Source organism: Burkholderia sp. AU44665, from assembly GCF_030504405.1.
Taxonomy (GTDB): Bacteria; Pseudomonadota; Gammaproteobacteria; order Burkholderiales; family Burkholderiaceae; genus Burkholderia; species Burkholderia semiarida.
Window position 1 is genome coordinate 170345 of record NZ_JAUJRI010000001.1, and the last position, 228063, is coordinate 398407.

205 protein-coding genes and 3 pseudogenes (1 of these 208 running past the window's edge) are annotated in these 228063 nt (G+C 68.4%); 109 read left to right on the top strand and 99 right to left on the bottom strand.

The features are described 5' to 3' along the window. Window positions 1-146 precede the first annotated feature (146 nt). The 9 genes from QZM15_RS00755 (at window position 147) to pilV (ending at window position 10775) form a co-directional block, all read left to right on the top strand. A complete protein-coding gene (locus tag QZM15_RS00755; RefSeq protein ID WP_302105571.1) occupies window positions 147-1379 on the top strand; it encodes a toxin co-regulated pilus biosynthesis Q family protein in 1233 nt (410 codons plus the stop codon). Next, window positions 1379-3112 (top strand): PilN family type IVB pilus formation outer membrane protein, encoded by a 1734-nt coding sequence (locus tag QZM15_RS00760; protein ID WP_302105572.1) that lies wholly within the window; start codon window positions 1379-1381, stop codon window positions 3110-3112. The genes QZM15_RS00755 and QZM15_RS00760 overlap by 1 nt, the downstream gene beginning before the upstream one ends. A gap of 25 nt (window positions 3113-3137) precedes the next feature. After that, window positions 3138-4454: a type 4b pilus protein PilO2 gene (gene pilO2 / locus QZM15_RS00765; protein ID WP_302105573.1), complete on the top strand. Its 1317-nt coding sequence runs from the start codon at window positions 3138-3140 to the stop codon at window positions 4452-4454. After that, complete coding sequence (gene pilP / locus QZM15_RS00770) at window positions 4444-5040, top strand: type IV pilus biogenesis protein PilP (protein WP_302105574.1); 597 nt, start codon at window positions 4444-4446, stop codon at window positions 5038-5040. Before pilO2 ends, pilP begins: the two co-directional genes overlap by 11 nt. A gap of 4 nt (window positions 5041-5044) precedes the next feature. Continuing rightward, window positions 5045-6829, top strand: a complete 1785-nt coding sequence (locus QZM15_RS00775) for a GspE/PulE family protein (protein ID WP_089465494.1) — start codon at window positions 5045-5047, stop codon at window positions 6827-6829. After that, window positions 6819-7895 carry a type II secretion system F family protein gene (locus tag QZM15_RS00780; RefSeq protein ID WP_059582659.1) on the top strand — a complete coding sequence of 359 codons (1077 nt, stop codon included), beginning with the start codon at window positions 6819-6821 and terminating at the stop codon, window positions 7893-7895. The genes QZM15_RS00775 and QZM15_RS00780 overlap by 11 nt, the downstream gene beginning before the upstream one ends. A 103-nt stretch (window positions 7896-7998) precedes the next feature. Beyond that, window positions 7999-8553, top strand: a complete 555-nt coding sequence (locus QZM15_RS00785) for a type 4 pilus major pilin (protein WP_302105575.1) — start codon at window positions 7999-8001, stop codon at window positions 8551-8553. A gap of 52 nt (window positions 8554-8605) precedes the next feature. Beyond that, window positions 8606-9085, top strand: coding sequence for a type IV pilus biogenesis protein PilM (gene pilM / locus QZM15_RS00790; protein ID WP_059582652.1), 480 nt, complete (start codon window positions 8606-8608; stop codon window positions 9083-9085). Beyond that, window positions 9078-10775, top strand: a complete 1698-nt coding sequence (gene pilV, locus QZM15_RS00795) for a shufflon system plasmid conjugative transfer pilus tip adhesin PilV (protein WP_367033464.1) — start codon at window positions 9078-9080, stop codon at window positions 10773-10775. The genes pilM and pilV overlap by 8 nt, the downstream gene beginning before the upstream one ends. A gap of 97 nt (window positions 10776-10872) precedes the next feature. Here pilV and QZM15_RS00800 read toward each other — a convergent pair whose 3' ends face one another. Beyond that, entirely contained in the window at window positions 10873-11973 is a 1101-nt protein-coding gene (locus QZM15_RS00800; RefSeq protein ID WP_059639206.1) for a type IV pilus twitching motility protein PilT, read from the bottom strand. A gap of 109 nt (window positions 11974-12082) precedes the next feature. Between QZM15_RS00800 and sctC the strand changes: the two genes are divergently transcribed. The 4 genes from sctC to QZM15_RS00820 all read left to right on the top strand — a co-directional run bounded on the left by sctC (window position 12083) and on the right by QZM15_RS00820 (window position 17399). Continuing rightward, window positions 12083-13852, top strand: coding sequence for a type III secretion system outer membrane ring subunit SctC (sctC, locus tag QZM15_RS00805; protein WP_302105577.1), 1770 nt, complete (start codon window positions 12083-12085; stop codon window positions 13850-13852). 40 nt (window positions 13853-13892) lie between these two features. Then, entirely contained in the window at window positions 13893-15101 is a 1209-nt protein-coding gene (locus tag QZM15_RS00810) for a PAS domain-containing sensor histidine kinase (protein ID WP_302105578.1), read from the top strand. Window positions 15102-15189: 88 nt separating this feature from the next. Beyond that, entirely contained in the window at window positions 15190-15975 is a 786-nt protein-coding gene (locus tag QZM15_RS00815) for a response regulator transcription factor (RefSeq protein WP_302105579.1), read from the top strand. Further along, entirely contained in the window at window positions 15972-17399 is a 1428-nt protein-coding gene (locus QZM15_RS00820) for a secretin N-terminal domain-containing protein (protein WP_302105580.1), read from the top strand. The genes QZM15_RS00815 and QZM15_RS00820 overlap by 4 nt, the downstream gene beginning before the upstream one ends. A gap of 140 nt (window positions 17400-17539) precedes the next feature. On the opposite strand, the gene QZM15_RS00825 is transcribed toward QZM15_RS00820, so the two are convergent. The 5 genes from QZM15_RS00825 to QZM15_RS00845 all read right to left on the bottom strand — a co-directional run bounded on the left by QZM15_RS00825 (window position 17540) and on the right by QZM15_RS00845 (window position 21026). After that, window positions 17540-17995, bottom strand: coding sequence for a molecular chaperone Tir (locus tag QZM15_RS00825; RefSeq protein ID WP_059639210.1), 456 nt, complete (start codon window positions 17993-17995; stop codon window positions 17540-17542). 123 nt (window positions 17996-18118) lie between these two features. After that, window positions 18119-18328, bottom strand: coding sequence for a hypothetical protein (locus QZM15_RS00830; RefSeq protein ID WP_006765597.1), 210 nt, complete (start codon window positions 18326-18328; stop codon window positions 18119-18121). A 173-nt stretch (window positions 18329-18501) separates the two neighbouring features. Then, on the bottom strand, window positions 18502-18762 hold the full coding sequence (locus tag QZM15_RS00835; RefSeq protein WP_059639211.1) for a hypothetical protein: 261 nt from the start codon (window positions 18760-18762) through the stop codon (window positions 18502-18504). Window positions 18763-18785: 23 nt separating this feature from the next. Next, entirely contained in the window at window positions 18786-19826 is a 1041-nt protein-coding gene (hrpD5, locus tag QZM15_RS00840) for an HrpD5 family protein (protein WP_302105581.1), read from the bottom strand. A 120-nt stretch (window positions 19827-19946) separates the two neighbouring features. Then, complete coding sequence (locus tag QZM15_RS00845) at window positions 19947-21026, bottom strand: helicase (RefSeq protein ID WP_302105582.1); 1080 nt, start codon at window positions 21024-21026, stop codon at window positions 19947-19949. A gap of 6 nt (window positions 21027-21032) precedes the next feature. Here QZM15_RS00845 and QZM15_RS00850 point away from each other — a divergent pair, with 6 nt between their 5' ends. Next, a complete protein-coding gene (locus QZM15_RS00850; RefSeq protein WP_257220550.1) occupies window positions 21033-21188 on the top strand; it encodes a hypothetical protein in 156 nt (51 codons plus the stop codon). On the opposite strand, the gene sctS is transcribed toward QZM15_RS00850, so the two are convergent. Genes sctS through sctU form a run of 6 tightly spaced genes read right to left on the bottom strand, consistent with a single transcriptional unit; the run spans window position 21158 to window position 27217 of the window. Continuing rightward, the gene (gene sctS, locus QZM15_RS00855) at window positions 21158-21421 is read right to left on the bottom strand and encodes a type III secretion system export apparatus subunit SctS (RefSeq protein WP_059582636.1); all 264 of its coding nucleotides are present in this window, start codon (window positions 21419-21421) and stop codon (window positions 21158-21160) included. The genes QZM15_RS00850 and sctS overlap by 31 nt on opposite strands. A 10-nt stretch (window positions 21422-21431) precedes the next feature. Further along, the gene (gene sctR, locus QZM15_RS00860) at window positions 21432-22088 is read right to left on the bottom strand and encodes a type III secretion system export apparatus subunit SctR (protein WP_059582633.1); all 657 of its coding nucleotides are present in this window, start codon (window positions 22086-22088) and stop codon (window positions 21432-21434) included. After that, on the bottom strand, window positions 22075-23199 hold the full coding sequence (gene sctQ, locus QZM15_RS00865; RefSeq protein ID WP_124658381.1) for a type III secretion system cytoplasmic ring protein SctQ: 1125 nt from the start codon (window positions 23197-23199) through the stop codon (window positions 22075-22077). Before sctQ ends, sctR begins: the two co-directional genes overlap by 14 nt. A gap of 7 nt (window positions 23200-23206) precedes the next feature. After that, window positions 23207-24160: a type III secretion system protein SctP gene (gene sctP / locus QZM15_RS00870; RefSeq protein WP_302105583.1), complete on the bottom strand. Its 954-nt coding sequence runs from the start codon at window positions 24158-24160 to the stop codon at window positions 23207-23209. Between the two features lie 16 nt (window positions 24161-24176). Next, window positions 24177-26153: an FHIPEP family type III secretion protein gene (locus QZM15_RS00875; RefSeq protein WP_059583109.1), complete on the bottom strand. Its 1977-nt coding sequence runs from the start codon at window positions 26151-26153 to the stop codon at window positions 24177-24179. A 5-nt stretch (window positions 26154-26158) separates the two neighbouring features. After that, window positions 26159-27217, bottom strand: coding sequence for a type III secretion system export apparatus subunit SctU (gene sctU / locus QZM15_RS00880; protein WP_302105973.1), 1059 nt, complete (start codon window positions 27215-27217; stop codon window positions 26159-26161). Window positions 27218-27593: 376 nt separating this feature from the next. Here sctU and QZM15_RS00885 point away from each other — a divergent pair, with 376 nt between their 5' ends. From QZM15_RS00885 to QZM15_RS00925, 9 genes are all read left to right on the top strand, one after another. Then, entirely contained in the window at window positions 27594-28163 is a 570-nt protein-coding gene (locus tag QZM15_RS00885; RefSeq protein WP_059582619.1) for an HrpB1 family type III secretion system apparatus protein, read from the top strand. Between the two features lie 28 nt (window positions 28164-28191). Beyond that, window positions 28192-28590, top strand: a complete 399-nt coding sequence (locus QZM15_RS00890) for a serine kinase (protein WP_302105584.1) — start codon at window positions 28192-28194, stop codon at window positions 28588-28590. A 1-nt stretch (window position 28591) separates the two neighbouring features. Next, window positions 28592-29386: a type III secretion system inner membrane ring lipoprotein SctJ gene (gene sctJ, locus QZM15_RS00895; RefSeq protein WP_099317280.1), complete on the top strand. Its 795-nt coding sequence runs from the start codon at window positions 28592-28594 to the stop codon at window positions 29384-29386. A gap of 52 nt (window positions 29387-29438) precedes the next feature. Then, window positions 29439-30194 (top strand): type III secretion protein HrpB4, encoded by a 756-nt coding sequence (locus QZM15_RS00900; RefSeq protein ID WP_302105585.1) that lies wholly within the window; start codon window positions 29439-29441, stop codon window positions 30192-30194. Beyond that, window positions 30188-31228, top strand: coding sequence for a type III secretion system stator protein SctL (gene sctL, locus QZM15_RS00905; RefSeq protein ID WP_302105586.1), 1041 nt, complete (start codon window positions 30188-30190; stop codon window positions 31226-31228). Before QZM15_RS00900 ends, sctL begins: the two co-directional genes overlap by 7 nt. A 51-nt stretch (window positions 31229-31279) precedes the next feature. After that, window positions 31280-32671: a type III secretion system ATPase SctN gene (sctN, locus tag QZM15_RS00910; RefSeq protein ID WP_302105587.1), complete on the top strand. Its 1392-nt coding sequence runs from the start codon at window positions 31280-31282 to the stop codon at window positions 32669-32671. A 15-nt stretch (window positions 32672-32686) separates the two neighbouring features. Next, window positions 32687-33172 carry a type III secretion system protein gene (locus QZM15_RS00915; RefSeq protein ID WP_059582604.1) on the top strand — a complete coding sequence of 162 codons (486 nt, stop codon included), beginning with the start codon at window positions 32687-32689 and terminating at the stop codon, window positions 33170-33172. Between the two features lie 51 nt (window positions 33173-33223). Next, window positions 33224-34030, top strand: coding sequence for a type III secretion system export apparatus subunit SctT (sctT, locus tag QZM15_RS00920; RefSeq protein ID WP_059582601.1), 807 nt, complete (start codon window positions 33224-33226; stop codon window positions 34028-34030). Window positions 34031-34105: 75 nt separating this feature from the next. Next, the gene (locus tag QZM15_RS00925) at window positions 34106-34495 is read left to right on the top strand and encodes an HrpB1 family type III secretion system apparatus protein (RefSeq protein ID WP_059583107.1); all 390 of its coding nucleotides are present in this window, start codon (window positions 34106-34108) and stop codon (window positions 34493-34495) included. A gap of 52 nt (window positions 34496-34547) precedes the next feature. On the opposite strand, the gene QZM15_RS00930 is transcribed toward QZM15_RS00925, so the two are convergent. Further along, complete coding sequence (locus QZM15_RS00930; RefSeq protein ID WP_059582599.1) at window positions 34548-35507, bottom strand: aromatic alcohol reductase; 960 nt, start codon at window positions 35505-35507, stop codon at window positions 34548-34550. Between the two features lie 92 nt (window positions 35508-35599). Here QZM15_RS00930 and QZM15_RS00935 point away from each other — a divergent pair, with 92 nt between their 5' ends. After that, a complete protein-coding gene (locus QZM15_RS00935; protein WP_059583104.1) occupies window positions 35600-36013 on the top strand; it encodes a helix-turn-helix domain-containing protein in 414 nt (137 codons plus the stop codon). Between the two features lie 71 nt (window positions 36014-36084). On the opposite strand, the gene QZM15_RS00940 is transcribed toward QZM15_RS00935, so the two are convergent. Further along, a complete protein-coding gene (locus QZM15_RS00940) occupies window positions 36085-36483 on the bottom strand; it encodes a nuclear transport factor 2 family protein (RefSeq protein ID WP_059639222.1) in 399 nt (132 codons plus the stop codon). Between the two features lie 82 nt (window positions 36484-36565). Here QZM15_RS00940 and QZM15_RS00945 point away from each other — a divergent pair, with 82 nt between their 5' ends. Together QZM15_RS00945 and QZM15_RS00950 are read left to right on the top strand one after the other, a co-directional pair. After that, window positions 36566-37507, top strand: a complete 942-nt coding sequence (locus QZM15_RS00945; RefSeq protein WP_059582593.1) for a LysR substrate-binding domain-containing protein — start codon at window positions 36566-36568, stop codon at window positions 37505-37507. Between the two features lie 362 nt (window positions 37508-37869). Then, window positions 37870-38082, top strand: a complete 213-nt coding sequence (locus tag QZM15_RS00950) for a hypothetical protein (RefSeq protein ID WP_059583102.1) — start codon at window positions 37870-37872, stop codon at window positions 38080-38082. A 75-nt stretch (window positions 38083-38157) separates the two neighbouring features. Here QZM15_RS00950 and QZM15_RS00955 read toward each other — a convergent pair whose 3' ends face one another. The 3 genes from QZM15_RS00955 to QZM15_RS00965 form a co-directional block, all read right to left on the bottom strand. Then, the gene (locus tag QZM15_RS00955) at window positions 38158-38583 is read right to left on the bottom strand and encodes an NUDIX hydrolase (protein ID WP_059582592.1); all 426 of its coding nucleotides are present in this window, start codon (window positions 38581-38583) and stop codon (window positions 38158-38160) included. Between the two features lie 167 nt (window positions 38584-38750). Then, window positions 38751-40139 carry a nucleobase:cation symporter-2 family protein gene (locus tag QZM15_RS00960; RefSeq protein WP_059639225.1) on the bottom strand — a complete coding sequence of 463 codons (1389 nt, stop codon included), beginning with the start codon at window positions 40137-40139 and terminating at the stop codon, window positions 38751-38753. Between the two features lie 153 nt (window positions 40140-40292). Next, window positions 40293-41270 (bottom strand): LysR family transcriptional regulator, encoded by a 978-nt coding sequence (locus QZM15_RS00965; RefSeq protein WP_302105588.1) that lies wholly within the window; start codon window positions 41268-41270, stop codon window positions 40293-40295. Window positions 41271-41402: 132 nt separating this feature from the next. Here QZM15_RS00965 and QZM15_RS00970 point away from each other — a divergent pair, with 132 nt between their 5' ends. The 3 genes from QZM15_RS00970 (at window position 41403) to QZM15_RS00980 (ending at window position 43851) form a co-directional block, all read left to right on the top strand. Further along, window positions 41403-42122: an SDR family oxidoreductase gene (locus QZM15_RS00970; RefSeq protein ID WP_302105589.1), complete on the top strand. Its 720-nt coding sequence runs from the start codon at window positions 41403-41405 to the stop codon at window positions 42120-42122. 239 nt (window positions 42123-42361) lie between these two features. Continuing rightward, the gene (locus QZM15_RS00975; protein WP_059582584.1) at window positions 42362-42697 is read left to right on the top strand and encodes a putative quinol monooxygenase; all 336 of its coding nucleotides are present in this window, start codon (window positions 42362-42364) and stop codon (window positions 42695-42697) included. Then, entirely contained in the window at window positions 42694-43851 is a 1158-nt protein-coding gene (locus QZM15_RS00980) for an iron-containing alcohol dehydrogenase (RefSeq protein ID WP_302105590.1), read from the top strand. Before QZM15_RS00975 ends, QZM15_RS00980 begins: the two co-directional genes overlap by 4 nt. A gap of 130 nt (window positions 43852-43981) precedes the next feature. Here the strand turns inward: QZM15_RS00980 and QZM15_RS00985 are convergent, their stop codons facing one another. Next, window positions 43982-46162, bottom strand: a complete 2181-nt coding sequence (locus QZM15_RS00985) for an ornithine decarboxylase (protein ID WP_302105591.1) — start codon at window positions 46160-46162, stop codon at window positions 43982-43984. Between the two features lie 506 nt (window positions 46163-46668). Here QZM15_RS00985 and QZM15_RS00990 point away from each other — a divergent pair. After that, on the top strand, window positions 46669-48969 hold the full coding sequence (locus tag QZM15_RS00990) for an Orn/Lys/Arg decarboxylase N-terminal domain-containing protein (RefSeq protein WP_059582574.1): 2301 nt from the start codon (window positions 46669-46671) through the stop codon (window positions 48967-48969). Window positions 48970-49027: 58 nt separating this feature from the next. Beyond that, on the top strand, window positions 49028-50413 hold the full coding sequence (gene potE / locus QZM15_RS00995; protein WP_059582571.1) for a putrescine-ornithine antiporter: 1386 nt from the start codon (window positions 49028-49030) through the stop codon (window positions 50411-50413). 7 nt (window positions 50414-50420) lie between these two features. Here potE and QZM15_RS01000 read toward each other — a convergent pair whose 3' ends face one another. After that, a complete protein-coding gene (locus tag QZM15_RS01000; protein ID WP_124658391.1) occupies window positions 50421-51329 on the bottom strand; it encodes a LysR family transcriptional regulator in 909 nt (302 codons plus the stop codon). A gap of 198 nt (window positions 51330-51527) precedes the next feature. Here QZM15_RS01000 and QZM15_RS01005 point away from each other — a divergent pair, with 198 nt between their 5' ends. Further along, complete coding sequence (locus tag QZM15_RS01005) at window positions 51528-52112, top strand: putative glycolipid-binding domain-containing protein (RefSeq protein ID WP_302105592.1); 585 nt, start codon at window positions 51528-51530, stop codon at window positions 52110-52112. Window positions 52113-52116: 4 nt separating this feature from the next. On the opposite strand, the gene QZM15_RS01010 is transcribed toward QZM15_RS01005, so the two are convergent. Both QZM15_RS01010 and QZM15_RS01015 read right to left on the bottom strand, forming a co-directional pair. Further along, window positions 52117-53109 (bottom strand): sulfonate ABC transporter substrate-binding protein, encoded by a 993-nt coding sequence (locus tag QZM15_RS01010; RefSeq protein WP_059639232.1) that lies wholly within the window; start codon window positions 53107-53109, stop codon window positions 52117-52119. Between the two features lie 214 nt (window positions 53110-53323). Then, window positions 53324-53731 carry a DUF427 domain-containing protein gene (locus QZM15_RS01015; protein ID WP_226231598.1) on the bottom strand — a complete coding sequence of 136 codons (408 nt, stop codon included), beginning with the start codon at window positions 53729-53731 and terminating at the stop codon, window positions 53324-53326. A gap of 348 nt (window positions 53732-54079) precedes the next feature. Here QZM15_RS01015 and QZM15_RS01020 point away from each other — a divergent pair, with 348 nt between their 5' ends. Next, window positions 54080-55741, top strand: coding sequence for an ABC transporter substrate-binding protein (locus QZM15_RS01020; RefSeq protein WP_226094062.1), 1662 nt, complete (start codon window positions 54080-54082; stop codon window positions 55739-55741). Window positions 55742-55785: 44 nt separating this feature from the next. Here QZM15_RS01020 and QZM15_RS01025 read toward each other — a convergent pair whose 3' ends face one another. The 7 genes and pseudogenes from QZM15_RS01025 to QZM15_RS01055 form a co-directional block, all read right to left on the bottom strand. Further along, window positions 55786-56733 carry a TauD/TfdA family dioxygenase gene (locus QZM15_RS01025; RefSeq protein WP_060311168.1) on the bottom strand — a complete coding sequence of 316 codons (948 nt, stop codon included), beginning with the start codon at window positions 56731-56733 and terminating at the stop codon, window positions 55786-55788. A 171-nt stretch (window positions 56734-56904) separates the two neighbouring features. Next, the gene (locus QZM15_RS01030; protein WP_099317290.1) at window positions 56905-57858 is read right to left on the bottom strand and encodes a TauD/TfdA family dioxygenase; all 954 of its coding nucleotides are present in this window, start codon (window positions 57856-57858) and stop codon (window positions 56905-56907) included. Window positions 57859-58006: 148 nt separating this feature from the next. Then, window positions 58007-58852 carry an ABC transporter ATP-binding protein gene (locus QZM15_RS01035; RefSeq protein ID WP_089465514.1) on the bottom strand — a complete coding sequence of 282 codons (846 nt, stop codon included), beginning with the start codon at window positions 58850-58852 and terminating at the stop codon, window positions 58007-58009. A gap of 40 nt (window positions 58853-58892) precedes the next feature. After that, window positions 58893-59726 carry an ABC transporter permease gene (locus QZM15_RS01040; RefSeq protein ID WP_302105593.1) on the bottom strand — a complete coding sequence of 278 codons (834 nt, stop codon included), beginning with the start codon at window positions 59724-59726 and terminating at the stop codon, window positions 58893-58895. A 35-nt stretch (window positions 59727-59761) separates the two neighbouring features. Then, window positions 59762-60604 (bottom strand): ABC transporter permease, encoded by an 843-nt coding sequence (locus QZM15_RS01045; RefSeq protein ID WP_060009457.1) that lies wholly within the window; start codon window positions 60602-60604, stop codon window positions 59762-59764. Between the two features lie 14 nt (window positions 60605-60618). Next, window positions 60619-61686 (bottom strand): ABC transporter substrate-binding protein, encoded by a 1068-nt coding sequence (locus QZM15_RS01050; protein ID WP_059582549.1) that lies wholly within the window; start codon window positions 61684-61686, stop codon window positions 60619-60621. 103 nt (window positions 61687-61789) lie between these two features. Further along, window positions 61790-62350: pseudogene (locus QZM15_RS01055) on the bottom strand (hypothetical protein); the annotation flags it as partial. 127 nt (window positions 62351-62477) lie between these two features. On the opposite strand from QZM15_RS01055, the gene QZM15_RS01060 reads away from it, so the two are divergent. Next, window positions 62478-62852, top strand: a complete 375-nt coding sequence (locus QZM15_RS01060; protein ID WP_302105594.1) for a phage protein NinX family protein — start codon at window positions 62478-62480, stop codon at window positions 62850-62852. Window positions 62853-62880: 28 nt separating this feature from the next. On the opposite strand, the gene QZM15_RS01065 is transcribed toward QZM15_RS01060, so the two are convergent. Further along, a complete protein-coding gene (locus QZM15_RS01065) occupies window positions 62881-63867 on the bottom strand; it encodes an ABC transporter substrate-binding protein (RefSeq protein ID WP_302105595.1) in 987 nt (328 codons plus the stop codon). A 167-nt stretch (window positions 63868-64034) separates the two neighbouring features. Then, on the bottom strand, window positions 64035-64913 hold the full coding sequence (locus QZM15_RS01070; RefSeq protein WP_302105596.1) for a LysR family transcriptional regulator: 879 nt from the start codon (window positions 64911-64913) through the stop codon (window positions 64035-64037). 100 nt (window positions 64914-65013) lie between these two features. On the opposite strand from QZM15_RS01070, the gene QZM15_RS01075 reads away from it, so the two are divergent. Continuing rightward, window positions 65014-66585, top strand: a complete 1572-nt coding sequence (locus QZM15_RS01075; protein WP_302105597.1) for an MFS transporter — start codon at window positions 65014-65016, stop codon at window positions 66583-66585. 122 nt (window positions 66586-66707) lie between these two features. On the opposite strand, the gene QZM15_RS01080 is transcribed toward QZM15_RS01075, so the two are convergent. From QZM15_RS01080 to QZM15_RS01095, 4 genes are all read right to left on the bottom strand, one after another. Then, complete coding sequence (locus QZM15_RS01080) at window positions 66708-67139, bottom strand: DUF1090 family protein (protein WP_124859301.1); 432 nt, start codon at window positions 67137-67139, stop codon at window positions 66708-66710. A gap of 229 nt (window positions 67140-67368) precedes the next feature. Further along, complete coding sequence (locus QZM15_RS01085; RefSeq protein ID WP_302105598.1) at window positions 67369-68544, bottom strand: LysR family transcriptional regulator; 1176 nt, start codon at window positions 68542-68544, stop codon at window positions 67369-67371. 61 nt (window positions 68545-68605) lie between these two features. After that, window positions 68606-69334, bottom strand: a complete 729-nt coding sequence (locus QZM15_RS01090) for an aspartate/glutamate racemase family protein (protein WP_059582532.1) — start codon at window positions 69332-69334, stop codon at window positions 68606-68608. A 23-nt stretch (window positions 69335-69357) separates the two neighbouring features. After that, window positions 69358-70908 carry an NCS1 family nucleobase:cation symporter-1 gene (locus tag QZM15_RS01095; protein WP_302105599.1) on the bottom strand — a complete coding sequence of 517 codons (1551 nt, stop codon included), beginning with the start codon at window positions 70906-70908 and terminating at the stop codon, window positions 69358-69360. Window positions 70909-71141: 233 nt separating this feature from the next. Between QZM15_RS01095 and QZM15_RS01100 the strand changes: the two genes are divergently transcribed. Beyond that, entirely contained in the window at window positions 71142-71405 is a 264-nt protein-coding gene (locus QZM15_RS01100) for a hypothetical protein (protein WP_302105600.1), read from the top strand. A gap of 200 nt (window positions 71406-71605) precedes the next feature. After that, on the top strand, window positions 71606-72157 hold the full coding sequence (locus tag QZM15_RS01105) for a DUF3005 domain-containing protein (RefSeq protein WP_059582527.1): 552 nt from the start codon (window positions 71606-71608) through the stop codon (window positions 72155-72157). 113 nt (window positions 72158-72270) lie between these two features. Here QZM15_RS01105 and QZM15_RS01110 read toward each other — a convergent pair whose 3' ends face one another. Then, window positions 72271-73032 carry a DUF4397 domain-containing protein gene (locus tag QZM15_RS01110; protein ID WP_059582525.1) on the bottom strand — a complete coding sequence of 254 codons (762 nt, stop codon included), beginning with the start codon at window positions 73030-73032 and terminating at the stop codon, window positions 72271-72273. A 527-nt stretch (window positions 73033-73559) separates the two neighbouring features. Between QZM15_RS01110 and QZM15_RS01115 the strand changes: the two genes are divergently transcribed. Then, complete coding sequence (locus tag QZM15_RS01115; protein WP_060311159.1) at window positions 73560-73892, top strand: hypothetical protein; 333 nt, start codon at window positions 73560-73562, stop codon at window positions 73890-73892. Between the two features lie 116 nt (window positions 73893-74008). Here the strand turns inward: QZM15_RS01115 and mmsB are convergent, their stop codons facing one another. The 3 genes from mmsB to QZM15_RS01130 form a co-directional block, all read right to left on the bottom strand. After that, window positions 74009-74899, bottom strand: a complete 891-nt coding sequence (gene mmsB / locus QZM15_RS01120; RefSeq protein ID WP_302105601.1) for a 3-hydroxyisobutyrate dehydrogenase — start codon at window positions 74897-74899, stop codon at window positions 74009-74011. Window positions 74900-74916: 17 nt separating this feature from the next. Next, window positions 74917-76443, bottom strand: coding sequence for a CoA-acylating methylmalonate-semialdehyde dehydrogenase (locus QZM15_RS01125; RefSeq protein ID WP_059639251.1), 1527 nt, complete (start codon window positions 76441-76443; stop codon window positions 74917-74919). Window positions 76444-76564: 121 nt separating this feature from the next. Continuing rightward, window positions 76565-77884 carry an MFS transporter gene (locus QZM15_RS01130; RefSeq protein WP_059582515.1) on the bottom strand — a complete coding sequence of 440 codons (1320 nt, stop codon included), beginning with the start codon at window positions 77882-77884 and terminating at the stop codon, window positions 76565-76567. Window positions 77885-78042: 158 nt separating this feature from the next. Here QZM15_RS01130 and QZM15_RS01135 point away from each other — a divergent pair, with 158 nt between their 5' ends. Together QZM15_RS01135 and QZM15_RS01140 are read left to right on the top strand one after the other, a co-directional pair. Further along, a complete protein-coding gene (locus tag QZM15_RS01135) occupies window positions 78043-79002 on the top strand; it encodes a LysR family transcriptional regulator (RefSeq protein WP_302105602.1) in 960 nt (319 codons plus the stop codon). A gap of 99 nt (window positions 79003-79101) precedes the next feature. Continuing rightward, the gene (locus QZM15_RS01140; protein WP_089465525.1) at window positions 79102-79893 is read left to right on the top strand and encodes a uracil permease; all 792 of its coding nucleotides are present in this window, start codon (window positions 79102-79104) and stop codon (window positions 79891-79893) included. Between the two features lie 58 nt (window positions 79894-79951). Here QZM15_RS01140 and QZM15_RS01145 read toward each other — a convergent pair whose 3' ends face one another. Together QZM15_RS01145 and QZM15_RS01150 are read right to left on the bottom strand one after the other, a co-directional pair. Beyond that, on the bottom strand, window positions 79952-80674 hold the full coding sequence (locus QZM15_RS01145; protein WP_302105603.1) for a haloacid dehalogenase type II: 723 nt from the start codon (window positions 80672-80674) through the stop codon (window positions 79952-79954). Window positions 80675-80914: 240 nt separating this feature from the next. Then, window positions 80915-82768, bottom strand: coding sequence for a sulfatase-like hydrolase/transferase (locus QZM15_RS01150; RefSeq protein WP_302105604.1), 1854 nt, complete (start codon window positions 82766-82768; stop codon window positions 80915-80917). 120 nt (window positions 82769-82888) lie between these two features. On the opposite strand from QZM15_RS01150, the gene QZM15_RS01155 reads away from it, so the two are divergent. Both QZM15_RS01155 and QZM15_RS01160 read left to right on the top strand, forming a co-directional pair. Beyond that, the gene (locus QZM15_RS01155) at window positions 82889-83953 is read left to right on the top strand and encodes a LysR substrate-binding domain-containing protein (RefSeq protein ID WP_302105605.1); all 1065 of its coding nucleotides are present in this window, start codon (window positions 82889-82891) and stop codon (window positions 83951-83953) included. Window positions 83954-84238: 285 nt separating this feature from the next. Next, window positions 84239-86488, top strand: coding sequence for a bifunctional diguanylate cyclase/phosphodiesterase (locus QZM15_RS01160; protein ID WP_302105606.1), 2250 nt, complete (start codon window positions 84239-84241; stop codon window positions 86486-86488). Window positions 86489-86515: 27 nt separating this feature from the next. Here the strand turns inward: QZM15_RS01160 and QZM15_RS01165 are convergent, their stop codons facing one another. Beyond that, window positions 86516-87577 carry a diguanylate cyclase gene (locus QZM15_RS01165; RefSeq protein WP_059639257.1) on the bottom strand — a complete coding sequence of 354 codons (1062 nt, stop codon included), beginning with the start codon at window positions 87575-87577 and terminating at the stop codon, window positions 86516-86518. A gap of 67 nt (window positions 87578-87644) precedes the next feature. Beyond that, on the bottom strand, window positions 87645-88649 hold the full coding sequence (locus QZM15_RS01170) for a chemotaxis response regulator protein-glutamate methylesterase (RefSeq protein ID WP_060311152.1): 1005 nt from the start codon (window positions 88647-88649) through the stop codon (window positions 87645-87647). A gap of 311 nt (window positions 88650-88960) precedes the next feature. On the opposite strand from QZM15_RS01170, the gene QZM15_RS01175 reads away from it, so the two are divergent. Continuing rightward, window positions 88961-89389 carry a hypothetical protein gene (locus QZM15_RS01175; RefSeq protein WP_059582492.1) on the top strand — a complete coding sequence of 143 codons (429 nt, stop codon included), beginning with the start codon at window positions 88961-88963 and terminating at the stop codon, window positions 89387-89389. Window positions 89390-89432: 43 nt separating this feature from the next. On the opposite strand, the gene QZM15_RS01180 is transcribed toward QZM15_RS01175, so the two are convergent. Beyond that, a complete protein-coding gene (locus QZM15_RS01180; protein WP_050013757.1) occupies window positions 89433-89657 on the bottom strand; it encodes a hypothetical protein in 225 nt (74 codons plus the stop codon). A 274-nt stretch (window positions 89658-89931) separates the two neighbouring features. Here QZM15_RS01180 and QZM15_RS01185 point away from each other — a divergent pair, with 274 nt between their 5' ends. The 4 genes from QZM15_RS01185 to QZM15_RS01200 all read left to right on the top strand — a co-directional run bounded on the left by QZM15_RS01185 (window position 89932) and on the right by QZM15_RS01200 (window position 93831). Next, window positions 89932-90621, top strand: a complete 690-nt coding sequence (locus QZM15_RS01185) for a DUF969 domain-containing protein (protein WP_059582489.1) — start codon at window positions 89932-89934, stop codon at window positions 90619-90621. Then, on the top strand, window positions 90618-91568 hold the full coding sequence (locus tag QZM15_RS01190) for a DUF979 domain-containing protein (protein WP_302105607.1): 951 nt from the start codon (window positions 90618-90620) through the stop codon (window positions 91566-91568). The genes QZM15_RS01185 and QZM15_RS01190 overlap by 4 nt, the downstream gene beginning before the upstream one ends. Before the next feature lie 19 nt (window positions 91569-91587). Then, window positions 91588-92610: a DUF2891 domain-containing protein gene (locus QZM15_RS01195; RefSeq protein ID WP_124859281.1), complete on the top strand. Its 1023-nt coding sequence runs from the start codon at window positions 91588-91590 to the stop codon at window positions 92608-92610. A 156-nt stretch (window positions 92611-92766) separates the two neighbouring features. After that, window positions 92767-93831 carry an asparaginase gene (locus QZM15_RS01200; protein WP_302105608.1) on the top strand — a complete coding sequence of 355 codons (1065 nt, stop codon included), beginning with the start codon at window positions 92767-92769 and terminating at the stop codon, window positions 93829-93831. 58 nt (window positions 93832-93889) lie between these two features. Here the strand turns inward: QZM15_RS01200 and QZM15_RS01205 are convergent, their stop codons facing one another. Continuing rightward, on the bottom strand, window positions 93890-94864 hold the full coding sequence (locus QZM15_RS01205) for a LysR family transcriptional regulator (RefSeq protein WP_302105609.1): 975 nt from the start codon (window positions 94862-94864) through the stop codon (window positions 93890-93892). 142 nt (window positions 94865-95006) lie between these two features. On the opposite strand from QZM15_RS01205, the gene QZM15_RS01210 reads away from it, so the two are divergent. Both QZM15_RS01210 and QZM15_RS01215 read left to right on the top strand, forming a co-directional pair. Then, on the top strand, window positions 95007-96413 hold the full coding sequence (locus QZM15_RS01210; RefSeq protein ID WP_124658407.1) for an aspartate ammonia-lyase: 1407 nt from the start codon (window positions 95007-95009) through the stop codon (window positions 96411-96413). A gap of 77 nt (window positions 96414-96490) precedes the next feature. Further along, on the top strand, window positions 96491-97996 hold the full coding sequence (locus QZM15_RS01215) for an amino acid permease (RefSeq protein WP_302105610.1): 1506 nt from the start codon (window positions 96491-96493) through the stop codon (window positions 97994-97996). A 73-nt stretch (window positions 97997-98069) separates the two neighbouring features. On the opposite strand, the gene QZM15_RS01220 is transcribed toward QZM15_RS01215, so the two are convergent. Further along, window positions 98070-98753, bottom strand: a complete 684-nt coding sequence (locus tag QZM15_RS01220; protein WP_302105611.1) for an alpha/beta hydrolase — start codon at window positions 98751-98753, stop codon at window positions 98070-98072. Between the two features lie 259 nt (window positions 98754-99012). On the opposite strand from QZM15_RS01220, the gene QZM15_RS01225 reads away from it, so the two are divergent. The 9 genes from QZM15_RS01225 to QZM15_RS01265 all read left to right on the top strand — a co-directional run bounded on the left by QZM15_RS01225 (window position 99013) and on the right by QZM15_RS01265 (window position 106744). Next, complete coding sequence (locus QZM15_RS01225; RefSeq protein WP_059639270.1) at window positions 99013-99255, top strand: antitoxin; 243 nt, start codon at window positions 99013-99015, stop codon at window positions 99253-99255. Continuing rightward, window positions 99252-99659, top strand: a complete 408-nt coding sequence (locus tag QZM15_RS01230; protein ID WP_059582467.1) for a type II toxin-antitoxin system VapC family toxin — start codon at window positions 99252-99254, stop codon at window positions 99657-99659. Before QZM15_RS01225 ends, QZM15_RS01230 begins: the two co-directional genes overlap by 4 nt. Before the next feature lie 399 nt (window positions 99660-100058). Beyond that, the gene (locus tag QZM15_RS01235) at window positions 100059-102446 is read left to right on the top strand and encodes an MCP four helix bundle domain-containing protein (RefSeq protein WP_302105612.1); all 2388 of its coding nucleotides are present in this window, start codon (window positions 100059-100061) and stop codon (window positions 102444-102446) included. A gap of 22 nt (window positions 102447-102468) precedes the next feature. After that, window positions 102469-103197, top strand: coding sequence for a methyl-accepting chemotaxis protein (locus QZM15_RS01240; protein ID WP_302105974.1), 729 nt, complete (start codon window positions 102469-102471; stop codon window positions 103195-103197). After that, a complete protein-coding gene (locus tag QZM15_RS01245) occupies window positions 103194-103775 on the top strand; it encodes a hypothetical protein (protein WP_302105613.1) in 582 nt (193 codons plus the stop codon). The genes QZM15_RS01240 and QZM15_RS01245 overlap by 4 nt, the downstream gene beginning before the upstream one ends. Window positions 103776-103797: 22 nt before the next feature. Beyond that, window positions 103798-104757, top strand: a complete 960-nt coding sequence (locus QZM15_RS01250; RefSeq protein WP_302105614.1) for a chemotaxis protein CheX — start codon at window positions 103798-103800, stop codon at window positions 104755-104757. Window positions 104758-104793: 36 nt separating this feature from the next. After that, on the top strand, window positions 104794-105159 hold the full coding sequence (locus QZM15_RS01255) for a response regulator (RefSeq protein ID WP_059639893.1): 366 nt from the start codon (window positions 104794-104796) through the stop codon (window positions 105157-105159). Between the two features lie 137 nt (window positions 105160-105296). Continuing rightward, on the top strand, window positions 105297-105767 hold the full coding sequence (locus tag QZM15_RS01260; protein ID WP_302105615.1) for a DUF3592 domain-containing protein: 471 nt from the start codon (window positions 105297-105299) through the stop codon (window positions 105765-105767). A 23-nt stretch (window positions 105768-105790) separates the two neighbouring features. Beyond that, window positions 105791-106744: a hypothetical protein gene (locus tag QZM15_RS01265; protein ID WP_302105616.1), complete on the top strand. Its 954-nt coding sequence runs from the start codon at window positions 105791-105793 to the stop codon at window positions 106742-106744. A 21-nt stretch (window positions 106745-106765) separates the two neighbouring features. Here QZM15_RS01265 and QZM15_RS33955 read toward each other — a convergent pair. Beyond that, window positions 106766-106948 (bottom strand): annotated as a pseudogene (locus tag QZM15_RS33955) (LysR family transcriptional regulator); the annotation flags it as partial. Window positions 106949-107153: 205 nt separating this feature from the next. On the opposite strand from QZM15_RS33955, the gene QZM15_RS01275 reads away from it, so the two are divergent. Further along, window positions 107154-107948, top strand: a complete 795-nt coding sequence (locus QZM15_RS01275) for an enoyl-CoA hydratase (RefSeq protein WP_302105618.1) — start codon at window positions 107154-107156, stop codon at window positions 107946-107948. A gap of 188 nt (window positions 107949-108136) precedes the next feature. Here the strand turns inward: QZM15_RS01275 and alr are convergent, their stop codons facing one another. Beyond that, window positions 108137-109258, bottom strand: coding sequence for an alanine racemase (gene alr, locus QZM15_RS01280; RefSeq protein ID WP_302105619.1), 1122 nt, complete (start codon window positions 109256-109258; stop codon window positions 108137-108139). Between the two features lie 306 nt (window positions 109259-109564). Here alr and QZM15_RS01285 point away from each other — a divergent pair, with 306 nt between their 5' ends. Further along, window positions 109565-109936: an MAPEG family protein gene (locus QZM15_RS01285; RefSeq protein ID WP_059582445.1), complete on the top strand. Its 372-nt coding sequence runs from the start codon at window positions 109565-109567 to the stop codon at window positions 109934-109936. A 46-nt stretch (window positions 109937-109982) separates the two neighbouring features. Here the strand turns inward: QZM15_RS01285 and QZM15_RS01290 are convergent, their stop codons facing one another. Continuing rightward, window positions 109983-110930, bottom strand: a complete 948-nt coding sequence (locus tag QZM15_RS01290) for a LysR family transcriptional regulator (RefSeq protein ID WP_060311136.1) — start codon at window positions 110928-110930, stop codon at window positions 109983-109985. Window positions 110931-111049: 119 nt separating this feature from the next. Between QZM15_RS01290 and QZM15_RS01295 the strand changes: the two genes are divergently transcribed. The 6 genes from QZM15_RS01295 (at window position 111050) to QZM15_RS01320 (ending at window position 119141) form a co-directional block, all read left to right on the top strand. Then, window positions 111050-114589 (top strand): ABC transporter ATP-binding protein, encoded by a 3540-nt coding sequence (locus QZM15_RS01295; RefSeq protein ID WP_302105620.1) that lies wholly within the window; start codon window positions 111050-111052, stop codon window positions 114587-114589. Between the two features lie 186 nt (window positions 114590-114775). Then, the gene (locus QZM15_RS01300; protein ID WP_226222437.1) at window positions 114776-115153 is read left to right on the top strand and encodes a hypothetical protein; all 378 of its coding nucleotides are present in this window, start codon (window positions 114776-114778) and stop codon (window positions 115151-115153) included. Window positions 115154-115168: 15 nt separating this feature from the next. After that, window positions 115169-116503 carry an aspartate aminotransferase family protein gene (locus tag QZM15_RS01305; RefSeq protein WP_302105621.1) on the top strand — a complete coding sequence of 445 codons (1335 nt, stop codon included), beginning with the start codon at window positions 115169-115171 and terminating at the stop codon, window positions 116501-116503. Window positions 116504-116528: 25 nt separating this feature from the next. Further along, a complete protein-coding gene (locus tag QZM15_RS01310; protein ID WP_302105622.1) occupies window positions 116529-117083 on the top strand; it encodes a carboxymuconolactone decarboxylase family protein in 555 nt (184 codons plus the stop codon). A gap of 207 nt (window positions 117084-117290) precedes the next feature. Then, on the top strand, window positions 117291-118190 hold the full coding sequence (gene lpxO, locus QZM15_RS01315) for a lipid A hydroxylase LpxO (protein WP_302105623.1): 900 nt from the start codon (window positions 117291-117293) through the stop codon (window positions 118188-118190). A 159-nt stretch (window positions 118191-118349) separates the two neighbouring features. Further along, the gene (locus QZM15_RS01320) at window positions 118350-119141 is read left to right on the top strand and encodes an extensin (RefSeq protein ID WP_302105624.1); all 792 of its coding nucleotides are present in this window, start codon (window positions 118350-118352) and stop codon (window positions 119139-119141) included. Window positions 119142-119236: 95 nt separating this feature from the next. Here QZM15_RS01320 and ahpF read toward each other — a convergent pair whose 3' ends face one another. The 5 genes from ahpF to QZM15_RS01345 all read right to left on the bottom strand — a co-directional run bounded on the left by ahpF (window position 119237) and on the right by QZM15_RS01345 (window position 123309). Continuing rightward, window positions 119237-120838, bottom strand: a complete 1602-nt coding sequence (ahpF, locus tag QZM15_RS01325) for an alkyl hydroperoxide reductase subunit F (RefSeq protein WP_060311130.1) — start codon at window positions 120836-120838, stop codon at window positions 119237-119239. 118 nt (window positions 120839-120956) lie between these two features. After that, window positions 120957-121520 carry an alkyl hydroperoxide reductase subunit C gene (ahpC, locus tag QZM15_RS01330; protein ID WP_011547973.1) on the bottom strand — a complete coding sequence of 188 codons (564 nt, stop codon included), beginning with the start codon at window positions 121518-121520 and terminating at the stop codon, window positions 120957-120959. 224 nt (window positions 121521-121744) lie between these two features. Beyond that, on the bottom strand, window positions 121745-122110 hold the full coding sequence (locus QZM15_RS01335) for a type II toxin-antitoxin system VapC family toxin (protein ID WP_302105625.1): 366 nt from the start codon (window positions 122108-122110) through the stop codon (window positions 121745-121747). Beyond that, window positions 122104-122322 (bottom strand): ribbon-helix-helix protein, CopG family, encoded by a 219-nt coding sequence (locus QZM15_RS01340; RefSeq protein ID WP_302105626.1) that lies wholly within the window; start codon window positions 122320-122322, stop codon window positions 122104-122106. Before QZM15_RS01340 ends, QZM15_RS01335 begins: the two co-directional genes overlap by 7 nt. A gap of 90 nt (window positions 122323-122412) precedes the next feature. Continuing rightward, on the bottom strand, window positions 122413-123309 hold the full coding sequence (locus tag QZM15_RS01345) for a LysR substrate-binding domain-containing protein (RefSeq protein WP_059582420.1): 897 nt from the start codon (window positions 123307-123309) through the stop codon (window positions 122413-122415). Window positions 123310-123488: 179 nt separating this feature from the next. Between QZM15_RS01345 and QZM15_RS01350 the strand changes: the two genes are divergently transcribed. The 3 genes from QZM15_RS01350 to QZM15_RS01360 are packed head-to-tail and all read left to right on the top strand — an operon-like array spanning window position 123489 to window position 126448. Further along, window positions 123489-124655: a branched-chain amino acid ABC transporter substrate-binding protein gene (locus QZM15_RS01350; protein WP_059582418.1), complete on the top strand. Its 1167-nt coding sequence runs from the start codon at window positions 123489-123491 to the stop codon at window positions 124653-124655. A gap of 25 nt (window positions 124656-124680) precedes the next feature. Further along, complete coding sequence (locus tag QZM15_RS01355) at window positions 124681-125205, top strand: L-2-amino-thiazoline-4-carboxylic acid hydrolase (protein ID WP_059582415.1); 525 nt, start codon at window positions 124681-124683, stop codon at window positions 125203-125205. Beyond that, a complete protein-coding gene (locus QZM15_RS01360; RefSeq protein ID WP_302105627.1) occupies window positions 125198-126448 on the top strand; it encodes a Zn-dependent hydrolase in 1251 nt (416 codons plus the stop codon). Before QZM15_RS01355 ends, QZM15_RS01360 begins: the two co-directional genes overlap by 8 nt. A 36-nt stretch (window positions 126449-126484) precedes the next feature. Here the strand turns inward: QZM15_RS01360 and QZM15_RS01365 are convergent, their stop codons facing one another. The 10 genes from QZM15_RS01365 to QZM15_RS01410 all read right to left on the bottom strand — a co-directional run bounded on the left by QZM15_RS01365 (window position 126485) and on the right by QZM15_RS01410 (window position 140193). Further along, window positions 126485-127321 carry a cytochrome c gene (locus QZM15_RS01365; RefSeq protein WP_302105628.1) on the bottom strand — a complete coding sequence of 279 codons (837 nt, stop codon included), beginning with the start codon at window positions 127319-127321 and terminating at the stop codon, window positions 126485-126487. A 279-nt stretch (window positions 127322-127600) separates the two neighbouring features. Further along, entirely contained in the window at window positions 127601-128869 is a 1269-nt protein-coding gene (locus QZM15_RS01370) for a hypothetical protein (RefSeq protein WP_302105629.1), read from the bottom strand. After that, the gene (gene glmS, locus QZM15_RS01375) at window positions 128866-130689 is read right to left on the bottom strand and encodes a glutamine--fructose-6-phosphate transaminase (isomerizing) (RefSeq protein WP_124859239.1); all 1824 of its coding nucleotides are present in this window, start codon (window positions 130687-130689) and stop codon (window positions 128866-128868) included. The genes QZM15_RS01370 and glmS overlap by 4 nt, the downstream gene beginning before the upstream one ends. 119 nt (window positions 130690-130808) lie before the next feature. After that, entirely contained in the window at window positions 130809-131297 is a 489-nt protein-coding gene (locus QZM15_RS01380; protein ID WP_060311122.1) for a hypothetical protein, read from the bottom strand. After that, on the bottom strand, window positions 131275-132546 hold the full coding sequence (pgaC, locus tag QZM15_RS01385) for a poly-beta-1,6-N-acetyl-D-glucosamine synthase (protein ID WP_302105630.1): 1272 nt from the start codon (window positions 132544-132546) through the stop codon (window positions 131275-131277). The genes QZM15_RS01380 and pgaC overlap by 23 nt, the downstream gene beginning before the upstream one ends. Beyond that, window positions 132543-134636 carry a poly-beta-1,6-N-acetyl-D-glucosamine N-deacetylase PgaB gene (gene pgaB / locus QZM15_RS01390; RefSeq protein WP_302105631.1) on the bottom strand — a complete coding sequence of 698 codons (2094 nt, stop codon included), beginning with the start codon at window positions 134634-134636 and terminating at the stop codon, window positions 132543-132545. Before pgaB ends, pgaC begins: the two co-directional genes overlap by 4 nt. Window positions 134637-134649: 13 nt before the next feature. Further along, complete coding sequence (pgaA, locus tag QZM15_RS01395) at window positions 134650-137262, bottom strand: poly-beta-1,6 N-acetyl-D-glucosamine export porin PgaA (RefSeq protein ID WP_302105632.1); 2613 nt, start codon at window positions 137260-137262, stop codon at window positions 134650-134652. A 52-nt stretch (window positions 137263-137314) separates the two neighbouring features. Further along, window positions 137315-138073: a hypothetical protein gene (locus QZM15_RS01400; RefSeq protein WP_302105633.1), complete on the bottom strand. Its 759-nt coding sequence runs from the start codon at window positions 138071-138073 to the stop codon at window positions 137315-137317. A gap of 63 nt (window positions 138074-138136) precedes the next feature. Further along, entirely contained in the window at window positions 138137-138562 is a 426-nt protein-coding gene (locus QZM15_RS01405) for a hypothetical protein (RefSeq protein ID WP_060311732.1), read from the bottom strand. 635 nt (window positions 138563-139197) lie between these two features. Next, a complete protein-coding gene (locus QZM15_RS01410; protein ID WP_059582392.1) occupies window positions 139198-140193 on the bottom strand; it encodes a LysR substrate-binding domain-containing protein in 996 nt (331 codons plus the stop codon). Between the two features lie 577 nt (window positions 140194-140770). On the opposite strand from QZM15_RS01410, the gene QZM15_RS01415 reads away from it, so the two are divergent. The 7 genes from QZM15_RS01415 (at window position 140771) to QZM15_RS01445 (ending at window position 152023) form a co-directional block, all read left to right on the top strand. Further along, window positions 140771-142186: a circularly permuted type 2 ATP-grasp protein gene (locus QZM15_RS01415; RefSeq protein WP_059582390.1), complete on the top strand. Its 1416-nt coding sequence runs from the start codon at window positions 140771-140773 to the stop codon at window positions 142184-142186. A 64-nt stretch (window positions 142187-142250) separates the two neighbouring features. Next, the gene (locus tag QZM15_RS01420; protein ID WP_059582387.1) at window positions 142251-143192 is read left to right on the top strand and encodes an alpha-E domain-containing protein; all 942 of its coding nucleotides are present in this window, start codon (window positions 142251-142253) and stop codon (window positions 143190-143192) included. 8 nt (window positions 143193-143200) lie between these two features. Beyond that, complete coding sequence (locus QZM15_RS01425) at window positions 143201-144202, top strand: transglutaminase family protein (protein WP_060311117.1); 1002 nt, start codon at window positions 143201-143203, stop codon at window positions 144200-144202. 93 nt (window positions 144203-144295) lie between these two features. Further along, the gene (locus tag QZM15_RS01430) at window positions 144296-147709 is read left to right on the top strand and encodes a DUF2126 domain-containing protein (RefSeq protein WP_302105634.1); all 3414 of its coding nucleotides are present in this window, start codon (window positions 144296-144298) and stop codon (window positions 147707-147709) included. A gap of 214 nt (window positions 147710-147923) precedes the next feature. Beyond that, window positions 147924-150530, top strand: coding sequence for a circularly permuted type 2 ATP-grasp protein (locus QZM15_RS01435; RefSeq protein ID WP_124859429.1), 2607 nt, complete (start codon window positions 147924-147926; stop codon window positions 150528-150530). Beyond that, window positions 150524-151573 (top strand): transglutaminase family protein, encoded by a 1050-nt coding sequence (locus QZM15_RS01440; protein ID WP_226222408.1) that lies wholly within the window; start codon window positions 150524-150526, stop codon window positions 151571-151573. Before QZM15_RS01435 ends, QZM15_RS01440 begins: the two co-directional genes overlap by 7 nt. Window positions 151574-151750: 177 nt before the next feature. Further along, complete coding sequence (locus QZM15_RS01445) at window positions 151751-152023, top strand: hypothetical protein (RefSeq protein WP_059582375.1); 273 nt, start codon at window positions 151751-151753, stop codon at window positions 152021-152023. Between the two features lie 60 nt (window positions 152024-152083). Here QZM15_RS01445 and pip read toward each other — a convergent pair whose 3' ends face one another. Next, window positions 152084-153016, bottom strand: coding sequence for a prolyl aminopeptidase (gene pip, locus QZM15_RS01450; protein ID WP_059639302.1), 933 nt, complete (start codon window positions 153014-153016; stop codon window positions 152084-152086). Between the two features lie 330 nt (window positions 153017-153346). Between pip and QZM15_RS01455 the strand changes: the two genes are divergently transcribed. Further along, window positions 153347-154498, top strand: coding sequence for an acyltransferase (locus tag QZM15_RS01455; RefSeq protein WP_302105635.1), 1152 nt, complete (start codon window positions 153347-153349; stop codon window positions 154496-154498). A gap of 29 nt (window positions 154499-154527) precedes the next feature. On the opposite strand, the gene QZM15_RS01460 is transcribed toward QZM15_RS01455, so the two are convergent. Continuing rightward, window positions 154528-155346, bottom strand: coding sequence for a multidrug ABC transporter ATPase (locus QZM15_RS01460; RefSeq protein WP_302105976.1), 819 nt, complete (start codon window positions 155344-155346; stop codon window positions 154528-154530). 315 nt (window positions 155347-155661) lie between these two features. After that, window positions 155662-155949 (bottom strand): hypothetical protein, encoded by a 288-nt coding sequence (locus QZM15_RS01465; protein WP_081059131.1) that lies wholly within the window; start codon window positions 155947-155949, stop codon window positions 155662-155664. A gap of 352 nt (window positions 155950-156301) precedes the next feature. Here QZM15_RS01465 and QZM15_RS01470 point away from each other — a divergent pair, with 352 nt between their 5' ends. Both QZM15_RS01470 and QZM15_RS01475 read left to right on the top strand, forming a co-directional pair. Next, window positions 156302-156538, top strand: coding sequence for a hypothetical protein (locus tag QZM15_RS01470; RefSeq protein WP_059582368.1), 237 nt, complete (start codon window positions 156302-156304; stop codon window positions 156536-156538). Between the two features lie 90 nt (window positions 156539-156628). Continuing rightward, on the top strand, window positions 156629-156946 hold the full coding sequence (locus QZM15_RS01475; RefSeq protein ID WP_059639304.1) for a hypothetical protein: 318 nt from the start codon (window positions 156629-156631) through the stop codon (window positions 156944-156946). Window positions 156947-157040: 94 nt separating this feature from the next. On the opposite strand, the gene QZM15_RS01480 is transcribed toward QZM15_RS01475, so the two are convergent. The 7 genes from QZM15_RS01480 to QZM15_RS01510 are packed head-to-tail and all read right to left on the bottom strand — an operon-like array spanning window position 157041 to window position 164264. Further along, complete coding sequence (locus QZM15_RS01480) at window positions 157041-158105, bottom strand: 2-aminoethylphosphonate aminotransferase (protein WP_302105636.1); 1065 nt, start codon at window positions 158103-158105, stop codon at window positions 157041-157043. Beyond that, the gene (gene aepY, locus QZM15_RS01485) at window positions 158105-159286 is read right to left on the bottom strand and encodes a phosphonopyruvate decarboxylase (protein WP_302105637.1); all 1182 of its coding nucleotides are present in this window, start codon (window positions 159284-159286) and stop codon (window positions 158105-158107) included. Before aepY ends, QZM15_RS01480 begins: the two co-directional genes overlap by 1 nt. Then, the gene (aepX, locus tag QZM15_RS01490; RefSeq protein ID WP_060311110.1) at window positions 159283-160971 is read right to left on the bottom strand and encodes a phosphoenolpyruvate mutase; all 1689 of its coding nucleotides are present in this window, start codon (window positions 160969-160971) and stop codon (window positions 159283-159285) included. Before aepX ends, aepY begins: the two co-directional genes overlap by 4 nt. Beyond that, on the bottom strand, window positions 160968-161735 hold the full coding sequence (locus tag QZM15_RS01495) for an NTP transferase domain-containing protein (RefSeq protein ID WP_059582354.1): 768 nt from the start codon (window positions 161733-161735) through the stop codon (window positions 160968-160970). The genes aepX and QZM15_RS01495 overlap by 4 nt, the downstream gene beginning before the upstream one ends. A gap of 35 nt (window positions 161736-161770) precedes the next feature. Next, window positions 161771-162772 carry a TIGR00374 family protein gene (locus QZM15_RS01500; RefSeq protein ID WP_059582352.1) on the bottom strand — a complete coding sequence of 334 codons (1002 nt, stop codon included), beginning with the start codon at window positions 162770-162772 and terminating at the stop codon, window positions 161771-161773. Then, the gene (locus QZM15_RS01505) at window positions 162769-163578 is read right to left on the bottom strand and encodes a 2OG-Fe(II) oxygenase (RefSeq protein WP_099317334.1); all 810 of its coding nucleotides are present in this window, start codon (window positions 163576-163578) and stop codon (window positions 162769-162771) included. Before QZM15_RS01505 ends, QZM15_RS01500 begins: the two co-directional genes overlap by 4 nt. Then, window positions 163575-164264, bottom strand: a complete 690-nt coding sequence (locus tag QZM15_RS01510) for a CDP-alcohol phosphatidyltransferase family protein (RefSeq protein ID WP_059582348.1) — start codon at window positions 164262-164264, stop codon at window positions 163575-163577. Before QZM15_RS01510 ends, QZM15_RS01505 begins: the two co-directional genes overlap by 4 nt. A 654-nt stretch (window positions 164265-164918) precedes the next feature. Between QZM15_RS01510 and QZM15_RS01515 the strand changes: the two genes are divergently transcribed. Together QZM15_RS01515 and QZM15_RS01520 are read left to right on the top strand one after the other, a co-directional pair. After that, window positions 164919-166433 (top strand): acetyl-CoA hydrolase/transferase family protein, encoded by a 1515-nt coding sequence (locus tag QZM15_RS01515; RefSeq protein ID WP_059639308.1) that lies wholly within the window; start codon window positions 164919-164921, stop codon window positions 166431-166433. A 286-nt stretch (window positions 166434-166719) separates the two neighbouring features. After that, window positions 166720-167145: a helix-turn-helix domain-containing protein gene (locus QZM15_RS01520; RefSeq protein WP_226222396.1), complete on the top strand. Its 426-nt coding sequence runs from the start codon at window positions 166720-166722 to the stop codon at window positions 167143-167145. Window positions 167146-167293: 148 nt separating this feature from the next. Here QZM15_RS01520 and QZM15_RS01525 read toward each other — a convergent pair whose 3' ends face one another. Then, window positions 167294-168175, bottom strand: a complete 882-nt coding sequence (locus QZM15_RS01525; protein ID WP_302105638.1) for a helix-hairpin-helix domain-containing protein — start codon at window positions 168173-168175, stop codon at window positions 167294-167296. A 182-nt stretch (window positions 168176-168357) separates the two neighbouring features. Then, on the bottom strand, window positions 168358-169881 hold the full coding sequence (locus QZM15_RS01530) for a sigma-70 family RNA polymerase sigma factor (protein WP_226222392.1): 1524 nt from the start codon (window positions 169879-169881) through the stop codon (window positions 168358-168360). A 298-nt stretch (window positions 169882-170179) separates the two neighbouring features. Between QZM15_RS01530 and QZM15_RS01535 the strand changes: the two genes are divergently transcribed. Then, window positions 170180-170620, top strand: coding sequence for a hypothetical protein (locus tag QZM15_RS01535; protein ID WP_302105639.1), 441 nt, complete (start codon window positions 170180-170182; stop codon window positions 170618-170620). Window positions 170621-170653: 33 nt separating this feature from the next. Next, complete coding sequence (locus QZM15_RS01540) at window positions 170654-171505, top strand: SH3 domain-containing protein (protein ID WP_302105640.1); 852 nt, start codon at window positions 170654-170656, stop codon at window positions 171503-171505. A gap of 121 nt (window positions 171506-171626) precedes the next feature. Here the strand turns inward: QZM15_RS01540 and ilvD are convergent, their stop codons facing one another. The 5 genes from ilvD to QZM15_RS01565 all read right to left on the bottom strand — a co-directional run bounded on the left by ilvD (window position 171627) and on the right by QZM15_RS01565 (window position 179261). Further along, complete coding sequence (gene ilvD, locus QZM15_RS01545; RefSeq protein ID WP_059582328.1) at window positions 171627-173486, bottom strand: dihydroxy-acid dehydratase; 1860 nt, start codon at window positions 173484-173486, stop codon at window positions 171627-171629. Window positions 173487-173789: 303 nt separating this feature from the next. Next, the gene (locus QZM15_RS01550) at window positions 173790-174812 is read right to left on the bottom strand and encodes an Ldh family oxidoreductase (RefSeq protein ID WP_302105641.1); all 1023 of its coding nucleotides are present in this window, start codon (window positions 174810-174812) and stop codon (window positions 173790-173792) included. Then, window positions 174805-176397, bottom strand: a complete 1593-nt coding sequence (locus QZM15_RS01555; RefSeq protein WP_302105642.1) for an aldehyde dehydrogenase (NADP(+)) — start codon at window positions 176395-176397, stop codon at window positions 174805-174807. Before QZM15_RS01555 ends, QZM15_RS01550 begins: the two co-directional genes overlap by 8 nt. Before the next feature lie 83 nt (window positions 176398-176480). Beyond that, complete coding sequence (locus QZM15_RS01560) at window positions 176481-178106, bottom strand: APC family permease (RefSeq protein ID WP_060967625.1); 1626 nt, start codon at window positions 178104-178106, stop codon at window positions 176481-176483. Window positions 178107-178340: 234 nt separating this feature from the next. Continuing rightward, complete coding sequence (locus QZM15_RS01565) at window positions 178341-179261, bottom strand: dihydrodipicolinate synthase family protein (RefSeq protein WP_302105643.1); 921 nt, start codon at window positions 179259-179261, stop codon at window positions 178341-178343. A gap of 251 nt (window positions 179262-179512) precedes the next feature. On the opposite strand from QZM15_RS01565, the gene QZM15_RS01570 reads away from it, so the two are divergent. The 8 genes and pseudogenes from QZM15_RS01570 to QZM15_RS01605 form a co-directional block, all read left to right on the top strand. Beyond that, window positions 179513-180445, top strand: coding sequence for a 4-hydroxyproline epimerase (locus QZM15_RS01570; RefSeq protein WP_059582314.1), 933 nt, complete (start codon window positions 179513-179515; stop codon window positions 180443-180445). Beyond that, window positions 180442-181569, top strand: a complete 1128-nt coding sequence (locus QZM15_RS01575; protein WP_059583062.1) for an FAD-binding oxidoreductase — start codon at window positions 180442-180444, stop codon at window positions 181567-181569. Before QZM15_RS01570 ends, QZM15_RS01575 begins: the two co-directional genes overlap by 4 nt. Window positions 181570-181696: 127 nt before the next feature. Then, window positions 181697-181930: a 2Fe-2S iron-sulfur cluster-binding protein gene (locus tag QZM15_RS01580; protein ID WP_059582312.1), complete on the top strand. Its 234-nt coding sequence runs from the start codon at window positions 181697-181699 to the stop codon at window positions 181928-181930. Then, window positions 181927-183195, top strand: coding sequence for an FAD/NAD(P)-binding oxidoreductase (locus QZM15_RS01585; RefSeq protein WP_302105644.1), 1269 nt, complete (start codon window positions 181927-181929; stop codon window positions 183193-183195). Before QZM15_RS01580 ends, QZM15_RS01585 begins: the two co-directional genes overlap by 4 nt. A gap of 393 nt (window positions 183196-183588) precedes the next feature. Further along, window positions 183589-183939, top strand: coding sequence for a metalloregulator ArsR/SmtB family transcription factor (locus tag QZM15_RS01590; protein WP_059582307.1), 351 nt, complete (start codon window positions 183589-183591; stop codon window positions 183937-183939). Continuing rightward, on the top strand, window positions 183929-184363 hold the full coding sequence (locus QZM15_RS01595; protein WP_124658059.1) for a YeeE/YedE family protein: 435 nt from the start codon (window positions 183929-183931) through the stop codon (window positions 184361-184363). The genes QZM15_RS01590 and QZM15_RS01595 overlap by 11 nt, the downstream gene beginning before the upstream one ends. Before the next feature lies 1 nt (window position 184364). Continuing rightward, entirely contained in the window at window positions 184365-184787 is a 423-nt protein-coding gene (locus QZM15_RS01600; RefSeq protein WP_124658060.1) for a DUF6691 family protein, read from the top strand. Between the two features lie 51 nt (window positions 184788-184838). After that, a pseudogene (locus QZM15_RS01605) lies at window positions 184839-185078 on the top strand (PLP-dependent aminotransferase family protein); the annotation flags it as partial. Between the two features lie 84 nt (window positions 185079-185162). Here QZM15_RS01605 and QZM15_RS01610 read toward each other — a convergent pair. The 3 genes from QZM15_RS01610 to QZM15_RS01620 all read right to left on the bottom strand — a co-directional run bounded on the left by QZM15_RS01610 (window position 185163) and on the right by QZM15_RS01620 (window position 188374). Further along, window positions 185163-185441, bottom strand: a complete 279-nt coding sequence (locus QZM15_RS01610) for a hypothetical protein (protein ID WP_302105645.1) — start codon at window positions 185439-185441, stop codon at window positions 185163-185165. 96 nt (window positions 185442-185537) lie between these two features. Next, window positions 185538-186914: a cytochrome-c peroxidase gene (locus QZM15_RS01615; RefSeq protein ID WP_059582296.1), complete on the bottom strand. Its 1377-nt coding sequence runs from the start codon at window positions 186912-186914 to the stop codon at window positions 185538-185540. Beyond that, window positions 186911-188374 (bottom strand): metallophosphoesterase, encoded by a 1464-nt coding sequence (locus tag QZM15_RS01620; protein ID WP_226222374.1) that lies wholly within the window; start codon window positions 188372-188374, stop codon window positions 186911-186913. Before QZM15_RS01620 ends, QZM15_RS01615 begins: the two co-directional genes overlap by 4 nt. A gap of 170 nt (window positions 188375-188544) precedes the next feature. Here QZM15_RS01620 and QZM15_RS01625 point away from each other — a divergent pair, with 170 nt between their 5' ends. Continuing rightward, window positions 188545-189393, top strand: a complete 849-nt coding sequence (locus tag QZM15_RS01625; RefSeq protein WP_104012828.1) for a class I SAM-dependent methyltransferase — start codon at window positions 188545-188547, stop codon at window positions 189391-189393. Between the two features lie 108 nt (window positions 189394-189501). Here QZM15_RS01625 and QZM15_RS01630 read toward each other — a convergent pair whose 3' ends face one another. From QZM15_RS01630 to QZM15_RS01650, 5 genes are all read right to left on the bottom strand, one after another. Continuing rightward, the gene (locus tag QZM15_RS01630; protein WP_104012827.1) at window positions 189502-189813 is read right to left on the bottom strand and encodes a hypothetical protein; all 312 of its coding nucleotides are present in this window, start codon (window positions 189811-189813) and stop codon (window positions 189502-189504) included. After that, on the bottom strand, window positions 189810-191831 hold the full coding sequence (locus QZM15_RS01635) for a BCCT family transporter (RefSeq protein WP_124658064.1): 2022 nt from the start codon (window positions 191829-191831) through the stop codon (window positions 189810-189812). The genes QZM15_RS01630 and QZM15_RS01635 overlap by 4 nt, the downstream gene beginning before the upstream one ends. 310 nt (window positions 191832-192141) lie before the next feature. Further along, complete coding sequence (locus QZM15_RS01640) at window positions 192142-193329, bottom strand: porin (RefSeq protein WP_059639328.1); 1188 nt, start codon at window positions 193327-193329, stop codon at window positions 192142-192144. A gap of 127 nt (window positions 193330-193456) precedes the next feature. After that, complete coding sequence (locus QZM15_RS01645; protein ID WP_302105646.1) at window positions 193457-195877, bottom strand: glycoside hydrolase family 31 protein; 2421 nt, start codon at window positions 195875-195877, stop codon at window positions 193457-193459. A 26-nt stretch (window positions 195878-195903) separates the two neighbouring features. After that, complete coding sequence (locus QZM15_RS01650; protein WP_059582281.1) at window positions 195904-197175, bottom strand: MFS transporter; 1272 nt, start codon at window positions 197173-197175, stop codon at window positions 195904-195906. 473 nt (window positions 197176-197648) lie between these two features. Here QZM15_RS01650 and QZM15_RS01655 point away from each other — a divergent pair, with 473 nt between their 5' ends. From QZM15_RS01655 to QZM15_RS01690, 8 genes are all read left to right on the top strand, one after another. After that, window positions 197649-198593, top strand: coding sequence for a MurR/RpiR family transcriptional regulator (locus tag QZM15_RS01655; protein WP_060311087.1), 945 nt, complete (start codon window positions 197649-197651; stop codon window positions 198591-198593). Then, complete coding sequence (locus tag QZM15_RS01660) at window positions 198590-199582, top strand: isoaspartyl peptidase/L-asparaginase family protein (RefSeq protein ID WP_302105647.1); 993 nt, start codon at window positions 198590-198592, stop codon at window positions 199580-199582. Before QZM15_RS01655 ends, QZM15_RS01660 begins: the two co-directional genes overlap by 4 nt. A gap of 26 nt (window positions 199583-199608) precedes the next feature. Next, a complete protein-coding gene (locus QZM15_RS01665) occupies window positions 199609-201513 on the top strand; it encodes a dipeptide ABC transporter ATP-binding protein (RefSeq protein ID WP_302105648.1) in 1905 nt (634 codons plus the stop codon). Window positions 201514-201615: 102 nt separating this feature from the next. Next, window positions 201616-203178 (top strand): glutathione ABC transporter substrate-binding protein GsiB, encoded by a 1563-nt coding sequence (gene gsiB / locus QZM15_RS01670; RefSeq protein WP_060311085.1) that lies wholly within the window; start codon window positions 201616-201618, stop codon window positions 203176-203178. A 67-nt stretch (window positions 203179-203245) separates the two neighbouring features. Continuing rightward, window positions 203246-204166, top strand: a complete 921-nt coding sequence (gene gsiC / locus QZM15_RS01675; RefSeq protein WP_059582267.1) for a glutathione ABC transporter permease GsiC — start codon at window positions 203246-203248, stop codon at window positions 204164-204166. 7 nt (window positions 204167-204173) lie between these two features. Further along, window positions 204174-205067 carry a glutathione ABC transporter permease GsiD gene (gene gsiD / locus QZM15_RS01680; RefSeq protein ID WP_099317354.1) on the top strand — a complete coding sequence of 298 codons (894 nt, stop codon included), beginning with the start codon at window positions 204174-204176 and terminating at the stop codon, window positions 205065-205067. Then, window positions 205067-206149, top strand: a complete 1083-nt coding sequence (locus QZM15_RS01685) for a P1 family peptidase (RefSeq protein ID WP_302105649.1) — start codon at window positions 205067-205069, stop codon at window positions 206147-206149. The genes gsiD and QZM15_RS01685 overlap by 1 nt, the downstream gene beginning before the upstream one ends. After that, window positions 206146-206973 carry a M55 family metallopeptidase gene (locus QZM15_RS01690; RefSeq protein WP_060311083.1) on the top strand — a complete coding sequence of 276 codons (828 nt, stop codon included), beginning with the start codon at window positions 206146-206148 and terminating at the stop codon, window positions 206971-206973. The genes QZM15_RS01685 and QZM15_RS01690 overlap by 4 nt, the downstream gene beginning before the upstream one ends. 35 nt (window positions 206974-207008) lie before the next feature. Here the strand turns inward: QZM15_RS01690 and QZM15_RS01695 are convergent, their stop codons facing one another. Beyond that, window positions 207009-207788 (bottom strand): alpha/beta fold hydrolase, encoded by a 780-nt coding sequence (locus QZM15_RS01695; RefSeq protein WP_099317357.1) that lies wholly within the window; start codon window positions 207786-207788, stop codon window positions 207009-207011. 142 nt (window positions 207789-207930) lie between these two features. Between QZM15_RS01695 and QZM15_RS01700 the strand changes: the two genes are divergently transcribed. Beyond that, window positions 207931-208710: a helix-turn-helix domain-containing protein gene (locus QZM15_RS01700; protein ID WP_302105650.1), complete on the top strand. Its 780-nt coding sequence runs from the start codon at window positions 207931-207933 to the stop codon at window positions 208708-208710. Between the two features lie 435 nt (window positions 208711-209145). Here QZM15_RS01700 and pcaG read toward each other — a convergent pair whose 3' ends face one another. The 3 genes from pcaG to QZM15_RS01715 form a co-directional block, all read right to left on the bottom strand. Continuing rightward, a complete protein-coding gene (pcaG, locus tag QZM15_RS01705) occupies window positions 209146-209739 on the bottom strand; it encodes a protocatechuate 3,4-dioxygenase subunit alpha (RefSeq protein ID WP_302105651.1) in 594 nt (197 codons plus the stop codon). 3 nt (window positions 209740-209742) lie between these two features. Beyond that, window positions 209743-210450: a protocatechuate 3,4-dioxygenase subunit beta gene (pcaH, locus tag QZM15_RS01710; protein WP_060311079.1), complete on the bottom strand. Its 708-nt coding sequence runs from the start codon at window positions 210448-210450 to the stop codon at window positions 209743-209745. Between the two features lie 278 nt (window positions 210451-210728). Beyond that, entirely contained in the window at window positions 210729-211313 is a 585-nt protein-coding gene (locus QZM15_RS01715; protein ID WP_302105652.1) for a YiiX/YebB-like N1pC/P60 family cysteine hydrolase, read from the bottom strand. 120 nt (window positions 211314-211433) lie between these two features. On the opposite strand from QZM15_RS01715, the gene QZM15_RS01720 reads away from it, so the two are divergent. The 4 genes from QZM15_RS01720 (at window position 211434) to QZM15_RS01735 (ending at window position 214091) form a co-directional block, all read left to right on the top strand. Beyond that, complete coding sequence (locus QZM15_RS01720) at window positions 211434-212171, top strand: helix-turn-helix domain-containing protein (protein WP_059582244.1); 738 nt, start codon at window positions 211434-211436, stop codon at window positions 212169-212171. A 76-nt stretch (window positions 212172-212247) separates the two neighbouring features. Further along, complete coding sequence (gene pcaQ, locus QZM15_RS01725; protein ID WP_302105653.1) at window positions 212248-213234, top strand: pca operon transcription factor PcaQ; 987 nt, start codon at window positions 212248-212250, stop codon at window positions 213232-213234. Window positions 213235-213361: 127 nt separating this feature from the next. Beyond that, the gene (locus QZM15_RS01730) at window positions 213362-213721 is read left to right on the top strand and encodes a type II toxin-antitoxin system RelE/ParE family toxin (RefSeq protein WP_059639909.1); all 360 of its coding nucleotides are present in this window, start codon (window positions 213362-213364) and stop codon (window positions 213719-213721) included. A gap of 73 nt (window positions 213722-213794) precedes the next feature. Continuing rightward, window positions 213795-214091: an XRE family transcriptional regulator gene (locus tag QZM15_RS01735; RefSeq protein WP_006479223.1), complete on the top strand. Its 297-nt coding sequence runs from the start codon at window positions 213795-213797 to the stop codon at window positions 214089-214091. 87 nt (window positions 214092-214178) lie between these two features. On the opposite strand, the gene QZM15_RS01740 is transcribed toward QZM15_RS01735, so the two are convergent. The 3 genes from QZM15_RS01740 to QZM15_RS01750 form a co-directional block, all read right to left on the bottom strand. Next, window positions 214179-215453, bottom strand: coding sequence for an APC family permease (locus QZM15_RS01740; RefSeq protein ID WP_302105654.1), 1275 nt, complete (start codon window positions 215451-215453; stop codon window positions 214179-214181). 137 nt (window positions 215454-215590) lie between these two features. After that, window positions 215591-220054, bottom strand: a complete 4464-nt coding sequence (locus QZM15_RS01745; RefSeq protein WP_302105655.1) for a DEAD/DEAH box helicase — start codon at window positions 220052-220054, stop codon at window positions 215591-215593. A 268-nt stretch (window positions 220055-220322) separates the two neighbouring features. Continuing rightward, a complete protein-coding gene (locus QZM15_RS01750; protein WP_302105656.1) occupies window positions 220323-220847 on the bottom strand; it encodes a metal-dependent hydrolase in 525 nt (174 codons plus the stop codon). A gap of 399 nt (window positions 220848-221246) precedes the next feature. On the opposite strand from QZM15_RS01750, the gene ggt reads away from it, so the two are divergent. Together ggt and ppk2 are read left to right on the top strand one after the other, a co-directional pair. Beyond that, complete coding sequence (gene ggt, locus QZM15_RS01755; protein WP_302105657.1) at window positions 221247-222968, top strand: gamma-glutamyltransferase; 1722 nt, start codon at window positions 221247-221249, stop codon at window positions 222966-222968. A gap of 210 nt (window positions 222969-223178) precedes the next feature. Then, complete coding sequence (gene ppk2, locus QZM15_RS01760; protein ID WP_302105658.1) at window positions 223179-224129, top strand: polyphosphate kinase 2; 951 nt, start codon at window positions 223179-223181, stop codon at window positions 224127-224129. A gap of 55 nt (window positions 224130-224184) precedes the next feature. On the opposite strand, the gene QZM15_RS01765 is transcribed toward ppk2, so the two are convergent. The 3 genes from QZM15_RS01765 to QZM15_RS01775 form a co-directional block, all read right to left on the bottom strand. Then, window positions 224185-224472 (bottom strand): H-NS family nucleoid-associated regulatory protein, encoded by a 288-nt coding sequence (locus QZM15_RS01765; RefSeq protein WP_059582226.1) that lies wholly within the window; start codon window positions 224470-224472, stop codon window positions 224185-224187. 175 nt (window positions 224473-224647) lie between these two features. Next, on the bottom strand, window positions 224648-225235 hold the full coding sequence (locus QZM15_RS01770) for a YigZ family protein (RefSeq protein WP_302105659.1): 588 nt from the start codon (window positions 225233-225235) through the stop codon (window positions 224648-224650). A gap of 154 nt (window positions 225236-225389) precedes the next feature. Further along, window positions 225390-226247: a LysR family transcriptional regulator gene (locus tag QZM15_RS01775; protein ID WP_059583057.1), complete on the bottom strand. Its 858-nt coding sequence runs from the start codon at window positions 226245-226247 to the stop codon at window positions 225390-225392. Between the two features lie 130 nt (window positions 226248-226377). Between QZM15_RS01775 and QZM15_RS01780 the strand changes: the two genes are divergently transcribed. Together QZM15_RS01780 and QZM15_RS01785 are read left to right on the top strand one after the other, a co-directional pair. Beyond that, entirely contained in the window at window positions 226378-226956 is a 579-nt protein-coding gene (locus tag QZM15_RS01780; protein WP_179231772.1) for a DUF4865 family protein, read from the top strand. Next, on the top strand, window positions 226956-227078 hold the full coding sequence (locus QZM15_RS01785; RefSeq protein ID WP_256940225.1) for a hypothetical protein: 123 nt from the start codon (window positions 226956-226958) through the stop codon (window positions 227076-227078). Before QZM15_RS01780 ends, QZM15_RS01785 begins: the two co-directional genes overlap by 1 nt. An 82-nt stretch (window positions 227079-227160) precedes the next feature. Here the strand turns inward: QZM15_RS01785 and QZM15_RS01790 are convergent, their stop codons facing one another. Further along, window positions 227161-228063, bottom strand: partial view of a glycoside hydrolase family 3 C-terminal domain-containing protein gene (locus QZM15_RS01790; RefSeq protein WP_302105660.1) — the final stretch only. 1299 nt of this gene lie beyond the right edge of the window; only the last 903 of its 2202 coding nucleotides appear in the window; its start codon lies beyond the right edge, outside the window; it ends in the stop codon at window positions 227161-227163.

A 228063-nucleotide genomic window follows, 5' to 3' on the forward strand; every position in this document is an offset into this window, starting at 1 on the left:
CGCGGCGTTACGGTTTTCTTACATAATTTCTTTCGAATTCCTGACGCCTTTCGGTGCTGCTTTTCGGGCGGCCATTGGCGTGGTTCAAGTAGATTGAAAAGAACGTGGCAACAAGAAAAATAGAGCTTCCGGTGCATCCGAGGTGCATGAGCGACAAGAGGTGGAACCGGGCGAGGGCGAATGTCTGGATAGCGGCGATGCCGTCGGCAATTCGGGTGCTGCTGTGCGGCGTCTGGTTCGCCTGCACGGTCGCGCACGCTTCCGATCAGCAAGTCATCGTCGACGGCGGGCAGCGCCTGGGCGGCGTCGTGCGCACGGGCGGCCACGACGTTCCGTTGCTGCGCGCGCTCGAGCAGATCATGCCGACGAGTTACAGCATCAATGTGCCGAATGCGGGCGCATGGGCCGACGCGCCCGTGAGCTGGCGCGCCGGCTCGTCGGTCGCGCACGCGCTCGGCGAGGTGCTGTCGGTCGATCCCGCGCTGCAGGCGCGCATCGATACGGATATGCGCTTGCTCACGGTGACTGCGCATGCACGGCGCGCAAACGTTGACGCGCCGCGGCCTGCCTTGCCGGCGGCCGGCGCGGCGTCGCGCACGAACGGTGCCGCCACGAATGCGTCTTCCACGTTGCCCACGGGCGCGGCGGCGATGGCGCCCGCGGCGGGGCCTGCCATTGCACAGGCCCAGACCGTGGCGCAGGCGCGCGTTTCGACGTCGACGCCGGCAGCACCGGCATCGGCTCGCATACCGGCGGCAGCACCGGCGGTCCCACCGGCACCAGCACCGGCACCAGCACCGGCACCGGCACCAGCACCGGCACCAGCACCAGCACCAGCACCAGCACCAGCACCAGCACCAGCACCAGCACCAGCACCAGCACCAGCACCGGCATCCGGTCTGGTGACGTCGCACGCACCGGCAACCGGGCCGGCGATGCCGGCATCGGTACCGACACTTGTTTCAGCACCGCCGCGAGCGCAGGTGCCCGCGCCCGCAAAGCGTGACGCCATCGAGCCTCCGCTGCTCGCCGCCATGCAGCCGGCGTCCGGCCCGGACACGCCGGCCCCATCGTGGGCGCCCGTCGCGACGCCGGCGTTCGCACCCGCGGCGGCGCCCGAGCGCACGGAGTGGCAGATGCGCCTGTCGGACGGCTCCGTGCGCAATGCGCTCGCGCGCTGGGCGAGCGAAGCCGGCTGGCAATTCATTTGGGACGTGCCGACCGATTTTCAGGTCGACGCGACGGCCACGATACACGGCACGCTCGCCGAAGCGCTGCGTCAGGTGACCAATGCGCTCGCCGGCGCGCAGGTGCCGATTCAGGTGGTCTTGTACCAGCGCAACCGCGTCATGCGCGTCGTTCCCAAAGGAGCAAGTTGATGAGCGTCCTCCGTCGTCCTTTCGTCATCCTTGCCGCCTGCCTCTCGCTGCTCGCGGGGTGCACCGGCCTCCTGGACAAGATCGAGCGCAGCTCGCAGGCCGATACCGCGCGTGCGGGGCAATTGCTCGGCAAGCTGTCGAACGGCGACAACCGCGCGGTGCCGGGCAGTGACGACGTCATCGTCAAGGACGAACTCTGGCTGTCGGGCAAGACGATCAAGATCGCGGCGAAATCGACGCTGCCGAAGCTCTTCGACGAGCCGGCGAGCTTCGACGGCACGGTCGATTCGCTGCGCATGTTCGCCGATCGCATTTCGCGCCTCGCGCACCTGCCGGCCAAGGTTGCGCCGGGCACGAGCGAAGCGGCCGCGCGCGCGACGCAGACCGCGGTCGATACGGGCGGCGCCGGAGCCTATCCGGGCGTGCCGCCGCTGCCACCGGGCCTGCTGCAGGGGCCCGCGCCGAGCACGAGCGCCGCGACGGTGGCCGCGCGCGTGCCGAACGTATCGTCGCCCGTGCGCATCGCGTATTCGCGCGGCACGCTGCGCGGGCTGCTCGACACGGCGTCGGCCCGCTTCGGCGTCTACTGGAAGTACGAGGACGGCGCGATCGTCTTCTTCTACACGGCCACGCGCGTCTACCAGGTGGTCGCCATTCCGGGTGACTCGAGGCTGGATACGAACGTCGTGAGCGGTGCGAGCAACAGCGGCGGCGCGTCGGGCAACGGCGCGGGGGCCGCGGGCGGATCGGGCGCCGGTGGCGCGGGCATCGGCGGCGGAGGCGGCGGGGCGTCCGGTTCGCCGTCGGTGTCGTCGGACAACACCGCGAACATCACGATGAACGCGCAGCTCTCGGTGTACAACGGCTTGCAGACGGCGATCAAGGCGATGCTCTCTCCGGCGGGCTCGGTCATCACCTCGCCCGCCACGGGCTCGATCTCGGTCACCGATACGCCCGACGTGCTCGAACGCGTGGGCGAGTTCATGGAGCAGCAGAACCGCGTGCTCGCGCGGCAGGTGCTCGTCAACGTGACGGTGCTGTCGGTCACGCTTTCCGCGCAGGACAGCTACGGCATCAACTGGCACGCGGTCTATCAGGCGCTCGGCACGCAGTTCGGCATCACCACCGCGTTCACGAGCATGATCCAGAACCCGAGCGAGCTCTCGGCCACGGTGATCACACCGTCGAGCCGCGCCTCGAGCACGACGGCCATCATCGATGCGCTTTCGACGCAGGGCACGGTGCACCGCAAGACCTCGGCCTCGATCACGACGCTCAACGATCAGCCCGTTCCCGTGCAGGTGGCCGAGCAGCAAGGCTATCTCGCGCAGATCTCGACGACCAACACCGTCAACATCGGCAGCCAGACGTCGCTCACGCCGGGCACGATCACGACCGGTTTCAACCTCACGGTGCTGCCGCACATCCTCGACGACGGCACGATCATGATGCAGTTCTACAGCAACATTTCGTCGCTCGTGAACCTTGCGCCGTTCGGCCCGGCGAACCAGCAGATCCAGCTGCCGACCGTCGACACGCGCAACTTCCTGCAGCGCATCGCCGTGAAGTCGGGGCAAACGCTCATCATCAGCGGCTACGAGGGCATCACCGATCAGGATAACCGGCAAGGCGTCGGCCATCCGTCGAACTACGCGATGGGCGGGTTCAACGCGTCCGGCACGCGCGAGGTGATCGTCATCCTGCTGTCGCCGATCGCGATCAACGGCGCTTGACGCGCGCTCGGGCACAGGATCCGTCATGGCGACGCAAGTCATCCAGATCGGCCGTCAGCGTTTCATATGCGGCCTTTTCTGGCAATCGCTCTCGCGCCGGCACGCGCTGCGCGCGGAGGCCGTGGAACTCGCCGCGCGCCTGAATTTCGATGCGATGGTGCTGCGTATCGACCGCACCTTCGCGGGCGTGGGTTTCGCGAGCACGCGCGAGGGCGCGCAATTGGGCTTGCCGTCGCTCGGCGCGCTCGTGTCGAAGACGATCGCGGCCGAAGGCGCGTTCTACGACGGACGCCAGCAGCCGGCGCCCAACTGGCTCGGTGCGTTTCATCTGCCCGACGGGCGCTGGGCCTACTTCGCCGTGCGCGACGGCGCGTTCCTGCCGAACGGCGACTGGATCGGTTCGAGCGAAGACGTGTTCGAGCGGCTGCACGGCGATTACAGCCTCGGCGGCTGGAACGTCGTCATCGGCGATCCGCAGCTGGAAGTGCAGGGGTTCCACAACTTCTACGCGCGACGCATCGAGGACATGATCCCGCGCCGGGGCGGCAAGCCGCATTTGCCGCGCTGGCTCAATCTGTCGCGGGTCTCGCGGCGCGCACCGCGGCGCGAGGTGCTGCTGGTCGCCGCCGCGATCGTGGTGGCGGCCGCGGTGGCGGCCGGCATCGTCGCGTACCGGCGCCACCGGATGGAACTCGAGCGGCAGCAGGCGTTCGAGCGGATGCGCGCGGAACTCGCGCTGCATCCGCCCAAGCCCGCGGCGCCGCCCGAAGCCGCGCACCCATGGGCCGGCGCGCCGCGGCCCGATGCGTTCGTTCGCGCGTGCCTCGATCACTTCACGCACATCGCGCCGGGCGGCTGGGAACTCGACGACTACGTTTGCCGCGCGTCGAACGTCAGCTACAGCTGGTCGCGGGGCGGATCGAACGTGGCGATGCTGATGGCGGCGGAGCCGCGCGCGACGATCGACGGCAACGGCGAGCATGCGAGCTACGTGGAGCCGCTGGCCTTGCCCGCAGGGGGAGACGAAGTGCTCGATGGCGTGCACGGCGTGCGCTTGCGCATGCTTTCCGCCTTCCAGTTGCTGGGCATCGGCCTGACGTTCACGCTGCAACCGGCAAGCGCGCCGCAGCGCGGCCTCGCTTCGCAAACGCTGGACCGGCTGCATCCGGGCGGCGGCCCGCCCCCGGCGCCGAGCTGGCAGACCTGGCGCATGTCGGCGCAACTGGGCGACGTGCGGCCCGACAGCCTCATCACGTACCTCGACGAGCCGGGCGTGCGCGTCGAGACGCTTTCATACAAATCCGGGCAGTGGACGCTCGACGGAGTGCTCTATGAGAAATGACGATGCATTGACTGTGCTGGTGCTCGCCTGCTGCTGGGCGTGGCCGTTGGTCGCGTTCGGCGAGGCCAGCGCCACGGCCGCCGCAGCCACCACGGCCGCCGCGCCCGCTGAAGCGGCGCCGCGCATGAACGTCGTTCCGACGCCGGCCGCCGTGCAGGCAGCCAACGAACTGATGCGGCTACAGGAGGAAACGATGATCCTCAAGGCGCAGCTGAAAAAGCTCGATGCGCAGGCGCAGGTGGCGGAGCGGCAAGAAGCGCTGCACCGGATGGGCAGTACCGTCTCGTCGTATTCGGACGTGTCGCTCGTGGCGACACAAGGGCTCGGCAAGAAGCTCGGCGCAACCGTGGCGACGAGCGACGGCGCGGAGTTCGACGTCGGGCCCGGCGATACGCTGCCCAACGGCATGCGCGTGGCGGCCATTCGCCCGGGCGCGATCGTCCTCGCATCGCAGGACGGACGGCGCACGACGCTGACCGTCTCCGCGAGCGCGCGGCAGCAGCCCGCGCGCAACGTGGCGTCGACAGGCTCGCCCGGCGTGCCGCCGATACCGACGCTGCCTGCGTTGCCGATGCCTGCGAGGTGACGCGATGAGTTCGTCTCCGACACCGCCGGGCAAGACGCCCACGAGCGTGACGCCGCTGATTCTCTCGCGCGCCGTGAAGCCGATCGAAACCGATCCGCCTGTTGCGCAGGTTCAGCCCGCGGCCCCCGCCGCGCCGGCTCTCGCGCCGGTTGCGCGGCCACGCGAGCCGGTGCTGAGCGCCGTGGCCGCGGCCGCCGCCGCTTCGGTGCGGCCCGCGCAAACGGCGTCGCAAAGCCAGCCGCCGGGGCAGGCGCTGCCGCTCGCCGCGGTGGCGCGCCCGCTTTCGGACAGCGGCGAGTTCGCCGCGAGCGACGAGGAGCGCAAGTTTCTCTGTCTGCTCGACGACGGCACGCTGCTCGTTGCCGAAGGGCACGAAATGAATCCGTTCGTGCTGTCGTACTGCGCGAGGCTCGAACGGCTCAATTGCCGCTATACGACGCGGCTCGTGACGCTCGATGCGATCAGGCGCAGCTATCAGGGCCCGCGCCGCGACGGCAGTGCCGAGCGCATCGATCACACGCAGATGCAGGCCGTCGCGAAGAACCTGATCGCGCGGGCGTGCGACGAGCGTGCGTCGGATATCCATATCCGTGTGAACCGCTTCAGCACGGAGATTCTTTTTCGTATCCACAACGAACTCGTGCGCATGTCGGAGCAGACGCGCGAGTACGGCGAGCGGCTGCTCGCCACGCTTTACGCGGCGATGTCGAGCGTATCGGACAACACCTACAAGCCGAACGAACGCCAGGACGCGGCCATCGGCGATCGCGACAAGCTGCCGGACCGGCTTTTCGGCGTGCGGATCGCGACGGCGCCCACGAGCGTCGGCAGCGTCATGGTGCTGCGGCTGCTCTACAACGATGCGGGCGAGGCGACGGCCCTGACCGAGCTCGGCTTCACGGTGGCGCAGGCGAGCGCGTTCGAGCTGCTCGCGCAGCAGCCGCACGGCATGAACATCATCAGCGGCCCGACCGGCTCGGGCAAATCCACGACGTTGCAGCGCGTGCTGACGAGGCAACTGCGCGAGATGGCCGGCTCGATCCACGTCATCACCGTGGAAGACCCGGTGGAGTACCCGATCGAGGGCGCCGTGCAGACGCCCGTCGTCAACGCGCCGACGGAAGAGGCGCGCTCGCTCGCGTTCGCCGCCGCGATCGCGAACGCGATGCGGCTCGATCCCGATACGATCATGATCGGCGAAGTGCGCGACCGTGCATCGGCGCAAAGCGCGTTGCGCGCCGCGATGACGGGCCATCAGGTCTGGACGACGGTGCACGCGAACGGCGCGCTCGCGATCGTGGACCGTCTCGTCGATCTCGGCTTGCCGATCGCGATGGTGACGGACGAATCGCTCGTCACGGGGCTCATCAGCCAGCGGCTCGTCAAGCTGCTGTGTCCGCACTGCTCGCGCCCGCTGGCCGAGTCGATGGCGCAGCTCGACATGGGGCTCGTCGCGCGCTTGAAGCGCGCCGTCGGCGCGCGGTTCGACGCGGTGCGCGTGGCCGGGCCGGGCTGCCCGCATTGCAAGAACGGCACGGTCGGCCGGACCGTGGTGGCCGAGGTCGTGCGCACCGACGCGACGTTTTGCGAATTGCTGCGCGCCGGGCGCAAGCCCGATGCGCACGCGTACTGGCTCGGCGAGCTCGCGGGGCAGACGGTCGCACAGCACGCGCTCGAAAAAGTGGCGGCGGGCCTCGTCGATCCGCGCATGGCGGAGCGCGTGGTCGGGCCGTTCATGCAGGGCAGCGGGGGGCGGCCGCAGCCGCTCGGAAGCGGCTATGGCACTTGAACTCAACCGGCGCTGGGCGCGCCTGCAACTCACGACGCAGGCGCGCCTGCGGCTCTATCGCAAGATCGCGAAAATGCTCGCGAACGGTTTGCCGTTGCTCAAGATTCTCGAGGAGCTCGAGTTGCGTGCGTCGCACGAGGGCCGCAAGCCGAACGAGCCGCTGGCATTGACGCTCGCGGACTGGCGCGGCGTCGTGCAAAACGGCGGCATGCTGGCCGAGGCAATGGCGTGGTGGGTGCCGCATACCGAGCAGATGATCGTCATGGCGGGCGAGCAGTCCGGGCGCCTCGAGGCCGCGCTGCTGAACGTGTGCAACGTCGTGCAGTACGGCCGCCGGATCCGGACGGCCATCGTCGGCGGGTTGACCTACCCGTGCGTGATCGTGGCGATGACGATCGGGTACGTGTACCTCTTCGGCAAGCTCGTGATTCCGCGCTTCGCGTCGATCGTGAGCCCTGAGCGCTGGCACGGCGTCGCGAAGTCGCTCTACGAGCTGTCCCGGTTCGTGCAGGGCGGCATGATCTACTGCCTCGTGGTGCTCGCGATCCTCGTCGCGGCGCTCTTGTACTCGATGCCGCGCTGGTCCGGCAACGTGCGGGCCTGGCTCGACCGCTACCCGCCTTACTCGATCTATCGGCTCATTACGGGCTGCGGTTTTCTCGTCGCGCTTTCGTCGCTGCAGGCTGCGGGCTTCACGGTCGAACGCTCGCTCGCGCGGCTGGCCGCCGATGCGACGCCGTGGCTCAGGCAGCGAATCGACGACATGCTGTTCGGCGTGAAGTCGGGGCTCAACGTCGGCGAGGCGATGAAGAACGCCGGCTACCGGTTTCCTTCGGAAGAGATCGTCGACGATCTGTGTGTGTATGCCGAATACAAGGGCTTCGCCGAGGCGCTGCACGCGATCGCCAACGAATGGATGACCGACGGCGTGGAGACGATCGAGGCGCAGATGCGCGTGGTCAACGGCGCGGCGATCGTGGTGCTCGCGCTCGTGCTGTCGTGGCTCATCAGCGGCTTCTTCGGAATTCAGCAGGAAATTGCGGCTTTGGCCCGGAGTGTGCATTGAGTCTGCCGTGTAATGACGTGCAAGCGCAGTGCAAACGAACGGGTGTTGAAGGTAGGGGGCACGTCTTTCTCGCGTGCCGATTGAGGAAACCAAGGAGAGCAACATGAATGTCAAGACCGTCGCATCGATTCGCGCCCGGGTGGGCAGCCGTGGGGCGCGGCACATGCAGCGTGGCGCCACCCTGCTCGAAGCGATCGCCTATCTCGGGATCGCCGCAATCGTCGTCATCGGCGCGATTGCGCTGCTGCGCGGCGCATTCGGCAGTGCTTCGTCGAATCAGACGGCCGAGCAGGTGACGGCCATCCAGACCGGCGTCAAGAAGCTGTATATGGGGCAGACCAACGGCTACAACGGGCTGACGACGACCGTCGCCATTGCCGCCGGCATCATCCCGACGACGCTCGTCATCGACACCGCGGCAAATACCGTCACCGACGCCTGGGGTGGCGCAGTCACCGTTAACGGCACTGGCACCGGTACATTCACGATCACATTCGATTCCGTGCCGACGGACGTATGCATCAACGCGGCATCCGCCGGCGGAACGTGGACGGCCGTCTCTATCGGCAATACGGCGCAAGCCGTGCCGGTCACGCCCGCCGCCGCTCAGGCCGCTTGTGCCGGTGGTGCGAAGACCATCGTCTGGACCTCCGCCTGATCGAGGCCAGAGTATCGGCCTTCACTCCGATTGACGCCACGAGCCGCCTGCCATGTTCCTGATCTGGATCGTCGCCGCCTTCGCGATGCTGACCGGTGCCTACGCGCTGCTCGGCGCCGAGGCGGCGCCGGCACCGCTCGCGCCGTCGGCGATGGCGCTCGCGGCGAACATGAGCGCCTACCGGCAGGCCGTGGTGGCCTTCGCGCGCGCCAACCCGTCGTTCGCCGGCAGCGTGCCGGCGGCGAGCGTCGCGCCTTACCTCGGGGCGACCGTTCCCGATCCGATGTGGCGGAACTACGTCCAGCCCAATACCGGCTATGCGGGCAGCCTGGTCGTGGTCTATGCGGCGTCGGCGGCGGCCGCGACCGCGGTCGACGGCATCGAGCAGATTGCGCAGGGCTCGGCGCTGGCCGGCGTGGCGCTCGGCGCCAACCTCGTGTCCCCCGGCAACCCGGCCGTGCCGCTGCCGGCCGCGCTGGCGAACGCGATCCCGAACGGCATGCCGGTATGGATGGCGCAAGCGTATGACTGAGCGCACCCGTACCCTCGCTCGCATCGGCATGCGGCGCGCCGGCCCCCGCGCGCGGCCGGCGCGTCGCATGTCCGGCTTCACGATGGTGGAGATGCTGGCGGTACTTGCGCTCGCGGCATTGATGATGGCGGGCCTCGTCACGCTCACGAACTCGTCGCTCGACGATACGCGCGCGCAGCAGGCCGCGCTTTATCAGTCGCAGCTGACGGCGGCCGCCACGCGGCTCATTCGGCAGAACTACACGGCGCTCGCGGCCCAGGCCACGACCACCTCGCCGGTGATCGTGAAAATGACCGGCTCGCCGTATCAGCTGTCGACCTACCTGTCGAATGCGTTGAGCGGCACGAACCCGTATGGTCAGACGCCGTGCCTGCTCGTCTACGCGGCCCCGGGCGGCGCCAGCCCGGTGGCGTTGCAGGCGCTGCTCGTCACGGAGGGCGGCCGGACCATTCCCGATCCCGAACTCGGCTACATCGCGGCGAACGCCGGCCCGGGCGGTGGCTCGATCCAGGCGACGAACAATGCGAGCGGCGCGGCCACCGGCGCCTTCGGCACCTGGAAGGTCGATACGCCCAACCCGGCGAATAGATCCTGCACAAGCACGAAAACGGGCACGGGACATCTGGCGAGCCTCATCTTCTACGACGGCACGCAGGCGCAGAACGTCGATTATCTGTACCGCGTGGCCGTGCCGGGCAACCCACAGGCGAACACGATGCAAGTGCCGATCGTGCTCGCGCAGCAGATCGACTACGCCGCCTGCACGCAGCCCGGTGCCATCGCGGCCGACTCTTCGGGCAACGTCCTGAATTGCGATGGAACGCAGCACATGTGGGTGCCGCAGGCGGCCTATCACTGGCGCGAACCGGTGGCCTACGAAGCGGCGCTCGCGGGCGTTGCCGCGCATCAGGGCGACGTGCGGCTCACCGCCGCGACGAATCGGGCCTATGCGTACGACGGCGCCGCATGGCAGGCGCTGGCGGTGGACGAAGCGGGCAATCTCGCGCTCGGCAACGCGAACAACGTCGGCGACCCATGCCCGCCCGCGCCGCAGAATTCGGCCATCGCCCCCGCGTCGGCGAGCACGACGCTCGTCTCCACCGATGCGAACGGGCGCGTGCTGTCGTGCCGCGGCGGCAGGTGGCAAACGCAAAGCGAAATCGAGCCGGCGTCATCGCTCACGGGCTGTCAGCTCGTGATGGCCAACCCGAACGGCGCGGGCGATTACTCGGCCTGCACGAGCCAACCGGCGACGAACTTCCAGTCGGGCGCCTATTCGTACAACGGCAGCAACGGCACGTACTCGTATACGTTCAGGACGACCGTCAACCTCACCAAGCCGGGGATCATCGTCGCGTCGACGTGGGCGCACCTGAACGACGGCATGTGCAACGGGCCCTCCGGCAACCGCGGGCAGCTCTCGCAGAGCATCGACATCACCGACGGCGGCAACCACAACCTCGGGCATACGGAAAGCCAGACGCCGACGCTTCAGGACGATTCGGGCGGGATCAACAACGCGCTGTCCCAGGCGGGCACGCCTGGCACCTACACGATCGTCGTGACGACGAACTGGGCGACGTACGCCGGTATCACGACGCCGTGGGTCAGCAGCTTTTGCGGGGAGTCTGGCCAGACGGTCTGGAACACGCCCGTCGCGGCGGGCTGGACGATCAACTCCTACTACTGAGCGCCCAACCGTGAGCCCGTCGACACCGCACACCTTCGCAGCACCGCCACGCACGGCGCGACCGGCGCCATTGCGCCGGCGCGGCCTTCGCGCGGGCTCAGTGCGGCGCGAGCGTCTGCAGCATTTCGTGCAGCTCGAGCCGGTTGTAGGTCGCGCGCAGCACGTCGCGCGGCAGGCATTGCCGCTTCGATACGAGGCTGAAGAGGTGATCGTTGAGCATGCGCGACATGTTGTCTTCCTTGCGCTTCATGAATTCGGCAAGGTAGGGCAGCTTGCCCGGATCGGTCAGCAGGCCGCTGATCTGCTGATTGTTGTTGAACAGCAGTTCGCTCGCGAGCACGAGGTTCTCGCCATCCTCCGTCGGCACGAGGCACTGGCAGATCACGCCGATCAGGCAGTTCGCGAGCGCGGCCGCATAGCGCTCGCGCTGCTCGGCCGGAAAGAACGACAGCAGCCGCGTGAGCGTGCCGATCGCGCTGCCCGTGTGCATCGTCGCGAGCACGAGGTGGCCCGATTCGCCGGCCTGCAGCGCCGTCTCCGCCGTCTCGGGGTCGCGCACCTCGCCCACCATGATGACGTCGGGCTTTTGCCGCAGCGCTTCGCGCAGGCCGGCCGAGAAGCTCGGCGTGTCGGTGGGCACTTGCCGCTGCGACACGATCGACGTGCGGCCCTCGAGTTCGTATTCGATCGGCTCCTCGATCGTGACGATGTGGCTGTTGCGCGTGCGATTGATGTGCTCGAGCAGCGACGCGATCGTCGTCGTCTTTCCCGAGCCGGTCGGGCCCGTCACGAGGATCAGCCCCTTGGCGCTGTCGATCATCGAGCGCACGTAGGCGGGCAGGCCGAGCTTGTCGAGCGCGAGCGGCTGCAGCGGCAGGCGCCGGATCGAGATGACGAGCTTGCGGCCGCCATTGGTGCGGTAGATGTTGCAGCGAAGGCGGCAGCGCGTGAGCACGAACGGGCGATCGATCGCGCCGTGCTGAAGCTGCGCCTCCCAGTCCGGTTCGATCGAGGCCAGCGTGGGCAGCATTTCGTCGTGGAGCACGGGCTCCTCGCCGACAGCGAGCCAGCCGCGCGGCGCCTTGATCATGATCGGCCGGTCCTGCTCGATGTGAATATCGGTGAAAGTCTGCCGCAGGTCGATCAATTCGAGAATCTCGCGCGTCAGGTCGCGACGTTCGTGACTCGGAGCGTTCATCGTCAGTGCCCTTCCTATGAAAGATAGTCGGAACTTACATGAAAACTTTGTCTATGTGTCGGCGAAGCATCGGGCGGCGCCGCGTACGTTTCATCGCGGGCGGCGCGTCATGAACTGGGCTTGCCGACTGGGCACCGTGGCCCTCGCCGCCGCGCTCGCATTCGGGGCGACGGCCCCCGTTGCCGAGGCGGCGGCCGTGCGCTGGAAGTCGTCGATCGTCGATTACGAAGCGCAGGGCAAGGACATCAAGGATGTGCTGCGCGACTTCGGCGCGAGCCAGGGCGTCCCCACGCGCATCGCCGCCGATGTGGGCGGCACCGTGAGCGGCAAGTTCCATCTGCCGCCGCGGCGCTTTCTCGATACGCTCGCGGCGTCGTTCGGCTTCGTGTGGTACTACGACGGCGAAGTGCTCGACATCACGACGGCCGCCGAACTGCAGAGCACGCTCGTGAAGCTCGATTCGGCCGATACGGGCGCGCTGCGCGAGGCGCTCGACCGGCTGCGCATCTCCGACGAGCGCTTTCCGATCGTCTACGACAGCGCGCAGGGCACGGCGCTCGTGAGCGGGCCGCCTCGCTACGTGCAGATGGTGACGAACGTGGCGTCGCGGCTCGACAACAACGCCGCGCATCGAAGCGGCACGCAGGTACGCGTCTTTCCGCTCTATCACGCATGGGCGCACGACCGCACGGTGCCCATCGACGGCCAGCAGGTCACGCTGCAGGGCGTGGTGGCCGTGCTCAACGGCATCTACCACCCGCGCACGGGCAAGGCCGCCGACAAGCGCGGCGACGGCGAGGGCGGCCGCCCGGCGAGCGGCGTGAAGCGCACCACGCCGATCAACGACGTGAACGGCAATGCCTACAACGGCCCGTACATTCCGCCGCCGGTGCCGTCGGGCGCGGCCGGCAAGGGCATGTTCGCCGGGCTCACCGGGCAGCCTTCGCCGGCCGTGGCCGCGGCGGTGGGCGAGCCGCCGCCGCCGCAGAACACGAGCACGGCGCCGGCGAGCGACGATCAACTGCCCGTCATCGTCGCGGACCAGCGCACGAACTCCGTCGTGATTCGCGATACGGCCGACCGGATGGATCAGTACGGCAAGCTGATCGATCGCCTCGACGTCAAACCGCAACTGATCGAGATCGAGGCGCACATCATCGAGATCGACGACGACGCGCTGCATCAGCTCGGCGTCGACTGGACCGCGCACAACAGCCACGTCGACGTGCAGACCGGCACCGGCACGCTCGCACAGAGCACCTACAACGGCACGCTCTCGCAGAACTTCGGCCAGACGGCGCTGCCGGGAAACTTGCTCGCGGCGGCGACGCCCGTGGGCGCATCGGTGGCCGCCGTGCTCGGCGACGCCGGCCGCTATCTGATGGCGCGCATCTCGGCGCTGCAGCAGACGAACGCCGCCAAGATCGACGCGAGCCCGAAGGTCGTCACGCTCAACAACATCGAGGCCGTGATGGACAACCAGACGCAGTTTTTCGTGCCGGTGTCGGGATACACGTCGGGCGATCTCTACAGTGTGTCGACGGGCATCTCGCTGCGTGTGCTGCCGATGGTCGTGGAGGAGGACGGGCGCACACGCATCAAGCTCGACGTGGCGATTCAGGACGGCCAGCTCACCGACCGGACGGTCAGCAACCTGCCGGTGATCCAGAACAGCACGATCAACACGCAGGCGTTCATCGAGGAGGGGCAGGCGCTGCTCATCGCCGGCTATCGCGCGGACAGCGCGACGATGGGCGTGACCGGGGTGCCCGGACTCTCGAAGATTCCGTTGATCGGCGCGCTCTTCCGAACCGACAGCCGCCAGAAGAGCCACATGGAGCGGCTCTTCCTGCTGTCGCCGCGCGTCATCTCGCCGTGATTCACCGCAACCGCCCGCACCGGGGAATGCAGGAGGCCATGTGAACGAATCCGATACTCAGCCGCATTCGCTGCCCGGCGGGCAGCCCCGCAAGCCGTCCGAGCCGCGGCCCGCCCCCTCGGGCTTGCCCGCCGAGGGATGCGCCGACGGCGCCGCCGATCGCCGCCTGTCCGACGACGAGGCGCGCCGCGTGCGCGGCACGCTGCGCGGGCTGCCGTGCGGGGTGATCGTGCTCGATCGCGCGGGCGCGGTCGTTCACGCGAACGCGCGCGCGCTCGAGATGCTGGCGATGACGCTGCCCGCGGGCGTCGATTTCAGCGTGGCGCTGAGCGAGCGCTTCGAGATGACGGACGTGCCGCGGCTGCGCGATCTCGAAGCGGGCCGCGAGGTGCGCGTGGACGATTCGACCTTCTGGATTCAGGCGGGCCCCGCTGGTGCGTGCGGCGGTGCGGGGGCGGGCGAATCCGTCATCGCCGTGACCGACGTGACGCCGTTCGCGCGCTCGCTCGACGAGCGGGCCATGTCGCTGCGCTTCTTGCTGCACGATCTGCGCTCGCCGCTCAATTCGATCAGCGCGCTCACGCAGCTCGACGCGAGCGACCCCGAGGCGTTCGAGCGCTGCGGCGGCATGCAGCAGATCACCTCGCTCGCGCAGTACGTGCTCTCGCTCGGCGAGCAGTTCATCTTCTCGTCGGTGACCGAGCATTTGCAGGCGCGCGACTTCAAACGGTTCGATCTGCGCGCGACGCTGCGCCAGATCATCTCGCAGCTGGAGGTCACCGCCGTCTATTGCGGCGTCGCGCTACACTTGTGGCTTCCCGACAGCGCACCGCTCTGGGTGAGCGGCATGCGCAACTTCGTGGCCCGCGCCGTCCAGAACGTCATCGACAATGCCGTTCGCGCGTCGCCGCGCGGCGAGGCGGTGACCGTGTCGATCCGGCAGGCCGACGGTTTCGCCGAGGTGGTCGTCGACGATCGCGCCGGCGGGCTGCCGGGTCTCGTCGAGGGCGATCGGCTGGCCGACTTCGAGAAGCTCGGCAAGCGGACGGCAACGGGCTTCGGCCTCGGGCTCAAGCTCGCCGTGCAGATCGTCGGCATGCACGGCGGCGCACTTTACGCGGAGCTCAACGGGCAAGGCGGTACCATGTTTGTGCTGCGTCTGCCGTGCCTGAATCCTGTCGCCGCGAAGCCGCACGCGACATCGCTCGTCGATGCCGACCGCGCGTTGCGCGCGGCGCGCGGCGAGTGAGGCGCCGGAGCGCGGCCCGTATTCGTTTGGCACGCGTCGCGCGGACCGGGCGCCGGCTCCCGCGCGGCCGTCGCAACCAAAGGTCCATATGAAATCGCTTGCAGGCAAACCCGTACGCATTCTGTTCGTCGAGGACGACGTCGCGCATCACGCGCTCGTCCATTCCTGGCTCAAGAGCGAGGGCTACCACATCGACGCTTTTCACAGCGGGCTCGACGCGCAGCAGTTTCTCTCGGAGCAGTGGGCCGATCTCGCGATTCTCGACTGGGACCTGCCGGGCGTTTCCGGCGACAAGCTGCTGCAAAAGATCCGCAGCCGTTCGCAATCGATCATGCCCGTGATTTTTCAGACCGTGCACTCGGCGGAGTCCGACATCGTGCGCATACTGGATGCAGGTGCCGACGACTATCTCGTGAAACCCTACGACAGGCAGGTGCTGCTCGCGCGCATGCGCGCGCTGCTGCGGCGCTTCGCGCCGATGAACGTGCAGGGCCGCAAGATGTTCGTCGACGGCGAATGCGCGCTCGATCAGCAGGCGCGCTCGCTCGTGGTGGCGGGCGTGGCGCACAAGCTCGGCACCAAGGAGTTCGACATTCTCTGGCATCTCGCCCGGCACACGGGCGCCGTCGTGCTGAGGCAGGATCTGATGAGCGTGGTCTGGGGCTGGGATGCGGCCGTGCAAAGCCGCTCCGTCGACATGTACGTGAGCCGCCTGCGTGCGAGCCTGAAGGCGGCCGGCGTCGGCTGGACCGTGCAATCGGTCTATGCGACGGGTTACCGCCTGACCCTCAAGCCGGATGTGGATCAGTCGGGCGCCGGTGCGTCGGGCGCCGATGCGTCGGGCGCCGGTGCGTCCCCGGAAGGCGCCGCATGAGCGCGGCCCGCATGCGGACGCTCGCACGCGGCGCCGTCGCGGCCTTCGTCTGCGCGGCCGCCGTGCACGCGCAGGCGGCGAGCATGGCGTGGGCCGGCGGCCCCGGCGCGCGCTTCGTCTACGTGACGAACGGCGCGGGCCTCGCGGAGGTCCTGAATGCGTTCGCGGCGGGGCAGCACGTTGCCCTGCGCATCGACGGTCAAGTGGACGGCGTCGTGAGCGGCCGTTTCGCGATGCCGCCGCAGCGTTTTCTCGACGTCATGAGCCGTTCGTACGGATTCGTCTGGTACTACGACGGCGCGGTCCTGCACGTGTCGCCCGCGAACGAGCAGGCGCATGTCGCCATCCGGCCTCACTTCCTTTCCGCGAATGCGCTGCGTGCGTCGCTCGAGCAGGCGGGTCTTGCCGATACGCACTTCCCGTTGGCGGTGGATGCCGGCGCGCAAACGGTGAACGTGCGCGGGCCGGCGACCTACGTGGAGCGTATTCGTGCCGCGGCCGAACGCTTCGAGCGCGACGCGCGAAAGCGCGTGCGTTTGTCCGTGCGGGTGTTTCGCCTGAGTGCCGCGAATGCCGCCGACGAAACGCGCGTGGTCGATGGCCGCACGCTCGTCGTGCCGGGTGTGGCCACGCTGTTGCGGCGCCGTTTCGAGCGCCCGGCCGTTGCGAGCGGGCCCGCCGTTTCCGATGCACCGCGGATCGTCGAGTTCGATGCGGCGCTGCCAGCGATCGAAGCGGATGCGACCACGAATTCCATCCTGATACGCGATCGGGCCGAGCGCATCGACGCCGACGGCGCGCTCGTCGCCAGCCTGGACGTGCGTGCGCAGCTCGTATCGGTCCAGACGTGGGTGGTGGACGTCGATGGCGACGCGCTCGACGCGTTGCGGCCCGCACTGCCGCCGGCCATGGCCGGCGGGGCAGGTGCGCAGGAGGCGACGGCGGCCACGCGCGAGCACCGCGATGCCGGTATCGCGCCCGACGGCGGCCGCGCGCTGCTCGCGCAGCTCAAGGCATTGGCCGGGAGCGGCCGCGCCGAAATCGAGGTGTCGCAAACGGCGCTCACGCACGACCGCTCGCCGGCCGTCATCGATCGTCACGAGGCACGTCTCGCGCGCCGCGACGAGGATGACCTGCCCGATGACGGCGCCCGCGATCTCTGGCTGTCGATTGCACCGACGGTCGAAGGCGCCGCGTCGATGCCGCGTATCGGCTTGCGTGTGGAACTGGGGCGCCGCGGCGATGCGCGCCGCTATCGGGCCGTCGACGAAAGCCTGGCGCCGGGCGAGTGCCTCGTCATCGAGGGACCGGCGCCGTACACGGGCGATGTCGCGCGTCGCGCGGACGATACCGATTCCGGCAGTGCGGGAGAGGGCGGTATGCGCCGCCGCCTCGTCTTGCTGATACCGCGCGTGGCAGCATAGCCGCCGATCGGATGAGCGCTCGCGATGGCGTGAGGGTGAGGCGACGTGCCGTGTCCGAACGGATGGGACGGCTGGTCAGTCAGGCATCGACGCGCGCGCGGATGCGCCCGTTGCCTGAGGCGCGCCGGCGCTCGCCGGGGTTACGCCCGCAGCCACATGAAATTGCCCGACGCGATGCCCTCGAACATTTCGTCGGGCGATTCGAGGATGTTGTTCTGCCAGTAGCGGCCGTGTTCGGCGTAGTGCGAGAAGAGATCGGCGAGATAATCGCCGGTGATGGTCGGGCCCATCGGCAGATGGACGAGCAGCACGACGTTGCCCGTATCGGATTCGAGGCACAGTTGCGCCTGGTCCTGCGCGTAGATGAGCAGGTTGGCCTCGAGCATGAGCCGGAAAACGACGAGCGACCGGCCGGGCGTGACGGCGCCGTAATGAAAGCTGACATAGACCGAATCGGGGTCGGTCTCGTGGTGATTGAGATGGACGTCGAACCCTTCGATCTCGAGCGTTTGCGTCTCGACGACATACTCGGCGTCGGGCAGCCCGACCACCGCGCAAACCTCGTGAACCAACTCGACGAAACGTTCCCTGCTCATGGGCGGCAATCTCCGGCGAAAATAGGGCGGCCCGGCTGCAAAAACGCGGGGGCACGTAGCCGGAAAGCAGGGCTTTCCGCTTTCGTGCCCCTCGCGCGAACGGACTGCGGCAAGGCGAGTGGCTTACTGGCCCTTCGCGGCGTCGGCGATGTTCTTCGCGCCGTTGTTGCCCACGGAGGCGAGCGCCGACGTTTCCTGCTGCTGCATGTTGATCTGCATCGCGGCCATCGTCATCGCGTTGTTCTGGTTGGCCATGGCCTGCATCTGGCCGACCATGTCGGCGTTTTGCGAACCGGCTTGCGAGACGCCCGAGCTTCCGATCGATGAAGACATGATGTATTCCCCTTATCAAGAAAGTGATGGAAAAAGCACTGCTGTGGGTTGACGCGTGATGCTTCGGTAAAAGACCCTTGGCCGTGATGGCCGCCGGTCCGGACCGGCTGACGCGCAGCCGGATGCTGCAACTGCAAACTGTTCAACCGTCTTGCGTATCGCCGCGGATGCGGTCAAAGCGCCGCGCCGCGGGCGCCGTGGCGCTCCTGCAGCGTGAGCACGATGCGGCGCGCCGCGATCATCCCGCGATAAAGCTTTTGCAGATCGAGCCGCTCGCGCTCGTCGGCCGCGGACTGCGTGGCCGTACTGATCCGGCGCGCGGTTTCGTCGAAGGCCGCCGCGATGCGCGCGACCCGTTGCGCGCCGTCGGGCGCCGAGAGCGTGGCGTCCAGCGCGTTCAGATCCTGCGCGATGGGAAGCAATGCGTCGTACATGTCGGTTCCTTTGGTGGTCGAGGTCAATTGTTTGCTTCGTCCTTGCTGCTCGCGAACAGATGCTTCGTGCCGTCGGGCGTCTCGATGTAACGCAGCCCGCCCGTGGCGATCACGGCTGTGTACTCGACATCGGGCGCGAGCGCCTGCGCTTCCTTGACATCCACGTCGACGCGCTTGACGTTGTCGCCGAGGTCGGCCCTGATACCTGCGATCAGCGTGCGGAAGGTCGTCATCGACTGCACGCTGCCGCTCACGCGGAAGATGCCGTGGCCCTGGTAATTCACTGCCGCGCCCGTGCCGGCGAGCGACTGCTGGATGTTGTCCACATCCTGCTGCGCGACGTCGTATTCGCGCCGCACCTTGCCGCGCGCGAGGCTGTCCATGATCCGCTGCGCCTTCGCGCTTTCGTCGCTGCTCGTCACGATGCCGCGCACCGCCACACTGTCCTTGCGTGCCATGGCCTGCAGATCGCCGAGGCCTTCGCGATGCAGGGCCTCCTGCAACTGCCGTGCGAGCGCATCGGCGTCGAACCTCACGCTCGCCGCCTCGCTCGACTGCGTGCCCGCGAACATCACACCGGCCACGGCGATGCCGCCGATCGCGGCGGTGCAGGCGAGCGCCAGCACGGCCGTGCGCCAGGGCACCTTCGGCGAAGCGGCCGGCGCATGGCCGGCGCCGGGTTCGTCCGAATGGGCCGGGTCGATATCCTGCGCGCCGCTATCCGCGTCGGCCTGCGCCGCGGTGTCGGCGGCAGGCGGCTCGGCCGTCTTCCAGAGGCCCGCCAGCAAATCGAGATCGCGCGGCCAGGCTTCGCCATCGGGGCCCACGCAAAGCACGACGTCGCCGAACGGCACGGCCACGAAGTCCGCCACGAGCACCTCATCGCCGTTCGCCGAGCGGATCCGCGCCACACCGTCCTCGCCCACGCAAAGCTCGATGTCCTCGACCGTCCAGTCGCTGATGCAGACATCGGCGTGCTCGGTGGCGCCGATCCGGTAGGCGCCGCTCGTGAGCCGGACCTGGGCTCCGGCGTGGGTGCCGGTCAGTACTCGAAGCGCTTTCATGATCGTGGTATCCGTGTATCCGACGTGGGTCATGCGGTTGCTGTTGCTCTTGCGGGTCGCCGCTCCGGCGTTGCGCTGCTTCGCGCATCGGGCTGCCGGGCCTCGACCGTCAAAATCAGTTTAGGGTTTTGCCGCTGTCGCAGCCGGCGCCATGCGAACTTCGAACGTCTTATCCGAAGCGCCGGCCGCGGCCTTGGCCGCTCCTTGCCGCGCGGCGCCGGTTTGATCGCCGATCGCGCCGCTCGTCGCGCCGCCCGTGACGGCGGCACCGGCTGGCGCCCCGCGGGCCGGCAGCGCGGCTTGCGTGTCGAGAATGCGTTGCTTCACTGCCGCGATCGATTGATCGTCGTACGTGTATTCGATGCCCGCGCGCTGGCGCGCGAGCGTGTTGTCGAGCGAGACGCCGAGAAGCCCCGCCACCGCGGCGGCCTTGCCCGGGGTCGCCGCGCCTTGCATCAGTGCCGCGTCGCGGTGTGCGTGAAGCCGGGCGGCATTGCGCCGGAGCGCCATCGGCGAACGCATCGCGAGCAGCATCGGCACGGCGAGCAAGGGCCCCAGCTCGATCTGCGCGGCAAGCCGCAGCACCTCCTTCGCGCACGCCGCCGCGAGTTCGGCCGGCAAGTCCGGCGCACCGAGCTTTTGCGCCGCGAGCAGTTGCATCGTGGCCGCGAGCGGCTGGCTGCGCGCGGCGGCCTTGGCCCGGCCCGCCTTGCCGATCGCGAACTTGCGCGGTTTGTCGCGGCCTTCGCCGGACTGACGGCCGTCGCGCCGAGGCTGCCCGTCGCGCGGCCCACTCTGCTGCGGCTGCCCATGCTCCTCGCCCTGCTGATTCGAGCCGCGATCGTGCCCATGGCCGTTGCGATGCTGTTGCTGCCCGTCGCCGTGTTGCTGATCGCGCTCGCGTTTTTGCTGCTGTCCGTGCTTTTGCTGCTGCCCCTGCTCGTGCTTGCGTTCGCGCTCGTGCGGGTGTTCGTGCTCGTGCCGGGGCTCGAGCGCGTGCTGATCGTCCGGCCGTTCGTGAGCCGATGCTTCTTTGCCCTGCGCCTTCGCCGAGCCCGCCGGCCGCGGCCGTTGGCCGAGCTGGCGCATCAGCTTTTGCGCGGAAGGAGGCGGCGGCTTGTGCAAGCCTTCGGCAAAACGCTTGCCGCGGTAGAAAGCGGCGGCGAGCATCTTGTTGTGCTGCATGCGCGCGCGCTGCATCTTCGTGTGCTGCACCTTCACGCCCGTGAAGCCGCGCGCCTGGGTCATCTGCCCCATGTGCTCGGCGCCGGCCTGCGCCTGCTGCGCGAGATCGGCGGCGTGGTGGCCGTGGTTGTTGCGGATCGGCGAATTCACGACGGCACCGCGAGCGTGATGATCTGATTGGCGAAGCGCAGGATCGCGGCGGCGCCCCAGGCGCCGAACATGAGCACGGTGGCCACGACGGCCACGAGCTTCACCGCATACGAGATGCTTTGATCCTGCATCGACGTGATGGCCTGCACGAACGAAATCGCGAGGCCGGAGAGGGCGGCGACGGCCACCACCGGCATCGAGACGGACAGGCAGAGCAGCAGGCCCTGCGAGGTAATGCGAACGAGCGTATCGGTTTCCATGGCGCGTGCCTCAGCGATAGGTCATGACGAGACCGTGAATCAATGTGGACCAGCCGCTCATGACGACGAACAAGAGCAGCTTGAACGGAATCGCGACGTTCGTCGGCTGAACCTGGTTCAGGCCCATCGCCATCAGCACGTTGGCGATGACGAGATCGACGACGATGAATGCGATGTACAGCAGGAAGCCGATCTTGAAGGCGTCGGCCATCTCGGTCAGCGTGAAGGCCGGGGCAAGCACGATGAGGTCGTCCTCACGGATCTTCGCCGCCATGTCCTTCGGCCAGACCACGGCTGCCGAGCGCACGAAGAACCGCTTTTCGCGCTCGTGCGCGTGCTTCTTCAGAAAGGCGCGAAACGGCTCCTTTGCCGCATCGAATGCATCGAGCACGACGAGCGACGTGTCGCTGCCGGGGGTACGGTGCATCGTCTGCATGGTTTGCATGGCCTGCATGCCGATCGGCGCCATCACGTAGGCGGAGACGAGGACCGCGATGCCGTTGAGCACCATGTTCGGCGGCACCTGCTGCACGCCGAGCGCGTTGCGCAACAGCCCGAGCACGACCACGATCTTCGCGTACGAGGTCGCGACCATGGCGACGAACGGGATCAGGCTGATCGCGACGACGGTGATCAGCAGCCCGGTGAGATCGCTAAACTGAACCATGGCCGCGCGACAGCTGAACGAGACGCACGCCGAGATGATCGCCGACGCTCACGAGTTCGCCGAAGCCGATCGTCTGCCCGTAGGTGACGAGCCGCACGCGCGCATCGGGCAGCGCGGTGGGAAGCTCGAGCACGTAGCCCGCGCGCAGCGCCGAGAGCTGCGCGACCGGCATCGAAACCGTGTCGATCTCGAGCTTCAGCGGCAGGTCCAGCTGGCTGATGTCGACGGGCGTGTCGATCGAATCGGTAAGCGGCGCGTTGAACTGCGTCTCATGGCTCATGGTGGGGTCCTCGTTCAAGGTCATCAGATGGTGGGTGACGTCTGCCACGGCGCGCAGTTGCCGCGTCCCGTAGCGGCCCCAGACGACTTGCATCGGGGCGGATGAACGCTCGCTCGCGAAGAGCGCGCGGGTGGCTTCGGGTACGGCGCGCAAGATGACGTCCCCCGCGCGCAGCGAATCGAGCGTCGTCACGCTCATCGTTTTCTCGCCGATCCGCAGCCGGCCCGGTACGGCGATCTCGCTTACGTGGGTGGCGAACGGCGTGCATTGCCGGGCCACGAGCGTTTCGAGCGCGTCGAGCCAGCCGCCGTCGATGTGCTCGATCACCGCATCGAAGCGGCTATCGCCCACGCGCAGCGACAGCGCGCAGCAAGGCGCGTTCAACGGCGCACGCGCGGCCCGCTCGAGCGAGACGATTTCCACGCCGTCGAAGCCGAGCGCTTGCAGCGCGCGCCGCAGCGGATCGAGCAGGATGGCGCACACGGCATGGCGCAAGCGCTCGTTGACGGGCTCGTCCGACGCGACGACGCTCGCGAGCCCCGCGTGCTGTCCGACGTCGATGCGCACCGCGGCCGTCTCCATGCCCCAGCGCACGCGCACGACGGCGGCGCGCTCCGGCTCCACGAAATCGTGCGTACCGACGCCGAAGGCCGACACGCCGAGCGTGTGAGCGAGCAGTGCGCTCAGGCGCTCGTCGACGGCGAGCCGATGCAGGCGCGCGGTGGCGGCCGCAAGCGCGGGCAGCCGCGCGGGATCGAGCAAGACGGCCGCCGCCGGCGCTTGGGCGCCTGCCTCGGCGTGGTCTGTCAGGAGCGTTCGTGTGGTGTCCATATTGGTTTTACGTGACGATGATCTCGACGCTGCGCGCGCCGTCGAAGCGGTTTTGCATCACTTCCTCGAGGCTCGTGCGCAACGTCGCCGCATGCTGTGAGATTAGTTCGCGCGAGCGTGCGTCCGTGGTGTCGAAGCGAAGCGTCAATTGGAAATGCGAAAGCGCGAGGCTCAACGTGCAGCCAGGCAGCAGCGCCGGATCGATGGGAATCGTGATCTGCCAGTCGCCGCTTTCGAATACGATCGGATTCGCGCAGAAGTCCGACACCTCGGCGACGATCGAATCGACGAACCGGTTCATGTCCTGGCCCGTGCGCGCCGGTGCCCGCACGGCGGCCACGGCGTGCGGGCCGCCCGCTGTCGGGCGCTGCGGCTCGCCCGCGGCGTGTACGCGCGGCATGTGCGGCATGTCCGGCGCGGCCGTCGCTGGCCGGGCGTTGGGCGGCCGCTGCGATGAAAGCGGCGCCGCGCCGCGCGCCGGCATCGGCATCGGTGCGGGCATCGTCGAATATGCCGGCACGTGCATGAACCCATGCATGGCCGAATGCACCGGCAGGCGCATCGTCGAATGCATGGGCGGATGAATCGTCGCCGGTACCGGAGCCGGCACCGGCGACGCCGATCGAGCGTGCGCGGCAGCGTCATCGCGTTCGTCGCCGGAGCCGGCCGGTGCGTCGTCGTCGCGCCCGCCGCTGCCGGCATCGTCGCGATGTTCGTCCGTGGCGAACCCGGCGACCGGATAGCGCGGATCGGCTTGCTCGGCGAATGAAGGCTCGGCCGGTGCGGCGCATGGCTGCTCGCCGCCGGGCGTTTCCGATGCGCCGGCGCGCACGCCTTCGCGCAGGCGCTGAAAAAGGGCGGCCTGGCGGCTCAACTGCGCGGCCGGCATCTCGGGTGCGGGGTCGGTGTGCGTGGCCGGCGCCGCGATGACGCGGGCGCGATGAGGGGCGGAGGAATGCATGGCGGGGCTCGCTCGATCACATCGCCAGGCGGCCGACGGGCTGGAGATCGACGTGCGAGCCGAGCTCCTGGTACGAATACACGGGCAGCCAGGGCAGCCGCGCCTCGATCATGCGCTTGATGTAGCGCCGGATATCCATCGAGGCGACGAGCGCCAGCGGCTGCCGCGGCGTATCGCCGACGATGTCGGCGATCTTGCCGACGAGCTGGGCGATTTCGTCGGGCGGCAGCGCGAGGAAGTTGCCCGTGGGGGTCTGTTTGATCGACTGCCGGATGTGCTGCTCGACCTGAACGTCGACGAGTACGACGGGCAGATCCCGCACGCCACCCGTCGCGCGATAGGCGATGAGCCGGCCGAGCTCCATGCGGATGTATTCGGTCAACATCAGCATGTCCTTCTCCTTCGGTCCCCAGACGATCAGGCTTTCGGTGATGCTGCGGATATTGCGCACGGGCACCTCTTCCTCCAGCAGCCGGCGCAGCACGTCCGCCATCTTCTGCAGCGGCAGTGCCTTTTGTACCTCCGCGACGAGGCCCGGGTAGTCCTCGTTGAGCTGATCGAGCATCCATTGCGCTTCCTGAATGCCGAGAAAGAGATGGGCGTTGCGCCGCAGCAGGTCGATCGTGTGGCGCGCAATCAATGCTTCCGGTGTCGCCGCGGCGGCAGGCGCGTCCGCGGCGCCGCCGTCGGCCGCCGCGTGTACCGCGCGCGTTTCGGCGAGCGTCGTGCGCCCTTGCGGCACGTCGAAGAGGAGTACCTCGTAACTGTCTTCGGGCAGCGTGCCGTCGGTCCACATCATGATGCCGGGGAACGGCAGGCCGACTGCCGATTGCAGCGCGTGGCGCTGGGCGTCGAACGCGCGGTCGAGGGCATCGGCCGCGAGACGCGCGCTGACATCGGCTGCGAGGCGCACGCCGAGCGGGCACGTGAACTGCGGCGGGCGTGGCAGGATCGAGGGCGCGTCGCCCTTGGCGCCGGCGCGCTGCAGTGCCCCGACGGGCTTGCCGGCGCCTTTGGCCGGACCATCCTGCTTTTTCTGCAGACGGTAGCCGACGAAGCCGAGCAGCCCGGCGAGCAGCGCGAAGAGCGCCGCCGGAAAACCGGGCACGGCGGCGAAGCCGAGCAGCAGCAGCGCGGCGAAGAACAGCGCGCGCGCGCTGCTCGTGAACTGGCGCCTGATGTCTTCGCCGAGGGAGGAATTTCCATGGTCGCCGCCTTCGTCCACGCGCGTGATCATGACGCCCGCGGCCACCGAGATCAGCAGCGAGGGAATCTGCGAGACCATGGCGTCACCGATCGACAGGACCGAGAAGCGGTTGGCCGCCTCGCCGGCCGACATGCCGTGATAGGCGACGCCCACGGCGATGCCCGCGACGATGTTGATCATCGTGATCATGAGGCCGGCGATCGCATCGCCTTTCACGAACTTCATCGCGCCGTCCATGCCGCCATGCAATTGGCTTTCGATGGCGAGCCTTGCGCGTTTCCTGCGCGCCTCGTCCGGCGTCAGGATGTTCGCGCGCAGGTCGGCGTCGATGCTCATCTGTTTGCCGGGCAGCGCGTCGAGCGTGAAGCGGGCCCCCACTTCGGCGACGCGCTCCGAGCCCTTGGCGATCACGATGAACTGCACGACGGAGATGATGACGAACACGACGAGGCCGACGACGAGATTGCCGCCCACGACGAGCTGGCCGAAGCTTTCGATGATTTCGCCGGCATCGGCATGCAGCAGGATCGACTTCGTCGACGCGATGTTCAGCGAGAGCCGGAAAAGCGTCGTGAAGAGCAGCACGGACGGGAACGCCGAGAGCGTGGCGATATGGCCCACATACATCGTCACCATGAGCAGCGTGATGCTGATCGTGATGTTGATCGCGAGCAGCCCGTCGATGATCGCGGGAGGCAGCGGCAGGATCATCAGCGAGACGATCGCGATCAGCAGGACGGCGATGCCGGCCTCCCCGATGCCGGGCAGTTTCATGGTCTTGAACATGTCCACTACTCCGTGGTGGCGGTTTGAGGCGCGAGGCCGTCCACCCAGCGAAGAATCGCGGCGACGACTTCGAACAGTTCTTCGGGAATCGGCTGATTGAGCGGCACCTTGTGCAGCATGCGCGCGACGGGCGGGTTCGCGACGATGGGCACGCGCGCGTGCATCGCCTGCTGGCGCAGCCGCAGCGCCTGCTCGTCGACGCCCTTGGCGAGGACGACGGGCAGCGGAAACTCCGCGGGGTCGTAGCGCAGCGCGACCGCGTAGTGAACCGGGTTGACCACGACGACGTTCGCGCGCGCGACGCCGCCTTTCGGGCCTTCCTGCGACATCTCCCTGGCCATGCGCTTGCGCTCGCCCTTGAGTTCGGGGTTGCCTTCGCTCTCCTTGTGCTCGCGCTTCACCTCGTCCTTCGACATCCGGTTCTTGCGGATGAAGAGCCACTTCTGCAGCTTGTAGTCGAACGCGCCGATGACGACGAACACGCCGAGCGCGACCACGACCACGTGCATGAGCACGGACCACAGCACTCCGATCAACTGCGGTACCGACTGATCGAGCGCACTCGCCACCACGGGCATCGCGCTTTTGATCGTCTGCCACATGACGGCGACGAGAATCGCGGCCTTGCCGACCATCTTCGCGAGGTCGATGGCGGAGTTCATCGAGAAGATGCGCTGAAAGCCGGACCCGGGGCTGACCGACGCAAGCTTCGGCATGACGGCTTTCAGCGAAAACTTGAGCCCCGTCTGCGGGGCGAGCGCGATGATGGCGGCGACGAGCGCGACGGCCGCGATCCCGCACAGCAGGCCAAGCGCCTGCAGGCCGACATGAACGAGGACGGTCCAGAGGTCCTGCAACTCGCGCTCGCCGTGAGTGAAATCGATCGCCTCCTTGACGATCGCGCGTAGCGTATCGGCCAGATAGTGCTGGCCCGCCGTCAGCACGAGCACGATCGAGCCGAGCGACGCGACTTCGACGAGGTCGGAGCTCTTCGCGACCTGGCCTTCCTCGCGGACTTTGTCCAGCTTCTTGTCTGTGGGCTCTTCGGTTTTTTCGTCGCTCATGACCGCTGTCCTTCGCTTGTCGCAGGCGCGCACCCGGGATGGGGCGCCCCGATGCAACGTTAGCGGCGCCGCTGTATCCGGCGCGATGGCGATGCGAAGCAAGGGCGAGGGCTGCGAAGCAAGGCGGCGCGACGGCGCGTCGCTCGGGCGCGGGCCACGTGAGCCAGGCGACCCGCGCGGCGGCCGGCAGGCGCGAAGACGTCCGCGAACGCGGCACGCGCCGCCGTCCCTCGCATGCGGCGCTTCGCAATTCGTTGTGCGACTTCGTGCCGGGCACGTGGCGTATCCATCGTGTTACGTAACTTAGCGTCAACGGAAGGCCACGCCCCATCGGGTGCGGCCCATCGGATCGAATCTGATTTCCTTGGGGGAAAGGATGGACGTTCTGAAGGATCGGCCGCAGTGCCCATCGGGAGTCGTCGGCGCGGTCGTCGACCTGGTCAGGGTGGCATTGGCCCGCGCAGGCACACCGGAGCAAGTCGATATCGACGATCTCGAGCACCTCGTCGAAGTGCTGCATCTGCTGCGCCCGGATTCCGCCGAATTCGCGTTTTTCGACGGCTGGCTGCATATGGTGCGCGAGGAATGGAGCGAGGCCGAACGGCTCTTTCGCAATCTGGTCGAGCGCTCGGTCTGCGTGCCGGCCAGCAAGGGAATGTTGCTGCAGTGCCTGAAAGCCCGCCAGGAGTTCGGTTGGCAGGAGGAGGCCCGGCGCCTCCTGGAGGAAGGCGGCAACGAAGAGGTTGAACGGCTCGCGAAGGTTCTGCTTGCGAGCGAGGAGCTGAAGCAGGCGGTCGCGACCGCGAAGCGCACGGGCCGCTTCGTTGCGCCGGATTCCGCGCTCGCGTTCGAGAACGGAGCGCATGCAGAAGACGGCGAAGCGGTCGCGACGCCGTCGTCCTCATCCAGCGACATGCTGCTGACGATGCAGTACATGCGTGTCTGAGCCTGTTGCCCCTACCAGGAGAAACGAAATGAGCATCACGACTGCATCGCAACTCCAGTACGAACTGGCCCGCGTCACCGGCACGACGCCCGCGGCGCCGACCGCGGACGCGGTATCGCAGCCGCTCGTCGACAAATTCCAGGCGATGATGGCTTCGGGGCGCCAGCATGCGGCGGCCTTGCACCCGACCGAGCACGCGGACCTCGTGACGAAAGCGGTCGAGGAGCAGGCGGACTATTACCGGCAAGTGCCGAACGACGTGCTCTACATGACTCAGCACATGAGCGCGCTGTCGATGGAGCGCCTTGCCGCCGCCGACATGACCATCCAGCTCGAGATCGCCAGCCTGAACGCCGATCTGCAGGTGAAGATGGCAACCGTGCAGTCGTCGAAGGACGCCATGCAGACGCTCATGAAGAACCAGTGAAATGAAACCGAACCTCGTGCCTTCGAGGCCGCCCTCCGCATGGCGGCTCGTCGCGGTGGCGGCGCTCGTGCTGTCGCTCGCGGCATGCAAGCAGGAGCTCTACGGGCAATTGACCGAAAGCGACTGCAACGAAATGGTGGCGGCGCTGCTGATGTCCGGCGTCGACGCGCAAAAGAGCACGCCCGATGGCGGCAAGACCTGGTCGGTCGGCGTCGACGAAAAGCAGATCGTGCATGCCGTGGAAGTGCTGCGCGCACGCGGCCTGCCACGCAAGAAATTCGACGACCTCGGCGCGCTGTTCAAGAAGGACGGGCTCGTTTCCACACCGACCGAGGAGCGCGTGCGCTTCATTTACGGTTTGTCGCAGGAGCTCGACGACACGTTGTCGAAGATCGACGGCGTGGTCGTGGCGCGCGTGCAGATCGTGTTGCCGAACAACGATCCGCTCGCGCAGTCGGTCAAGCCGTCGTCCGCATCGGTCTTCATCAAGTACCGGCCCGACGCGAATCTCGAGCGAATGACGCCGGCGATCAAGAACCTGGTCGTGCACAGCATAGAGGGGCTGACCTACGATCAGGTCAGCGTGACGAGCGTGCCGGCCGATGCGCTCGATCCACCTGCCCACCCGCATCGCCAGGACGGCTGGATCGTCTATGCGGGCGGCGCACTCGGCGTGCTGCTGTTGATGATCGCCGGCGGCTTCGCGCTCTTGCGCGGCAACCTGCTCAAGGGCGGCGGCGGACTGGCGGGCCTGCTCGCGCGCCGGGCGGGGCGCGCGGCGAAAGCGCCGGCATGAGCTTCGATCCGAACGATCGCATGGCCGGCAGGGCAAGCAGGGGGAGCACACGATGAGCGCATACGACGCAGCCGATGCAGACGACGCAACCGCCGACAGCGTTGCCGCCCCGAACGGCGAGACGCCGGCGGCCGTCGCGGCGAGGCTGGCCGCCTACCATCAGCGCCGGCGTACGCTGTTCGACTGGATGCATCCGGCGCGCCTTGCACGCGTGCCCTGTGCAGACCGGCTCGGCGCATGCGGCCCCGCGCAGGCGGAGGCGCTTGCCGATGCGCTGCTCGACGAATGGGGCATGCCCGTGCCGCCGCTTGCCGCGTTCGACGCGCCGGAAACGGCGCTTGCCTTGCTGCCGGCGCACGATTGTCTGACCGTGTTCCGCCTGCGCGCGCTCGTGGAGCAGGTGGAGCCATTGCGCACCTGGATCGACCGGCCGCGTCGCGAGAAGTTGACGGGCTGGATCGGGGCGCGCGGCGTCAATCTGCTCTTCGCGCGCGGGCGCGAGCTTGCGGGCGAGGCGCGCTCGCTGGCCGCGCGCGCGCACACCGCGGCATCGGTCATGCCAGTGCCGCTCGACGCGGCCGATGGCGACGTCCTCGCGTGGCTCGGCTTTCGGCTTTTCGAGCGCGACTGCCGATGGGCGCCGGGCGGCCCGCTCGCGATCATGCGGTGGGCCATGCCGGCGCGCGACGAGGAGGGGGCGTGGCCGTCCCCGTCGTTGCCGCCGTCACTCCCGTCTTCGGAAGGCTCGAGCCCGAGCCTTTCGATCGTCTCGCAACTGCCCGACTTGTTTCCGGAGTGGTCATGGTGATCTGGTTACGCAATCCGCAGGCCGAAGGCACGGACCTCGGCGTGGGCGTCGAAGGGGACGTCCTGCGTCATGAACGCCTCGCGGCGATCGTCGAGATCGATGCGGCGTACGCCGAGATGCGCCGGCAATGCGACGAGGCGCTGGACGCGGCGCGCGCCCAGGCCCGCGTGCTGCTCGACGAAGCCCGCGCCCGCGCGGAAGAGCTCGCCGAGCGCGCGATGCGTGAGTTCGCGCAAGCGGCCGAGCGGGGCTACGACGATGGTTTGCGGCGGGGGCTGACCGATTGGCACGAACGCGCGGCGGCCGCGCACGCCGAAGCCTGCCGGCTCGCGCCCGGGCAGCAGGACCGGCTGGCCGAACTGGTCGCGCTGGCGGTCGAGCAGATCGTTGCGTCGGCCGATCCCAAGGCGCTTTTCGCGCGCGCGGCCGCGACGGTGGAGCGGATCGTCGCCGACGGCAGCCCCGTTCATCTGCGTGTTCATCCGTCGGATCTGGCCGCGGCGAGCGCGGCCTTCGACGAAGCGGCCGCGGCGTGGCGCGAGGCCGGGCGCGCCGTGCGGCTGCGCGTGGCGGCCGACGCGACGCTTGCGCCCGGCGCATGCGTCGCCGAAACCGACCTGGGCGCGATCGACGCGAGCTTGTCGTTGCACTTGGCGGCGATGCGCGACGCCCTGGCGCGCGCCGTGCGAAGCGTGGCGGAGGAGCCCTCGCGCGAGGCGCCGAATGCGCGGCCCGGGGATGACGCACAAGCGGTCGACGCGCAGGCCGGTTTCGCGGGCGACGCCGAGGTGCCGATCGGCGAGTACGCCGTCGGCGCCGGCGAGGATCTGGCGGACCCGGATGCGCGCGCGAACGACGGCGGCGAGGGCGGCGAGGGCGGCGACGGCGGCGATGGCGGCAACCTCGGCGACGGCAACCTCGGCGACGAAGGAGGTTGGCAGGACGATGCCGCGGCCCTGCAAACGGCGGGGGACCTGCACGACGAGGGTTGGACCGATGCCGCGCATGCCGACGCCGACGCGATGTCCATCTGAACGGACCTTCGCGCGGCACGTGGAAGAACACATGACAAGGAAGGGAGCGCCATGATCGACAGCGCGGACAGTTTCGGAACCGATGAAGCGAGCGGGGCGCACATCGCGCAGCCGCGGGCCATACGCGGCTTCTCGGCGCTGATGGAGGCGATGGAGCGCGAACTGCGTGCCGGCGCGCAACCCGCGGCGTGCGGCAAGGTGCAGGAAGTGATCGGCACGCTCGTACGCGTATCGGGTCTCGACGCGACGCTCGGCGAGCTATGCGAGCTGCGTTCGCCCGAAGGCGCGTTGCTGCAGCGTGCCGAGGTGGTCGGCTTCTCGCGCGACGTCGCGCTGCTCTCGCCGTTCGGCCGGCTCGGCAGCGTGTCCCGGGCGACACGCGTGGTGGGACTCCGGCGTCCGCTTTCGCTGCGCATCGGCCCCCGCCTGCTCGGCCGCGTGATCGACAGCCTGGGCGAGCCGATCGACGGCAAGGGGCCGCTCGAATGCGACGAGTGGCAGCCCGTCATCGCCGATCCGCCCGATCCGATGTCGCGGCCCGTCGTCGATACCCCGATGCCGACGGGCGTGCGCGTCGTCGACGGCATGATGACGCTGGCCGAGGGCCAGCGCATGGGCATCTTCGCGCCGGCCGGCGTCGGCAAGAGCACGTTGATGGGCATGTTCGCGCGCGGGGCGCGCTGCGACGTCAACGTCATCGCGTTGATCGGGGAGCGCGGCCGCGAAGTGCGCGAATTCTGCGAGCACATTCTCGGGTCGGAGGGAATGGCGCGCTCGGTCGTCGTCTGCGCGACATCGGACCGCTCGTCGATCGAGCGCGCGAAGGCCGCTTATGCGGCAACGGCGGTGGCCGAATACTTCCGCGACCGCGGCATGCGGGTGCTGCTGATGATGGATTCGCTGACGCGCTTCGCGCGCGCGCAGCGCGAAATCGGCCTGGCGATGGGCGAGCCGCCGACGCGGCGCGGCTTTCCGCCGTCGATCTTCGCCGAGCTGCCGCGGCTGCTGGAGCGCGCGGGCCGTTCGGAGCTCGGCTCGATCACCGCCCTTTATACCGTGCTGGCCGAGGACGAATCGGGCGGCGACCCGATCGCCGAGGAAGTGCGGGGCATTCTCGACGGCCACATGATTCTTTCGCGCGAGATTGCGGCACAGAACCGCTATCCGGCGATCGACGTGCTCGGCAGTCTTTCGCGCGTGATGACGCAGGTGGTGCCGCGCGAGCACGTGGCGGCGGCGGGGCACGTGCGGCGGCTGATGGCCAAGCACAAGGAGGTCGAACTGCTGCTGCAGGTGGGCGAGTATCAGAGCGGCACCGATGCGCTTGCCGACGAAGCCATTGCGAAGATCGACGCGATTCGGGCTTTCCTCGGCCAACCGACCGATCTGCTCGTCGACCCGAGCGACACGCTCGCGGCCCTCGGCGAGATCGTGCAGTCCTGATGCCGGAGGCGAGTGATGAAGGACCGCCGCGTTGCCGCGTTCGAGCGCGTGCTCTCGCGTCGCCGCCAGCTCGATCGCAAGCTCAATGCGGCGCTCGGCGGTTTGCGCGGCGAGCTGCAGGCGCTCATGGACGCCTTGGACGAAAGCCGCGCGGCGGTGCGCGCGCATGCGGCCGAGCTCGCCGCGCACGACGGCAAGATCGACGCGATGCTGGGCGGCGTTTCCTTCCGGGCGAATGAGTATCTGAAGCTGCGCGAATTCCGCTCGCACGCGGCCGAGCAGCACGCGATGCTCGAGGCCCGGGCGGCGCAGGCCGCACAGGCGCTCGCGGCGAAGGAGGCGCAGATCGGTGCGCTGCGCACGGAGATCCTGCGCAACCGTGCCCGCATCGACATCTACGGCAAGCGGCGCGACACGCTCGTCAAGGGTATCGAGCTCGCGATCGAGGACGCGCAGGACGAGGAAACATCGGAGAGTCGCCGGCCCAGTCCGGCGTTTTGAAGCGGCGAGCGCGCTCGCCAGCCGGCATCCATTGAGCGACAGGTGACTGAAATGAGCGAGATTACATTCGCATCGATCGAATCGAGCCATCAGCTGGTCAGGTTTTTGATCGTGCTCGGCCTTTGCAGTGAACGATTGATGGTCCTGATGATGATTTTTCCGCCGACGTCCGACAACGTCGTGCAAGGCCGCGTGCGCACCGCGCTGGCGCTGCTGTGGGGCAGCTTCATCGCGTACGGGCAACGCGGCCTGCTCGAGCAGGGCGATGCGACGATGCTCGTGGGCATCGGGTTGAAGGAGGCGCTGATCGGCGTCGGCCTCGGCTTCGCGGCGTCGACGGTGTTCTGGGCCGCCGAAAGCGTCGGCACGTACGTCGACGATCTGACCGGTTTCAATCAACTGCAGATGCAGAACCCGAGCCAGGGGCAGCAGACGTCGCTGACTTCCACGCTCCTGAGCCAGTTCGCGATCGCGGCGTTCTGGTGTCTGGGCGGCATGACGTTTCTGCTCGGCGCGATCTACGAATCGTATACCTGGTGGCCGCTTGCGAACCTCACGCCGGCCGGGGGGGCGGTACTCGAATCGTTCGTGCTGGGGAAGACCGACTCGCTGATGGAAACGGTGGCGAAGCTGGCCACGCCGATGATGCTGATGCTGCTGCTGATCGACATCGGCTTCGGCTTTACCGGGAAGGTGTCGCAAAAGCTCGATCTGCCGTCGCTGGCGCAGCCCGTGAAAGGCGCGCTCACGATTCTGATGCTCGCCCTGATGGCGGCGATCTTCATCGATCAGGTACGCGATCAACTGTCGCTCGTGGGCATCGCGGCCGAGGCGAGGGCGCTCGCGGGCGGCAAGTGAAACGCGGTGAATGCGCGAGCGCGCGCAAGTATGCGTTCGCCGATGGCGATTGGCCGAAAAAGCTTGGAGAAAAACATGATCGAGGCGTTGAGCGACAACGCGATCGTCACGGGGATGATGCACGTGCTGTGGGCCGGTGCGGTGCTCGATACGTTTTCGGACGTTCAGGACCTGCTCGATGCGATGGCGGTGCTGCGTCCCGGGAGCGGCGAAATGCGCGAGGTGCTGGCCTGGTGGCATGTGCGTGCACGCGCCTGGGGCGAGGCGCTGACCGAATTGCGCCGGGTGGAGCGCGACGGCACGCTGTCGTCGCGCGGCATGGCGCTCGCGGCTGTCTGTCTTTACGCACTTGGCGATGCATCGTGGCGTACCTATGCGTACGCGGCGGCGTACAAGTCTGATGACCCGATGGCGACGCGCACCGCCCAGGCGCTGCTCGCAGCGCCCGCGATCGGGCGTGGATAGCCGCCCGCGGCTGCGTCAAGCGGGGACCGGCCGTCTGCCCGGCCGGCCGGTTTCACGATGACTCGCCGCGGCCCGAAGCAAGGTTTGCCTCGATCCACGATGCCACGTCGGTGACCGGAATGGCGTGGCGTTGATTGAACGTCCCGCGCTTGTCCCACGCGACACCCCGCCCTTGAGCGAAAGCGGCACGATACTTCCGCATCATGTTGTGTGGGTCCCGCGCCAGTTCATCCAGCAAGTACGCCTCACTCCACACCGCACGGCTGAAAGGGCGGCCGAGGCCCGCTTGCAGCTTGTCGGCGACCTCACCGTAAGTCACGGTGTCGCCGGCCAGATACACGATCTCGTTCCGGATACGAGGTTGGGCGAACACGATCTCGGCAGTCAGTGCGCCGATATCGTCGGGCGTCGTCAGCGTCACGGCGGTGTCGAGGCTGCCCAACGCGTGGACCGTGTCGTTTTTCAGGTCAACGACACCGAAGTCCGGCTCGAACAGATAGCTCATGAACATGCCGGTCGAGATGATGACCCACTCGGTGTCGTGCTGACTGCGCAGCAATTCGCGCACGTCCAGCTGTGCGTCGAAGATGTCCTGCGGACTGCCGCGACCGATCACGTCGAAATCGACCCCGAACTGCCACGGGAAGTACCTCGGGATTCGCGCCTGCAATGCAGCGCGTGCCAATTTCATCGGCGTGTCGATTCCGGCCGTAATGCCCGCGCAACCGATTACCGTGTCATATCGCGCGAACAAGACAGCGAGTTCATCGATGGAACGCTTCACGAAATCGCCTATGACGATCTCGATCCCAAGATCCCGAATCTCCGCGATATCATGCCGCTTGGCGGGTGCGCTGGATTCGACGGCACTGGCGCGCAGCAGCACGCTGATCTTCGCGCCAGTCACGTCCTTCGCCCGGCGTGCAAGACTGCGTAGCACCGGGAGGCCGAGTTCGCCGGCACCGAGCACGAGAATGTTTCGAGACGTAGCGTCAGGATCTGTTCGGTTCATCGTTTAGCCCATCAAGGAATGCGTGGCGGCAGTCTAGCAATGCGTGGGCGTGGATGAAAGAAGGCACACGCGTGATACTGGGAGCCAGAGAGTTGGATCGAGATGAACTTCTTCAATATTCGCAGACCGTGTGTGACGGCCTGCGGGACGATGATGACGGGTTGCGGCGGGAGGTGCTTGCCCATGCCGGAAGCCGTTGGTCGCTCGGTGTCGTGCACACGCTCGGCGTGTACGGCAGGCTGCGCCATGCGGAAATCGGCAGGCGCATGCACGGGGTGACTCAGCGCATGTTGACGCGCACGTTACGGCAGCTCGAGCGTGACGGCCTCGTGCGCCGTCACGATTTCGAAGAAGTCCCCCCCAGAGTCGAATACGAGTTGTCCGACACGGGCATGGACCTGCTCGTTCGCATGGTCCCGCTGTGGACCTGGATCGTCGAGAATGCGGACCGCTTCCGTGAAGCGAGGCGGAATTTCGACAGGCAGCACCGCGACGCAAACGCGTAGTCGACGCCGCCGCGGCGGTGGAGCGGCGCTGCACAAATGCCGGCGCTCGGTATCGCGCGACATCGATTCGGTCACGCGTACTTGTCGCCGACCGTACTGCGAATCGGATGGGTGTCGTAGACGATGATCATCCGTTCGATCAGCCCCGCGATGTCGAACTCGAACACGTCGACGCACTCGAAGCGCGCCACCGAACCGTCTTTCAGGGCCCAGTCGTAGATGAAGTAACCGGTCGCACGTCGAGCGCCTGTCGTGCTGACGCAGATATCGATCGGTGTAATCTTGCTTTCTCCCGATGCGGCAGCGACCTTCGAAAAGAAGGGTTCGGCGTGCATCCAGCCGAGAAACGGCGAAAAAATCCGCGCGTCCGGCGTGAATAGCGCGCAGATGGCGCCCACATCGCCTCGCTCCAGCTCTCGAAGGTAAGTGCGAACCTGTTCCGTATAGAGTGATGCCGACGTTGAGCCCAAAATTATCCTCCGATCATTCGTTGACGCTCCCGTTCATGCGTAGGAGCGGGGTATCCGGTAGACGCACGATAACGACGCACCGATGACCGAACAATCGAAAAATTTGCAACCCGGGTATGCGGCGCATGCATATCCGCTGGCCGACCTGACGCGGCCGCTCCCGCCGTTGGCGGCGATTCAGTCGTTCGTCGCCGCGGCGCAGCTCGGCAGCGTCAGCAAGGCGGCGGATCATCTGTGCCGTACGCAAGGCGCGGTGAGCCGCCAGATACAGCAGTTGGAAACGCATTATCGATGCGCACTGTTCGTGCGCCATGTATCGGGGCTGACGTTGACCGCGGAAGGAAATGCACTGCTGACGGTCGCGGTCGACGTGCTCACGCAATTGGTCCAGCACGCGGATTCCCGAGCACGGGCGACCGCGGTGCTCACGTTGAAGTTGCCGTCCACGTTCGCCGTTCGCTGGTTGCTCCCGCGGCTGCCGGACATTCATCGTGCGATGAGCGGGACGGAGCTGCGTATTTCGACATCCGCGGACGATAAGCCGGATTTCACGACGTCCGACGTCGACGCCGTCATCGTGCGCGGCACGGGGCAATGGACCGGCATGGAGGCGGTAGCGCTATTTCCCGAGAGGCTCACGCCGATGTGCGCGCCCGCCTTGGCAACATCGCTGCGATCCGTTGCCGATCTCGCGCATGTCGATTTGCTCCATCCGGGGCCCAGCCATGCGGAGTGGCGATGCTGGCTCGATCAGGTTGGCGCGCGCCAGCTCGATGCGGGACGCGGGCTGGTATTCGATACCCTCGAATTGACGCTCGCGGCATCGACGGAAGGGCACGGCATTGCAATCGGCGACCCACGAATGGCAAGAGACCGGCTCCGCGCCGGATCGCTGGTGACACCGTTCGAGGAGGTGGTTGAAGACGGCCTGTCGTACTTCCTCGTCTATCCGCCGCAACGTGCGGAACAACCGAAAATTCGGGCCCTTGCCGACGTCTTGCTGCGACTTGCGCGAGAAGACTGATCGACAGGTGAGCGGCCGATTCGGCATTCCTCCCGATCTTCCTGCCCACCGACGCTAGATACGGAACGCCGCCGGCGGGTCTGCGTCCGTCGAAAATGCCGCGCTTGCCACCGCGGCGACGCTTCGACTCCGCGGATGCCGCGCCGAATCCGATGCGGTCCATCGATACTTGTGCTCCCGGACAGGATCATGCCGCGCCCGCGTCGCGCACCGACGCCGTACAACGGCCGCGTCCATGCAAACTTGATCGGGAAAAGCACTAGACGTACGGGAATTATTTCCCGGCTATAGTGGAATGACTGAAGGTAGATGCGGCGCTTTTTGCCGATACCGACCAGGTCTTGACCGTAGACGGGTGCTGTATGAAAAATAAAATCGAAAAGACCGCCGGACCGATGTGGGGTATGGCGGCAGGATTGCTTCTCGCGGTGGCGGGGTTGAGTCTCGGCATCCTCCCGAAGTCCTTGCATGGCTCGGGAAGCGCAAACGACTTCATGGCGTTCGGCGTCGCGATGCTGGGCATCTTCCTCGTCGTCTATTCCACGCACGAACTGCGCAGAAAGCGCTTGCACTGAGCGTTCGCGCGTCGATCCGCGAAAAAATCGATTCCGGCGGGCCGGCGGCTCGCGCGTGCCCGCGCCTTCGACGTGCTATGCGTTGCGGATTTCGTGCTTGTAGACGAGTTCGACGATGCGTTTCGTCGGGATGCTCGCGCGCAGTGCCTCGACGCCTTTGATCGGAAACCACCTGCATTTCTCGATCTCGTTGTTCGCTTGCGGCGTATGGTCCGGGCCGACTTCCGCGAAGAACACGTGATGGATTTTCGCGAGCCCGGTGAACTGCATCGCGTACACGAGATCGTGGCCCGTCATGCCGGTTTCTTCGCGCAACTCGCGATGCGCGGCGTCGAGCGGCGTCTCCCCGCGCTTGATCGTGCCGCCGGGTAGCGCCCAGCGCGACGACGCACGCGCGACGAGCAAGACGTGCTCGCCGCGGTAGCAGACGACCGTCGCGCGCTCCTTGATCGGGACGGCGCTCGCTTCGGCGGCAGTGTTGGGCGCTGGCGTTCGGGGCATGGCGCCATTCTAACCAGCGTCGATCGTTCGGCCAAGCGGCGCCGATCGGGCTGGACGACCGGTCGTCGTCGCGTGGCCGACGGCTGCGCGACGGGGCGGGGCGCGCGGGACGCCGTTCGCACGGGGCGGCCCGCCACGTGCACCGCGCCGCCGCACGGTTCGTTCGGTTACTTCTTTTCCGGCAGGAACCAGTTCATCACGAGCGCGCAGATACCGCCCGTCGCCACGCCCGATTCCAGCACGTTCTTCAGCGCATGCGGCAGGCTGTTCAGGATGTCCGGCACCTGCGATACGCCGAGGCCGAGCGCCAGCGACACCGCGATGATCAGCAGCGCGCGACGGTCGAGGTGGATGCCCGCGAGGATGTTGATGCCCGATGCGGCCACGGCGCCGAACATCACCATCGCCGCACCGCCGAGCACGGGCTCGGGCACGGCCTGCAGCACGCCGGCGACGACCGGGAACAGGCCGAGCACCACCAGCATCCCCGCGATCCAGATGCCGACGTGACGGCTCGCGACGCCGGTGATCTGGATCACGCCGTTGTTCTGCGCGAATACCGAGCTCGGGAACGTATTGAACACGCCGGCCAGCAGCGAGTTCGCGCCGTTCACGAGCACGCCGCCCTTGATCCGCTGCATCCACACCGGCCCTTCGACCGGCTCGTTCGAGATCTTGCTGGTGGCCGTCACGTCGCCGATCGCCTCGAGCGACGTCACGAGGTAGATGATCAGCATCGGCACGAACAGCGCCCACGAGAAGCCGATGCCGAAGTGCAGCGGCGTCGGCACCTGGAACAGCGCGGCCTGATGCATGCCGGTGAAGTCGAGGCGGCCGAGGAACGCGGCGGCGAGATAGCCGATCGCGAGCGCGATGACGAGCGCGGTGCTGCGCACCCACACGACCGGCACGCGGTTCAGCAGGATGATCGTGCCGAGCACGAGGCCCGACAGCGTCAGGTTCTCGGCGCTCGCGAACGTGCCCTTGGCCATCGCGCCGTAGCCGCCGCCCATGCTGATCAGGCCGACCTTGATCAGCGTGAGGCCGATCAGCAGCACGACGATGCCGGTGACGAGCGGCGTGATCAGGCGCTTCACGAACGGCAGGATGCGCGACACGCCCATCTCGACGAACGACCCGGCGATCACGACGCCGAAGATCGCGGCCATCACGGTCTCGACCGGCGTGCCCTGCTTGACCATCAGGCTGCCGCCGGCGATCAGCGGGCCGACGAAGTTGAAGCTGGTGCCCTGGACGATCAGCAGGCCGGCGCCCAGCGGGCCGAAGCGCTTGCACTGGACGAAGGTGGCGATGCCGGAAATCACCAGCGACATCGACACGATCAGGGTCGTATCGCGGCTGGACACGCCGAGCGCCTGGCAGATCAGCAGGCCGGGCGTGACGATCGGCACGATGATCGCCAGCAGGTGCTGGAGCGCGGCGACGAAGGCGACCATCGGCGCCGGCCGGTCGTTCGGGCCGTAGACGAGGTCGCGGGCCGATTCTGCGGCGTCGGCGCCGCGGGAGGCGGATTGGGCGGAGGAGGCGGGTTGCATGGCGAGCGGGCCGGACGAGGTGGAAAGTGCGGCATTTTAGCCGAAGGGCCTGCCGGCGCCGCCGGGCCGGGCCGCAATGGTGACGAGCCGGTGGATCGCAAAAGGCGCCCGATCGGCGGCCGGCTGGTTCGAACTGCGGGATGTGACCAACGGTCAGCCCGCGACGCGTGCTCCGTTGCCGCGCGCCGTGGTGCGCGGCGGGCGGGAATCCGGATACGCGCGCTGGCAGACGGCGATGACCGTATCGCGCAAGCGGCGGTGCACGGGGTCGCCGTGCATGCGCGGATGCCACAGCGCGGACACGAGGATCGCCGGCAGACGGACCGGAATCTCGAAACTGCGCAGCCCGAGGACTTCGGTGAGCCCCGGCGAGCACGCATTGCCGAGGCTCGAACGCGGCACCAGCGCGATCAGGTCGGTGCTGGCGGCGACACGCATCGCGTCGGGGTAGCCCGGCACGACGACGTGCACGGCGGGGCCGGGGCCGGCGTTGCCGGTCGTGTCGTCGGCCGGCCCGGCGAAATCGCCGAGCTGGGCCGCCATGACGTGGCGGCACGCGGCATAGCGCGCGGGCGTGATCCGGGCCGACGCGAACACCGGATGCCCGGCGCGCGCCACCGCGACGTGCCAGTCGTGAAAGAGCATGCGCGTGTGCAGCTCGGGCGCGTCGTCGCCGCGCTTGCCGATTTCCAGGTCGACCGTGCCGTCGCGCAGCGCTTGCGGATCGCGGTCGAGCTTCGGGACGAAGCGGATACGCACGTGCGGCGCGACGTCGGCCAGCGCGGCGACGACCGGGCCGGACAGCATTTCCATGAACGACGCGGCGGCCCGGATCGTGAACGTGGCCGTGAGCGTCGCGAGATCGACGTCGGCCGTCGCCGGCCGGAGCACGGCGCGCGCGTCGCTCGCGACCGCATGCACGCGGTCGCGCAGCGCGGCTGCGTGCGGCGTCGGCACGAGCCTGCGCCCGGCGCGCACGAGCAGCGGATCGCCGGTGGCGATACGCAGCCGCGTGAGCGTGCGGCTCATCGCGGACGTGCTCAGGCCCAGCCGGCGCGCGGCGGCGGTCACGCTGGCTTCCGACAGCAGCACGTCGAGCGCGGTAACGAGGTTCAGGTCGATGTCGTCCATGCAGACAGGATACGCCTTTGTGCCGATAACATGGCGTTGAATGCAACTATCGATTGCATTGGGTGCGTCTGGCGCCTGTCGTGGCGCGCGCCTATAGTGGGCGCATGACGAAACACGGCAAAGGCGAAAACCATGCAATCGACTGAATCGAATCGACGAAACGCGCCCGCGATCCTCCTCGTCGCGGCGTCGCGCGGCCTCGGGCTGGCGATGGCGGAGGCATTCCTGAAGAAGGGCTGGAACGTGACGGGCACCGTGCGCGCAGGATCGGGGCGCACCAAGCTGCATGACCTGGCCGACCGGTTCGACGGCCGGCTCGAGATCGGCACGCTCGACATCTGCGAGCCCGCGCAACTGGCCGTGCTGCGCGAGCGCCTGTCGGGCCGGCGCTTCGACATGCTGTTCGTGAACGCGGGCACGACCAACGATCCGAACGAAACGATCGGCGAAGTGACGACCGACGAATTCGTGCGCGTGATGATCACGAATGCGCTGGCGCCGATGCGTGCGATCGAGACGCTGCAGGATCTCGTGACCGACGACGGCCTGATCGGCGCGATGTCGTCGGGGCAGGGCAGCGTCGCGAACAACGTCAGCGGGATGCGCGAGGTGTATCGCGGCAGCAAGGCCGCGCTGAACCAGTTCATGCGCAGCTTCGCGGCGCGTCAGGCCGATACGCGCCGCGCGCTGGCGCTGATGGCGCCCGGCTGGGTCCGTACCGAACTCGGCGGGCCCGATGCGCGCCTGACCATCGACGAGAGCGTGCCGAGCCTCGTCGACGTGCTGCTGGCGAAGCGGGCGCGGCCCGGGCTCGAATATCTGGACTATCTGGGGCGGACGGTGCCGTGGTGAACGACGGAGGCGGCGCAAGCGCGCGGCGGCCGGCCAGGTTCCGGCTCGTCGTGAGCGTGCCGCGGGATTCGGCCTGTGGTTCGCGGCCTGTCGCGGCACTGCGAAGGCCGCGCCGATTCAATACAATGCGACGACGCGTCAGTGATACGGTGCCGCCTCATCGCGTTTGAATCCATCCGGCTCATCGCGGATGGGGGCGCTCCCGTCGCGACGGGCTTGTGTCGAACATGGAGCGCAGTATGAACGAACCCTATCTGCAGGTCATCGCGCATTTCTTCGCGAAACCCGGCAACGGCGACCGCGTGGTCGAATTGCTGGCCGAACTCGCGCCGGCCACGCGTACCGAGCCGAAAAACCTCGACTACGCGTACTTCCGGTCGCCGGAGAACCCCGACCACATCGTGATCCTCGAGCGTTACAGCGAGGCCGACGGCCTCGACGTGCATCGGGAAACGCCGCATTTCCAGCGGATCGGTGTCGGCGCGATCATGCCGTTGCTCGATCGTCGCGAGGTGATCCGCTACATGGTGCAGCCGGACACCGGCACGGCGACGGCCCCGGGAGGCGCCCGATGAACCCGTTTCAATTCCGTACCGTTCCGACGCAGATCGTCGAATTCGGCGCCGCGCGCCGGCTCGGCGCGCTGTTGCGCGAACGCTTTCCGGCGCTCGCGCGGCTGTGCGTCGTCACCGATGCGTTCCTGCATCGCAGCGGCGTGCTCGCGCCCGCGCTGGCGAGCCTCGCCGCGCACGGCTGGCAGGTCACCGTGATCGACGACGTGATCGCCGATCCGCCCGAGCACGTGGTGCTCGACGCGACCGCGCGGGCCGTCGCGGCCGATGCCGAGATCGTGCTCGGCCTCGGCGGCGGCTCGTCGATGGACGTCGCGAAGCTGATCGCGGTGCTCGTGCCGGGGCAGCAGGCGCTGGCCGACATGTACGGCGTCGACAAGGTCACGAGCGCGCGGCTGCCTCTCGTGCAGATGCCGACCACGGCCGGCACGGGCTCCGAGGTCACGGCCGTGTCGATCGTCACGGTCGGCGAGGCGCGCAAGATGGGCGTCGTGTCGCCGCACCTGTTCGCGGACGTCGCGATCCTCGACGCGGAGCTCACGCTCGGCCTGCCGCGCGCGGCGACGGCCGCCACCGGCATCGACGCGATGGTGCATGCGATCGAGGCGTACACGTCCGCGCGGCTGAAGAATCCGGTGTCCGACATGCTGGCGACGCACGCGCTGACGCTGCTGTCGCGCAACCTACTGGCCGCATGCGACGACGGGCAGAACCGGCACGCGCGCGAAGCGATGCTGGTCGGCGCGATGTTCGCGGGGCAGGCGTTCGCGAACGCGCCGGTCGCGGCCGTGCACGCGCTGGCCTATCCGGTCGGCGGGATCTTCCACGTGCCGCACGGTTTGTCGAACGCGCTCGTGCTGCCGCACGTGCTGCGCTTCAACGCGCCGGCCGCCGCGCCGCTGTATGCGGAACTGGCGGCGATCGTCGCGCCGTCGGCCACGGGCAGCGACGAAGCGAAAACGCGCGCGCTGATCGCCGAGATCGACCGGCTGATCGTCGCGACGGGCATTCCGCGCACGTTGCGCGAGGTCGGCATCGGCGAGGCCGACCTGCCGAGGATGGCGTCGGACGCGATGCTGCAGACGCGCCTGCTCGTGAACAATCCGCGCGAGGTGACCGAGGCCGACGCGCTGGAGATCTATCGGCAGGCGTGGTGACGCGGCGGGCGCGCGTGGCGCATCGCCCGGCACGATTCACGACGCGCGCACGACCGGCCGCGCGAGCCGTGCCGCAACCCACGTGCATGCCGGCGCGACGGCCACGAGCGTGCCGAGCCGCCCGCCGTGCCTACATGCGCGACGCGTCGGCGCCGGCTGCCACCACGTACGCCGACGCCTGCTTCGTGCCGTCCGGCTTCGTCTGCAGGTACACACCCTGGATTTCCGGTTCGAAGCCGGGCAGCGCGTTGATCCCGGCCTCCAGCGCGCGGAAGTAGTCGAGCGCCGGGCCGCCCCATACTTCGCCGGGCACCACGCAGAAGATGCCGGGCGGATAGGGCAGCGCGCCTTCGGTCGCGATCCGGCCTTCGATGCGATCGAGCGTGACGAGTTCGACGTCGTTGCGGATCAGCTCGGCATTCGCGGCCTGCGGCAGCATCGCCTGCTTCGGGAACTGCGCACGCCGGAACATCTGTTTCTGCAGATGCTTCATGTCGTGGCTGCGATAGAAATCATGCATGCGCTGGCACAGCTGCCGCAGGCGCATCGTGCCGTACAGCTCGGGATAGGCTTCGCACAGCGACGGAATCGCTTCGCGCAGCGGTGTGTCCTGATCGAGATGGCGTTCGAATTGCGCGAGGTGAGCGACCAGATGCTGCAGCTTGCCGAAGCTCTCCGACGGCGTGAGCAGGAACAGGATCGTGTACAGGTCGGCCTTCTCCGGCACGACGCCGTGCTCGCGCAGGTAGCGCGCGAGGATCGGCGCCGGCGCGCCGAACGGCGCGTATTCGTGCGTGTCGCGATCGATGCCGGGCGTGGTCAGCAGCAGCTTGCACGGATCGACGAAATACTGGTCGTCCGCATAGCCTTCGAAGCCGTGCCACGTGTCGGCCGGGTGGAAGCGGAAGAAACGCAGGTCGTCGACGATCTGCTCGGTCGGGTAGTCGGCCCACGGGCGGCCGTCGATCTGCTGCGGAACGAACGGGCGGATCTGGCGGCACGTTTTCAGCAGCAGCTTGCGCGCATCGACGCCGTGTGCGACGCAGTCGCGCCACAGGCGCTTGCCGGCCGGGCCCGCATGCATCTGCGCGTTGACGTCGAGCGCCGCGAACATCGGATAGAACGGGCTCGTCGACGCGTGGATCATGTACGCGTTGTTGAAGCGCCGGTGATCGCAGAAGCGCTTCTGGCCTTCGATGTGGCTGTCCTTCTTGTGGATCTGCGACGTCTGCGAGAAGCCGGCCTGCTGCTTGTGCACCGACTGCGTGACGAAGATGCCGGGATCGTCGGGCCCGAGCGTCAGCATCAGCGGCGAGCAGTCCTGCATCATCGGGATGAACTGCTCGTAGCCGACCCACGCCGAATCGAACAGGATGTAGTCGCATAGATGCCCGATCCGGTCGACGATTTCGCGCGCGTTGTAGATCGTGCCGTCGTAGGTGCCGAGCTGGATCACCGCGAGCCGGAACGGGCGCGGCAGATCGGCGCGCTCGGGCGCGACGTCGCGGATCGCGTCGCGAATGCGCGCTTCGCCGAGCGCCGCGCTGTCGACGCCGCCGATGAGGCCCCACGCGTTGCGCGCGGTCTCGAGGTAGACCGGCCGCGCGCCGGACAGCACGAGCGCGCCGAGGTGCACCGACTTGTGGTTGTTGCGGTCGAACAGCACGAGATCGCCGGGCGCGAGCAGCGCGCTCGTGACGACCTTGTTCGACGTCGACGTGCCGTTCAGCACGAAATACGTCTTGTCGGCGTTATAGATCCTTGCGGCGTTGCGCTGTGCTTCCAGCGCCGGCCCTTCGTGGATCAGCAGGTCGCCGAGCCGCACGTCCGCGTTGCAGAGATCCGCGCGAAACAGCGTCTCGCCGAAGAAATCGAAGAACATCCGGCCGAGCGGGTGATTGGAGAAGAACTGGCCGCCCTGATGGCCGGGGCAGTCGAACTCGACGTAGCCGCGCTGCACGTAGTCGCGCATCACCTTGAAGAACGGCGGCAGCAGACTCTCGCTGTAGATGTCGGCGGCGGCGGAAATCTGCCGGCCGTAGTAATGGCGGCCGCCGTGGCGGAGCTGGATCACGCCGCTCGCGCTCGGCAGGACCGACGGCGGCACTTCCTGGTCGGGCTCGACCGCGACGAAGAACGGAATCGCGAAGCCGGTTCTTTCGACGGTTTTCAGCACCTTTTCCGCGGAATCGATACCGACGACGATGGCCGCGATATTCGTGAAATCGGTCTGAAATACGTCGACCTGTTCGTGCGTGGTGAGGAAGGCGCCGATCAGCGCCGGCTCGACTGCGATTTTCAACAGGCTCACGCGAACTCTCCGGTAAATGACCTGAAACGGGAGCCGCATTCACGCCGATGCGTCATGTCGATACGACGCGCGCCGCAGCCGATTGAAATGCTCCCGCGAATGCGGAATGCCGAATGCGCACCGCGCCGGGAAGCGTCGAGCAGCGCGGCACAGCCGTGATCGGACGGTGCTCGGCGCCGCCGATCGTAGCAATAAAGGCACGCGAATTCAATCGACCAGAATCGTCAATGTCATTGACGGATGAGCCTAATCAATTGATCGGCAATTGACGTGCTGCAGCGCATATAAAAATGATCCAATGATGAAATCCTATTGGAAAGGCGCCGATGGTTTCACCGAATCGTCGGCTTTTCATCGAATGGCGTTCATGGCATAGTCGGCTCCGAACTGGGTGGCGAATCAAGCCGGAATGGCGAGCGTCTCGTGCCACTGCCCGTGACCTGCCGTCCGCGTGCGCGCGAGACGAACGATACCAATCGAAGCAACCCAACCGCGAGGGCAACAACATGAACACTTCCGTCGGCGGCATTCGCCGTCTCGGCATGCGTGCGCTACTGGTCGACGACGAAATCGCGCAGGAAACCGCCACCGGCCGCGCGGTCCGCACGCTGAGCGCGGAACTCGCGCAACGCGGCATCGACGTGTTGACGGCCACGTCCGCCGACGATGCCGTCGTGCTGATCCGCTCCGATCCGTCGATCCAGTGCGTGCTGCTCGACTGGGATCTCGGCGTGGACGGTCACGGGCCGTCCGAGGCGGTGGTCGACGCGATCCGGCATCGCAACGGCAGCGTGCCGATCTTCCTGCTGGCCGACCGCAGCGTCGCGTCGACGGTGCCGGCCGCGGTGATGGGCAAGGTCGACGATTTCGTGTGGCTGCTCGAGGATACGGCCGACTTCATCGGCGGGCGCATCCACGCGGCGATCGAACGCTATCGCTCGACCGTCCTGCCGCCGATGTTCGGTGCGCTCGCGAAGTTCTCGCGCGTCTACGAATACTCGTGGCATACGCCGGGCCACACGGGCGGCACCGGCTTCCTGAAATCGCCGGTCGGCCGCGCGTTCTTCGAATACTTCGGCGAATCGCTGTTCCGCTCGGACCTGTCGATCTCGGTGGGCGAACTCGGCTCGCTGCTCGATCATTCGGGCCCGATCGGCGAAAGCGAGCGCTATGCGGCGCGCGTGTTCGGCGCGCATCGCACGTATCACGTGACGAACGGCTCGTCGACGTCGAACCGCATCATCCTGATGGCGAGCGTGAGCCGCGACCAGATCGCGCTGTGCGACCGCAATTGCCACAAGTCGGCCGAGCATGCGATGACGATGTCGGGCGCGATTCCGACCTACCTCGTGCCGACGCGCAACCGCTACGGGATCATCGGGCCGATCGCATCGGAGCGCCTTACGCAGGCGGCGATCCGCGAAGCGATCGCATCGAACCCGCTCGCGGCCGGGCTGGCCGATCGCCAGCCGAAGCACGCGATCGTCACGAATTCCACGTACGACGGCCTCTGCTACAACGTCACGCGCGTCGAGGAATTGCTCGGCGCGAGCGTCGACCGGCTGCACTTCGACGAAGCGTGGTACGGCTACGCGCGCTTCAATCCGATCTACCGCGACCGCCATGCGATGCACGGCGACCCGCGCGACCACCACAAGGACCGGCCCACGGTATTCGCGACGCAGTCGACGCACAAGCTGCTGACCGCGCTGTCGCAGGCGTCGTACATCCACGTGCGCGACGGCCGCAGCCCGATTCCGCATGGCCAGTTCAACGAAACGTTCATGATGCACGCGTCGACGTCGCCGAACTACGCGATCATCGCGTCGAACGACGTCGCGGCCGCGATGATGGACGGCCCCGGCGGCGCCGCGCTGACGCGCGAATCGATCGAGGAGGCCGTCGCGTTCCGGCAGATGATCGCGCGAATGAACAATGAATTCGGCGCGAAGGGCGACTGGTTCTTCGAATGCTGGCAGCCCGATACCGTGCTCGAGGCGCGCACGGGCCGCACGCTGCCGTTCCACGAAGCGCCGCCCGAGCTGCTCGCGAGCGACCCGGCGTGCTGGGTGCTGCGCCCCGGCGCGCAATGGCACGGCTTCGGCAATATCGAGGACGGCTACTGCATGCTCGACCCGATCAAGGTGTCGATCGTCACGCCGGGCGTCGCGCCGGCCGGCGGCCTGATGCCGGTCGGCATCCCGGCGAGCGTCGTCACCGCGTATCTCGATGCGCGCGGGATCGTCGTCGAGAAGACCACCGATTTCACGATCCTGTTCCTGTTCTCGATCGGCATCACGAAGGGCAAGTGGGGCTCGCTCGTCAGCGCGCTGTGCGATTTCAAGCGCGACTACGACGCGAACCTGCCGCTCGACATGGCGATTCCGTCGCTCGCGAACGAGCATGGTTCGCGCTATGCGGGCATGGGGCTCAAGGATCTGGCCGACACGATGTTCGCGGCGATGGAGCAGCTCGGCACGACGCGGCTGATGTCGGAGGCGTTCTCGATCTTGCCGACGCCGGAGATGAGCCCGGTGCGCGCATACGAGCATCTCGTGCAGGGCCGCGTCGAACAGGTCACGCTCGACGAGCTGGCCGGGCGCACGGTGGCCACGGGCGTCGTGCCGTATCCGCCGGGCATTCCGCTCCTGATGCCGGGCGAGAACGCGGGGCCTGCCGGCGGCCCGGTGCTCGGCTACCTGAAGGCGCTCGAAGCGTACGACCGGCGTTTCCCGGGCTTCGCGCACGACACGCACGGCGTGGAAGTCGAGGACGGCACGTACCGCGTGTACTGCCTGACGGCCTGACGAGCGAACGAACGAGCCACCGGCCGCCCGGCGGCCTCACATCGAAGGATCGAACACCATGGACAACGCAGCGCACCTGTCCGGCGCGGCCACGACGGCCGCGCCGAAGAACCGGATGAACGTCTGGCAGCTCACCGTCCTCACGGCGGTCAACATGATGGGCTCCGGCATCATCCTGCTGCCGGCAAAGCTCGCGCAGGTCGGCACGATCTCGCTGCTGTCGTGGATCGTCACGGCCGGCGGCTCGCTCGCGCTCGCCTATGCGTTCGCGCGCTGCGGGATGCTGAGCCGCAAGCCGGGCGGGATGGGCGGCTACGCGGAGTACGCGTTCGGCAAGGCCGGCAACTACATGGCGAACTACACGTACGGGCTGTCGCTCGTGATCGCCAACGTCGCGATCGGCGTCACGGCGGTCGGCTACGGCACCGTGCTGTTCGACGCGACGCTGTCGCCGCTGCAAACGGGCCTCTGGACGATCTTCCTGCTCGTGCTGACGACGGTCGCGAACTTCGGCGGCTCGCGCATCACCGGCCGGATCGGCGCGGTGACGGTGTGGGGCGTGATCATTCCGGTCGTCGTCGTGTCGCTGATCGGCTGGTTCTGGTTCAGCGGCGCGACCTGGGGCGCGGCGTGGAATCCGCACGACCTGCCGTTCGGGCCGGCCGTGGGCGGCTCGATCGCGGTGACGCTGTGGGCGTTCCTCGGGCTCGAATCGGCGTGCGCGAACTCCGACGCGGTGGAGAATCCGGAGCGCAACGTGCCGATCGCCGTGCTCGGCGGCACGATCGCGTCGGCGATCTTCTACATCGTGTCGACCAACGTGATCGCCGGGATCGTGCCCAACGCGATCCTCGCGAAGTCGAATGCGCCGTTCGGGATCGCGTTCGCGACGATGTTCACGCCGGCCGTCGGCACGATCGTCACCGCGCTGATGGTGATCGCATGCATCGGCTCGCTGCTCGGCTGGCAGTTCACGGTGGCGCAGGTGTTCAAGAGCTCGGCCGACGTCGGCTACTTCCTGCCGGTGTTCGCGCGCGCCACGCGCACGGGCACGCCGATCGTCGGCATGGTGATCCTGCTGGTCGCGCAGGTCGCGCTGGCGCTGATGACGATCAGCCCGGAGCTGAGCAGCCAGTTCCAGAAGATCGTCGATCTCGCGGTCGTCACGAACCTCGTGCCCTACGTGATGTCGATGGCCGCGCTGATCACGATCCAGAAGGTCGCGAAGGTGCCGCCCGGCAAGGCGCTGTTGACGAACGTGGTCGCGATGGTCGCGACCGCGTACAGCTTCTACGCGCTCTACAGCTCGGGCGAGCAGGCGCTGATGCTGGGCGGCCTGTGCGTGTTCCTCGGCTGGACGCTGTTCGGCTTCGTCAGCGCGCGCTTCTACCAGATGGAAGTCGATGCGCACGTGAAGGAACCGGGAAAGTCGCTGCAGGCGTGAACAGGCCCTAACGCTGCCGCTGCGTCAGCAGCGGCGGGAGTGCTCGTTTCAGCAGATCGACGACGGCGCGCACGCGCGGCGGCAGCGGCCGCTGCGCGTGCACCAGCACGTTGAGTGCGAAGTCGGGAACGTCGTAGTGCGGCAGCAGGCGGACGAGCCGGCCGTGCGCGAGCGCATCGGCGCAAGCCGGGTGCTGGACCACGCCGATGCCGCCGCCCGCCGCGATCGTGTCGAACATCGGGCGCCAGTGGCTCGCGGTCATGACCGTGCGGATCCGCGCGTATTCTACTGCGCCGCCGTCGCGCTGCAGCGGCACCTGTTCGTTCGCGAACACGCCTTTCACACGGATGAACGGATGGTTCGCGAGATCGGCCTTCGTGTCGATCGGGTCGTGCCGGTCGAGATACGACGGTGCGGCGACGAGCACGCGGCCGACCGCGCCGAGCGCATAGGCGACGAAGCCGCCGTCGCCGAGCTGGCCGACCCGGATCGAAATGTCGACGCCCTCGGTGACCGGATCGACGATGTCGTCGTTCAGCACGAGGTCGATGTGCAGCTTCGGATACGCGGTGCGGATCTGCATCAGCACGCCCGGCAGTACGACCTCGCCGAAGCATTGCGGCGCCGCGAGCCGGATCGTGCCGTCGAGCGCGTTTTCCGTCTTCGACACCGATGCAACGGCCAACTCTGCCGCCTCGAGCAGCGCCTTGCTGCGTTCGTAGAAGAGCCGGCCTTCCTCCGTGCACGCGAGCGTACGCGCACTGCGCATCAGCAGCCGCGTGCCGAGATGTTTCTCGAGTTTCTCGATGCGCTCGCTGACGGCCGGTTGGCCCATGTCGAGATCCCGCGCCGCGCCGGACATCGTGCCGCGCTCCACGACCCTGACGTAGATGCGCATCGTCGCCAACAAATCCATGAAGTCGCGCCTTTTGTCTTCCGGTACGATTTTGTGCCGATCGACGGATGGTATCAAAGCGGCGGAGGGCCGACGGTGTGCGTCGGGCCGATACTCATTATCGGCCGGGGCGCTCATGGTGCCGACGAAGCCGCGTGCGTTCGTCCGCGCCGTGAGCGAAAATCGGCTTCGTTCCGCGCGACCGACAGGAGACCCGGCATGACGCAACGCAACGAAGCCCCACGGACGCATTGCGTCGCATGGCAGATCGTGCAGACGTGGCAGGCGGCCGAATGGTGCCGGCTCGACGAGTCGCAAACGGGCATCGCGCTGGCGGGGACGGTGGCGGGCGCGATCGACGGCACGCCGTTTCGCATCGATTACGCGATCGCATGCGGGACCGACTGGCTCACGCGTTCGGCGCGCGTGACGCGGTGGACCGGCACGGCGCCGCCACGGCAATGGGACATCGCGTGCGATGCGGGGCGGTGGGCGATCGACGGCGTCGATGCGCCGGCGCTCGCGGGCGCGACCGACATCGATCTCGGCTTCAGTCCGTCGACCAATACGCTGCCGATCCGGCGGCTCGCGCTCGCCGTCGGCGAGTCGGCGGAGATTCGCACCGCGTGGCTGCGTTTTCCGGATGTCGACATCGTGCGCGGCGAGCAGCGCTATACGCGCACGGCGCCGCACGTGTATCGCTACGAGAGCGGCACGTATGCGGCCGATATCGCGATCGACGGCGCGGGCCTCGTCACCGACTACGACGAATGGCGGCGCATCGGCGCGGCGCCCGCGTCGTGACGCATCAGCGCGCGCTGGCGACCGACAGCTTGGCCGGAATCAGCTTCAGCGTGCTGAACGCGTCGGCGATGCTCTGCTGGTACGCGAGAGTCGCGTCGGTGATCGGCTGCACGCCGTAGCCGGCGCGCTTGAGCGCGACTTCGAGCGTCGGCGCGTCGAGGCCGACGAGCGGGGACAGTTGCGCGGCCACCTCGGGCACGTGATCGCGCGCCCAGCGGTCGACCGCGTCGACTTCGTCGAGCAGCGCACGCAGCACCTGCGGGTGCGCGGCCGCGTACTTGCGCGCGGCGAGGTAGTACTGCGTATTGCGCACGAGCGCGTCGCCGTTCGCGACCACGCGCGCGCCGAGCTGCCGTTCGGCGGCGGCCAGATACGGATCCCAGATCACCCACGCATCGACGCTGCGCTGCACGAACGCCGCGCGCGCGTCGGCCGGCGTCAGGTAGATCGGCTGGATGTCGGCATAGGTCAGGCCCGCGCGCTCGAGCGCCTTCACCAGCAGGTAGTGGACGTTCGAACCCTTGTTGAACGCGACCTTCTTGCCGCGCAGTTGCGCGACGGTTCGGATCGGCGAATCGGGCAGCACGACGATCGCCTCGCCCTGCGGCGCCGGCGGCTCGTTGCCGATGTAGACGAAATCGACGCCGGCCGCCTGCGCGAAGATCGGCGGTGTTTCGCCGACCGTGCCGACGTCGATCGCGCCGGCGTTCAACCCCTCGAGCAGTTGCGGGCCGGCCGGGAATTCGAGCCATTGCACGGCGACGCCCTGGCTCGCGAGACGCTTCTCGAGCGTGCCGCGCGCCTTGAGCACGACGAAGTTGCCGTATTTCTGGAAGCCGATGCGCAGCCGCGTGCCGCCGGCGTCGGCGCGTGCGGGCGCGGCCGCGAGCGGCCCGAGCGCGAGCCCGGCCAGCCCGGCGGCCGCGCCGTGCAGCCACTGGCGGCGGCGCGGGTTTGCCGGAGTCGATTCAAGGTCTGCGTGCGGTGTGTCGTTCATCGAGGCGTCCTGCTGGGGGGTTCACGGGCCGCGCGCGAAGGCGGCGCGGCCGGCGCAGGACCGGGCCGGATGCGGGCGACGCACGCAACGGGCCGGCCCGCGCCGGAGTCAGGACGATACGGCGCGGCGGGCCGGCGGCCAACCAACGAATCCGAATATGCAAATCAGCGGCCGGACGATACGTAACCGGTGACGCGGCAGCACGCCGCCGCGCTCACTCGGTGACGAGCAGGCGCTCCTCGATCGAATCGACGCGATCCGGATAGAACGCGAGGTGCCCGCGAATCGATTCGACGGCCGGATTCGGATGCTCGTACGTCCACACGGCGTTGATCGAGCGTTCGCCGCCGGCGGGGATCGAGTAGTACGCGCAATCGCCCTTGTACGGGCAGTAGGTCGCGTGGTCGGTGCGTTCGAGCAGCGACATGTCGGCATCCTCGCGCGGAATGTACAGCACCGCCGGATAGCTGGCCTCGCGCAGCACCAGCGCATGGCGCGTATCGGCGACGACCTTGTCGGCCACCTTCACGATCACGCGGGACGAATGCGGTTCGATCAGGATCGGGTGATCGGGGCCCGGCGACTTCACGGGACGAGAGGGCGTATCGGGGTTGATCGGCATCGGGTTCCTCCGGAAAGGGCGGCGCGCACGGACGCGCCGTGCCGGCATGTGCACGCCGGGCGGATACCCGCGCGCCGGCGCCGGCGTCGGCCAATCGATACGATGCACCCATTCCGGAGAACTTGCAGGGGGCCGGAAGGCCGTGCGGCGGTTTTCGATCGGGTGTCCGGGCGGCTCGCCGCAGCGGCGTTCGGCATGCATGCGGCGCTCGCATGGACTTTTCGATGCAGCGGCAGCGGGATGCATCCACGACGATAAGCAACGCGGAATTAATTGGTAAGCGATCGGCGGCAGGCGCGCGAAGATCGGCGGTCATCAATCGCATGACAGCCTTTTTTATCCGCCACCATGAAGAATCCTTTCGTTTCGTCAGCCGCGCGCCGCACGCGCGGCGTATCGCATGCCGGCGCCGCGCTCCGCTGCATCGCCGCGTCGTTGCTATTGGCGGGCGCCGCGACGCACGCGCTCGCGGCGCCCGCGGGCAAGACGCTCGTGTACTGCACCGAAGGCAGCCCGGCCGGCTTCGATCCCGGCCAGCACACGACGAGCACCGATTTCGATGCGAGCACGTACCCGGTCTACAACGGGCTCGTGCAGTTCAAGCGCGGCACGCTCGATCTCGTACCCGCGCTCGCGACGAGCTGGGACGTATCGCCCGACCAGCGCACGATCACGTTCCACCTGCGGCGCGGCGTGAAATTCCAGACCACCGCGTGGTTCAAGCCGACGCGGCCGTTTCAGGCCGACGACGTCGTGTTCACGTTCCGCCGGATGCTCGACCCGGACGATCCGTTCCGCAAGGCCTATCCGGTCAGCTTCCCGTATTTCAGCGATCTCGGCTTCGACCGCAACATCGAGCGCATCGAGAAGGTCGACGACTACACGGTGCGCTTCGTGCTGAAGTCGCCCGACGTCGTGTTCGTGCGCAATCTCGCGATGGCGTTCGCGTCGGTGCTGTCGGCCGAATATGCGGGGCAGCTCGCCGCGCGCCATCGCGAGTCGGACATCAACCAGTTCCCGGTCGGCACGGGGCCGTTCGTGCTGCGTACGTACCAGAAGGACGCGCTGATCCGCTACGACGCGAATCCCGACTACTGGAACCCGGACGACGTGAAGCTCGCGCGCCTCGTGTTCGCGATCACGCCCGACCCGGCCGCGCGCTTGCAGAAGCTCGTGGCCGGCGAGTGCCAGGTGTCGGCGTTTCCGCGGCCGGCCGATCTCGAGACGGTGCGGCGCGACCCGAAGCTGACGCTGTTTTCGGGGACGGGCTTCAACGTCGGCTTCGTTGCGTACAACACGCAGCATCCGCCGCTCGATCGCGTCGACGTGCGGCGCGCGCTCGACATCGCGATCGACAAGGCGGCGATCATCAAGACCGTGTTCAACGGCGACGCGACGATCGCGACGAACCCGATGCCGCCCGCGCAATGGTCGTACAACCCGCGCCTGAAGGACGCGCCGCGCGATCCGGCCGCCGCGAAGGCGCTGCTCGCGCAGGCCGGCTTTCCCAACGGCTTCGACCTGACGCTGTGGGCGATGCCCGTGCAGCGCCCGTACAACCCGAACGCGCAGTTGATGGCGCAACTGATCCAGCAGGATTGGGCGAGGATCGGCGTGCGCGCGAGGATCGTCAGCTACGAATGGGGCGAATACAACCGCCGCGCGAAGCACGACGGTCAGCACGACGCGATCCTGTACGGCTGGTCGGGCGACAACGGCGACCCCGACAACTGGCTCGGCACGCTGCTCGGCTGCGACGCCGTGCACGGCAGCAATCTCGCGAAGTGGTGCAACAAGGACTTCGAGCAACTCGTGACGGCGGCGCGCTCGAATGCCGATGTCGCGAAGCGCACGGCGCTGTACGAGCAGGCGCAGGTGGTGTTCAAGGACCAGGTGCCGTTCACGCCGATCGCGACGTCGATCGTGTCGCTGCCGATCTCCAGGCGCGTCCACGGGCTGACGTTCTCGCCGCTCGGCGGGCACCGGTTCGACGGTGTGTGGCTCGATTGACGGAAGGGGGGCCGGCGCGCCCGTGCGCACCGGCGTTCGCCGCGTCAGTCGAGCGCGACGGCCGCGGCCGTTTCGACCGGCGTGCCTTCGAGCGCGACCGACGGCCGGCCGTCGGGGCCGACCGGCACGTCGCCGACGAGCGTCGTGCGATATAGCTGGCGGTCGAAGTCGAGATCGAAGATGTCGACGGGCGCGAGATGCGCGGTCGCCCGGTTGTCCCAGAACGCGATGCTGCGCGGCTCCCACTTGAAGCGGATCGTGAATTCCGGCCGCGTCACGTGCTCCCACAGCAGTTCGAGCAGCGCCTGGCTCTCGCGCGGCGTCAGCCCGACGATCGATTTCAGGAAGCTCGGGCTCACGTACAGCGCGCGTTCGCCGGTTTCCGGATGCACGCGCACGAGCGGATGCTCGGTCACGAGTGGGCGGCGCTCGACCGCGTCGTCGAATGCGCCGGTCGCGCGCGCGCCTGGCGGCGGCGTGAAGCGATGGATGCCGCGCAGCGTGTCGACGAAGCCGCGCAGCGGCGCGGACAGCGTTTCGTAGGCGCGCACGAGGTTGGTCCAGTGCGTGTCGCCGCCGTACGGCGGGATCGTCACGCCGCGCAGGATCGATGCCCACGGCGGATTCACGGCGGCCGTCACGTCGGTGTGCCAGCCGGTCCAGGGCCGGCGCACCGGTTCGCCTTCGAAGCGCGTCGCCTTGCGATGCTTCGCGATCGAATAGACGGCCGGATGGCCGTCGACATGCCCGAACACCGGGTGCCCGACCGTCGGCTCGCCGAACTGCGCGGAGAACGCGACATGCTGCTCGTGCGTGAGAAATTGTTCGCGGAAGAAGACGACGCGCCATTTCAGCAGCGCGGCGCGGATCGCCGCGATCTGTGGCGTCGTCAACGGTTGCGTGAGGTCGACGCCGCGGATTTCCGCACCGATGTGGGCGGACAGCGGGATCACGTCGACCGGCTGGGCGGCGGGTTCGAGTAGGGCGCTCATGCGACGCTCCTGGCGGAAGTGAACGGGGAAGACGGACGACACCGTTGCGCGTGCAAGCGCCGGTCCGGTGGCGCGAGGTTCATGGCGGGTGTCCGGCAGGGAGTGGCGCGGCGGCGCGCGGGAAAAAGGGAAAGGAAACAGGCAAAAGGGCGCCGCCGCGGGACATGGACGTTATTGCAGCGTGGCGCCCGGCCCCTTCAGCAGGACGCTCCGGCGGCCGTCGATGCCGACCGGCACGTCGCCGTGAACGGTCGCACGGCGCACGACCCGGCGCGCATCGCCGTAGTCGTTGATCGCATAGTGCTGCGTCGCGCGATTGTCCCAGATCGCGACGTCGCCCTCCTGCCAGTTCCAGCGCACGGTGTTCTCGAGACGCGTCACGTGCTCGTGGAACACCTGCAGCAGGTGCGCGGAATCCTGCGCCGACAGCCCCTTGAGCCGCTGCACGAAGTGTCCGAGCACGAGCGTGCGCTCGCCGGTTTCCGGATGCACGCGCACGACCGGGTGCTCGGTTTCGTAGACGGTCGACGTAAACACTTCGCGGTAGCGCTTCAGTTGCGCATCGTCGGCGTGCACGTGCGTCGATGCATAGTCGTAGGCGTTCGTGTGCAGCGCCCACAGCGTGTCCGCGAGCGCGCGCAGCGAATCGGGCAGATGCGCGTACGCGGCGGCCGTGTTGGCCCATACGGTGTCGCCGCCGAACGGCGGGATCACGACCGCGCGCAGGATCGAGACCTTCGGGTACGCATCGACGAAGGTCACGTCGGTGTGCCACGAATTCGCGCGTGCGCCGTGCGCGGAATCGAGTTCGAGCAGCGCCGCGCTGCCGTCGACGGACGGCACGGTCGGGTGCGCGACCGTGTCGCCGAAGCGGCGGGCGAACGCTTCCTGCGCGGTGTCGTCGAGATGGTGCTGGCCGCGGAAGAACAGCACCTTGTGGCGCAGCAGCGCGGCGTGGATCGCGTCGAACGTCGCGTCGTCGAGCGTGGCCGACAGCCGCACGCCGGAAATTTCGGCGCCGATCCGGCCGGCGACCTGGCGAAGCTGAAGCGGGACGGCGGCCGTGCGCGGCGCGGCGTGCGAAGCAGGCGAAGGCGAGTGAGCGGCGTGCTGGACATCGGACATCGTGAGTCTCCTGGAGTCGGGTCGGTCGAGCCTCCATTCAAGCAGGCGCCGCGCGGATTCGGAACCGATGAATCGTCACAACCTTAGCGTGCGGGCTGCGATGAACGATATGTGTCGTCCTGCTGAGCAATGCAAACGCGTTGCATCGCTACCACGCGAGCCGCCATTCGCCGATCGGGTGCGCTCGCGCCGCGTCGATGCGCCTGCCGCCCGACGCGTCGTCGCCCGACGGGTCGCTGTCGTCGAAATCGGCGAGCACCGTGGCGCGCAAGCGCGCGAATGCCGGCGAATCGCGCCGGCGCGGGCGCGGCAGCGCGACGTCGACGATGCGCGCGATGCGGCCCGGACGCGGCGCCATCGTGACGACACGGTCGCCGAGATAGACGGCTTCGTCGACGTCATGCGTGACCAGCAGCATCGTGATGCGTTCCTGTTCCCAGATGCGCAGCAGTTCGTTCTGCATCTTCGCGCGCGTCTGCGCGTCGAGCGCGCCGAACGGCTCGTCGAGCAGCAGCACGCGCGGCCGGTTCACGAGACCGCGCGCGATCGCGACGCGCTGCGCCATCCCGCCCGACAACTGGTTCGGAAACGCGTGCTCGAAGCCGTTCAGCCCGACGAGGGCGATGTGTTCGGCGACCGCACGCCGTTTCGCGGCGGCGTCCAGCGGCGCGTTGCGCAGCGCGGCGCCGATGTTCTGTTCGACGGTCAGCCACGGAAACAACCGGTGATCCTGGAACACGATGCCGCGCTGTAGCGACGTGTCGCGCACGCGTTCACCGCCCGCGCGGATTTCGCCCGTGTAGTCGGTGTCGAGCCCGGCGACGAGCCGCAGCAGCGTGGACTTGCCGCAGCCGCTGGCGCCGACGATCGTGACGAATTCGCCGGCACGCACGTGCAGCGATACGTCGTCGAGCACGGCGAGCGCCGCGTCGCGTCGCGCGTAGTGCTTGCTTACATGGAGGATGTCGAGCGAATCGGAGGCGAGGGTCGTCATGGCGGTACGAAGAAGGGGGCGGAAAGGAGGCAAGAGGCGCTCAGCGCGCGAGGTCGCCGCGCCGGGCCAGCACCTTGCGCTCGATCGCTCGCGCGGTCGCGTTCAGCGCCCAGCCGGTCACGCCGACGACGATGATCCCGAACAGCACGAGATCCATCCGGAACTGCTCGCTGCCGTCGATCAGCGTGTTGCCGATCCCGCTGCCGGCGACGAGCAGATATTCGGCGCCGAGCGTCGCGAGCCACGAATAGATCAGGCCGAGATACAGGCCGGTGAAGATCGACGGCAGCGCGGCCGGCAGGATCACGTGGCGGATCAGCTGGAGCCGCGAGTAGCGCAGCGCGCGGGCGACGTCGACATACGCGCGCGGCACCGCGTGAATGCCGTCGCAGGTATGGGCGGCGACCGGCAGCAGCGCGGCGAGCGACAGGAACACGACCTTCGCGACGTCGCCGAGGCCGAACCACACGGAAATCAGCGGAATCCACGCGAACAGCGAGATCTGCTTGAACGTGTCGAAGCTCGGGCCGACCATCCGCGCGGCGATGCGCGACAGCCCGAGCACCGCGCCGAGCAGGAGGCCGCCCGTCGCGCCGATCGCGAACCCGCACGCTTCGCGCGCGAGCGACGCCGACAGCGCACGGCCGAGCGCGCCGCTTGCCGCCTGCGCCCACGCGGTGTGCAGCACGTCGGCCGGGCCGACGAGCAGCCCGCTTGTCACGAGATGCGCGGAAGCGATCGCCCACCAGAGCGCGAACGCCGCGAGCGGCAGCACGAAGCCGCGCCAGTCGGGCACACGCGGACGGCGGGCGGCCGCGGCGGATGTAGCGGTGGTAGCGGGCGGTGTGGCTGACGGCGCGGCGGCAGGCGGCACGGGCGATTCTCCTTCGGTTGGGCGGGCGGGCCCGTTCAGCCGCGAAACGCGGATGGCACGCCGCGGCGCAGGCGCGCTTCGAGTGCGTCGAGCGCCCGGTTGATCAGCAGGCCGACCGCGCCGACCACGACCACGGCCGCCATCACGAGATCGAGCTGGAACAATTGCCGCCCGTACACGATCAGGTAGCCGAGCCCTTCGGACGACGCGACGAGTTCGACCACGACGAGCGCGAGCCACGACTTCGTGAACGCGAGCCGCACGCCCGTCGCGAGCGTCGGGATCGCGGCCGGCAGCACGACGTGGACGATGCGTTGCCGGCGCGTGTAGCCGAACCCGCGCGCGACTTCGTCGAGGGCGGGCGGCGTCTGGCGAAACCCTTGCAGCGTGCTCAGCGTGACTGGGACGAGCGCCGCATGCGCGATCAGCAGGTACTTCAGCGGCTCGCCGACGCCGACGAGCAGCAGCAGGAACGGCAGCCAGCCGAGCACCGGGATCTGCACGAGCGCGTTGAAGCTCGGCAGCACGTAGGCTTCCAGCGTGCGCGACAGCCCGAGCGCGACGCCGATCGACACGCCGAGCAGCGTGCCGGCCGCGAAGCCGACGAGCACGCGTTGCAGGCTGATCAGCGTGTGGCGCACGAGATCGCCGTTCGACGCGAGCTCGGCCAGCGTGTCGACCACGCGTTCGGGCGGCGGCAGGATTTGCGGCGCGATCCAGCCGCGCGCGCTGCCCACGCTCCACAGCGCGAACAGCAGCGCGGGCAGCACCCACGGCGCGAGCCGCCACGCGAGCCGTTCCAGCGCGGCCGCGCGGCGCGGCGGCACGGCGAGCGTGCGCGACTCGGACGACGGGACGGGAAACGCGGTGTCGCTCATCGGGGTCGATCCGGTCAGGAGAGAGGCTTGCCGGCCGCGTCATAGCGCGGCCAGTAGTTTTCGAGCTTCAGCGTGCGCAAGGCATGGTCGAGATACTTCGGCTCGAACCAGCCGTCGACGTCGACCGGCTGGCGGATCAGCTTCAGGTTCAGCGCATCCTGCGCGACGGCCTTGTAGCGCGCGACGACGAACGGGTCGATCAGCGGGGACAGGCGGTCCTTCAGGCGCTGGTTCGCATAGTCGGCCTGCCACGACGTGTACGGCACGCCGCTCTTCGCCCACAGCTTGAACAGCGCATCGCGGTTCGCCTCGTCGGACGACCATTGCGCGCCCTTCACGAACGCGGTGACGACGCGCTGCACGATGTCCGGGTGCGCGCGTTCGAAATCGTCGAGTACGAGCAGGTGGGTCTGGCGCGTCAACTGCGGGCCGTCGTTCTGCGATTCGTAGATGATTTTCGCGAGGCCCGCGTCGCGCAGCTTGTAGAGCCCGTAATCGCCGACCGACGCGTCGATGCCCTTCGACGCGAGCGCGGCCAGCGAACTGGCGGCGTCGAGGTTGATCACGCGCAGGTCGCGTTCGCCGAGGCCGTTCTTCGCGAGCGCGTTGTCGGCGACGAGCTGCAGGTTGGTGCCGCGGAAGATCGACACGCGGCGGTCCTTCAGGTCCTTGATCGAGCGGATCGTGGAGTCGGGCGGCACCGCGATCTTGATGCCCGAGCGCACGCTCGCGGCGAGCAGCAGGCGCGTCTTGATCCCGTTCGAGCGCGCGAGCACGGCGGGCAGGTCGCCCTGGTATGCGAAGTCGAGCGCCTTGTTGGCGATCGCCTCGTTGACGGCCGGCCCCGCGCCCTTGAAGAACAGCCATTCGACCTTGATGCCGTCGGCGGCGAATTCCTTTTCGACGAGCTGCTGCAACTGCACCGTCGCGGCGCTCGATCCGCCGAACGTCGGTGGGTCGCCGGCGCCCTGCTGGGCGACGCCGATGCGGAGAATGGCGGGCTTGTCCGCGTGCGCGGCGGCGGCCGGCAACGCAACGAGAGACGCGATCAGCAGTGATCGCAGCAGGCGCAGTGGAAGCATGAATCGATGGATCCGGAACGTTGGGGAACGAGGCCGGGCCGCAGCCCGTCGGGTCATTCTCGATGACGCCCGGAGGCCGGACAAGCAACGATTTGAACTATGCTTATCGCCGCGCGGGGGATCGCGGGAGGGACCGAGCGCGCTGCAGCAGCACGAGCAGCGCGATCGACGTGATGGCGGGCCCGATCTGCGGCAGCATCATCGACGGATTCAGAAACTCGTACAGCGGCAGCGCCCACATCGCGGCGACGGCGCATTGCTCGCCGCGCCGCCAGCCATGCTGCGAGCCGATGGCGATCATGCAGGCGATCGGGATGCACAGCCACGACAGTTCGTAGTGCCAGACATACGGATTGGCGGCGAGCGTCGCGACGACCAGTACCGCGCCGCGCAACCGCGTGTCCCGGCTGCGGCGCCAGACCTGGCACGCCGCCGCGAGCGCGATCGCCGCGACGGCGGCCTGGCCGGCGAACGCGGCGGCGGGCGACAGGCCGGCGAGCCGAAACGCCGCGAATGGTGTGGGCGACGCAAACCAGAACGGCACGCCATGCTCGATGATCAGCGCGCGCAGCGCGCCGGCATTCCGCAGAAACAAGCGGAGCGGTTCCATGCCGCCCGCCGCGATGCCCAGTGCGGTGATCGCGATCGCCCATGCCGCGGCCCATATGTGCGGGTTTGCTCGGGGGGATTTCCGCGATGCTGCTCGTGCCGAGGGGCGTTGGCGTTCCGACCGGTCTGCATACGCGCGCAACCGTTAGCATGTTGCTGTCACGACGGTAACGGAGAGGGGCATGCAAGTCCAGGATCTGACAGGCGCGGCGCTGGATTACTGGGTCGCGATCGCGGAAGGCCATGATACGCCACGTGCCGACGCGTACGGATGCACGTCGGTTCGCACGGCGGGCGGCGTGCCGGCGCCGTTCGCGCCGTCGTCGTCCTGGGCGGACGGCGGCCCGATCGTCGAGCGGCGGCCGTTCGCCGCGTTCGAGCGCGATGGCGGGCGGGGCGCGTGGCGCGCCGTGTTGCATCGGGCCGTGCCGGCCGCGGGCGAGCGCTGCACGTTCAACCAGTCGGGGCCGACGTTGCTGATCGCCGCGATGCGCACGGTCGTCGCGTCGACGTTCGGCGACGACGTGCCCGACCTCGATATGGCGCGCCCGCGCTGACTGCGCGTCGCGCCCCGCGCGGCGCCACTCAGGCCGACACGTTCCGGATGGCGATCGACGCGACGTCGACGCGGCGCGGCAGGATCGCGTCCGCCGCCGCGCGATCGGCGACGCGCTGCAGCACGTCGATGTCGGCGCCGCTGAGGCTGCGCTGCGCGAGCGCGGCCCGGCGCGCGATATCGGTGGCGGCGTCGGGCGGCAGGCGCGTGAGCGACGCATAGACGCTCGCGTAGTCGGCCGGGTGCGCGAGCGCCCATTGCCCCGCCCGGGCGAGCCGCGCGAGCACGTCCGCGAGCGCCGCGCGCTTGCCGCGATCGTCGAGCGTTTCGACTGGCGACGTGAGGAACGCGAGCCCCGAGTTGATGCCGCTGCCGTCGCGGACGATGCGCGCGCCGCGTCGCACCGCATGCCCGTAGTACGGATCGAACGTGGCCCAGATGCCGATTCGCTTCGCCTCGAACGCGGCGAACGCGTCGACCGGCAGGACGAAACGCACCTCGACGTCGCGCGGCGCGAGCCCATGTTCGCGCAGCGCGCCGTACAACTGGTATTGCGAGATGCTGCCGCGCGCCGACGATACGACGACGGTTTGCCCTTTCAGGTCGGCCACGGTGCGAACCGGCGAGTCCGGCTGCACGACGATGCCGAGCGACGTCGGCGAGCCGACGCGCGTCGCGACGATCCGCAGCGACGGATCGCCGAGCGCGGCCGTCAGGACGGGCAGGTCACCGGCCGGCGCGAGATCGATCGCGCCCGCGCGCTGCGCTTCGAACAGCGGCGCGGCGCCCTGGAAGTTGGCCCAGCGGAACCGGTACGGCGTGCCGTCGAGCACGCGCGCCGCTTCGGCCAGCGCGCGCAGGCCGCCGGCCTGGTCGCCGAGGACGAGCGTGACGCCCGACAGGTCGGCGCCGGCCGCGCGGGCCGGCAGTGCGAGGCCGCCCGCGAGCGGCGCGGTGGCGAGGGCGGCAAGGCGCTGCAGCGCGCGGCGGCGCGCTGTGGCGAAAGAGTGGGTCATCGGCGGCGTGTCCTCGGTGATCCGCGCGCGGACGGCGCGGCTGCCGGGCAGGTTACGGAATCGGTTTCCGGCCGACAAACATCGAATCGTGAAATGCATATTCGTGCGGAGGGCGGCCGGTTTGGCCGGTGCGGCGGCGCTCGACCCGGCGCCCGAGCCCGCACGTCTTACGCGGCCGGCCGAATCGTCCGCAGGAATGCCCGCACGGCCGGCGCTTTTTCGAACCGCCGGTGCGCGAGCGCGAGCGCCGACATGATCGGCTTGCCGGCGATCGGCCGGTACACGACGCCCGGCAGCGACACGCAACCGGCAAGTGCATCGGGGATCACCGCGACCCAGCCGTTCACCGACACGCACGCGAGTACCGCGAGCAGGCCGCCCGGCCGCGCGGCGACGACCGGCTCGAAGCGGCCGCGGCGCGCGACTTCGAGCGTGCCGAGCGCCTGTTCGGGCACCGCGAAGCGCGCGTCGGCGAGGTCCGCCGCGCGCACGGTCGCCATCGCCGCATAACGCGAATCGGCCGGCACGGCCGCGACGAACACGTCGCGCTGCAGCGTGACGATCCGCAGGCCGCCGGGCAGCGCCAGCGGCGGGCGCACGTACGCGAGGTCGAGCCGGCCCGTGTCGAGCTGGTTCGCGACGTCGTCCATCGGCACCTCGCGCAGGTTGAGTTCGATGCGCGGGTGCGCGGCGCGGAACGCGCCGACGGTGCGCTGCAGCGTGCCCGAATAGACGGCCGACGACACGTAGCCGATCTCGATCCGGCCGAGTTCGCCGCGTTCGGCCAGCGCGGCGAGTTCGCGGCCTCGCTGCAGGTGCTCGGCCGCGGCCCTCGCTTCCGCGAGATACGCCTCGCCGGCCGCGCTCAGCGTGACCGCGCGGCGCGACCGGTGAAAGAGCCGCACGCCGAGCGCGCGCTCGGCTTCCTGGATCTGCCGCGTGAGCGCGGGCGGCGCCATGTCGAGCGCCTCGGCCGCGCGTGCGAAATGCAGGTGTTGCGCGACGCTCAGGAACGCGCGCAGATGACGGAATTCGAGCTGGCTCATGGTTGCAGTTTTCGTCAATGAAACAGCGTGGAAGTATCAATGACAGGCAATACCGGGCGAGCCTAGCATACGGCTCGTTCATCCTGTTCCGGAGTGGCCGATGTCTCAGTCTTCACCGGCGTCGCGCGCAAGCGCGGCCGCCGCCCCGCCCGCCGGCGCCCGTCTGCCTGCCGCCGCGACGCTCGCCGTCGCGTCCGCGACCTGTTCGCTGATCGTGCTCGATACGAACGTGGTGGCCGTCTCGCTGCCGAGCATCGCGCGCGGCTTTCACGCGAGCTTCGCCGATATCGAGTGGGTCGTCAGCGCGTACATGACCGCGTTCGCCGCCTGCCTGCTGCCGGCCGGCGGGCTCGCCGACCGCTTCGGGCGCAAGCGGATGCTCTTCGCGGGGCTCGCGCTCTTCTTCATCGCGTCGCTGGGCTGCGGCGTCGCGCCCTCGGCAGGTTGGCTGATCGCCGCGCGTGCGGTGAAGGGCGGCGGCGCCGCGCTGCTGCTGACCGCGGCGCTCGCGGTGATCGCGAACCGTTTCCCGGACGGGCGCGAGCGCGCACGCGCGTGGGCGATCTGGGGCATGTGCATGGGGATCGCGACGGCCATCGCGCCGCTCGTCGGCGGCGCGATCACGCAATGGATCGGATGGCGCTGGGTGTTCCTGCTGAACTTGCCCGTCTGCCTGCTGCTGGCGGCCGGCGCGCGCGTCGCGATCGACGAATCGAACGATCCCCATGCGAAGCGCGTGGACGTGGCCGGCAGCCTGCTGTTCGGCGCGGCGCTCGCCTGCGCGATCGCGGCGCTGATCGGCGCGCCGTCGCACGGCTGGCTGTCCATCGCGACGCTGGGCCGGCTCGCGCTCGCGGCGGCGCTGCTGGCGGCGTTCGTCGGCGCGGAGCGCTGGCAGGCGCGGCCGATGATCGATCTCGCGCTGTTTCGCCAGCCGGGCTTCGTCGGCGCCGTGCTCGCGATGTTCGGTTACGCGGCGTGCGCGCAGGTGATGATGACGTTTCTGCCGCTGTACCTGCAAAACGCATTCGGGATGTCGGCGATCGATGCGGGGCTCGGGATGCTGCCGTTCGCGTTCGCGATGATCGCCGGCCCGTCGCTCGGCGCGGCGCTCGCCGCGCGCGTGTCGTCCGGCGGCGTGCTGGCTGGCGGGCTCGCGCTGATCGGCGCGGGCAACCTCGCGACCGCGGCGCTGACGACCGGCGGCGACTACCGGCTCGTCGCGCTCGGCATGTTCGCGACGGGGTGCGGCGCCGGCATCATGAACGGCGACACGCAGAAGGCGATCATGGCGTGCGTGCCGCCGAATCGCACGGGCATGGCGTCGGGCATCAGCACGACGACCCGCTTCTCGGCGATCGTCACGGCCGTGGGCGTGCTCGGCGCGGTGCTGGCGGCGAGTACGCATGCGCGGCTCGACGGGCTGCTGTCCGCGACGCCCGGCCTGCGCGCATTCGTCGACGCGCCGTTCATGTCGAGCCTGCTGGCCGGCGACCTCGCGCAGGCGCTGGGCCGCGTGCCGCCGTCGGCTGCCGGTGCGCTCGCACAGGCGGCGCCGGCCGCGTTCGCGAGCGGATTCGCCGATGCGCTGAAGGTAAGCGGCGTACTGGCGCTGGTTGCGGCCGTCGTTGCGTACAAGTTGCTTACGCAACCGATGCGCGAACCCGCGTGACGCGGACGCTTGCATGCGCAGCGCATCGTTCTGCTGTCGACGCTCGGGTCGATCGTCTCGCTGCCGGTGCGGCTCGCACTCACGCGGCGCCCGTGAGCCGGTGCGTCGTTTGACGCATCCCGTCAGCCTTTCAGTGCGTCGCGATCGACTTGCGCGTCGTGCAGCTTGCGCATGGCATCGCGCAGCTTGGCCTGCTTGTCGGCGAGCTTGCGTTGCGCGTTGTTCGACTTCTTCGCATCGCCGAGCGCTTCGGCTGCATGGGCTCGTGCCTGTGCGTCGCGCACCTCGTCCTGCGCGTGCTGCAGATCGCGCTGCTTGTCGGCGACCTTGCGCTCGGCGCGCGCGAGCTGGCCGGCGTCCGTGCAATTGGCCTTGATCTGTTCGAGCGCGGCCTGCTGGCGCATCGCCTGGTGCGTGTTGCCGAATCGCGTCGCGTTGTCGATCTGCGTCTGCAATGCACGAATGCGTGTCGCGCAATCTTGCGTATCGGCGAAGGCGCCGGTGCTCGCGAGCAGTGCGGCGGGAATGGCCAGGATAACGAGCGTTTTCTTCATGGTGGGGTTCTCGACAGGATAGCGGCCGGGTGAATCAGCAATGCGGTACGGTCGCGGCGATGTTTCGAGAACGCATTCTGACGATTCGGTACCGGGCGCGTAAATAGGACTAGTCTGACTTGAGTCCGAATAGGGAATCGCACGGACCATCCGCGCGTGCACGCGTTGAGCAGCGAATCGTTGCAGGCGCGGGCGGCGGAAGGGGAACGCCGCGTGACGCCTGCGCCGGTCAGTGCGGTTTCGTCGCGAGGCGATGGATGCGTGCCGCTTGCGCGACGCGCGCCGGGTGGGACGCGTGACCATGCGCGGCCGGTGTGCGGCGCGGGCGACGGGTGGGCTCCGAGGAATCGGCGACGTTCGGTGCGGTTTTCACGGTATCCGCATCGATACCCAAAGCGGCGATCGCGGCGACGGCCGGCAGCATCGCGTCGGCGTCGAGCCATGCGCGCGTCGCTTCCGCGATCAGCCCGCGCAGCCACCGCACGCCTTCCACACACGATCCCGATTCGTTCCACGTCATCCGGTACACGATGTCCGGCGGTTCCGCCGGCAGCGCGACCGCGGCGAGCGGCAGCAGCTTCGCGTAGTGCCGCGCGAGCCGGTACGTGGTGGTGAGGATCAGGTCGGCGCGCACGAGCGCATGCGCGGCGAGCTCGAAGTGCGGGAGCGTGACGACGATGCGCCGTTGCAGGCCCACGCGTTCGAGCTGCCGGTCGATCGCGCCGGACGCTTCGAGCCACGACGGCGTCGGGCACAGCTGCGGCGCCGCCGCGAACCCGGCAGCCGTCATCGCGCCGCGCCGCGCGAGCGGATGCGTCGCGCGCATCAGGCACACGACGCGGTCGTCGAACAGGTCGTCCTGACGGAAGCGCGACCGGCGCGCGGGCCGGTTGTCGATCACGACGTCGAGCTCGCCGTCGGCCAGCGCGCGCTCGTCGTCGAACCCGTCGCCGAGCGGATGAAACACCAGTTGCGCGTTCGGCGCACGCTCGCGAAACAGCGCGACGAGTTTCGGCACGAACAGCACGTTCAGGTAGTCGGGGCAGCCGATCCGGTAGGTGCGCACCGACGTGCGCGCGTCGAACGTCGGCTGCTGGATGCGGATGAAATCGATCACGCGCAGCGCGTTGCGCAACGGCTCGATCAGTCGCGCGCCGAACTCCGTCGGCACCATCCCGTAGCGGCTGCGCACGAGCAGCGGATCGCCGAGCAGCGTGCGTAGGCGCTTGAGCGCGGCGCTCGTCGCCGGCTGCGACATGTTCAGGCGCACGGCCGCACGCGATACGGTACGCTCGGTCAGCAGCACGAGCAGGATGCGCATCAGCCGCGCATCGAGCACGTCGAGCGCGCCCGAGTCGTCGGACGCGTCGCGGGGCGGTGCGGCCGGATCTAGCGGATCGCGCATGTCGATACGCGTCCCGGCGAGGCGAGGCGGCCGCGCGACGCGGCGGCCGGCCGGCGGCCCGTCATTTCGCGAAGGTGCCCGGCCAGCCGACGATCCGCTTCGGGCGCGGCGGCGCGTAGGTGCGGACCTTCGACGTCTTCAGCTTCAGGCGCACCAGCGACTCGGCGAGCGCGACCGCGGCCGATACGCCGTCGACGACCGGCACGCCCGTGCATTCCTCGATCTGCCGGTCGAGGCCGGCCATCCCGCCGCAGCCGAGGCAGATCACTTCCGCATGATCGTCCCGCACCGCGCGCTGCGCCTCGTCGACGATCGACTCGATCGCGCGCGCCGGGTTCTCCTCGAGTTCCAGCACCGCGAGACCGCTTGCACGCACCGACGCGCAACGCGCATCGAGCCCGGCGAGCTTCAAGCGATCCTCGATCAGCGGCACCGTGCGGTCGAGCGTCGTGACGACCGAGTAGCGATGGCCGAGCAGCATCGCGACGCTCGCGGCCGCTTCGGTGATGTCGACGACGGGCGCCGTCAGCAATTCCTGCAGCCCTTCGCGGCCGTGTTCGCCGTAGCCGGCCTGGATCACCGCATCGTACGGTTCGTCGTAGCTCATCACGCGATCCATCACGGCGATCGCCGCGAGGTAGCTCTCGAAGTTGCCTTCGACCGACTCCGCGCCGAAGCGCGGCGTGAGCCCGACGATCTCCGTGCCGGGCGACGCGGCGGCCTGCGCCTGCGCGGCGATCGCGTCGGTGATCGACTCGGTCGTGTTGACGTTGACTACCAGGATCCTCATCCGTGACTCCGTATGCGTGTGTATCAGTGTCGCGCGCAGGCAACCGCGATGTGTTCGCCCGAGCGCGCTTCGTAGTGCCGCTTGCGATCGGCCAGCAGCCAGTACACGCTGCCCGCGATCGCCGCGCCGAGCAGCCACGAGAACGGCGTCATCGCGCTGAAGGCCGGTACGACGGCGAGCGTGATCGAGATCAGCGCGGACGGCACGAGCGCCGCGAGCGCGTTGCGGTTAACGCCGCGCGTGTAGAAGTAGGCGCCGGTCGGCGCTTCGGAATAGAGATCGGGCACGTTCACGCGCTGCTTGCGCACGAGCCAGTAGTCGACCGTGATGATCCCGTACAGCGGGCCGAGCAGCGCACCGAGGCCGGACAGGAAATAGACGATCACGATCGGGCTGTTGTACAGGTTCCACGGCAGGATCAGCACGGCGATCGTCGCGCTGATGAGGCCCGCGCGGCGAAACGACAGGCGGTGCGGCGCGAGGCTCGTCAGCACGAAGGCCGGCGCGACGAAGTTCGCCATGATGTTCACGGCCACCGTCACGATCAGGAACGCGAGGCAGCCGAGCACGAGGAACAGCTTGTTCGGCACCGTCGCGATGATTTCCGTCGGGCTGTGGATGACGTGGCCGTTCAGCTTGAACTGTGCGCCGGCAAGCACGAAGCTGATCGTCGCGAACACGAGGATGTTGACCGGCAGGCCCCAGAAGTTGCCGACGCGCACCGTCTTCGCGCTCGGCGACGAACGGGTGAAATCGCAGAAATTGAGCACCAGCGTGCCGTAGATCGCGAGCCACAGCGCGCCGCCCGCGAAGATTTCCGTCCACATCTTCAGGCCGGTCATCGGCTTGCCGATCGACATCGCGAGGTGGCCGCCGGTGCGGCTGAACATCCACGCGGCGAGCGACAGCGTCGTGACGAGGATCACCGGGCCGGCGAGCCCCTCGTACTTGCGGACCATCTCCATCCCGTACGTGAGGATGCCGATCTGCACGAGCCAGATCGCGACGAACGTGATCCAGCCGAGCGTCGACAGCCCGAAGACCGCATTCCGGTCGAACGCGGCAAGGCCCGGCCAGATGGCGGTAAGCAGCACGCGCAGCACGACCGACGCGAGATAGGTCTGGATGCCGAACCATGCGATCGCGATCACCGCGCGAATCATCGCGGGCAGCATCGCCCCGTAGATGCCGAAGCTCATCCGGCTGATCACCGGGAACGGCACGCCGGTTTTCTGGCCCATGTAGCCGGTGAGATTCATGAAGCAGTACACGAGCACCGCGCCGATCGCGAGCGACGCGAGCATCTGCCAGCCCGACAGGCCGAGCGCGAACAGCCCGATCGCGAACGAGTAGTTCGCGATGTTGTGCACGTCGTTGGTCCAGAGCGCGAAGATGCTGTAGCGGCCCCACGTCCGGCCTTCGGCCCGGGTCGGCGCGAGATCGGGGTTGTGCAGCCGCGGGCTCGGCGCGGGCTCGCGCGCGGCCGTATCGTGTCGATGCGATGCGTCGTCCGCGCCGAGCCCGATGCTCGCGCGGTGGATGGCTTCCAGTTGCACGCCGTTGTCTCCTTCCATGTGCGGGGCGCGAAACCGGCCGCGTATGCACGCGGCGCGGGCCCGGCCGCCGTGGACGTTATGTCTCGGATTTGTTCGCGAGTATGGGCGGCAGGTGCGGCGATGGGAAATTAAATATTCGGCTGGGCGGCATTCGAAAAACAAATGGAACGCGCCCGGCCGCGCCGCCCGGCGCGCGGCACGCAAATTGCGGGTCAACGGGTTCCCTTCACATCGACATCAGCGGAGGTGTCATGCAGCGATATTCATTTCGTCACGTATCGCGAGCCGTCTTCGCCGGCATCCTGATCGCGGGCCTCGCGGCAGGCGCCGGCTGCCAGAAGAAGAGCGACAACGCCGACTCGGGCGCATCGAGCGGCATGTCGGCCGCGCCTTCCACCGCGCCTTCAACCGCGCCGTCGGGCATGCCCAGCAGCGGGGCGGCCGGCAGCGGCGATACCGGCGCGAGCCTGCCGGGCGCGGCTTCGGCGCCGGCCGGCGCGAGCGGCGGCGGTTGACCCGCGTTCAGGCGGCAGGCGGGCGGCGCGCGAGCGTGTCGCCCACTTCCCGGCCGCCGCAGTGCCCGGCGGCAGGTGCGCCAGACGGACGGCGCGCGCGCAGTGGTGCGCATGAAAGATTTGCAAGGACCGTTGTAGCGATTTCCGGCCTGGCGGCGACGGCGTGACGCCGGCGTGCGTCGGCCGGCCAAGGAGGTGCGATGCAGAACGCGGAATCGAACCCTACCCCCGAAAAGCAGCGGGAACAGATCGAGAAGAGCCCGGTGAAGACGCCGGCCGCCGGCGACATGCCCGACGCGGCGACCCAGGCCGAGCAGGTCGCGCGGCGTCCGCTGACGCCGGAGGCGGTCGCCGGCAAGATGCCGACCGGCCTGCCGGAGATCGACGTCGATGCGCATGCGGTCGACAGCGGCGATCCGGTGCGCCGGGCCGCCGGCCGGATCGTCACGCTCGACAACGCGAACATGGCGATGACCGACAACACGGTCGACGTCGACGGCAAGGGCATGGAGGCGCGCACCGGCGCGTCCGAACTGCAGGACAACGTGATCTATTCGAACGCGTCGCTCGACGAAGCGGTCGCTACGCCCGACGAAGGGCTGGGCGGGATCGAGAGCCGTCCGTCCGGCAACCTGCCGCAGATCGCGACGCGGCCGGGCTGGCGCGTGCGCCATGTCGGCGACGTGGATATCGCGCACGGCGACGGCACGCGTGCCGAGCACGTGATCTGCCTCGAGCGGGTGGACGACTGATAGCCGGCACTGATGTCGGCGTTTGATCCCGCGACGTTTGATCCCGGTATACGACACGCGGCGGCCGATGCAATCGCACCGGCCGCCGCGACCGTTTTCGGACCCTTGCCGCGTTACTGCGGCCCCAGCTCCTGCGCGGACGTATCGGCGTCGTTGCCCTGCGCGACCAGCACGTGGATGTCGTTCGGCGTCACGTCGCCGATGCCGCCGGACGGAATCGTCAGAAGCAGCCAGTCGGCGTTGTTGCCGATGTTGACCGGCGCGGTCTTGAGGATCGGCGACTTGCTGCCGGCCGTCGTCACGACCACCTGGTAGGTGCCGCCGTTCAGGTAGACCGAATCCTGCGTCGTTGCCGGCACGGCATTCTGGTAGGCGGCGCCCGCCATCGTCGGGCTGACCGTCGTGATGTCGGTGCCCGGCGCCACGACGTACACGTCGACGTTCTGCGCATTCGGCGACGCGTTGAAGCTGCGCACGCGCGCCTTGTCGGACAGCAGCCCCTTGTCGTACGGATCGTCGATGACGGAGATCAGCGACGTCGTACTCGGCAGCGCGATCGTCGTGTAATGGTGACCGTTCGCCGCGCTGAACGACTGGGACGCGATGGTCGTCGTCGTGCCCGATACGTCATAGCTCGCGGTCTGATTGCCCGAATCGATGTCGTGATAGCGCGTCACGCCCTTGTAGGCGACGCCCGCCTGGTCGACCTTCGCATTCAGGTAGTAGTCGAGGTTCGGGCCGGCCGGCACCGCGTTGATGAAGCGCGCCTGCGGCTTCGAGATGCCGAGTACGGTCCCGGCGTCGTCGCCGCCGCCGCATGCCGTGAGCATGGAAATGACCGAGCACAGGGCCACTATCGTTCGTATTGATTTCATGTCGTCCTCTCGTTCAGGAAACCTGTATTGCGATGCCGGACCGCCGCGTGAACGATCGCGCGGGGCGCAGCGCCGGTTGGAAGGAAGTTGACTGTCCGCCGGAGGCGGGCGCGAGGATGACGCAATCGACGTGCCTGCGGGAAGACCGGGCGCGACGGACGCAGGCGGGCGCGCACTGGCCGGGATGGCGGCGCAAGGCGCGGGCGCGAACCGCGTGAGTGGCGCGGTTGTAAAAAGGGCGTGGCGCGTGCGGTCGCTAACCGTGTGGCATAGGCAAGCGCCAGTGCGCAGCCGAACCCCATGCCCGCGGGCGGCCCGCCGCATCCCGCGTGGCCAGCGCGCCGGGCGAAATGACCTGCCGCACGAAAACGATGGCCGGCGACGGCTGTAATTCTTGCCGGGTTCGACCATCGTTTAACCATTCGAAACAATGTGTTCACCGAAAGGGGCATGATCTCCGGCGATCGAGCAGGCATACTGTCGCCTATGTTGCTCAATGCGCGCCGAACGGCGTGCGCTTGCCCTCCATGTCCATTCCAGTCTCTTTTCGAACCGTGCGATGGTTGACCATTGCGGCTACTGCGTGCTTGCTCGCCGCGTGTTCGACCGCTTCCGACGTGACCACGACGTCGAACCCGAACGTATTCACCGTGACGACGCGCACGCTCGGCGTGTCGACGACATGGGCCGACGCCCACGCGAAGGCCGTCAGCGAAGCCACCAACTACTGCTCGCAGCGCGGGATGCGCGCGAGCGTGAAGCAGGAATCGCTGACCGGCGGCCGCCGCGTCGACGCGCGCTCCGAACTCGCGTTCGAGTGCCATCCGACCTTCGAGACGGCGTCTAACCCGCGCGGTTGACCGGCCGGCGGCATGACTGCGCCGCCCGCGTTTTCCTTCCCCCGCATGGCAAACCGACCCGCGATGCCGTACCGGCACGTCGCGGGCCGGCGCACGTCCGGCGTCGGCCGGGCGGGTCAGGCCGGCTGCGCCTCGTACAGCTTCACGCACGCGGAGAAGTCGAGCGTGCCGAGCCCCTGCTGGCTCATCGACTGATAGAGCTGCTGCGCGAGCGCGCCCATCCACACCGGCTGATGCGCGCCGCGTGCGGCTTCCGTCGCGAGCCCGAGATCCTTCAGCATCAGGTTCGCCGCGAAGCCGCCCGCATAGCCGCGCGCGGCCGGCGCCGCGTCGCTCACGCCGGGGTACGGGTTGTAAGTGTCCGAACTCCAGCAGCGGCCGGTCGACATGTTGATGATGTCGGCCAGCACGGCCGGATCGATGCCGAGCGCGGCGCCGAGCGCCATCGCTTCCGCCACGCCCATCATCGAGATGCCGAGCAGCAGGTTGTTGCAGATCTTCGCGATCTGTCCGGTGCCGGTGCCGCCGCAGTGCACGACGTTCCTGCCCATGTCGAGCAGCACCGGGCGGATGCGCTCGAACAGCGGGCCGTCCGCGCCGACCATGAAGGTCAGCGTGCCGGCCTGCGCGCCGCCGGTGCCGCCCGACACGGGCGCGTCGGCGAGCGGGAGGTCGCGCCGCGCGGCGGCGTCGGCCACCGCGCGCACGGTGCCGGGGTCGATCGTGCTGCAGTCGACCAGCGTCGCGCCGGCGCGGGCGCCGGCCAGTACGCCGTCGTCGCCGAGGTAGACGGCGCGCACGTGCTGCGCGGCCGGCAGCATCGTGATGATCAACGCGCCGCGCGCGGCGGCGTCACGCGGCGACGCCGCCGCCGTCGCGCCCGCGCGCACCGCGGCGCCGACCGCGTTCGCATCGAGGTCGAACACCGTCAGCGCGTGGCCGGCCTTGAGCAGGTTGGCGGCCATCGGGCCGCCCATGTTGCCGAGTCCGATGAAGGCGATTTCCATGTCCGGGCTCCGTCGGGTCAGCGCAGCGCGATCGTCGTGTTCACGCCGCCGGCCGTCGCGTCGTCGTCGAACCAGCGCGCGGTGACCGTCTTGGTCTGCGTATAGAACTGCACGACCTGCTTGCCGTACGGGCCGAGATCGCCGAGCTTCGAGCCGCGCGAGCCGGTGAAGCTGAAGTAGGGCACCGGCACCGGAATCGGGATGTTGATGCCGACCTGGCCGACGTCGATTTCGCTCTGGAACTTGCGCGCGGCCGCGCCGCTCTGCGTGAACAGGCCCACGCCGTTGCCCATCGGGTTGCGGTTGACGAGCGCGATCGCCTCGTCGAGCGTGTCTGCTTCCATCACGACCACCACCGGCCCGAAGATTTCCTCCTTGTAGATCGACATGTCGGTCGTCACGCCCGAGAAGATCGTCGGGCCGACGAAATTGCCGTGCTCGTAGCCGGGCACCTTCACGTCGCGGCCGTCGAGCAGCAGCGTCGCGCCTTCGTTCACGCCGGCGTCGATCAGCGACAGGATGCGTGCCTTCGCCGCCTTCGACACAACCGGACCGACGTCGGTGCCGGCTTCGGCGCCCGCGTTGACCTTCAACGCCTTCGCCTTTTCGACGAGATCGGGCAGCCAGTCGCGCGCCTGGCCGACGAGCACGACGACCGACGTCGCCATGCAGCGCTGGCCGGCCGCGCCGAAGCCCGCGCCGACGAGCGCGTTGATCGACTGCTCGCGATGCGCGTCGGGCAGCACGACCGCGTGATTCTTCGCGCCCATCATCGACTGCACGCGCTTGCCGTGCTGGCTGCCGAGGTTGTATACATGCGTGCCGACGCGCGTCGAGCCGACGAACGAGATCGCCTTGATGTCCGGGTGCGTGCACAGGCGGTCGACCACCGTCTTGCCGCCGTGCACGACGTTCAGCACGCCTTGCGGCACGCCGGCCTCGATCGCGAGTTCGACGAGCTGCATCGTCGACAGTGGGTCCTGCTCGGACGGCTTCAGCACGAACGTGTTGCCGCACACGATCGCCATCGGGAACATCCACAGCGGGATCATGCCGGGGAAGTTGAACGGCGTGATGCCCGCGCACACGCCGATCGGCTGGCGCAGCGTGTAGGTATCGACGCCGCCCGCGACGTTCTCCGCGAATTCGCCTTGCTGCAGCGTGCCGATCGAGCACGCGTGCTCGACCACTTCGAGGCCGCGGAAGATGTCGCCCTGCGCGTCGGGCAGCGTCTTGCCTTGTTCGGCCGTCAGCGTGTGCGCGATCCGTTCGAGATTGCGGCGCACGAGATCCTGGAACTTCAGCATGATGCGCAGCCGCGCGCCGATCGGCGTCGTCTTCCAGGTCTGGAACGCGCGCTGCGCGGACGCGATCGCGGCATCGACCTCGTCGAGCGTCGCGTACGGCACGCGGCCGATCACTTCCTGCGTCGCGGGGTTGACGATGTCGCCCCATTCGGCGCTTTGCGAATCGACGAACGCGCCGTCGATCAGCAGCTTGGCGGTGGGCAGGGCGAGGGTGGTCTGGGGGACTGCGGCGTTCATGGCATGCTCCGGGGAAACGGTGTGACGATGAAAAAGGGGCTGCGTCCGCCGCGCGCGCAGGCACGGCGGGCGGCAGGTCGAACTGAAATCGAATGAATGCGGGCGCTGCGAGCCGGTCGGCTTACGTCCGCGCCGGACGCATCAGCGCGGTACAAGCAAGCGCGAACACGCCGAAGCCGACGAGATACGCGATCACGTAGTGCGGCTGGCCGCCGCCGGCCTTGAGCAGCGACGTCGCGATCATCGGCGCGAAGCCGCCGCCGATCACGCCGGCGAGCTGCACCGACAGCGAGATGCCGCTGTAGCGGATTTCCGCGGGAAACTGCTGCGCGAACAGCAGCGATTCCGGCGCATAGAGAATCGGGAACACGACGCCGAGGCCGAGCACGATCGCCCACCACGCGGTCGACGTCTGCTGCGTGCCGAGCATCATGAAGAACGGCGCGGCGAACGCGCACATCAGCACGAGGCCGATCGCGAACATCCGGCGCTGGCCGATGCGGTCGCTCAGATGCCCGCACAGCGGCATCGTCACGAGCGACAGCGCGGCGCCTGCCGTGATCGCGTGCAGCATCTCGGCCTTCGGCAGATGCAGCTGCTGCGTCGCGTAAGCGAGCGCGAACGTGACGACCATGTAGAACCACGTGTTCTCGGCGGCGCGCGCGCCGACGATCGTCAGCACTTCGCGCGGATGGCGGCGCAGCGCGGCCGTCACCGGCGATTTCTCGGCCTTGCCCTGGCGCTGCATCTTCTCGAAGTCGGGCGACTCGGGCACCTTCGCGCGGATGAACCAGCCGAGGCCGACGAGCGCGATGCTCGCGAGGAACGGCACGCGCCAGCCCCACGACAGCATGTCGGCTTCCGGCAACGCGGCCACCGCGGCCATCGCCACCGACGACAGGATCAGGCCGAGCCCGACGCCCGTCTGCGGCAGGCTGCCGAACAGCCCCTTGCGGCCTTGGGGCGCGTGCTCGACGGCCATCAGCACCGCGCCGCCCCATTCGCCGCCCACGGCCATCCCCTGCAGGAAGCGCATCGCGATCAGCAGCGCGGCGGCCCAGTAGCCGATGCTGTCGTACGACGGGATCAGCCCGATGATCATGCTCGGCACGCCCATCAGCAGCAGCGTGATCATCAGCATCGACTTGCGGCCGATGCGGTCGCCGAAGTGGCCGAACACGATGCCGCCCATCGGTCGCCCGATGAAGCCGACCGCGAACGTGCCGAACGCGGCGAGCGTGCCGACGACCGGGTCCAGCGACGGGAAGAAGATGCGGTTGAACACGAGCGCGGCGGCCGTGCCGTACAGGAAGAAGTCGTACCACTCGATCGTGGTGCCCGCCATGCTGGCCCAGCCGGCCAGCAGGTGGTGCTTCGCGGTGCGCTCGGGCGCCGGCGTCGCGATGGTCGCATGCTCATCGAGGGTGGATCGGGTCTGCATGGTGTCTCCGGTTTTATTGCCCGCGGCTCATGGTCCGCAGGTCACGGTCGAGTATAGTTATGCGCGGATTCATGATGTACCGACAAAGAAACCGGTTGGATGTGCATTTATGCATATCGACGGCCGGCCCGGAGACGCCCGCCTTTTTCCCCTCGCCGATGCGACATGCCACCGAGCCGGTTTCCGGCAACCTGAACTGGGACGACCTGCGCTTTTTCCTCGAAGTCGCGCGCACGCAGCGCGCGAGCGGCGCGGCGAAGCGTCTCGGCGTCGACTACACGACCGTCGCGCGGCGCATTCGCGCGCTCGAGGCCGCGATGGGCACGCTGCTGTTCGACAAGTCGCGCTCCGGCGGCTTCACGCTGACGGCCGAAGGACAGCGGCTCGTCGCGTATGCGGACGCGATGGAGACGACCGTGCAATCCGCGTGCGATCAGGTCGCGAACACCGGCGAGGCGCTGTCGGGCCACGTGCGGATCGGGTCGACCGAGGGGTTCGGCTGTTTTTTCCTCGCGCCGCAACTCGCGCGGTTCCGCGCCGCGCATCCGCACGTGACGGTCGATCTGCTGCCGGTGCCGCATTTCGTCAACCTGCCCAAGCGCGAGGCCGATCTCGCGATCACGCTCGAGCGGCCCGAGCGCGGGCCTTACGTGGTCACGAAGCTGTGCGACTACCAGTTGCGGCTCTATGCGACGCGCGACTATCTGGCGAACCACGCGCCGATTGCCTGCACGGACGATCTCGCGCGGCACGCGTTCATCAGCTACGTCGACGATCTCGCGTTCAGCAACGAGCTGCTGTACCTCGATCGCGCGGTGCCCGGCGCGACGGCCGGGTTGCGCACGACGAGCGTGATCGCGCAGGTTTTCGCGGCGCTGCAGGGCGGCGGCCTCGCGATCCTGCCGTGCTTCATCGCGGCCACGCAGCCGGCGCTGGTGCCCGTGCTGCCGAACGACGTGGTCGTCACGCGATGTTTCTGGCTGACGTGCCGCGAGGATCTGCGCAAGCTGCGGCGCGTGACCGCGCTGTGGGATTACCTGCGCGCGGCGGCGGATGCGAACCGTGCGTTGCTGGCGGGGGAGTCGGGGGCGCTGAGGTTCGTCGGCGAGCCGGAATAGCAGGTTGCACGCGCGTCGCGACGGCGGCGCGATCGACATGACCGACGTGGATGACGAAACAGCCGGCGGCGATTCGACCGGCTATCGGGGGGAAGGCAGATGGCTTTGACGCATGCGGGCAAGGTTTTCGTGGTGTGCGTGGTCGTATTCGGCGTGGCCGCTTACTGGCTCGCGTCGCGCATGGTGCGCCGCCAGACGGGCGGCAAGCGCGGCTCCGGCGGCGCGGTCGCGTTCTGGTGGCTCGTGTGTTTTTGCCTGGTGTCGCTGTTGTTCCCGTTCGCGTACTGGATCGGCGACGAGATTTACGCGCTTGCGGTGTCGCCGACGTACGAAGCGACCGTCGTGTCCTACCAGTCGGAGTGGGACACCTGCGAGCGCCGCGAAAGCTCGGGGCGAACCTCTTCGTACCGGTGCATCAAGTACACGTCGATCCTGGAAGCCGTGATGCCGAATGGCGAGCGCATCGTGCTGCCCGGCAACATCCGCTCGGGCGCCGTGCCCGAAATCGGCGAGAAGGTCGATGTCGTGTTGCCGCAAGGGGCGCGTCAACTGCACGAGCGCAGCGTGCGCAGTATCGGCCTGCTGGCCGGCGGCGCGGTGATGGTCGCGATCATCGGGTATTTCGTCTATCTGATCGCGGCGTACGGGGCCGGGAAGAAAATCGACAGCGCGGCCCGCTTCGGCATGGCGGCGGTGGTGAACGGGCTCGTGCCGCTCGGCGCGCTGCTGATGGAAATCGCATTCCTGAGCGTGCCGTACCGTTACTGGGTGCACGGGAATCCGCAGCAATGGCCGGTGTGGGTGCTCGCGCTGGGCATGCTGTTCGCGCTGGCGCTGCTGCCGTTGCTGCTGCTCTATGCGCGGGCCGCATGGCGGGCGGTCGTGAAGTAACGGCGCCCCGTCGCCTCGCGGTCGCGGCGCGGGGGGGGGGCGGCCGCGCCGCCGGTAGTCAACCGGGGCAGCCCAGCCGATCGGCGAGTTCGTTCAGATCCCTGACGTCGAAATCCCACGCGTCGTCGGCCTGCAGGTCGGTCGTCTGGCCGGGCCCGTGCTCGGTCGGCCGCAGCACGAACGCGGTCGACAGCCCGAGCCGGCGCGCGGCGGCCAGATCGCCGTTGTGCGCGGCCACGAGGCACAGCTCGGCCGGCGCGAGGCCGAGAATCTCGACCGCTTCGGTATAGACGGCCGGCGACGGCTTGTACGCGCGGGCGACCTCGGCGCCGAGAATCGCGTCCCACGGCAGCCCGCCGTGTTTCGCGACGTCGACCATCAGCCGGATGTTGCCGTTCGACAGCGGCGCGATGATGTAGCGCTGCTTCAGCCGGTGCAGCCCGGCGACGGAGTCGGGCCACGGATCGAGCCGGTGCCATGCGAGATTGAGCGCGTCGATGTCGGCATTGGGCACGTCGACGATCCCGAAACGGTCGAGCGTGCGCACGAGGTTCTCGCGATGCAGCACGTCGAGCCGCACGTAGCGGCGGCGTCCGCTGCGGATTTCTTCCATCGACGGCGAATATTCGGCGCGCCACGCGTCGGCGAACGCGAGCGGGTCGAGCGTCGGCGCGTGACGCTCAAGGAATGCGGCGGCGCCGCGCGCGACGCCGCTTCTCCAGTCGACGATCGTTCCGAAGACATCGAAAACGAGCGCCTTGATTTCGGCAGGGTTCGTCATGGTGATCGAGTGAAGGTCGTTCGATGAGGGGTCACATCGCCGTGCCGCCGGATGGCGTGGCGCCGGTTCGATCGACATTGAATCACGGATACGAAAACCCGACCCGGGAGGCCGCGGTGCGTGGCTCGCGCGCCGGTCGCGCCGGAGCCGGCGCGCGCGGCGACGGCGCGCGGCGGCCGGACGGACGGGACCGGCTGACGCGCGCGCCGAACCTCGACTGGGCCCGGTGCGTTCAGGCGGTCAGTGCCGCTTGCGGATCTGCACCTGCACCTTCCCGTCGCGAATCGGCATCACGTCCGGGCTGTCGTCGCCGACTTCGCTGGCGATCAGGTCGTTCAGGCGGCCGTTCATCGCGAGCAGCAATTCGCCGTGCTGCTTCCTGTCCATCGCGAGATTGCGCATCTCGCCCGGATCGCTCGCGATGTCGAACAACTCGACGTCGTTGCGCGCGAACAGATCCTCCATCGTCGTCGGCCGGTTGAATTCGAGCGGCGAGAAATAGCGCGTGAAGCGGTAGCGGCCGTCGAACACGCTGCGGATCGTGCCGCGCAACCGGAAGTCCGGCTGCTGCGCGAGCGCGCGGCGCAGCCGTTCATCCTCCGGCACGCCTTTCTGCCGCAGCGTGCCGAGTTCCTTCAGCATCCATTCGCTGTCGTAGTACAGCAGCATCGCGTAGTTGAACAGCGTCGCATCGCGCGCCGCGTGCCGTGTCGCGTCCGCCGGTTTCGCCAGCCAGCGCGTGAGGTCGTGCCCCTTCAACGCGCTGCCGCGGATCGTCGCGAGCCGCGCGGCGTCGAGACCGGTGAGTCCGAGCAAGGTCGGCGCGATGTCGATGTGCGACGTCAGCGCATCGCACTGCATGCCGCCCGGATACGCGGGATGCCGGATCACGAGCGGCACGTGATTCTGCGGCTGGTACGCGGCCGCGCCCTTGCCGACGAGCTGGTGCGCGCCGACGTGGTCGCCGTGGTCGGCCGTCATCACGACGATTGTGCGTTCGTCGAGCCCGAGCGACCGCAGCGTCTGCAGCAGGCGCACGACGTGCGTGTCGCAATCGCGGATGCAGTTGAAGTAGTTGTCCTGATAGAGGCGCACGCGTTCGTCGGTGAACGGGTAGCGCCCGACGAGGTTCGCATGCGCGGCGTTGAACATGCCGTGCGCGGGCGGCCGCCCCGGCTCGTCGTACGGCTGCCGCCGCGACGCCGCGAGCGGTACGTCGCGCCATGACGTGCGGTACAGCGCGTCGTTCGGCGGCGGCGCGTTGCCGAGCATCGGATGGTTCGCATCCTGCACCGTCGAGCCGTTCGTGTCGGTGTTCACGAACATCGCGTCGTGCGGGTTCACGAGATTCACCGCGAGGAACCACGGCCTGTCTTCCTTCGCGAGGCGCGGCGCATGGTTGCGCATCCAGCTCACCGCGGCCTCGGCCGTGAGCCCGTCGTACTGGTAGCCGCCGCGCACCATGCCGATCAGGTCGCCCACGCCGAAGTAGTCGTCGAAGCCGTACGCGCGGATCGTGCGGTTGTAGTCGGCCACGGGCGCCGTGTACGGGCTCGCGGTCTCGTGCATCGACGCGCTCAAGTGCCACTTGCCGAGATACGCGGCGTAGTAGCCGGCATCGCGCAGCATGTGGCCGACGGTGCGTATGTCCGGCGACATGTCCTGTTGCCAGGGCAGGCCCGCGTTGTCGAGCACGCCGGTGTGCTGGATGTGCTGCCCCGTATAGACCGTCGAGCGCGACGGCGAGCACACGCATGCGGCGATCTGGTGATGCATGAACGTGATGCCGTCGCGGCGCAGCGCTTCGCGGCCGGGCACCGGGAACGGCCAGCGATCGAAGTGGCGTTCCTGGTCGGTCAGGATGAACAGGATGTTGTAGCCGGCAGGCGGGGTGGCGGGCGCCGTTGCGGCGCCGCGCAAGCCGGGATCGACGGCTGAGGCGGTCGCGGTACCGGCGGCCGGGGCCGGCGGCGGCGGGTTCGCGGCCAGCGCATCGGCGCCGATGCCGGCCGACGCGACGGCCGCACCGGCCAGCTTGAGGAACCGACGCCGCGCGGTGGGCTCGGTGGCGGGGGCGTCCTGATCGTCTTTCACGTCGGCTGTCTCCTGGTCATGCACGGCTCGTGCCGGGGGTTTTCATGCCGACGACTATGCGGCAGGATCGCGTATCGATCGATGAAAGATCAGGGTCGATCGATAACCTGACGAACATGAATGACGGAGACGCCCGTGATCCTCGACCCCCGCGGCCCGGCCGGCCGCACGCGACCGGACCCGCTCGCGCCGCCCGGCGCGCCGGCCCACGAGCAGCGCATCGCGCAGGCGCTGCGGCGGCTGCGTGTGCGCGACATGGAAACGCTCGATACGCTCGGCCGCACACGCAGCTTCGCGCGCACGTCCGAGGCCGCGTCGATCACGCAGCCGGCGCTGTCGAAATGGCTGCGCGAGCTCGAGGACTCGCTCGGGCTGCCGCTGTTCGAGCGCACGTCGCGGCGGGTCGCGCCGACGGCATACGGCGATGCGCTGCTCGAATGCATCGGCCGCGTGCTGACCGACATGCGCGGCGTCGCACCCGCGTTCGACGCGTTGCGGACCGGCGCCGGCCGACCGGTGTCGATCGGCCTGCTGCCGAACATGGCGCCGCAACTGATTCCGGGCGCGCTCGCGTGGCTGCGGGAAGCCGGCCGCCCCGTACAGCTCAACGTGCGGGAAGACACGCTCGACCGGATGCTCGTGCAGGCGCGGCGCCACGAGCTCGACCTGCTCGTGTGCCGGCTCGACGCGTCGGCGTTGAGCGCGGGGCTCGCCGTCGCGCCGTTGTACCGCGACGACATGATCGTCGTGTGCGGGCCGCGCCATCCGTTGCTCGGGCGTGCGCGGATCGGCTGGCGCGACGCCGCCGCGTTTCCGTGGATCGCGCCGCCGTTCGGTTCTCCCGCGCGCACGGCGCTCGATGCCGAGTTCGCGAAGGCCGGCCTGGCGCCGCCGGCCGTGCTGATGGAGTCGGTGTCGTGGCAGACCAACCGGGCGGTCGCCGACCAGTCGCCGTGCCTGTTCGTGCAGTCGGCCCGCGCGTTCGACCTCGCCGCGCGGGCCGGCGAGCGCGTCGGCCGGCTGCCGCTGAAGTTGTCGACGATGCCGGAGACGGTCGGTGCGTTGTATGCGGCGCCGGCGAGCGTGTCGGTCGCCGCGGCGATCGACGCGCTGAGCGCGGTGACGCGCACGCATCCTGGCGCGGACGAGCGACCGGGAACGGAGCGGGGCGCGGACACATTCTGACGGATCGTTTTCGGAGAACGCGCGCGCGGCCTTCGTGCGGTGCAGCAACCTGGCGGCGAACCGTTCGCCGCTGGCGGGGGCGGCGCGGCAACCGAGCGTATCCCCTGATGGAAGCAGGTATGCCGATCGTCACGGATTGGTGTTAAATAGATTTCGGCGCGCCCTCGCTCGGCGCGCAAACGGGGCGCACCGGGCATCGGCGTAAACCCGAGGCGGAACAGGGCACGAAATATCGAAAACGAATCGGGCGCATCAGACCCGGTCGGACAGACGGCAGGATTCACTTTGAATACCGAACCGCAAAGTTCTCGCTACAGCCTCGGGCTCGCCGCGGAAGTGCTCGCATCCGAGCAGAGCGTGCTGAGGCTGATCACACGCAACACGCCGCTGCCGGAACTGTTGATCGAGGTTTGCCGGCGTGCCGAGGCTTTGCTCGGCGACGGCGCGTCGTGCACGATCCTGCTGCTCGATACGGACGGCATGCACGTGCGCGTGGGCGCGGCGCCGTCGTTGCCCGCGCAGTACAGCGCGGCGATCGACGGCGCGACGATCGGGCCCGCGGCCGGCTCGTGCGGCACCGCGATGTACGAGCGCCGGATGGTCACCGTCGAGGACATCGAAACCGATCCGCTATGGGCCGACTACCGCGCGATCGCGTTGCCGCTGGGCTTGCGCGCGTGCTGGTCGGTGCCGTTCCTCGACGATGCGGGCGCCGTGCTCGGCGCGTTCGCCGTCTATCACCCGCGGCCGTGCCGGCCCAGCGACGAGGAAACCGCGCTGTTGCGCGATATCGGCAACAGCGTCGGCCTCGCGGTGCATCAGGACCGGATCGCGCGCCAGCTCGCGCGCAGCGAGGAACATCACCGGCTCGTCGTCAACAGCCTGAGCGAGGGCATCCTCGTCGTCTCGCGCGATGGCGTCGTGATCGCGAGCAATCCGAGCGCGAACCGGATGATGCGCGTGAAGGGCGAGCTCGTCGGCCGCCGGCTGTCGACGGTGATCCTGCGCAAGCTGCGCGAGGACGGCACGCCGATCGAGCCGCACGACTGGCCGAGCCGGCGCGCGCTCGAGACGGCCACGCCGATGCTCGACTATACGGTCGGCTTCGGTCTCGCGGACGGCGACATCATCTGGGTGCGCGGCAACGCGGTGCCGATCGTCAGGCCGGGCGACACGCAGGCCGATTCGGTGCTCGTATCGTTCAACGACATCGGCCCCGTGCGCGAAGCGCAGCAGCAGTTGCGCTACATGGCGACCCGCGACGCGCTGACGGGCCTCTACAACCGCCGCTGGCTCGGCGACCGCATGCGCGAGCTGTTCGGCGTGCCCGACGCGGCGGGCGGGCCCGCGCGCGTTGCGATCCTGTTCATCGATCTGGTCGGCTTCAAGAAGGTCAACGACACGGCCGGCCACGACGCGGGCGACGCGCTGCTGCGCAGCGTCGCGTCGCGGCTCGCGGCCTGCGCGGACGACCGCTACGCGCTCACGCGCGTCGGCGGCGACGAGTTCGTGATCCTCGTCGACGACTGCGACGATCCCGACCGTCTCGCGGTGCTCGCGCGCGAGGTGATCGACGCGATCGCGAAGCCGTTCGCGATCGCGAACAACGAATACTGGCTCGGCGTATCGATCGGCATCAGCGTCGCGCCGCGCGACGGCGACGATGCGGTGACGCTGATGCGCAACGCCGATTCGGCGATGTACGACGCGAAGCAGCGCGGCCGCAACCACTTCACGTTCTTCACCGCGCAGCTCAACCTGCGGCTGCAGCGCCGCTTCGCGATCGAGCAGTCGCTGCGGCGCGCGCTGGCGTCGGACACGCTGAGGCTCGCGTATCAGCCCGTCGTCGATGCGCGCAGCGGCCGCACGGTCGGCGCCGAGGCGCTGCTGCGCTGGACGAGCCCCGAGCTCGGGCCGATGTCGCCGGCGGAATTCATTCCGGTCGCGGAAGATACGGGGCTGATCGTCGCGATCGGCCAGTGGGTGCTCGAAACCGCGTGCCGGCAGGCCGCCGAGTGGCGTCGCACGATCGCGCCGGACCTGATGCTGGCCGTCAACCTGTCGCCGCGGCAGTTCCACGAGGGGCTCGTCGAATCGGTCGGCCGCTGTCTCGCGCAAACGCGGCTTGACCCGTCCGCGCTGGAACTGGAGATCACCGAAGGCGTGCTGATGAACGACACGGACACCGTGCTGCCGATGCTCGAAGCGCTCACGGACATGAACGTGCGGATTTCGGTCGACGATTTCGGCACCGGCTATTCGTCGCTCGCGTACCTGAAGCGCTTTCCGCTGCACAACCTGAAGGTCGACCGCTCGTTCGTGTCGGGCGTGCCCGATCATCACGACTCGGTCGCGATCACGCAGGCGGTTGTCGCGATGGCGCATTCGCTCGGGATGAAGGTCACGGCCGAGGGCGTCGAGACGCAGGCGCAGTCGTGGTTCCTGCAGCAGATCGGCTGCGACATGCAGCAGGGCTACCTGTTCAGCCGCCCGCTCGACGCGGGCGACTACGCGCGCCGGCTCGGCGCCGCCTGAGCGCGGCGCGTTCGCCGGTTGCAGCCGCTACCGAGCGCCGAACCCGCCGGCGTCCGGCGGCGTCGACGACGGATCGATCTCGACCCGGTTTTTGCCCGCGTGCTTCGCGCGATAGAGCGCGCGGTCGGCCGCCTCGATCAGGACGGTCGTCGGCAGGCCGGGCGCGGGCACGATGCTCGCGCCGCCGATGCTGATCGTCACGGTCTGGTTGCCCGTCGACGAATGCGCGTGCCGCAGTCGCAGCGCCTCGACCGCGAGCCGGATCTTCTCGCCGAGCAGCCGCGCGGCGCCGGGCGACGTGCCGGGCATCACGACCGCGAATTCCTCGCCGCCGAAGCGCGCGGCGAGATCGCCCGATTGCCCGAGGCAGCGCTCGATCGTCGACGCGATCTGCTTGAGCACGCTGTCGCCCGACACGTGCCCGTACGTGTCGTTGTACAGCTTGAAGTTGTCGACGTCGATCATCAGCAGCGACAGCTCGCTGCGCTCGCGTGTGCCGCGCCGCCACTCGGCGGCCAGGTATTCGTCGAGATAGCGGCGGTTCGACAGCCCGGTCAGGCCGTCGGAGTGCGTGAGGCGCCGCAGTTCGAGATTGGCCTCGAGCAGTTGCTGCTGCGACTGCCGCAACGCGCGATAGGCCTCGTCGCGCTGCAGCAGGTTCAGGTACGAGCGCGAGTGGTAGCGGATGCGCGCGACCAGCTCGATGCGATCGGGCAGCTTGACCAGATAGTCGTTCGCGCCGGACGCGAACGCGGCGCTCTTGATCACCGGTTCTTCCTGCGTCGACAGCACGATGATCGGCACGTCGCGCGTGGCCGGATTCGCGCGGTACGCCCGCACGAGGCTCAGCCCGTCGGTGCCCGGCATTACGAGGTCCTGCAGGATCACGGTCGGGCGCGTCTCGATCGCGGCGGCCATCGCGTCGTCCGAGCGCGGGCAGTAGTGGAAGTCGATGCCTTCCTCGTCGACGAGCGCGCGCCGCACGGCTTCCGCGACGATCGTCTGGTCGTCGACCAGCAGCACCATCGCCGGCGCGTCGGCGGGCGACGCGCTCGGGCCGCCGGGCGGGCGAGTCAGGTCAATCGTCATGGTCGATGCGGGTTGTTGCGGTTGTTGCAGGAGCAGGCATGGGTGTTGCACGTGGTCATCGTCGGGCTCAGATACGCGCGAGCGCGGCGAGTTCGCCCGCGATGCGCCCGAGCGGCAGGATCGCGCGCGCCGCGCCGAGCGTCGCGGCCGCCTTCGGCATCCCGTACACGGCGCTCGTCGCCTCGTCCTGCGCGATCGTATGGTAGCCCTTCATCCGCAGCGCCTTCAGGCCGATCGCGCCGTCGCGGCCCATCCCCGTCAGCAGCACGCCGATCACGCGGCCCGGCCAGTGCTCGGTCAGGCTGTTGAAGAACACGTCGACCGACGGGCGATACGGCGTGGCGGCCGGTTCCCGCGTGTATTCGAGCGTGCCGGCGCGCGTGACGCGCAGGTGATCGTCGGTCGCCGCGAGCAGCGCGACGCCCGGCTGCGGGCGGTCGCCCGCGCGGGCGACGCGCACGGTGAGCCGGGTCTGGCCGTCGAGCCATTGCGCCATGCCTTCGGCGAACGCGCGATCGACGTGCTGCACGATCACGATCGGCGCATTGAAATCGGCCGGCAGGCTGCCGAGGATCGACGCGAGCGCGCCGGGGCCGCCGGCCGATGCGCCGATCGCGACCAGCGGGCCGCCGCCGGTGCGTGCGGCCGCGCCGGCGATGCGCGCGCCGCCCGGCGCGTCGAGCAGGTGGCCGATCTGGTCGATCTTCGCGAGCAGCAGTTTCGTCGTGTCGCCGGCCGCGCCGTCGCCGAGCCGCGGCGTGTCGACCGCGTCGAGCGCACCGGCGCCCATCGCCTCGAACACGCGCCACGCGTTCGCGCCGATGCAGCTCGTCACGATCAGGATCGCGCACGGTCGTTCGGAACGCATGATCCGGCGGGTCGCCTCGATCCCGTCGCATTTCGGCATGATCAGGTCCATCAGGACGATGTCGGGCGGCTGCGTGGCGCACAGTTCGACGGCTTGCGCGCCGTCGGTCGCGACCCACAGCACGCGGTGCTCGGGCCGTCGCGCGATCGCGCGGCGCATCGCCTCGACGGCTAGCGGGAGGTCGTTGACGATGCCGATGTTCACAAGCGGAATTCTCCGGTCGGTTCGTGGTGTTGGAGCTGGGCCGGGTTCATGGAGGGGGCAGCCTGTTCGGCGCGGCCGAACGGCATCGGCGGCCGGACGGCGCGGCATTCTTTTCGGTTGGCGACGCCCGAATGCTGTCATGCGGCGCGGGCGGCGGCAATCGAAAAATTTGCGCATTGCGCCGTTTCAGTACGTTTCCTCTATGGCGATGCCGCATTGCGTGCCAGCGGGCCAGTCGATCCTGTCCCGACAGGCCGCGAAAGTCCGCATGTTACCGTGCCGGCATCGACAAACAGAAAGGAGGGAACCGGATGACCGCGCCCGAAACCGTACTCGTCAGCCGCGCTCCATACGCGCCGATCGTGATCGAGCAGGACGGCCGTTTGCTGTACCGAATCCACATCGAGAGCGGGCACGCGTCGTTCCACCGCGATTTCCCGGTCGAACCCGACGCGGTGCGCGTGCTGCGCGACGATGCCGAGCGCTACTACTTCCTGTTCGCCGCGCTTCACCATCCGTATCAGCTGCGCGCGACGAACCTCTCCGACGCGGAGCGCGAGCGCCATTTCGGCACGATCCTGTTTGCCGGCCGCGACGAGGTCGAAGCCTTCATGACGGAACGCGATCGCGCGAGCAACGGCGCGGTGGCGAACCTGCTGAGGATCTTCACGCAGGCCGATTACCGGCAAATGCGCGAGGGCCGGTGGTTCGGCGTGGGCGCGGGCACGCCGGCCGCATAGCGGGTCGTACCGTGCATCGGGTAGCGGCCGCGCCGCCGCGCCGTCAATGGCTGCGCGCGTAGCCCTGGATCAGCGCGCGCATCATTCCCTCGACCGTCGCATCGCGCAGGTCGTCTTCCTGCTCGGCTTCCTCGACGAGCGCGGCATAGGCGGTCGCGAGCGTCACGCGGTCGACTTCATGGCGTTGCTCCATCAGCGTCACCATCCCGTCCTTCGCCAGATGGGCGGAGAACGCGCGGCTGCCGATGGTCTGGAATACGTCAATCATGGCGGCTCTCCCGTACGTTGCCGATGCTTTCCAGTGTAGTCGGCGTGCCGCGGCCGCGCCACGCGGGCGGGCCGGCACGCCCGATTCATCGGATGAAATGCGGTCGACACACGGTGCGCGCACGGTGTGCCGCTTCAACGTTTACCCGAACCTGCAAATTGTCGACTTTTTATCGATAAAGTCTCGTGTTAGATTTCGCCGTCCGAGCCCGATGCAAACCGGGCCGGCCGCGCGCGGCCGACGTGCCGCGTGTCCCCAGACACGAGGAGGAGAAATGCTGGTGCTGATTGGGGTGCCGATCGTCGTGATCGGCTTCGCGCTGCGCTTCAATGCGCTGCTGGTGGTCACGATCGCGGGGCTCGCGACGGGGCTGGCGGGCGGGCTGAATCTCGTCGACATCGTCAGCGCGTTCGGCAAGGCGTTCACCGAGAACCGCTACATGGGGCTGATCTGGCTCACGCTGCCGGTGATCGCGCTGCTCGAGCGCAACGGGCTCAAGGAGCAGGCGAAGCGGATGATCTCGCGGGTGCAGGCGGCCACCACGGGCCGCGTGCTGATGCTGTACTTCGTGCTGCGCCAGGGGACGGCCGCGCTCGGCCTCACGTCGCTCGGCGGCCATGCGCAGATGGTGCGGCCGCTGATCGCGCCGATGGCCGAGGCTGCCGCGGTCGGCCGGCACGGCGAGCTGCCCGAGTCGGTGCGCCAGCAGATCCGCGCGCATGCGTCGGGCGCCGACAACGTCGCCGTGTTCTTCGGCGAGGACATCTTCATCGCGATCCAGTCGATCCTGCTGATCAAGGGCTTTCTCGAACAGAACGGCATCTCCATCGAGCCGCTGCACCTGTCGGTGTGGGCGATCCCGACCGCCGTCGCCGCGCTGCTGATTCACTGCACGCGCCTCGCGCTGCTCGACCGCCGGCTTGCGCGCGGCTTCGGCCTGGTGAAGCAGGAGGGCGCGCGATGATCGGCCTCGAATCGCTGTACACGCTCGCGGGCCTGATGTTCGCCGCGTTCGCGTACTTCAACCTGACGGACCGCACGAACCCGCGTCGCGTCGTCAATTTCGCGTTCTGGGCCATTTACGCGGTCACGTTCCTGTTCGGTGCGCTGCTGCCGCATTTCGTGACGGGCTGCCTCGCGATCGCGCTCGCGGTGATCGCCGGTTCGGGCAAGCTTGGCCGCGGCCAGTCCGACGAGGCGGGCGGTGCGGCGGCGGTGCGGCGCGAGACGCTCGCGCAGCGGTTCGGCAACCGGCTGTTCCTGCCCGCGCTGCTGATTCCGGTCGTCACGCTGATCGGCACGTTCGCGCTGAAACTCCTGCCGTTCGTCGAGCCGAAGAGCGTGACGCTGATCTCGCTCGTGCTCGGCACGATCGTCGCGTTCGTCGTCGCGCTCGCGATGCTGCGCGATTCGCCCGTGCATGCGCTGAAGGAAGCGCGTCACACGATGGATGCGGTCGGCTGGGCCGCGATCCTGCCGCAGATGCTCGCGGCGCTCGGCGCGCTGTTCGCGGTCGCGGGCGTCGGCGGCGTGGTGTCGGGGCTCGTGAAGGAGTGGGTGCCGATCGATTCGCCGTTCGCGGTGGTCGCGGCCTACACGGTCGGCATGGCGCTGTTCACGATGGTCATGGGCAACGGCTTCGCCGCGTTTCCGGTGATGACGGCCGGCATCGGCCTGCCGTTGATCGTCCATCAATTCCACGGCAATCCGGCGATCATGGGCGCGATCGGGATGCTGAGCGGCTTCTGCGGTACGCTGATGACGCCGATGGCCGCGAACTTCAACATCGTGCCCGCGGCGCTGCTCGAACTGAAGGACAAGAACGGCGTGATCAAGACGCAGTGGCCGACGGCCGTGCTGCTGCTGGCCGTGAACACGCTGCTGATGTACGCGTTCGTATTCCGCTTCTGATTCGATGGAAGAGATCCTCATGACCGACCGACTCACCCCCGAACTCGCGTCGAAATTCGCGTCGCTCGCGCTCGCGCACCTGACTCGCGAATATCCGAACAAGCTCACGCATGCGCTCGAAGGGCCGCACGACGTGCAGGGCCCGCGCGCGCTGCACCCGATCTTCTACGGCAGCTACGACTGGCACTCGTGCGTGCACGGCTACTGGCTCGTGCTGCGCGTGCTCGAACGCTACCCGGCATTGCCGGAGGCCGAGCGCATCGTCGCGATCGTCGACGCGCACTTTACCGACGCGAACGTCGCCGGCGAACGCGCGTATCTCGCGCTGCCGCACAACGCGGGCTTCGAGCGGCCGTATGGCTGGGCGTGGCTGCTCGCGCTCGCCGCGCAACTCGAGCGGCTTGCGCTGAAGGGCGCGCTGCCGCAGGCCGCGCGCTGGGCGAAGACGATGGCGCCGCTGGCCGACCTGTTCGTGTCGCGCTTCGAGACTTTCCTGCCAAAGGCCACCTATCCTCTGCGTGTCGGCACGCACTTCAACACCGCGTTCGCGCTGGCGCTTGCGCTCGATTTCGCCCGCGACACGCAGCGCGACGGGCTCGCCGCGCTGATCGTCGATACCGCGAAGCGCTGGCACCTGAACGACGTCGCGTGCCAGGCGTGGGAGCCGTCGGGCGATGAATTCCTGTCGCCCGCGCTGATGGAAGCCGAACTGATGCGCCGCGTGCTGCCGGCCGCCGAATTCGACGGCTGGTTCGCGCGCTTCCTGCCCGATCTCGCGAGCGGCGAGCCGGCGACGCTGTTCGAGCCGGCGACCGTCAGCGACCGCAGCGACGGCAAGATCGCGCACCTCGACGGGCTGAACCTGAGCCGTGCGTGGTGCCAGCGGTCGCTGGCCGGCGCGCTGCCGCAAGGCGACGAGCGGCGCGCGAAGCTGCTCGACGCGGCCGACCGGCATCTCGCGAGCGCGCTCGCGCACGTGGCCGGCGACTACATGGGCGAGCACTGGCTCGCCACGTTCGCGTTGCTCGCGCTGGACGCGTAGCGCGCCACGGGCGTTCGTGGGGCGCGCTTGCCTTTGCGTCGCATGCAACACCGCTTTCCATGTCAGGGCCGACGCGCGGCGGCGACGACTCGCTACACTGCCATACCGGTTGGACGGGCCCCGGCGTCAGGCCCCCGAGCAAGGAGACAAAAGAGGATGGACACCCCACGCGCAGCGGTCGTCACGTACCGCGGCAATGCGATCGAGAACACGCACGTCGCCCATGTGGCGGTCGTCGATGCACGCGGCCGGCTGCTGGCCCGGTTCGGCGATCCGTTTCGGATGACGCTCGCGCGGTCGGCGGCCAAGCCGGCCCAGGCGCTGTCGGTGATCGAGACGGGCGCGCCGGAGCGCTTCGGCTTCGACGACGCGGACATCGCGCTGATGTGTGCATCGCACAGCAGCGAGGACCGTCACATCGAACGCACGCGCGCGATGCTCGCGAAGGTCGCCGCGCACGAAGCGGATCTGCGCTGCGGCGGCCATCCGCCGTTGTCCGACGCGGTGTACCGTTCATGGATCAAGCGCGACTACACGCCGACCGGCGTATGCAGCAACTGTTCGGGCAAGCATGTCGGGATGCTTGCCGGCGCGCAGGCGATCGGCGCGGCGATCGCCGATTACCATCTGCCCGACCATCCGATGCAGGTGCGCGTGAAGCAGGTAGTGGCCGATGCGTGCGGCCTGCGCGACGATGAAGTCGTCTGGGGCATCGACGGCTGCAACCTGCCGACGCCGGCGTTCCCGCTGGATCGGCTGGCGCGCCTGTACGCGTCGCTGGCCGACGGCGCGGACGCGGTGGAAGCGGGCGGTGCCCAGGTGACGGACCGGATCCGCGCACTGGCGCGCATTCATCGCGCGATGACCGCCCATCCGGAACTGGTCGCCGGTGAAGGGCGCTATTGCACGGTGCTGATGAACGCATTCGGGAGGCAAGTGGTCGGCAAGCTCGGCGCGGATGCGTGCTACGGGATCGGCGTGCGCGCGTCGGAACGCACGCGGCAACTCGGCGCCGATGGCGCGCTCGGCATCTCGGTGAAGATCGAGGACGGCAATCTCGACGTGCTGTACATGGTCGTCAGCGAAATCCTCGAGCGGCTGCAGATCGGCACGGCCGAGCAGCGTGCGCAACTGGCCGGCTTCCACCGCCCGCCGATGCTCAACACGCAGGGCGTCGAGTTCGGGCACGCGACGTTCCCGTTCGAATTGCAGGCGGCCTGAGCGCGGTTACCGCGCCGATGCCGCCGGCCCGTGACCCGGGCATGCGCATCGGCGCGCGCTACGCGCGTGCGGCGCGAATCCTCGCGAGTTCGCGCGCCGACAGCTCGCCGATCTGCGCGAGGTGTTCCACCAGAAAGTCCTTCAGCACGCGCAGCTTCGCCGAGCTGCGCCGGTTCGCCAGATACGCGATGTAGATGTATTCGCCGGTCAGCCGGTTCTGCAGCCGGTGGCGCGGCAGCACGGGTTCGAGCTCGCCGCTCGCGAGCAGGTCACGCACGAGCCAGATTTCGAATTCCGCGATGCCGAGCCCCGCGCAGGTCGCTTCCAGCAGCAGCTCCGAATGGTCGGTGACGAGATTGCCGGCCGGCAGCACGCTGTGCCGCGCATCGCCGCTCACGAGCTCCCAGCGCGGATCGCCTTCGGGGTGCACGTAGCGCAGGCAGTTGTGGTGCTTCAGGTCGTCCGGCGTCGCCGGGCGCCCGCAGCGGTCGAGGTAGCCGGGCGTCGCGCACAGGATGCTGTCGTTGCGCGACAGCCGGTGGACGACCAGGTTGTCCAGGTAGTTCTCGCCTTCGTGGATGTCGAGATCGAAGCCGCCGGCCACGAGGTCGTTGTGGTTGTCGGTCAGGCGCACGTCGAGCTGGATCGTCGGATAGCGCGCCAGAAACGGCGCGATCAGCGGCGCGAGATGACGGCGGCCGAACGCGACGGGCGCGGTGAGCTTCAGCGGGCCGCTCGGCTGCGCATTCAGCTCGGCGACGACGCGCAGCGTGTCGTCGAGATCGGCGATCAGCGTGACCGCACGTTCCAGGTAGATATGGCCGGCTTCGGTGAGCGTCACGCTGTGCGTCGAGCGGTGCAGCAGCGCGACGCCGAGTGCCTCCTCGATCGCCGTGACCTTGCGCGCGACGGTGGACGTCGACACGTGCATCTCCTTCGCCACCGCCGAAAAACTCCCCGTTTCGACCACGCGCACGAACGCGCGCATCGCGCCGAGGTGATCGATGCCGGTTTCTCTCGCACCTTTTTTCATTCGATTCTCGCTGTTGCGTCCCACGCAAAACCGCTTTCGATAATACAGAAGCGAGCTTGTTTTTGCAAAGGCATAGAATGCGAACCCGTCGCGTCGGGAAGCGGCTGCCGGCGAGCGGCACGAGACATTTCAGGAGGGCACGATGGCAGAAAGCGGCTTCCGCGTCGAAGCGGATCTTTTAGGGAAACGAAGCATTCCGGCTACCGCGTATTACGGCGTCCATACGCTGCGCGCGAAAGAGAATTTCGACATTTCGGGCCGCACCATCGCGTCGCTGCCGTACCTCGTGATGGCGCTCGCGGCCGTGAAGGAAGCGGCGGCCGACGCCAATTGCGAACTCGGTCTGCTGCCGCGGCCGTACCGCGACGCGATCGCCGCGGCGTGCGTCGAGATCCGCGAAGGGCGGCTGCACGACCAGTTCGTCGTCGACGTCATCCAGGGCGGCGCCGGCACGTCGACCAACATGAACGCGAACGAGGTGATCTGCAACCGCGCGCTCGAAATCATGGGGTACGCACGCGGGCAGTACGAATATCTGCATCCGAACGAGCACGTCAATCTCGCGCAGAGCACCAACGACGTCTATCCGACCGCGATCCGGATCGCGACGTGCTTCGCGGTCGAGCACCTGCTCGAGGCGATGGCGCGGCTGCGCGATGCCTTCGCGGAGCGCGCCGACGCGTTTGCCGGCTTGCTGAAGCTCGGCCGTACGCAGTTGCAGGACGCGGTGCCGATGACGCTCGGCCAGGAATTCTCGACCTACGCGGTGATGCTGACGGAAGACATCGCGCGGCTGCAGGAGGCCGGCTGGCTGATTCGCGAGATCAACCTCGGCGCGACCGCGATCGGCACGGGCATCACCGCGCATCCGGAGTACGCGGAGAAGGCGCTGGCCGCGCTGCGCCGCATCACCGGGCTCGACCTGAGCACCGCGCCGAACCTGATCGAGGCGACGCAGGATTGCGGCGCGTTCGTCCAGGTGTCGGGCGTGCTCAAGCGGATCGCCGTCAAGCTGTCGAAGATCTGCAACGACCTGCGGCTGCTGTCGAGCGGCCCGCGCGCGGGCTTCGGCGAGATCAACCTGCCGCCCGTGCAGGCCGGCTCGTCGATCATGCCCGGCAAGGTGAATCCGGTGATCCCGGAGGTCGTCAACCAGGTCGCGTTCGAGGTGTTCGGCAACGACGTGACCATCACGTTCGCGGCCGAGGCTGGCCAGCTTCAGCTCAACGCGTTCGAACCGGTGATCGCGAGCGCGCTGTTCCGCAGCTTCAGCCACCTGACGGCCGCCTGCACGACGCTCGCGCAGCGATGCGTGAGCGGCATCACCGCGAACCCCGAGCGGCTGCGCGAAACGATGGAGCGCTCGGTCGCGCTCGCCACCGCGCTGAATCCGTACATCGGCTACAAGCGCGCGACCGCCGTGGCCGCCGAAGCGCACGCGACCGGCAAGTCGATCCGCGAGGTCGTGCTGGCGCGCGAACTGATGACCGAGGCGCAACTCGACGAAGCGCTGCAGCCCGAAGCGCTGATCCGGCCGCGCGCGTTCTGACGCCGGCCGGGTCGCGGCCCAACCGAAAGCGCCCCCGCAGCGGGGCGAAACACATCGACAAACAACGGAGACTCACGATGAACCACCCCACCGAGCGCCCGGCCGGCCCGGCCGGCGGCGCGGATGCCGCGCATGCCGATCCCGATGCGATGTTCGCGTCGCACGAAGCCGGTTATGCGAAGCAGTTGAAGCCGCGGCACGTGCAGATGATCGCGATGGGCGGTGCGATCGGCACCGGCCTCTTTCTCGGCGCGGGCGGCCGCCTGCAAAGCGCGGGGCCGGCGCTCGCGCTCGTGTATCTCGTGTGCGGCGTGTTCGCGTTCCTGATCATGCGCGCGCTCGGCGAGCTCGTGATGCACCGGCCGACCAGCGGCAGCTTCGTGTCGTACGCACGGGAGTTCATGGGCGAGCGCGCATCGTTCGTCGCGGGCTGGATGTACTACCTGAACTGGGCGACGACCGGCATCGTCGACATCACCGCGGTCGCGATCTACATGAAGTACTGGGCCGTGTTCACCGACGTGCCGCAATGGGTGTTCGCGCTCGGCGCGCTCGGGATCGTGTCGGTGATGAACATGATCGGCGTGAAGGTGTTCGGTGAGATGGAGTTCTGGTTCTCGCTCGTGAAGGTGGGCACGCTCGCGGTGTTTCTCGCGGTCGGCGCCGTGTTTCTCGCGAGCGGCCATCCGGTGGCGGGACAGATGACGGGGCTGCATCTCGTCGCGGATCACGGCGGGATCTTCCCGCACGGGATCCTGCCGGCGGTGCTGATCGTGCAGGGCGTCGTGTTCGCGTACGCGAGCATCGAGCTCGTCGGTGTCGCGGCGGGCGAGACCGACGATGCGCGCAAGGTGCTGCCGAAGGCGATCAACAGCGTGATGTGGCGCATCGCGCTGTTCTATGTCGGCTCGGTCGTGCTGTTGACGCTGCTGCTGCCGTGGACGGCGTACAGCGCGCACGAAAGCCCGTTCGTCACGTTCTTCAGCAAGCTGGGCGTGCCTTACGTCGGCACCGTGATGAACGTCGTGGTGCTGACGGCCGCGCTGTCGAGCCTGAATTCCGGCCTTTATTCGACGGGCCGCGTGCTGCGCTCGCTCGCGATGGGCGGCTCGGCGCCGCGCTTCGTGTCGCGGATGAACGCCCGCGGCGTGCCGTACGGCGGCATCCTGATCACGGTCGCGATCAATGCGATCGGCGTGCCGCTGAACTACATCGTGCCGGCCCAGGCGTTCGAGATCGTGCTGAACATGGCGTCGCTCGGAATCATCACGACGTGGGGCTTCATCGTGATGTGCCAGATCCTGTTCCGCCGCGCGGTCGATCGCGGCGAGATGAAGGCCGTGTCGTTCCGGATGCCCGGCGCGCCGTTCACGTCGTGGCTCACGCTCGCGTTTCTCGTCGGCGTGCTGGTGCTGATGGCGTTCGACTATCCGGGCGGCACGTGGACCATCGCGACGATTCCCGTCGTCGTGCTCGCGCTGGTGATCGGCTGGAAGCTGGCGAAACGTGGCGCCGAGCGCGAGCGGGCGGCGGCGGTGCCCGCATCCGTGCGTGGCGTTGCGGATCCCGCGCGGAACGCGTGACGAACGCGTGACGTCATGCGCCGGGGGCGCCGGTCCGTTCGCGGGCTGGCGCCCCCGGTCCGTTTGGTTCGAGTCAGTTCAACCCGGCGCGCTCACCGACCCATCGGCTGAAATCGCCGGCCATCTCCGCGGTCAGCTCGTGGCCGGCCGCATACAGCCGCGTGTCGTGCGCGACGCCGAGCGCCGTCAGCTTCGCGTCGGCCGTGTCGGCCCATGCGACGGGCAACTTGTCGTCGAAGCGGCCGTGCATCACCAGCGCGTGCAGCGTGCTCAATGCAGCGCGCGGCGCGATCAACGGATCGATTTCAGGCAGGATGCGCCCGCACAGCACGGCGAACGCGCTCACGTCGCCCGGCGACGTGAGGCCGACGCTCGCGCTCATGATGCCGCCCTGGCTGAAGCCGGCGATCACGGTCTGCAACGCGGGGGCAGCGCCATCCCGCGCGCGGAGCGCATGCAGCAGCGTGATCAGTTGCACGCGGCTCTCGTCCGCACGCGCCGCATCGATTTCAGGGCCGTTCGGGCCGAAACGCACCGGAAACCATGCATGCTGATTGGGCCCGAACGTGAGCGGGCCGCGCAGGAACGCGATTTCGATGCGCGGATCGATCGTGTCGGCCACGTTCAACAGGTTGGTCTCGTTTCCGCCGACGCCGTGCAGCAGCAACAGGCGGGCGGCCGGGCGGCCAGTGGCCGGACGCAGCCGGTATTGAAGGCCGGATTCGGGCTCGGTGGTCAGCGGCAGGACGTCGGTCATTGCGTGGGTCCGAAAAGGGGAGCGATGCGACAGTCTAGAGCGGGCGGATCGGGAGGGGAATCGCCGGGGCGGGATTGATTGTTTCGTGACCGGAACGAATCGGGGCCCGGTACGTTGCAGGAACGGATCGCGACGTCACGCGATCGGGCATGGGCCGGCGGCCCGGCAATCCGTTCACACCAGGCCGATCGGACGACTCGTCATTCTCACGTTCAATTGATAAAATAGATACATTCTGTAGATACGTGAGGGCGGAAACATGGATACTGCAAAGCTCTTCAAGCATGGCGGTTCGCAGGCCGTCCGGCTGCCGAAGGAATTTCGCTTCGATACGGCCGAGGTCCGCATCCGCCGCCACGGGGCGTCCGTCGTTCTCGAGCCGGTGCCGCAGGACTGGGCCTGGCTGACACCGCTGATCGGCCCGGTCGACGCCGATTTCGAGGCTGCCGCGACCACGCAGCCGTCCGCTCAGGAGCGCTCGGGCCTGGATGTGTTCGAATGAAGTTCCTGCTCGATACCAACGCGGTGATCGCCATTCTCAAGGGCGAGCCGGCGATGCTGGCCCGCCTGCATGCGTGGCAGCCGGCCGATTTCGGCATCCCGGCGATCGTCGCGCACGAGCTTTACTACGGCGCGTACAAGAGCCAGCGAGCGGCGGCGAACGCCGCGCGTGTCGACGCGCTGCAGTTCGAGGTCGTGCCGTTCGACACCGAGGATGCGCAGCATGCGGGCGAAATTCGTGCGCATCTGATCGCGGCCGGCACGCCGATCGGCCCTTACGATGCATTGATCGCAGGGCAGGCGCGTGCGCGGCACCTGGTGCTCGTCACGCACAACGTCCGCGAATTCGAGCGCGTTCCGCGGCTGCAATGCGAAGACTGGCTCGCCGAGTCGAACGAAGGCTGAACAGTCGATCATGCGGTGGACACACTGACGAACCAGCCGGGCGAACGCTGCAACGATTATAAAAAATACCAAAACAAACCGGCTCGTCGATAATACGCAAACGTTTTGCCGGCATTCAATAAAACGGATTTTGCGGAGCCGGCATAAAACAATAAATATCCGCTATTTCGACGATTGCTCAGGCGCAGCTTCCACGCCGGTAAGGCGGCGCGAAGTTAACGGCAAATCCGCAAAAGACTTTAGGCTTTTCCCCGCACAATTATTCATTCCATTTTCATCAATGACCGATTGATTTTCGGTCATCGGACCGTCATACGCCATCCCCGATAATTCGGCGCTCACACTCTTTCAATAGACCAAAGGGCGATCGCACCCGGATCGCCGCGGGGAGCTGTACTCATGACCATCCGTCATCGCATCACGCTGCTAGTCGTCCTGACGTTCTTCGCGTTGTCCGCGATCGGCGTCTATGCCGTGTACCAGACGCGTAAGAGCGCGTCCGAGGTGCGTCAGGTCACCCAGGGCATCGTGCCGAGCGCGCTCGCGTCGGCCGATCTCGTCGCCGAGGTGAAGAATATCCAGATCGCGGCGATGACGCTCGTCTACGCGCCCGACGCGAACACCGCCGCCCAGGCGCGCGACGAGCTGAAGGCGGAGCAGGCCGCGCTGCGCGCCGCGCTCGACGCGCAGGCGAAATCGGCGGTCGGCCGCGCGCAGGAAGGGCTCGTCACGCAGGCGAAGGACAGCGCCGCCAACTATTTCGCGGCGATCGACGACACCGTGAAGATGAAGACGGACGGCAAGGCCGAGATGGCGCAGGCCTACCTGTTCGCGAACGTCGCGCAGTATCGCGACGAACTCGAAAGCATCGTCGACACGCTGCGCGTCGAGAAGAACCGCCAGAAGGACGACGCGATCGGCGCGCTGAACGGGATGCTCGCGACCACGGCCACCGCGATCGCGGGCGTCGCCGGCACGGTGATCGTGCTGCTGACCGCGCTCGGCTTCGTGCTGTATCGCCAGATCACGCGCCCGCTGATCGGGATGCAGACGGCGATGAGCGAGATCGCGACGAGCCAGGATTTCACACGCCGCGTGCCGGTGGGCCGGATGGACGAAATCGGCCATTCGATCGTCGCGTTCAACGGGATGATCGAGAAGATCCAGGAGAACGCCGCGCAACTGAAGCAGAAGACGGCCGACATCCAGGCGATGCTGCAGAACATGCAGCAGGGCATCCTGACCGTCGTCGAAGGCGGTGTCGTGCACGCGGAATATTCGGCGTACCTCGAAACCATCTTCGAGACGAACGACATCGCCGGCCGCGACCTGATGGCGCTCGTGTTCGACGATTCGGCGATCGGCGCCGACGCGCGTTCGCAGGTCGACGCGGCCGTGCACGCGTGCCTCGGCGAGGACAGCATGAACTTCGAGTTCAACGAGCACCTGCTCGTCAACGAAGTCGCGAAGCGATTGCCGGACGGCCGCGAGAAGTGGCTCGATCTGAGCTGGTCGGCGATCACCGACGAAACCGACACCGTGGTGCGCCTGATGCTGTGCGTGCGCGACGTGACCGAGATCCGCGCGCTGACCGCGCAGGCCGGCGAGCAGCAGCGCCGCCTCGAGATGATCGGCGAGATTCTGTCGATCAGCCAGGACAAGTTCCACGACTTCGTGCACAGCGCGAAGGGCTTCCTCAGCGAGAACGAACGGATGATCCGCCAGCACGAGCGCGCCGATCACTCGATCGTCGCGGCGCTGTTCCGCAACATGCACACGATCAAGGGCAATGCGCGCACGTACAGCCTTCAGCACCTGACGAACATCGTCCACGAAGCGGAGCAGGCGTACGAATCGCTGCGCCGCGCGGACAGCGGCCCCGAGTGGAACCGCGACGCGCTGATGGACGACCTGGCGCGCGTACGCGAAGCCGTCGACCACTACGCGACGATCAACGCGGTCACGCTCGGCCGCAGCGGCGAGCCGGCGCAGAATGGCGCCGATTTCCTGATGGTCGAGCGTGCGCACATCAGCGAGAGCCTGCGTGTGCTCGACGGCGCCGATCCGGCCAACGCATCCGACTGGCGCGCGGCGCGCGATGCCGTGCGCCGCATGCTGAGCCAGCTCGGCACGCAAGGGATCGGCGACGCGCTCGGCGGCGTGATCGAATCGCTGCCGTCGCTCGCGGCCGAGCTGGGCAAGCCGGCGCCCGTCGTGCATATCGACAGCCACGGCCAGCGCGTGCGCAGCGAGATCGTTGCGACGCTGAAGAACGTCTTCATGCACCTGCTGCGCAATGCGATCGACCACGGGATCGAATCGTCCGACGCGCGGCGCGCGGCCGGCAAGCCGGCGTCCGGCACGATCGACATCGCGGTCGGCGTGGGCGGCGGCGAACTGTGGTTCGTGCTCGGCGACGACGGCCGCGGCCTTGCGCTCGACCGGATTCGCGGCATCGCGCGCGAGCGTGGCTGGATCGATGCCGCGAGCGAAGCGGCGTTGTCCGACGAGGATGTCGCCGAGCTGATCTTCCGGCCGGGCTTCTCGACCGCGCAAGCGGTGACCGAAGTATCGGGGCGCGGCGTCGGCATGGACGCGGTGCGCAATTTCCTGAAGCGCGACGGCGGCGATATCGCGCTGCGCTTCACCGACGACCGCGTCGGGGCGTCGTATCGCCCGTTCGAGACGATCGTGTCGCTGCCGGCGCGCTTCGCGGCGGACGGCGCCGCGCATGGCGCGGGGCACGCGCAGCCGGCGCGCCTCGCGGATATCGGCGCGGCGGAGTGACGGCGTGATCGTGCAGGCGTGGATGATTCAGATGGCCGCCGCGCTCGCGGGCGGCGTGGTCGTCGCGGTGGCGGCGGCGATCGTGTGTCGTGCGATGCGCCAACGGCTCGTCGCGTCGATGGAGCGCGACGCGCATGCGTTGCGCGGTGCGCTTCACGCGGCCGAGGCCAGGGCGGAAGAGACGGCGTCGGCGCATGCGCAAGCGGCCGACGCATGGGCGCAACGCGAGGCGCAACTGGAAGAGGCGCTGGCGCGCGAGGTGTCCGGGAGCGCCGCGCAGCGCGACGCGTTGCAGGCGCTGTCGTCCGACCGCGCGGCGCTCGCGCAGCACGCGATGAAGATCGCCGACGAAGCCGCGCGCCTGCGCGGGCTCGCCGGCACGTTCGAGCGCTGGCACGAGCAGATGATCTCGCTGACCACGCAGAACCAGGACATGCGCGCGAAGAACCTGGAGCTGTCGGCGATCGTCGCGCACGTGTCGATCGTGTCGCTGAACGCGTCGATCGAGGCGGCGCGTGCCGGCACGGCCGGGCGCGGCTTCTCGATCGTCGCGAGCGAGGTGCGCGGGCTGGCCGCGCGCTCGCAGGAACTGTCGAACAGCTATTGCGACAGCCTGAACCGCAACGATCTCGTGACGGCCGCGACGTTCCAGGACATTCAGGCCGGCGGCAAGATGATCACGGCCGCGCTCGCGACGGTCGCGACGCTGGCCGGGCAACTGCACGCGCGGATCGAAGGAGCGGCCCCGTGATCAGCGCGCAGGCGAGGGCCGGTTTCGAGCGGATCTTTTTCGATGCCGCGCGCACGCGGCTCGCGGCCGGCGGCGCGTGCGACATCCGGCCGGCCGCCGGGCACGCACACGACGCGCCCGATCGCGTGCGCGCGAAGCCGCGCTCGAAGCCGACGGTAGCCGAACATGTGGTCGTGCTGACGATCTCGGCGCTGCATTTTCGCCTGCTGCTTGCGCTGCGCTTCAGCGACGACGACGCGACGCGCCGCCATTTCGCGGGCGCGACGGCGGGCGCGAGCAGCCAGCGGCCGCTGACCGACGCGTTCATGGAAGTCGCGAACCTGTGTTGCGGCGCGATCAACCAGGCGCTGACCGCGCCGTTTCCCGATCTCGGAATGTCGACGCCTTGCCTGCTGAGCGGCGCGAGCATCGACGCCATGCACGCGCTCTCGCCCGATTACGTGGCCGCGTACGACCTGACGCTCGACGGCGACGTGCGGGTCGGCGCGACGCTGTGCGTGTGCGCGAACGCGCCGGTCGATTTCCATGTGCCGGAAACCGCCACGGTGGAGAGCGGCGGCGAGCTCGAACTGTTCTGACCGACCATCAGGAATCCATCCGATGACCGAAGACCAACCCGTCAGCAAGGTACTCGTGCTCGACGACAGCCGCGTGCATGCCGACGCGATCAAGCGTTTCTGCGACGAGCACAATCTGGTCGGCCTGACCGTACGGCGCAGCCGGCTCTTGAAGGTGCTGCGCTCGAACATCGATCTCGGCGCGATCCTGCTGGCCGAGGATTACGGCGGCTCGCCGGCCGAGAGCGCGATCATCGCGACGCAGATCGACGCGCTGCGGCCCGAGCTGCCGATCATCCTGCGTCGCGAATCGCGCGCGTCGCGCGACGGGTTGCCCGATGCGCTCGCGCGTGTGGCTTGCGCGGCCTATGTCGCCGACGACATGACGCCGCTCGCGCGCGCGATCGACGAATACCTGTTCGGCCGCGACTACCCGAACGCGCTCGTGCGCGGCATCTCGGAGATCACCGAGGCGCGCATCGACAGCCTGTTTCCGGGCATGACGATCGAGCACGACACGCCGTGCATCGTGCGCGACCAGATCATCTTCGGCGAAGTGTTCAGCCTGATCGCGCTCGAAAGCGCGTGGTGCCGCGGCTACATGCTGCTGCAGACGAGCGAGCAGCCGCTGCTCGACATGCTCGGCGGCACGCGCGACAGCGGCCGCGCGCCGGATTTCCGCGACGTGAACAGCGTGCTCGGCGAACTGACCAACCTCGTGTGGGGCGCGTTCAAGAACCGCTATCTCGGCGACGCCGAGGCGCTGGCGCGCCATCCGGTGCAGGTGCCGCTCGTCGTCAATCACAAGCAGAAGTTCATCTCGTTCGGCGGCGACTGTCCGCAGCTGTGTTTCAAGTACCGGATGACCGATCCGGCTTCGGGGCGCTCGGTCCGTCTCGACCAGCGTTTCGTGTTCAGCCTGAGCTGGTCGCCGGAGGATTTCCGCGAATCGGTGCAGGACGTCGGGCCGATGGTCGAAGCGGGCGAACTCGAATTGTTTTGAATGTTGAAGTCGGCAACGACGAAAGGGGAATACGACATGGCAAAGATTCTGGTGGTCGACGATTCGGGCACGGTGCGCGACGAAGTGGCCGGCTTCCTGCGCAATCACGGGCTCGACGTCGCGACAGCCGTCGACGGCAAGGACGGGCTCGCGAAGCTCAAGGCGACGCCCGGCGTGCGCCTCGTGATCAGCGACGTGAACATGCCGAACATGGACGGCCTGACGATGGTCGAGAAGATTCGCGGCGAACTGGCGAACACGGCGGTCAACGTCGTGATGCTGACGACCGAAAGCAGCCCGGCGATGAAGGCGCGCGGCAAGGCCGCCGGCGTGAAGGGCTGGATCGTGAAGCCGTTCAAGGGCGATGCGGTGCTTGATGCGCTGAAGAAGCTCGCGGGCTGACGCGCCTGCGGGCCGTCGAACGGTTGCGCGCGCAATTTACAGCGCGCCGCGATGTCCGTATCCTGCCGGATGCCGAGGGCGGCGCATCGTGCGCCGCACGCCCGGCATCGACGAACATCAGGAACGGAACGAAACCGATGGCATCCGAATACGGGCGACCCGCCGCGCGGCACACGGAGACGCTGATCGCGAAGGGCGTCGTTTTTACCGTCGTGGGCACGTGCGTGCTGATCGGCGTCACGTTGCATGCGCAGTCGACGCGCGAATTCCTGCGCGCGTCGGTCGTCGTACCCGGGCGCGTCGTCAAGCTGAACGCAGGCCAGCATCATCCGGAGATCGCGTTCACGACGCTCGCGGGCGAGCAGGTCGAATATGCACAGGGCGGCGAGGTCAGCGTGCAGGACGGCGCGACGGTCGAGGTGCGCTATGCGCCGGACGCGCCGAGGATGACGGCGCGGCTCAATACGTTCGGCGCGATCTGGGGCGGCGTGCTGACAATCGGCGCGATGGGCGCGGTCTTTTTCGCTGTCGGCGTCGGTCAGTTGTGGTCGGGCGTGCGCGCGTGGCGCAGCGGGCGCAGCTGGGTGCGCCCGCCCGCCGCGCACTGAAACACTTCACAGGACATTCCGGCATGACAATTCGCTTGATGCCGTGGCTCGTCGCGATCGGCGCCGCGTTCGCGGGCTGCGCCGCGCACGCGGCGGGCACCGCGCATTCGCTCGATCAGGTGCCCGGGAAATTCGATTCGCCTGACGCCCGCGCCGCGTATGCGCGCGACATGAGCGGCGCGCCGGAAGCGGACGGTTTCGGCGTGCACTTGCCGCCCGGCTTCACGAAGGAGGGGCTGGTGGCGCAGCTTGCGCCGGGCCAGCCGCTTGCGCGTGTCGTGCTGGCCGGCGCGAAACCGTGGCCGCAGCGTCCCGGCGCGTTCGTCGCGATCGTTTGCGTGGCGCCGACCGACGAGTCGGCGCGCGAGGCGCTGCGATTCCGTGCACCCACCGATTGCGAGGGCTTCGAGCGCCACGCCGAGGCCGATGATCAGAAGGAACTGGTCTGGCTGGGCGTGTTCGAGCGCGGCCCGGACGGCGTGCCGCGCCTCGTCGCGCGAACCGAACAGCCGCTCGACCAGGAGACCGACTGGAGCAGCACGAATCTCGACAGTCCCGACTACCTCGAGGAGGCGAAGCCGCCGGGTGATCGCGTGCTACGTCCCGAGCGGTGGTCGCGGTTCGATCTCGCGCCGTATGCGCTGCGGGCGGGCGATGCCGCGTTCGGGGTGCGGGCGGGCTGGTCGATCGGTTATTCCGGCGGCGGTGCGTCGTTCGAGGCGTTGTACCTGTTCCGGATCGACGGCAAGACGCTGCGGGTCGTGTTCGCGCAGCCGATGATGTTCTACCGGGATATCGCAGGCGATTGGCATCGCAACGGCACGCGCGATCACGACATCACCGAAGGCAGCAATACGCTGAGCGTGCTGTCGACGTCGACGGACGGCTTCCGCGACCTGCAGTTGCGCGAGCGCGGCGGCAAATGGCGCCGGACGTTTCGCTGGTCCGCGGCGGACGGCGCGTATCAGCCGCGCTGACGCACCGGCCCTGGCGGTCCGCTACCGGGCCACGACCGGCCCCGCCGTCGCCGTCGCGAATTCGTCGACGACGGCTTCGATCACCGCCTGTACGCGCGCGGTCTTGTAGAGATCGGCATGGGCGACGAGCCACACGTTGAAATGATTGCATCGCCGCTCCATCAGGCGCACCAGTTCAGGCGCGGCGTCGGCGCGGAAGCACGGCGCGCAACGGCACCGTTGGCGGGCGAGCGGCATCGCACGTCGCGCGGTGGCCGGCGGGCCGGCGTGCCTGCGCATGCGGCGGCGCGGCTGGACGTCGTGCCGAATGTGGAGGACCATTTCCCCGACATGCCGCGAGCGGGCGGGCGCGATGGCCGCTCGTTCGCATCGCCCCTCAACCCTGCCGAACCCCGTCGAGCGGAACACCATGGAACCCATTCACGAGACAGCCGGGCCGATCCTGCTGCGCGACACGCGCGACGGCGTCGTCACGCTGCGCCTGAATCGCCCGCAGCAGTTCAACGCGTTGTCCGAAGCGATGCTTTCGGCCCTGCACGATGCGTTCGATACGCTTGCCGCCGATCCGCACGTGCGCTGCGTCGTGCTGGCCGCCGAAGGCAAGGCATTCTGCGCCGGCCACGACTTGCGGCAGATGCGCGGCAAGCCCGAACTCGACTACTACCGCACGCTGTTCGCGCAGTGCACCCGCGTGATGCTCGCGATGCGCGCATTGCCGGTGCCGGTGATCGCGCGCGTGCACGGCATCGCGACGGCGGCCGGCTGCCAGCTCGTCGCCGCGTGCGATCTCGCGATCGCGGCCGATACCGCGCGCTTCGCGGTGTCGGGTATCAACGTCGGGCTGTTCTGCTCGACGCCGGCCGTCGCGTTGAGCCGCAACGTCGTGGCCAAGCGCGCGTTCGACATGCTGGTGACCGGCCGCTTCGTCGATGCGGCGACGGCGGCCGCGTGGGGGCTCGTCAACGAAGCCGTGCCCGAGGACGCGCTCGATGCGGCCGTCGCGCGCAAGGTCGCGGAGATCGTCGCGAAGAGCCCGGCCGCGGTGCGATATGGCAAGCAGATGTTCTATCGTCAGCGCGAGTTGCCGCTCGACGAAGCGTATGCGTACGCGGGCGACGTGATGGCGCGCAACATGATGGAAGAGGATGCGGGCGAGGGCATCGACGCGTTTCTCGAGAAGCGCAAGCCGACGTGGCGTTCGTGATGCGTTGACGGAAGCCGGCAGCGAGCGCGTCGTCGTGCAACGCACAACGACGGGCCGCGTCGTTGCCGGTGCGCGTGGGCGGTTCGCCGCAAAGCAGCCGGGTCGCCCGAGGCGGCCACGCCAGCACGTGGCACGGCAGGTGGCGGCGACGCGGTTACGCATCGCAGCACCGCAGCACCGCCGGCCCGTCAGCGTCCGTAGCTGCCGGTCCGTAGCGCCGGCTGCACGCTCGTCGCCCCGGGCGGCACGATCACGACGGGCACGCGGCGCGCGAGCGCGCACATCAGCTCGTAGCCGATCGTGCCGCTGGCTTGCGCGACGTCATCCACCTTCACCTGGTCGCCCCACAGCTCGACGCTCGAGCCGATGCCCGCGTTCGGGCACGGCGTCAGGTCGACGGTCAGCATGTCCATCGATACGCGGCCGACGACGCGCGTCATCACGCCGTCCACCGCGATCGGCGTGCCGGTCGGAGCATGGCGCGGATAGCCGTCCGCGTAGCCGCACGCGACGACGCCGATCCGCATCGCCCGATCGGCCGTGAAGCGGCGGCCGTAGCCGACGGTTTCCTCCGGCGCCAGCGTCTGCACGCCGATGATCCGGCTCGTCAGCGTCATCGCGGCCGTCAGCGGCGTGTCGGCGATATGCCGCGAGGCGCCCGTCGGCGAAGCGCCGTACAGGATCGTGCCGGGGCGCACCCAGTCGCGGTGCGCGCGCGGGTGCCACAGCACGGCCGCCGAATTCGACACCGAGCGCTCGCCCGGAATCCCGGCCGTGGTCGCGTCGAACTGGTCGAGCTGCCAGTCGACTTCGCCTTCGTCGGCGTTCGCGAAATGCATCATCAGCGTGATCTTGCCGATCGACGGCGCGCTCGCCGCGCGTTCCCACGCGGCGCGGAACGCGGCCGGCCGATAGCCGAGCCGGTTCATGCCGGAATTCATCTTGAGCTGGATGTCGATCGGCTGCTGCGGTTTCGCGGCGATCAGCAGGTCGAGCTGTTCGTCGCAGTGCACGGCGACCGTCAGCCGATGGCGATCGGCCAGCTCGACGTCGGCGGGCTCGAAGATCCCTTCGAGCAGCAGCACGGGCTTGTCCCAGCCGAGTTCGCGCACGCGCACGGCTTCGTCCAGATCGAGCAGCGCGATGCCGTCGGCGGCCGCGAGGCCCGGGTAGATCCGCTCGATGCCGTGGCCATACGCGTTGGCCTTGATCACGGCCCACACGCGCGATTGCGCGGCGGTGCGGCGGATGAAGTCGAGGTTGTGGCGGACGGCGTCGGGGCGGATATGGGCGACGATGGGACGGGGCATGGCAAGGGCTCGGGTCGGATGTCGTTCGGCACACGGGGTGCGGAGTGAAGCGGCAGGCCGGCGCGATTGCGCGCCCAGCCAGTGTCGAGCGCTATCTTATTGGTGTTCGACCAGTTTTAATTAACGTATTTATCGACGATTTGGTGGAAAGTTGGGTGTCGCGGCAGGACGGGGCAGGCGCCGCCCGCCGCGGCCTGCGCGGCCGAGTCTGCCGTCTAGAAAACCGGTGCGCGAACGGCACGGTGCAATGCTAAGCTCTCGGCGATCTTGTCATTGACCAATGTAATCATAACGGAGGAGACTTGGATGACGACGTCCCAGCTGTGCCTGTTCATCGTGGCGCTGTTGCCGTTCCCGATGACGTTTCTCGCCAAGGCCCGCAAGGGTTACGACAACCGTACGCCGCGCGATTACCTCGCGAAGCTCGAAGGCTGGCGCGCCCGCGCGCAGGCCGCGCATCAGAATTCATGGGAAGCGCTCGCGCTGTTCGCGGTCGCGCTGGTCGTGGCGTGGCACAACGGCGCGAACGTCCATCGCGTCGACCAGCTCGCGATCGCGTTCGTCGCGATCCGCATCGTGTATGCGCTGATGTACCTGTTGAACTGGGCGTCGCTGCGTTCGCTCGTGTGGTTCGGCGGGATGGCGTGCGTCGTCGCGCTGTTCTTCGCGACGCCGTAAGCGGCCGGTCATACGCAAACGCGCTGCCGGCGTTGCATGCGGCCCGTCAGGCCCCGCCCGCGCCCCGTGCGTGACTGTCGTTGGATGCGGGCGCAACGATCTTCGAGACGAACGGCGGCGCGTCCGCTTCGCTGCGCAGGAATGCGATCAACGGATCGAGCAGCCGGTGCCGCGTCGCCGGGTGGCGGCGCAGCACGAAGCGCCACGACGCGTCGCGCGCGAGGCCCGGCACCAGCGGCACCAGACGCCCGCTGCGCAGCTCGGGCTCGATCAGCGGCACGCGGCCGAGCGCGATGCCCGCGCCGCCGACGGCCGCGCCGATCACCTGGCTGAAACTGCTGTAACGGACGATCTTCGTCTCGAAGTCGTCCGGCAAGCCGAACTGCACGGCCCAGTTGCGCCAGTCGATCTCGGGGCTGTCCTCGTGCATTTCCTGCAGCAGCCGCGAGCGGCATACGTGCCCAGACGCGTACGGAAACAGCTCGGGGCTGCAGACCGGAAACACGGTTTCCCGCATCAGCACGTCGTCGTCGGCCCGTAGCCGGTGCGCCGGTACGTGCACGATCGCCAGATCGACGCCGCTGCGCGCGAAATCCGGCTCGTCGTCGAGCACGACCGCGTGCAGCGGGGTGTCGGGATGAAGCGACGAGAATTCCGCCAGCCGGCGCGCGAGCCACATCGACGAAAACGGCGCGTTGGCGGACACGGTGAGCCGTTGCGCGGCACCGCGAATCTCGCTGCACGCGTCGGTGAGACGCGACAGCGCATCGCTGACGGCCGGCAGCAGCCGCGCACCGGCCGGCGTGAGGCCGATGCCGCCGAGCCCCGTGCTGCGTTCGAGCAGCCGCGCGCCGAGCGATTCCTCGAGCGAACGGATCTGGTGGCTGACCGCGCTGGTCGACACGTTCAGCTCGACCGCCGCGCGCGCGAACCCGCCGAGGCGGACGGCCGCCTCGAAAGCACGCAGTGCGCTGAGGGGAGGAAGGTGCGACATGCGGGGTATTGTAGTTGACTCAACACCCGTTGAAAAATCATCTTTTGCCGCGCGCGGGCGGCGCGGGTAGCCTCGATCCGGTCAACCAGAACGCAACCAAACACCGACCGGAGGGCTTCATGTATTTCGACCGACGACTATGGGCGATGATGGCGGGACTGCGCTGGCGGGTGGCGGCGGCCGTCGCGCTCGGGCTGCTCGCGATGGGTGTCGGCATCCTCCGCTTCGTGTTTCTCGGCCGCGTGCTGGCGCTGGTGTTTTCCGGCGCGCCGGCGCGCGGCATCGGCGAAGCCGTCGTTGCAACGGCGGCCTGCGTGCTGCTGCGCGCATGGCTCGATCATCGCCGCACGGTGCTCGCGCAGCATACGGCGGGCCGCGTGCAGGCGACGCTGCGCGCGCGGCTGTTCGACCGGATCGCCGCGCTCGGCCCCGCCTGGTTCAACGGCGAACGCACGGGCGGCGTGATGCTCGCCGTCGTCGACGGCGTCGAGCAGTTGCAGACCTTCTTCGGCGTCTACCTGCCGCAACTCGTGATCGCCGCGTGCGCGCCGCTCATGATCTTCGCGGTGCTCGCGTGGTGGGACGTGCCGACGGCTGCGATCCTGCTCGTCGCGGCGCTCGTCACGCTCGCGTTGCCCCAGCTCGTGCATCGCGCCGACAAACGCGCGGCGCTCGCCCGTTCGGCCGCGTTCAAGGCGTTCGGCGAGGAATTTCTCGACGCGGTGCAGGGCCTGCCGACGCTGAAGGCGTTCGGGCAGAGCACCGCGTTCGGCGCGAAGCTGGCCGCGAAGGCGCGCGCGTTGTCGGACAGCACGTTCTGGGTGCTCGCGCTCGGCCTGCTGACACGGTTCTTCACGGATCTCGGCACCGGCCTCGGCGCGGCCGCGGCGATCGCGGTGGGCGCATGGCGCGTGCGGCACGGCGACATGAGCCTCGAAGCGCTGCTGATCGTGCTGATGGCCGGCAGCGAGATCTTCCGCCCGTTGCGCGACCTGCGCGCGGTGCTGCATCAGGGGATGATCGGCCAGTCGGCGGCGAATGCGATCCACGCGCTGCTCGACGCGGGCGGCGCCGCGCCTCGCGTCGATGCGCCGCGCGTAGCGGGCCTGCGGCCGGAGATCGCGTTCGACGACGTCAGTTTCGCGTATCCGGGGCGCCGCGCGGAGGCCCATGCGGCGCTGAGCTTCTCGGTACGCGAGGGCGAGACGGTCGCGATCGTCGGGCCGAGCGGAGCCGGCAAGTCGACCATCGTGCGCCTGCTGCTGCGCCAGCACGATGCGCAGGGCGGCGCGGTCCGGATCGGCGGCCACGACGTGCGCACGCTCGATGCCGATCAGGTGCGCGAGATGATCGCGGTCGTCGCGCAGGATGCGACGCTGTTCGACGGCAGTGTCGCCGACAATCTGCGGCTCGGCCGCCCCGACGCGAGCGACGCGGAGATGATCGCCGCCGCGCGCGCCGCCAACGCGCACGATTTCATCTCGGCGCTGCCCGACGGCTACGCGACGCGCATCGGCGAACGCGGGCTCATGTTGTCGGGCGGTCAGCGCCAGCGCATCGCGATTGCCCGCGCGCTGCTGCGCGATGCGCCGATCCTGTTGCTCGATGAGGCGCTGTCGTCCGTCGATGCGGAAAACGAAGCGCTGATCCAGCAGGCGCTCGACCGGCTCACGCGCGGGCGCACGACGCTGGTGCTCGCGCACCGGCTGTCCAGCGTGATCGGCGCCGATCGCATCCTGGTGCTCGACCAGGGGCAGGTCGTCGACGAAGGCACGCACGCGGCGCTGATCGCACGCGATGGCCCGTATCGCCGCCTGATGGGGCCGCAACTGGAAGCGGTCGCCGAATCCGTCGGCGCGGCGACCCCGGCCGGCGCGACCGCGCGCGCGTCGTCGGGCCCGCAGGTGCGGCCGCTGAACGACGACGCGGCGACGATCGGCTGGCCGGAGACGTTGCGGACGCTGCTGCGCTTCGTGCGTCCATGGAAGGGCAAGGTGGTGCTCACCGTGCTGTTCGGGATCGGCCGCGTGCTCGCATTCATCGGCGTCGGCGTGCTCGGCGCGCGGGTGGTCGGCGCGGTGCCGACCGGTCATGTCGGCACCGGTCTGGTTGCCGCAGTGCTCGTGATCGCGCCGGTCGCGGCCGTGCTGCACTGGCTCGAATCGTGGCTCGCGCACGACATGGCGTACCGGCTGCTCGCGGAAATGCGCATCGCATTGTTCGCGACGCTCGAGCGGCTCGCGCCGGCCGGGCTGCTGCGCCGCCGTTCCGGCGATCTCGTGTCGCTCGCGACGCAGGACGTCGAGACGGTCGAATATTTCTACGCGCATACGCTCGCGCCCGCGTTCGTCGCGGTGCTCGTGCCGGCCGGCGTGCTGGTGCTGCTCGCGTCGGTCGCATGGCCGCTCGCGCTCGTGCTGCTGCCGTTCCTGCTGTGGGCCGGGCTCGCGCCCGTGCTCGCCCGCCGCGACGTCGACCGGCTCGGCACCGGCGCGCGCGAAGCGCTCGGCCGGCTCGGCGCGCACCTGACCGAAACGATCCAGGGGCTCGCGGAACTGACCGCGTTCCAGGCGATCGCACGCCGGCGCGCCGCATTCGTGGCCGAGGCCGATGCGTATCGTCGGCAGCGCGCGAAGCTGCTCGACGATCTGTCGACGCAAAGCGCCGCGCTCGAAGTCGCGAGCGGGCTCGGCGGGCTGGCGGTCGCCGCGCTCGGCGCGTGGTTGTGCGCACGCGGCTGGTTCCCGCACGAGTCGTTGCCGCTGCTGGTGCTCGTCGCGGTGGCCGCGTTCATGCCGGTGGCCGAAATCGGTCAGGTCGCGCGCCAGCTTGCCGACACGATCGCGTCGACGCGCCGCTTGCGCGCGCTGGAGAAGGAGCCCGTGACGGTGACGGACGGCGCGCACGCGATGCCCGGGAATCCGGCGGTACGGTTCGACGCGGTGTCGTTCACGTATCCGGGCCGCGGCGTGCCCGCCATCGACCGCGTGAGCTTCGAGGTGCCGCCCGGCAGCACGGTCGCGCTGGTCGGTGCATCGGGTGCGGGCAAGTCGACCGTCGCGAGCCTGCTGCTGCGCTTCTGGGATCCGCAGCAGGGCCGCGTCACGCTCGGCGGCGTCGACCTGCGCGACCTGCGGCTCGACGATCTGCGGCAGCACATCGCGCTCGTCGCGCAGGATACCTATCTGTTCAACGACACGCTGGACGCGAACATCCGGCTCGCCGCGAACGATGCATCCGACGCGGACGTGCGGCGCGCGATCGACCACGCGGCGCTCGGCGATTTCGTCGCGCGGTTGCCGGACGGGCTCGCGACGCGCGTCGGCGAGCGCGGCGTGCAGTTGTCGGGCGGCCAGCGCCAGCGTGTGGCGATCGCGCGCGCGTTCCTGAAGGATGCGCCGGTGCTGATCCTCGACGAGGCGACGTCGCACCTGGACACGATCAGCGAGCAGCAGATCCGCGCGGCGCTGGAGGACCTGATGACGCAGCGCACGTCGATCATCATCGCGCACCGGCTGTCGACCGTGCGTCATGCCGACCTGATCCTCGTGATGGAGCAGGGCGCCGTGATCGAGGCTGGCCGCCATGCGGAGCTGATGGCGCGGCAGGGCGCGTATGCGCGGCTCGTGTCGCATCAGGCGAGCGGGGTCGCGGCGTGACGGGGCAGCGAGCGCGGCTGCATCCGGTGTTGTCCGTACCCAGGTATTGACAACATATGTTGTGTGATTGTCTAATTCGTCATCGCGTGTTGCGTGATCGTGACGACGTGCGTCCCGGCATCGTTTGACGGGGCGCGCCAACCCGGCGCACGCTACCTGTCACCGGAGTGGACTCTTTTGCACGACATGCCGCTTTCCCTTTCGCCCGTCATCGCCGGCACGCCGTTCGACATCGGCGTGCGCCTCGGCGAGCTTGCCCGGCCGGTATTCGACGCGTACATGCGGCAGAGCCGTGCATGGCAGGCCGTGCGCGGCTGGCGCGGCCATCCGTTCGTCGCCGACGCGATCGACGAAGCCGCGCTGCTGCGCGTGCTCGGCGATCGTGCACCGGAAGGGCTGCCGATCTACCGCGACGGTCCGACCGATCGCGACGACGAGAACACGCTCGCGACCGCGGTGTTCGAGATTCATGACACCGCGATCGCCTTCACCGTCCATCAACACGGCACGCAGCGCTTCGCGACGCGCATCGTGGCGTCCGCGCACACGCACCGCGCATCCTAATCCATGAGGCCACGCATGACGACCGTTTTCCATCGCGCCCCGCGCGCCACCTTGCCCGTCGCCGTCGCCGGGGACGGCATCGAGATCATCGATTCGACCGGCAAACGCTATATCGATGCGTGCGGCGGCGCGGCCGTCTCGTGTCTCGGCCACAGCAACCCGCGCGTGATCGACGCGATCAAGCGGCAGGCGCAGCAATTGCCTTACGCGCATACGTCGTTCTTCACGACGGAAGTGGCCGAGGAACTGGCCGACCGGCTCGTCGACGGCGCGCCGGCCGGGCTCGACCACGTGTATTTCGTGTCGGGCGGCTCGGAGGCGATCGAGGCCGCGCTGAAGCTGGCGCGCCAGTACTTCGTCGAGAAGGGCGAGCCGCGGCGCCGTCATTTCATCGCCCGGCGCCAGAGCTATCACGGCAACACGCTCGGCGCACTCGCGATCGGCGGCAACGCATGGCGGCGCGAGCCGTTCCTGCCACTGCTGATCGACGCGCATCACGTGAGCCCGTGCTATGCGTACCGCGATCAGCAGGCCGGTGAAACGGAGGAAGCGTACGCGCAGCGCCTCGCGGACGAGCTCGAACGGAAGATCGTCGAACTCGGCGCGGAAAGCGTCGCGGCGTTCGTCGCGGAAACGGTGGTCGGCGCGACGGCCGGCGCGGTGCCGCCGGTGCGTACCTACCTGAAAAAGATTCGCGCGGTGTGCGACAAGTACGGCGTGCTGCTGATCCTCGACGAGATCATGTCGGGGATGGGGCGCACGGGTTACCTGTATGCATGCGACGAAGACGCGGTCGCGCCCGATCTGCTGACGATCGCGAAAGGGCTCGGCGCGGGCTACCAGCCGATCGGTGCGACTCTGGTGAGCGATCGTATTTACCGGACGATCGTCGACGGCTCGGGCTTCTTCCAGCACGGGCACACGTACATCGGCCATGCGACCGCCTGCGCGGCCGCGCTCGAAGTGCAGCGCGTGATCGCCGAGGAGAAACTGCTCGACAACGTGAAGGCGCGCGGCGAGCAGTTGCGTGCGTCGTTGCGCGCGCATTACGGTGCGCATCCGCATGTCGGCGACGTGCGCGGCCGCGGGCTGTTCGTCGGCGTCGAGCTCGTGCGCGATCGCGACACCAAGGCGGCGTTCGATCCTGCGTTGAAGCTGCACGCGGCAGTCAAGCGGGAGGCGATGCAGCGCGGCTTGATGGTGTATCCGATGGGCGGCACGATCGACGGCGTGCATGGAGATCACATCCTCATCGCGCCGCCGTTCGTTTGCACCGCGCAGCAGATCGATACGATCGTCGAGCGGCTGTCCGGCGCGATCGGCGCGGCGCTCGCATCGGCCGCCGCGTGAACCCCGACCCTACTGCATTCTCATCATGACAGACAGACTGCCTCCTTTCGATCCCGCGTCGGCTACCGACGAACAGAAGGCCGTGCTCGCCGATATCCTCAGCGGCCCGCGCGGCAACCTGAACGGGCCGTTCCTCGGCTGGATCGCGAGCCCCGAGCTGGCCCAGCACGCGCAGAAGCTCGGCGCGTTCTGCCGTTACCGCACGGGGCTGCCGCTGCGGCTGTCCGAGCTCGCGATTCTCGTGACGGCCTCGCGCTGGCGCTCGCAGGCCGAGTGGCACATCCATCATCCGATCGCGCTCGAGGCTGGCGTGCCGGCCGCGACGGCCGACGCGATCCGGCTCGGCGTCGCGCCCGCATTCGAATCGGACGACGACGCGCTGATCCACGCATTCGCCACCGAGCTGTACGACACGCGCCGTGTGAGCGATGCGACGTTCGCGCGTGCGCGGGCCCGCTTCGGCCACGAGACCGTGGTGAACCTCGTCGCGCTGCTCGGCTATTACGCGCTCGTCGCGATGACGCTCAACACGTTCGATATGCGCGCGGACGGACAAACTGATTTGCCGTTTCCGGAATAATCGCTGCCGGCGCGTGCGGCAGCAGCATGCCGCACGCGCGTCCGGATGGCCCGAAAAGCACGTACGCGCGGGCTTTTCGGCGTTTCGGCACGAATCGTTTCGCGACTTCGGCGTGTTGTAAGGCGTACACAGCACGACCTACCCGTCAGAGCAGGAAATTTTTCCCCTCCCTAGAATTTCGGCAAATAGCTTACGGGGGAAATATCGATGCGCTGGGTCCTGTTGATCGTGTTCATTGCGTGTGTCGTGTACACGCATCGGCGCGGCAAGGTTCGGCACCGGTTGTTCAGGCAACTATCCGACCACTCGACCTTTACCGCACCGCTGAACTGCTTTTCGTACGCGTTCTCGTCGGTGCCGACCACGCCGTTTCTCGATACGCGGCACTTCCCGGAGCTCGCGGTGCTGCAGCGCGAATGGCGCACGTTTCGCAGCGAAGCGCTCGCGTTGCGCGACGCGAGCCGGATCAAGGCGTCGGGCGAGTATAACGACATCGGTTTCAATTCGTTCTTTCGCCACGGCTGGAAGCGTTTCTACCTGAAGTGGTATGACGCGCCGCATCCGTCCGCGCGGGCATTGTGTCCGCGTTCGGTCGAGATCCTGTCGCGGATTCCGTCGATCAAGGCGGCGATGTTCGCGCAGTTGCCGCCGGGCGGGAAGCTCGGGCTGCATCGCGATCCGTATGCGGGCTCGCTGCGCTACCACCTCGGGCTCGCTACGCCGAACGACGACGCGTGCCGGATCGTCGTCGACGGCGAATCGTACGCATGGCGCGACGGCGAGGCCGTGATGTTCGACGAGACGTACCTGCACTGGGCCGAAAACCGCACCGCGCACGATCGCGTGATCCTGTTCTGCGACATCGATCGCCCGATGAAATATCGCTGGGCGCAGCGCATCAACGATGCGTTCGGGCAACTGCTGATGCGCGCGGCCGCATCGCCGAACGAAACCGGCGATCGCACGGGCGGGCTCAATCGCGCGTTCAGGTATCTGTATGCGATTCGCCGCGCCGGCAAGCGCTTGAAGGCGTGGAATCGCACCGTGTACTACATCGTCAAGTGGCTGCTGTTCGGCGGGATCGCGGTCGCGATTTTCTGCATCTAACGGGCGACGGCGGGCGTTTCTTCCGTCTGACGATAGGGCGTACGGCAGGGCGCCGACGGCCTCGGCCGCGATCAATGCAACCAAATGTATTCGTCCGGGATCAACGGACGCTGGCCGCGTATGATGGCTTGTTCACGTGGATATGATCGGTGAGCAAGCATGACGAGTACCCGTAAGACCATGATGATCGCCGGCGGGCTCCTGGTCGCCGCGGCCGGCACCGCGTACGTGATGCTGCTGCGCGCGGACCACCGTGCGATCGAAGACGCCGGCATCGGCGACGCAGCCGCACCCGTTGCGTCGGCGCCCGCGGGCAACGATCACGCGGCGCAGGGCGCGATCGCGCCGCCCGCACCGGCTGCCGCGACGGCGCCGAAGCAGGCGGCTGCTGCCCCGTCGCTTCCCGAACCCACACCCGCGCCGGCTGCAACCGCACGCGTCGGCGCCGCGCCTGCGCCGGTTCCCGCGATTCCGGTCGTCAGCGACAGGCCGCAACCGGTGACGAAGCCGGCCGCACCGCCGCCGAAAGTCAACGTCGTGACGGTCGATGCGCAGGATTCGACCCCCACGCCGGCTCCCGCACCGGCCGCCAAGCCCGCTCAGTCGGCGCAGTCGGCCGCGCCCGCGCAGGTCACGCAGCGCGCGCCGCGCAAGCGCGACGGCCTCGAACGCCATGCGGCCGCCGCGCGGCCGGCCGCGACGAAATCCGAAACGCCGGAGACGGCCGCGCTCGTCAGGGAATCGGCGAAGCTCGATCCGTCGCTGCCGCCGCCGTCGACGTCATCGATGCAGTCGATGTCGGCGAGCACCGGTTCGTACCGGCAGGGCGGTTCGTCCTCCGGCGCGAATCCGGTGGCCGCCGCGATGACCGAGCAACTGGTCAGGCAGTCGAGCAGTTTCAAGTCGACGGCGCCTGCGCCGGCGGACGGCGGCTCGGCCGCAACCAAGTAATCGTGATCGGCCTCGGCATAAAAAGGGCCCCGCACGCCGACCAAGGCATGCGGGGCCAAGAGAGACAAACCTTGATGTCGTCGGGCTGACGTGCGTCAGGCGGCGACCGCTTCTTCGGCCTTCGGCTGCGCGGTTGCGACCGGCGCCGCCACGTCCTGCCGGATCAGGTGGTCGAACGCGCCGAGCGACGCCTTCGCGCCTTCGCCGACCGCGATCACGATCTGCTTGAACGGTACCGTCGTCACGTCGCCGGCCGCGAACACGCCCGGCACCGACGTCGCGCCGCGCGCATCGACGACGATCTCGCCGTGTTTCGACAGCTCGACCGTGCCTTTCAGCCATTCGGTGTTCGGCACGAGGCCGATCTGCACGAACACGCCTTCGAGATCGATGCGCTGCGTGTCGCCCGAGCGCAGATCTTTGTAGACGAGGCCGTTCAGCTTGCTGCCGTCGCCGGTCAGCTCGGTCGTCTGCGCCTGCGTGACGATCGTCACGTTCGGCAGGCTGCGCAGCTTGCGCTGCAGCACTTCGTCCGCGCGCAGTTGCGCGCCGAATTCGATCAGCGTGACTTCCTTCACGATGCCGGCGAGGTCGATCGCCGCCTCGACGCCCGAGTTGCCGCCGCCAACCACCGCGACACGCTTGCCCTTGAACAGCGGGCCGTCGCAGTGCGGGCAGTACGCGACCCCGCGGTTGCGGTATTCGCGCTCGCCCGGCACGTTGATTTCGCGCCAGCGTGCGCCGGTCGCGAGGATGATCGTCTTCGCCTTCAGCACCGCGCCGTTCGCGAGACGGATCTGATGCACGTCGCCCGGAATCAGCGCGTCGGCGCGCTGCACGTCCATGATGTCGACGTCGTACTGCTTCACGTGCTGTTCGAGCGCGGTCGCAAACTTCGGCCCTTCGGTTTCCTGCACCGACACGAAGTTCTCGATCGCCATCGTGTCGAGCACCTGGCCGCCGAAACGCTCGGCGACCACACCCGTCGCGATGCCCTTGCGTGCCGAGTAGATCGCCGCGGCGGCGCCCGCGGGGCCGCCGCCGACGATCAGCGTGTCGAACACCGGCTTGTTCTCGAGCGACTTCGCCGCGCGTTCGCCGGCGCCCGTATCGAGCTTCGCGAGGATTTCCTTCACGCTGCTGCGGCCCTGGCCGAACGACGCACCGTTCAGGAACATCGTCGGCACGGCCATGATCTGGCGCGACTCGACTTCATCCTGGAACAGCGCGCCGTCGATCGCGACGTGGCGGATGCGCGGGTTGATCAGCGACATCACGTTCAGCGCCTGCACGACTTCCGGGCAGTTCTGGCACGACAGCGAGAAATACGTTTCGAATGCGTAGTCGCCGTCGAGCGCGCGAATCTGTTCGATCACGTCGTCGTCGAGCTTGATCGGATGGCCGCCCGTTTGCAGCAAGGCGAGCACGAGCGACGTGAATTCATGGCCCATCGGGATGCCGGCGAAGCGGATGCCGGCCGGCTTGCCGGGTTCGCCGATCGAGAACGACGGCTTGCGCTCGGCGTCGTCGCGGCGTTCGGTCACGGTCACGCGATCCGTCAGCGACGCAATCTCGTTCAGCAGCGCCAGCAGTTCCTGCGATTTCGCGCTGTCGTCGAGCGAAGCGACGAGTTCGATCGGGCGCGTGATCTTTTCGAGGTACGCTTTCAGTTGATTCTTGAGATTGGCGTCGAGCATGGCGTTTCGGATTCCGTATTGATTATGCTGGTCGGGCACGTCGTGCCAGAGGAGAGGGCGGGCCGCGCGATGCAATGCCCGCCGTCGCGCGCCTCGGGCGAGGCGCGCGGAGCGATCGTCAGATCTTGCCGATCAGGTCGAGCGACGGGGTCAGCGTTTCCGCACCCGGCGTCCACTTGGCCGGACACACTTCACCCGGGTGCGCCGCGATGTATTGCGCGGCTTGCACCTTGCGCAGCAGTTCGCCTGCGTCGCGGCCGATGCCGTTGTCGTGGATTTCGCACAGCTTGATCTCGCCTTCCGGGTTGATCACGAACGTGCCGCGCAGCGCCATCCCTTCTTCCTCGATCAGCACGTCGAAGTTGCGCGACAGCGTGAGCGTCGGGTCGCCGACCAGCGGGTACTTGATCTTGGCGATCGTGTCCGACGTGTCGTGCCATGCCTTGTGCGTGAAGTGCGTGTCGGTCGACACGCCGTAGATTTCGACACCCAGCTTCTGGAATTCCGCGTAACGGTCGGCGAGGTCGCCCAGCTCGGTCGGGCAGACGAACGTGAAGTCGGCCGGGTAGAACACGACGACGGACCACTTGCCCTTGAAGTTCTCTTCCGAGACGGGCACGAATTCGCCGTTGTGGTAAGCGGTTGCCTTGAACGGCTTGATTTGGGTGTTGATGATCGGCATCTGGGTAATTCCTTTTCGTCAGTGGTGAGTGGAGTGTTGCCAGTATCCGGGTTCACCCTGTGTTTGTGAAATTGCTTGTTTCAATCCGGGGCATCGGGATTTTCTATCTGCTTCCGGCCCTTGATTGGGTGGGGGAGCGGAGGGTGTTGATGCGGGCGCCCGCTCGGCATGAGGCGGGGTCGGGGGACGTGCTGCGAAGGCGTATGCGCTGGGCGTACGCCGGCTTAGATCTGATACGGCACGCGAACGCCGGGTTCGGAGGCGGGAAAGTCCTTCGTGTTGCGCGATACGAGCAGCAGACCGTTCACTTGCGCCGATGCCCATACGATCGCGTCGGGCAGGCGTATCCGGCGGTCCTTGCGAATCGTCACCGCGCGATTTGCAACCGTGCTGTCGAGTGCGACGACGTCGAACGACGAGAGCCATGCACGGATGGGTGCCTCGTCCCTTGCGGACGCCCCGACGAGGACTTCCATCCACGTGATCATGCTGATTGCGCGATAGTCGTAGCGGCCTAACTCCGCACGGGCGGATTCCACGCCGCCCAGATAATCGATCAGGATGTTGGTGTCGAAAAGGGCTTTTACCATTCCGAGCGCAATTCCTCTTGATAGGCGAGCCCATCGATCGTGCGATTTTTCCAGAGACCGAAGACGTCGTCGGCAAGCCGGTGCTTGTGCAGGGCAATGTAGGCGTCGATCGCGTCCCGAATGATGGCGGCGCGGGGACGGTGTTGAGTCTCGACAATGGCGGCCAATGCGTCTAGTTGGCCATCCGACAGATCGACCAGAATCCGACCCATGGTAACCTCCGATATATGATATGCATATCATATATGCAGCCTTAAAAGTATGCAAGGCCCCGGCAGGACGACGCTGCAAGGAGCCCCCGCTCAAATCCCCGCCATCTTCCGCAGCCACTCGGCCAGCCGCCGCGCCCCGTCCGGCATGTCCGCGTCCTCGCGCGTGCACAGGTAGTAGTCGCGCCCGTCGTCGAGCGCGTGATCGAACAGTTGCACGAGTTCGCCGTTCGCCAGTTCGCGCTGGACCAGCGGCGCGCGCAGCAGCGCGGCGCCGAGGTCGGCGCGGGCCGCGCTCAGCGTGAGCTGGCCGTCCTCGAACATCGGCCCCACCGCGTGCGACACGTGCCGCACGCCGGCGCCCTGCAGCCAGTTGACCCACGTGCTGCGATCCTCGTCGTGCACGAGCGGCGCACGCGCGAGATCGGCCGGCGTGCGGAACGGCCCGTGACGCTTCAGGAACGACGGGCTGCACATCGGCACCATCGCGCCCGGCAGCAGCCGCTCGCAGCGGTAGCCGGGCCAGTCGCCGGTGCCGAAGCGGATCGACAGGTCCGATGCATCGCTTCGGTAGTTGCGGTGATGCGCGTACAGCACCGTGACGTCGACATCGGTGTTGTCGGCCAGGAACGCATGCAGCCGGGGAATGAACCAGCCGATGCCGAGCAGCGGAATCAGGCTGACGGTGATCTGGCGCAGCGACGAACGGTCGCGCACGAAGCGCGTCGCGCTGCGCAGCACCGAGAACGCCGCGCTGATGGACCGGTAGTAGTCGCGCCCCTCGTCGGTGAGCGCGAGCAGCCGGCCTTCGCGCACCGTCAGCGGCGTCTGGATGAACGCTTCGAGCAGTTGCAGCTGATGGCTGACCGCCGACGGCGTGATGTCGAGTTCGCCCGCCGCCGCGGTGACGGAGCCCAGACGCGCGAACGCTTCGAACGCACGCACCGCGCGCAGCGGCGGATCGTGCGGCAATTGTTCGATATTTTTCATGTATCGAATTTTATCGAAAAATCAGGGTAAGCGACAACACAAAAATATCCTGTATTTACAGTGGTATACGGTAATGTGTCGAGAACGGTATAAGCATCCAACAATTGGGTATTTGGGGTTTGGTGGTTGAATATTTAATATTTTTCATGTTTATGATTCGATTCACCGATCCCTCGCACATGAAAATCGCTTTCCTCTCCGCCAGTCTCGCCTTCTCCGCGGCCGCCCTCGTCGCCGCCGTTCCCGCGTTCGCGCAGTCCGCTCCGCAGACGGTCCTGATCGGCCTCGCCGCGCCGCTCACCGGCCCGTCCGCGCGAATCGGCAAGGATCTGCAGAACGGCGCGCAACTCGCGATCGACGATGCGAACGCCAAGCATCCAACCATCGGCGGCAAGCCGGTCGTCTACAAGCTCGTCGCGGCCGACGACCAGTCCGATCCGCGCACGGCCGTCGCGGTCGCGCAGCAACTCGTCGACCAGCACGTGATCGGCGTCGTCGGTCACTGGAACACGGGCTGCAGCGTGCCGGCGTCGCGCGTGTACCGCGATGCGGGCATTCCGCAGATCGCGCCGGCCTCCACCGGCCATCAATACACGCAGCAGGGCTACGCGACGGCGTTGCGCATCATGGGTCACGACGATGCGGGCGGCCGCTTCACCGGTGCGTACGCGGTGAAGACGCTGAAGGCCACGCGCATCGCGGTGATCGACGATCGCACGTCATTCGGCGCGGGGCTGGCCGACCAGTTCATCCAGGGCGTGCAGGCGAACGGCGGCACGATCGTCGATCGCCAGTACGTGAACGACAAGACCACCGATTTCAGCGGCGTGCTGACCGCGATCAAGGGCAAGCGCGCGGATCTCGTGTTCTTCGGCGGCCTCGACGCGCAGGCCGCGCCGATCGCGCGCCGGATGCGCCAGCTCGGCGTGAACGCGCCGCTGCTCGGCGCGGGCGGCTTCGTGAGCCAGACCTTCCTGTCGCTCGCCGGCAAGGACGGCGACGGCGTGACGGCGCTCGAGCCGGGCCTGCCGCTCGACCGGATGCCGGGCGGCAAGACGTTCGATGCGCAATACCAGGCGCGCTATCACGCGCCGATCGAACTGCATGCGCCGTTCGCGTACGACGCGGCCGCCACGCTGATCGCGGCCGCGCAGAAGGCCGGCACGACCCAGCCGGCGAAGCTCGTCGCAGCCGTTCGCGCGATCGACCGGCCCGGCGTGACGGGGCGCATCGCATTCGACGCCGAAGGCAACCTGAAGGACCCGGCCTTCACGATCTACCAGGTGCGCGGCGGCAAGTGGGCCGTCGTCGACGTGCTCGGCGGCTCGCGTACCGCCGTCAAGTAACGATAAAACGACCAGGACGATCCCCATGACCGAAGCGAACCCGACATCCGCCGCCGCACCCGAGGACACACGCCTCGGGATTCTCGCGCGGCGCCGTATCGAAGCGGAAATCATCAAGCCGATCTACGAGATCATGAAGCGCGAGTTCGGCGCCGAGCGCGCGCAGGCCGTGATCGCCGAAGCCGTGCGCGGCGCGGCCGTCGATGCGGGCCGTACGTTCGCCGCGCAGGAGCCGGACGGCCCGAGCGTGAAGTCGTTCATCGCGCTGCAGGTGCTGTGGGAGAAGGACGATGCGCTCGACGTCGAGGTGCGGCGCGCGGACGACGCGCACTACGACTACGACGTGCATCGCTGCAGCTACGCCGAGATGTATCACGCGATGGGGCTCGGCGAGATCGGGCACCTGCTGAGCTGCGCGCGCGACAGTTATTTCATCCAGGGTTACGCGCCGGACATCGCGCTCACGCGCACGAGCACGATCATGCAGGGCGGCAAGCGCTGCGATTTCCGCTATGCGCTGCAACGCGCGCCGGAGCACGGCGATGCATGACGCTACCGTGACCATGCCGCGCGTCGACGGCGACCGTCTGTGGGCGTCGCTCGAACGGATGGCGCAGATCGGCGCGACGCCGAAGGGCGGCGTCTGCCGTCTCGCGCTGACCGATCTCGACCGCGAGTCGCGCGACCTGTTCGTGCAGTGGGCGCGCGACGCCGGCTGCACGGTACGCGTCGATCAAATGGGCAACGTGTTCGCGCGCCGCGCGGGCCGCCACGCCGACGCCGCACCGGTGATGACGGGCTCGCACGCCGATTCGCAGCCGACCGGCGGCCGCTACGACGGTATCTACGGCGTGCTCGGCGGGCTCGAAGTCGTGCGCGCGCTGAACGATGCGGGCATCGAAACCGAGCGCCCGATCGACGTCGTGATCTGGACCAACGAGGAAGGCTCTCGCTTCGCGCCGGCGATGGTATCGGCCGGCGTGTTCTCGGGCGTCTATACGCTCGAATACGGGCTGTCGCGCACCGACGGCGCGGGCCGGACGATCGGCGAGGAGCTCGAACGGATCGGCTACGCGGGTGCGGAGCCGGTCGGCGGCTATCCGGTGCACGCCGCGTACGAACTGCATATCGAGCAGGGCGCGATTCTCGAACGGGCCGGCAAGACGATCGGCGTCGTGACGGCCGGGCAGGGGCAGCGCTGGTACGAGGTGACGCTGACCGGGGTCGATGCGCACGCCGGTACGACGCCAATGGAGTTTCGTCGCGACGCGCTGGTGGGCGCCGCGCGGATGATCTCGTTCGTCGACGAGCTCGGCCGCCGTTACGCACCGGATGCGCGCGCAACGGTCGGGATGATCGAGGCGCGGCCGAATTCGCGCAATACGGTGCCGGGCGGCTGTTTTTTCACGGTCGAATTCCGGCATCCCGACGATGCGGTCCTCGACGAACTGGACGCGGCGCTGCGCGCGGAGCTCGCGCGCGTGGCCGACGAAACCGGCCTCGGCGCGCGGATCGAGCAGATTTTCACGTATGCGCCGGTGCCGTTCGCGCCACGCTGTATCGACACGGTGCGCGACGCGGCCCGCGCGCTCGGGTTGTCGCACATGGACATCGTGTCCGGTGCGGGACACGACGCGTGCTATGTCGCGCGTGTCGCGCCGACCGGGATGATCTTCGTCCCGTGTGTGGACGGGCTGAGCCACAACGAGGCGGAAGCGATTACGCCGGAATGGGCGACGGCGGGCGCCGACGTGTTGTTGCGCGCGGTGTTGCAGAGCGCGCAGGAAGCCTGAGCGCGACGCGTGCGGCCGGGCGGCGGAGCGCTCGCGTTACTTCCCCGCCTTGCGCCGCGCCATATACGCGAGATACGCGACGATCTGGTCGAGTTCGCGGTCGCTCAACTGTTCGGGCGGAAACGCCGGCATGCTGCGGCCCGGCCAGTCGCGTACCGACGCCGGGTTGCGGATGTAGCGGCGCAGCGCGGCGGGCTGGAAATAGTCGACCGGGTTCATCGGCGAGTTCAGGTCGGGGCCGGCGTGGCTGCTGCCCGCGCCGTCGATGCGATGACACGCGAGACATTGCGTGACGAACAGCCGCTGGCCCGCGCGGGCCGGATCGTTCGCGGGCAACGCGGCATCGACCGCGAGCGACGGCCAGCGCGCGAGCGGCGACGATTCGATCGTGATGCGCACGATCTGGTACGGCCACTGTTCGCCGCGCACCGACGACGCGTCCGGCCCGAGCCACACGAGATAGAACGGCCCCGCGCCGACCTGCTTGCCGGGCAGCTTCGGCCACGGATGGGCCGGATCCTCGATCGCGAGCCACGGGACCGCGCCGGCCGGCGCGCGGCGGCGCACGAGATCGAGCGGCAATTGCGCGGCGAAACCGTCGGCCGCGCGCGTTTCGAGCACGCCGTCGGCCGGCAGCGGCGTGTCGCCGAGCAGCGCGGCGAACGGCACCGCGCGGAACGTCATCGGCCGGCCGTATGCGATGTCGCGCGGCACGTGGATGTCGGTCGCGTCCGGACGCGCGAGCAGCGTCTGGCGGGTGACGGCGCGGGCCGTGCCGTCGGTGTCGAGTTCGAGCGTGGACTGGGCCGACGCGCGTTGCCCGAGCAGGCAGACCGTCAGCAGCACAAGCGAAAACCACTGGCGCTTCAGCATTCGTTCTCCGGGAAGGGGCGTTCCGGCGGCGGCAGGCGGGCCGCCGCGGCCGATGGAAGGAATCGGGCGACAGTCTATCCGGTACGGGCGGCGCTGGCGAATTCGGCGCGCAAGGGCGCGGCGGTCATGACCGGACCGGCCCGTGACAGTGGGTCCGACCAACGGGGCGCCGCGTGGGCGAGGTGTCGTCATCGCGGTTCGGACCACGGAGGGAGAACGCTCACGGTGGCGACACGCGGTCTGCCCGCGTTCACGACATTGCGTTACCGGCCATCGTCGTCAATGACTCGAACAAGCCGCTTCGCTCTTCGGCATGGGTGTGCGTTGCGCTGGTTCGAAATCGGCTTCACGCATCCCCGACGGCGTCAGCGACACGAAATGCATCGCCGTGCCGCGCGCCGGGAAACCGGCGATGCCGGTCGAACCCCAAGGAATCGGCGAGCGTTGCACGCCGCTCACTGCAATGTTCGCCGGCCCAAGCGCGAGCGTCAGTAGCCGCCCGTCGCGGGTCGGCACATACGCGTGCGTGCCGGCGACACCGAGGTCCGATTCGCGCACCGATGCGGGCAGGCAATCGAGCGTCGCCGTGCGGCGGCCGTCCGGCGCGATCAGCATCGCGACGCCGCGATCGTCCGCCGTCGTCGTGACGACGATGAAACGGTCGATCTCCGGCACATAGGCGGCTGAATACACGTAGTACTGGATCGCGTCGTTCAGCGATCCGAGTTTTTCCAGCTTCGCGGTGACGGGGTCGAACATCGCGTATTCGAGCGTCGCGTCCGTGCTGCCTTCGATGAATTTCTGCCACACGAGCAGCGCGTTGCGCGGCGAGCCCGCGATCACGGGCCACCACTCGCGGCGGCGCGGCGCGACCGCGACATGGTTCAGTACGCGCCCGGCCGCATCGTAGGTTTTCAGGTAGACACCGTTGCCGCTGCCGAGGTTGTCGACACCGCCGCCGTTGACCCAGTCGGCCGAATAGAACACGACGAAGCGGTCGCCGGCCGTCGCGACATGCCCCGAATGGCCGCCCGATTCGACGTCGTTCGGGTAGGGCTTGACCGGTTTCAGGTCGCGGCGGTAGACGCCGTAGCGCTGGCTGACTTCCTGCGGCGAGTTCCAGCCGTCCTCGAACGTGACGAAGATGTCGCCGCGCGCGTTCTGCGCGATCGACACGGGTTCCTGCGCCTCGGGGCGGCTGATGAACGTGCGCACGTGCAGCACGCGCGTCCCGCCGGGCAGCCATTCGCCGACGTACACGTCATGCGGCCAGTTGCCGCCGCGCAGCGCGCCGCGCGGCACGATGCCCGAGCTGCTGAAGAACACCCAGCGTTTGCCGTCGCCGGCGTCGGCCACGCCGATTCCGTGCATGAAGCGCCGCGGGTCGCCGCTGTCCTGCGGCGACGGGGCGGTCGACACCGTGACCGTATGCACGACCGGCGCGCCGGCGAAGGCCGGCGGCGACGCCGTGCCGATGCCGCCCGCGCCGCAAAGGGCAGCCGCGGCCAGCCGCACGACGGCCTGTACCGGGCGCGTTCGCCGCATCATTCGACGGTTACCGATTTCGCGAGGTTGCGCGGCTTGTCGACGTCGGCGCCGCGCGCGCAGCCGACGTGATACGCGAGCAGTTGCAACGGGATCACGTTGACGATCGGCGACAGCAGGTCGCCCGATTCGCGCACGCGGATCAGGTGCGTGTCGCGGTCGGCGTCGATCTCGAGCTGACTGCCGGCCAGCACGTAAAGCCGGCCGCCGCGTGCACGCACCTCGGCCATGTTGGACTTCAGCTTCTGGAACAGGCGGTCGTCCGGCGCGATCGTGACGACCGGCATCGCGCTCGTGACGAGCGCGAGCGGCCCGTGCTTCAGCTCGCCGGCCGCATAGCCTTCCGCGTGGATGTACGACACTTCCTTCAGCTTCAGGGCGCCTTCCAGTGCGATCGGGAAATGGATGCCGCGGCCGAGGAACAGCGCGTTCTCGGTGCGCGCGAATTTCGTGGCCCAGCCCATGATCTGCGTTTCCAGCGCGAGCGCGTGGCCGATGCGCTCGGGCAGCGCGCGCAACTGCTTCAGGTGCGTCGCGACTTGCGCGGCATCGAGCCGGCCGCGTAGTTGCGCGAGCGTCAGCGTCAGCAAGAACAGCGCGACGAGCTGCGTGGTGAACGCCTTGGTCGACGCGACGCCGAGTTCGGCGCCGGCCCGCGTCAGGAACCGCAGTGGCGCGTTGCGCGCGATCGTGCTGGTCGCGACGTTGCAGATCGCCATCGACAAATCCTGGCCCATCGTGCGCGCCTGCTCGATCGCGCCGATGGTGTCGGCCGTTTCGCCCGACTGCGAGATGCCGACGACGAGCGTGCGCGGATCGGCCACCGTGTCGCGGTAGCGGTATTCGCTGGCGATCTCGACCTGGGCCGGCACGCCCGCGATGCTTTCGAGCCAGTACTTCGCCGTGAGGCCCGCGTAGTAGCTGGTGCCGCAGCCGAGCAGCAGCACGCTTCTGACTCGCGACAGCAGCCCGCGCGTGCCTTCCGTCGCGTCGAACAGCGCCGGCGAGATCGTGTCGATGCCGTCGAGCGTGCTGTCGATCGCCTTCGGTTGCTCGAAGATTTCCTTCTGCATGAAGTGCTGGTACGGGCCGAGCGCGGCATCGTCCGCGCGCGCCTTCACTTCGCACAACGGGCGCCGTGCTTCCTGCCCGCCCGCATCGACCACGGCGATGCGATCCGGCGTGATCAGCGCGACGTCGCCGTCCTCCAGGTACACGAAGCGGTCGGTCAGGTCGCCGAGCGCCGCGCAGTCGGACGCGAGGTAGTTCTGCTCGGCGCCGATGCCGATCACGAGCGGCGAGCCGGCGCGCGCGGCGACGAGGCGCTGCGGCTCGCGCGCGCCGAGCACCGCGATCGCGTACGCGCCGTGCAGCCGTTTGACCGCGCGCACCACCGCGTCGAACAGGTCGTCGCGATAGAGGCTGTGGATCAGGTGCGCGATGACCTCGGTGTCGGTCTGTCCGCGAAACGTATAGCCGCGTTGCTTCAGTTCGGCGCGCAGCGTGTCGTGGTTCTCGATGATCCCGTTGTGCACGACGGCGATCGTGTCGCCCGACATGATCGGATGCGCGTTCATTTCAGACGGCGCGCCATGTGTGGCCCAGCGCGTATGCGCGATGCAGGTCTGCGCTTCGAGGCCGAGCGTCAGCACGCGGTCCTGCAGGTCCGTTACGCGTCGCAGCGTGCGTTCGCTGCGCAGGCGGCCGTCGCCCTGAACGGCGATGCCGCACGAATCGTAGCCGCGATATTCGAGCCGGCTCAGCGCATTGACCAGTTGCGGCACCTGATTGTTCAGGCCGCTTGCTCCGACGATTCCGCACATGATTCACCTCGTCTCCAGGAAGTTTTCTGGCTGGCGCGCGACGCGCGGCAGCACGATGTCAGGAGTGGTGCCGCGTCGCACGGCAGGCGTCGCGCGCGGCGCGGCACGTCTCCGGCGATCTATTCGCGGGGCTGCGGCCCGGCATGGGCGATCCATTCGATGCCCGAAATCGACCCGTTCGCATCGTGCGACGCGACGAGAATGCGCGTCGTGCGGCGCGCGCCGCGCCGGCGCTCGCTCGCGAACGCGGTCGGCGGCACCGAGCGCACCTTCACGCTGGCCGAGCGCCGCACCATCTTCGACACGCGCAGGCGATAGGCGAACGGATGCACGACGCGTCCCGCGATCAGCCACATGACGATCGTGCCGGCGATCAGCGCGATGCTGGTCACGTAGAACACGATCTGCTCGATCGGCATCTCGGCCTCGTTGAACGGCAGCAGGTAACGGTACGTGTAGATGCAGATCGATGCCCATACACCGCCGACCAGCGCGGGCCGCACGAGGCGGAACCATGCGACGAGCACGGGCCCGACGATGCCGCCGCGTTCGGCGATCATGTCGCGCGGGGCGCGCAGGGAAAGGTCAATAATCGGCGCGTTCTTCATGTTGAATGCCTCGGTCGGGACTGATCCAGACGGCGCGCTTGCCGCGGCCCCGCAGTACGACGGCGGGCAGGGCGACGACGGTGGTGATCATGCTGATCAGCCAGAACGCGACGGGGTACCAGATGGTGTCAAGGAAGTACATCAGGAGTTTTTCGTCGTAACGACGATCGATCATGCTGCCGATGATCAGCTGCAGGATGCAGGTCGCGACCAGCAGCATCCCGTGCCAGTGCGGCACCACGGACACATGCCAGTTCGCCGGAAGCGGGTAGACCACGTCGATCAGCGCGAGCAGCAGGATGAACGACATCGAGTACGCCCACGCGATGCCGATCAGGTACTCGACGAACAGCGGCCACATCATCATCTGCGTGGGCCGCATCAGCGTACCCGCGTACTTGAGCAGCACCTGGATGCCGCCCTTGGACCAGCGCAGCCGCTGCCGGTAGAGCCCCTTGAGCGTCTCGGGCATCAGGATCCAGCTGAGCGCGTGCGGCTCGTACACGACGCGCCAGTCGCGGCACTGCAGCTTCCAGCTGATGTCGATGTCCTCGGTGAGCATGTCCGAGCTCCAGTAGCCGACGTCGGCGAGCGCGGTCTTGCGGAACATCGTGATCACGCCCGATACCGTGAAGATGCGGCCGTACACCTGCTGCGTGCGCTTGATGAGCCCGACGATCGACGAGAATTCGCCGACCTGCATGCGGCCGAGCAGCGACGTGCGCGTGCGGATGCGCGGGTTGCCGGTCACCGCGCCCACGCCCGGGTCGGTCAGGAAATGTTCGAGCATCCAGCCGATCGCGTCGTGCGCGAGCAGCGCGTCGCCGTCGATACAGAGCAGGTATTCCGCGTTGGATACCGCGGCCGCGGTCGTGAGCCCGACCGCCTTGCCTTCGTTGCGCGCGTGATGGATCACGAGCAGCCGCGGGATCTCGACGGCCAGCTCGTTGAGGATCTCGCCCGTGCGATCCTTGCTGCCGTCGTTGACCGCGATGATGTCGTAGTTCGGATACTGCATCCCGTTCAGATGGGCGATCACGCTGCGCGCGTTCGCGGCTTCGTTGAAGCAGGGCACGACGATCGACACCTTCGGGATGCCGCTCGACGCGATCGTGCGTGTCGACAGCTCGCGGCCTTCCTCGAGCAGGAAGTAGTGCACGACGCCGCCGATCATCCACAGATACGACATGAAGAACGGATAGTAGAAGACGAAATCCTGCAGGCGCTGGATCAGGCTATGGGAGGTCATGGCGTCTTGGTTCCCCGCGATTGCTGCATCTGCATCAGCGCGTTGATGGAGGTTGGGTCGAGGCGCGACTTCAGCGACATCACGTCGCGCATCGCGTCGAGCTCCGGCTGGCCGGTCAGGAAGTTGTCGGGGTAGTAGCCGAAATTCACGGCGCCCTCGCTGCGCAGCCGCCGCATCTGCGCGAGCAGCGTGCTGGCCGGCACCGCCTTCTGCCCGTGCCAGTCGTACGACTGCAGTTCGAACACGGTGCGCGGCAGCCCGCGCTGCTTCGCGCGCACCGCCTTCACGAGCTGGTCGAGCCAGCCTTCCGGGTCCTTCGCCTGTTCCATGTACGGCATCGCCATCAGCGCGACGTAGTCGTAGGCGGCGAGGAAATCGTCGTAGTTCTGCGCATACCACGCTTCCGATTCGGGCTTGAGCACCGGCATCGCGAAGATGTTGCGCGCGGTCAGCACGTCGCCGGCGTTCTGGTGGGCCAGCACGATCTGTTCGAGCTGCCGGGTCATGTCGATCAGGTAGCGCGTCTTCTGGCGCGTCCAGCGCTTCATCAGGTCGGGGTTCTCGCGGATCTTGCCGACGTCGGCCGGCAGCCCCCATTGCGAATAGGTGCGCAGCGCATGCCGGCCCGCATCCTCGTAGTCGTCGAGCACGGCGTCGTCGCCGAACAGGATGCCGCTGAACGACGCGTGCTTGCTGAGATCCTCGTAGACCTGCTGGATCATCAGCCGCGCATCGGGATCGAACGGGCTCAGCCGGAACACGCGCGCGCCGTTCTCGCGGGCCGGCGCGCCGCCGTAGGCGCTGACGGCTTCGAGCGCGCGGAGCTTGTCGGCCGGCGGCCGGAACGCGAGCACCGGCATCCACGCGTATACCTGCACGTTGGACCGCGTGTTGAGCTGCCACGCGGCACGCGAGAACAGGTCGGAACGCATCGGCAAATGCCGGTTCGGGAAATACACCGCTTCGGCCACGCCCGTGCCCTTCGGGTCCGCATACGCCTGCAGGTACACCGATTTCGGCTGCATCCGGTAGATGCGCTCGATCAGCTTGCCGAGATTCGCTTCCTGCCGCGCGGGATCGGGGTCGTAGACCTGGTCGAGATCGACCTGCACGGTACGCTCGGGCATGTCGACGTCGCCGCGGTTCGACGCCGGCTCGCGCATCGAGCGCTCGAACCCGCCGATATCGACGTCGTACATCATCAGGATTCGTCTGAGCCGGTCGAGCGGCACGTCCGGCGTATTCGGGCCGGCATCGAGGCTGAACTGGATGTCCATGCCGAGCGATGTCGAGATCTGGCGCACGGGCTGGTTTTCCGCGCCGTACGGCCACACCATCGAGCGCGCGACGATGCCGGTGCGCTCGCGGATCTGCCGCACGCAAGTCTGCAGGTCGTCGTGCACGCGGGCGTGGAATTCGGCGTCGGTTTCATAGCGCTTCTGGTCTTGCAGGTACAGGTGCGACGTGGTCGCCGGCAATTCGTTGCCTTGCGGATTCGCGATCGCGCCATGATGCAGATTGTGGGTGTGGCAGCCGAGCTCGACGAATTCCGACTGCCCGAGCTTCTTCACCTCGTCCCACGACAGGAAGTAGTCGCGCGGCACCTGAACCTTGTCGCTGATGCGGATCGGCGTATCCGGCGGCATGTCGATCCACGCGGTGACGAGGCCCATCACGGCCGGATACTTGAAGCGCTCCAGCAGCGGCAGCACCTTCGTGTAGTGGCTGCGAAAGCCGTCGTCGAACGTGAGCAGCACCGAGCGCGGCGGCAGCGGCTTGCCGCCGTGCCGCGATGCCTCGATCTGCTTGACGGTGATGGTGTGGTAGTTGTTGGTCTGCAGCCACGAGAAGATCGCGGTCAGCGTACCGGTATCGACCGCGAACGGATCGATGATCGCGGTCGGCGACGAAAACGACGCCATCAGGTTGTCGCGCACGTCGTGCATGCAGATCACGCGAAACGTCTTGCCGTCGGCCGGGTCGGACGGCGGCAGCAGGTCGATCATCTTGGCGCCGCTCACGCCCGGGAACAGCGAACAGGCGGCAAACGTGCCGAGGCATCCGCACATGAAGGTTCGTCTGGATTGCATTCAGCGCTCCTTTCTAAAACGGCAGGTTGAGCGACAGGAAGCCGGTTTCGGAACGCTCGCGCTGGCCGTCGTACGCGTGGCTGCTGACCTCGACGCCGTAGCTCAGCGTGATGTCGTGCTTGAACGTCCACGCGTGCTCGATGCGCGCGCTCCACAACGGGCTGGTGCCGAAGCCGCGCTCGTTGTACGCGCCGCCCGACACCGACACGCGCTGTTGCAGCCCCAGGTCGCCTCGCTTCCACAGTGTCAGTTGATGCATGACCGTCACGGCGGCCGCGTAATCGCGACCGGGGCTGAAGTAGGGCGCGTCCCGGCGCGTGTTGCTGTCCGTGCCCAGGTTCAGCGAGACGTTGACGAGCTGGTTCGCGGCCGTGTACACGCGCTGCGTGGCGGTCGCCGCGATCTCCTGGTGCAGGTTCGAATCGCTGTAGCGGCTCACGCCGTAGCTGAGCTTGACTTCGCGCCGGTCGTTCTGGCGATACACGACCTCGACATTCGCGGAGCGGCCCCAGATGTGCGCGGCATACGCTTTCCACGGCAGCGAGTTGTCGTTGGTGTCGAGCCCGGCGCTGACCGTCCAGTAGTCGTTCAACGCGTACGCGATCGTCCCGCGGCCGCCGGTTCGGCCGTCCCCGCCCATCGAGCGCGTGACTTCGCCGAGCACGGTGAGCGGCCCGTGCCGGTAGTCGCCGCCGATGCCGGTGCGCGTGCGGCTGAGGTTGCCGTCGTCGGTCTGCGCGAAACCGTAGAACGTGTGCGAAAACACGCGCCAGTTGTCGCCGAACGGTTGCGAATACACATAGCTGTCCGACGTGAAGCTGTTGTTGGCCAGCGCGCTGTTGCCGTGCTCGAAGCTCAGGTCGGTCGTGAACACCGGGCTGCGGTATGCGTTGTAGTCGCGCTTGAAGCTGCGCACCGCACCGCTGTCCGGGAACGTGTTGCCGAGGGTCTGGTCGACGGTTTTCGCGGTCGCGTAATCGTCCGCCGTGAGCGATGCGCGGCCGAGGCCCGCGAGCATCTCGACGCTGTCCGGGTGATCGGTCAGCGACGCGCGATACATCGAGATCGCCTGGCGCGGATGCGATTGGCCCGACACGGCGTCGGCATGCGCGGCGCGCACCTCAGCGTTGAACGGCACCTCTTTCTCGAGCTGTTCGAGCGCGGCGATCCCTTCGTTCACGTGACCCGTGAAGATCAGATATTGCGCGCGCAGCCGGTAGTAGCGCAGATAGTCGCTTTCTCCCGGGCCAACGTTGGTCACCTGCCTGGCCGGCGGCAGCGACTTCTCCATGTCGTCGAGCACCTGCTTCGCTTCCGGCGCGCGTGCCTGGTCGACGTACGACCAGAACAGCCCTTCCTGCAGCTCGATCGGGCGCGTGCGCGAGCCGTACTGGAAGCCGCGGGTCGCGCGATCGGTCGGCGAGGCGGTGGCCTGTTTCAGCGCGCGCGCGTACACGGCGTTCGCCTTGGCCGGCTCGCTCAGGTACAGGTATGCATCGCCGACGGCCGCCAACGCGTCGATCGAGATTTCCGCGCTGGACGGAATCGTCTCGAACGTCGCGACGGCCGTTTTCATCTCGCCGCGTGCGGCAAGGGCGACGACCCGGTCGCCCGCGAGGGCGGTGCGGACCGGGGTGTACTCGGGTGTCGCGGGTATCCGCTTGTCGAGGTCGTCCGCCGCGCGCAGCGCGTCGTCGATTCCGTCGAAGCGGTCCGAACTCGTCATCGAGCGCGACTTGTCGCGTCCGCCGCGCACCTGCTGGCGAATCGACAGCTCTTCCAGTTGCGCGATGTCGACGGCGGAGAACGCATCGGGCCGGGCCTTCGCTTCGTCGAGCGCCTTGACCGCGCCGCCGCTCGCCGCGAGGCCGAACACGTCGTTGCGTACCGTCTCGACGTCGGCGGTGCGGAGATTCGGCGCCCGCGCATTCGGCGCTTCGACGTCGGGCCCCTGCGATCGCTGGGTCGGCTCGCCGGGGAGCTGGGCGCCGGGCGTCTGTGAATTCGGCGGCTGGGACGACGGCAGTTGCGCGCCGGGCGTCTCGGTCGCAGGCGTGGGCGAGTTCGGCATCGGTGTGCCGGATGCCTGCGCCGTGAGCGTCGGCATGGTCGGCGCAACCGGCGGTGCGGTGGTCAGGGGGTGGGCGGGCTGCGGCGGTGCATCCGACGTTCGCGCGCGCGGCGCCGACGTATCCGGCGGCGGGGTGTCGAATGCCTGCGCAAGCAGCATCGATGCGTTCGGCGATGCTGCGACCGGCGCCGGTGCGCTCGGCTGCGCAGCATCGGGGTCCACCACGACCGTGGTCGGCATCGCCGGGTTCGGCGCCTGCGCGATCTGCAGCGACGCGTCCGAGGCCCGCGCGATCGGCGTGGGCGCAAGCGGGGGCTGCGTGCCCGAACCCTGCGCGGCCTGCGTCGACGCGCCCGTTGGCCGCAGGTCGGGTGGCAGCGCACCCGGCGCACCGCGGGATCCGGCGATTTCGCTCGTGCCGCGCGGTTCCGCGTCGCCTTCGGCGGAAAGACACGGGCCGGACGCGACGAGCAGGCACAGCAGCGGCGCATGCAGGAGGATCCGCCGGTTCGGCGGAGCGACGGTGGTGCATTGTTGGTGACGATTGTTGGCCACGGTGTCTCCTCACTTTGAAACGATCACGTCGATTGCACGCCCGAGGGCCGGTTCACAGGCGGTTGCGAATCGCCTGCCCCAGCAGTGCGCGCGATTCGCTGTTCGTCGGGTCGATGGCGAGTGCTCGGCTCGCGTTCTGCTCCACGCAGCTCCATTCGTCGATCTCTGCGCACCGGCGCGCCTTGGCCAGAGCGCGGGCGCCTTCCAGCTCATCGTGCGTGACGCGGGCGGTCTCCATGTGCGGCGTGCCGGCGAGGCTCGACTGCGGCTGCCGTTCCGTCGCGGGGTCGGGGCGTTTTCTCGTGCGTGCCAGCGCCTGCGAGCGTGACGTCCGGTGCGCATCGCCGGCGCGCGCCGAGCGACTGCCGGTCGACGCCGCGTGCGGGCTCGCCGCGAGCTTCGTCGGCGGCACGTGCGCGGCGCGCGGTGGGCTCGTGTCGGAGCGGGCCGTGGCTTGCGGCGGCACGGCCGGTTCGGCCGGAGCCGACACGGCGGGCGCCGTCGAGGCGGACGGCGGAACCGGCCCGGCCTGCGCGACCGTCGACGTCGAGCCGGCGGGCGCCGTTGTGTGGGACGAGCCGCCCGTCGCCGCGACGATGAGCTGGCGGTACTTGCCGACGACGTTGCCGATCACGCCGGCGATATCGTGCGTCACGCTCGCGTGGCCGATCCTCGTGTCTCGCTCGACGTACGCGAACGCGCCGAAGATCGCGGCAAATGCAGCGACGCTGAGCGCCGCATTCTTTCCCGGACCCCACGACGGTTTCGGCTGACGGTCGGGCGAGTCGTCCGGTCGTTCTGGACGGGGCATTCAAGTCTCCTGGATTCGATGCGTTCCATGAATGACGCGATCGGAGCGGGGCGGTGCGACGTTTCACCATCGCAACTGCGTCGTGAGCGCACCCGTCTCGACGATCGCGAACTGGGTTGCTCCCTGATAGGTCCCTTCGACCCGGTAGCTCGCGTCCGGCACGCTGAACAGGCAGCGCGATCCCGATGCATTGAATTCGACGAGCACGCGCCCATGCCGGCGCAGGCGCACCTGCACGTTGGAGAGGGGCTGGCCGGTGCTCCCCGACACGAACGACACGCCCAGGTTGTACGGGCGCCCGTCAGGGGGAAGCGGCGCGGTGCCGTCGATCCGCGCATCGCCGCAGATATACGAAATCACGTACCGGTTTGCCCCCGGACCGGACGCCGGCGGCGGGGCCGCCGATGTCTGGGCCATGGCGTTCATGCAGAGCGTGGAGAGCACGACGCTCAGGAAAGGGCGAGCCTGCTGTCGAAGCGAAGGTGACATTGCAATCTCCCGTCCGGAATCGATGACGCGCATCGACTCGGAGTCGAATTTGCCAACGTTCTTTTTGCGACACGCTATTGATACACGATGGCTTTTGAACCAACAACCGCGTGTGACCCGAATGGGACGGGAGCGAAAGATCCTATCTAAATAGGATTAAGATGGATTGGTAAGGATGTCCTAATTCTGAATAAAGTCGATATTCCCGGACATGAAAATTGCTCACCGGTAGCGATGATCGAGCACGCTTTGAATCACGTCGGAGGTATCGACGTTCGTGCCGAAAAATAACGACTGATAAAAGAAACTGTTGCGCCTGTATTCGAGAAGAATCGATGAATGTTCGGATACAGGCCGCATGTCGAGAAATGAGGGTGCGACGTTTTTGATCATTCCGGCTGTTACAGGTAAATAGAAACTTGTGTAACAAGGTATTTCTGTCTGGAAAATCGGTCCGAATATTCTTACTTAATACGGGAAGCAGTAAAAAGTACGACACGGATTCGCAAACGTTTGCGTTTTAATGGCGGCGGATTGGGGGCAGGTGAGGGATTTTATGGAATCCGGCGGATTATCGATTGCCGTCGAAAGAATACGCATGCGCGCCATGGATATCCACGGCGCGGACACGGCGTTCAGCGACTGCCGCCCGCGCTTCGTCGCGCGCCGCGCATTGCCGGCGCGGCCGCCTCTTCGGTGCCGATCGCCGCGTCGAGGGCCGTGCGCGGCCGGTTCATGATGTAGGCCCACAGCTGCTCGGCCGCGAGCCCGCGCTTGCGCGCCGATCGATACAGGCGGATTTCGAGTTCGGTGATCCAGTCGCCGGTGCCGGCGCAGACGAGCGTGCCGTCCGCGAGCTCTTTCGCGACGCAGCTTTCCGGCAGCCAGCCGATGCCGTGCCCGGCCACGACCATGCCTTTCAGCGCCTCGGACATGTGCGTCTCGAAACACCGGTGCAGCACATACGGCTCGGTCGCGTTCAGCAGCAGCATCTCGACGATGTTGCCGAGAAAGGCGCCCGACGAATACGCGAGCAGCGGCAGCGGCGCATCGGGCGTGCCGGGCAGCTGGAACACCGGCTTGCCGCGTGCATCGGGCGACGACACGGGCAGGATTCGTTCGACGCCGAGGCTGACGAACGGAAAGTGGTTCGGATCGAGCACGATCGGCAACTGCGGATGGTGATAGCCGAGCAACAGGTCGCATTCGCCTTCGACGAGCTGCTGCACGCCTTCCGGCACGTTCACCGCATTGACGCGCGCGGTCACGTGGCCGACCTCGCTGTTGAGCTGCTTGAGCCATTCCGGAAACAGCGTGAACACGAGCGTATGCGCGACGGCGAAGCGCACGACCTGGTCGCTGGCCGCGAACTGGTCGTAGCCGTTCACGAGATTGCGCGCCGCATACATGCTGCGCAGGATGTCCGCGGCGAGCCCGCGGAACATCTGGCCGGCCGGCGTCAGTGCGATCGGATTGATGCTCCGGTCCACCAGCTTCGCGTCCATCCAGGTTTCGAGGGCGGCGATTCGTCTACTGAACGCCGATTGCGTCAGGTGCCGATGACGCGCGGCCCGGGAAAAGCTCTTGGTATCCGCCAGGCTCAGGAAATCTTCCAGCCACTTTGCTTCCATTTCGATCTTCGCTTTTTATAGTCGGGCGCCTGAAAGGGGGCGCCGTCTGCTGCGCAAACGTTCTAGCGTACCGCGCATCGCGTCGGTCGGGCCGATGTTTTTTTTCGATCGGTGTCAGTCGAAATATGCATGGGCGTTGTCGGCGGGATTACGGCTACATAGCGTTGAGGGGCCGGACCGAGTTAACCGGACAGTTCATCGCGTCGGACTGTCCGGCCCGCCCGGACGGCGCTTCCCCCGGGCCGGCTGCGCCGTGTGCGTGCCGGCCCGCCCGCTCGGGCCGGTGCCCGCCTCGTCGCTTTTGGTGCGGTGCAGATTGCACATCCGTGACACGCGGGAGAACTATGTTCGTCGGATGCGGCGCAGCATCGGCCATGCGCGTCGGCGGCGCACCGAGAGTGCGCGCCGCGTCGGCGATGCACCGTTGTGGTGCGAAACGTGGCGCGGGCGTGCCCGGCGCGGCGCAAAAACAGGGGGATATCGACGGGAGCGAACACGGCACGTTCCTTGCAAAGCATTGGTTACGCCGGTCCGGCATGCGCAATGCCGGGGAAAACGATCGATGGAGAAAAAATCGATGAAGCCATTCGATGAAATGCTGCAATCCGGCGACATGGTAAGGGCGCCTTACGCGCGCCTGAAGCAATGGCTCGACACGCAGAATCCCGCGAGCCTCGCCCAGAAGGCCCACGATGCGGAAGGCGTGTTCCGCAAGACGGGCATCACGTTCGCCGTCTACGGCGACGCGGAGGCCGCCGAGCGGCTGATTCCGTTCGACATCGTCCCGCGCATCATCTCGGGGGCGGAGTGGAGCCGGCTGTCGCTCGGCATCGAGCAGCGCGTGATGGCGCTCAACGCGTTCCTCGACGACATCTACCACCGCCAGGAAATCGTGCGCGCGGGCATCGTGCCGAAGCACCTGATCGCGCACAACGACGCGTTCATCCCGGAGATGATCGACTTCCGGCCGCCCGGAAACGTTTACACGCACATCATCGGCGTCGACATCGTGCGCACCGGCGAGAACGAGTTTTACGTGCTGGAGGACAACGCGCGCACGCCGTCCGGCGTGTCGTACATGCTGGAAAACCGCGAAACGATGATGCAGCTCTTTCCGGAGCTGTTCCAGCAGGTGAAGGTGCGCCCGGTCGAAACTTATCCGCAGATGCTGCGCCAGTCGCTCGCGGCCGTGTGCCCGCCGGGCGGCAACACCGACAACCCGACCGTCGCGGTGCTCACGCCCGGCATCCACAATTCCGCGTACTACGAACATTCGTTCCTCGCCGACCAGATGGGCGTGCACCTCGTCGAGGGCAGCGACCTGCAGGTGATCGACGGCCGCGTCGCGATGCGCACGACCGAAGGCTTCCAGCCGATCGACGTGCTGTATCGCCGCGTCGACGACGCGTTCCTCGATCCGCTCACGTTCCGCCCCGATTCGGTGCTCGGCGTGGCCGGCATCATGGACGTGTACCGCGCGGGCAACATCACGATCGCGAACGCGCCCGGCACCGGCATCGCCGACGACAAGGCGATCTACTCGTACATGCCGGAGATCGTCGAGTTCTACACGGGCCGCAAGGCGCTGCTGGAGAACGTGCCGACCTGGCGCTGCGGCGAGGCCGACAGCCTGAAATACGTGCTCGAGCATCTGGACGAACTGGTCGTGAAGGAAGTGCACGGCTCGGGCGGCTACGGGATGCTGGTCGGGCCGTGCGCGTCGAAGGCCGAACTCGACGCGTTTTCCGCGAAGCTGCGCGCCCGTCCCGCGAACTACATCGCGCAACCGACGCTCGCGTTGTCCACGACGCCGATCCTGACCGACGCCGGCCTCGCGCCGCGCCACGTCGACCTGCGGCCGTTCGTGCTGGTGTCGGACCGGATCCGCATCACGCCGGGCGGGCTCACGCGCGTCGCGCTGAAGGAGGGATCGCTCGTCGTCAACTCGAGCCAGGGCGGCGGCACCAAGGACACCTGGGTGCTGGCCGACTGAGCCGGACGCGACCGCGCGCGCCGGAGCCGGCGCGCGAACCGAACGAAGACGGAGTGGACACGAGATGCTTCTGGGACGTACTGCAAGCGGGCTCTACTGGATGTACCGCTATATCGAACGCGCGGAGAACATCGCGCGCATCGTCGATGCCGGGCTGCGGATGGCGCTCACGCGCACGGCCGACGCGCCGGCCGAATGGTCGTCGGTGCTCGTCAGCTCGGGCGCCGACGACGGCTATCGGCAGAAATACGACGCGTACGCGGCCGATACCGTGACCGACTACCTGCTGCGCGACCGCGACAACCCGTCGAGCGTGCTGTCGTGCATCGAAGCCGCGCGCTCGAACGCGCGGATGGTGCGCACGGCGCTCACGCGCGAGGCGTGGGAAAGCGTGAACGGCGCGTGGCTCGCGCTGCGCCGCGCGCTCGCGCAGCCGGTGCCTGAAAGCGAGCTGCCGGCCGTGCTCGACGAAGTGAAGCGCGAAACCGCGCTGATCCTCGGCAGCTTCTACAGCACGATGCTGCGCAACGAGATCTTCGATTTCGCGCAGATCGGCGCATTCATCGAGCGCGCCGACAACACCGCGCGGATCATCGACGTGAAGTACCACCTGCTGCTGCCGTCGGTGTCGCACGTGGGCACGATCCTCGACAACTACCAGTGGGAGACGATCCTGCGCTGCGTGGCCGCGCATCGTTCGTACCGCTGGGTGTACGACGTGCAGTACAAGCCGCTCAACATCGCGGACTACCTGATCCTGAACGGCCGCATGCCGCGTTCGCTGCGCTATTGCTACGGGCGCGTCGTGTCGAGCCTGAACCTGCTCGCGAAGGATTACGGCGTGACACACCCGTGTCACGACACGGCCACGAAGATCCTGCAACTGCTGTCCGATACCTCGGTCGAGCGGATCTTCAAGAGCGGCCTGCACGAATTCCTGACCGACTTCATCGGCCGCAACAACAGCCTCGGGCTCGAAATCGCCCAGGCTTACAACTTCGACTGAGGCTTGCCATGCGACTCGCCATTCGACACATTTCGCGTTATCGGTTCGACGATCAAGCCAGCCATGCGCTGCAACGGCTGCGGCTGCGCCCGCAATCCGGCCCCGGGCAGACGGTGCGCGCGTGGCAGGTCACGATCGACGGCGTCGAGCCGACGCTGTCGTACGCCGACGGGCTCGGCAACCGGATCGACCTCGTGCGCCACGATCGCGGCGCGAAGGACGAGATCGTGGTCGTGGCGGCCGGCGTCGTCGAGACGCAGGACCGCGCGGGCATTCTCGGCAATTCCGAAGGCTATGCGCCGCCGTGGATCTTCGAGCGCGAGACCGCGCTCACGAAGGCGGGCGACACCGTGCGCGCGCTCACGGACGCGCTGCCGATCGAGCCGCACGGTCTCGACGCACTGCACTGGCTGATGACGGAAGTGCACGGCCGCATCGCATACGCGCCGAACCTGGCGGCCGATGCGCCCGTCGATGCGGAAACCGCGCTGCAAAGCGGCGAGGGCACGAGCCGCGACCATGCGCACGCGTTCATCGCGGCCGCACGCGTGCTGAAGATCCCCGCGCGCTACATCTCGGGCTACGTGTTGGCCGACAGCGCGATGCAGCGCATCGCCGATTCGAAGCAGCATGCGGGCGACGTCGAGGAGGAGGCGGCGCTCGCGCTGCAGAGCGGCGACGGCATGCAGCAGGCGCTCGGCGCGTCGCATGCCGCGCAATCGCAATCGCAATCGCAATCGCAATCCCAAGGCCAGCCGCAGGCGGCGCTCGGCGCGCAGCCGCAAGCCGCGTCGCTGATGCAGCAGCCGGCCGGCCATGCATGGGCCGAGGCCTATGTCGAAGGGCTCGGCTGGGTCGGCTTCGACCCGTTCATGAACCGTTGCCCGGACGAACGCTACGTGCGCATCGCGGTCGGCCTCGACCATCGCGACGCGCAGCCGGTGACGGGGCTCGGTGCGACGGCCGTCGCCGTCGAGATCAGCGTCGTGCAGTCGCCGGAACTCGTCTGACCGGCGGCGCGCTTTCGCCGAATCCGCCATGCCGGGCCGCCGCGTCGACAGCGACGCGGTGTGCGCGGCCGGCCCAACCCGACCCGAGCTCCCATGTCCATCCACGTCGCGCTGCATCACACCACCCGCTATCGCTACGACCGGCTCGTCAACCTCGGCCCGCAGGTCGTGCGGCTGCGGCCCGCGCCGCATTGCCGGACACCGATCCTCGCGTACTCGATGACGGTCGAGCCCGCGCAGCACTTCATCAACTGGCAGCAGGACCCGTTCTCGAACTATCTGGCGCGCCTCGTGTTTCCGGAGCGCACCGAGCACTTCGAGATCACGATCGATCTCGTCGCCGAGATGTCGGTGTACAACCCGTTCGACTTCTTCCTCGAAGCGAGCGCGGAGCAATATCCGTTCAGCTATGACGACGCGCTGAAGACCGAGCTCGCGCCGTATCTCGCGTGCGATCCGCAGACGAGCGCCGCGCCGCTGTTTCGCGCGTATCTCGACGGTGTGGACCGCACGCCGGCCGGCACCGTGAACTTCCTCGTCGCGCTGAACCAGCAGCTTCAGCGCGACATCGGCTATCTCGTGCGGATGGAGCCCGGCGTGCAGACGCCCGCGCAGACGCTCGAGCTCGCGTCCGGCTCGTGCCGCGACAGCGCGTGGCTGCTCGTGCAGCTGTGCCGCCATCTCGGCATCGCCGCGCGCTTCGTGTCGGGCTACCTGATCCAGCTCACGCCGGACGTCAAATCGCTCGACGGCCCGAGCGGCACGTCGGTCGATTTCACCGATCTGCACGCGTGGTGCGAGGTCTACCTGCCGGGCGCCGGCTGGATCGGCTTCGATCCGACGTCGGGCCTGCTCGCCGGGGAAGGGCATATTCCGCTCGCGTGTACGCCGCAGCCGACGAGCGCGGCACCCGTCGAAGGGCTGATCGACGAATGCGAGGTGTCGTTCGAGCACGAGATGAGCGTGACGCGCGTGTACGAATCGCCGCGCGTGACCAAGCCGTATACGGAATCGCAGTGGGATGCCGTGCTCGCGCTCGGCTCGCAGGTCGACGGTGCGCTGGCCGCCGGCGACGTGCGGCTCACGCAGGGCGGCGAGCCGACCTTCGTGTCGATCGACGATCGCGACGGCGCCGAGTGGAACACCGATGCGCTCGGCCCGACCAAGCGCGGCTACGCGACCGAACTCGTGCAGCGGCTGCGCGCCGAATATGGCGACGGCGGCTTCCTGCATTTCGGGCAGGGCAAGTGGTACCCGGGCGAGCAATTGCCGCGCTGGGCGCTGTCGATCTTCTGGCGCGCGGACGGTCAGCCCGTGTGGCACGATCCGTCGCTGTTCGCCGACGAGCGCGAGCCGTCCGCGTATACCACCGACGACGCGAAGCGCTTCATCGATGCGCTCGCCGCGCGGCTGAACCTGAGCGGCGAATTCATCCGGCCCGGCTACGAGGACGTCTGGTATTACCTGTGGCGCGAGCGCCGGCTGCCCGTCAACGTCGATCCGTTCGACGCGCGCCTCGACGACGAACTCGAGCGCGCGCGGCTGCGCAAGGTGTTCGAGCAGCAGCTCGACAGCGTGGTCGGCTACGTGCTGCCGGTGAAGCGGGTGGATGACACGCCGGGCCTCGACGGGCCGCGCTGGCAGACGGGCCCGTGGTTCTTCCGCGACGAGCGGATGTACCTCGTGCCGGGCGATTCGCCGATGGGCTATCGGCTGCCGCTCGACTCGCTGCCGTGGACGGCCCGCGCCGACTATCCGTACCTCGTCGAGCGCGATCCGTTCGCGCCGCGCGACGCGTTGCCGGCCGCTGCCGCCATGCGCGCCCGCTATGCGGGCCCGGCCGACGCGCCGCGCTATCTGGCGGGCGTGCATCGCGAGGCGTCCGCGCCGACCGTGATGCAGTGGCGCGACGACGGCGCGGCCGCGAGCGTGCGTGCGGGCGCCGTGGACCCGCATCGCCGGCCCGAGCGTTTCGAATCGGCCGCGTGGATCACGCGCACCGCGCTGTGCGTCGAAGTGCGCAACGGCATTCTGTATCTGTTCATGCCGCCGCTCGCCGCGCTCGAGGATTATCTCGACCTGCTCGGCGCGATCGAGCTGACCGCGCACACGCTCGGCGTGAAACTCGTGCTCGAAGGCTATCCGCCGCCGCGCGACGCACGGCTGAAGCTGCTGCAGGTGACACCCGATCCGGGCGTGATCGAGGTGAACATCCATCCGGCCGCGAGCTTCGACGAACTCGTCGACCACACCGAATTCCTGTACGACGCCGCGTGGCAGTCGCGGCTGTGCAGCGAGAAGTTCATGGTCGACGGGCGGCACGTCGGCACGGGCGGCGGCAACCACTTCGTGCTCGGCGGCGCGACGCCGGCCGACAGCCCGTTCCTGCGCCGCCCGGACCTGCTCGCGAGCCTGATCGCGTACTGGCACAACCATCCGTCGCTGTCGTACCTGTTCTCGGGGCTCTTCATCGGGCCGACGAGCCAGGCGCCGCGCGTCGACGAGGCGCGCAACGACCAGCTCTACGAGCTCGACATCGCGTTCGCGGAAATCCAGCGCAACAAGCTGCTGTTCGGGCAGGACATGCCGCCGTGGCTCGTCGATCGCGTGCTGCGCAACCTGCTGATCGACGTGACGGGCAACACGCACCGCAGCGAGTTCTGCATCGACAAGCTGTATTCGCCCGATTCGTCCACCGGCCGGCTCGGCCTGCTCGAACTGCGCGCGTTCGAGATGCCGCCGCATGCGCGGATGAGCATCGTGCAGCAACTGCTGCTGCGCGCGCTGGTCGCGCGCTTCTGGGCCGCGCCGTATACGACGCCGCTCACGCGCTGGGGCACCGCGCTGCACGACCGCTTCATGCTGCCGGAATTTCTTCGGATGGATTTCGACGACGTGCTGGCCGAGCTGCGCGACGCCGGCTTCGCGTTCGATCCGGCGTGGTTCGCGCCGCACTTCGAATTCCGTTTTCCGCTGTTCGGGCAGATCGCGGTGAACGGGATGCAGCTGTCGCTGCGCGGCGCGCTGGAACCGTGGCACGTGATGGGCGAGGAGGGCGCGCCCGGCGGCACGGTGCGCTACGTCGATTCGTCGGTCGAACGGCTCGAAGTGCGTGTGACGGGGCTGAACGACAACCGGCACGTCGTGACCGTCAACGGCCGCGCGCTGCCGCTGCAGCCGACCGGCACCGTCGGCGAATACGTGGCGGGCGTGCGCTACAAGGCATGGGCGCCGCCGTCGGCGCTGCATCCGACCATCGGCGTGCACGCGCCGCTCACGTTTGACATCGTCGATACGTGGCTGCAACGCTCGCTCGGCGGCTGCCGGTATCACGTCGCGCATCCGGGCGGGCGCAACTACGCGACGTTCCCGATCAATGCATACGAAGCCGAGAGCCGCCGGCTCGCGCGCTTCGTCGAGATCGGCCACACGCCGGGGCGGATGGAGGTCGCGGCCGCCGCGCCGAGCCGCGAATTTCCGTTCACGCTCGACTTGCGGCGGCCGTGATCGATCGATGACAGGGAGGACGACGATGCGCGGATCGCGACCTCCGGGCCCGCCGGTCGGTCGCGACGCCCCCGGAGTGCTAGGATGCGGGCAGATTGCGGTTCCGCGCTGCGGCTTGCCGCCCGACTGGCGGCGCGCGTGCGCGGCCGCACCCTGACGACGGAACGACATCGTGCCGCCCATTGACCTCGATCATCTCGCCGCCCTCGACGCGATGCCCACGCTTTTCGATACCGGCGCCCTGCCGGACGCCGCCGAACTGGCCGCCGCGCTCGCGGCGCCGGCCGCCGCCGGCCGTTACGACGAACTGCGCGGCAGCGCGGCCGGCCTGAACGCGCCCGCGCTTGCGCCCGCATGGCGCAGTTTCTTCACGTCGATCGGCAGCGACGGCGTGGCCGACCTCGACCGCCGCGCCGATGCACTGCACCGGCGCATGCGCGAGAACGGCCTGTTCTACCAGTTGCACGAGCAGCGCGCCGGCGACGGCGCGGTCGGCCCGTGGTCGCTCGACCTGCTGCCACTGATCGTCACACCGGAGGATTGGGTCGGGATCGAGCGCGGCGTGCTGCAGCGCGTGCGGCTGCTCAACGCGACGCTGGCCGACCTGTACGGGCCGCAGACGATCCTGCAACGCGGGCTGCTGCCGCCCGCGCTCGTCACCGGCAATCCGGGCTATCTGCGCGCGATGCGCGGCGCACGCGTGCCGGGCGATACGTGGCTGCACGTCGTCGCGTTCGATCTCGCGCGCGGCCCCGACGGCCAATGGCGGATCGTCGCGCAGCACACGCAGGGCGCGGCCGGGCTCGGCTACCTGCTCGAAAACCGGCTGATCGTGTCGCGGCTCTTTCCGCGCGGGTTTCGCGGGCTGCGCGTGCAGCGCCTCGCATCCGCGTATCGCGCGCTGCTGCAAAGCATGCAGTCGCTCAGCCCCGCCGCGAAGAATTCGCGGATCGTGCTGCTGACGCCGGGGCCGCACAGCGCAACCTATTTCGAGCATGCGTATCTCGCGCGCTATCTCGGCCTCACGCTCGTGGAAGGCGGCGACCTGACCGCACGCGACAATCGCGTATTCCTGAAGACGCTCAGCGGGCTCGAGCCGGTGCATGGCATCCTGCGGCGCGTCGACGATGCGTGGCTCGATCCGCTCGAACTGCGGCCCGATTCGATGCTCGGCGTGCCGGGGCTGTTGCAGGCCGTGCGCGCGGGCAACGTGCTGCTCGCGAACGCGCCGGGCTCGGGTTTCCTCGAATCGCCGGCGATGCTCGGCTTCATGCCGCGTCTCGCGGAAGCGCTGCTCGGCGAAACGCTGACGCTGCCGGCCGTGCATTCGTGGTGGTGCGGCGAGGCGGCCGCGTGCGACGACGCGCTGCCGCAGCTCGCGCGCAGCATCGTCAAGGCATCCTATCCGCCCGACGTGCAGGAAGGCGGGGCGTTCGAACCGGTGATCGGCGCGCGGCTCACGCAGGCGCAACTGGCGGAATGGCGCGCGCGGATTCTCGCGCGGCCCGAACACTATACGGTGCAGGCCGACCTGCCGCTGTCGCAGGCGCCGACCTGGCCGCGGCCCGACGCGCCCGACGGCAACGGCAGTGCACGGATCGTGCCGAAGCCGCTGCTGCTGCGCGTGTTCGCGCTTGCGGACGGCGCGCGGCGCTGGCGGCTCCTGCCGGGCGGGCTGTCGCGGGTCGGCACGCGCGACGCACTGTTCAACGCGCCGATGCCGCGCGGCGGCAGCACTGTCGATACGTGGGTGATGACCGAAGGCATCGTCGATTCGACAACGCTGCTGCAGACGCACCTCGGCCCCGACGATCTCGTCGAGCGGCCGCGCGCGATCGCGAGCCGCGCGGCCGAGAACCTGTTCTGGCTCGGCCGCTATACCGAGCGCGCGACCAACCTGATGCGCCTCGCGCGCGCCGCGCTCGAACGGCTGCGCGGCGAAGACGACGTCGACAGCCCCGCGCATCTCGAACTGATCGACACGCTGTGCCGCGACACCGGGCTGGTCGCGGCCGACGCGCCGCACGCGGTCGATGCGCCGCAGGCATTTCAGTACGCGCTGGCGACGTCGCTCACGCGCGGCGGGGATCGCACGTCGGGCATCGCGTCGTGCCTGTTCGGCATGCGTGGCGCGGCGGCCGCGATCCGCGAACGGCTGTCGAGCGATCAGTGGCGGCTGATCGACGACGCGACCCAACTGTTCGCGGACAGCGCAGGGCAGCCGGAAGCCGAGGAGCAGATCGGCAACGACGCGCTGCAGTTGCTGGAGCGTCTCGGGCTGCTGCTCGGCGCGATCACCGGTGCGCAGACCGACAACATGACGCGCGACGACGGCTGGCGATTGCTGTCGATCGGCCGGCAGATCGACCGGCTCGACTTCCTGTGCAGCGTGCTGAAGTTCGCGTTCGACGAAGGGGCCGTGCATCGGCAGGACGGCTTCGAACTCGTGCTGGAACTGTTCGACAGCACGATCACGTTCCGTTCGCGGTTCCAGCGCGGCTTCGACGTCGCGCCGCTGCTGTCGCTCGTCGTGCTCGATACCGACAATCCGCGTTCGCTCGGCTGGGTCGTGCAGGCGCTGCGCGGCCGGCTGACGAAGGTCGAGCGCAGCGAAGGCTACGCGCTGTCCGAGCTGGCCGAGACGGTTCCGGACATACCCGCGTGGTCGCTCCACGAGCTGTGCGAGACCGCCGAAGGCGGTCGCCACGACAAGCTGCTCGCCGCGCTCGACACGACGGTGAAGGCGGTGTGGGAACTGTCGAATCGAATCGGCGAGCGCTATTTCAGCCACGTGCGCGAGGCGGGCAGGACGCTATGGTGACGACGAAAGGCGCACCGAGAACGCCATCTGGTGCCGGCAACACACGGCAGCAACCGGCCGCGGCTCCGGCCGCAACGGGTGCGCCGGCCGCCGTCGCGCCGGGGCGGTTGCTGCGCGTCACGCACGACACCGAATACCGTTACGCGGCGCGTGTCGAATCCGCGCAGCACCAGGCTCGCCTGCAACCGCTCGCGACGCCGCGCCAGCAGGTGCTGTCATTCTCGCTCGACATCGAGCCCGCGCCGGAATCGGTCTGCACCGAGATCGACGCGTTCGGCAACGCGCGCGCGTCGTTCGCACTGAACCAGCCGCACGACGCGCTGCTCGTGCGCAGCCGCAGCACGGTGCGCGTGACGCCGCCGATGTGGTCGCTTGGCGCCCGCGGCGAGCCGCCGCCGTCGATCGCGAATCCGGACGCCGCGCATGCCACCGCATGGGAGGCCGTGCGCGACCGCTTGCGGTTCCGCGCGGGGCAGCCTTACGACCCGGCGAGCGAGTTCGTGTTCGCGTCGCCGCACGTGGCGTGCGATCCCGAACTCGCCGCGTACGCGGTTGCCAGCTTCACACCGCAACGGCCGCTCGTGCAGGCGGCGTGGGACCTGATGCGGCGCGTGCATGCCGATTTCGCGTACACGCCGAACAGCACCGACATCACGACGTCGGCACTCGATGCGCTGCGGTTGCGCAAGGGCGTGTGCCAGGATTTCGCGCACGTGATGATCGGCGCGCTGCGCTCGCTCGGGCTGGCCGCGCGTTACGTCAGCGGCTACCTGCTCACGCAGCCGCCGCCCGGGCAGCCGCGGCTGATCGGCGCCGACGCGTCGCATGCGTGGGTCGACGTGTACGATCCGGCGTGGCCCGAGGATGGCGGCTGGCTGCAACTCGATCCGACCAACGATCGCGCGCCGGGCGACGACTACGTGATGCTGTCGGTCGGGCGCGACTATGCCGACGTGACGCCGCTGCGCGGCGTGATCCGCGGCGGCGGCGCGGATCAGGAGCTGAAGGTCGGCGTGACGGTCGAGCCGCTCGATGCGGCTTGACGGTACTGCCGGGCGGGGCTCGCACCCTTTAAGTCTTCGTTAATACTGCACGCCTAGCATGGTGGTGCTGGCGAACGGTCCGGACTCAGGTCCGGCGCGCCGGCGGCACGCGCGGGTGCGTCGACGTCACGGCGCCGCGCCGTCGCGCGTCGCCATTTCCATGCAACGGCGGCGGACATGATCAAGCACTTCGACTACACGCTCGGCAACGAGACGATCGAGCTTTGTGCGAGCTTCGGCGCGGGACCGGCGTTTCGGCGCGTGCTCGTGAGCCGCGCGGATTCGATGGAAACGCTCGTGGTGCTCGATGCGCGCGGGCTATCGGGCTTGCTGAAGGTGGCGACCGAGGAACCCGAAGGGCTGCTCGACGACGCGATCCGCAAGGTCGGCGACGAACAGCTCGTCGAACGGGCAATCAGCGGCCGGACGATCGTCGAAGCCGCGTTGTGACCGGCGGCGCGTAAGCGTGCCCGTAGGCACGGAGACACGCGCCGCGCCGCATTCCGTCGATCACGCAGCGAACCGGTCCGTCGCCGCGACGAGCGCCTCCAGAATCCCCGGCTCGTTGTACGCATGCCCCGCGCCGGGCACGATCTCGAACGTCGCATCCGGCCACGCCTTCGACAACTCCCACGCGGTGCGCGCCGGCGTCGCGACGTCGTAGCGGCCCTGCACGATCACGCCCGGGATGCCGGCGAGCCGATGCGCGTCGCGCAGCAACTGGCCTTCCTCGACGAAACCCTTGTTCACGAAGTAGTGGTTTTCGATCCGCGCGAACGCGAGCGCATAGTGGCCGTCGCCGAAATGCGCGGCGAGCGCGGGATCGGGCAGCAGCGTGATCGTGCGGCCTTCCCAGATGCTCCACGCGCGCGCGGCTTCGAGTTTCGCGGCTTCGTCGTCGCCGGTGAGCCGGCGATGGTAGGCGGCCATCAGATCGCCGCGCTCGGCTTCCGGAATCGGTGCGAGGAAGTCTTCCCAATGATCGGGAAACAGCCACGACGCGCCTTCCTGGTAGTACCACAGCAGTTCCGCGCGACGCATCGTGAAGATGCCGCGCACGATCAGCGCGCTCACGCGTTCGGGGTGGGTCTCCGCGTACGCGATCGCCAGCGCGCTGCCCCACGAGCCGCCGAACACCAGCCATTGTTCGGCGCCGACCATTTCGCGCAGGCGTTCGATATCGGCGACCAGATCCCACGTCGTGTTGTTCTCGAGGCTCGCATGCGGCGTCGAGCGCCCGCAGCCGCGCTGGTCGAACAGCAGGATGTCGTAGCGCTCGGGATCGAACAGGCGGCGGTGGTCCGGGCCGCAGCCGGCGCCGGGGCCGCCGTGCAGGAACACGGCGGGCTTGCCGGCCGGGTTGCCGCAGCGTTCCCAGTAGATGCGGTGGCCGTCGCCGGTGTCGAGATGGCCGTGGGCGTAAGGTTCGATCGGTGGGTACACAGACAGGCTCCGGTGAGGTCGACAGGAGGCGGACGAGGCGCGGGCCAATGTGCGGACGGGTACGGTCGAGCGGATGTTGCTGCGCCGCAAAATTCGTTGCGTAGGCATCGGACCGGCCGCCGCCGGACAAGGCTTGTCATTATGCCCATTCGTCGCGCAGGGCGTGGGCGCGCCGTGGCGCGGCGTCGCCTCGTCGGCGGCATGTGCCACGCGGATTTTTGAAGCAATTTCATTCCGATATTTTTCATACAAAATCCCGGCGACATGTCGGCGGGCCGGTCGGGCGCCGGCCGATTCCTGTTCCTTTACCGTGCCAACGGAAACCAGCCGATGAACCATCGCGTCACGCAGTTGACCGGGTTGCGCGCCGTCGCGGTCGCGATGGTCGTCGTCGGTCACGCCGAGCATGTGCTGCCCGGCGGCTATACGGGCTGGTACGCGCCGTTGCGGCTGATCGCCGACGGCCGGCTCGGCGTGCTGATCTTCTTCGTGCTGAGCGGTTTTCTGATCACCAATGTGCTGCGCGCCGAGTTCGCGCGCACGGGCGGCATCGCGCTGACGTCGTTCTACGTGCGCCGGGCGCTGCGGATCTGGCCGGCCTGCTATGTGTATCTCGCGGCCGTTGCGATCGTCGCGTTCACCGGCGGGGTCGACGTCGATCGTCGGCAGTGGCTCTATGCGGCGCTGCATCTGTGGAACTACTCGGCGTGGTTCGGGCTGACCGGCGACAACGCGCTGCACCCCGACGGCGCGTGGTATCTCGGCCATTTCTGGTCGCTCGCGCTCGAGGAGCAGTTCTACTGGTTCTGGCCGTTGCTGTTCGTGCTCGGCATCCGCCGCGCCGGCACGCGCTGGCTGGCCGCGCTGATCCTGGTCGTGCCGCTGGTACGCACCGTCACGTATTTCGTTGCGCCGGCGCTGCGCGGGCAGCTCGGGATGATGCTGCACACCGGTGTCGATCCGATCCTGATCGGCTGCTATGCGTCGCTCAACCGCGAACGGCTCGAAGCGTGGATCGGCTCGTGGCGCGGCGAGGCGCGCATCGTGACGGCGCTCGTCTTCGTCGTGCTGATCGGCATGCCGCTCGCCGAGCACCGGCTCGGCGGTTTCTGGAATGCGACGTACGGCGTGACGCTCGAAGCCGCGCTGATCGCGATCGTGATCGTCGTGCTGAATTTCCGCGGCGAGTTCTGGTGCGCACGGTGGTTGCGTACGCGGCCGGTCGTGTTCGTGGGTACGATCTCGTTCAGTCTTTATCTGTGGCAGCAGCCGTTCGCGAACCCGCATCTGCCGGTCGCGCATGCGTTTCCGCTCGGCATCGTGTGGGCGCTGGCGGCCGCGACGGCCAGTTACTTCCTCGTCGAAAAACCGTTCCTGCGGCTGAAGGATCGCTATACGGCGCGCGAGGGGCGGCGTGTGCGGGATGACGCGTTGCGGATGCCGGCGCCGACCGAGGCGATCGGGGCGAAGGTGGTGGAGTAGGTGGGGGAGCGCCGCGATTCACCGCGGTCTTACTTGAAGCGCTTCATTGCGGCGGGCGAATACCAGAAGTTCCGGAACATGTCGATTCCATAGGACTTGCCGTCGTAGTGGACGACCGTGCGCGCCGTGCGCTTGCCCGTATCCGAGTAATCACCGTTCTTGCGCTGCGTCGTCGTGATGTGCGCCGTGATCGACAGGTCGGCAAAGCCGTGGCTCGATGTTTTCTCGACGGCGATCGTCATGCGGGCCTCTTCACTGCGCGCATCGCCGACGCCAGGGCCGCAGGCGTCGCCTTCGACGCTGATCCATCCGTAGAGGTTGGTGCCGAACACCGGGCGGATTCGGTTGCCTTCGCGAATCCACAGCGTCAGTTCTTCGCTCGCATTCGCGTCGGGGCAACTTGGCCCGCGTGCGCTGCTGGTAAACACGACGCCGAACGCCCGTACGTCGGGCGAGAGCCGGTAGGGCGCCGTGTCGATGCGGTAGCTGTTCTCGCCGATTTCCGTTGCCGCATCCTCTTCGACCACCGATCGATCGGCCGCCACGACCTTGCCGCCTTCGACGAGCGCGACCACCTGCAGTTTTTGGCTTTCGTTCGGATTCTTGCTCTCCGGCAGCGAATCGAACGCGACGGCGGCGATCGTCGTTTCCGGCGCGCTCGGCATGGCCTTGCACGACGACGCGACGACGAGCCGGTCCGCGTCGCGCGTGGCGATGCGCGCGCTCGCGACACCGGCCCAGCGGGCGACGGCTGCGACGACTGCGTCGCTGCAAGACTGGCTGTCGGCAGCGTGAACGACGGGGGAGGCGACGAGCGTCAGCATTGGGGCGAAGCGCAAGATTCTCATTGTCGCGATCAAATGTGTCTTCATCGGTATTCGTGGGCGTTGCCTCCCGACCCACTTCCGTCGGCCGATTCCAACGGGATTGACGTTCGGCATTGACGGACCATCGGTCGTTCAGGATGGCGGGCATGCGTCGTTCGCGATCGAAGCGGGTGCACGGAGGTTACCGTCGACAGGTGCACGAGACGGCTTGCTTCGCGGCGCGAACACGGCGCTCGGCATTCGGCACACTCGTCGGCTCACGGCACGACGCAGCACATGGTAATGAGGCATTCCGTCCCGGTCGATGTGCACGGCCGATACCGACGGACGGCGCTTTCATAGATCGACAACTGACGCGCCGTTCACCTTCCCGTCGACGATATCCTTGCCTTGCTGCCGGGCCGCCCGCCTCGCCACTCCAAAGTCGGAGAATGTGTGGGGCTGGTTCAGTCGGAAAACACGGCTTGAAGGCGCGCTTGCCATCGAGGCCGGGCGACATATGCGCACGGCGATGTCATACCCTTCTGCGTAACGGGAATGCCTGTCAAAGCGATGGAACGTGCGGGAGAAGACAAGGGGATGAAGTTCGTACCCCTTATAGAGAAGAAACGGATAGGTTGGCATGTTGGTTGCTCCATAAGGGGAAACCCACTATACACGGAACGGTTGGGGCGGGGTGACGCGGATGACGAGGCGCGCATCCGCACTCGTCGCGGCCAGCCGAAATAAAGTGGTTGCCTGTCCGGCGATACGCGTATGATGGTTTCATCCGAGCCGCATGTGCATATCGATGGCTCCCCCTCCTCCAGCCTGGGCCGCACCCCTGGCTTGCGCACGGTATTTTCCGTCTCTTCGACCCGCGGTGCCGTGCGGCATGCATCCGTCGGAACCGGCTCCCGTGCCGCCGTTCGAGCGAACCCTGGTGTTCTCGCTGGGCATCGATTCAAGATGCAAATATTAATCAAAGGCGGCGAACATGAGCTGGTACTGCGATGTGGAGCGCGAATTGGTACATATCAGGCGATCGATCGGGCTGCTTGAACAAGCCCAACACGCCTTCGTCAACAAATCGTCCGTAAGTGATCCTTCGTATTGGCGGATCAGGCTCAACAAACTCCGCAAGCAATCCAACCGAAACAGGATCCTCGAGCTCCAGGTGGACGAGCTTCTAGGGCGCATCGACGGAATTCAAGTTCCGCGCTGCGGCAAATAGGCCTCTGTTCGGTCGCCCTTGTTATTCCGCGGCTGCACGCGTAACCGGGGGCAGCTCGAGCAAGGCGATTTCAAATTCAGGAGCAACATCATGATTGACGCCAGCCCAAGCAACACGTTTCGACATCTCCCGCTCTCGCCGGAGCAAGACGCGGAAATCCGGCATTACATCAAGAGGAAGGAGCAAAGGGGCGAGCAATGGGATACCCAGGAACTGGCAATGATGCTCGGCGACATGCTTGCGCCTCCGCCGAGCGACGATGAGAAGCCGGAGCCCACCGTTGAAGAAACGAGACTGGCATGCGAGTTTGCATTGGCATCGATCGACGAAGCCATGGGATCTGTTTCCGCCAGCGAAGAACGGCTCGCCGCGGTGGAGGCCGAGGAAATGAAACACCCCAGGGGATAGGGCATTGCCGACCCCCAAGTGTCACGTCCACGATTGTTCAGGACAAGAAAAAAGGCCCTTGCGGGCCTTTCGTGGACGAAGGTGAGGGCAGCGCTTACCGCGTCAACTGGGTAAAACCATCCAGCAACCGCTCGACATCGGCCGTCTGAATCGCGCCCATCGTCGAGATCCGGAACAGTTCCTTCGACAGCCCGCCTTGCCCGGCGTAGATCACGAAGCCGCGCGCCTTCAGCCCGTCGTGCAGGGTTTCGTACGTCACACCCTGCGGCAGCCTGTACGCACGCAAAACCACCGACGACTCGCCTTCCGGCAGCACCAGCGGCATCCCGCGCGCAACAAGCCCCGCCTGCGCCTGATCGGCAAGCGCCTTGTAACGCGCATGCCGAGCACGCCAGCCGCCGGCCTCATCGAATTCACGCAGCGCTTCGACCAGTGCGTAATACGCATGCACGGACGGCGTAAACGGCGTATTCCGCTGATCCTGCAGCTTCGCAAGCCGCCCGAGATCGAGATAGTACGTGCGGCTCGCGGCCTTCGCGAGCGCACTACGGCGCACGATCACGAACGCGGCACCCGGCACACCGTGCAGGCACTTGTTCGCGGTCGCGGCAACGGCATCGATGTCGCCACCTGCAAAATCGATCGCTTCCGCGCCGAAGCTGCTGACGCCGTCCACGAGCATCTTCACGCCGCGCGCACGGCACACCTCGGCGATGGCGCCGAGGTCGTTCAGCCGGCCGGTCGTCGTTTCATGATGGATCACCGCGACATGCGAGTAGCGGCCCGCGTCGAGGCGAGCGCCAATCTGCGCGACATCCGGCGCCTGCATCCACTCATGCTTCAGCACATCATGCGCGATCCCGTACTGCGTGGCGATCTGCGTGATCCGCTCGCCGTACACGCCGTTCTCGATCACGAGTAGCCTGCCGTCCTGCGGCACGAGCGCGGCGATCATGCTTTCGACGGCGGCGGTGCCTGAACCCGTCATCAGCACGGCGGCCCATTCGGCCGGGTCGAGTTCATACGCGGCAACGAGCCGCGCGCGCGCTTCATCCTGCAAGTCGAAGAATTCGCCTTCGCGATGGCACAGGTCGGGTTGCAGCAGGCTGCGGCGCACGCGTTCGGAGAGCGTGACCGGGCCGGGGTTCAGCAGCAGCATCAATGGGCTCCTTCGACGTGGGCTTCGGTCTGCGCGGCGCCGATGTGCCGCATCAGACGGGTCTTGACCTCGACCGGCGTGACGGTCGGGCGCGGCAGGCCGTCGGGCACGCCGGTGCGGATTGCAATGCGCACGAACTGTGCACCGTCGCCCGTGGCAGCCAGCGCCGCATCGAGCACGTCGAGCGTATCGCCTTCGACCGCCGACGCATAACCGCACGAAGCGGCGACACCCGCGAACGACACATGCTGCGACACCGTCGCCTGGCCGCCCGTCGATTCGTGCGCGCCGTTGTCGAGCAGCACGTGCGTGAGGTTGGCCGGGCCGTAGGTGCCGAGCGTCGCGAACACACCCATGCGCATCAGCGCGGCGCCATCGCCGTCGATGGCCACCACGCGCAGGTCGGGCCGTGCGAGCGCGAGGCCGAGCGCGAGCGGCGTCACGCAGCCCATCGAGCCGACCATGTAAAGCTGGTTCGGGCGATCGTCGAGCGCGTAGAGTTCGCGGCCGCAGAAACCGGTCGACGCGAGCACGACGGTCGAATCGACCGGCGTATGCGCGATCACGCGCTGCAGCGCGTCGTGACGGGTCGGCCATGCATCGGCCGACGCGGCGCGCGCCGACGATTGCGCGGCGACGTGCGCGCGCGGCGTCGCGGCCGGGTTCGCCTTCAGTTCATACGGCGCGACGCTGCCTTTCTGCATCACGAGCGCGTACGGGCGGCCCGTCGCGTCCATGTGCGCGATCGCGCGGTCGAGTGCCGGGCCGACCTGTTCCGGGTCGGTCGGGAACGTCTCCCACGGAATCTCCATCGTGTCGAGCATCGCGGGCGTGATCGGGCCCATCAGCGCGTGCTGCGGCTCGTCGGCCACGCCCGGCTGGCCGCGCCACGTGACGATCAGCAACTGCGGCAGGCGGAACGTCCAGGTGAGCGACGTGAGCGGGCTCACCGCGTTGCCGAGCCCGGAGTTCTGCATCATCGCGATCCCGCGCTTGCCGCCGAGCGTCGCGCCGGCGATCAGCGCGACCGCGTCGCCTTCGTTCGCGGCCGACACGTAATGCAGCGTCGGGTCCTGCAACACGTAATTGATGAACGGCGTCAGGTACGAGCAGGGCACGCCCGCGTACCAGTCGAAACCGCGTTCGCGCGCGGCCTCGACGAACTGGGCCGCTTCGATCATTGCGCGCCCCCGTTGGCGGTGCCCGGCTCGGACAGCGGCGTCTGGCCGTGTGCGAAATCGCCCGCGCGGCGGAAGTCTTCGAGGTCGTTGACGCCGCGCCAATGGCCGTGCACGTACTGCACTTCGATCTTCTCGCCGGCGGCGATCAGTTCGTTCAGCAGCGACGGGATGTCGAGCGTGTCGAAATCAGGACGCGCCTGCAGCGTCGCGAGCATCGCCTTCAGGCGGTCGACGCCGGCGCCGCGCACGTTCAGCAGGCCGATCCAGCGGCCGTGCGGGGTGCCCGCGGCGACGTCGCTCGACACGCGCTGCAGGTAGGTCTTCTGGCCGAACAGGCCGCGATCGTCGGCCGCCGAGCAGAGGGCGAAGTCGCGCACGCTCTGGTTGGTGGGCTCGGTGAGCGACGAATCGACCACCACGCTGAACTCGGCCTCGCTCTCCGCGAGGTCGCGCACGATGTAGCTGCGGAACAGCAGGTCGCCGTACGAGATCACGGTGTCGCCGGTCAGGCGGTCGGCCGCGCAGGCGAGCGATGCGAGTTCGCCCGTCTGCGCATGGCGCTCGTTGACGACGAGCTTGATGCCCGACGTGTCGATCGCATCGGCGCGATAGCCACCGACCACGGTGATGTCGTTTACGCCGTGCGTCTTGAAGCCGTCGACGAGCCAGCGCAGCAGCGGCTTGCCGGCGACCGGCAGCATGACCTTGGGTTTATCTTCGGTGACGGCCTCGAGGCCCTTGCCGCGGCTCGCGGCGAGCACGATCGCCGCATTCGACGCGCGCGACGACGAAGACAGGTAGATACGCTCGGCAGCCGAGTACTCGTCGGCGTCCTGCAGGCGGAAGATCTCGTTGACCGATGCGACGCGGTCCTCGACGTTGATCAGCGTTTGGCTCTCGTAGATCTCGCGCGCGGTCGCCTGCATCGCGGATGCCGACGCGCGGATCAGGTGGTTCGCCCAGATCACGGTGCTGATGCCGGCCTGGCGGAACACGTCGGTCGGCGTGCTGTAGTACTTGGTCGGCACGATCACGAGCGGCGCCTTGCCGCTCCATTCGCGCGCGAACTGCAGGATTTCGTCGGGGCGCGACAGCTTGCTGTGGATCAGGATCGCGTCGGCGCCGGCTTCCGCGTACGCGTTCGCGCGGCGCAGCGCCTCGTCCATCCCCCAGCCCGCGATCAGCGCTTCGACGCGCGCGACGATCGAGAAGTCGGGGTCGGTCTGCGAATCCTTGCCGGCCTTGATCTTGCCGCAGAATTCGTCGATCTCGGCGAGCGGCTGGCGTTCGCCGCCGATGAAGCTGTTGGTCTTCGGAAACTGCTTGTCCTCGATGCACACGCCGGCGATGCCGCGCTGCTCGAGCTTCTTCACGAGGCGGCGCACGTTGTTGAAGTTGCCGTAGCCGGTGTCGCCGTCGAGCAGGATCGGCAGGTCGCTCGCGTCGGCCATGAATTCGAGCACGTCGACGACCTGGGTCCAGCTCGCTTCGTTGTTGTCGCGCACGCCGAACTGCGCGGAGATCGCGAGGCCCGAGGCCCAGATGCCCTTGAAGCCGGCCTCGCGGACGATCCGCGCGGACAGGCCGTTGTGCGCTTCCATCAGGAATTCGAGATCGCTGCTGACGAGCATGCGGCGCAGGCGCGCGCTGCGCGATTCGGTGAAGTTGGGTTCGCGTGCGTTCATCGTGCGGCTCCGGCGGTAGTGCGTTGAATCAGGGGAAGAATGTCTTGCGTCGCGCGTGCGACGTCGTTCGGGAAATCGATCTCGATCCACGGCGAGCCGGTGACGTCGGCGACGTCGAACGAATGGCCGCCTTCGAGCAGCAGGTCGCGCACGGCTTCCTCGTGCGGCATGTTCGCGCGGCCGCTGTCGACGTAGCCCGCGACGATCGTCGCGAGGCGGCGCGCGGTGCCTTCGGTGAAGCGGAAGAAGCCGACCGATTCGCCGATCGTGTCGTAGTCGAGGTCGACCGCGAGCTGCTTGCGCAGCTCGACCGGCACGCCGTTCTTCAGGCACAGCTTGACGGGCTCGTCGCCGGCCTCGAAGTCGCGGTCGATCAGCAGGCGGTCGACCGCGCGATCGGAATCGGCCACCAGCGCGTGCAGGATGTTCTCGTCGTACAGCACGTCCGCGTCCATCAGCAGCACGTCGCCGCCGCGCGTCATTGCCTCGGCGACGGTATGCACGGTCAGCACGCTGCCGAGGTCGTAGCGGTCGTTGATCACGATCTCGGCGGTGCGGCCGAGGCGCTTCAGTTCCTGCTCGACCTTCTCGTGCTGAAAGCCGAGCCCGAGCACGATCTCGTCGACGCCCGCGGCGTCGAGCACGCGCAGATGGCGCTCGAGCAGCGACACGTCGTCGAAGCGCAGCAGGCACTTCGGAAACTGCGCTTCGGGCGGTTGTTGCAGGCGCAAGCCGAGGCCTGCCGCAAGAATGATGGCTCGCATGGGTTCTCCAACCAAAAAGCCGGCGATCTGAACGATCAGTCGGCGAGCGGCTGCGGCGCACGGCGCCGCTGCCAGTTTCTTTCACTGAAATGCAGATAGAGCAGGCCGGGCAGGCCGAGCGCGAGTTCGCGCGCACGCTTCGCGAGCGACAGCGCGAGCGCCGCGTCGGGCGGCAAGCCGACCAGCGGCGCGAGCAGCAGGTAGCCGCCTTCCTGCGCACCGAGCGAGCCCGGGATCGCGAAGGCCGCGCCGCGAATCGCCTGGCCGACGCTTTCCAGCAGCAGCGCGTCCAGCCAGCTCACCGGATGCCCGAGGAAGTGCAGCGCGAGCCACACTTCCGCGGTGCCGACGATCCAGCCGACGAGGCTCAACGCGAAGGTCTTCGCGACTTTCGCGCGGTCGCGGTACAGCGCGCCGACGGCGCCGTCGATCGCGTCGGCGCGCGTGGCGAGCGACGACCAGTCGCGCGGGCCGAGCAGCTTCGACGCGAGGCGCAGGCCGCGGCCGAACAGGCCGCGCCGCTGCGCCAGATAGAACATCACCGCGAGCGCGCCGAGCACGCCGGTGGCGATCAGCGCGGGCGTGCGCAGGTGCGCGACCGACTCGTGCGTCGCATACAGGCTGAACGCGGCGATGCCGATCAGCGCGAAGGCCATCTGCGAGAGCGCCTGCATCGTCGTGCCGACGGTCACGGCGGCGGCCGCGTCGGCCATCCGCGTGCCGCGCTGCGCGAGGTGGCGCACCATCAGCACGGGGCCGCCGATCTGCCCGGCGGGCAGCAGGCTGTTCACCGATTCGCCGACCCAGCGCGCGCGCAGCGCATTGCCGAGTTCGGCGCCCGGTTGCCCGCGGCGGAACATGACCGTAATGGCTACTGCGTCGATCACGAGCGGGACGACGTGGAACGCCGCGACGAGCGCGAGGCCCCAGCCGGCCGCGAGGAACGTGGACGCCACCGCGCCGACGCCTTGCCAGGCCAGCAGGGCGATGAAGAGTGCGGTCCCGAGGGACAGCAGGATGAGGCCCGCGCGTGTCATGACCCGCTCGTGCGTCGCGTCGCCAGCTGCTTGAAGACCTGGCGGAAACCGAAATACGCGATCGCGTCCTTCATGTTCGAGATGAAACGCTTCCACGGCCGCATGCCCGGGTTCGTCACGTATTCGAACGTGAGCGACACGCGCATCTCGTTCTGGCCGAGCGGCGTGATGCGGTGGCGCAGCTTGTCGCCGTCGAACAGCACGATGCCGCCGTCGGCGATCTGCACGGAGCCCGGTTCGTCGGGCACGTCCGGATTGCGCGTATGCAGCTCGTAGTCGAGCCGGCACGACGATTCGTCGATCACGCCGATCAGCAGCGTGTAGCGGCGGCCGTCGTAGTACGACGTGTCGTAGTGCCAGCCGATGTGGTCGCCGGGTTTCGTGTAGTAGTAGAGCGCGTACGCGTGCGGATCGTCGTCCGGCGACAGCATCAGCTTGTCGCCGGTGATTTTCTCGAGGAAGCCGATCAGCGCCTTCGAGCGATACAGCTCGGCGATGTACGGCGCCTGCTCGTCGATCGTATGGCGGCTCACGCTGCCGCCCTGCTTGTGGCCGGGCAGGTAATTGCGGTTCAGGCCGGCCTGCATCGCGCGCGCGGCATCCGCCAGCTTCGCGTGCGCGTCGGCCGGCAGGAATGCGTCGAGATAGAGGAACGAGCCCTGGCGCGTGTAGTCGCCGCGCAGGCGCTCGAGGTCGAGCCGGCCGACGCAGTCGGCCACGGTGCGATCGGGATCGGCCGCCGTCGCGCGCACGGGCGCGGGGCGTGCCGGGCTCAGCACGGAATCGTCGCGCGTGCTAGGAGTCATTTGGAAGCCTGGATTTCGGTTGAATTCTGCGAAAGGTCGCCGCGGTTGCCGCGCCGCACGACGCGCCACCAGTCGATCACGACCCAGGCGGCGAACAGCGGGGCGCCGATCGACGCCGCGAGCAGGAACGGCTGCACGCCGTCGACGAGCGTCACGATCGGCAGCAGGTACAGCACGTCCTCGGTCTCGAAGCCGCCGGCGAACGCCTGCTTGGTGCCGGCCTTGCCGGCGATCGATTCGATCCGCATGCGCAGGAAGAAGATCAGCGCGACGGCCGCGCCGGCCACGGCGCCGAGCAGCACCGGCGACGCGGCCATCTGGCCGCCCTGGGCGACGATGCCGACGCCCATGCTGACGAACAGCGCGACCGTGACGAGCGCATCGGCCGCGAGGTCGTAAAAATGACCGATCTTGCTGGACTTGCCGCTGATGCGCGCGAGCTCGCCGTCGGTATGGTCGACGAAGTTCGACAGCACGATCAGGAACGCGCCCGCATTGCTCCAGCCGAAGCCGCCGTGCGCGAGGCACCAGGCGCCGGCGAGGCCGATCAGCAGACGAAGGGTAGTGAGGTGATTCGGGGTGACCGGCGTATCGACGAGCGGTCGGACAAGCGAGCGCGCGAGCCGCGCATCCCACGTGCGTGGCAGGGGCGGTTCGGGGTGTGTGGCGGTTTTTCTTTGGTCCATCGGCGAAATATATACGGAATTGTAATTTGTTGCTTTTTATTCGATCAATGTCCTGACATGCGGGAGTGTTACCGCGTCTTGCAGGCATCGGCCGGTTCGAAAACGCACCTGCGAACGAGGCCGCCGACCGGGCGGCCGGACCCACTTTCCAGTGTGGTCCGCATCGCGCGGCTGTCAAGGCCGCACGGGCTTCGCGGGCCGGCGCCGGCGCGCTTTTCGCGCCGGTCGGCCGGCGGCGCGCGATGGACCGGAGCTTGACCTCCGTCAGGCCGGGAAAGAGCGCAGCGGGCGACAATCGGCCACGCCGGACGGGTGTCGTCCATTGCCGAACCAAAGGCCGTCAATGTCGAGGGGCGTCCGTCGATTGATGCGCGACGGCCGACGATCGCGAACCGGCGATTCGCCCCCGATGCTTTCACGTACCTTTCGCGCGCATCAGGCGGGCCGATCGCCTGTCACGGAACGGTCGTTCGATACCCGGCAAATCCGGCAAGGATCTTTTGCATCCAGCGGACATTTCGCGACGTTCGCCTCTGCGATACTCCGACCGTGCCCGTGGTGCCGGGCCGCCCCTCGCGGCCCCAAGGGCTTCGCGTCGCTCAGGAGACACCCCCCGCGACGTCAACGACAGACCAAAGCGTCAGATAACCAGCCATGTCTTCATCACGCATCCTCGCTCCCGCCCTGCGTTCGCTCGTCCGCACCGCCGACGAAGCCGCCGCGCTGATCCGCCCCGGCATGACCGTCGCCATGAGCGGCTTCACCGGGTCGGGCTATCCGAAGGCCGTGCCGGCCGCGCTGGCCGCCCACATCGACGCGGCGCACGCGCGCGGCGAGGACTTCCGGATCAACGTGCTGACGGGCGCGTCGACCGCACCGGAACTCGACGGCGCGCTCGCCCGTACCGACGGCATCTCGATGCGGCTGCCGTACCAGTCCGACCCGACGTTGCGCGACAAGATCAACGGCGGCGAAGTCGATTACCAGGACGTCCACCTGAGCCACGTCGCGCAATACGCATGGTTCGGGCTGTACGGCGATCTCGACGTCGCGATCGTCGAAGTCGCGGGCATCCGCGAGGACGGGCTGCTGATTCCGTCCGCGTCGATCGGCAACAACAAGACCTGGCTCGAGCGCGCGAAGCACGTGATCCTCGAAGTGAATGCGCGCCAGCCGCTCGGCCTCGACGGGATGCACGACATCTACTACGGCACCGCGCTGCCGCCGCACCGCAAGCCGATTCCACTGACGAAGAGCGACGACCGGATCGGCGAGCCGTACCTGCGCTGCCCGGCCGACAAGATCGTCGCGATCGTCGAAACCGACGCGCCGGACCGCAGCAATGCGTTCACCGCGCCCGACGCGACTTCCAAGCAGATCGCGCTGCAACTGATCGACTTCCTGCGCCACGAAGTGAAGCGCGGCCGCCTGCCGGAAAACCTGCTGCCGCTGCAGTCGGGCGTCGGCAACATCACGAACGCGGTGCTCGCGGAACTGAGTTCGGCCGGCTTCTCGAACCTGACGGCCTACACCGAGGTGATCCAGGACGGCATGCTCGACCTGCTCGACGACGGCACGCTGAGCTTCGCGTCGGCCACCGCGCTGTCGCTGAGCCCGGCCGCGGTGCAGCGTTTCGCCGACGACATCGCGACCTTCCGCGAGAAGATCGTGCTGCGCCCGCAGGAGATCAGCAACCATCCGGAACTCGTGCGCCGCCTCGGTTGCATCGCGATGAACGGGATGATCGAGGCCGACATCTACGGCAACGTGAATTCGACGCACGTGATGGGCACGAAGATCCAGAACGGCATCGGCGGCTCGGGCGACTTCGCGCGCAACGGCTATCTGTCGTGCTTCATGTCCGCGAGCACCGCGAAGGGCGGGGCGATCTCGCGGATCGTCCCGATGGCGAGCCACGTCGACCATACCGAGCACGACGTCGCGGTGGTCGTCACCGAGCAGGGGCTGGCCGACCTGCGCGGCCTGTCGCCGAAGCAGCGCGCGCGCAAGATCATCGCGACCTGCGCGCACCCGGACTATCGCCCGATGCTCGAGGATTACTTCGAGCGCGCGTCGCGCGAAAGCTTCGGCAAGCACACGCCGCATCTGCTGGCCGAGGCGCTGTCGTGGCACGAGCGCTACGTGCGCACCGGGACGATGAAGGCCTGACGAGCGGGCCCGCGGCGGGCGCGCGCCCGTCGCAGTCGAGCGACGGAATGCCGAGCGCCCGCCGCCGGAACAGCGTCGACAGCTCCGTCGCGAGCGTGGCGCCCGCGTCGATCACAGCAGTTCGAACGGGCCGCCGGGCGTGCCCGTGGCGCACGTCGGCCGCGGACGGCGATGGTGCGGCGGCGCGGCGGAATACGACGCGGGGCCAACGGTTTCATGGGGCCCGGACTTGTCTTGATGGAGTCGAGCGACTATCTTGCAACCTCAAGCGAACTTGAGGTCAAGCATGAGCCGACTGGACATTGCGGACGTAGCGCGGCGCACGGGACTGCCTGCATCGACGCTGCGTTACTACGAGGAAAAGGGGCTGATCGTCCCGATCGGCCGGCATGGGCTGCGGCGGCAATACGACGAGTCGGTGCTGGAGCGTCTGGCGTTGATCGCGCTCGGCCGCGAGGCCGGTTTCTCGCTCGATGACATCCTCACGATGGTCGGCACCGAGGGCCGGCCGGCGATCGACCGCGCGAAACTCGATGACAAGGCCGACGAGCTCGACCGCACGATTCGCCGTCTCGGCGCGGTGCGCGATGCGCTGCGGCATGCGGCCGTATGTCCGGCGGCGAACCATCTCGAATGCCCGTCGTTCCAGAAGCTGCTGCGCATTGCCGCGCATCGTCATCCGGCGCGCCGCGCGAAGCCGGAAGGTGCGTAGGCAGCGAGCCCGCGCGAGGCAGGATGCGCCGCGATAGCCGTTCGACGGAAGGACGGCTACGTGGCGACGTCACGGGTTCGACGTGCCGAATGCGACGAGGCGACGTCGTCCGTGCCGGCTTCGGCGTCCGCGAAACAGCCGCGCCTGCTCATCCCGCGTAATACACGCGGCATTCCATTTCGCGCCCGCGCACGATCCGCTTGCCGATGAGTGCGCCGTACGTTTCGGTGAACACGGTGCGCTGGTGCTCGCACTGCACGGCGTCGTAGAAGTAGAGCGAGACCCAGTCGGTCGGGCGCCCGGCTTCCGGCGTGCGCATGGCGGCCTGCTGGCTCAGCGCCGTGAAATGCCAGCCGCCCTTGGTCATGTGCATCACGGGCGGCGGCACGTAACCGTCCGCGTTCGGGCGCCGGTGCGTGAGCGTCGGCAGCACGCCGGCGGCCGCCTTGTTGCGGTACTGGCGATCGATGTAAAGCAGCAGTTCGACCGGCGGCTCCGTGCCGGGGCCGGCGTTTCGCATGTGACCTTGCCAGCGTCGGCGGCGGCTCAGCACGTCGTCGAGCGCGGCGCGGATGCCGACCGCGCGCCGCGGGCCGACGCCCGCGATCGTTTCGAGCTGGCCGTTGCGGGCCGCGCGTTCGAGTTCCTCCAGCGTATCGATGTGCAGCGCGTCATGAATGCGCAGCGCGAGCGCGTGACCGATGCCCGGCACGGCTTCGAATGCGGACGCGCGTTCCGCGTCGCCGCGCAGGCGGTCGAGCTGGCGCCAGCGGCCGGTCACCAGCAGCTCGGCGATCGCCTGCGCGACGCCCGCGCCGATGTCGGGCAGCGCGCCGAGCGCCTCGACGCCGCCGGTTTCGAACACGGTGCGGACGTCGCGGTCGAGCGCATCGACCGTGTCGGCCGCCGCGCGGTACGCGGCGACCCGGTACGGATTCGCGCCCTGGTCGACGAGCCGTTGCGCGGCCTCGCGCAGGCAGGCCGCGATAGGCCGGTTTTCCTCGTACGTCTGGCTGACGGTCGACTGCATGGCGACGGACCCGGAAAGCACAAACGGAATGGCTGCGGCGAGCGATGCGCCGGTCGGCTTTCAACCATTGTCGTGACGCGCGATGAAGAAAACTTGATGTGCGTCAATGGCAAACGTAGCACAGGCGCGCCGTGCACGGTCATGCAGCATTTCGGCACGACCGTGCGCGGCGCGCGATGCGGTTACGCGTCGAGAAACGACTGCGCGTTCTCTGCCTCGGCGGCCGTGCGCAGCGCAGCGAGCGCCCGTTTCTCGATTTGCCGCACGCGCTCGCGCGACATTCCCGCATCCTGCGCGATCGCGTCGTAGGTGTCGGGCTCGGCGCCGCCGAGGCCGAACCGCCGGCGCAGCACGTCGGCCTCGGTCGGCGTGACCGACCGCAGCAGCGACAGCACGCATTCGCGCATGCGCGTGTCGGCCAGTTGCTCGAACGGGCTGGCCGATGCCCGATCCTCGATCAATTCCACGAGGCCGGTATCCGCGTCGGGCAGCGGCGTGTCGAGCGAAACCGGCTCGGCCGGCAGCGCGAGCACCGCGCGCAGCTTGTCTTCGTCGAGGCCGGTTTCGGCCGCGAGTTCGGCCGGCGTGGCCCGACGGCCCGTGCGCTGGCGAAAGCGCAGCACATGCCGCTGCACGCGTTGATACTGGTCGCCGACGTGCACCGGCACGCGGATCGTGCGGGAGCGATCCGCGACCGCCCGTGCGATCGCCTGGCGGATCCACCACGTCGCATAGGTCGAGAACTTGAACCCGCGCCGGTATTCGAATTTCTCGATCGCGCGCATCAGGCCGAGGCAACCGTCCTGCACGAGGTCGGACAGGTCGACGCCGCGGTTCAGGTACTTGCGCGCGATCGACAGCACGAGCCGCAGGTTCGCCTCGAGCATCGCGCGCGTTGCATCGCGCACCTTTTGCTGGCCGTCGCTCAGCGCCGCCGCGAGCGCGCGCCGTGCGACCGCATCGAAGTGCGCTGCATCGACCGCCGACGGATCGTGCGGTGCGCTCGCGAGTGCGCGTACGGTACGGCTTGCGTCGTCGACGGCCGGCGCGACCCACGCGAGCGAGCCGAGCAGGGCGGCCACGTGGTTGCGCGCGTCGCGATATTCGTCCGAACGGCTGCCATGCGCATGCAGCGCGCCGCGCAGCGCCGAGACCGCCGTGTGCAGCGCATCGTAGCGGGCGGGCGCCGGCGTATCGTCGTCGCCGTCGGCCGACCCGGTCGCGCCTGCCGTGCGATGACGCTCGAGCAGCACGTCGACCGCGGGCGGATAGCCGGCGATCGCATGCAGTACCTGATGACGGCCCGTCTCGATTTCGCGGGCGAGCGCGATTTCGCCTTCGCGCGTGAGCAGCGGCACCGCTTGCATGCGCCGCATGTAGAGCGCGAGCGGATCGGTCGACGCGCTCGTGCCGCGTGCGAGGTCGCCGAGCATGGCCCTGCCTTCGTCGAGCGCGTCGCGATCGACCTCGACCGGCGCCGCGCCGGCGAACGGTGCGGGCGCGGCCGGCTCGTCGAGTACCGCGATGCCGATGTCGGCGAGCGCGGCGCGCACGACGTCGAGCGCATCGGGGCTGTCGCTTTCGGGCGGCAGCGCGTCGACGAGGTCGGCGTGCGTCAGATAACCCTGCTCGCCGGCGAGCGCCAGCAACTGGATGATCGGATCGAGCGGTGTGTCCGCCCGGAGAGTGGGGCGTGGCGTAGTCATGTCGATGGCGGCGCGAGCCGCGTTCCTGTCTGGGCGGGCCGAAGCCCGCCGGTTTGCGGTTGCCGGTGGATCGCGGACGCCCGTCCGCGCCGGTCAGCCCGACATCGTTCAAGTTGAGGGCATTTGCGCCAACTTCAACGCCGGCGCCGCGGACGGGCCAGCACGCGGCGTGCCCGCGCGGCGCGCCGGAGCAGGAAACAAAAAGTAACCGATCATACGCGCGGAAATCCGCAGGGGACGTAAGCTAGAGTCACGCGCGCCGCCTGGCGGTGGCGCACGGATTCTGCCGGAGTACGAGATGAACCCGATTCCCGCCGCGAGGCCGGCCGTCGTCGCGCTGGCCGCACTGATGCTTGGCGGCTGCTACTACACGAGCCCGTACGGCTATGCACCTTATTACGCACCCGTGCCCGCCACGGTGACGCAGCGCGAGATTCCGGCCGCACCGGCCACGCCTGGTCCGGCCCCGTCGACCGTCCCGCAAGCGCAGGTCGACGCCGGCACGGCGGTGCCCGTGTATGTCGCCCCGGCCTACGTGCCGGCGCCGTATCCGTATTACTACCCGGCGTACTACTCAGGCTGGTACGGGCCGCCCGTGACGATTGGCTTCTGGGGCCGCTGGGGCGGCGGCGGATACTGGGGCGGGCGCGGCGGGTACTGGCATCGTCCGTGGGGTGGCGGGCATTGGGGTGGCGGCCATGGGGGCGGGGGCCATTGGGGCGGCGGCCATCGGCACTGACGGGCGCGCGGCGGCGCGGCGCGGGAGAGCATCATGTTGAACACGATTGTCCGAAGTCTGTGCGTCGTCCTGGCCGGCCTCGCGGCCGTGCCGGGCGTCGCCGATGCGCAGAGCAGCGCTTACACGAATTCGCCGGCCGAGCTGTTTGCGGGGCCGGCGCCCGATTATCCGGTGGTCGCGCAGATTCCGCCCGGCACCGCGCTGGACGTATTCGGCTGCCTGAGCGACTACACGTGGTGCGACGTCGCGCTGCCGGGCGTGCGCGGCTGGATCGATGCGCAGTTGCTCGACTATCCGTACCAGGGCAACTATGTGCCGCTGCTCGAGTACGGCGCGATCATCGGTGTGCCGGTGACCGGATTCGCGATCGGCGCGTACTGGGACCGCTATTACCGGCACCGCCCGTGGTATCCCGACCGCGATCGCTGGGCGCGCCGTGCGGAGCCGCGGCTCGGTCCCGGTGGCATGCCGCCGGGGCAAGGGCGGCCGCGGCCGGGCGCACCGATGCAGGTCGCGCCGGCCGGCCCGCCGCCCGTGCATGACACGCGGCCATCGGCCACGCGCGGCGGCTGGAACGGCGCGAATCGCGTGCCGCCACCGGCTGCGCCTGCTCCTGCACCGACACCGATGCCGGGTGGACTGGGTAATGCGCGTCCGGCCAGCCCGCCAGCGCCGACCCCGATGCCGGGTGGGGTGGGTAATGCACGTCCGGCCAGCCCGCCGCCGGCCGTGCCGCGCCCGTCATCGCCCATGCCGGGCGGCGAGGGCCACATGATGCCGCCGCCGGTGCGGCAGGGAGGCGGCGGTTATGCGCGGCCGCAAGGCGGTGGAAATGGCGGCGGTAATCGCGGCGCAGGCGGTGGCCCCGACGAACTCCGTCACTGAGGGCGCCGGTGCCGCGGCTTCTCCGGGCACCGGACGAAAAAAAGCCGCTCCGAAGAGCGGCTTTCGGATCGGGCGAACGGGAAGCGGGCAAGCCGCTACCCGCCGCCTGTAGCGCGTCGCATCAGTCGTCGAGCAGGGACAGGTCGCGTACCGCACCCTTGTCGGCCGACATCACCAGCTTCGCGTATGCCTTCAGCGCCGCGGACACCTTGCGCGGACGCGGCTGGGCGGGCTTCCAGCCCTTCGCGTTCTGCTCCTCGCGGCGGCGCGCCAGTTCCTCGTCCGACACCAGCACGTCGATCGTGCGGTTCGGGATGTCGATGCGGATGCGGTCGCCGTCGCGCACGAGGCCGATCGCGCCGCCCGCTGCCGCTTCCGGCGAGCAGTGGCCGATCGACAGGCCCGACGTACCGCCCGAGAAACGGCCGTCCGTCAGCAGCGCGCATGCCTTGCCGAGGCCCTTCGACTTGATGTAGCTGGTCGGGTAGAGCATTTCCTGCATGCCCGGGCCGCCCTTCGGGCCTTCGTAGCGCACGATCACGACGTCGCCGGCCTTGACCTTGTCGTTCAGGATGTTCTCGACCGCTTCGTCCTGCGATTCGGTCACGTGAGCCGAGCCTTCGAACACGAGGATGCTCTCGTCGACGCCGGCCGTCTTCACCACGCAGCCGTCGAGCGCGATGTTGCCGGTCAGCACGGCGAGGCCGCCTTCCTTCGAGAACGCATGCTCGTACGAGCGGATGCAGCCTTCGGCGCGGTCGAGGTCGAGGCTCGGCCAGCGCGTGTTTTGGCTGAACGCGACCTGCGTCGGAATGCCGGCCGGGCCGGCCAGGTAGAACGTGCGGACCGCTTCGTCCTGCGTGCGCACGATGTCCCACTGATCGAGCGCGTCCTTCAGCGTCGGTGCGTGGACGGTCGGCACGTCGGTGTGCAGCTTGCCGGCGCGCTCGAGCTCGCCGAGGATCGCCATGATGCCGCCTGCGCGGTGCACGTCCTCGATGTGGTACTTGTTCGTGTTCGGCGCGACCTTGCACAGCTGCGGCACGGTGCGCGACAGGCGGTCGATGTCCTTCATCGTGAAGTCGATGCCGGCTTCCTGTGCGATCGCGAGCAGGTGCAGGATCGTGTTGGTCGAGCCGCCCATCGCGATGTCGAGCGTCATCGCGTTCTCGAACGCCTTGAAGCCGACCGAGCGCGGCAGCACGCGTTCGTCGTCCTGCTCGTAGTGCTGGCGCGTCAGTTCGACGATGCGGCGGCCGGCGCGCTTGAACAGCTGTTCGCGATCGGCGTGCGTGGCGACGACCGTGCCGTTGCCGGGCAGCGACAGGCCGAGCGCTTCGGTCAGGCAGTTCATCGAGTTCGCGGTGAACATGCCCGAGCACGAGCCGCAGGTCGGGCACGCCGAGCGTTCGACTTCGGCGACGTCGGCATCCGAATACGACTGGTCGGCCGCGATCACCATCGCGTCGACGAGGTCGAGCTTCTTCAGTTCGATGGCTTTGGTGACCGGGTTCGCGAGGCGCGTCTTGCCGGCTTCCATCGGCCCGCCGGACACGAAGATCACCGGAATGTTCAGGCGCATCGCGGCCATCAGCATCCCCGGCGTGATCTTGTCGCAGTTCGAGATGCATACCATCGCGTCCGCGCAGTGCGCGTTCACCATGTATTCGACCGAGTCGGCGATGATGTCGCGGCTCGGCAGCGAGTACAGCATGCCGTCGTGGCCCATCGCGATGCCGTCGTCGACCGCGATCGTGTTGAATTCCTTCGCGACGCCGCCCGCGGCTTCGATCTCGCGCGCGACGAGCTGGCCGAGATCCTTCAGGTGCACGTGCCCGGGCACGAACTGGGTGAACGAGTTGACGACCGCGATGATCGGTTTCGAGAAATCGTCGTCTTTCATGCCGGTGGCACGCCACAGCGAGCGCGCACCTGCCATGTTGCGGCCGGCGGTGGAGGTTTTGGAACGGTAAGTGGGCATGGTGAAAGCTGAAGAAATATCGCGGGAAAAGGGTGGAGGCTCGGGAATAAAGGCCTCTCTCGCGCCCGTGCGAACAACCTCTTGAGCTGCGCCCTGGGCAAACTTCGCGATTATCCCACAGCCGCCGGGCCCGTGGCGCCGGCGGGAGCGGGCGAGCGGCGCGCCGGACAGCGGCCATGCTCACCCGGCGCGCCCGGCTCGCCGGCACGCAGCCCGACGCAGGTCATTGCCGGCGCAACGGGCGCGCGGCTTCACCGCCCGTTCTGCCGATGGTGAAGCCGCGCCGTGCGGCTCGATCGCGCGTCAATCGAGCAGCGTCAGGATCTCGTCGTACAGCGCCTTCGGAATCCGCACGCCGTTCGCGATGCTGCGCGCGCGGGCGTCGAAGCGCCGTTGCGACGGCAGCCGCGCGCCCTGCGAGACGATCGATTCGAACATCCGCTCGCCGCGCGCAAGCCCCGCGTCGAGCTCGTCACCGAGAAACACCTTCGGGTCGAACGCGATCACGAGTTCGCCGTGGCACGGCGTCGCGCCGACGCCTTCGTCGAAATCCATCGATTCCCGGCTCGTCATGTCGCCGATCAGCGCGCCGCCGAGCAGCTCGACCATCGCCGCGAGCGCCGAGCCCTTGTGCCCGCCGAACGTGCGCATCGCGCCCTGCAGCGCGGCTTTCGGATCGGTGGTCGGCTGGCCGTCGGCGTCGATCGCCCAGTGCGGCGGAATCGTCTTGCCCTGTTTCGCGTGCAGCTCGATGTCGCCGCGCGCGATCGCGCTCGTCGCGAAATCGAACACGAACGGCTCGCCGCCCGGGCGCGGCCATGCGAACGCGATCGGGTTGGTGCCGAACACCGGCTCGCGGCCGCCTTCCGGCGCGACCCAGCTATGGCTCGGGTTCATCGCGATGCCGACCAGCCCTTCGGCGGCGATCGCCTCGACCTCGGGCCACAGCGCGGAGAAGTGATAGCAGTGGTTGATCGTCATCGCGGCGATCCCGTGCTGCTTCGCCATCTCGACGAGGACGGGCAGCCCGGTCTCGAAGCTCAGCAGCGAGAAGCCGCGATGCGCGTCGACCGCGACGATCGATGACGACAGCCGGCGCAGCGTCGGCACGGCTTGCGGATCGACCTTGCCTTTCTTCAGCGAGCGCACGCAGACGAGCAGCCGGTACACGCCGTGCGAATGGCACTCGTCGCGCTGGCCCTGCGTGATCACGTTGGCGATGGCGTGCGCATGCGCGTCGGACATCCCGTTGTGCGTCAGCACGCGCAGCGCGAGTGCGCGCACTTCATCGAGCGACAGGACGACTTCGGTTGCGCGCTCAGACATGGTTCACCTCGCGCGGGGCAGGCACGCCGTCGATGCGTTGCGGCACGTGCAGCGGATTGCCGCTGCGAATCGCGTCCGGCAGCAACGCGTCCGGCACGTCCTGGTACGACACGGGGCGCAGGAAGCGCTCGATCGCGCGTGCGCCGACGGACGTCGTGCGCGTGTCGGACGTCGCCGGGAACGGGCCGCCGTGCACCATTGCGTGGCCGACCTCGACGCCCGTGCCGAAACCGTTGACGAGAATGCGGCCGGCCTTGCGTTCGAGGGTCGGGCGCAGCGCGGCGAACAACGCGGCGTCGCGGTCGGCGAGATGCGCGGCGATCGTCAACTGACCTTCGAGCGACTTCAGCACGCGATGCAGCGTGCCGGCATCCGGGCAGCGCACGATCAGCGATGCGGGGCCGAACACTTCGTCGCGCAATTCGGGGTGCGCGACGAATGCGTCGGCCGACGTCGCGAACAGCGCCGCGCGCGCCTGGTGACGGCCGCCTTCCGCGCCTTCGGCCAGCAGCTCGACCGCATCGTGATCGCGCAGCGCCGCGACGCCTTGCGCGTAGCTCGCGTGGATGGCCGGTGTCAGCATCGTCTGCGCGGCGACGGCACGCACGGCATCGGCCGCCGCGGCTTCGAATGCGCGCAGCGCGGGAACGTCCACCGCGAGCACGAGGCCCGGGTTCGTGCAGAACTGGCCGGCGCCGAGCGTGAGCGACGCGACGAACTGCGCTGCGATGGTGTCGTGACGGGCGTCGAGCGCGGCGGGACACAGCAGCACGGGATTGATCGAGCTCATTTCCGCATAGACGGGAATCGGCTCGGCTCGCGCGGCCGCGATATGCATCAGCGCAACGCCGCCGCGGCGCGAGCCGGTGAAGCCGACCGCCTTGATGCGCGGATCGGCGACGAGCGCCTGACCGATCTCGCGCGACGCGTCGAACAGCAGCGAGAACACGCCGGCCGGCATCCCGCATTCGCGCACGGCCTGCTGGATCGCGCGGCCGACGAGTTCCGACGTGCCCGGATGCGCGGAATGCGCCTTGACGATCACCGGGCAGCCGGCCGCGAGCGCCGACGCCGTGTCGCCGCCGGCCACCGAGAACGCGAGCGGGAAGTTCGACGCACCGAACACGGCGACGGGCCCGAGCGCGACGTTGCGCAGGCGCAGGTCGACGCGCGGCAGCGGCTTGCGCTCGGGACGCGCCGGATCGATCCGCGCGTCGAGAAAGCCGCCGTCCCGGACGAGCGACGCGAACAGCGCGAGCTGCCCGACCGTGCGGCCGCGTTCGCCTTCGATGCGTGCGCGCGGCAGCCCCGTTTCGACGACGCAGCGCTCGATGAGGTCGTCGCCGAGCGCCATGATGTGGCGGCCGATCGCGTCGAGGAACGCGGCGCGCGCGTCGGGCGACGTTTCGCGATAGGTGTCGAACGCGTCGTCGGCGAGCGCGCACGCCGTTTCGAGGTCGTGCAGGCTCGCGCCGCCGAACGCCGGTTCGAGCGGTTCGCCGGTGGCGGCGGCGAGCGCGTGGAGGGTGCCGTTCTGTCCGGTGACGGCCGACGGGCCGATCAGGAGCTGACCTGTGAGTTGCATGGTTTTCCTCGGAAAAGGCAGGGCCGGGCGTACTGCGCCCGGCCGTTGGAAGGGGAAAAGGGCTGAAAAAGGGCGCGGGCGCGTCAGTCCTCGTCGTCGTCGAGTTGCAGCTTGTCGGCGCGCACGCCGGTGTTTGCGCCCCAGTAGTAGATGACGAGTGCGACGGCCGCGACGACGACCGTGTCGTACGGATGCGCGAGCCGGCCCGTGCCGCCGAAGCCGCCGAGATACGACAGCACGATCATCGCTGCATAGAACGCGATCAGCCACGCGGACGAACGCACCTGCTCGGCGAGGCTCAGCTGCGCGGTCGGCACCCAGCGGCGGCACGCGAGATAGATGACGAACATCACGATCTGCAGCCCGAGCAGCCAGGACACGGTGCTCCAGCCCGACCAGTAGACGATCAGCGCGGCGATCACGAACGACGCGGGGCCGGTGACGCCGAACGCGCTGGCGCGGAACGGCCGCGGCAGGTCGGGCGCGGTGCGGCGCAGCGCGGCGACCGACACGGGCGCGACCGCATAGCTCAACACCAGCGCGGCCGACACGATGTTGATCAGCGCTTCCCACGACGGAAACGGCAGCGTCCAGAAGATCGCGAGGCCGAACGTGAGCCACAGGCCCGCGCGCGGGATGCCCGACGCTTCGTCGACGCGCGTGAACACCTTGAAGAACGTGCCCGTTTTCGCCCAGCCGTAGACGACGCGCGGCGTCGCGTTCATGTAGATGTTGCCGCAGCCGCTCGGCGAGATCATCGCGTCGGCGACGACCATCACCGCGAGCCAGCCGACGCCGAGCGCAAGGGCGATGTCGCGGTACGGCAGCGAGAACGCCTTGCTCACGTCGTGCCAGCCGGCGGCGAGCATGGCCGTCGGGATGCTGCCGATGAACGCGAGCTGCAGCAGCACGTAGATCAGCGTCGACAGCAGGATCGACAGGATCAGCGCGATCGGGATCGTGCGCTGCGGATTGCGCACCTCGCTCGCGACCGACACGATCGGCGTGAGCCCGAGATACGCGAAGATGATGCCGCCCGCGGACACGGCCATCTCGATGCCCGGCATGCCGAACGGCGCGAAGCCGTGCACGGTCAGGTTCGCGGGCTTGAAGAACGTGAACAGCACGCCGATCACCGCAAGCGGCACGATGAACTTGAAGACGCTGATGATGTTGTTCGCCTTCGCGAACGTCTTCACGCTCGAATAGTTCAGGTAAAAGAAGAAGCAGAGCAGCGCGGCCTGCACGAGCCAGCCGAGTGTGGTCGGGTCGCTCGATCCTTCGATCGTCAGGCCCGGAAACCACGCGGCCGCGTACTGGCGCGCGGCGACCACTTCGATCGCGATCAGGCTCGAGAACGCGATCAGCGTGATGAAGCCCATCAGGTAGCCGAGCAGCGGGCCGTGCGAGAACACCGGGTAGCGCACCACGCCGCCCGCGCGCGGCAGCGCGGCGCCGAGTTCGCAGTAGACGATGCCGAGCAGCAGCACCGCGAAGCCGCCGAGCAGCCACGAGAAGATACCGGCCGGGCCCGCGATCGTCGATACGTGACTCGCGGCGAACAGCCACCCCGAACCGAAAATGGCGCCGAGACCGATGAACGTGAGATCGGTCAGCGACAGCTGTTTCTTGAACTTGCCGTGACCCGCGTCGGGGTGCGCGGAACGGGAAAGCGGGACGGACGGGTGTGCGTTGCCTTGGCCTGGCATGGGCTTGTCTCCTGGAGGGAATATCGGCACAGGCTCGATGTGCGCCGCGCTTCGACGGAGCAGTGGCGCTCGCCTGCAGGCCGGCGTCGCCCGGTTCGAACGACCGGGGCGGGCCGCGGCCCGTTCACGCGCGGCGCGACGCCGGGGTTGGCGTGAACGGCCCGCAGGCCATGCCGGACCGGGGACGGCGGCGCGTAGCGGGGCAAGCCCGCGCGCCGCCGCCGGGGGCGTCGATCAGAGACCGACGTCGGGCAGCACCGGGCGCGTTTCCAGCGCCTTCGCGACGATCGCCTTCACTTCCGCGAGCGTGTCGCCTTGCAGCGCGAGGCGCGGCGGACGCGTGATCGCGCTGCCGCGGCCGACCAGCTCTTCGCACAGCTTGATGCACTGCACGAGGTCCGGGCGTGCGTCGAGGTGCAGCAGCGGCATGAACCAGCGATACAGCGCGAGCGCTTCGTCGAAGCGCTTCTGCTTCGCGAGGCGGAACAGCGTCTCGCCTTCCTTCGGAAATGCGTTCGACATGCCCGACACCCAGCCTTCGGCGCCGACCGCGATGCTCTCGACCACGACGTCGTCGAGGCCCGCGAACAGCACGAAGCGATCGCCGACCGCGTTGCGCAGGTCGATGAAGCGGCGCGTATCGCCCGACGAATCCTTGAAGCAGACGATGTTCTCGCAATCCTGCAGCGCGATCAGCACGTCGGGCGTCACGTCGTTCTTGTAGATCGGCGGGTTGTTGTAGACCATCACCGGCAGGTCGGTGCTCGTCGCGACCGCGCGAAAGTGCGCGGCGGTTTCGTGCGATTTCGCCGAGTAGACGAGCGCGGGCATCACCATCACGCCGTCGACGCCGACGCGCTGCGCTTCGCGCACCGTGTTGCGCGCGAATTCGGTCGTGAATTCGGCGATGCCGGCGATCACGGGAACCTTGCCGCCGGCCGCGTCGCGTGCGGCTTCGATCACCTGGAGCTTCTCGCTCGTCGACAGCGACGTGTTTTCGCCGACCGTGCCGCAGACCACGAGGCCCGACACGCCGTCGTTCACCAGGTTCTTGACCACGCGGTGCGTGGCGTCGATGTCGAGGGAAAAGTCCGGCTTGAACTGCGTGCTGACGGCCGGGAAAACCCCGGTCCACTGAATGGCGTTTCGGCTCACTGAAATCTCCTACGTGTTCGTATCGGTCGGCCGACAGGTGTCGGTGTGGCAACCAGTATCGCCGCGCAAACGCCCATCACGCTTGAGTCGTATCGCGGAGCAAAATGACGAAATCGGCACAGCGGCCGGCAGGGGCGCCGGGGGCGCGTTGCACTATGCCGATTTCGTCGTCGTCCTCATCGAAAAGCCACAAGCGGACGGACGCGCGACGGAGGAAGCTATGCTCCTTTCCCCACTTCGGACGGCTCATGATGAAGCGCATCCAGATCATCGATTCGCACACGGGCGGCGAACCCACTCGGCTCGTCGTGTCCGGCTTTCCGTCGCTCGGCAACGGCACGATGGCCGAGCGTCGCGACGTGCTCGCGCGCGAGTACGATCGCTACCGCACCGCGTGTATCCTCGAGCCGCGCGGCAGCGACGTGCTGGTCGGCGCGCTGCTGTGCGAGCCCGTGTCGCCCGACGCGGCGGCCGGCGTGATCTTCTTCAACAATAGCGGCTACCTGGGCATGTGCGGGCACGGCACGATCGGCGTCGTGCGCACGCTGCATCACATGGGCCGCATCGCGCCGGGCGTGCACCGGATCGAGACGCCGGTCGGCACCGTCGAGGCGACGCTGCACGACGACCTGTCGGTCAGCGTGCGCAACGTGCCCGCGTATCGCCACGCGCAGGCCGTCGAAGTCGACGTGCCGGGATACGGCCCCGTGAAGGGCGACGTCGCGTGGGGCGGCAACTGGTTCTTCCTGGTCAGCGACCACGGGCAGCACATCGCCGGCGACAACGTCGCGGCGCTTACCGCGTATGCGTCTGCCGTGCGCGCAGGGCTCGAACGCGCGGGCATCACCGGCGCCAACGGCGGCGAGATCGACCACATCGAGCTGTTCGCCGACGATCCCGCGCACGACAGCCGCAGCTTCGTGCTGTGCCCGGGGCTCGCTTACGACCGTTCCCCGTGCGGCACCGGCACCAGCGCGAAACTCGCGTGCCTCGCGGCCGACGGCAAGCTCGCGCCGGGCGCGGTGTGGCGGCAGGCGAGCGTGATCGGCAGCGTGTTCCACGCGAGCTACGAGCTGGCCGACGGCGGCATCGTGCCGACGATTCGCGGCAGCGCGCATCTGAGCGCGGAAGCGACGCTGCTGATCGAGGAAGACGATCCGTTCGGGTGGGGCATCGGGTCGTGAGCGAAACGAAGACCGACGTCGTCGTGATCGGCGCCGGCATCGTCGGCGCGGCGTGCGCGCACGAACTCGCGCGGCGCGGGCTGCGCGTGCTCGTCGTCGACGACGCGAGCGGCGGCGCGACCGGCGCGGGCATGGGGCACCTCGTCGCGATGGACGACAACGCGGCCGAACTCGCGCTGAGCCATTACTCGATCGAACTCTGGCGCGCGTTGAGCGGCGAGATGCCCGACGGCTGCGCATACCGCAATTGCGGCACGCTGTGGCTCGCGGCCGATGCGCACGAGATGGATCTGGCGCGCGCGAAACAGGCGACGCTCGCCGCGCACGGTGTGGCCGGCGAGCTGATCGATGCGGCAGCGCTCGCGCGACTGGAGCCGATGCTGCGCGCGGGCCTCGGCGGCGCGCTGAAGATTTCCGGCGACGCGATCCTCTACGCGCCCGTCACCGCGAACTGGCTGCTGCAGCGCGCGCCGCGCATCACGTTGCGTCGCGACCGGGCCGTCGCGGTCGATGGCCCGAGCGTGATGCTCGCGAGCGGCGACGTGCTGCGCGCGGAGCGTGTGGTCGTCGCGAACGGCGTGGCGGCGCGCGCGCTGCTGCCCGAACTGCCGCTGCGCCCGAAAAAGGGCCATCTGCTGATCACCGACCGCTATCCTGGCCACGTGTCGCACCAGCTCGTCGAGCTCGGCTATGCGGCGAGCGCGCACGCGAGCGACGGCACGTCGGTCGCGTTCAACGTGCAGCCGCGGCCAACCGGTCAGTTGCTGATCGGCTCGTCGCGCCAGTTCGACACCGAGGATGCGCAGGTCGAGCCGCCCGTGCTCGCGCGCATGCTGCGCCGCGCGGCCGGCTACCTGCCGGATCTGGCCGAGCTGAACGGCATCCGCGCATGGACCGGCTTCCGCTCCGCGAGCCCCGACGGCCTGCCGCTGCTCGGCGAGCATCCGTCGCGCCCGGGCGTGTGGCTCGCGGTCGGGCACGAAGGGCTCGGCGTGACGACCGCGCCGGGCAGTGCGCGGATCGTCGCCGCGCTGATGGCCGGCGAGCGGCCGCCCATCGATATCGAACCGTATTTGCCGGGACGCTTCTTGAGCGCGTCCCGCGTAGCCGGAGCGCTGACATGAAACGACCCCCACGTTCACTTCGTCCGCTGTCGACCGGCGTTGGCGCTTCGGCGCTGGCGTCGGTCCCATGCAAGGCGTCCCCCGCGAGGGCGGTCAGCCGCCTTGGGGCGGCCCGGCGGAGGCTGACATGATCATTCATCTGGACGGCCGCGCGATGACGGTGGCCGATGGCGCGACCGTCGCGGCCGCCGTCGCGGCGAGCGGCGACGACACGACGCGCGTGTCGTGCACGGGCGCGGTGCGTGCCCCGTTTTGCGGGATGGGTATCTGCCAGGAGTGCCGGATGACGATCGACGGCCGGCGCCGGCTCGCGTGCCAGACGCTGTGCCGCGACGGCATGCAGGTGGAGCGCACGCGATGAAACAGGAACGATTGAGCGTCGACGTCGCGATCGTCGGCGCGGGCCCGGCCGGGCTGTCGGCCGCGCGGGCCGCCGCACGAAGCGGCGCGACGGTTGCGATCGTCGACGACAACCCGCGCGCGGGCGGGCAGATCTGGCGGCAGCCGGCAGCAGTCGCACCGACGCCGGCCGCGGCCGCACGCCTCGCCGTGCTGCGCCAGCCGAACGTCACGCATCTCGCGGCGACGCGCATCGTCGCCGAAACGCAGCCGGGCACGCTGCTGCTCGAAGACGACGAACGCGGGCGGCTGCTCGATTTCCGGACGCTGATTCTCTGCTGCGGCGCGCGCGAGCTGCTGCTGCCGTTTCCGGGTTGGACGCTGCCGGGCGTGACCGGCGCGGGCGGCTTGCAGGCACTGATCAAGTACGGGCTCGACGTGCGCGGGCAGCGCATGGTGATCGCAGGCAGCGGGCCGCTGCTGCTGGCGAGCGCGGCGACGGCCCGGCAGGCCGGCGCGCGCGTATCGCACGTGCTCGAACAGGCCGCTTGGCGCGACGTGGCCGGCTTCGGTACGGGGCTGTGGCGCTGGCCGTCGAAGCTCGCGCAGGCCGCGAAGCTCGTCACGACCGCGTATCGGCCCGCTGCGTACGTCGTCGAGGCATTCGGCGACGAGCGGCTCGAACGCGTGCGGATCCGGCACGGCGATCGCGAATTCGACGTCGACTGCGACCGGCTCGCATGCGGCTTCGGCCTCGTGCCGAATACCGTGCTGCCGCGGCATCTCGGCTGCCGGATCGAGAACGACGCGGTGGCCGTCGACGCGCACCAGCGCACGAGCCGCGACGGCTATTTCGCGGCGGGCGAGTGCACGGGCGTCGGCGGCAGCGAGCTGGCGATGGTCGAAGGTGAGATCGCGGGCTACGCGGCGACGGGGCAAACGGCACTGTTGGCCGCGCTCGTCGCCCGGCGCGCGCACTGGCAGGCTTTCGCGGATGCCGTGCGTGAGCGCTTCGCGATCCGCGAACCGATCCGCCGGCTCGCGCGGCCCGACACGCTGCTGTGTCGTTGCGAAGACGTGCGGTTCGACGCGGTCGCGCGGGAACCGGGCTGGACGGCCGCCAAGCTGCAGTCGCGTTGCGGGATGGGCGCGTGCCAGGGGCGCGTGTGCGGCGCGGCCGCGCAGGCGCTGTTCGGCTGGACGCCGCCCCTGCCTCGCACGCCGCTCGTGCCCGCGCGGATCGGCACGTTGATGCTCGACGGCACGGGGGCCTGCGACAGCGCATGATGCGTGACGCTGGCGGACTGTGATGAAGCGGCCCCGGTTTGCGCCGGGCCGTGCCGCTCCTTCCATCTTTATTTCACCTTCACTTTTCCTGGCCGCCGGCCTCGGCTCGCCACCAGCGCGCAGGCGATCGAGCGTCGTGGGCATGGGCACGGGTGGCGGCTCCTTCTGTCGCGGTGCCAGTTCATCGACACAGTGCCCGCGCCGTCGAGCTCCATCGGCAGGATGCGATCGCAGTTCAACTGCATGAGGCGCCGCGCGGCGGGGCCCGCGTGACGGTAGGCAAGGAGGTCTGATTGAGGGTGATCAACCGAATTGCCGATCCGGCAAGCAGCGGGAAAAAGAACAATATACAAAATAATATAATATTGATTCTTTAATCATATCCCTCCGCCGATGAACGACGATTTCCCGGCCGGGCTACCCGGCCCCGACCAGATGCGCGCCGCCGCCGGATCGGCCTGTGCGCTCCTGAAGGTGATGTCGAATCCCGACCGTCTGCTGCTGCTGTGCGAACTGTCGCAGGGCGAGCGCTGCGTGAGCGATCTCGAGGCGCGCCTGGACATCCATCAACCGACGCTGTCGCAGCAGCTCGGCGTATTGCGGGACAACGCGCTGGTTCGTACGCGCCGCGAAGGCAAGGCGATTCACTATTCGCTCGACAGTCCGGCCGCGATTGCGGTGATGGGCGTGCTGTACGAACAGTTTTGCGGGGCGACCGTGAAGGAGGTACGCGATGCAGATTGATGCGCTTCATTTCACGCCGTGGCTATCGCTCGTCGGCGGCGTGATGATCGGGTGCGCGGCCGTGTGGCTGGTCGCGTTCAACGGCCGGATCGCCGGTATCAGCGGGATCGTCGGCGGCCTGCTGACGGCGGGCCGTGCAGAGCGCGGCTGGCGCGCGGCGTTCGTCGCCGGGATGATCGTCGCACCCGTCGTCATGCGTTTCGCCGGGAGCAACTCGATGCCACAGGTCGACGCCAGCTGGCTTGACGTGATGGCGGCCGGGCTGCTGGTCGGGATCGGCACACGATACGCGGGCGGCTGCACAAGCGGCCATGGTGTATGCGGAATTTCGCGCGGGGCGCTGCGCTCGGCGGTCGCGACGGCGACCTTCATGGTCGCCGGCTTCGCGACCGTGTTCGTGCGGCTGCACGTTGCGGGGGGATGACATGCAGGCAGGATTCGCGTTTCTGGCAGGGCTGCTGTTCGGCGTCGGCCTCATCGTGTCGGGTATGGCCGATCCGCGGAAGGTGCTCGGTTTTCTCGACCTGGCGGGCCGCTGGGATCCGTCGCTTGCGCTCGTGATGGCGGGCGCGATCGGCGTTGCGGTGTTCGGGTTCGCGTGGGCGAAGCGCCGCACACGGTCGTGGCTCGGCCTGCCGATGCAGTTGCCCGCGCAGCGGGCGATTACCGTGCGCCTCGTCGCGGGAAGCGCGGTATTCGGCATCGGCTGGGGGATTGCCGGGTTTTGTCCCGGCCCTGCGATCGTGTCGATCGGCTTCGGAGTGGCCAAGGGAATCGGGTTCGTCGTCGCGATGCTGGCCGGAATGGCGTTGTTCGAGTGGATCGAGCGACGGCGGAATGGGCCGTGAGGCGGGTGCGGCGGCTGCGCCCGTCACGGCGTGCGTTCGTCCATCGCCGCGATGAGCCAGTTGCCCGACGGGATGCTGTGGATCGCGTTGGCGGAAGGCGTGCGCTCCGATGTGTTGTTCGACGCCGCGCTCGCGCATGGAGTCAAGATCGCGCCCGGTTCGATCTTCTCGAATGCGGGCCGTTTCGACGGCTATATCCGGCCCGGCTGCGCGCGCGTATTCGATGCGGCGCACGAGGCGGCGTTCGACACACTTGGCCGCCTCGTACGGGAAGCCATGGCGGCCGGGTAAGCGCGACGGCGCCGGCCGGCCGGACTTCCGAATACGCGAGTGCGCCGGCCGGGCGCGGCACCGAAGCGGCAAGCCTCCGCCATTTCATCGGCCGACCGCGTGCGTGGCGAGGTGCTGGCGAATCAGCGACAGGTAACGATCGCCGACCGAGAAATCGCGTGCCGCGCGCGGCCGGGCGGCGGCCGGCCGCAGCGTGGCCGGCACACTCATGCCCAGATACCGGCACACGGCCGACGGAAAGGGCTTGCGCGTATGCCCGAGCTGACGCGCAGCGCGTTCAATGCGGGCATCGCCGACCTGGGCACGAAGCCACGCCAGCATTTGGCGATCGGTGTCGTTGACGATACGGACCAGATGTTCCATCGCGCACCTCACTGTTCATAAATACAGTACTGTAAATATAACCAGTGTTTGTCGGAACCGCAAGCGGCGGCGCGTCGGCTGGCCGTTCGGCCAGGGTCAGCGCGCCGGCGCGGCGGTGCGCGTGAGCCGGGCAGCGGCCGCTGCCGGTCCGGCGATGCCCGTATACCGCGCATCGGTCAGCGTGCCGAGAAATGCGACGATGTCGTCGATTTCCGCGTCGGTCAGCGCGGGCGGCGTACCGGGCCGGCGGTTCATCGGCGTCGAGTTGACGTTGATGTTGCCGCGATAGGCGGCCGGCACGTCGTCGAACGTTCGGGCGCCGTGATACCAGAAGCCCGGATCGGTCGAGCGCGTGTTGTAGAACGCGACCGCGTCGCGCAGCGTCGTGAACACGCCGTTGTGCATGAACGTCTGCTTGACCGCGACGTTGCGCAGCCCCGGCGTGCGCAGGTAGCCGCACCACTGCGTCGGTTCGGGCCAGCGCAGCCGCCGCGCGGTGTCGCACAGTCCGTTGTCGAAGTGGCGCGGATCGCGGTTCGCCGGCAGCGCACGGTTGCGCGGCACCGCGATCGCGTCGTAGCCGAAATCGGTGAACAGCGAGCGCTCCGGGCGGCTCGACGTGTCCGACAGCGTATGGCAGGTCATGCAATTGCCCTTGTCCGGATTCCGGAACAGCGCGAGCCCGCGCATCTCGGCCGGCGCGAGCGGCTTGCGCGTGCGCAGGAACGCATCGAAGCGCGACGTGAACGGCGCCATCTCGTCGCTCTGCAGATAGGCTTCGACGGCCGAACCGAGCGCGCGCACCAGTCGCTCGGGATCGCGCCGCACCGGCGCGCCGAAGCGCGCGGCGAGATCGGTCGCGAGTTCGGTCGCATTCACCTTGCGCAGCAGCGCGGCCGGCGACCGGTTGTTCATCTCGTTCGGATCGAACAGCGGCCCGCGGATCTGTTCGGCGAGCGTATCCGCGCGGCCGTCGCTGAACAGGCCGCCGAACGGCGACGGCGCGGGCGCATCGTCGTCCTGATAGAAGTGGCGGCGCGGCACGTAGCGCACGTACAGCAGCGACGGCGCATTGCGCTGGCTGAAGCGCCCGGGCCGGCTGCCTTCCGGCACGCCGGGCCCGGCAAGCGACGCGGCCGACAGCGTCGGCGCGAACGCGCGGCCCGGATCGTGGCAGCCCGCGCAGGACATGCCGCGCGGCTCGGACAGCCGTGCGTCGAAGAAGATCCGGCGGCCGAGCGCGACGAGCGTCGGGTCGGGCGCGAAGCGCGCGGTCGCCGCATCGATCTTGCCCGTCACCTGCGGCGTGCCGTTGCCGATCGTGTCGACGACGCGCGACGGCGGCGCGCCGGGCAGCAGGACCGTTTCGGCCGGCGCGGCGTGGGTCGCGAGCGTCAGGCCGGCGAGCAGGGTGGCGGCAAGCGTGTGCAGACCACGTACGCCCGGCCCGTCACGTCGAACTTCGTCACTCACGGCGCGATGAACCCCGTCTTGTCGCAGGCGAGCGTCCTGCCCGACTGATTGCACGACGCCAGGAGCTTGCCGGCCGCCGAATACGCATGGAACACCCAGCCCGTTGCCGGGGCGGCGTTGCGCTCCATGATCAGGAAGCCGAAGCTGTTGTTGTGCGACAGCCGCTCGATCACGGCGCCCGGTGCGGGCGTCAGGCCGGCCGGGAACGGGTCGGGCAGCGCGACGTCGAGGTTGTCGCCGCCGTTGCCGGACACGATCGTCGCCGGGTGCCCCGACGAGAAGTTGATCGCCTGGAAATCGTGCACGTGGCCGTGCAGCGCGACGTGCACGCCCGGCGGGTAGTACGCCTGCGCGTTGAGGCTCGACATCACCGACTGCAGCGCGAGGTTGCCCGGCGCGGGTGTGCTGCCGGCGATCGGCGCGAATGCGAGAATCGGATGATGGTTCGTGAAGATCGTCGTCGTCATGCCGGGCTTCGACGCGAGCGATGCGACCGTCTGGAACTGCTTCTGGTAGATGCCGAATTGCGCGTCGGTGGTCTTGAGCGGCGTGCGGCCGACCTTCGCGGTGTCGAACACGATCACCTGCGAGCCGTCGCCGAGCGACACCGCATAGGGCTCCGAATAGTTTGCGTCGTTGTCGTTGGCCGGATCGTCGCACGAGCGGGCGGCCGAGTACGGGCGCGGGTCGAGGAAGCGGAACCACCCCTGGCCCGCCCGCGCGCATTCCTCGTGGTTGCCGCGCACGACCACCCACGGCGCCTTCGCGAGCAGCGGCGCGGCCGGGCGGAACAGGTCGGCCTGCCACGTATCCCAGCCGTAGCCCCACGGGCTGTCCTTGCAGCCGGCGATGTCCGGCGGGCATGCGTTCTCGCGGTAGTGGTAGTCGCCGACGTGCAGCACGAGATCGGGCGACAGCTTCGCGACGCTGGCCGCGATCGTGCCGAGCGGCCAGACCGCGGCGTCGTTGCACGCCTGCCATGCATTGTCGGCCTTCTTCATCCGGCAGCCCGTGTCGGCGATGATCGCGATGCGCCGCGGCTGCGCTTTCGGCAGCGGCAGCGTGCGGCCCGCGACGCTTGCCGCCTGCGCGCCGGCGGGTAGCGTGGCCTCGCAGACGGATACCGGGAAGCTCGACGGTTTCGAATCGGCCGGGTCGCTGGCGGTCGGCCGCTGGGCGACGGTCGCGGCGCCCGCGCGCAGCGCCATGCGCGACAGCTTGCCGTCGACGGTCAGTTGCGGGCATATCGGATCGCCGGCCGACGCGGGCGTGTAGTTTGTGATGACGCGCGCGATCGCCTGGTTCGCATCGCCGATCTCGACCCATGCGGCCTGGACGTTGGCCGACGCGCTGGCCGGATCGTCCGGCGTATCGATGTGATTCGAGCACGCGGACAGCGCGGCGAGGGCAACAAGCGGGGCGCAGCGCACGAGCAGCGCGCGCGAGAGGATTCGTCGCATGGGAAGGGGAAGCGCCGTAGGAAAGCCGTCAACGATACGCAGCGCGAATGTAAGAAATGTGAAAAGCGCGGTGCGACAGCGCGCATGAACGGGGCAATCGGCCTTGACTTCAAGCCGGCTTGAAGCAGTACAGTCCGGTTCGTCATCAACGAATCGGAAGGGAATCGACGATGGAAGCCAACCGGCCCAACGAAGCGCAATCCGCGCTCTGGAACGGTCCGTCGGGGCGCGCATGGGTCGATGCGCAGGCGCTGATGGACCGGATGTTCGAGCCGTTCGAAACGCTGCTGGCGGATGCCGCGGCAGCGTCGTCCGCAATGCACGTGCTCGATGTCGGCTGCGGCACGGGCGCGGTCACGCTCGCGATCGCGCGGCGGCTCGGCGCGGGCGCGCAGTGCACGGGCATCGACATTTCGGCGCCGATGATCGACGCTGCCCGCACGCGTGCCGAACGCAGCGGCGTGCGCGCCCGGTTCGTGTGCGCGGACGGGCAGACGCATGCGTTCGAGCCCGCCAGCGTCGACTTGATCGTGTCGCGCCTCGGCGTGATGTTCTTCGACGACCCGGTGCGGGCGTTCGCGAACCTGCGGCATGCGGCGCGGCCCGGCGCGCGGATGCGGTTCGTCGCGTGGCGCGGCGCGGCCGACAACCCGTTCATGACGACGGCCGAGCGGGCGGCCGCGCCGCTGTTGCCGAACCTGCCCGCGCGCCAGCCCGGCGCGCCGGGGCAGTTCGCGTTCGGCGACCGGCAGCGGATCGCGTCGGTGCTGTCGGACAGCGGCTGGGCCGACGTCGCGATCGAGCCGGTCGACCGCGCGTGTGTGCTGCCGGCGTCCGCGCTGGACGACTACATCGCCCGGCTGGGCCCCGTCGGCCTCGCATTGCTGAAGACGGACGAAGCAACGCGGCAGCGCGTGATCGACACGACGCGCGCGGCGTTCGAGCCGTACGTGCATGGCGCCGAGGTGCGGTTCGATGCGGCGTGCTGGCTGGTGACGGCGCGCGCGCCGTCTGCCTGACGTGTCGCGTGAAAGCTGCGGAAGTGGATCAGGGAAGCCCTGGCCGCCCGTCCGCGCCGGGATGACGCGCACCCGTGTGACGAAGCAGGGCCGCGCGACGTGCGTGCGTCAGCGTTGGCGCGCGCGCAGCATCAACCACGCGCAACCACCGGCCGCCAGCACGAGACCGAGCAGGACGGCCTCCACGCCGAGCGCGAAACCGGGCGGCATTTCGCCGCTGTTCGGCACCGGCGCCAGGTTGCCGGCCATTGCGATTGCGCCGCCGGCGAGCAGCGCCGCGCAGACGATCCAGTAGATCTTGCCGCGCGGCGGCGCCGCGCGGATTCGCCACAGCGCGATGGCGCCGCCGCCGAGGTACAGCACGGCGAGCGTGCCGAGCGCGATGATGTCGGCGGCGCGGCTGTGCAGCAGCCCGCTCATTCGGCCTCCGTCGCGTGCCCCGGCGCGCGGCTCAGCAGATGCGTGCGCGTGTCCGCCGCGAGCGACACGTAGCGTTCGTACTGGCGCAGCACGTCGGCAATCACTTCGTCGCCGCGCAGGTATTCGACGTCGTAGCCGAGCCGGCCGTCCTCGAAGAACGTGACGATGCCATACACGTGCGCACGCGACGCGTCCGGCTCGGCCGCCTCGCGCACCAGGAACGCGGCCGCGGATTTCGCGGTGACGCGCACGCCGTACACGAAATCGCGATGGTCGGCGGTCGGCACGGTGAGCCGCACCGCATCGTCGCTGTCGCGCTGCACGTGCGCATCGACGCCGCTCGCGCGCAACTCGTCGGCGACCTTGCGCAGCGCGGGCTCGACCGTTTCCGCGACGAACTGGCGCGCCTCGGCTTCGGTCGTCTGCCGCAGGATGTGCGTCAGGCGGTGGCGCCAGTGCTGGCCGGTCCAGAAGCTCGTCGCCGGCGCGACGTCCTGCGAATAGTGCGCGCGGTCGGCCGCGAGCCCGCGCCACAGCCCGTAGCAGAGCGCGAGCATGATGAGGGCAACCGGCAGCGCGGCGATCAGCGTCATCGCCTGCAATGCGCCGAGCCCGCCCGCGACGAGCAGCACCGCGGCCGTCACGCCGAGCAGCGCGGCCCAGAACAGCCGCTGCCAGACCGGCGAATGCGCGCTGCCGCGCGTCGCGATCTGGTCGATCACGAACGCGCCCGAATCCGCGGACGTGACGAAGAACACCGCGATCAGCACGATCGCGACGATCGACAGCAGTTGCGGCAACGGCAGGAAATCGAAGAAGCGGAACAGCAGCGCATCGACGCTGGTCGCCGTCTGCGCGAGCGCGCCGGCCGCGCCGTGCGTATCGAGCCAGATCGCGCTGTTGCCGAACACCGTCATCCACACGAGGTTGAACGCCGTCGGCACGAGCAGCACGCCGATCACGAACTGGCGGATCGTGCGGCCGCGCGAGATGCGTGCGATGAACATGCCGACGAACGGCGACCACGACACCCACCACGCCCAGTAGAGGATCGTCCAGCCGCCGAACCAGCCTTCCTCGCGCGGCGGCGCGTACGCATAGGTGCGGAACGACAGGTCGACGAGGCTCGACAGGTACTGGCCGATGTTGTCGGCGAGCGCGCGCAGCAGGAACGCCGTCGGGCCCACGATGGCCACGAACGCGAGCAGCAGGAACGCGAGCAGCAGGTTCAGCTCGGACAGCCGCCGCACGCCCTTGTCGAGGCCGCTCGCGGCCGACAGCCCCGCGAGGATCACGACGAGCGCGACGAGCCCGATGCGAAATGTATTGCCGCCCGTGTCCCAGCCGGCGACCGTATGCAGGCCCGCGCTGATCTGCATCACGCCGTAGCCGAGCGTCGTCGCGATGCCGGCGACCGTGCCGACCAGCGCGAACGCATCGACCGTGTGGCCGATCCAGCCGTCGATGCGCTCGCGCAGCACCGGGTACAGCCCCGAGCGCAGCGTCAGCGGCAGGTTGTAGCGGAAGCCGAAGTACGCGAGCACGAGCCCCATCAGCCCGTAGATGGCCCACGCATGGAAGCCCCAGTGGAAGAAGGTCATCAGCATCGCCTCGCGCGCGGCGTCGGGCGTGCCGGGGGCGACCGTCGGCGGCTTCAGGAAATGCTGCATCGGCTCGCCGACGCCGAAGTACATCAGGCCGATGCCCATGCCGGCCGCGAACAGCATCGCCGTCCACGACACGAAGCTGAATTCGGGTTCGGCATCGTCGGGGCCGAGCCGGATCTTGCCGAAGTCGCTGGCGGCGATCAGCACGAGAAACACGAGGAAGCCGGTGACGGCGAGCACGTAGAACCAGTCGAAACGTGCGATGACCCATTGCTGGCCGGCGAGGAACAGCGCGCCGGCTTCGCTCGGGTGCAGCGCGCACACGACGAGCAGCGCGCCGATCACGGCGAGCGCGGGCAGGACGACCTGCGGCTTGAATGTCGTGCGAGGCGAGGGACGGAGATCCGGCATGGCGGGTATCCAGTTGTGGGCGCAACGACGCGCAACGCCGCCCGGCGCGCACGTCGCGCGTCGGACCCTGATACGGCATGCGTCGAGTGTACCGCGGTGTCAGGACTGCAAGAACGGGTATGCAGAGGGAATCGAACCTGACGAATTGTAAGGTATCGGGGCGATCGGGAAAACCGGCGCGCTGCGCCGGGCGGGCTGGTGGCGGGACGGGGAAACGTCGTGGAGAACGTCTATGAGGCGCCCGGACGGCGCATGCAGGGTGCGCATCGTCCGGGGCGTGGAGAGCGTGCCGAAGGGCCGCCCGGCGGGTTCAGAACGTGACGGCGATCCCCGCCATGCCGACGAACTGGCCGCGCGTCGTCGACGGCGTGAGCTGCTGCGAATCGCCGACGATCGGCGCCGCGTCGACGATGTGCCCGGCGCCTTGTGCGCCGAGCGTCTGCCCGCTCGAATGCGTGTACGCCTGCAGCGCGTAGAGCGTCGTGCGTTTCGACAGGCTGTACGACTCCTTCAGCGAGTACTGTTGATAGCGGGCCGCGCTCGCGACGCCGTTCGCCTTCGATGCGAGCGTGTACGCGAATGCGCCGGCCACCGAGAACGTCGGCGTGAAGCGGTACGCGGCGAGCGCGCCGTAGGTGTTGAACACGGCCGTGTCGGTGAAGGCCGAGCCGTTGCCGGGCAGGTACTTCACGTTCGAATAGTTGAGCCCCATCGTCAGGTCGCCGAGCGTGTAGTTGCCGGCCGCCGCGACCTGTTCGACGGCCTTCGCGGTCAGATAACCCTGGTTCAGCACGGATACCGCGAAGCTGCCCGACGCTGCGGTGGCCGGATTCTGGAAGCCCGCGGACGAACCCGAGCTGTTGATCCGCAGGTAGCCGGCCGCGATCCCGATCGGCCCGTTCGCGTAGCGCAGCGCGGCGCTGAACGTGTTGCCCTTGCCGGTCGCGCCGGCGATGCCGCCGAATGCGTACATCGCGCTCGCGGTGAGTCCGGCGAAGGTCGGCGACGTATAGGTGACCGAGTTGTTCACGCGGATCGTCGTGTCGAGGCCGTCGATGTCGCCGGGATGCGCGCCGGTGGCGCCGGTCAGCCAACTGCTCGACGCGTACGGGCCGACGAACAGGAAGTACGGCGTGTACTGGCGGCCGGCCGTGACCGTGCCGTAGCGAACGTTGCGCAGGCCGACGAAGGCCTGGCGGTTGAAGATCGTGCCGGCGGCGGCCTGCGCGCCCGTATTCAGGTTGAAGCCGGCCTGCAAGTCGAAGATCGCGTGCGTGCCGCCGCCGAGATCCTCGTCGCCGCGCAGCCCGAACTTCGACGCATACAGGTTGCCGTCGCGCATATAGACGTTCGAGTGTCCCTGCTGGTTGTTCACGTACGCGATCGAATCGTCGACCACGCCGTACAGCGTCACGCTGCTCTGCGCATGGGCGGCGGTCGTGCCGAGCGACGCGGCCGATAAAATGAGGATTGCATAACGGTTGACGGGTGCTGTCATTGTCGATCTCCGGGTCTCTTCATCTTTTCAAGGGGGCGGGAGGTTGAATGCCTCCTCTGTGGCAGGCGGCGGGCCGCGCGAACGGCCCGCCTGATCGGGTTGGCTTCGGCCTCAGCGATTCAGCGGTTCAGTGATCGAACGCGACGACGAGGCGGCGCCATGCACCGTCCCGCGTATCCTGCTCGACGCGCGCACCGCGCACGGCCACCGGGCCTTGCAGCGACGCGGGCAGCAGGATCTCGACACGGTCGGCCGGGCGCGCCGGGCGGCCGTCCCAGCGGACCGACACACCGAGCGCGCCGGATGCCTCGCGGCCGGTCTCGATGCGCCACAGTCCGTATTCGCCGTCGCGCCAGGCTTCCGTTTCGCCGTCGTCCTCGACGCATTCGCCGTACGCGACGCCGTCCTCGATCCGTGGCGCGACGAGGAAGCCGCGCGTGTCGGCGCGCGCACCGAAGTGCTGTTCCGCGACGTTCAGCGGCAGCACGCGGCCTTCGCGCAGCAGCATCACCGGCGTGTCGAGCGGCGCGGGCAGCGTCACGCTCGCGCCGCCGTCGAACGATTGCGCGCTCGCGCAGCACGTCCAGCGTGCGCCCGACGGCAGATACACCGTGCGCTCGGACTGGCCGGGATCGACGACCGGCGCGACCAGTAGCGCGTCGCCGAGCATCATGTCGTCGCACGCGTCGTAGCAGCGCACGTCGCCCGGGAAGTCGGCGAAGGTCGGCCGCAGCACGGGCTCGTAGCGCGTCGTCGACAGCCACAGCAGGTGATAGAGGTAGGGCAGCAGCCGGTAGCGCTGCTTGATCAGCGACGCAACCTGCGCGGTGATCTCCGGGTACATCCACGGTTCGTTGACGGTGCCGTCGTCGTTCCACGAATGAATGCTGAAGCGCGGCATGAAGATGCCGAACTGCACCCAGCGCAGCAGCAACTCCGGCGACGGCGCGGGGCCGGAGAAGCCGCCGATGTCGTGGCCGATGTTCGATACGCCCGACAGCGCGAGCCCGAGGCCCATCTTCAGGTTGTAGCGCAGCGTTTCCCACGACGTGTAGTTGTCGCCGGACCACGTCTGCACGTAGCGCTGCATGCCGGCGCCGCCGGAGCGCGACACGAGGAATGGCCGCCGCGCCGGCGCATGCGCGCGCTGCGCGTCGCGCGACGCGCGCATCATCAGCATCGTCTGCAGAACCTTCGCCTCGCGCGCCGGAAACGGCTGGCCGAAGCCGTGCGCGATCGCGTCGGGCGACCAGATCTCGTATTCGTTGTTGTCGTTCCAGGTCGACTCGATCCCGTATTCCAGCAGCGCCGACGTGACTTGCTCGCGCCACCAGCGGTAGGCGTCCGGCTGCGTGAAGTCGACGTACGCGCCGACCTCGTCCCAGAACTGCACCCACGCGGGCTCGCCGGAGGCCGAGCGGATCAGCAGACCGCGCTTCGCGGCGTCGTCGAAGGCCGGATGGTCGCGCAGCAGGCACGGCTTGATGTTCGCGCACAGGCGGATGCCGTGGTCGCGATAGTGCTGCACGAAACCCTTCGCGTCGGGAAACTTGTCGCGGTTCCAGTTGAACACGTAGCGCTTCGCGCCGATCGACGTATAGCCCGACGACAGGTGGAACGAATCGCACAGGATGTCGTGCGCGTCGCACTGCTCGACGAACTGGTTCATCTGCTGCTGCGCGTCCGGCGCATCGGTGTAGCTCATCGTCGAGCCCGAATAGCCGAGCCCCCATTTCGGCGTGCGCGCCGGACGCCCGGTCAGCCACGTGAAACGCCGCGCGGCCGCGAGCGGCGTATCGGGCGACGCGATGAAGTAGTAGTCGAGATCGCCGTGCTCGGCGACGAAGTAGCGATAGAGCCCGTGGTAGTTGTCGAGTTCGCGGCCCATGTCGAACGTGCAGTCCGACAGCGTGTCGTAGAACAGCCCGAACCCCTGGCGCGCATCGGGCGACCACGTGATGTAGAACGGGATGTGCTTGTAAAGCGGGTCGGTGTGCTTCGCGCTGTAGCCCATCGCGTCGATGTTGCGCATCTCGAAGCGCGCGCCCGTGCGGTCGAGTTCGCCCGCGCGTTCGCCGAGGCCGAATACCTTGTCGCCCCGCTCGCGGGCGACGTAGTGATACGCACGATCGTCCCACCAGCCGAAGTTGTACGCCTGCGTCGCGCGGTCGGCGAGCACGATGCGCCATGCGCCGTCCGCGCCGCGCATCGACCACGTGCAGTGGCCGCCTTGCCGGCGCACCGCGAGCCGGATCTGCGCGGTTTCGATCCGCACGCCGTCGTCGTCTTCGGCGAAGTCGTAGTGGGGCAGCGCGAAGCCGCTCAGGTCGAGGCGGTCGCGCCCGTCGAGCGGCACGTCGTCGAGGCCGGGCGCGATGGTCCACGTGCGCGGGGTGCGCGCCGTCGCGTCGGGCAGCACGCGCAAGCGCACGATGTCGTCCTCGAGCACGAAGATTTCGAGGGTGGCGCCCGTATCGGACGCGAGCAGCACGCGGTTCGCGTGGTGGCTGGCGACGCGGAACGCGGGCGGATGAAGGAGCGAAGTCATAAGGCGATTCCTGGTGAAAACGGAGCTCAGGCGTGCTGCGCGAGCAGGCGTTCCTGCTTCGACTGGCCGCGGATCAGCACCGCGAGCAGCGTGACGCCGATGATGTCGAACAGGCCGAGGCACGCGAACAGCGGCGCATAGCCGATCTTGTCGGCGAGCGCGCCGACCAGCAGCGAGAAGCCGAGGCCGCCGATCCACGCGGCCATCCCGGCGAAACCGCTGGCGGTGCCGACCTCCTCGGAATCGAACACGTCGGCCGACAGCGTGTTGACGAGCGCGGAGATCATCTGGTGCGCGAAGCCGCCGACGCAGAACAGCGCAATCGCGGTGTACGGCGACGACACGAGCCCGATCATCGCCGGCCCGAGCATCAGCACCGCGCCGAGCGCGACGCCGGCGACGCGCGACCACACGAGCGGCAGCTTGAAGCGGTTAGCGAGGTAGGGCGACAGGTAGCCGCCGGCGATGCCGCCGAGGTCGGCCGCGAGAAACGGCATCCACGCGAACACCGCGATCTGCGTGAGCGGCATGTGGCGCTCGGTCGCGAGATACAGCGGAATCCAGAAGCTGAAAGTCTGCCACGCGGGTTCCGCGAAGAAGCGCGGCAGCGCGATCGCCCAGAAGCGCCGGGCGGTGACGACGTCGCGGACGCGGCGCCTGGACACGGGCGGCATCGTGGCCTGGCCGTCGCGGATCAGCGTGCGTTCCCGCGCCGTGATGCGCGGATGGTCGGCCGGCGACCGGTACTGCGTGTACCAGAGCGCGGCCCAGATGAAGCCGAGCGCGCCGGTGACCATGAACGCGGCCTGCCAGCCGAACCGCATCGAGATGAACACGACGAGCGGCGGCGCGATCGCGGCGCCGAGCGACGTGCCCGCGTTGAAGTAGCCCACCGCGACGGATTTCTCGCGGTCGGGAAACCATTCGGCGACGGCCTTCATCCCCGACGGAATCGCGGCCGCCTCGAACAGGCCCAGAAAGCCGCGCAGGATGCCGAGAGACAGCCAGCCCGATGCGAAGCCATGCGCGACGCCGACCACCGACCACAGCATCGCGAACAGCGCGAAGCCGAGCCGCAGCCCGATCAGGTCGACGATGAACCCGCATACCGGCTGCATGATCGTGTAGCCGATCTGGAACGCGCCGACGATGTACGAGTACTGCTGCGTCGAGATCGCGAACACCTGCTTGAGCTCGGGCGCGAGCACCGCAAGGGAATTCCGTGCGAGGTAGTTGAGAATCGTGCCGAGACACACGAGCACGATGATCCACCAGCGCAACGCCTTGACTGTCTTCACTGCTGTCTCCTGTCAGGCAGGGCGGGCGCGCGGCGCCTGCCCGGTCCATGAGGGCCATCCGTCGGGATGGCTTGTTTCGTTTTCGTTCATACGATGTCCGATCTTGTTCCGCGCCGGTTTGTGCCGGTTTATATCGAATTCACGGTGTTCGAGCGAACATTTGGTCGTCATCACACTGCAACGTTATCTGACGACTGATCATTTTCGAACATCCTATGTTCGAATGCGAATCCGGTCAACGTGAATCTGCATTCGAACGAACGCGCTTGGGGTTTTCCCGATGACGGTGCGCCCAACACAGGGGCCGGGACGGAAGGCCGTCGTCCGTCAAAGGCCCGTGCGGCGCGGGCGGGCGATCTCGCGGACGGCTGACGAAGGCGGGCGGGGCGTGACAACCCTGATGAAAATTTATTTTTTTCCTGCCATCAGATTGTGTAAATTCATTTTCATCGAACCTTGCAACAACCCTTCGCATGACGCCTCTCGCTCCGCCCGATGTCAGTCACGACGAACCTGCGATCGCCGAGCGGATCGCGTCGGCGATGCCGTTGATGACGCCGATTCACCGGCGCATGGGCGAATTCGTGCTGGCGAACCCGTTTCGCGCGGCGACGATGCGAATCGACGAGCTCGCGCAGGCCGTGAACGCGTCGATCGCGACCGCGAACCGCTTCGCGAAGGCGCTCGGTTTCGACGGCTATCCGGCGATGCGCGCGGCGCTCGTGCGCGGCTTCGAGGCCACGCTCGGGCCGGTCGAGCGGCTGCGTTCGGCGCAGGAGCAGGAGCCCGGCGTACGCGGCGCGGTCTGGATCGATGCGGTGTTCGACCAGGCTGTCGCCAACATCGAGAACACGCGCGCGCAACTGGATGCGGCCGACGTCGAGGCGGCGGTCGAGGCGATCGTCGGCGCGCGGCGCGTGCTGATTCTCGGCGCCGGGTCGAGCGCGTTTCTGACCGGATTGATGGAGCACGGACTGTCCGTGTGCCATGACAGCGTGCAGTCGCTCGCGCTGCTCGGCGGCCCGTCGCATGCGGCGCGACGTCTGTACACCGCCGATTCGCGCGATCTCGTGATCGCGCTCGCGTTTCCGCGCTACGTGAAGGACACGATCGAGCTGGCCCGTCGTGCGGCCGCGCGCGGCGCGCGCGTGCTCGGCATCTCCGACGGCCCGCAATCGCCGCTCGCGCCGATCGCGTCGCTGAACCTGTACGTCAAGGCCGAGCGGCGCTTTGCCGCCACGTCGGAGGCCGCGGTGCTGACGATGATCGAGGCGCTGATCGACGCGGTCGCGCTGCGCACGCACCGGTCCGCGAAATCCGCCGCCGAGATGACCGAATTCCTGCTGCCGTGGCTCGTGCAGCCGCAAGCGGCGCTGCCGGCCGCCAACCCTTCTTCCCCCCGTCCGAAAAAATCATGACTTCACCCGCGATCGTCGCGATTCACGGCGGCGCAGGCACGATCCTGCGCGAAGCGATGGATACCGACACCGAACGTCGGTACCGCGCCGAACTCACCGCGATCCTGCAGGCCGCGCAACAGGTGCTGGCCGACGGCGGCAGCGCGCTTGACGCCGTCACCGTCGCGGTGCGGATGCTCGAGGATTGCCCGCTGTTCAACGCCGGGCGCGGCGCCGTGTATACGGCTGAAGGCAAGCACGAACTCGACGCGGCGGTCATGGACGGCGCGACGCTCGGCGCCGGCGCGATCTGCTGCGCGACCCGCGTGCGCAATCCGGTACTCGCCGCGCGGCGCGTGATGGAGGCGAGCGAACACGTGCTGTTCGCCGGCGCGGGCGCCGACGCATTCGCGGCCGCGCAGGGGCTCGAGCTCGTGGAACCCGACTACTTCGATACCGAAGCGCGGCATGCGCAGTGGGTCAAGGCGCGCGCGGCGGCCGGTGCGATGCTCGATCACGATGCGGCGACGTTCGTGTTCGGCCAGTCGCAGCCGCAACCCGCCGAACCGCTCGATCCGGACCGCAAGCACGGCACGGTCGGCGCGGTCGCGTGCGACGTGCATGGCCATATCGCGGCGGCGACGTCGACGGGCGGCATCACGAACAAGCAGCCGGGGCGCGTCGGCGATTCGCCGATCATCGGCGCCGGCTGCTATGCGGACGACGCGACCTGCGCGGTCTCGTCGACGGGCACCGGCGAGATGTTCATCCGGCTCGCGACGGCCCACGACGTCGCCGCGCAGATCGCATATCGCGGCGCGTCGCTCGCCGACGCCGCGCACGACGTCGTGATGAACAAGCTGCCGCGCCTGGCGGGCCGCGGCGGGATCATCGCGGTCGACGCGCACGGCAACGTCGCGATGCCGTTCAACACCGAAGGGATGTACCGCGGCTACGCGCGCGTCGGGGACGCGCCGGTCGTCGGCATCTACCGCGACGACGCGGCCTGAAACCGGATCGCACGAGGAGATACGCGATGACTTCGAGCCGTAACCCGTCGGCCCTGGCGCTGCCCGAGCAGCGCGTGGTGGCCGTCGACGACCTGTCGGTCACGTTCCGCCGCGAAAGCGCGACGTTCGACGCGGTGCGCAACGTGTCGTTTCACGTCGATCGCGGCGAGACGCTCGCGATCGTCGGCGAATCGGGCTCCGGCAAGTCGGTCACGTCGCTCGCGCTGATGCGGCTCGTCGAGCACGGCGGCGGCGAGATCACGAGCGGACGGATCGCGTTCCGGCGCCGTGGCGGCGCACTGGTCGATCTCGCGCTGGCGAGCGCCGCGACGATGCGCGGCATCCGCGGCGCGGACATCGCGATGATCTTCCAGGAGCCGATGACGTCGCTGAACCCGGTGTTTACGGTCGGCGACCAGATCAGCGAGGCGATCGCGCTGCACCAGTCGAAGAGCGCGGCCGAAGCCCGCGCGGAAGCGCTGCGGCTGCTCGATCTCGTGCGCATCCCGGAAGCGCGCCGCGTGTTCGCGCGCTATCCGCACCAACTGTCGGGCGGGATGCGGCAGCGCGTGATGATCGCGATGGCGCTGTCGTGCCGCCCCGCGCTGCTGATCGCCGACGAGCCGACGACCGCGCTCGACGTGACGATCCAGGCGCAGATCCTGCAACTGATCCGCGGGCTGCAGGACGAAATGAACATGGGCGTGATCTTCATCACGCACGACATGGGCGTGGTGGCCGAAGTGGCCGACCGCGTGCTCGTGATGTATCGCGGCGAGAAGGTCGAGGAGGGCGAGTCGGACCGCATCTTCGCGACGCCCGCGCATCGCTACACGCGGGCGCTGCTCGCGGCCGTGCCGCGGCTCGGCTCGATGCAGGGCACCGACGCGCCGGAGAAATTCCCGCTGCTGAAGGTGGACGGCACGAGCGCGACGGCCGCGGCGCCGACCACGGCGTCCGCCGCGAACGACGCGCAGCCGCTCGTCGATCACGCCGCGCCGCCGATCCTGCGCGTGCGCGATCTCGTCACGCGCTTTCCGGTGAAGAGCGGCGTGTTCGGCCGCGTGTCGCAGTACGTGCATGCGGTGGAGCGCGTGAGCTTCGAGCTGCGCGCGGGCGAGACGCTCGCGCTCGTCGGCGAATCGGGCTGCGGCAAGTCGACCACCGGCCGCTCGCTGTTGCGCCTCGTCGAATCGCAGAGCGGCTCGATCGAATTCGACGGTCGCGACATCAGCGCAATGAAGGGGCATGACCTGCAGGCGCTGCGGCGGAACATCCAGTTCATCTTCCAGGACCCGTTCGCGTCGCTGAACCCGCGCCTGACCGTCGGCTTCTCGATCATGGAGCCGCTGCTCGTGCACGGCGTCGCGAGCGGCCGTGAAGCGCAGGCGCGCGTCGACTGGCTGCTCGACAAGGTCGGCCTGCCGCCGGAAGCCGCGCGCCGCTATCCGCACGAATTCTCGGGCGGCCAGCGCCAGCGGATCGCGATCGCGCGCGCGCTCGCGCTGAACCCGAAGGTCGTGATCGCCGACGAGTCGGTGTCCGCGCTCGACGTGTCGGTGCAGGCGCAGATCGTCAACCTGATGCTCGACCTGCAGCGCGAACTCGGCGTCGCGTACCTGTTCATCTCGCACGACATGGCGGTGGTCGAGCGCATCAGCCATCGCGTCGCGGTGATGTATCTCGGCCAGATCGTCGAGATCGGCCCGCGCCGCGCGGTGTTCGAGGCGCCGCAGCATCCGTACACGAAGAAGCTGATGAGCGCGGTGCCGGTGGCCGACCCCGCGCGCCGGCATGCGCCGCGCCAGCTCGCGGCCGACGAGATTCCGAGCCCGATCCGCGCGGTCGGCGACGAGCCGCTCGTCGCGCCGCTCGTCGCGGTCGGCCCCGATCATTACGTCGCGACGCATCGCGTCGGCGGCGCGTATTGAGTAGTGGAGTCGTGCGTTGCGATGACGGCGCACGAACCGGCAGGCAGTCGAAACCGAAACGCCCGTGAGGCGTCACCGATTCACCGATAGGAGCCCAGCAAAATGAACAAGCAGCATCCGTTTCCGATGTTTCGTCCGCGCGCATGCTTCGTCGCGCTCGCCGGCGCGTTCGCGCTGTCGGCCGCGCTGCCCGCGTTCGCGCAGCAGACCGCGGTGATGGCGGTGGATTCGACCTTCACGACGATGGACCCGTACGATGCGAACGACACGGTGTCGCAGGCCGTCGTCAAGTCGTTCTACCAGGGGCTGTTCGGCTTCGACAAGGACATGAAGCTCGTCAACGTGCTCGCGACCGGCTACGAAGCCAGCCCGGACGCGAAGACGTACACGATCAAGCTGCGCTCGGGCGTGAAGTTCCACGACGGCACCGATTTCAACGCGGCGGCCGTGAAGGCGAACTTCGACCGCGTGACCGATCCCGCGAACCACCTGAAGCGCTACAACATGTTCCGCGTGATCGAGAAGACCGAGGCCGTCGATCCGACCACGGTGAAGGTCACGCTGCGCGAGCCGTTCTCGGCGTTCATCAACACGCTCGCGCACCCGTCGGCCGTGATGATTTCGCCGGCCGCGCTGAAGAAGTGGGGCCGCGACATCGCGCTGCATCCGGTCGGCACCGGCCCGTTCGAGTTCGTCGAGTGGAAGCAGACCGACGACCTGAAGGTGAAGAAGTTCGCCGGCTACTGGAAGAAGGGCTACCCGAAGATCGACGCGATCGACTGGAAGCCGGTGGTCGACAACAACACGCGCGCGGCGCTGATGAAGACGGGCGAAGCCGATTTCGCGTTCCGCATTCCGTTCGAGCAGGCGGCCGACCTGAAGAGCAACCCGAAGGTCGACGTCGTCGAGCGGCCGTCGATCGTGCAGCGCTACGTGTCGCTGAACATGCTGCAAAAGCCGTTCGACAACCCGAAGGTGCGCCAGGCGCTGAACTACGCGGTGAACAAGGAAGCGCTCGCGAAGGTCGCATTCTCCGGTTTCGCGACGCCGTCGACCGGCGTGGTGCCGCAGGGCGTCGATTACGCGACGAAGCTCGGGCCCTGGCCGTACGACCCGGCGAAGGCGCGGGCGCTGCTGAAGGAAGCCGGCTACCCGAACGGCTTCGAGACGACGCTGTGGTCCGCGTATAACAACTCGACGTCGCAGAAGGCGATCCAGTTCGTGCAGCAGCAGCTCGCGCAGGTCGGCGTGAAGGTGCAGGTGCAGGCGCTGGAAGCCGGCGAACGCGTCGCGAAGGTCGAGAGCGCGCCGGATCCGGCGAAGGCGCCGGTGCGGATGTACTACATCGGCTGGTCGTCGTCGACGGGCGAGGCGAACTGGGCGATCACGCCGCTGCTGGCCGGCGCGTCGGCGCCGCCGAAGCTCGTCAACACCGCGTACTACAAGAACGACGCGGTCGACGGCGATCTGACGAAGGCGCTCGAGACGGTCGACCGCACGAAGAAGGCCGAGCTGTACGCCGATGCGCAGAAGCAGATCTGGGCCGATGCGCCGTGGATCTTCCTCGTGCAGGAGAAGATCGTGTATGCGCGCAGCAAGCGGCTGCAGGGCGCGTACGTGATGCCGGACGGTTCGTTCAACTTCGACGAGATCTCGGTGAAATGACGGCGGCTTGCCCGCCACGCAGTGCCGGCGGCGCGAGCCGCCGGTGCGCTGATTCGATCGGTGTCCCATGCTGAATTTTCTCGTCAAACGCCTGTTCGGCCTGCTGCCCACGCTCGCGATCGTCGCGGTGCTGGTGTTCCTGTTCGTGCACCTGCTGCCGGGCGACCCGGCGCGGCTCGCGGCCGGCCCCGAAGCCGACGAGGCGACGGTCGCGCTCGTGCGCGCCGATCTCGGGCTCGACCGGCCGCTGCCCGCGCAATTCGCGCGCTTCTTCGCGAAGATCGCGCACGGCGATTTCGGTGTGTCGACGCGCAGCAAGCGGCCGGTGTCGACCGAGATCGGCGAGCGTTTCATGCCGACGCTGCTGCTGACGCTCGTCAGCATGGTGTGGTCCACGCTGTTCGGCATGGCGATCGGCATTGCGTCGGCGGTCTGGCGCAATCGCTGGCCCGACCGACTCGGGATGACGCTCGCGGTGTCGGGCATCTCGTTTCCCGCGTTCGCGCTCGGCATGCTGCTGATGGAGATCTTCTCGGTGAAGCTCGGCTGGCTGCCGGTCGTGCCGGACGGCACGTGGAAGAGCTACGTGCTGCCGTCGCTGACGCTCGGCGCCGCGGTCGCGGCGGTGATGGCGCGCTTCACGCGCGCGTCGTTCGTCGAGGTGCTGAACGAGGACTTCGTGCGCACCGCGCGCGCGAAGGGCGTGCACGAGCCGATGGTCGTGCTCAAGCACTGCCTGCGCAACGCGATGATCCCGGTCGTCACGATGATGGGGCTGCAGTTCGGCTTCCTGCTCGGCGGCTCGATCGTCGTCGAGGCCGTGTTCAACTGGCCGGGGCTCGGGCGCCTGCTCGTCGACGCGGTGACGATGCGCGACTACCCGGTGATCCAGGCGATCGTCCTGCTGTTCTCGCTGGAATTCATCCTGATCAACCTGACCGTCGACGTGCTGTACGCGGTCATCAACCCGACCATCCGGTTCAAGTGAGGCGCGCATGAACGCGACTGTCCAGCCCGCGGCGCCGGCCGCACCGACCGCGATCCGCACGCCGTGGCGCGAATTCTGGCGCAAGTTCCGCAAGCAGACCATCGCGCTCGTCGCGGGCGGCTTCGTGCTGGCGCTCGTCGTGCTCGCGTTCGTCGGCCCGCACATCGTGCCGTTCGATCCGGAAAACTATTTCGACTACGACGCGCTGAACGCGGGGCCGTCGGCCGTGCACTGGTTCGGCGTCGACTCGCTCGGCCGCGACATCTTCAGCCGGATCGTCGCGGGCACGCGCATCTCGCTCGCGGCCGGCTTCTTCTCGGTGGCGCTCGGCGCGGTGATCGGCACGTTCTTCGGGCTGCTTGCCGGCTATTACGAAGGCTGGTGGGACCGCATCACGATGCGCGTGGCCGACGTGCTGTTCGCGTTCCCGGGCATCCTGCTCGCGATCGGCGTGGTCGCGATCCTCGGCAACGGGATGGTCAACGTGATCTGCGCGGTCGCGATCTTCAGCATCCCGGCGTTCGCGCGGCTCGTGCGCGGCAACACGCTGATGCTCAAGCACATGACCTACGTCGAGGCCGCGCGCAGCATCGGCGCGTCGGACTGGACGATCATCATGCGGCACATCCTGCCGGGCACCGTGTCCTCGGTCGTCGTCTACTTCACGATGCGCATCGGCACGTCGATCATCACGGCCGCGAGCCTGTCGTTCCTCGGGCTCGGCGCGCAGCCGCCGACGCCGGAGTGGGGCGCGATGCTCAACGAGGCGCGCGCGGACATGGTGACGGCGCCGCACATCGCGGTGTTCCCGAGCCTCGCGATTTTCCTCACCGTGCTCGCGTTCAACCTGCTCGGCGACGGGCTGCGCGACGCGCTCGACCCGAAGCTGGAGCGCCGTTGATGCGGGCTGCATCGATGTGGGCGGCGACGCTGCCGGCCGGGCCGCGCGGCACGATCGCCGACGTGCCGGGCGTGACCGTCGGCCATTGCACGCTCGATGCCGGCAGCGTGCAGACGGGCGTGACCGTCGTAAAGCCGCATCCGGGTGACGTGTACCGCGCCAAGGCGCCGGCCGGGGCGGCCGTGATCAACGGCTTCGGCAAGAGCGTGGGGCTCGTGCAGGTCGACGAACTCGGCACGCTCGATACGCCGATCGCGCTGACCAATACGTTCGGCGTCGGCGCGGTCGCCCATGCGCAGATTCGCGCGGCGATCGCGGCGAATCCGCGGATCGGCCGCGACTGGCCGACCGTCAATCCGCTCGTGTTCGAGTGCAACGACGGTTACCTGAACGACATCCAGGCCTTCGCGGTCACCGCCGCGCATTACGACGACGCGTGCCGCGCGGCATCGCGGGACGTCGCACGCGGCGCGGTGGGCGCCGGGCGCGGGATGTCGTGCTTCGACCTGAAAGGCGGGATCGGTTCCGCGTCGCGCGTGGCCGTCGCGGCCGGCCGGCCGTATACGGTCGGCGCGCTCGTGCTCGCGAATTTCGGCCGGCTGTCGATGCTGACACTCGGCGGTGTGCCGCTCGGGCGCATCGTCGCACAACGGCGCGCGGCCGAAGCCGCGCACACTGCGCCGCCCGAGCAGGGCTCGATCATCCTGCTGCTGGCCACCGATGCGCCGCTCGACGCGCGGCAACTGTCGCGGCTCGCGCGCCGCGCGGGGGCCGGACTGGCCCGTACGGGCTCCGTCTACGGGCATGGCAGCGGCGACATCGGGCTTGCCTTCTCGACCGCGTACACGATTGCGCATGACGCGTCGACGATCGCGCTCCCGGCCCTCGTCGCCGATGCGGCGCTCGATCCGCTGTTCATGGCCGCGGCCGAAAGCGTCGAGCACGCGATCGCCGACGCGTTGCTGCAGGCGGTGACGGTCGCCGGACGCGACGGCCACGTGCGGCAATCGCTGCGCGACGCCGTGCCCGATCTCGACCGCTTGTTCAACGAAGATAACGCAGGGCATCCGACCCAGTCATGAAGATCCTGATCTCGACCGACATCGAGGGTGTCGCCGGCGTATTCGCCGCCGAGCAGACGCGTGCCGGCAATCCGGAATACGAACGCGCGCGCCGCTGGATGACCGCCGAGGCGAACGCGGCGATCGAAGGCGCGTTCGCCGGCGGCGCGCAGGCCGTCTGGGTCAACGACTCGCACGGCGGCTTTCGCAACCTGCTGCCCGACGGGCTCGATGCGCGGGCGCGTGTCGTGCTCGGCAAGCCGCGTACGCTCGGCATGATGACGGGCCTCGAACAGCAGCCCGATCTCGTATTCATGATCGGCTATCACGCGAAATCGCAGACGCGCGGCGTGCTCGCGCACACGATCAACAGCTTTGCATTCACGCAGGTGTGGCTGAACGGCGTCGAGCTCGGCGAAGCCGGGCTGTACGGCGCGCTGGCGCGCGAATACGGTGCACACGTCGCGCTCGCGACCGGCGACGACGTATTCGCCGACGAAACGCAGCCGCTGTTTCCGGACGCGCGTTTCGAGACGGTCAAGACGGCCGGCGGCGCATCGAGCGGCGAGACGCTCACGCCGTCCGCGTCGTGCGCGCGCATCGCGGCCGCGGCGCGCGAAACGGTCGCGCGGGCGCTGTCGGCCGGCGTGCGCGCCGGCGCGCATCGGCCCGCGCCGGCCGCGTGCACGCTGCGCGTGCAGACGGCCGCGCTCGCCGACCTGTTCTGCGTGCTGCCGTCGCTCGAACGCGTCGATGCGGTGACGCTGCGCTTCGACGGGCCATCGGTCGAGCACACGGTGCGCACGCTGAACAGCCTGTCGGCGATGTCGTTCATGCTGCGCTGATGCGTGCCGCGACGATGCCGCCGGCGCGCGGCCGGTCAGCCGATCGCGACGGGGCGGGCCGTTGCGGCGAGCAGGAATGCTTCCATCGCCGCGACCAGTGCGAGCGGGGTTTCGTTCATCGGATAGTGGCCCGCGTTGCGCAGCACGTCGACGCTGGCGAGCGGATAGCGTCGCAGATAGGTGCGGGCCATCAGCGCCGCGTCGAACGCCGGATCGTGCTCGCCGATCAGTACCTTGACCGGATGGATGCCCGTGATGTCTCCGCTGAAATCCGTATCGGCCCACGCGCGGAAGTACGCGCCGAATGCCCGCGCCGACGAACAGGCGGCCGAATACGCGGCTTTCCACTCGATCCAGGCGGCGGGCAGCCGGTTGCCGGTGCTGCGGTCGATGATGGTGCGGCGATCGGCGAGGTGGTCGGCAGCGCGCTCGAATAGCGCGCGTCGCGCGGCGTCGAACGGCAGACCGCCGCACGGGACGGGCGCGATCGGCACCAGCGCGCGCACGCGGTCGGGCGCGAGGGCGGCGATCTTCTCGATCGCCATGCCGCCCATCGAATGGCCGACCAGACTGAAGGTCGGGAAGCTGAGCGCGTCGGCGAGCGCGAGCGTGTCGGCGGCGATCTCGTCGATCGTGTAGTTGCCGCGGGCGTCGCGCATGCGGCCGTAGCCTCGGTAGTCCATGAAGACATAGCTGAAGTGCTCGCGCGACAGCCACGCCTCGAGAGGTTCGAACGCGCGGGCGTCGCCGAACCAGCCGTGCAGCACGAGAACAGGGTGGGGGCCGTCCCCCACGCGATGAAACGTATTCGGCATGTCCGCTCCGATGAGGTTGCCCGCCGGCCGATCCGGCCGGCGGGTGTTGCGGCCGAGAGGTCGCGCAACGGTGGAGCGGATCGTAGATCGTTCGAAGGCGACCCGCCTTCGATATCGGGTCATTGATGATGGAATTCGGGCCGTGAGAAATACGCTGCTGGATCCTTACGAACACATTCCCCGGAGCGTGGTCGTGACCGCCAACGACTTTGCGGCGGGCATGACGTTTCCGGAGCACGCGCACGTGCGCGGGCAATTCGCGTTCGCGTCGCGCGGCACGATCAGCGTGTCGACGCCGCACGGCCGATGGCTGGTGCCGCCGCAGCGCGCGTGCTGGGTGCCGGCCGGCGTGCGGCACGAAATGACGATGACCGGGCCGGTCACGATGCTGAACGCATTCGTGACCGTCGACGCCGCGCAGGCGGCCGGGCTGCCCACCCAGTGCGGCGTGTATGGCGTGTCGCCGCTGCTGCGGCAACTGATCGACGATGCGATCGATTTGCCGGCCATGTACGACGTCGACGGTCGCGCGGGCAAGCTGATGGATCTGCTGGTTGCGGAAATCGCGACGATGCCGCGCCTGTCGCTGCATGCGCCGCTGCCGGCCGACGCGCGGCTGGCGAAGGTGTGCCGGCACCTGTTCGCGGCGCCGTCGATCGCGGCTGATCTCGACCGCGTCGCGGCCGACGCGGGCTTGAGCCGGCGCACGTTCACGCGGCAGTTCCGTGCGCAGACGGGTGTGAGTTTCGCCGCGTGGCGCCAGCAGGTGTGCATGCTCGCGGCGATTGCCCGCCTGACCGACGGGCAGCCGGTGACGCGCGTCGCGCTCGATCTCGGCTATGCGAGCGCGAGCGCGTTCACGTCGGCGTTTCGCCGCATTCTGGGCGACACGCCGAGCCGTTATCTGGAGATTCGTCGCTAGGATTCGGCACAGGCCACGCGCTTGCGTGGGCCGCCGCGCCAAAAAAATACGCGTCCGCCAACTTCGGCCAGACGCGTTCAAAGGCACTCTGTCTGAAAAAATGCGCGGGCCGCCTGCCGGGCAGCGTCGCGCATCATCCCTGTCATTGTTTCTTCGTACGATTCAATTCTGTCGGCTCGTTGCAGATAACGAAGCATACGCCGCATAACGCGCAAACGATATCGTGTCGCCCACATGATTGATGTGCTGTCGCAGCATGCGTTTCGATCGCATGTTCGATCTCGGCACGGGAAGCCAATGACGCCAGGCGTCCGCAGCCACCGTGCATCACGACGCGGCGCATCATCGAAGGCGGCCCAAAACGCCGTGTGGCGCGATGCCGGTCGGTATCGCGCCACACGGCGGTGCGGTGGCAGGCGAAGCCTGCCGCATGCGTCAAACGTCGAAGAATACGGTTTCTTCCGGCCCCTGCATGCGGATGTCGAAGCGGTAGACGACCGGGCGGCCCGGCTGCGCGTCGCGTTTCGCGACGAGCGTCGCGCGGCGCTCCGCCGGCACCGCGTTCAGCACGGGGTCGACCGCGTTCGCGGCGGCTTCGTCGTCGAAGTACACGCGGGTGAACGCATGCGTGAGGATGCCGCGCATCATCACCGTCACGTTGATGTGCGGCGCCTCGTCTGCGGCGAGGCGGCCCGGCTTGACCGTCTCGACGGCGAAGCGCTGCTGCGGATCGGTGCCCGTGCCGACCCGCGCGAAGCCCGTGAAGCCGGATTTCGCGACGTCGTCGCGCGACGCGGGGTAGCGGCCGGCGGCGTCCACCTGCGTGAATTCGAGCACCGCGTCGCCCACGACGTTGCCGTCGCCGTCGAATACCTGCCCGACCAGCAGCACATGCTCGCCTTCGGCGTGCGCGGCGGCGATCGTCGGCGTGAACAGGCTTTTCAGGTCGTAGCCGTATTGCTGCGGGCACAGGCCGTACGCGAAGTACGGGCCGACCGTCTGCGAAGGGGTTTGCTTCAGCGTCGTCATGGTTCAGCGCTCCATCGGGGTGGCGTCGCGGCCGCGCAGCACGATGTCGAATTCGTAGCCGAGCGCATAGCCTTCTTCTGTGATGTCCATCGAGAAGCGCGAGATCAGGCGCTCGCGCGCTTCTTCGGGCGTACCCTGGAAGATCGGGTCGTACGCGAGCAGCGGATCGCCGGGGAAGTACATCTGCGTGACGAGACGCGAGCCGAAGTAATCGCCGAACAGCGAGAAGTGGATGTGATTCGGGCGCCACGCGTTCGGATGGTTGCCCCACGGATACGCGCCGGGCTTGATCGTCAGGAAGCGGTAGCGGCCTTCGTCGTCGGTCAGGCAGCGGCCGGCGCCGAGGAAGTTCGGATCGAGCGGCGCGTCGTGCTGGTCGACCTTGTGCACGTAGCGGCCGGCCGCGTTGGCTTGCCACACCTCGACGAGCGTGTTGCGCACGGGCTTGCCGCCTTCGTCGAGCACGCGGCCGGTGACGACCATCCGCTCGCCCAGCGGCTCGCCGTTCTTCACGGCGTTCTTCGTCAGGTCGTGGTCGAGCGCGCCGAGATCTTCCGCGCCGTAGACGGGCGCGTACTGGTCGCGCAACTTCTCCTTCAGCGGAATCAGCGGGCGGGTCGGGCCGCGCTTCACGGACGAACGGTACTCGGGGTGAACATAGGCCGGATGCGACGGCCAGTCGCGCGGCGTGAGGATCGTGGGGGAATCCATCGGGCGTCTCCTGTCAGGTTTTTTCGCGAAGTGGATGGCACGACTTTAGCCAAACCGGAAAGTTATGCAAAATGACCTTTTTTCGCGAATCGCATAACGGTTCGTTATGTACTTCCCCGCAATGAAAATTCCGCCGGACAGAAAGCCTGTCCGGCGGAAAAAAGCGATCGGGCTTCGCGTCGTCGGCGACGACCCCGTGCACGGCCCTCCAGCCAGCCCGTCACTGTTTTTTGTCGTTCGTTCTCGTTGTTATCCGGTCTCCCCGAGCGTGCCCGTCGTCATGGACGGCCGGGATCGAGCACGATCCCGTCGAATTCGAGCGCCAGCGCGCCGCTGCGCAGCAGGGCCGCGGGTGTCGCCGCGTGCCCGCCGCCGAGCACCTCGGTCACGTACCGCGTGCAGAAGCCACGCCGCGCCCGCGGGTTGAAGCGACTGCCGAGCAGCGCATCGATCCGCTGTTCGGCCAGCGCATGCGCGTGGCGCTGCGCGTCGGCCGACGCCGCCGCGACGCGGCGCGCCAGTGCGATGCGTCCGCCGTCGGTACGGGCGACGAAGCGCGACAGCGGCGTGAGCTTCGTCCACGCGAACGCCGCCGGCTCGGCGATCACCGGTTCGGCGCCCGACGTATCGACGACGATGCCGAAGCGATTGGCCCAAGTGCCCGATGTTTCGACCGAGCCGTTCGCACCGGCGGCGGCGTCCGGCGCACCGGCCGGCACGCGGATGAACACCAGATCGCCGACATGCGCGCCGGCGGCCAGCGTGCGCACGGTGGCGAGCGGCATCGCGCGATCGGTGCCGCGCGCATCGCGCAGTGCGGTGTGGTGCGGTTCGTAGGCCGCGGTGTCGATTCGGGTGGTCATTTCGGCTCCGTCGTTGCGTGACAGGACGGAGCGGATTATGCGGACAAGTAACCAAAAGTGCTGATGTGGATGCGAGAGTGGCCTAATATTCGACCTCGAGCATCATTTTTCGATACCGCCATGACCGAGACCGCCCAACTCATCGAAACGCTGAAGCGCCAGTTGAAGGCGCAGGGCATGACTTACCGGGACGTCGCGCGTGCGCTCGACGTCTCCGAGACGAGCGTGAAGCGGCTGTTCGCGAGCGGCCGCTTCACGCTGGAGCGCGTCGTGGAGATCGCGCAATTGCTCGGCTATACGCTCGCCGAGCTCGTGCAGGAGGCGTCGGCGTCCGCGCCGCGCCTGCGCGTGCTGACCGAGCAGCAGGAGGCGTTGCTGGTGTCGGACGAGAAGCTGCTGCTCGTCGCCGTTTGCGCGATCAACTACTGGACCGTGCAGGACATCGTGTCGGCCTACCGCCTCACGCAGGCCGAGTGCGTGAAATACCTGCTGATGCTCGACCGGATGAACGTGATCGCGCTGCTGCCCGGCGACCGGATTCGCGTGCGCGTCGCGCGCGATTTCGACTGGCTGCCGGGCGGGCCGATTCGCCGCTACTTCCATGCGCACGTGCTCGACGATTTTCTGGGCAGCCGCTTCGACGGCCCGGGCGAGACGATGACGTTCCTGCAAGGGATGCTGACGGATGCTGCCGCCGCGGAGCTCGAACAGGAACTGCGGCGGCTCGCCAGCAAGGCGGCGGCGCTGCACGCGGAGTCGTCGTCCGCGCCGCTCGGGCAGAAGCACGGCACGGCGCTGCTGATCGCGAAACGGATCTGGGAGCCGACCGGATTCCACGCGCTGCGGCGTCATGCCTGACGTCGCCGGAAAGCTTGGGCCTTTCCGGGAAGTTATGCAAAATGGCGATTCATCGTCATTCGCATAACCATCCGTTATGGGTAACCGTATCGCCGACGGCCGCGTCAAGTTCCGTCACCTGCAGTGTTTTCTCGCGGTCGCGCAGCTCGGCGGCGTGCAGAAGGCGGCCGAAAGCCTGTCGATCACGCAACCGGCCGTGTCGAAGACGATCGCCGAACTGGAGACGATTCTCGGCGTGAAGCTGTTCGAGCGCGGCCGGCACGGCGCGCAGCCGACCCGCGAAGCGCAACTGTTCATGCCGCACGCGAACGCGTGCGTGCTGGCGCTGCGGCAGGGCGTCGGGCTGCTGGCGCGCAAGGGCGGGGCCGCCGCCGCGACGCTGGAAATCGGCATGCTGCCGACCGTCGCGGCGTCGCTCGCGCCGGCCTTGATGAAGGCGCTGACCGCACGCTGGCCGCGCATCGTCGTGCGGATCGCGACGGCCGCGAACGCCGACTTGCTCGAGCGCCTGAAATCCGGCGCGATCGAATGCGCGATCGGGCGGCTGTCGGAGCCCGAACGGATGATCGGGCTCGCGTTCGAGCAGTTGTACAACGAGCCGCTTGCCGCGGTCGTGCGCGCCGGGCATCCGCTGCTCGCGAGCGCGGCGCCGGCCACCGAGCTCGCACGCTATCCGGTCGTGCTGCCGCCGTTCGGCACGTTGATCCGCCAGTCCGCCGAGCAACTGCTCGGCGCATGCGGCGCGCCGCCGCTCGATTCCTTCATCGAGGTGCTGTCGGTATCGGTCGCGCGCGCGCTGGCGCTCGAGAACGACGCGGTCTGGTTCGTGCCGCTCTATGCGGCGGAATACGATCTGTCGGCCGGCGCGCTGGCGCGCCTGCCGCTACCGTCGGCGGGCACCGACGAGCCGGTCGGGCTCGTGCTGCGCACCGATGCGCAGCCGTCGCCCGTCGCGCGGACGCTGATCGACGCGGTGCGCGACATCGCACGGTCGCGGTTCGGCGATGCGCGAGCGCCTCGGGCGCCACGCGCGGCGCGCAAGCCCGTTCGCGGCAAGCGTTGATCCATCGGGCCTGGCGACGCGCCAGACCCGATCTCCGTTCTTGCCGCGGGATCGGCCATCCGGTCAGTAGCCGTCATCGGGGTGCTTGGCATATCGTACCGTTTTTGATACGATGGACGACAAGACGATGGCGAGACAGCAGATTCAGGTCACGCTCGGCGTGCGGTTCTTCCGGACAGCCCGCGGCAACGAGCCGGTGCGCGAATGGCTCAACGCGCTCGGGCGACTGGAGCGAAGGGCGATCGGCGAAGAGATCAAGACCGTTCAACTCGGCTGGCCGCTCGGCATGCCGCTGGTCCGGAAGATGGCGAAGGATCTATGGGAGATCCGCGTGACGGTACCGGGGCGAAGCGCACGTGTGCTGTTCACGGTCGTCGGCGACACGATGGTGCTGCTGCACGGCTTCTTCAAGCAGTCGCGGGCCACGCCGTCGGACGATCTCGACGTCACCGTCGCGCGCCTGAAAACGCTGACGCGCGCCATCTGAATTCCCCGGTTGTGCCGGACGCACCGTCTCCGACGGTCGGGCAGCCGGCAACGCCATGCACCTGGAGTACGACATGACGACCACGAACAATCCGTATATCGGCAGCGATTTCGACGCCTTCCTCGAAGCGGACGGCAACCTCGAAGCGGCCACCGCCACCGCGATCAAGCGCGTGATCGCGTGGCAGATCGGGCAGGAAATGAAGGCGCAGCACATCACGAAAACGGCGATGGCCGCGCGGATGAAAACCAGCCGCGCCGCGCTCAACCGGCTGCTCGACGAAACCGACACGAGCCTCACGCTGGCGACGCTCGCGAGCGCGGCCGCCGCGCTCGGCAAACGGCTCAGCTTCGAGCTCGTGCCGGCCTGAGCGGCGCGAACGAACGGCGCGCGGCCGGATCGACGCGATCGTTCATGCGGCGAGTTGTCGAGCGCCGGCCCGCGTGCGCATGACGGGTCATCGACGCGCTCGGGTGATCCGCAGATACAGCAACGCGCCGCCCGCGAGCAGCAGCGGGCACAGGAAATACCAGCCGGTCGTCACGAACAGCCCGGCCACCGCAATCAGCGAAATCCACGCGCAGCGGTACGCGATCCCGCCGCGCGGCAGCAGCTTCAGCGCGGCCGCCGCGCCGAGCCCGTACACCATCACGAAACATCCGGACGTCACGAGCACGAGCGGCTTCGGCCCGACGTCGGACAGCGTCGTGGCGGCCAGCGCGATGGCCGCGAGCGCGGCAATCACGCCGAGGCTGCGGCGCGGCACGCCGCCGACCTGGCTGCCCTGCGCGAGCCACGCAGGCAGCGCGCCGTCGCGTCCGAGCGCCGCGCCGAGCTTTGCCGCGCCGGCAAAATACGCGTTCATCGTGCCCAGCGTGAGCAGCAGCGCGGCGGCCGCCGCGAGCACCTGCGCATGGCCGCCGATGCCGCCCGCGATCAGTTCGGCGAGCGGCGCGCCCGATGCGCCCGCGGAAGGCCCGAGCACCGTCACGCTCGCGGCGGCGACCGACAGATACAGGAACCCGACGACCACGACCGCGATGCCGGCCGAACGCGGCATGTCGTGCGCGGGCCGGCGGAATTCGGCCGCGAGATGCGTGATCGCTTCCCAGCCGGCGAAGCTCCATACGAGCAGCGCGGCGGCCTGGCCGACCGCGAGCCAGCCGTGCGGGGCGAACGGATGCAGATTCGCGGTGCGTGCATGCGGCGCGGATGCGAGCACCGCTGCGAGCAGCAGCGCGACGAGCAGCGCCGACAACACGAGTTGCATGCGGCCCGACACGGTAACGCCGAATGCGTTCGCGGCCGATACGACGGCGATCAGTGCGGCGGCCGTGACGATGATCGTCGTGTGTCCGCCGCCCGTGACAGCGGCGACGTAGGCGCCGCCGAACATTGCCGCGGCCGGCGCGCCGGCCGGCACCGCGAAGTAGAAGCACCAGCCGACGACGGCCGCGGCCTTCGGGCCGAATGCGCGCCGCGCGTAGGTCGACACGCCGCCCGCATCGGGATAGCGGGCGCCGAGTGCGGCGAAGGTGGCCGCGAGCGGCCCGGACAGCACGACGAGCGCGGCCCACGCGAGCAGCGAGGCCGGCCCCGCCACGTCGGCGGCGAGCGCGGGGAGCGCGATCACGCCGGTGCCGAGCACCGCGCCGATATAGAGCGCGGCGCCCTGGAAAATGGTCAGCGAACCCGCGTGATGGGCAGCGGGCGAATCGGCATGCGAACGCATGAGCGGCAGTCTCCGGAAGTCTTGTTTTGTGTGGACGCGCGGAACTTCGCGCGGTCGATCGTTCGATGCTACCCGAACGAGGGTGCCCGCGCGGCGCGGCGATCAGTAGTCGGGTGCCGCGTGCGTGTCAGCCGATGTCAGCAGGAACGCGCGAGCCGCAAGCGTGCCTCCTCGCGCGCGGCGGGCGACAGGTCGGGCGCGTAGTGGAACGTACCCGATACCAGCGATGCGACGGGCACGCCGTCGCGGAACAGCACGCGATTGCCGGCCAGCGCCGGTACCTTGTCGCCGGGCAACAGCGTGCCGGCGAGATTCAGCGGATCGGCGCCCGTCACGCAGATGTACTGTCCGTCGCCCGGTTGCCGCCGCAGTTCGCGCAGAATCGGGATGGCCTCGGGCAGCGCGAATTGCTCGCCCGCGAGCCCGGCGACGAAGCGTCCGCCGCGAATCTCGCCGCGTGCTTCGAGGCGCTGCAGCACGCGCACGAGTTCGCGCCAGCTCGGCAGCCAGTCGGCTTCGCGTTCGAGCAATCGCCAGAACACGACGCCGTAGCGGCGCAGCAGCGTCCATACGATATGTTCGAGCGCGTCCGGATCGGTCGTGGCGAGGCCGCGTTTCGCCGCGGGCGCCTCGCCGTCGGGCCGCGGATGACGCTGCACGAGCGCCCAGCGGCCCGCGTCGTCCATCCCGCCGATCAGTGCGCCGCCGCGCCGCGTGCGCGGCGCATAAGTCGCGCTGCGCTTGACGGCCGGCTTCAGCAGCGCGCGCAGGCCCGCGTAGCTGTCCGCATTCACGAGGCCGGCCGACACGAGTTCGCCGAGCGCCTGTTCGAGTTCGACGGGCAGCATGTGCAAGTCGTCGAGCAGCGCGTCGAAGAACATCGCGCCATGCGCGGCGAGCGCATCGCGCACTTGCGTGGCGCGTGCGGACAGCGTCGGTTGCGCATCGGGATCGCGCAGCGCCTGCCATGCAGCGAGATGGCGGCGCGGCAGCAGCACGATCGGCGTCGTCTTCACGGGCGTGCCGGCCGCGCGCGCCGGCGCGCCGATGCGCGTCCACACCAGCTTGCCCGAGCGGCACAGCTCGTCGAGGCCGCCCGCCGTGTAGTCGGTGAGCCGCGCGGGCAGCAGCGCGTCTTCCCACGCGCTCGCCGCCGCCTCGTAGCCTTCGAGCTGTTCGACCACGGCCGCCAGCGCGTCGCGGCCGGCGCCGCGCGTGTCGGGTGCCAGATGTTGCCAGTGGAACAGGAAGCGCATGAAATCGGCGCGTTCGACCGGCTCGATCTCGCGGCGCAGCCGCTTCACCGTATAGCGATGAATGCGCGCGAGCAGGTGGCGTTCGCACCATTCGTCGGTCGTCGCGCCCGGCGTGAAGCGGCCGCGCATCACGTAGCCTTCCCGCTCCAGCGCCGCGAGCGCCGTCGCGATCGACGCGGGCGGCAGCCCGAGCGGCGCGGCGATCGCATCCAGCGTCAGCGGCCCGAAGCCGGTGAGCCGCGCGCGGATCACGTCGACGAGCGCCGCATCGGCTTCCCACGGCTGCGCGCACGCGGCCGGCACCTTGAGCGTGGGTGTCGCGCGGGCGTCGGGATGCAGCGCGCGCAGGCAGACGAGCCGCTCGACCGGCACCCACAGCGCGGCACCGCCCGGCGTCGCGAGTTTCGTCGCGCGGCGGCGTTCCGCGAGTTCCGCGAGTCGCTCGGGCCAGCCCGCGTGCGCGTGTGCCTCGCCGTCGGTCACGCACGCGAGGGTGAGCAGTGCGTCGTGCATTTCGTCGGCGTCGCGCACGAGCGGCCACGCTTCGTCGCGCACCGCGTCGATCGCGTCGGCGTCGAGCGCGCCGAGATCGTCGGCCGATTCGGGATCGCTCCAGCGGCGCGACTGCACGGCCTGCGTGCGGCGTTCCTCGAGCGGCGCATCGTCGAGGAACGCGTAGGGCTTCGCGTTCAGGATCTCGGCCGCGAGCGGCGACGGTGCGGGCAAGTCGCGCGCGACGAGCTCGATCGCGCCGCTTTCGATCCGGCGCAGCAGCGCGAGCCAGCCGTCGGTGTCCATCGCGTCGTGCAGGCAATCGTCGAGCGTCTGGTCGACGAGCGGGTGATGCGGAATCTCGCGTTCGCCGACGATGTTCTCGAGGCACGCGACCTGATCGGGGAACACCGTCGCGAGCAGGTCGTCGCTCTTCATCCGCTGCAGTTGCGGCGCGGTGCGCCGGCCGCCGGTGAAGCGCGGCAGCGCGAGCGCGGTGGTCGCGTTCCAGCGCCAGCGCACGCCGAACATCGGCGCATCGAGCAGCGCCTGGATCAGCACGTGTTCGGCGCTGGCCGAACGCAGGTAGCGCCACACTTCGTCGAGCGCGAAGCTGTGCGCGAGCGACAGCGACAGGATGATCGCGTCGTCGGTCGCGGCGGCCTGCAATTCGAAGTTGAAGCTGCGGCAGAAGCGCTTGCGCAACGCGAGCCCCCAGGCACGGTTGATCCGGCTGCCGAACGGCGAATGGATCACGAGCTGCGTGCCGCCCGATTCGTCGAAGAAGCGCTCCATCACGAGCGTGTCCTGCGTCGGCAATGCGCCGAGCGCGGCGCGGGTGCGGGCGAGGTAGTCGGCGATCTGGCGCGCGGCGTCGGGCGACAGCCGGAGATCGTCGACGAGCCAGCGCAATGCGGGCGCGAGGCGGCTGTCGCTGGGGGCGAGCGCGGTGGCGGTTGAGGCTTGTGCGTCGGCTTCCGCTTTCGCATTGCTCACCGTGTTGCCGCCCGCGCGCTTGCGCCCGGCGGCGCCGGCCTGCCGGTCGCCTTCGGCGAACAGCGCGTCGAGCCGCGCGCGCAGCCGGCCGACCGCCGCCGACAACTCGTCGCTGCGCCCGAGTCCTTCGCCGAGCCAGAACGGAATGCCAGGCGATTGACCGTGCGCATCCTCGACCCGCACGCGGCCCGTTTCCACGCGAATGATCCGGTACGACTGATTGCCGAGCTGGAACACGTCGCCGGCCAGGCTCTCGACCGCGAAATCCTCGTTGACGGTGCCGACCTGGATGCCCTGCGGTTCGAGCAGCACCGCGTAGTCGGCCATGTCGGGGATCGTGCCGCCGGAGGTGGTCGCGGTCATCATCGCGTTGCGGCGGCCGCGCACGGTGCCGCCGACCACGTCGCGGTGCAGGTACGCGCCGCGCACGCCGCGACGGCTCGTGAATCCCTCGGCGAGCATCTTCATCACTTCGTCGAAGCGTTCGCGCGTCAGCCGCGCATACGGCGCGGCGCGCGTAAAGCTCGCATACAGTGCGTCCTCCTGCCACTCCGTGCACGCGACTTCGGCGACGATCTGCTGCGCGAGCACGTCGAGCGGCGCTTCGGGAATCCGCAGCGCATCGAGTTCGCCGCGTCGCACGCAGTCGAGCAACGCCGCGCATTCCACCAGCTCGTCGCGCGACAGCGGAAAGAGCCGCCCCTTCGGCACGCCGCCGACATGGTGCCCCGAGCGGCCGACGCGCTGCAGGAACGGCGCGATGCCGCGCGGCGAGCCCACCTGGCAGACGAGATCGACGTCACCGATGTCGATGCCGAGTTCGAGCGACGCGGTCGCGACGAGCAGCTTCAGTTCGCCGCGCTTCAGGCGCTGCTCGGCGTCGAAGCGGTGCTCCTTCGCGAGACTGCCGTGATGCGCGGCGATCGCGTCCTTGCCGAGCCGGTCGGCAAGATGGCGCGCCATGCGCTCGGCCGTGCGCCGCGTGTTGACGAACACCAGCGTCGTGCGATGCGCGGCCGCGAGCCCGGCGATGCGGTCGTACACCTGTTCCCATACGTCGGTCGCCATCACCGGTTCGAGCGGCACGTTCGGCAGTTCGAGCGCGAGATCGCGCTCGCGCGTGTGGCCGGTGTCGACGATCGCGCAGTCGCGCGGCGCGTCGGCCGGCCCGCCGACGAGAAAGCGCGCGACCGCGTCGATCGGCTTTTGCGTGGCCGACAGCCCGATGCGCGGCAGCGCGCGGCCGACCAGCGCGTCGAGGCGCTCGAGCGACAGCGCGAGATGGCTGCCGCGCTTGGACGACGCAAGCGCATGGATTTCGTCGACGATGACCGAGCGCACGTTCGACAGCATCTGCCGCCCCGACGTGGACGACAGCAGCACGTACAGCGATTCGGGTGTCGTGACGAGGATGTGCGGCGCGCGCTTGCGCAGCGCGGCGCGCTCGGCCTGCGTCGTGTCGCCGGTGCGTACCGCGGTGCGGATCGCCGGCACCGGCAGGCCGAGCTGCGCGAGCGATTCGGCGATGCCGGCGAGCGGCGCGTCGAGGTTCACGTGGATGTCGTTCGACAGCGCCTTCAGCGGCGATACGTAGACGACCAGCGTCGCGTCGGGCAGCGTGCCGTCGTGCGCGAGCGCATCGCGCACCAGCTCGTCGAGCGCGCACAGGAACGCGGTGAGCGTCTTGCCCGAGCCGGTCGGCGCGGCGACGAGCGTCGAGCGGCCGGCCTTGATGTGCGGCCACGCGAGCGCCTGCGCGCCGGTCGGCGCGGCGAACGTGCGCGTGAACCACGCGGCGACGGCCGGGTGGAACACGTCGAGCGCACGGGCGGCGGGGTGGGGAGCTGTGACGTCCATCGGAGCGTTGAAATAGGGTGCGAGCGTGCGGACACATCGCACGCGAATCGAATCGTCAGTGTGCCAGACGCCGCGCGGGCGTGCCGGGCATGCGTGCCGACGATTCCAATGCAGATGGGGGCCTGCACCGCGCTTTCAATGGACGGAAAGTTGCGTGCCCGTCGGCACGCCGAGCGCGCGCTGAATTGTGTCGAATTGCAACTTGGGGGCGAGCCCCACGGCTGAATTTTCCGAAACACGGAACGTGCGTTACCAGCGCGAACCGTCCCTAGACGCGATGCAGCCAGCCGAGCCAGTGTTGGACCAGCGGCGCACGCGACCACAGCGACTGCGCGAGCCACAGCGTGCCGCACCATGCGGCGGCCACGACGATCAGGTCGCAATGTCCGCTGTTCCACAGGTTCAGCGAATGGCGCCGCCAGATCCACGGTACGCCGAGCGGATTGGGCCAGTCGGCGAGCAGATGCATCACGCCGCCGCAGGCGAAGCCGAACAGCGGCGCGGCCCACGGCGGATGCGGATGATGGACGAGCCCGTGCCACCCGAGCGCGAGCAGCGCGATCCACCCGATACCCCAGTGCGTGATGGTGCGATGCGTGATCCACAGCCGGCGCTTGCGGGTCCACCAGGCAACTTCGAGCCAGTCGGGCGCGGTGCCGCCCGCGACGCCCGCCGCGAACGCGGCAAGCATGCCCGAGTGCCACGGGCCGGTCGCGCCGGTTTGCGCGACGAGGATGGCGGCGGCGACGCCGGCTGCGAAGCCGGATGCGTGATGCGCATTGTGTGATGCCATAGGGAGCGAGACGAAGAAACGTGAAGCGGCGCGTGCACGAAACGATGGTGCGGCGCGCAAGCGGGGCGCTATCTTCGCAGATCGAACTGTGCAGCGGGCGGCTGGTTCGCAGATTTTTTCGCACCCGCTGCGGGGCCGGCCGCCCGGTTCGCAACTTTCGGTTTTGTGCGTTGCGCGCTGGCGCGCGTCGCCGACGATGCCGAACGACTCGCGGGCGCGTCGCGGCGCCGCAACGTGACCGCGCGCACGCAATCGGCGACGCTTTCGTCGCACCTCACGTGTTCGACCCTTTTTGTCCCCCTATACTACGAAGCCGGCATATGGCCGTCGGCGCGCCAGCGGCCATCCACGGATCAGGTGCTTTTCCTGCCTGAAGGAGATCCACATGGGGGACATGCAATGACTACGCTGAATCGCTTCAAATCATCCGCCGCCGTGTTGGCGACGGTGGCCGGCATCGGCTTCCTGCCGAACGCGCCGGCCTACGCGAAAGGGCCGCAGCCCGCGGTTCTGACGAGCTCCGCGGTGGCAGTGGCCGACAAGTACAGCGCGGATGCCGCGGAGCGGATCTTCAAGGAGGGCGGCAATGCGATCGACGCGGCTGTCGCGATCGCGTTCACGCTCGCCGTCACGTACCCGGAAGCCGGCAACATCGGCGGCGGCGGCTTCATGACGATCTACAAGGACGGCAAGCCCTACTTCATCGATTACCGCGAGCGCGCGCCGCTCGCCGCGACGAAGGACATGTACCTCGACAAGGACGGCAACGTCGTCAAGGGCATGAGCCTGTACGGCCCGCGCGCGGTCGGCGTGCCGGGCACGGTGGCGGGCATGTGGGAAGCGCAGAAGCGCTTCGGCAAGCTGAAGTGGAAGCAGGTGCTCGCGCCGGCGATCCACTATGCGCGCGACGGCTTCGTCGTCGATGAGCAGCTCGCGCAGCGCGGCGTCGACGCGTCGAAGGAATTCGGCGGCAAGACCAATTTCGACAAGTACTTCTCCGGGCTGAAGGCCGGCGCGAACTTCAAGCAGCCCGATCTCGCCGACGTGCTGACGCGCATCGCGGACGGCGGCGCGGAAGGTTTCTACAAGGGCAAGACGGCCGAGCTGATCGCCGCGTCGATGAAGACCGGCGACGGCAACGGGCTGATCACGACCGAGGATCTCGCGCAGTACCGCGCGGTGTGGCGCCAGCCGGTGCAGGCGAAGTGGAACGGCTACGACGTGATCACCGCGCCGCCCCCGAGTTCCGGCGGCATCGGCCTCGTGCAGTTGCTGAAGATGAAGGCCGATCTCAAGCAGGACTTCGAGGGCGTGAAGCTCAACTCGCCGCAGTACATCCATCTCGTCGCGGAAATCGAGAAGCGCGTGTTCGCCGACCGGGCGCAGTATCTCGGCGATCCCGACTTCTACAAGGTGCCGATCGCGCAGTTGACCGACGACCCATACATCGCGAAGCGCGCGGCCGAAGTCAACCCGAAAGAGCCGTCGGATACCAAGAGCGTGCAGCCGGGCCTCGGCACGACGATGCCGGAGAAGGCCGAAACGACGCACTTCTCGGTGGTCGACAAATGGGGCAACGCGGTGTCGAACACGTACACGATCAACGGCTATTTCGGCTCGGGCGTGATCGCCGACGGCACGGGCATCGTGCTGAACGACGAGATGGACGACTTCTCCGCGAAGCCGGGTGTCGCGAACATGTTCGGCGTGGTCGGCAGCGACGCGAACGCGATCGAACCGAGGAAGCGTCCGCTGTCGTCGATGTCGCCGACGATCATGACGAAGGACGGCAAGGTGTCGCTCGTGATCGGCACGCCGGGCGGCTCGCGCATCTTCACGTCGATCTTCCAGGTGATCAACAACATCTACGACTTCAAGATGCCGTTGAAGGAAGCGGTCGGTGCGATGCGATTCCATCACCAACTGCTGCCGCCGAACACGATCTTCTGGGAGCCGTACCACCCGATCGAAGGCGAACTCGCGAAGCAGATCGAGGCGCGCGGCTATACGCTGAAGGGGCAGGATTTCAGCGGCGACATCCAGGTCATCAAGATCGACGGCAAGACGCCGGAAGCGATGGCCGATCCGCGCGGGCGGGGCGTGACGCGGATCATTCGTTGAGGTGACGTTGACGTGAAGCGATGCGTGCGCGTCGGCGAAAGCGGCCGCGTACGCCGTTCGGCAGCCGGTGTGTCGACCCGGCTGCCGATTTTTTTGGCCGGTCGTTCGGATGAAGCCCGCGATCCGCGGTTGCCCCCATTTTCATGAATTTGACGCGCGACGCTGGGATAATGGCCGAGTTTGGCTGCGTCAACGATGGAAGGAGGCCCCATGGGCGACAAGGATACCCGCGAGACCGAGGACAACCGCGCCGATACGAACTCGATGGAAGCGCGCCAGCGCCGTTTCGAAGAGGATCTCGTCGACGCGTACGACGAAGAGCTCGAGATGGAGCTCGACGATCGCCGCTTCGACAACGGTGAAGACCTGTTGTTCTCGCCCGAGCGTCGCGAAGCGCGCAAGGAATATTTCCGCGAGCTGTTCCGCTTGCAAGGCGAGCTCGTGAAACTGCAGGACTGGGTCGTGGAAACCGGGCACCGGCTCGTCGTGATTTTCGAGGGGCGTGACGCGGCCGGCAAGGGCGGTGCGATCAAGCGCATCACGCAGCGCCTGAACCCGCGCGTGTGCCGCGTCGCCGCGCTGCCGGCGCCGAACAACCGCGAGCGCACGCAATGGTACTTCCAGCGCTATGTCGCGCATCTGCCGGCAGGCGGCGAGATCGTGCTGTTCGACCGCAGCTGGTACAACCGCGCGGGCGTCGAGCGCGTGATGAATTTCTGCACCGACGACGAGTACGAGGAATTTTTCCGGTCGGTGCCGGAGTTCGAGAAGATGCTCGTGCGCAGCGGGATCCAGATCGTCAAGTACTGGTTCTCGATCACCGATCGCGAACAGGAGATGCGATTTCAGAGCCGGATCGAGGATCCGCTGAAGCAGTGGAAGCTGAGCCCGATGGATCTCGAAAGCCGCCGCCGCTGGGAGGCTTATACGGCCGCGAAGGAAGAGATGCTGCAGCGCACGCATATTCCGGAGGCGCCGTGGTGGGTCGTGCAGGCCGTCGACAAGAAGCGCGCGCGGCTGAATTGCATTCACCATCTGCTCCGCCAGGTGCCGTATCACGAGGTGCCGCGCCCGACGATCGATCTGCCGCAGCGCGAGCATCACGAGGATTACATCCGCCGGCCGGTGCCGGACCACATGATCGTGCCGGACGTCTATTGAGCGGTTCGGGGCGGCTGGATCGGCCACGGAGGCGCGCCGTGCCGCGCGGCGCGCGTTACTCCCGGATCAGGAACGCGGCGCGGTCGCGGCCGGCGATCCAGGCGGGCGTGCGACCGCGTCCGCTCCAGGTGGCGCCCGTCGCCGGATCGCGATATTTCGCGCCGATGGTGAACAGCTTCGCGCGACCGCTGTAACCCTGCCCGAAGACCTCCCGCGCGGTCAGCGCATGATCCGTCACGATCTGGCGTACCTGCATCAGTGCCGCTTGGCGTTCGCGGCGGCGCGCGGCCCGGATGCGCCGATCCAGTTCCGCGAGCTGGGCCTGCAGTTTTTGCAGTTGCATGCGTCCGATATCCCCGTCGCTGAATTCTGATGATTGGCAGAGGTGCGATGTGCCGCATGTCTGCACGCCCGACCAGACGTTGGCAGAACGCATGGCGGGCAACACCGGAAGATTAAGTTTCAGCGCGCGGGTTTTCTATCGGACGCATCCGATTTTTCACGGGAATCTGTCCGCCTTACAGTGCGGGGAAGCCCGCGCGTCCTTGCGTCAGGTCGAACAGTTCGGATTTTGCTGCCGCCTCGGCCGTTTCCGGCAGCTTGATCACGAGCTTCACCGTCATCCCGTAAGCGCTGTCCACCAGATCGTAGCCGGCCTGTTCGATCCAGCGGCGCACGCGCGCCTCTTCCGGGTAGCCGATCTCGATCGCGAGCCGCGTGTGGCGAATGCGCTCGACGCGTTCGGCATCGAGCAGCGCCGATGCGATCGCATCGGTGTACGCACGCACCAGCCCGCCCGCGCCGAGCTTCACGCCGCCGTAGTAACGCACGACCGCGCCGAGCACGCCGTCGAGATCGTGATGGCGCAGCACTTCGAGGATCGGCCGGCCCGCCGTGCCGGACGGCTCGCCGTCGTCCGACATGCCCGACTGGCCGCCGGCCAGCAGCGCCCAGCACACGTGGGTGGCCGCCGGATGCTCGTCGCGCAGGCGTTGCAGTACCCGCATCGCGGCATCGCGGTCGTCGACGGGAACCGCGTGCGCGATGAAACGGCTCTTGCGGATCTCGAGTTCGCGGACGTAAGAGGTGGCGAGCGAGTAACTCATGCGTCGCGACGCGGAAAGTGTAGGGAAATCAAGGCGATGATGGCTGGTCGATGCGTTTGGCGTTGGCCTGCGGACGGATATCGTCTGCATGAGCGGAGGGCGAAGACGGAATTTTACCGTGGCGCGCGCCGAAGCATTTCGGTGACGCGCGGCATCAACGTACGCCGATCGACGAGCGCAGCGCCGCGGCCAGCGTGCGCAGCGCCTGCCGGGCACGCGCATCGGTCAGGCTCGAGTAGAGCACCACGTCGCGCGTCGGCAACGGCGGGAGCCCGTAGCGCATCCCCACGTCGACGGTGCCGGCGGGCGCGACGCGATGCCCGAGCGCCGCGACGGCCAGGCCCGCGGACACCGCCGCGCCGATCGTCGCCACGCCGCCGCCGACAAAGACTTCCGTCCACGCGACACCGGCTTCGTCCAGTGCGCCGACCGCCATGCGGCGCACGCTGCACGGTTCGGCCTGCGTGGCGAGCCGCAGCGGTTGCGGCGGATGGTACTCGAAATCGGCCGCCGCCATCCAGCCGAACGACTCCGACAGGATCGTTTCGCCGTCGAGCCGCCGGCTGTCGTGCTGCAATGCGACGGCCGCATCGAGCTGGCCGCGATCGAACGCATCGAGCACGTCGCGCGACGTGGCGACGCGAATTTCCAGCACGAGCGCCGGCTCCGCTTCGCTCATCCGCCGCAGCAGCATCGGGAGATCGGCGCCGACGACATGGTGACTGACGCCGATCACGAGCCGTCGCTGGCTCGTGCCGAACGCGCTGATCGCACCATGGTGAGCGGCCACCAGTTCGCGCGCCGGTTCCAGGAACGCGGTGCCGTCGGCCGACAGGCGAACCTGCCGCGGCGTGCGTTCCAGCAGGCGGCGGCCCAGCCCGTCTTCCAGCCGCTTGATCTTCAGGCTCACCGCCGACTGCGTCGTGTCCAGCGCTTGCGCGGCCCGCGTGAAGCTCCTGAGGTCGGCGGTCAGCACGAATGCCTGCACGGCTTCGATGTCGAGCGTTTTCATCGCACCCTTCTTCATTTCAGAATCGAATCATTGAAATATTCTGCCATCTACTTTTTAAATGATTCAAGGTCTTTTACGCTGGCTCCATGTCGTCCGGAATACCGTCCGTTTCTTTCGCCAGGAGTCGATCATGCTGACCGCGTACTACGTGCACCGCCTGCCGGCGGATTACGACCTCGACATCATCCGCCATCGCGTGCGCGAGCGCGGCCGGCTGTGGGACGACACGCCGGACCTGTTGTTCAAGGGCTTCCTGCTGCGCGAGGCCGGCCGCCACGGCGCGACGGAAAACGGCTACGCATCGTTTTATCTGTGGCGCAACGAACAGGCGTTCGCGCGGTTCGTGACGGACGGCCGCTATCGGGTCGTGACGGACAGCTTCGGCCGCGCGCCGATCGATACGCGGGTTGCGCTCGATGCACGCAAGGGCAGTGCGTCGGCGGGACGTTTCGCGCGTCTCGAAACCATCGAGATTCCGGCGGACGCCGATCTCGATGCGGCATTGGCGCGGGAGATCGCACGCAATCGCGAAGCGGCGGCTCGGCAGGGTGTGGTCGCGGCGGCCGTCAGTCTCGATCCGCTGTGCTGGCGGCTCACGCGTGCGCTCGTGACGGAACATGAGCCGGACGACGGCGGCGCGGGCACGGTGTACCAGGTCCTGCATCTGGCGACGCCGTTGCTCGACACGCTGGAAGCGGGCGGCGCGTGATGGCCGGCATCGCGTCGCGATTGCCGACCGGCGTGGTGATTGCCGCGCATCTGGCGGGTGTGGTGGCAGGCATCGCCGCGATTGCGGCGCTTGCGACGGTGCTGGCGCTGCTGGTCAGGTAAGGCGCTTCAGCGCGCCGAGGGGTTGCGCGGGAGCGCCGCACGCATGATGCACGGCGCCCCCGGTCGCTTCATCGTCGCTCGTTCAATGGCTCTGCAAGCGGATATCGCGCGACGACGCGCCGACATACACGGTTCCGCCCGGCACGACCCGCCAGCCGTTGCGCGACGTATCCCACACGCTCTGCATCCGCGGCGACACGGTCACGCGCACGCGCCGCGCCTCGCCCGGATTCAGCCGGATCTTGTCCCAGCCGACCAGCCGCTTCGGCGGCTCGTCCTTGTACGGCACGCCGAGATAGACCTGCGGTATTTCGGCGCCGGCGACGCGCCCGTCGTTGCGCACGGTAAACGCGACGCTCAGCGAGCCGTCCCATTGCTTCGACACCGACAGGCCCGAATACGTGAAGTGCGTATACGACAGGCCGTAGCCGAACTCGAACATCGGCTTGATGTTGCGCGCGTCATACCAGCGGTAGCCCATGTTCAGCTTTTCCGCGTACACCGGGTCGGTGTCGAACGCGCCGTTTTGCCCCCACGTCGGCGAATCCTGATCGCGCGCCGGGAACGTCACGGGCAGCTTGCCGGACGGATTGACCGCACCGAACAGCACGTTCGCGATCGCCTTGCCGCCGGCTTCGCCCGGATACCACGCCTCGACGATGGCCGACACGTTGTCCTTCCACGGCATCAGCACCGGGTTGCCGCTCTGGACGACGACGATCGTATGCGGATTCGCGCGCGCGACGGCTTCGACGAGCGCATCCTGGTTCGACGGGTTCGCGAGACTCAGGCTCTGCAGATCGCCGAAATCCTCGCCGGCCGGCTGCGCGACCACGACGATCGCGACATCCGAGCGGCCCGCGAGCGCCGCGGCCTGGTCGATTTCCTGCTGCGTGTACGCGCGGAACGGCGACTGCTGGTCGCTGTTGCCCGCATACGTGACCTGTGCGGCCGGCGCCAGCGCGCGAATCGCCGCCACGATCGG

Excerpts from the sequence above, each read along its gene's own strand:
- ppk2 (WP_302105658.1), top strand. The coding sequence starts at position 223,179 with ATGGGCGACAAGGATACCCGCGAGACCGAGGACAACCGCGCCGATACG.
- QZM15_RS00760 (WP_302105572.1), top strand. The coding sequence starts at position 1,379 with ATGAGCGTCCTCCGTCGTCCTTTCGTCATCCTTGCCGCCTGCCTCTCG.
- QZM15_RS01140 (WP_089465525.1), top strand. The coding sequence starts at position 79,102 with ATGGCTTTGACGCATGCGGGCAAGGTTTTCGTGGTGTGCGTGGTCGTA.
- QZM15_RS01335 (WP_302105625.1), bottom strand. The coding sequence starts at position 122,110 with ATGGTAAAAGCCCTTTTCGACACCAACATCCTGATCGATTATCTGGGC.
- sctT (WP_059582601.1), top strand. The coding sequence starts at position 33,224 with ATGAGCGAGATTACATTCGCATCGATCGAATCGAGCCATCAGCTGGTC.
- sctL (WP_302105586.1), top strand. The coding sequence starts at position 30,188 with ATGGTGATCTGGTTACGCAATCCGCAGGCCGAAGGCACGGACCTCGGC.
- QZM15_RS01495 (WP_059582354.1), bottom strand. The coding sequence starts at position 161,735 with ATGCGAGCCATCATTCTTGCGGCAGGCCTCGGCTTGCGCCTGCAACAA.
- QZM15_RS01720 (WP_059582244.1), top strand. The coding sequence starts at position 211,434 with ATGACCGAGACCGCCCAACTCATCGAAACGCTGAAGCGCCAGTTGAAG.
- QZM15_RS00945 (WP_059582593.1), top strand. The coding sequence starts at position 36,566 with ATGACCGAACAATCGAAAAATTTGCAACCCGGGTATGCGGCGCATGCA.
- QZM15_RS01190 (WP_302105607.1), top strand. The coding sequence starts at position 90,618 with ATGATCGGCCTCGAATCGCTGTACACGCTCGCGGGCCTGATGTTCGCC.
- QZM15_RS01135 (WP_302105602.1), top strand. The coding sequence starts at position 78,043 with ATGCGACATGCCACCGAGCCGGTTTCCGGCAACCTGAACTGGGACGAC.
- QZM15_RS00800 (WP_059639206.1), bottom strand. The coding sequence starts at position 11,973 with ATGAACGCTCCGAGTCACGAACGTCGCGACCTGACGCGCGAGATTCTC.
- QZM15_RS00930 (WP_059582599.1), bottom strand. The coding sequence starts at position 35,507 with ATGAACCGAACAGATCCTGACGCTACGTCTCGAAACATTCTCGTGCTC.
- QZM15_RS01100 (WP_302105600.1), top strand. The coding sequence starts at position 71,142 with ATGCAGCGATATTCATTTCGTCACGTATCGCGAGCCGTCTTCGCCGGC.
- QZM15_RS01145 (WP_302105603.1), bottom strand. The coding sequence starts at position 80,674 with ATGACGAACCCTGCCGAAATCAAGGCGCTCGTTTTCGATGTCTTCGGA.
- QZM15_RS01115 (WP_060311159.1), top strand. The coding sequence starts at position 73,560 with ATGTCCATTCCAGTCTCTTTTCGAACCGTGCGATGGTTGACCATTGCG.
- QZM15_RS01425 (WP_060311117.1), top strand. The coding sequence starts at position 143,201 with ATGCGACTCGCCATTCGACACATTTCGCGTTATCGGTTCGACGATCAA.
- QZM15_RS00955 (WP_059582592.1), bottom strand. The coding sequence starts at position 38,583 with ATGCCCCGAACGCCAGCGCCCAACACTGCCGCCGAAGCGAGCGCCGTC.
- QZM15_RS01695 (WP_099317357.1), bottom strand. The coding sequence starts at position 207,788 with ATGCCGAATACGTTTCATCGCGTGGGGGACGGCCCCCACCCTGTTCTC.
- lpxO (WP_302105623.1), top strand. The coding sequence starts at position 117,291 with ATGCGCTGGGTCCTGTTGATCGTGTTCATTGCGTGTGTCGTGTACACG.
- ahpF (WP_060311130.1), bottom strand. The coding sequence starts at position 120,838 with ATGCTCGACGCCAATCTCAAGAATCAACTGAAAGCGTACCTCGAAAAG.
- QZM15_RS01005 (WP_302105592.1), top strand. The coding sequence starts at position 51,528 with ATGACGCAACGCAACGAAGCCCCACGGACGCATTGCGTCGCATGGCAG.
- QZM15_RS01000 (WP_124658391.1), bottom strand. The coding sequence starts at position 51,329 with ATGGATTTGTTGGCGACGATGCGCATCTACGTCAGGGTCGTGGAGCGC.
- QZM15_RS01770 (WP_302105659.1), bottom strand. The coding sequence starts at position 225,235 with ATGAGTTACTCGCTCGCCACCTCTTACGTCCGCGAACTCGAGATCCGC.
- pilM (WP_059582652.1), top strand. The coding sequence starts at position 8,606 with ATGTTCCTGATCTGGATCGTCGCCGCCTTCGCGATGCTGACCGGTGCC.
- QZM15_RS01665 (WP_302105648.1), top strand. The coding sequence starts at position 199,609 with ATGACTTCGAGCCGTAACCCGTCGGCCCTGGCGCTGCCCGAGCAGCGC.
- QZM15_RS01020 (WP_226094062.1), top strand. The coding sequence starts at position 54,080 with ATGAAGAATCCTTTCGTTTCGTCAGCCGCGCGCCGCACGCGCGGCGTA.
- potE (WP_059582571.1), top strand. The coding sequence starts at position 49,028 with ATGGACAACGCAGCGCACCTGTCCGGCGCGGCCACGACGGCCGCGCCG.
- QZM15_RS00965 (WP_302105588.1), bottom strand. The coding sequence starts at position 41,270 with ATGGACGACATCGACCTGAACCTCGTTACCGCGCTCGACGTGCTGCTG.
- QZM15_RS01275 (WP_302105618.1), top strand. The coding sequence starts at position 107,154 with ATGGAACCCATTCACGAGACAGCCGGGCCGATCCTGCTGCGCGACACG.
- QZM15_RS00775 (WP_089465494.1), top strand. The coding sequence starts at position 5,045 with ATGAGTTCGTCTCCGACACCGCCGGGCAAGACGCCCACGAGCGTGACG.
- QZM15_RS01320 (WP_302105624.1), top strand. The coding sequence starts at position 118,350 with ATGACGAGTACCCGTAAGACCATGATGATCGCCGGCGGGCTCCTGGTC.
- QZM15_RS01765 (WP_059582226.1), bottom strand. The coding sequence starts at position 224,472 with ATGCAACTGCAAAAACTGCAGGCCCAGCTCGCGGAACTGGATCGGCGC.
- QZM15_RS01610 (WP_302105645.1), bottom strand. The coding sequence starts at position 185,441 with ATGGAACATCTGGTCCGTATCGTCAACGACACCGATCGCCAAATGCTG.
- QZM15_RS01205 (WP_302105609.1), bottom strand. The coding sequence starts at position 94,864 with ATGAAAAAAGGTGCGAGAGAAACCGGCATCGATCACCTCGGCGCGATG.
- QZM15_RS01745 (WP_302105655.1), bottom strand. The coding sequence starts at position 220,054 with ATGGACGTCACAGCTCCCCACCCCGCCGCCCGTGCGCTCGACGTGTTC.
- QZM15_RS01285 (WP_059582445.1), top strand. The coding sequence starts at position 109,565 with ATGACGACGTCCCAGCTGTGCCTGTTCATCGTGGCGCTGTTGCCGTTC.
- QZM15_RS01155 (WP_302105605.1), top strand. The coding sequence starts at position 82,889 with ATGACGGAGACGCCCGTGATCCTCGACCCCCGCGGCCCGGCCGGCCGC.
- QZM15_RS01480 (WP_302105636.1), bottom strand. The coding sequence starts at position 158,105 with ATGCTGCTGCTGAACCCCGGCCCGGTCACGCTCTCCGAACGCGTGCGC.
- QZM15_RS00900 (WP_302105585.1), top strand. The coding sequence starts at position 29,439 with ATGAGCGCATACGACGCAGCCGATGCAGACGACGCAACCGCCGACAGC.
- mmsB (WP_302105601.1), bottom strand. The coding sequence starts at position 74,899 with ATGGAAATCGCCTTCATCGGACTCGGCAACATGGGCGGCCCGATGGCC.
- QZM15_RS00875 (WP_059583109.1), bottom strand. The coding sequence starts at position 26,153 with ATGTTCAAGACCATGAAACTGCCCGGCATCGGGGAGGCCGGCATCGCC.
- QZM15_RS00925 (WP_059583107.1), top strand. The coding sequence starts at position 34,106 with ATGATCGAGGCGTTGAGCGACAACGCGATCGTCACGGGGATGATGCAC.
- QZM15_RS01510 (WP_059582348.1), bottom strand. The coding sequence starts at position 164,264 with ATGGACCAAAGAAAAACCGCCACACACCCCGAACCGCCCCTGCCACGC.
- QZM15_RS01080 (WP_124859301.1), bottom strand. The coding sequence starts at position 67,139 with ATGAAGAAAACGCTCGTTATCCTGGCCATTCCCGCCGCACTGCTCGCG.
- QZM15_RS01595 (WP_124658059.1), top strand. The coding sequence starts at position 183,929 with ATGCAGATTGATGCGCTTCATTTCACGCCGTGGCTATCGCTCGTCGGC.
- QZM15_RS01750 (WP_302105656.1), bottom strand. The coding sequence starts at position 220,847 with ATGGCATCACACAATGCGCATCACGCATCCGGCTTCGCAGCCGGCGTC.
- aepY (WP_302105637.1), bottom strand. The coding sequence starts at position 159,286 with ATGATCGAAGCGGCCCAGTTCGTCGAGGCCGCGCGCGAACGCGGTTTC.
- QZM15_RS01435 (WP_124859429.1), top strand. The coding sequence starts at position 147,924 with ATGCCCACGCTTTTCGATACCGGCGCCCTGCCGGACGCCGCCGAACTG.
- QZM15_RS01530 (WP_226222392.1), bottom strand. The coding sequence starts at position 169,881 with ATGACTACGCCACGCCCCACTCTCCGGGCGGACACACCGCTCGATCCG.
- pilP (WP_302105574.1), top strand. The coding sequence starts at position 4,444 with ATGAGAAATGACGATGCATTGACTGTGCTGGTGCTCGCCTGCTGCTGG.
- QZM15_RS01660 (WP_302105647.1), top strand. The coding sequence starts at position 198,590 with ATGACTTCACCCGCGATCGTCGCGATTCACGGCGGCGCAGGCACGATC.
- QZM15_RS01295 (WP_302105620.1), top strand. The coding sequence starts at position 111,050 with ATGTATTTCGACCGACGACTATGGGCGATGATGGCGGGACTGCGCTGG.
- QZM15_RS00755 (WP_302105571.1), top strand. The coding sequence starts at position 147 with ATGAGCGACAAGAGGTGGAACCGGGCGAGGGCGAATGTCTGGATAGCG.
- QZM15_RS01085 (WP_302105598.1), bottom strand. The coding sequence starts at position 68,544 with ATGCGCGATCCGCTAGATCCGGCCGCACCGCCCCGCGACGCGTCCGAC.
- QZM15_RS01015 (WP_226231598.1), bottom strand. The coding sequence starts at position 53,731 with ATGCCGATCAACCCCGATACGCCCTCTCGTCCCGTGAAGTCGCCGGGC.
- sctS (WP_059582636.1), bottom strand. The coding sequence starts at position 21,421 with ATGGAAACCGATACGCTCGTTCGCATTACCTCGCAGGGCCTGCTGCTC.
- QZM15_RS00785 (WP_302105575.1), top strand. The coding sequence starts at position 7,999 with ATGAATGTCAAGACCGTCGCATCGATTCGCGCCCGGGTGGGCAGCCGT.
- QZM15_RS00890 (WP_302105584.1), top strand. The coding sequence starts at position 28,192 with ATGAGCATCACGACTGCATCGCAACTCCAGTACGAACTGGCCCGCGTC.
- QZM15_RS01505 (WP_099317334.1), bottom strand. The coding sequence starts at position 163,578 with ATGACTCCTAGCACGCGCGACGATTCCGTGCTGAGCCCGGCACGCCCC.
- QZM15_RS01535 (WP_302105639.1), top strand. The coding sequence starts at position 170,180 with ATGAACCCGATTCCCGCCGCGAGGCCGGCCGTCGTCGCGCTGGCCGCA.
- QZM15_RS01255 (WP_059639893.1), top strand. The coding sequence starts at position 104,794 with ATGGCAAAGATTCTGGTGGTCGACGATTCGGGCACGGTGCGCGACGAA.
- QZM15_RS01355 (WP_059582415.1), top strand. The coding sequence starts at position 124,681 with ATGACCGAAGCGAACCCGACATCCGCCGCCGCACCCGAGGACACACGC.
- QZM15_RS01570 (WP_059582314.1), top strand. The coding sequence starts at position 179,513 with ATGAAGCGCATCCAGATCATCGATTCGCACACGGGCGGCGAACCCACT.
- QZM15_RS01690 (WP_060311083.1), top strand. The coding sequence starts at position 206,146 with ATGAAGATCCTGATCTCGACCGACATCGAGGGTGTCGCCGGCGTATTC.
- QZM15_RS01470 (WP_059582368.1), top strand. The coding sequence starts at position 156,302 with ATGAGCTGGTACTGCGATGTGGAGCGCGAATTGGTACATATCAGGCGA.
- QZM15_RS00845 (WP_302105582.1), bottom strand. The coding sequence starts at position 21,026 with ATGCAGCGCGCGCGCATGCAGCACAACAAGATGCTCGCCGCCGCTTTC.
- QZM15_RS01235 (WP_302105612.1), top strand. The coding sequence starts at position 100,059 with ATGACCATCCGTCATCGCATCACGCTGCTAGTCGTCCTGACGTTCTTC.
- QZM15_RS01195 (WP_124859281.1), top strand. The coding sequence starts at position 91,588 with ATGACCGACCGACTCACCCCCGAACTCGCGTCGAAATTCGCGTCGCTC.
- ilvD (WP_059582328.1), bottom strand. The coding sequence starts at position 173,486 with ATGCCCACTTACCGTTCCAAAACCTCCACCGCCGGCCGCAACATGGCA.
- QZM15_RS01380 (WP_060311122.1), bottom strand. The coding sequence starts at position 131,297 with ATGAAGAACGCGCCGATTATTGACCTTTCCCTGCGCGCCCCGCGCGAC.
- QZM15_RS01560 (WP_060967625.1), bottom strand. The coding sequence starts at position 178,106 with ATGCCAGGCCAAGGCAACGCACACCCGTCCGTCCCGCTTTCCCGTTCC.
- sctP (WP_302105583.1), bottom strand. The coding sequence starts at position 24,160 with ATGCATTCCTCCGCCCCTCATCGCGCCCGCGTCATCGCGGCGCCGGCC.
- gsiD (WP_099317354.1), top strand. The coding sequence starts at position 204,174 with ATGAACGCGACTGTCCAGCCCGCGGCGCCGGCCGCACCGACCGCGATC.
- QZM15_RS01210 (WP_124658407.1), top strand. The coding sequence starts at position 95,007 with ATGGCAGAAAGCGGCTTCCGCGTCGAAGCGGATCTTTTAGGGAAACGA.
- QZM15_RS01445 (WP_059582375.1), top strand. The coding sequence starts at position 151,751 with ATGATCAAGCACTTCGACTACACGCTCGGCAACGAGACGATCGAGCTT.
- QZM15_RS01420 (WP_059582387.1), top strand. The coding sequence starts at position 142,251 with ATGCTTCTGGGACGTACTGCAAGCGGGCTCTACTGGATGTACCGCTAT.
- QZM15_RS01125 (WP_059639251.1), bottom strand. The coding sequence starts at position 76,443 with ATGAACGCCGCAGTCCCCCAGACCACCCTCGCCCTGCCCACCGCCAAG.
- QZM15_RS00780 (WP_059582659.1), top strand. The coding sequence starts at position 6,819 with ATGGCACTTGAACTCAACCGGCGCTGGGCGCGCCTGCAACTCACGACG.
- sctU (WP_302105973.1), bottom strand. The coding sequence starts at position 27,217 with ATGAGCGACGAAAAAACCGAAGAGCCCACAGACAAGAAGCTGGACAAA.
- aepX (WP_060311110.1), bottom strand. The coding sequence starts at position 160,971 with ATGAACGCACGCGAACCCAACTTCACCGAATCGCGCAGCGCGCGCCTG.
- QZM15_RS01455 (WP_302105635.1), top strand. The coding sequence starts at position 153,347 with ATGAACCATCGCGTCACGCAGTTGACCGGGTTGCGCGCCGTCGCGGTC.
- QZM15_RS01290 (WP_060311136.1), bottom strand. The coding sequence starts at position 110,930 with ATGTCGCACCTTCCTCCCCTCAGCGCACTGCGTGCTTTCGAGGCGGCC.
- QZM15_RS01050 (WP_059582549.1), bottom strand. The coding sequence starts at position 61,686 with ATGCTTCCACTGCGCCTGCTGCGATCACTGCTGATCGCGTCTCTCGTT.
- QZM15_RS01045 (WP_060009457.1), bottom strand. The coding sequence starts at position 60,604 with ATGAGCGACACCGCGTTTCCCGTCCCGTCGTCCGAGTCGCGCACGCTC.
- QZM15_RS00815 (WP_302105579.1), top strand. The coding sequence starts at position 15,190 with ATGAAATCGCTTGCAGGCAAACCCGTACGCATTCTGTTCGTCGAGGAC.
- QZM15_RS01365 (WP_302105628.1), bottom strand. The coding sequence starts at position 127,321 with ATGCTGAAGCGCCAGTGGTTTTCGCTTGTGCTGCTGACGGTCTGCCTG.
- sctJ (WP_099317280.1), top strand. The coding sequence starts at position 28,592 with ATGAAACCGAACCTCGTGCCTTCGAGGCCGCCCTCCGCATGGCGGCTC.
- QZM15_RS01415 (WP_059582390.1), top strand. The coding sequence starts at position 140,771 with ATGAAGCCATTCGATGAAATGCTGCAATCCGGCGACATGGTAAGGGCG.
- QZM15_RS00915 (WP_059582604.1), top strand. The coding sequence starts at position 32,687 with ATGAAGGACCGCCGCGTTGCCGCGTTCGAGCGCGTGCTCTCGCGTCGC.
- QZM15_RS01625 (WP_104012828.1), top strand. The coding sequence starts at position 188,545 with ATGGAAGCCAACCGGCCCAACGAAGCGCAATCCGCGCTCTGGAACGGT.
- pcaQ (WP_302105653.1), top strand. The coding sequence starts at position 212,248 with ATGGGTAACCGTATCGCCGACGGCCGCGTCAAGTTCCGTCACCTGCAG.
- QZM15_RS01775 (WP_059583057.1), bottom strand. The coding sequence starts at position 226,247 with ATGAAAACGCTCGACATCGAAGCCGTGCAGGCATTCGTGCTGACCGCC.
- QZM15_RS01240 (WP_302105974.1), top strand. The coding sequence starts at position 102,469 with ATGATTCAGATGGCCGCCGCGCTCGCGGGCGGCGTGGTCGTCGCGGTG.
- QZM15_RS01735 (WP_006479223.1), top strand. The coding sequence starts at position 213,795 with ATGACGACCACGAACAATCCGTATATCGGCAGCGATTTCGACGCCTTC.
- QZM15_RS01300 (WP_226222437.1), top strand. The coding sequence starts at position 114,776 with ATGCCGCTTTCCCTTTCGCCCGTCATCGCCGGCACGCCGTTCGACATC.
- QZM15_RS01200 (WP_302105608.1), top strand. The coding sequence starts at position 92,767 with ATGGACACCCCACGCGCAGCGGTCGTCACGTACCGCGGCAATGCGATC.
- QZM15_RS00990 (WP_059582574.1), top strand. The coding sequence starts at position 46,669 with ATGAACACTTCCGTCGGCGGCATTCGCCGTCTCGGCATGCGTGCGCTA.
- QZM15_RS01360 (WP_302105627.1), top strand. The coding sequence starts at position 125,198 with ATGCATGACGCTACCGTGACCATGCCGCGCGTCGACGGCGACCGTCTG.
- QZM15_RS01630 (WP_104012827.1), bottom strand. The coding sequence starts at position 189,813 with ATGAGCGGGCTGCTGCACAGCCGCGCCGCCGACATCATCGCGCTCGGC.
- QZM15_RS01525 (WP_302105638.1), bottom strand. The coding sequence starts at position 168,175 with ATGCAGTCGACCGTCAGCCAGACGTACGAGGAAAACCGGCCTATCGCG.
- QZM15_RS01090 (WP_059582532.1), bottom strand. The coding sequence starts at position 69,334 with ATGAGGATCCTGGTAGTCAACGTCAACACGACCGAGTCGATCACCGAC.
- QZM15_RS01520 (WP_226222396.1), top strand. The coding sequence starts at position 166,720 with ATGAGCCGACTGGACATTGCGGACGTAGCGCGGCGCACGGGACTGCCT.
- QZM15_RS01260 (WP_302105615.1), top strand. The coding sequence starts at position 105,297 with ATGGCATCCGAATACGGGCGACCCGCCGCGCGGCACACGGAGACGCTG.
- QZM15_RS00830 (WP_006765597.1), bottom strand. The coding sequence starts at position 18,328 with ATGTCTTCATCGATCGGAAGCTCGGGCGTCTCGCAAGCCGGTTCGCAA.
- ggt (WP_302105657.1), top strand. The coding sequence starts at position 221,247 with ATGACTACGCTGAATCGCTTCAAATCATCCGCCGCCGTGTTGGCGACG.
- sctN (WP_302105587.1), top strand. The coding sequence starts at position 31,280 with ATGATCGACAGCGCGGACAGTTTCGGAACCGATGAAGCGAGCGGGGCG.
- QZM15_RS01550 (WP_302105641.1), bottom strand. The coding sequence starts at position 174,812 with ATGTCTGAGCGCGCAACCGAAGTCGTCCTGTCGCTCGATGAAGTGCGC.
- QZM15_RS01340 (WP_302105626.1), bottom strand. The coding sequence starts at position 122,322 with ATGGGTCGGATTCTGGTCGATCTGTCGGATGGCCAACTAGACGCATTG.
- QZM15_RS01350 (WP_059582418.1), top strand. The coding sequence starts at position 123,489 with ATGAAAATCGCTTTCCTCTCCGCCAGTCTCGCCTTCTCCGCGGCCGCC.
- QZM15_RS01500 (WP_059582352.1), bottom strand. The coding sequence starts at position 162,772 with ATGACACGCGCGGGCCTCATCCTGCTGTCCCTCGGGACCGCACTCTTC.
- QZM15_RS01230 (WP_059582467.1), top strand. The coding sequence starts at position 99,252 with ATGAAGTTCCTGCTCGATACCAACGCGGTGATCGCCATTCTCAAGGGC.
- QZM15_RS01185 (WP_059582489.1), top strand. The coding sequence starts at position 89,932 with ATGCTGGTGCTGATTGGGGTGCCGATCGTCGTGATCGGCTTCGCGCTG.
- QZM15_RS01410 (WP_059582392.1), bottom strand. The coding sequence starts at position 140,193 with ATGGAAGCAAAGTGGCTGGAAGATTTCCTGAGCCTGGCGGATACCAAG.
- QZM15_RS01430 (WP_302105634.1), top strand. The coding sequence starts at position 144,296 with ATGTCCATCCACGTCGCGCTGCATCACACCACCCGCTATCGCTACGAC.
- glmS (WP_124859239.1), bottom strand. The coding sequence starts at position 130,689 with ATGTGCGGAATCGTCGGAGCAAGCGGCCTGAACAATCAGGTGCCGCAA.
- QZM15_RS01165 (WP_059639257.1), bottom strand. The coding sequence starts at position 87,577 with ATGACGATTGACCTGACTCGCCCGCCCGGCGGCCCGAGCGCGTCGCCC.
- QZM15_RS01465 (WP_081059131.1), bottom strand. The coding sequence starts at position 155,949 with ATGCCAACCTATCCGTTTCTTCTCTATAAGGGGTACGAACTTCATCCC.
- gsiB (WP_060311085.1), top strand. The coding sequence starts at position 201,616 with ATGAACAAGCAGCATCCGTTTCCGATGTTTCGTCCGCGCGCATGCTTC.
- QZM15_RS01345 (WP_059582420.1), bottom strand. The coding sequence starts at position 123,309 with ATGAAAAATATCGAACAATTGCCGCACGATCCGCCGCTGCGCGCGGTG.
- QZM15_RS00835 (WP_059639211.1), bottom strand. The coding sequence starts at position 18,762 with ATGTACGACGCATTGCTTCCCATCGCGCAGGATCTGAACGCGCTGGAC.
- QZM15_RS01600 (WP_124658060.1), top strand. The coding sequence starts at position 184,365 with ATGCAGGCAGGATTCGCGTTTCTGGCAGGGCTGCTGTTCGGCGTCGGC.
- pcaG (WP_302105651.1), bottom strand. The coding sequence starts at position 209,739 with ATGACGACGCTGAAGCAAACCCCTTCGCAGACGGTCGGCCCGTACTTC.
- QZM15_RS01250 (WP_302105614.1), top strand. The coding sequence starts at position 103,798 with ATGACCGAAGACCAACCCGTCAGCAAGGTACTCGTGCTCGACGACAGC.
- QZM15_RS01540 (WP_302105640.1), top strand. The coding sequence starts at position 170,654 with ATGTTGAACACGATTGTCCGAAGTCTGTGCGTCGTCCTGGCCGGCCTC.
- QZM15_RS01035 (WP_089465514.1), bottom strand. The coding sequence starts at position 58,852 with ATGACGACCCTCGCCTCCGATTCGCTCGACATCCTCCATGTAAGCAAG.
- hrpD5 (WP_302105581.1), bottom strand. The coding sequence starts at position 19,826 with ATGAAAGCGCTTCGAGTACTGACCGGCACCCACGCCGGAGCCCAGGTC.
- QZM15_RS01025 (WP_060311168.1), bottom strand. The coding sequence starts at position 56,733 with ATGAGCGCCCTACTCGAACCCGCCGCCCAGCCGGTCGACGTGATCCCG.
- QZM15_RS00825 (WP_059639210.1), bottom strand. The coding sequence starts at position 17,995 with ATGAGCAGGGAACGTTTCGTCGAGTTGGTTCACGAGGTTTGCGCGGTG.
- QZM15_RS01310 (WP_302105622.1), top strand. The coding sequence starts at position 116,529 with ATGACAGACAGACTGCCTCCTTTCGATCCCGCGTCGGCTACCGACGAA.
- QZM15_RS01075 (WP_302105597.1), top strand. The coding sequence starts at position 65,014 with ATGTCTCAGTCTTCACCGGCGTCGCGCGCAAGCGCGGCCGCCGCCCCG.
- QZM15_RS01640 (WP_059639328.1), bottom strand. The coding sequence starts at position 193,329 with ATGACAGCACCCGTCAACCGTTATGCAATCCTCATTTTATCGGCCGCG.
- QZM15_RS01585 (WP_302105644.1), top strand. The coding sequence starts at position 181,927 with ATGAAACAGGAACGATTGAGCGTCGACGTCGCGATCGTCGGCGCGGGC.
- sctR (WP_059582633.1), bottom strand. The coding sequence starts at position 22,088 with ATGGTTCAGTTTAGCGATCTCACCGGGCTGCTGATCACCGTCGTCGCG.
- QZM15_RS00960 (WP_059639225.1), bottom strand. The coding sequence starts at position 40,139 with ATGCAACCCGCCTCCTCCGCCCAATCCGCCTCCCGCGGCGCCGACGCC.
- QZM15_RS00820 (WP_302105580.1), top strand. The coding sequence starts at position 15,972 with ATGAGCGCGGCCCGCATGCGGACGCTCGCACGCGGCGCCGTCGCGGCC.
- QZM15_RS01685 (WP_302105649.1), top strand. The coding sequence starts at position 205,067 with ATGCGGGCTGCATCGATGTGGGCGGCGACGCTGCCGGCCGGGCCGCGC.
- QZM15_RS01440 (WP_226222408.1), top strand. The coding sequence starts at position 150,524 with ATGGTGACGACGAAAGGCGCACCGAGAACGCCATCTGGTGCCGGCAAC.
- QZM15_RS01405 (WP_060311732.1), bottom strand. The coding sequence starts at position 138,562 with ATGTCACCTTCGCTTCGACAGCAGGCTCGCCCTTTCCTGAGCGTCGTG.
- QZM15_RS01645 (WP_302105646.1), bottom strand. The coding sequence starts at position 195,877 with ATGACTTCGCTCCTTCATCCGCCCGCGTTCCGCGTCGCCAGCCACCAC.
- QZM15_RS01030 (WP_099317290.1), bottom strand. The coding sequence starts at position 57,858 with ATGTCCGATGTCCAGCACGCCGCTCACTCGCCTTCGCCTGCTTCGCAC.
- pilO2 (WP_302105573.1), top strand. The coding sequence starts at position 3,138 with ATGGCGACGCAAGTCATCCAGATCGGCCGTCAGCGTTTCATATGCGGC.
- QZM15_RS01095 (WP_302105599.1), bottom strand. The coding sequence starts at position 70,908 with ATGGAAGGAGACAACGGCGTGCAACTGGAAGCCATCCACCGCGCGAGC.
- QZM15_RS01635 (WP_124658064.1), bottom strand. The coding sequence starts at position 191,831 with ATGCCGGATCTCCGTCCCTCGCCTCGCACGACATTCAAGCCGCAGGTC.
- pgaC (WP_302105630.1), bottom strand. The coding sequence starts at position 132,546 with ATGACCTCCCATAGCCTGATCCAGCGCCTGCAGGATTTCGTCTTCTAC.
- QZM15_RS01010 (WP_059639232.1), bottom strand. The coding sequence starts at position 53,109 with ATGAACGACACACCGCACGCAGACCTTGAATCGACTCCGGCAAACCCG.
- QZM15_RS01620 (WP_226222374.1), bottom strand. The coding sequence starts at position 188,374 with ATGCGACGAATCCTCTCGCGCGCGCTGCTCGTGCGCTGCGCCCCGCTT.
- sctQ (WP_124658381.1), bottom strand. The coding sequence starts at position 23,199 with ATGGACACCACACGAACGCTCCTGACAGACCACGCCGAGGCAGGCGCC.
- QZM15_RS01220 (WP_302105611.1), bottom strand. The coding sequence starts at position 98,753 with ATGACCGACGTCCTGCCGCTGACCACCGAGCCCGAATCCGGCCTTCAA.
- QZM15_RS01655 (WP_060311087.1), top strand. The coding sequence starts at position 197,649 with ATGACGCCTCTCGCTCCGCCCGATGTCAGTCACGACGAACCTGCGATC.
- QZM15_RS01305 (WP_302105621.1), top strand. The coding sequence starts at position 115,169 with ATGACGACCGTTTTCCATCGCGCCCCGCGCGCCACCTTGCCCGTCGCC.
- QZM15_RS01515 (WP_059639308.1), top strand. The coding sequence starts at position 164,919 with ATGTCTTCATCACGCATCCTCGCTCCCGCCCTGCGTTCGCTCGTCCGC.
- QZM15_RS01780 (WP_179231772.1), top strand. The coding sequence starts at position 226,378 with ATGCTGACCGCGTACTACGTGCACCGCCTGCCGGCGGATTACGACCTC.
- QZM15_RS01730 (WP_059639909.1), top strand. The coding sequence starts at position 213,362 with ATGGCGAGACAGCAGATTCAGGTCACGCTCGGCGTGCGGTTCTTCCGG.
- QZM15_RS01475 (WP_059639304.1), top strand. The coding sequence starts at position 156,629 with ATGATTGACGCCAGCCCAAGCAACACGTTTCGACATCTCCCGCTCTCG.
- QZM15_RS01400 (WP_302105633.1), bottom strand. The coding sequence starts at position 138,073 with ATGCCCCGTCCAGAACGACCGGACGACTCGCCCGACCGTCAGCCGAAA.
- QZM15_RS01785 (WP_256940225.1), top strand. The coding sequence starts at position 226,956 with ATGGCCGGCATCGCGTCGCGATTGCCGACCGGCGTGGTGATTGCCGCG.
- QZM15_RS01715 (WP_302105652.1), bottom strand. The coding sequence starts at position 211,313 with ATGACCACCCGAATCGACACCGCGGCCTACGAACCGCACCACACCGCA.
- pgaB (WP_302105631.1), bottom strand. The coding sequence starts at position 134,636 with ATGCAATCCAGACGAACCTTCATGTGCGGATGCCTCGGCACGTTTGCC.
- ahpC (WP_011547973.1), bottom strand. The coding sequence starts at position 121,520 with ATGCCGATCATCAACACCCAAATCAAGCCGTTCAAGGCAACCGCTTAC.
- QZM15_RS01225 (WP_059639270.1), top strand. The coding sequence starts at position 99,013 with ATGGATACTGCAAAGCTCTTCAAGCATGGCGGTTCGCAGGCCGTCCGG.
- QZM15_RS01130 (WP_059582515.1), bottom strand. The coding sequence starts at position 77,884 with ATGCAGACCCGATCCACCCTCGATGAGCATGCGACCATCGCGACGCCG.
- QZM15_RS01590 (WP_059582307.1), top strand. The coding sequence starts at position 183,589 with ATGAACGACGATTTCCCGGCCGGGCTACCCGGCCCCGACCAGATGCGC.
- pcaH (WP_060311079.1), bottom strand. The coding sequence starts at position 210,450 with ATGGATTCCCCCACGATCCTCACGCCGCGCGACTGGCCGTCGCATCCG.
- QZM15_RS00950 (WP_059583102.1), top strand. The coding sequence starts at position 37,870 with ATGAAAAATAAAATCGAAAAGACCGCCGGACCGATGTGGGGTATGGCG.
- pilV (WP_367033464.1), top strand. The coding sequence starts at position 9,078 with ATGACTGAGCGCACCCGTACCCTCGCTCGCATCGGCATGCGGCGCGCC.
- QZM15_RS01555 (WP_302105642.1), bottom strand. The coding sequence starts at position 176,397 with ATGCAACTCACAGGTCAGCTCCTGATCGGCCCGTCGGCCGTCACCGGA.
- QZM15_RS00970 (WP_302105589.1), top strand. The coding sequence starts at position 41,403 with ATGCAATCGACTGAATCGAATCGACGAAACGCGCCCGCGATCCTCCTC.
- QZM15_RS01105 (WP_059582527.1), top strand. The coding sequence starts at position 71,606 with ATGCAGAACGCGGAATCGAACCCTACCCCCGAAAAGCAGCGGGAACAG.
- QZM15_RS01740 (WP_302105654.1), bottom strand. The coding sequence starts at position 215,453 with ATGCGTTCGCATGCCGATTCGCCCGCTGCCCATCACGCGGGTTCGCTG.
- QZM15_RS00980 (WP_302105590.1), top strand. The coding sequence starts at position 42,694 with ATGAACCCGTTTCAATTCCGTACCGTTCCGACGCAGATCGTCGAATTC.
- QZM15_RS01070 (WP_302105596.1), bottom strand. The coding sequence starts at position 64,913 with ATGAGCCAGCTCGAATTCCGTCATCTGCGCGCGTTCCTGAGCGTCGCG.
- QZM15_RS01215 (WP_302105610.1), top strand. The coding sequence starts at position 96,491 with ATGAACCACCCCACCGAGCGCCCGGCCGGCCCGGCCGGCGGCGCGGAT.
- QZM15_RS01370 (WP_302105629.1), bottom strand. The coding sequence starts at position 128,869 with ATGATGCGGCGAACGCGCCCGGTACAGGCCGTCGTGCGGCTGGCCGCG.
- QZM15_RS01065 (WP_302105595.1), bottom strand. The coding sequence starts at position 63,867 with ATGACCCACTCTTTCGCCACAGCGCGCCGCCGCGCGCTGCAGCGCCTT.
- sctC (WP_302105577.1), top strand. The coding sequence starts at position 12,083 with ATGAACTGGGCTTGCCGACTGGGCACCGTGGCCCTCGCCGCCGCGCTC.
- QZM15_RS01175 (WP_059582492.1), top strand. The coding sequence starts at position 88,961 with ATGACCGCGCCCGAAACCGTACTCGTCAGCCGCGCTCCATACGCGCCG.
- alr (WP_302105619.1), bottom strand. The coding sequence starts at position 109,258 with ATGCCCCGTCCCATCGTCGCCCATATCCGCCCCGACGCCGTCCGCCAC.
- QZM15_RS01180 (WP_050013757.1), bottom strand. The coding sequence starts at position 89,657 with ATGATTGACGTATTCCAGACCATCGGCAGCCGCGCGTTCTCCGCCCAT.
- QZM15_RS01265 (WP_302105616.1), top strand. The coding sequence starts at position 105,791 with ATGACAATTCGCTTGATGCCGTGGCTCGTCGCGATCGGCGCCGCGTTC.
- QZM15_RS01580 (WP_059582312.1), top strand. The coding sequence starts at position 181,697 with ATGATCATTCATCTGGACGGCCGCGCGATGACGGTGGCCGATGGCGCG.
- QZM15_RS00885 (WP_059582619.1), top strand. The coding sequence starts at position 27,594 with ATGGACGTTCTGAAGGATCGGCCGCAGTGCCCATCGGGAGTCGTCGGC.
- QZM15_RS01460 (WP_302105976.1), bottom strand. The coding sequence starts at position 155,346 with ATGAGAATCTTGCGCTTCGCCCCAATGCTGACGCTCGTCGCCTCCCCC.
- QZM15_RS01110 (WP_059582525.1), bottom strand. The coding sequence starts at position 73,032 with ATGAAATCAATACGAACGATAGTGGCCCTGTGCTCGGTCATTTCCATG.
- QZM15_RS01060 (WP_302105594.1), top strand. The coding sequence starts at position 62,478 with ATGCAAGTCCAGGATCTGACAGGCGCGGCGCTGGATTACTGGGTCGCG.
- QZM15_RS00975 (WP_059582584.1), top strand. The coding sequence starts at position 42,362 with ATGAACGAACCCTATCTGCAGGTCATCGCGCATTTCTTCGCGAAACCC.
- gsiC (WP_059582267.1), top strand. The coding sequence starts at position 203,246 with ATGCTGAATTTTCTCGTCAAACGCCTGTTCGGCCTGCTGCCCACGCTC.